This is a genomic window from Mycoplasma sp. 6934 (assembly GCF_055523595.1).
Genome location: NZ_JBVFVE010000001.1, coordinates 288,357 through 519,042, shown reverse-complemented (window position 1 = coordinate 519,042; position 230,686 = coordinate 288,357). Strand labels below are relative to the sequence as shown.

196 protein-coding genes, 4 tRNA genes and 2 other RNA genes (2 of these 202 only partly in view) are annotated in these 230,686 nt (G+C 27.6%); 63 read left to right on the top strand and 139 right to left on the bottom strand.

Features of this window, described 5'->3' with window-relative positions:
- Positions 1–2,046: the 5' portion of a leucine--tRNA ligase gene (gene leuS, locus AC0B4S_RS02300; protein WP_465101505.1), read on the bottom strand. It extends 342 nt beyond the left edge of the window; only the first 2,046 of its 2,388 coding nucleotides appear in the window; it begins with the start codon at positions 2,044–2,046; its stop codon lies off the left edge, out of view.
- A 126-nt stretch (positions 2,047–2,172) separates the two neighbouring features.
- Between leuS and obgE the strand changes: the two genes are divergently transcribed.
- Both obgE and AC0B4S_RS02290 read left to right on the top strand, forming a co-directional pair.
- Positions 2,173–3,438, top strand: coding sequence for a GTPase ObgE (gene obgE, locus AC0B4S_RS02295; protein ID WP_465101504.1), 1,266 nt, complete (start codon positions 2,173–2,175; stop codon positions 3,436–3,438).
- Positions 3,439–3,476: 38 nt separating this feature from the next.
- Positions 3,477–5,207, top strand: coding sequence for a GIY-YIG nuclease family protein (locus AC0B4S_RS02290; RefSeq protein WP_465101503.1), 1,731 nt, complete (start codon positions 3,477–3,479; stop codon positions 5,205–5,207).
- A gap of 422 nt (positions 5,208–5,629) precedes the next feature.
- Here the strand turns inward: AC0B4S_RS02290 and AC0B4S_RS02285 are convergent, their stop codons facing one another.
- The 8 genes from AC0B4S_RS02285 to AC0B4S_RS02250 form a co-directional block, all read right to left on the bottom strand.
- A complete protein-coding gene (locus tag AC0B4S_RS02285; RefSeq protein WP_465101502.1) occupies positions 5,630–6,229 on the bottom strand; it encodes an IS30 family transposase in 600 nt (199 codons plus the stop codon).
- A 46-nt stretch (positions 6,230–6,275) separates the two neighbouring features.
- Positions 6,276–7,424, bottom strand: coding sequence for an IS3 family transposase (locus AC0B4S_RS02280; RefSeq protein WP_465101350.1), 1,149 nt, complete (start codon positions 7,422–7,424; stop codon positions 6,276–6,278).
- A gap of 61 nt (positions 7,425–7,485) precedes the next feature.
- The gene (locus AC0B4S_RS02275) at positions 7,486–8,118 is read right to left on the bottom strand and encodes a hypothetical protein (protein WP_465101501.1); all 633 of its coding nucleotides are present in this window, start codon (positions 8,116–8,118) and stop codon (positions 7,486–7,488) included.
- Positions 8,119–8,230: 112 nt separating this feature from the next.
- Positions 8,231–8,905: a hypothetical protein gene (locus AC0B4S_RS02270; protein ID WP_465101500.1), complete on the bottom strand. Its 675-nt coding sequence runs from the start codon at positions 8,903–8,905 to the stop codon at positions 8,231–8,233.
- 312 nt (positions 8,906–9,217) lie between these two features.
- Positions 9,218–11,683 (bottom strand): putative immunoglobulin-blocking virulence protein, encoded by a 2,466-nt coding sequence (locus AC0B4S_RS02265; protein WP_465101499.1) that lies wholly within the window; start codon positions 11,681–11,683, stop codon positions 9,218–9,220.
- Between the two features lie 99 nt (positions 11,684–11,782).
- Positions 11,783–12,496 carry a peptide chain release factor N(5)-glutamine methyltransferase gene (prmC, locus tag AC0B4S_RS02260; protein WP_465101498.1) on the bottom strand — a complete coding sequence of 238 codons (714 nt, stop codon included), beginning with the start codon at positions 12,494–12,496 and terminating at the stop codon, positions 11,783–11,785.
- Positions 12,496–13,575 (bottom strand): peptide chain release factor 1, encoded by a 1,080-nt coding sequence (gene prfA, locus AC0B4S_RS02255; protein WP_465101497.1) that lies wholly within the window; start codon positions 13,573–13,575, stop codon positions 12,496–12,498. Before prfA ends, prmC begins: the two co-directional genes overlap by 1 nt.
- Positions 13,576–13,813: 238 nt before the next feature.
- Positions 13,814–14,998: an IS30 family transposase gene (locus AC0B4S_RS02250; protein ID WP_465101464.1), complete on the bottom strand. Its 1,185-nt coding sequence runs from the start codon at positions 14,996–14,998 to the stop codon at positions 13,814–13,816.
- Positions 14,999–15,149: 151 nt separating this feature from the next.
- Between AC0B4S_RS02250 and AC0B4S_RS02245 the strand changes: the two genes are divergently transcribed.
- Complete coding sequence (locus tag AC0B4S_RS02245) at positions 15,150–16,973, top strand: restriction endonuclease subunit S (RefSeq protein WP_465101496.1); 1,824 nt, start codon at positions 15,150–15,152, stop codon at positions 16,971–16,973.
- Between the two features lie 80 nt (positions 16,974–17,053).
- Here AC0B4S_RS02245 and AC0B4S_RS02240 read toward each other — a convergent pair whose 3' ends face one another.
- From AC0B4S_RS02240 to AC0B4S_RS02220, 5 genes are all read right to left on the bottom strand, one after another.
- On the bottom strand, positions 17,054–17,827 hold the full coding sequence (locus AC0B4S_RS02240; protein ID WP_465101495.1) for a hypothetical protein: 774 nt from the start codon (positions 17,825–17,827) through the stop codon (positions 17,054–17,056).
- A gap of 15 nt (positions 17,828–17,842) precedes the next feature.
- Positions 17,843–19,642 (bottom strand): S8 family serine peptidase, encoded by a 1,800-nt coding sequence (locus AC0B4S_RS02235; RefSeq protein ID WP_465101494.1) that lies wholly within the window; start codon positions 19,640–19,642, stop codon positions 17,843–17,845.
- Positions 19,643–19,882: 240 nt separating this feature from the next.
- Positions 19,883–20,014, bottom strand: coding sequence for a hypothetical protein (locus AC0B4S_RS02230; protein WP_465101493.1), 132 nt, complete (start codon positions 20,012–20,014; stop codon positions 19,883–19,885).
- A 5-nt stretch (positions 20,015–20,019) separates the two neighbouring features.
- Positions 20,020–20,595, bottom strand: a complete 576-nt coding sequence (locus AC0B4S_RS02225; RefSeq protein WP_465101492.1) for an IS30 family transposase — start codon at positions 20,593–20,595, stop codon at positions 20,020–20,022.
- A 180-nt stretch (positions 20,596–20,775) separates the two neighbouring features.
- Entirely contained in the window at positions 20,776–22,125 is a 1,350-nt protein-coding gene (locus AC0B4S_RS02220; protein ID WP_465101491.1) for an MATE family Na+-driven efflux transporter, read from the bottom strand.
- 411 nt (positions 22,126–22,536) lie between these two features.
- Between AC0B4S_RS02220 and asnS the strand changes: the two genes are divergently transcribed.
- Positions 22,537–23,895, top strand: coding sequence for an asparagine--tRNA ligase (asnS, locus tag AC0B4S_RS02215; protein WP_465101490.1), 1,359 nt, complete (start codon positions 22,537–22,539; stop codon positions 23,893–23,895).
- A gap of 99 nt (positions 23,896–23,994) precedes the next feature.
- Here the strand turns inward: asnS and AC0B4S_RS02210 are convergent, their stop codons facing one another.
- From AC0B4S_RS02210 to AC0B4S_RS02200, 3 genes are read right to left on the bottom strand one after another with little or no spacing between them, the layout of a single operon-like run.
- On the bottom strand, positions 23,995–24,813 hold the full coding sequence (locus AC0B4S_RS02210; protein ID WP_465101489.1) for a hypothetical protein: 819 nt from the start codon (positions 24,811–24,813) through the stop codon (positions 23,995–23,997).
- Entirely contained in the window at positions 24,797–25,099 is a 303-nt protein-coding gene (locus AC0B4S_RS02205) for a hypothetical protein (RefSeq protein WP_465101488.1), read from the bottom strand. The genes AC0B4S_RS02210 and AC0B4S_RS02205 overlap by 17 nt, the downstream gene beginning before the upstream one ends.
- A gap of 1 nt (position 25,100) precedes the next feature.
- A complete protein-coding gene (locus AC0B4S_RS02200; RefSeq protein ID WP_465101487.1) occupies positions 25,101–26,870 on the bottom strand; it encodes a S8 family serine peptidase in 1,770 nt (589 codons plus the stop codon).
- 647 nt (positions 26,871–27,517) lie between these two features.
- On the opposite strand from AC0B4S_RS02200, the gene AC0B4S_RS02195 reads away from it, so the two are divergent.
- Positions 27,518–28,018: a hypothetical protein gene (locus tag AC0B4S_RS02195; RefSeq protein ID WP_465101486.1), complete on the top strand. Its 501-nt coding sequence runs from the start codon at positions 27,518–27,520 to the stop codon at positions 28,016–28,018.
- Here AC0B4S_RS02195 and AC0B4S_RS02190 read toward each other — a convergent pair.
- The 5 genes from AC0B4S_RS02190 to AC0B4S_RS02170 all read right to left on the bottom strand — a co-directional run bounded on the left by AC0B4S_RS02190 (position 27,984) and on the right by AC0B4S_RS02170 (position 34,779).
- Positions 27,984–29,132 carry an IS3 family transposase gene (locus tag AC0B4S_RS02190; protein WP_465101485.1) on the bottom strand — a complete coding sequence of 383 codons (1,149 nt, stop codon included), beginning with the start codon at positions 29,130–29,132 and terminating at the stop codon, positions 27,984–27,986. The two genes, AC0B4S_RS02195 and AC0B4S_RS02190, sit on opposite strands and share 35 nt — an antisense overlap.
- A 21-nt stretch (positions 29,133–29,153) precedes the next feature.
- The gene (locus tag AC0B4S_RS02185; protein ID WP_465101484.1) at positions 29,154–29,879 is read right to left on the bottom strand and encodes a hypothetical protein; all 726 of its coding nucleotides are present in this window, start codon (positions 29,877–29,879) and stop codon (positions 29,154–29,156) included.
- 660 nt (positions 29,880–30,539) lie between these two features.
- On the bottom strand, positions 30,540–30,734 hold the full coding sequence (locus AC0B4S_RS02180) for a hypothetical protein (RefSeq protein WP_465101483.1): 195 nt from the start codon (positions 30,732–30,734) through the stop codon (positions 30,540–30,542).
- Positions 30,735–33,260, bottom strand: coding sequence for a PfkB family carbohydrate kinase (locus tag AC0B4S_RS02175; protein ID WP_465101482.1), 2,526 nt, complete (start codon positions 33,258–33,260; stop codon positions 30,735–30,737). It lies immediately after the preceding gene.
- Positions 33,211–34,779 carry a PTS transporter subunit EIIC gene (locus tag AC0B4S_RS02170; protein WP_465101481.1) on the bottom strand — a complete coding sequence of 523 codons (1,569 nt, stop codon included), beginning with the start codon at positions 34,777–34,779 and terminating at the stop codon, positions 33,211–33,213. Before AC0B4S_RS02170 ends, AC0B4S_RS02175 begins: the two co-directional genes overlap by 50 nt.
- A gap of 187 nt (positions 34,780–34,966) precedes the next feature.
- Here AC0B4S_RS02170 and AC0B4S_RS02165 point away from each other — a divergent pair, with 187 nt between their 5' ends.
- Both AC0B4S_RS02165 and AC0B4S_RS02160 read left to right on the top strand, forming a co-directional pair.
- Positions 34,967–36,151, top strand: coding sequence for an IS30 family transposase (locus AC0B4S_RS02165; RefSeq protein ID WP_465101464.1), 1,185 nt, complete (start codon positions 34,967–34,969; stop codon positions 36,149–36,151).
- A 525-nt stretch (positions 36,152–36,676) separates the two neighbouring features.
- Positions 36,677–36,767, top strand: a tRNA-Ser gene (locus AC0B4S_RS02160).
- A gap of 308 nt (positions 36,768–37,075) precedes the next feature.
- On the opposite strand, the gene pfkA is transcribed toward AC0B4S_RS02160, so the two are convergent.
- From pfkA to AC0B4S_RS02145, 3 genes are read right to left on the bottom strand one after another with little or no spacing between them, the layout of a single operon-like run.
- Positions 37,076–38,053 (bottom strand): 6-phosphofructokinase, encoded by a 978-nt coding sequence (gene pfkA, locus AC0B4S_RS02155; RefSeq protein WP_465101480.1) that lies wholly within the window; start codon positions 38,051–38,053, stop codon positions 37,076–37,078.
- Between the two features lie 14 nt (positions 38,054–38,067).
- A complete protein-coding gene (locus AC0B4S_RS02150; protein WP_465101479.1) occupies positions 38,068–38,901 on the bottom strand; it encodes a bifunctional 5,10-methylenetetrahydrofolate dehydrogenase/5,10-methenyltetrahydrofolate cyclohydrolase in 834 nt (277 codons plus the stop codon).
- On the bottom strand, positions 38,889–41,375 hold the full coding sequence (locus tag AC0B4S_RS02145) for a valine--tRNA ligase (RefSeq protein WP_465101478.1): 2,487 nt from the start codon (positions 41,373–41,375) through the stop codon (positions 38,889–38,891). The genes AC0B4S_RS02150 and AC0B4S_RS02145 overlap by 13 nt, the downstream gene beginning before the upstream one ends.
- 122 nt (positions 41,376–41,497) lie before the next feature.
- Between AC0B4S_RS02145 and AC0B4S_RS02140 the strand changes: the two genes are divergently transcribed.
- The 7 genes from AC0B4S_RS02140 to AC0B4S_RS02110 all read left to right on the top strand — a co-directional run bounded on the left by AC0B4S_RS02140 (position 41,498) and on the right by AC0B4S_RS02110 (position 46,552).
- Positions 41,498–41,866, top strand: a complete 369-nt coding sequence (locus AC0B4S_RS02140; RefSeq protein ID WP_465101477.1) for a hypothetical protein — start codon at positions 41,498–41,500, stop codon at positions 41,864–41,866.
- Between the two features lie 3 nt (positions 41,867–41,869).
- Positions 41,870–43,132: a hypothetical protein gene (locus AC0B4S_RS02135; RefSeq protein WP_465101476.1), complete on the top strand. Its 1,263-nt coding sequence runs from the start codon at positions 41,870–41,872 to the stop codon at positions 43,130–43,132.
- 43 nt (positions 43,133–43,175) lie between these two features.
- A complete protein-coding gene (locus tag AC0B4S_RS02130; RefSeq protein WP_465101475.1) occupies positions 43,176–43,493 on the top strand; it encodes a holo-ACP synthase in 318 nt (105 codons plus the stop codon).
- 10 nt (positions 43,494–43,503) lie between these two features.
- Positions 43,504–44,268: a lysophospholipid acyltransferase family protein gene (locus AC0B4S_RS02125; RefSeq protein WP_465101474.1), complete on the top strand. Its 765-nt coding sequence runs from the start codon at positions 43,504–43,506 to the stop codon at positions 44,266–44,268.
- Positions 44,255–45,019, top strand: a complete 765-nt coding sequence (locus AC0B4S_RS02120; RefSeq protein WP_465101473.1) for a segregation/condensation protein A — start codon at positions 44,255–44,257, stop codon at positions 45,017–45,019. The genes AC0B4S_RS02125 and AC0B4S_RS02120 overlap by 14 nt, the downstream gene beginning before the upstream one ends.
- Positions 45,009–45,587 (top strand): SMC-Scp complex subunit ScpB, encoded by a 579-nt coding sequence (gene scpB, locus AC0B4S_RS02115; RefSeq protein WP_465101472.1) that lies wholly within the window; start codon positions 45,009–45,011, stop codon positions 45,585–45,587. Before AC0B4S_RS02120 ends, scpB begins: the two co-directional genes overlap by 11 nt.
- A 227-nt stretch (positions 45,588–45,814) precedes the next feature.
- A complete protein-coding gene (locus tag AC0B4S_RS02110) occupies positions 45,815–46,552 on the top strand; it encodes a DNA-processing protein DprA (protein ID WP_465101471.1) in 738 nt (245 codons plus the stop codon).
- Between the two features lie 40 nt (positions 46,553–46,592).
- On the opposite strand, the gene rpmA is transcribed toward AC0B4S_RS02110, so the two are convergent.
- Together rpmA and rplU are read right to left on the bottom strand one after the other, a co-directional pair.
- Positions 46,593–46,856 (bottom strand): 50S ribosomal protein L27, encoded by a 264-nt coding sequence (gene rpmA, locus AC0B4S_RS02105; protein WP_465101470.1) that lies wholly within the window; start codon positions 46,854–46,856, stop codon positions 46,593–46,595.
- A gap of 7 nt (positions 46,857–46,863) precedes the next feature.
- Positions 46,864–47,175, bottom strand: coding sequence for a 50S ribosomal protein L21 (gene rplU, locus AC0B4S_RS02100; RefSeq protein WP_465101469.1), 312 nt, complete (start codon positions 47,173–47,175; stop codon positions 46,864–46,866).
- A gap of 150 nt (positions 47,176–47,325) precedes the next feature.
- Between rplU and rsmG the strand changes: the two genes are divergently transcribed.
- On the top strand, positions 47,326–48,024 hold the full coding sequence (gene rsmG / locus AC0B4S_RS02095; RefSeq protein WP_465101468.1) for a 16S rRNA (guanine(527)-N(7))-methyltransferase RsmG: 699 nt from the start codon (positions 47,326–47,328) through the stop codon (positions 48,022–48,024).
- Between the two features lie 39 nt (positions 48,025–48,063).
- Here rsmG and AC0B4S_RS02090 read toward each other — a convergent pair whose 3' ends face one another.
- The 3 genes from AC0B4S_RS02090 to AC0B4S_RS02080 form a co-directional block, all read right to left on the bottom strand.
- A complete protein-coding gene (locus AC0B4S_RS02090; protein WP_465101467.1) occupies positions 48,064–48,810 on the bottom strand; it encodes a phosphotransferase family protein in 747 nt (248 codons plus the stop codon).
- A 140-nt stretch (positions 48,811–48,950) separates the two neighbouring features.
- Positions 48,951–49,027: transfer RNA gene (locus tag AC0B4S_RS02085), tRNA-Arg, on the bottom strand.
- Positions 49,028–49,039: 12 nt separating this feature from the next.
- A tRNA-Cys gene (locus AC0B4S_RS02080) sits at positions 49,040–49,114 on the bottom strand.
- A 533-nt stretch (positions 49,115–49,647) separates the two neighbouring features.
- Here AC0B4S_RS02080 and AC0B4S_RS02075 point away from each other — a divergent pair.
- On the top strand, positions 49,648–50,796 hold the full coding sequence (locus AC0B4S_RS02075) for an IS3 family transposase (protein ID WP_465101219.1): 1,149 nt from the start codon (positions 49,648–49,650) through the stop codon (positions 50,794–50,796).
- Here AC0B4S_RS02075 and AC0B4S_RS02070 read toward each other — a convergent pair.
- Positions 50,778–51,827, bottom strand: a complete 1,050-nt coding sequence (locus AC0B4S_RS02070; RefSeq protein WP_465101466.1) for a hypothetical protein — start codon at positions 51,825–51,827, stop codon at positions 50,778–50,780. The two genes, AC0B4S_RS02075 and AC0B4S_RS02070, sit on opposite strands and share 19 nt — an antisense overlap.
- Positions 51,828–51,968: 141 nt before the next feature.
- Between AC0B4S_RS02070 and AC0B4S_RS02065 the strand changes: the two genes are divergently transcribed.
- Entirely contained in the window at positions 51,969–53,117 is a 1,149-nt protein-coding gene (locus AC0B4S_RS02065; RefSeq protein WP_465101219.1) for an IS3 family transposase, read from the top strand.
- An 85-nt stretch (positions 53,118–53,202) separates the two neighbouring features.
- On the opposite strand, the gene AC0B4S_RS02060 is transcribed toward AC0B4S_RS02065, so the two are convergent.
- From AC0B4S_RS02060 to AC0B4S_RS02040, 5 genes are all read right to left on the bottom strand, one after another.
- On the bottom strand, positions 53,203–53,490 hold the full coding sequence (locus AC0B4S_RS02060; RefSeq protein WP_465101465.1) for a hypothetical protein: 288 nt from the start codon (positions 53,488–53,490) through the stop codon (positions 53,203–53,205).
- A gap of 339 nt (positions 53,491–53,829) precedes the next feature.
- Positions 53,830–55,014: an IS30 family transposase gene (locus AC0B4S_RS02055; RefSeq protein ID WP_465101464.1), complete on the bottom strand. Its 1,185-nt coding sequence runs from the start codon at positions 55,012–55,014 to the stop codon at positions 53,830–53,832.
- Positions 55,015–55,220: 206 nt separating this feature from the next.
- Positions 55,221–56,312: a hypothetical protein gene (locus AC0B4S_RS02050; protein WP_465101463.1), complete on the bottom strand. Its 1,092-nt coding sequence runs from the start codon at positions 56,310–56,312 to the stop codon at positions 55,221–55,223.
- Between the two features lie 95 nt (positions 56,313–56,407).
- The gene (locus AC0B4S_RS02045; protein ID WP_465101462.1) at positions 56,408–57,313 is read right to left on the bottom strand and encodes a hypothetical protein; all 906 of its coding nucleotides are present in this window, start codon (positions 57,311–57,313) and stop codon (positions 56,408–56,410) included.
- 3 nt (positions 57,314–57,316) lie between these two features.
- Positions 57,317–58,174 carry a hypothetical protein gene (locus tag AC0B4S_RS02040; RefSeq protein WP_465101461.1) on the bottom strand — a complete coding sequence of 286 codons (858 nt, stop codon included), beginning with the start codon at positions 58,172–58,174 and terminating at the stop codon, positions 57,317–57,319.
- A 348-nt stretch (positions 58,175–58,522) separates the two neighbouring features.
- On the opposite strand from AC0B4S_RS02040, the gene AC0B4S_RS02035 reads away from it, so the two are divergent.
- Positions 58,523–59,290, top strand: a complete 768-nt coding sequence (locus AC0B4S_RS02035; RefSeq protein ID WP_465101460.1) for a hypothetical protein — start codon at positions 58,523–58,525, stop codon at positions 59,288–59,290.
- 233 nt (positions 59,291–59,523) lie between these two features.
- Here AC0B4S_RS02035 and AC0B4S_RS02030 read toward each other — a convergent pair whose 3' ends face one another.
- The 3 genes from AC0B4S_RS02030 to AC0B4S_RS02020 are packed head-to-tail and all read right to left on the bottom strand — an operon-like array spanning position 59,524 to position 62,490.
- Positions 59,524–60,717: a hypothetical protein gene (locus tag AC0B4S_RS02030; protein ID WP_465101459.1), complete on the bottom strand. Its 1,194-nt coding sequence runs from the start codon at positions 60,715–60,717 to the stop codon at positions 59,524–59,526.
- Positions 60,707–61,621 (bottom strand): hypothetical protein, encoded by a 915-nt coding sequence (locus tag AC0B4S_RS02025; RefSeq protein WP_465101458.1) that lies wholly within the window; start codon positions 61,619–61,621, stop codon positions 60,707–60,709. The genes AC0B4S_RS02030 and AC0B4S_RS02025 overlap by 11 nt, the downstream gene beginning before the upstream one ends.
- On the bottom strand, positions 61,621–62,490 hold the full coding sequence (locus tag AC0B4S_RS02020) for a hypothetical protein (protein ID WP_465101457.1): 870 nt from the start codon (positions 62,488–62,490) through the stop codon (positions 61,621–61,623). The genes AC0B4S_RS02025 and AC0B4S_RS02020 overlap by 1 nt, the downstream gene beginning before the upstream one ends.
- Positions 62,491–62,809: 319 nt before the next feature.
- Here AC0B4S_RS02020 and AC0B4S_RS02015 point away from each other — a divergent pair, with 319 nt between their 5' ends.
- The gene (locus tag AC0B4S_RS02015; protein WP_465101456.1) at positions 62,810–64,732 is read left to right on the top strand and encodes a restriction endonuclease subunit S; all 1,923 of its coding nucleotides are present in this window, start codon (positions 62,810–62,812) and stop codon (positions 64,730–64,732) included.
- Positions 64,733–64,763: 31 nt separating this feature from the next.
- Here AC0B4S_RS02015 and pnuC read toward each other — a convergent pair whose 3' ends face one another.
- Complete coding sequence (gene pnuC / locus AC0B4S_RS02010; protein WP_465101455.1) at positions 64,764–66,029, bottom strand: nicotinamide riboside transporter PnuC; 1,266 nt, start codon at positions 66,027–66,029, stop codon at positions 64,764–64,766.
- A 76-nt stretch (positions 66,030–66,105) separates the two neighbouring features.
- Here pnuC and rnpB point away from each other — a divergent pair.
- Both rnpB and AC0B4S_RS02000 read left to right on the top strand, forming a co-directional pair.
- Positions 66,106–66,389: RNase P RNA component class B (gene rnpB, locus AC0B4S_RS02005), an RNA gene on the top strand.
- A gap of 116 nt (positions 66,390–66,505) precedes the next feature.
- A complete protein-coding gene (locus tag AC0B4S_RS02000; RefSeq protein WP_465101454.1) occupies positions 66,506–68,323 on the top strand; it encodes a hypothetical protein in 1,818 nt (605 codons plus the stop codon).
- A 4-nt stretch (positions 68,324–68,327) separates the two neighbouring features.
- Here AC0B4S_RS02000 and AC0B4S_RS01995 read toward each other — a convergent pair whose 3' ends face one another.
- Positions 68,328–69,011 carry a deoxynucleoside kinase gene (locus tag AC0B4S_RS01995; protein WP_465101453.1) on the bottom strand — a complete coding sequence of 228 codons (684 nt, stop codon included), beginning with the start codon at positions 69,009–69,011 and terminating at the stop codon, positions 68,328–68,330.
- 2 nt (positions 69,012–69,013) lie between these two features.
- On the bottom strand, positions 69,014–69,676 hold the full coding sequence (locus AC0B4S_RS01990) for a deoxynucleoside kinase (protein ID WP_465101452.1): 663 nt from the start codon (positions 69,674–69,676) through the stop codon (positions 69,014–69,016).
- Between the two features lie 185 nt (positions 69,677–69,861).
- Here AC0B4S_RS01990 and AC0B4S_RS01985 point away from each other — a divergent pair, with 185 nt between their 5' ends.
- Together AC0B4S_RS01985 and AC0B4S_RS01980 are read left to right on the top strand one after the other, a co-directional pair.
- Entirely contained in the window at positions 69,862–70,431 is a 570-nt protein-coding gene (locus AC0B4S_RS01985) for a thymidine kinase (RefSeq protein ID WP_465101451.1), read from the top strand.
- 55 nt (positions 70,432–70,486) lie between these two features.
- On the top strand, positions 70,487–71,785 hold the full coding sequence (locus AC0B4S_RS01980; RefSeq protein ID WP_465101450.1) for a glucose-6-phosphate isomerase: 1,299 nt from the start codon (positions 70,487–70,489) through the stop codon (positions 71,783–71,785).
- 37 nt (positions 71,786–71,822) lie between these two features.
- Here AC0B4S_RS01980 and AC0B4S_RS01975 read toward each other — a convergent pair whose 3' ends face one another.
- The 4 genes from AC0B4S_RS01975 to AC0B4S_RS01960 form a co-directional block, all read right to left on the bottom strand.
- Complete coding sequence (locus AC0B4S_RS01975; RefSeq protein WP_465101449.1) at positions 71,823–73,457, bottom strand: endonuclease; 1,635 nt, start codon at positions 73,455–73,457, stop codon at positions 71,823–71,825.
- A gap of 285 nt (positions 73,458–73,742) precedes the next feature.
- Positions 73,743–74,660: a hypothetical protein gene (locus tag AC0B4S_RS01970; RefSeq protein ID WP_465101448.1), complete on the bottom strand. Its 918-nt coding sequence runs from the start codon at positions 74,658–74,660 to the stop codon at positions 73,743–73,745.
- A gap of 74 nt (positions 74,661–74,734) precedes the next feature.
- A complete protein-coding gene (locus AC0B4S_RS01965) occupies positions 74,735–74,890 on the bottom strand; it encodes a hypothetical protein (protein ID WP_465101447.1) in 156 nt (51 codons plus the stop codon).
- Between the two features lie 98 nt (positions 74,891–74,988).
- Positions 74,989–75,375 carry a hypothetical protein gene (locus AC0B4S_RS01960; RefSeq protein ID WP_465101446.1) on the bottom strand — a complete coding sequence of 129 codons (387 nt, stop codon included), beginning with the start codon at positions 75,373–75,375 and terminating at the stop codon, positions 74,989–74,991.
- A 229-nt stretch (positions 75,376–75,604) separates the two neighbouring features.
- Between AC0B4S_RS01960 and AC0B4S_RS01955 the strand changes: the two genes are divergently transcribed.
- Positions 75,605–76,786 (top strand): IS3 family transposase, encoded by a 1,182-nt coding sequence (locus AC0B4S_RS01955; protein ID WP_465101445.1) that lies wholly within the window; start codon positions 75,605–75,607, stop codon positions 76,784–76,786.
- Between the two features lie 78 nt (positions 76,787–76,864).
- Here AC0B4S_RS01955 and AC0B4S_RS01950 read toward each other — a convergent pair whose 3' ends face one another.
- From AC0B4S_RS01950 to secG, 16 genes are all read right to left on the bottom strand, one after another.
- A complete protein-coding gene (locus tag AC0B4S_RS01950) occupies positions 76,865–77,839 on the bottom strand; it encodes a DHH family phosphoesterase (protein ID WP_465101444.1) in 975 nt (324 codons plus the stop codon).
- A gap of 1 nt (position 77,840) precedes the next feature.
- On the bottom strand, positions 77,841–78,806 hold the full coding sequence (locus AC0B4S_RS01945) for a DHH family phosphoesterase (protein WP_465101443.1): 966 nt from the start codon (positions 78,804–78,806) through the stop codon (positions 77,841–77,843).
- A complete protein-coding gene (locus AC0B4S_RS01940) occupies positions 78,806–79,777 on the bottom strand; it encodes a DHH family phosphoesterase (RefSeq protein ID WP_465101442.1) in 972 nt (323 codons plus the stop codon). Before AC0B4S_RS01940 ends, AC0B4S_RS01945 begins: the two co-directional genes overlap by 1 nt.
- The gene (locus AC0B4S_RS01935) at positions 79,777–80,958 is read right to left on the bottom strand and encodes a hypothetical protein (protein WP_465101441.1); all 1,182 of its coding nucleotides are present in this window, start codon (positions 80,956–80,958) and stop codon (positions 79,777–79,779) included. The genes AC0B4S_RS01940 and AC0B4S_RS01935 overlap by 1 nt, the downstream gene beginning before the upstream one ends.
- 73 nt (positions 80,959–81,031) lie before the next feature.
- Entirely contained in the window at positions 81,032–82,912 is a 1,881-nt protein-coding gene (locus AC0B4S_RS01930; RefSeq protein ID WP_465101440.1) for a hypothetical protein, read from the bottom strand.
- Between the two features lie 5 nt (positions 82,913–82,917).
- Complete coding sequence (locus tag AC0B4S_RS01925; protein WP_465101439.1) at positions 82,918–83,193, bottom strand: hypothetical protein; 276 nt, start codon at positions 83,191–83,193, stop codon at positions 82,918–82,920.
- 2 nt (positions 83,194–83,195) lie between these two features.
- A complete protein-coding gene (locus AC0B4S_RS01920) occupies positions 83,196–84,236 on the bottom strand; it encodes a carbohydrate ABC transporter permease (protein ID WP_465101438.1) in 1,041 nt (346 codons plus the stop codon).
- Complete coding sequence (locus AC0B4S_RS01915; protein WP_465101437.1) at positions 84,184–85,230, bottom strand: carbohydrate ABC transporter permease; 1,047 nt, start codon at positions 85,228–85,230, stop codon at positions 84,184–84,186. The genes AC0B4S_RS01920 and AC0B4S_RS01915 overlap by 53 nt, the downstream gene beginning before the upstream one ends.
- On the bottom strand, positions 85,211–87,301 hold the full coding sequence (locus tag AC0B4S_RS01910) for an ATP-binding cassette domain-containing protein (RefSeq protein WP_465101436.1): 2,091 nt from the start codon (positions 87,299–87,301) through the stop codon (positions 85,211–85,213). Before AC0B4S_RS01910 ends, AC0B4S_RS01915 begins: the two co-directional genes overlap by 20 nt.
- Before the next feature lie 15 nt (positions 87,302–87,316).
- A complete protein-coding gene (locus tag AC0B4S_RS01905; protein ID WP_465101435.1) occupies positions 87,317–88,771 on the bottom strand; it encodes a thermonuclease family protein in 1,455 nt (484 codons plus the stop codon).
- A 58-nt stretch (positions 88,772–88,829) separates the two neighbouring features.
- Positions 88,830–91,520 (bottom strand): P68 family surface lipoprotein, encoded by a 2,691-nt coding sequence (locus tag AC0B4S_RS01900; protein ID WP_465101434.1) that lies wholly within the window; start codon positions 91,518–91,520, stop codon positions 88,830–88,832.
- Between the two features lie 189 nt (positions 91,521–91,709).
- Complete coding sequence (locus AC0B4S_RS01895; protein WP_465101433.1) at positions 91,710–91,994, bottom strand: antibiotic biosynthesis monooxygenase; 285 nt, start codon at positions 91,992–91,994, stop codon at positions 91,710–91,712.
- Positions 91,995–91,996: 2 nt separating this feature from the next.
- Positions 91,997–93,541, bottom strand: coding sequence for a methionine--tRNA ligase (gene metG, locus AC0B4S_RS01890; protein ID WP_465101432.1), 1,545 nt, complete (start codon positions 93,539–93,541; stop codon positions 91,997–91,999).
- On the bottom strand, positions 93,541–94,320 hold the full coding sequence (locus tag AC0B4S_RS01885; RefSeq protein WP_465101431.1) for a tRNA1(Val) (adenine(37)-N6)-methyltransferase: 780 nt from the start codon (positions 94,318–94,320) through the stop codon (positions 93,541–93,543). Before AC0B4S_RS01885 ends, metG begins: the two co-directional genes overlap by 1 nt.
- Positions 94,320–96,530, bottom strand: a complete 2,211-nt coding sequence (gene rnr, locus AC0B4S_RS01880; protein ID WP_465101430.1) for a ribonuclease R — start codon at positions 96,528–96,530, stop codon at positions 94,320–94,322. Before rnr ends, AC0B4S_RS01885 begins: the two co-directional genes overlap by 1 nt.
- Before the next feature lie 3 nt (positions 96,531–96,533).
- On the bottom strand, positions 96,534–96,764 hold the full coding sequence (gene secG, locus AC0B4S_RS01875; protein ID WP_465101429.1) for a preprotein translocase subunit SecG: 231 nt from the start codon (positions 96,762–96,764) through the stop codon (positions 96,534–96,536).
- A 101-nt stretch (positions 96,765–96,865) separates the two neighbouring features.
- On the opposite strand from secG, the gene AC0B4S_RS01870 reads away from it, so the two are divergent.
- The gene (locus tag AC0B4S_RS01870) at positions 96,866–98,665 is read left to right on the top strand and encodes a hypothetical protein (protein WP_465101428.1); all 1,800 of its coding nucleotides are present in this window, start codon (positions 96,866–96,868) and stop codon (positions 98,663–98,665) included.
- A 74-nt stretch (positions 98,666–98,739) separates the two neighbouring features.
- Here AC0B4S_RS01870 and deoC read toward each other — a convergent pair whose 3' ends face one another.
- From deoC to deoD, 3 genes are read right to left on the bottom strand one after another with little or no spacing between them, the layout of a single operon-like run.
- A complete protein-coding gene (deoC, locus tag AC0B4S_RS01865; protein WP_465101427.1) occupies positions 98,740–99,402 on the bottom strand; it encodes a deoxyribose-phosphate aldolase in 663 nt (220 codons plus the stop codon).
- Between the two features lie 10 nt (positions 99,403–99,412).
- Positions 99,413–100,708 carry a thymidine phosphorylase gene (locus tag AC0B4S_RS01860; RefSeq protein ID WP_465101426.1) on the bottom strand — a complete coding sequence of 432 codons (1,296 nt, stop codon included), beginning with the start codon at positions 100,706–100,708 and terminating at the stop codon, positions 99,413–99,415.
- Positions 100,709–100,712: 4 nt separating this feature from the next.
- On the bottom strand, positions 100,713–101,417 hold the full coding sequence (gene deoD / locus AC0B4S_RS01855; protein WP_465101425.1) for a purine-nucleoside phosphorylase: 705 nt from the start codon (positions 101,415–101,417) through the stop codon (positions 100,713–100,715).
- Between the two features lie 154 nt (positions 101,418–101,571).
- On the opposite strand from deoD, the gene mutM reads away from it, so the two are divergent.
- The 3 genes from mutM to AC0B4S_RS01840 are packed head-to-tail and all read left to right on the top strand — an operon-like array spanning position 101,572 to position 103,317.
- Positions 101,572–102,414, top strand: coding sequence for a bifunctional DNA-formamidopyrimidine glycosylase/DNA-(apurinic or apyrimidinic site) lyase (mutM, locus tag AC0B4S_RS01850; RefSeq protein WP_465101424.1), 843 nt, complete (start codon positions 101,572–101,574; stop codon positions 102,412–102,414).
- The gene (locus AC0B4S_RS01845) at positions 102,395–102,964 is read left to right on the top strand and encodes a cysteine hydrolase family protein (RefSeq protein WP_465101423.1); all 570 of its coding nucleotides are present in this window, start codon (positions 102,395–102,397) and stop codon (positions 102,962–102,964) included. Before mutM ends, AC0B4S_RS01845 begins: the two co-directional genes overlap by 20 nt.
- Entirely contained in the window at positions 102,949–103,317 is a 369-nt protein-coding gene (locus AC0B4S_RS01840; protein ID WP_465101422.1) for a Smr/MutS family protein, read from the top strand. The genes AC0B4S_RS01845 and AC0B4S_RS01840 overlap by 16 nt, the downstream gene beginning before the upstream one ends.
- 15 nt (positions 103,318–103,332) lie before the next feature.
- On the opposite strand, the gene AC0B4S_RS01835 is transcribed toward AC0B4S_RS01840, so the two are convergent.
- The 8 genes from AC0B4S_RS01835 to rpmF form a co-directional block, all read right to left on the bottom strand.
- Entirely contained in the window at positions 103,333–104,583 is a 1,251-nt protein-coding gene (locus AC0B4S_RS01835) for an MFS transporter (protein ID WP_465101421.1), read from the bottom strand.
- Positions 104,564–106,198, bottom strand: a complete 1,635-nt coding sequence (locus tag AC0B4S_RS01830; RefSeq protein WP_465101420.1) for a zinc-binding metallopeptidase family protein — start codon at positions 106,196–106,198, stop codon at positions 104,564–104,566. Before AC0B4S_RS01830 ends, AC0B4S_RS01835 begins: the two co-directional genes overlap by 20 nt.
- Positions 106,198–106,695, bottom strand: a complete 498-nt coding sequence (locus tag AC0B4S_RS01825; RefSeq protein WP_465101419.1) for an amino acid--tRNA ligase-related protein — start codon at positions 106,693–106,695, stop codon at positions 106,198–106,200. The genes AC0B4S_RS01830 and AC0B4S_RS01825 overlap by 1 nt, the downstream gene beginning before the upstream one ends.
- A gap of 108 nt (positions 106,696–106,803) precedes the next feature.
- The gene (locus tag AC0B4S_RS01820) at positions 106,804–107,214 is read right to left on the bottom strand and encodes an amino acid--tRNA ligase-related protein (protein WP_465101418.1); all 411 of its coding nucleotides are present in this window, start codon (positions 107,212–107,214) and stop codon (positions 106,804–106,806) included.
- 87 nt (positions 107,215–107,301) lie between these two features.
- Positions 107,302–109,857, bottom strand: a complete 2,556-nt coding sequence (secDF, locus tag AC0B4S_RS01815; RefSeq protein ID WP_465101417.1) for a protein translocase subunit SecDF — start codon at positions 109,855–109,857, stop codon at positions 107,302–107,304.
- Positions 109,858–110,007: 150 nt separating this feature from the next.
- Positions 110,008–110,964: a Holliday junction branch migration DNA helicase RuvB gene (ruvB, locus tag AC0B4S_RS01810; protein ID WP_465101416.1), complete on the bottom strand. Its 957-nt coding sequence runs from the start codon at positions 110,962–110,964 to the stop codon at positions 110,008–110,010.
- Positions 110,942–111,532, bottom strand: a complete 591-nt coding sequence (gene ruvA / locus AC0B4S_RS01805) for a Holliday junction branch migration protein RuvA (RefSeq protein ID WP_465101415.1) — start codon at positions 111,530–111,532, stop codon at positions 110,942–110,944. The genes ruvB and ruvA overlap by 23 nt, the downstream gene beginning before the upstream one ends.
- A gap of 95 nt (positions 111,533–111,627) precedes the next feature.
- Positions 111,628–111,834, bottom strand: a complete 207-nt coding sequence (gene rpmF, locus AC0B4S_RS01800) for a 50S ribosomal protein L32 (RefSeq protein ID WP_465101414.1) — start codon at positions 111,832–111,834, stop codon at positions 111,628–111,630.
- 137 nt (positions 111,835–111,971) lie between these two features.
- Here rpmF and AC0B4S_RS01795 point away from each other — a divergent pair, with 137 nt between their 5' ends.
- A complete protein-coding gene (locus AC0B4S_RS01795) occupies positions 111,972–112,901 on the top strand; it encodes a nucleotidyltransferase (protein WP_465101413.1) in 930 nt (309 codons plus the stop codon).
- On the opposite strand, the gene AC0B4S_RS01790 is transcribed toward AC0B4S_RS01795, so the two are convergent.
- The 20 genes from AC0B4S_RS01790 to AC0B4S_RS01695 form a co-directional block, all read right to left on the bottom strand.
- On the bottom strand, positions 112,898–114,145 hold the full coding sequence (locus AC0B4S_RS01790) for a hypothetical protein (protein ID WP_465101412.1): 1,248 nt from the start codon (positions 114,143–114,145) through the stop codon (positions 112,898–112,900). The genes AC0B4S_RS01795 and AC0B4S_RS01790 overlap by 4 nt on opposite strands.
- Complete coding sequence (holA, locus tag AC0B4S_RS01785; RefSeq protein WP_465101411.1) at positions 114,108–115,043, bottom strand: DNA polymerase III subunit delta; 936 nt, start codon at positions 115,041–115,043, stop codon at positions 114,108–114,110. Before holA ends, AC0B4S_RS01790 begins: the two co-directional genes overlap by 38 nt.
- Positions 115,044–116,252: 1,209 nt before the next feature.
- Positions 116,253–116,753, bottom strand: coding sequence for an MAG0490 family ComEA-like DNA-binding protein (locus tag AC0B4S_RS01780; protein WP_465101410.1), 501 nt, complete (start codon positions 116,751–116,753; stop codon positions 116,253–116,255).
- 65 nt (positions 116,754–116,818) lie between these two features.
- The gene (locus tag AC0B4S_RS01775; protein WP_465101409.1) at positions 116,819–117,943 is read right to left on the bottom strand and encodes a YhjD/YihY/BrkB family envelope integrity protein; all 1,125 of its coding nucleotides are present in this window, start codon (positions 117,941–117,943) and stop codon (positions 116,819–116,821) included.
- Entirely contained in the window at positions 117,921–119,351 is a 1,431-nt protein-coding gene (gene gatB, locus AC0B4S_RS01770; protein WP_465101408.1) for an Asp-tRNA(Asn)/Glu-tRNA(Gln) amidotransferase subunit GatB, read from the bottom strand. Before gatB ends, AC0B4S_RS01775 begins: the two co-directional genes overlap by 23 nt.
- Positions 119,351–120,670, bottom strand: a complete 1,320-nt coding sequence (locus AC0B4S_RS01765) for an amidase family protein (RefSeq protein ID WP_465101407.1) — start codon at positions 120,668–120,670, stop codon at positions 119,351–119,353. The genes gatB and AC0B4S_RS01765 overlap by 1 nt, the downstream gene beginning before the upstream one ends.
- Positions 120,670–120,972: an Asp-tRNA(Asn)/Glu-tRNA(Gln) amidotransferase subunit GatC gene (locus AC0B4S_RS01760; protein ID WP_465101406.1), complete on the bottom strand. Its 303-nt coding sequence runs from the start codon at positions 120,970–120,972 to the stop codon at positions 120,670–120,672. The genes AC0B4S_RS01765 and AC0B4S_RS01760 overlap by 1 nt, the downstream gene beginning before the upstream one ends.
- Positions 120,973–120,979: 7 nt before the next feature.
- Positions 120,980–121,834, bottom strand: coding sequence for a pseudouridine synthase (locus AC0B4S_RS01755; protein WP_465101405.1), 855 nt, complete (start codon positions 121,832–121,834; stop codon positions 120,980–120,982).
- Positions 121,835–121,878: 44 nt separating this feature from the next.
- The gene (locus AC0B4S_RS01750; RefSeq protein ID WP_465101404.1) at positions 121,879–122,280 is read right to left on the bottom strand and encodes an MAG1140 family protein; all 402 of its coding nucleotides are present in this window, start codon (positions 122,278–122,280) and stop codon (positions 121,879–121,881) included.
- Complete coding sequence (locus AC0B4S_RS01745) at positions 122,267–124,333, bottom strand: Mbov_0121 family peptidase domain-containing ABC transporter (protein ID WP_465101403.1); 2,067 nt, start codon at positions 124,331–124,333, stop codon at positions 122,267–122,269. The genes AC0B4S_RS01750 and AC0B4S_RS01745 overlap by 14 nt, the downstream gene beginning before the upstream one ends.
- Positions 124,334–124,405: 72 nt before the next feature.
- The gene (locus AC0B4S_RS01740) at positions 124,406–125,059 is read right to left on the bottom strand and encodes a LemA family protein (protein WP_465101402.1); all 654 of its coding nucleotides are present in this window, start codon (positions 125,057–125,059) and stop codon (positions 124,406–124,408) included.
- A 23-nt stretch (positions 125,060–125,082) separates the two neighbouring features.
- Complete coding sequence (locus AC0B4S_RS01735; protein WP_465101401.1) at positions 125,083–125,493, bottom strand: F0F1 ATP synthase subunit delta/epsilon; 411 nt, start codon at positions 125,491–125,493, stop codon at positions 125,083–125,085.
- The gene (atpD, locus tag AC0B4S_RS01730; protein WP_465101400.1) at positions 125,494–126,897 is read right to left on the bottom strand and encodes a F0F1 ATP synthase subunit beta; all 1,404 of its coding nucleotides are present in this window, start codon (positions 126,895–126,897) and stop codon (positions 125,494–125,496) included.
- A 14-nt stretch (positions 126,898–126,911) separates the two neighbouring features.
- A complete protein-coding gene (atpG, locus tag AC0B4S_RS01725; protein WP_465101399.1) occupies positions 126,912–127,766 on the bottom strand; it encodes an ATP synthase F1 subunit gamma in 855 nt (284 codons plus the stop codon).
- Positions 127,759–129,342 carry a F0F1 ATP synthase subunit alpha gene (atpA, locus tag AC0B4S_RS01720; protein ID WP_465101398.1) on the bottom strand — a complete coding sequence of 528 codons (1,584 nt, stop codon included), beginning with the start codon at positions 129,340–129,342 and terminating at the stop codon, positions 127,759–127,761. Before atpA ends, atpG begins: the two co-directional genes overlap by 8 nt.
- Positions 129,342–129,890 (bottom strand): ATP synthase F1 subunit delta, encoded by a 549-nt coding sequence (gene atpH, locus AC0B4S_RS01715; protein ID WP_465101397.1) that lies wholly within the window; start codon positions 129,888–129,890, stop codon positions 129,342–129,344. The genes atpA and atpH overlap by 1 nt, the downstream gene beginning before the upstream one ends.
- The gene (gene atpF, locus AC0B4S_RS01710; RefSeq protein ID WP_465101396.1) at positions 129,890–130,462 is read right to left on the bottom strand and encodes a F0F1 ATP synthase subunit B; all 573 of its coding nucleotides are present in this window, start codon (positions 130,460–130,462) and stop codon (positions 129,890–129,892) included. The genes atpH and atpF overlap by 1 nt, the downstream gene beginning before the upstream one ends.
- 11 nt (positions 130,463–130,473) lie before the next feature.
- A complete protein-coding gene (gene atpE, locus AC0B4S_RS01705; protein ID WP_465101395.1) occupies positions 130,474–130,779 on the bottom strand; it encodes an ATP synthase F0 subunit C in 306 nt (101 codons plus the stop codon).
- 9 nt (positions 130,780–130,788) lie between these two features.
- Positions 130,789–131,562, bottom strand: a complete 774-nt coding sequence (locus AC0B4S_RS01700) for a F0F1 ATP synthase subunit A (protein ID WP_465101394.1) — start codon at positions 131,560–131,562, stop codon at positions 130,789–130,791.
- A 993-nt stretch (positions 131,563–132,555) separates the two neighbouring features.
- A complete protein-coding gene (locus AC0B4S_RS01695; RefSeq protein WP_465101393.1) occupies positions 132,556–134,088 on the bottom strand; it encodes a transposase family protein in 1,533 nt (510 codons plus the stop codon).
- A gap of 144 nt (positions 134,089–134,232) precedes the next feature.
- Here AC0B4S_RS01695 and rbfA point away from each other — a divergent pair, with 144 nt between their 5' ends.
- Complete coding sequence (rbfA, locus tag AC0B4S_RS01690; RefSeq protein ID WP_465101392.1) at positions 134,233–134,577, top strand: 30S ribosome-binding factor RbfA; 345 nt, start codon at positions 134,233–134,235, stop codon at positions 134,575–134,577.
- A gap of 242 nt (positions 134,578–134,819) precedes the next feature.
- Here the strand turns inward: rbfA and AC0B4S_RS01685 are convergent, their stop codons facing one another.
- The 5 genes from AC0B4S_RS01685 to AC0B4S_RS01665 form a co-directional block, all read right to left on the bottom strand.
- On the bottom strand, positions 134,820–136,004 hold the full coding sequence (locus AC0B4S_RS01685; protein ID WP_465101340.1) for an IS30 family transposase: 1,185 nt from the start codon (positions 136,002–136,004) through the stop codon (positions 134,820–134,822).
- Between the two features lie 127 nt (positions 136,005–136,131).
- Positions 136,132–138,669, bottom strand: a complete 2,538-nt coding sequence (locus tag AC0B4S_RS01680; RefSeq protein ID WP_465101391.1) for a hypothetical protein — start codon at positions 138,667–138,669, stop codon at positions 136,132–136,134.
- A 208-nt stretch (positions 138,670–138,877) separates the two neighbouring features.
- Positions 138,878–139,969: a M42 family metallopeptidase gene (locus AC0B4S_RS01675; RefSeq protein ID WP_465101390.1), complete on the bottom strand. Its 1,092-nt coding sequence runs from the start codon at positions 139,967–139,969 to the stop codon at positions 138,878–138,880.
- Positions 139,970–140,033: 64 nt separating this feature from the next.
- Positions 140,034–140,117: transfer RNA gene (locus AC0B4S_RS01670), tRNA-Leu, on the bottom strand.
- Between the two features lie 14 nt (positions 140,118–140,131).
- Positions 140,132–140,632: a dUTP diphosphatase gene (locus AC0B4S_RS01665; protein ID WP_465101389.1), complete on the bottom strand. Its 501-nt coding sequence runs from the start codon at positions 140,630–140,632 to the stop codon at positions 140,132–140,134.
- 147 nt (positions 140,633–140,779) lie between these two features.
- On the opposite strand from AC0B4S_RS01665, the gene AC0B4S_RS01660 reads away from it, so the two are divergent.
- The 3 genes from AC0B4S_RS01660 to AC0B4S_RS01650 all read left to right on the top strand — a co-directional run bounded on the left by AC0B4S_RS01660 (position 140,780) and on the right by AC0B4S_RS01650 (position 146,380).
- Positions 140,780–142,159 (top strand): transposase family protein, encoded by a 1,380-nt coding sequence (locus AC0B4S_RS01660; protein WP_465101388.1) that lies wholly within the window; start codon positions 140,780–140,782, stop codon positions 142,157–142,159.
- A gap of 839 nt (positions 142,160–142,998) precedes the next feature.
- Positions 142,999–144,183: an IS30 family transposase gene (locus AC0B4S_RS01655; RefSeq protein ID WP_465101387.1), complete on the top strand. Its 1,185-nt coding sequence runs from the start codon at positions 142,999–143,001 to the stop codon at positions 144,181–144,183.
- Positions 144,184–145,195: 1,012 nt separating this feature from the next.
- Entirely contained in the window at positions 145,196–146,380 is a 1,185-nt protein-coding gene (locus tag AC0B4S_RS01650; protein WP_465101386.1) for an IS30 family transposase, read from the top strand.
- Positions 146,381–146,804: 424 nt separating this feature from the next.
- On the opposite strand, the gene AC0B4S_RS01645 is transcribed toward AC0B4S_RS01650, so the two are convergent.
- From AC0B4S_RS01645 to AC0B4S_RS01580, 14 genes are all read right to left on the bottom strand, one after another.
- Positions 146,805–147,119, bottom strand: coding sequence for an HNH endonuclease (locus AC0B4S_RS01645; RefSeq protein WP_465101385.1), 315 nt, complete (start codon positions 147,117–147,119; stop codon positions 146,805–146,807).
- Positions 147,120–147,133: 14 nt separating this feature from the next.
- Positions 147,134–148,150, bottom strand: a complete 1,017-nt coding sequence (locus tag AC0B4S_RS01640; protein WP_465101384.1) for a hypothetical protein — start codon at positions 148,148–148,150, stop codon at positions 147,134–147,136.
- Between the two features lie 17 nt (positions 148,151–148,167).
- Positions 148,168–148,395 carry a hypothetical protein gene (locus tag AC0B4S_RS01635; RefSeq protein ID WP_465101383.1) on the bottom strand — a complete coding sequence of 76 codons (228 nt, stop codon included), beginning with the start codon at positions 148,393–148,395 and terminating at the stop codon, positions 148,168–148,170.
- A gap of 538 nt (positions 148,396–148,933) precedes the next feature.
- Entirely contained in the window at positions 148,934–149,770 is an 837-nt protein-coding gene (locus AC0B4S_RS01630; RefSeq protein ID WP_465101382.1) for a hypothetical protein, read from the bottom strand.
- Between the two features lie 173 nt (positions 149,771–149,943).
- The gene (locus AC0B4S_RS01625) at positions 149,944–150,813 is read right to left on the bottom strand and encodes a hypothetical protein (RefSeq protein WP_465101381.1); all 870 of its coding nucleotides are present in this window, start codon (positions 150,811–150,813) and stop codon (positions 149,944–149,946) included.
- A gap of 124 nt (positions 150,814–150,937) precedes the next feature.
- The gene (gene dnaK, locus AC0B4S_RS01620) at positions 150,938–152,734 is read right to left on the bottom strand and encodes a molecular chaperone DnaK (RefSeq protein WP_465101380.1); all 1,797 of its coding nucleotides are present in this window, start codon (positions 152,732–152,734) and stop codon (positions 150,938–150,940) included.
- A gap of 96 nt (positions 152,735–152,830) precedes the next feature.
- The gene (grpE, locus tag AC0B4S_RS01615) at positions 152,831–153,646 is read right to left on the bottom strand and encodes a nucleotide exchange factor GrpE (protein ID WP_465101379.1); all 816 of its coding nucleotides are present in this window, start codon (positions 153,644–153,646) and stop codon (positions 152,831–152,833) included.
- Positions 153,630–154,667 (bottom strand): heat-inducible transcriptional repressor HrcA, encoded by a 1,038-nt coding sequence (locus AC0B4S_RS01610; RefSeq protein ID WP_465101378.1) that lies wholly within the window; start codon positions 154,665–154,667, stop codon positions 153,630–153,632. Before AC0B4S_RS01610 ends, grpE begins: the two co-directional genes overlap by 17 nt.
- Before the next feature lie 66 nt (positions 154,668–154,733).
- A complete protein-coding gene (locus tag AC0B4S_RS01605; RefSeq protein WP_465101377.1) occupies positions 154,734–156,065 on the bottom strand; it encodes an ABC transporter ATP-binding protein in 1,332 nt (443 codons plus the stop codon).
- Positions 156,046–158,271, bottom strand: a complete 2,226-nt coding sequence (locus AC0B4S_RS01600) for an ABC transporter ATP-binding protein (protein ID WP_465101376.1) — start codon at positions 158,269–158,271, stop codon at positions 156,046–156,048. The genes AC0B4S_RS01605 and AC0B4S_RS01600 overlap by 20 nt, the downstream gene beginning before the upstream one ends.
- Before the next feature lie 10 nt (positions 158,272–158,281).
- Positions 158,282–159,322, bottom strand: a complete 1,041-nt coding sequence (locus AC0B4S_RS01595) for an ABC transporter permease (RefSeq protein WP_465101375.1) — start codon at positions 159,320–159,322, stop codon at positions 158,282–158,284.
- Positions 159,315–160,352 (bottom strand): ABC transporter permease, encoded by a 1,038-nt coding sequence (locus AC0B4S_RS01590; RefSeq protein WP_465101374.1) that lies wholly within the window; start codon positions 160,350–160,352, stop codon positions 159,315–159,317. The genes AC0B4S_RS01595 and AC0B4S_RS01590 overlap by 8 nt, the downstream gene beginning before the upstream one ends.
- A 2-nt stretch (positions 160,353–160,354) precedes the next feature.
- Positions 160,355–163,372 carry an ABC transporter substrate-binding protein gene (locus AC0B4S_RS01585; RefSeq protein WP_465101373.1) on the bottom strand — a complete coding sequence of 1,006 codons (3,018 nt, stop codon included), beginning with the start codon at positions 163,370–163,372 and terminating at the stop codon, positions 160,355–160,357.
- Positions 163,373–163,380: 8 nt separating this feature from the next.
- Positions 163,381–168,735, bottom strand: a complete 5,355-nt coding sequence (locus tag AC0B4S_RS01580) for a PDxFFG protein (protein ID WP_465101372.1) — start codon at positions 168,733–168,735, stop codon at positions 163,381–163,383.
- A 142-nt stretch (positions 168,736–168,877) separates the two neighbouring features.
- Here AC0B4S_RS01580 and AC0B4S_RS01575 point away from each other — a divergent pair, with 142 nt between their 5' ends.
- On the top strand, positions 168,878–171,751 hold the full coding sequence (locus tag AC0B4S_RS01575) for a hypothetical protein (protein WP_465101371.1): 2,874 nt from the start codon (positions 168,878–168,880) through the stop codon (positions 171,749–171,751).
- 32 nt (positions 171,752–171,783) lie between these two features.
- On the opposite strand, the gene AC0B4S_RS01570 is transcribed toward AC0B4S_RS01575, so the two are convergent.
- From AC0B4S_RS01570 to AC0B4S_RS01530, 9 genes are all read right to left on the bottom strand, one after another.
- Positions 171,784–173,865 (bottom strand): type 2 periplasmic-binding domain-containing protein, encoded by a 2,082-nt coding sequence (locus AC0B4S_RS01570; protein WP_465101370.1) that lies wholly within the window; start codon positions 173,863–173,865, stop codon positions 171,784–171,786.
- Positions 173,866–173,870: 5 nt separating this feature from the next.
- Positions 173,871–174,656, bottom strand: coding sequence for an ABC transporter permease (locus AC0B4S_RS01565; protein WP_465101369.1), 786 nt, complete (start codon positions 174,654–174,656; stop codon positions 173,871–173,873).
- On the bottom strand, positions 174,649–175,482 hold the full coding sequence (locus AC0B4S_RS01560; RefSeq protein WP_465101368.1) for an ABC transporter permease: 834 nt from the start codon (positions 175,480–175,482) through the stop codon (positions 174,649–174,651). Before AC0B4S_RS01560 ends, AC0B4S_RS01565 begins: the two co-directional genes overlap by 8 nt.
- Positions 175,466–176,848: an ABC transporter ATP-binding protein gene (locus AC0B4S_RS01555; protein ID WP_465101367.1), complete on the bottom strand. Its 1,383-nt coding sequence runs from the start codon at positions 176,846–176,848 to the stop codon at positions 175,466–175,468. Before AC0B4S_RS01555 ends, AC0B4S_RS01560 begins: the two co-directional genes overlap by 17 nt.
- 255 nt (positions 176,849–177,103) lie before the next feature.
- Positions 177,104–177,364, bottom strand: a complete 261-nt coding sequence (gene rpsR, locus AC0B4S_RS01550; protein WP_465101366.1) for a 30S ribosomal protein S18 — start codon at positions 177,362–177,364, stop codon at positions 177,104–177,106.
- 9 nt (positions 177,365–177,373) lie between these two features.
- The gene (locus AC0B4S_RS01545; protein ID WP_465101365.1) at positions 177,374–177,934 is read right to left on the bottom strand and encodes a single-stranded DNA-binding protein; all 561 of its coding nucleotides are present in this window, start codon (positions 177,932–177,934) and stop codon (positions 177,374–177,376) included.
- A gap of 55 nt (positions 177,935–177,989) precedes the next feature.
- Positions 177,990–178,370 (bottom strand): 30S ribosomal protein S6, encoded by a 381-nt coding sequence (rpsF, locus tag AC0B4S_RS01540; RefSeq protein ID WP_465101364.1) that lies wholly within the window; start codon positions 178,368–178,370, stop codon positions 177,990–177,992.
- A gap of 209 nt (positions 178,371–178,579) precedes the next feature.
- Complete coding sequence (locus tag AC0B4S_RS01535) at positions 178,580–179,545, bottom strand: hypothetical protein (RefSeq protein ID WP_465101363.1); 966 nt, start codon at positions 179,543–179,545, stop codon at positions 178,580–178,582.
- Positions 179,532–181,628 (bottom strand): S8 family serine peptidase, encoded by a 2,097-nt coding sequence (locus AC0B4S_RS01530; RefSeq protein WP_465101362.1) that lies wholly within the window; start codon positions 181,626–181,628, stop codon positions 179,532–179,534. Before AC0B4S_RS01530 ends, AC0B4S_RS01535 begins: the two co-directional genes overlap by 14 nt.
- A 123-nt stretch (positions 181,629–181,751) precedes the next feature.
- Here AC0B4S_RS01530 and topA point away from each other — a divergent pair, with 123 nt between their 5' ends.
- A complete protein-coding gene (gene topA / locus AC0B4S_RS01525) occupies positions 181,752–183,566 on the top strand; it encodes a type I DNA topoisomerase (RefSeq protein ID WP_465101361.1) in 1,815 nt (604 codons plus the stop codon).
- Between the two features lie 41 nt (positions 183,567–183,607).
- Here topA and AC0B4S_RS01520 read toward each other — a convergent pair whose 3' ends face one another.
- Positions 183,608–185,104, bottom strand: coding sequence for a DUF2130 domain-containing protein (locus AC0B4S_RS01520; protein ID WP_465101360.1), 1,497 nt, complete (start codon positions 185,102–185,104; stop codon positions 183,608–183,610).
- A gap of 385 nt (positions 185,105–185,489) precedes the next feature.
- Here AC0B4S_RS01520 and AC0B4S_RS01515 point away from each other — a divergent pair, with 385 nt between their 5' ends.
- From AC0B4S_RS01515 to AC0B4S_RS01495, 5 genes are all read left to right on the top strand, one after another.
- Entirely contained in the window at positions 185,490–185,822 is a 333-nt protein-coding gene (locus tag AC0B4S_RS01515) for a GIY-YIG nuclease family protein (RefSeq protein ID WP_465101359.1), read from the top strand.
- Between the two features lie 89 nt (positions 185,823–185,911).
- Positions 185,912–186,955, top strand: a complete 1,044-nt coding sequence (locus tag AC0B4S_RS01510; RefSeq protein WP_465101358.1) for an IS3 family transposase — start codon at positions 185,912–185,914, stop codon at positions 186,953–186,955.
- Complete coding sequence (locus AC0B4S_RS01505; protein ID WP_465101357.1) at positions 186,889–187,092, top strand: IS3 family transposase; 204 nt, start codon at positions 186,889–186,891, stop codon at positions 187,090–187,092. Before AC0B4S_RS01510 ends, AC0B4S_RS01505 begins: the two co-directional genes overlap by 67 nt.
- 146 nt (positions 187,093–187,238) lie before the next feature.
- The gene (locus AC0B4S_RS01500) at positions 187,239–187,667 is read left to right on the top strand and encodes a DUF4357 domain-containing protein (RefSeq protein ID WP_465101356.1); all 429 of its coding nucleotides are present in this window, start codon (positions 187,239–187,241) and stop codon (positions 187,665–187,667) included.
- 455 nt (positions 187,668–188,122) lie between these two features.
- A complete protein-coding gene (locus AC0B4S_RS01495; RefSeq protein ID WP_465101355.1) occupies positions 188,123–189,007 on the top strand; it encodes a hypothetical protein in 885 nt (294 codons plus the stop codon).
- Here AC0B4S_RS01495 and AC0B4S_RS01490 read toward each other — a convergent pair.
- On the bottom strand, positions 188,989–190,137 hold the full coding sequence (locus AC0B4S_RS01490; protein ID WP_465101354.1) for an IS3 family transposase: 1,149 nt from the start codon (positions 190,135–190,137) through the stop codon (positions 188,989–188,991). The two genes, AC0B4S_RS01495 and AC0B4S_RS01490, sit on opposite strands and share 19 nt — an antisense overlap.
- 73 nt (positions 190,138–190,210) lie before the next feature.
- Between AC0B4S_RS01490 and AC0B4S_RS01485 the strand changes: the two genes are divergently transcribed.
- The 4 genes from AC0B4S_RS01485 to AC0B4S_RS01470 all read left to right on the top strand — a co-directional run bounded on the left by AC0B4S_RS01485 (position 190,211) and on the right by AC0B4S_RS01470 (position 195,117).
- Positions 190,211–191,494 carry a S8 family serine peptidase gene (locus tag AC0B4S_RS01485; RefSeq protein WP_465101353.1) on the top strand — a complete coding sequence of 428 codons (1,284 nt, stop codon included), beginning with the start codon at positions 190,211–190,213 and terminating at the stop codon, positions 191,492–191,494.
- Positions 191,481–192,473 (top strand): hypothetical protein, encoded by a 993-nt coding sequence (locus tag AC0B4S_RS01480; protein WP_465101352.1) that lies wholly within the window; start codon positions 191,481–191,483, stop codon positions 192,471–192,473. Before AC0B4S_RS01485 ends, AC0B4S_RS01480 begins: the two co-directional genes overlap by 14 nt.
- Before the next feature lie 265 nt (positions 192,474–192,738).
- Positions 192,739–193,887 carry an IS3 family transposase gene (locus tag AC0B4S_RS01475; RefSeq protein WP_465101351.1) on the top strand — a complete coding sequence of 383 codons (1,149 nt, stop codon included), beginning with the start codon at positions 192,739–192,741 and terminating at the stop codon, positions 193,885–193,887.
- A gap of 81 nt (positions 193,888–193,968) precedes the next feature.
- On the top strand, positions 193,969–195,117 hold the full coding sequence (locus tag AC0B4S_RS01470) for an IS3 family transposase (RefSeq protein ID WP_465101350.1): 1,149 nt from the start codon (positions 193,969–193,971) through the stop codon (positions 195,115–195,117).
- Positions 195,118–195,231: 114 nt separating this feature from the next.
- Here AC0B4S_RS01470 and AC0B4S_RS01465 read toward each other — a convergent pair whose 3' ends face one another.
- On the bottom strand, positions 195,232–196,419 hold the full coding sequence (locus AC0B4S_RS01465) for a phosphopentomutase (RefSeq protein ID WP_465101349.1): 1,188 nt from the start codon (positions 196,417–196,419) through the stop codon (positions 195,232–195,234).
- 187 nt (positions 196,420–196,606) lie between these two features.
- Here AC0B4S_RS01465 and AC0B4S_RS01460 point away from each other — a divergent pair, with 187 nt between their 5' ends.
- Positions 196,607–198,139: a transposase family protein gene (locus tag AC0B4S_RS01460; RefSeq protein ID WP_465101348.1), complete on the top strand. Its 1,533-nt coding sequence runs from the start codon at positions 196,607–196,609 to the stop codon at positions 198,137–198,139.
- Positions 198,140–198,623: 484 nt separating this feature from the next.
- Here AC0B4S_RS01460 and AC0B4S_RS01455 read toward each other — a convergent pair whose 3' ends face one another.
- From AC0B4S_RS01455 to AC0B4S_RS01445, 3 genes are read right to left on the bottom strand one after another with little or no spacing between them, the layout of a single operon-like run.
- Positions 198,624–199,202, bottom strand: a complete 579-nt coding sequence (locus AC0B4S_RS01455; RefSeq protein ID WP_465101347.1) for a hypothetical protein — start codon at positions 199,200–199,202, stop codon at positions 198,624–198,626.
- On the bottom strand, positions 199,195–199,893 hold the full coding sequence (rlmB, locus tag AC0B4S_RS01450; RefSeq protein WP_465101346.1) for a 23S rRNA (guanosine(2251)-2'-O)-methyltransferase RlmB: 699 nt from the start codon (positions 199,891–199,893) through the stop codon (positions 199,195–199,197). Before rlmB ends, AC0B4S_RS01455 begins: the two co-directional genes overlap by 8 nt.
- A gap of 37 nt (positions 199,894–199,930) precedes the next feature.
- Positions 199,931–201,151 (bottom strand): class I tRNA ligase family protein, encoded by a 1,221-nt coding sequence (locus AC0B4S_RS01445; RefSeq protein ID WP_465101345.1) that lies wholly within the window; start codon positions 201,149–201,151, stop codon positions 199,931–199,933.
- A gap of 69 nt (positions 201,152–201,220) precedes the next feature.
- Here AC0B4S_RS01445 and argS point away from each other — a divergent pair, with 69 nt between their 5' ends.
- Complete coding sequence (argS, locus tag AC0B4S_RS01440; protein ID WP_465101344.1) at positions 201,221–202,882, top strand: arginine--tRNA ligase; 1,662 nt, start codon at positions 201,221–201,223, stop codon at positions 202,880–202,882.
- A gap of 115 nt (positions 202,883–202,997) precedes the next feature.
- Here argS and AC0B4S_RS01435 read toward each other — a convergent pair whose 3' ends face one another.
- Positions 202,998–204,464: a hypothetical protein gene (locus tag AC0B4S_RS01435; protein WP_465101343.1), complete on the bottom strand. Its 1,467-nt coding sequence runs from the start codon at positions 204,462–204,464 to the stop codon at positions 202,998–203,000.
- A 730-nt stretch (positions 204,465–205,194) separates the two neighbouring features.
- Between AC0B4S_RS01435 and rpoE the strand changes: the two genes are divergently transcribed.
- The 3 genes from rpoE (at position 205,195) to AC0B4S_RS01420 (ending at position 207,817) form a co-directional block, all read left to right on the top strand.
- Entirely contained in the window at positions 205,195–205,461 is a 267-nt protein-coding gene (gene rpoE / locus AC0B4S_RS01430; RefSeq protein WP_465101342.1) for a DNA-directed RNA polymerase subunit delta, read from the top strand.
- An 8-nt stretch (positions 205,462–205,469) separates the two neighbouring features.
- Positions 205,470–206,336: a class II fructose-1,6-bisphosphate aldolase gene (gene fba / locus AC0B4S_RS01425; protein WP_465101341.1), complete on the top strand. Its 867-nt coding sequence runs from the start codon at positions 205,470–205,472 to the stop codon at positions 206,334–206,336.
- A gap of 296 nt (positions 206,337–206,632) precedes the next feature.
- Positions 206,633–207,817, top strand: a complete 1,185-nt coding sequence (locus AC0B4S_RS01420; RefSeq protein WP_465101340.1) for an IS30 family transposase — start codon at positions 206,633–206,635, stop codon at positions 207,815–207,817.
- A 420-nt stretch (positions 207,818–208,237) separates the two neighbouring features.
- On the opposite strand, the gene AC0B4S_RS01415 is transcribed toward AC0B4S_RS01420, so the two are convergent.
- Complete coding sequence (locus AC0B4S_RS01415) at positions 208,238–209,386, bottom strand: IS3 family transposase (RefSeq protein WP_465101219.1); 1,149 nt, start codon at positions 209,384–209,386, stop codon at positions 208,238–208,240.
- A 79-nt stretch (positions 209,387–209,465) separates the two neighbouring features.
- Between AC0B4S_RS01415 and AC0B4S_RS01410 the strand changes: the two genes are divergently transcribed.
- The 4 genes from AC0B4S_RS01410 (at position 209,466) to AC0B4S_RS01395 (ending at position 211,067) form a co-directional block, all read left to right on the top strand.
- The gene (locus AC0B4S_RS01410) at positions 209,466–209,627 is read left to right on the top strand and encodes a hypothetical protein (protein ID WP_465101339.1); all 162 of its coding nucleotides are present in this window, start codon (positions 209,466–209,468) and stop codon (positions 209,625–209,627) included.
- Positions 209,614–209,781 carry a hypothetical protein gene (locus AC0B4S_RS01405; RefSeq protein WP_465101338.1) on the top strand — a complete coding sequence of 56 codons (168 nt, stop codon included), beginning with the start codon at positions 209,614–209,616 and terminating at the stop codon, positions 209,779–209,781. The genes AC0B4S_RS01410 and AC0B4S_RS01405 overlap by 14 nt, the downstream gene beginning before the upstream one ends.
- Before the next feature lie 5 nt (positions 209,782–209,786).
- Complete coding sequence (locus AC0B4S_RS01400; RefSeq protein WP_465101337.1) at positions 209,787–210,380, top strand: hypothetical protein; 594 nt, start codon at positions 209,787–209,789, stop codon at positions 210,378–210,380.
- A 93-nt stretch (positions 210,381–210,473) separates the two neighbouring features.
- Positions 210,474–211,067, top strand: coding sequence for a thermonuclease family protein (locus AC0B4S_RS01395; RefSeq protein WP_465101336.1), 594 nt, complete (start codon positions 210,474–210,476; stop codon positions 211,065–211,067).
- 400 nt (positions 211,068–211,467) lie between these two features.
- Here AC0B4S_RS01395 and AC0B4S_RS01390 read toward each other — a convergent pair whose 3' ends face one another.
- Positions 211,468–213,000 (bottom strand): transposase family protein, encoded by a 1,533-nt coding sequence (locus tag AC0B4S_RS01390; RefSeq protein WP_465101335.1) that lies wholly within the window; start codon positions 212,998–213,000, stop codon positions 211,468–211,470.
- A gap of 185 nt (positions 213,001–213,185) precedes the next feature.
- On the opposite strand from AC0B4S_RS01390, the gene AC0B4S_RS01385 reads away from it, so the two are divergent.
- Positions 213,186–215,132, top strand: coding sequence for a DNA topoisomerase subunit B (locus AC0B4S_RS01385; protein WP_465101334.1), 1,947 nt, complete (start codon positions 213,186–213,188; stop codon positions 215,130–215,132).
- Positions 215,133–215,223: 91 nt separating this feature from the next.
- On the opposite strand, the gene AC0B4S_RS01380 is transcribed toward AC0B4S_RS01385, so the two are convergent.
- From AC0B4S_RS01380 to AC0B4S_RS01365, 4 genes are all read right to left on the bottom strand, one after another.
- Positions 215,224–217,068 (bottom strand): MAG3090 family protein, encoded by a 1,845-nt coding sequence (locus AC0B4S_RS01380; RefSeq protein WP_465101333.1) that lies wholly within the window; start codon positions 217,066–217,068, stop codon positions 215,224–215,226.
- A 315-nt stretch (positions 217,069–217,383) separates the two neighbouring features.
- Complete coding sequence (locus AC0B4S_RS01375) at positions 217,384–217,992, bottom strand: IS30 family transposase (protein WP_465101332.1); 609 nt, start codon at positions 217,990–217,992, stop codon at positions 217,384–217,386.
- Between the two features lie 37 nt (positions 217,993–218,029).
- Positions 218,030–219,178 (bottom strand): IS3 family transposase, encoded by a 1,149-nt coding sequence (locus tag AC0B4S_RS01370; RefSeq protein WP_465101331.1) that lies wholly within the window; start codon positions 219,176–219,178, stop codon positions 218,030–218,032.
- 21 nt (positions 219,179–219,199) lie between these two features.
- Entirely contained in the window at positions 219,200–219,661 is a 462-nt protein-coding gene (locus tag AC0B4S_RS01365) for a hypothetical protein (protein ID WP_465101330.1), read from the bottom strand.
- A gap of 65 nt (positions 219,662–219,726) precedes the next feature.
- Between AC0B4S_RS01365 and AC0B4S_RS01360 the strand changes: the two genes are divergently transcribed.
- Both AC0B4S_RS01360 and AC0B4S_RS01355 read left to right on the top strand, forming a co-directional pair.
- Entirely contained in the window at positions 219,727–220,275 is a 549-nt protein-coding gene (locus AC0B4S_RS01360; protein ID WP_465101329.1) for a hypothetical protein, read from the top strand.
- A gap of 29 nt (positions 220,276–220,304) precedes the next feature.
- Entirely contained in the window at positions 220,305–220,907 is a 603-nt protein-coding gene (locus AC0B4S_RS01355) for a transposase (protein ID WP_465101328.1), read from the top strand.
- A 66-nt stretch (positions 220,908–220,973) separates the two neighbouring features.
- Here AC0B4S_RS01355 and AC0B4S_RS01350 read toward each other — a convergent pair whose 3' ends face one another.
- Positions 220,974–221,180, bottom strand: a complete 207-nt coding sequence (locus AC0B4S_RS01350) for a hypothetical protein (protein ID WP_465101327.1) — start codon at positions 221,178–221,180, stop codon at positions 220,974–220,976.
- Positions 221,181–221,362: 182 nt separating this feature from the next.
- Here AC0B4S_RS01350 and smpB point away from each other — a divergent pair, with 182 nt between their 5' ends.
- The 4 genes from smpB (at position 221,363) to AC0B4S_RS01330 (ending at position 225,753) form a co-directional block, all read left to right on the top strand.
- A complete protein-coding gene (gene smpB / locus AC0B4S_RS01345) occupies positions 221,363–221,800 on the top strand; it encodes an SsrA-binding protein (RefSeq protein ID WP_465101326.1) in 438 nt (145 codons plus the stop codon).
- A gap of 4 nt (positions 221,801–221,804) precedes the next feature.
- Positions 221,805–222,174, top strand: a transfer-messenger RNA (tmRNA) gene (gene ssrA / locus AC0B4S_RS01340).
- 178 nt (positions 222,175–222,352) lie between these two features.
- The gene (locus AC0B4S_RS01335; RefSeq protein WP_465101325.1) at positions 222,353–223,978 is read left to right on the top strand and encodes a GmrSD restriction endonuclease domain-containing protein; all 1,626 of its coding nucleotides are present in this window, start codon (positions 222,353–222,355) and stop codon (positions 223,976–223,978) included.
- 296 nt (positions 223,979–224,274) lie between these two features.
- Positions 224,275–225,753, top strand: a complete 1,479-nt coding sequence (locus AC0B4S_RS01330) for a type I restriction-modification system subunit M (protein ID WP_465101324.1) — start codon at positions 224,275–224,277, stop codon at positions 225,751–225,753.
- Here AC0B4S_RS01330 and AC0B4S_RS01325 read toward each other — a convergent pair.
- Together AC0B4S_RS01325 and AC0B4S_RS01320 are read right to left on the bottom strand one after the other, a co-directional pair.
- Entirely contained in the window at positions 225,733–226,191 is a 459-nt protein-coding gene (locus AC0B4S_RS01325) for a restriction endonuclease subunit S (RefSeq protein ID WP_465101323.1), read from the bottom strand. The two genes, AC0B4S_RS01330 and AC0B4S_RS01325, sit on opposite strands and share 21 nt — an antisense overlap.
- Position 226,192: 1 nt before the next feature.
- Positions 226,193–226,678 (bottom strand): restriction endonuclease subunit S, encoded by a 486-nt coding sequence (locus AC0B4S_RS01320; RefSeq protein ID WP_465101322.1) that lies wholly within the window; start codon positions 226,676–226,678, stop codon positions 226,193–226,195.
- Positions 226,679–226,681: 3 nt separating this feature from the next.
- Here AC0B4S_RS01320 and AC0B4S_RS01315 point away from each other — a divergent pair, with 3 nt between their 5' ends.
- Both AC0B4S_RS01315 and AC0B4S_RS01310 read left to right on the top strand, forming a co-directional pair.
- Positions 226,682–227,725, top strand: a complete 1,044-nt coding sequence (locus AC0B4S_RS01315; RefSeq protein ID WP_465101321.1) for a restriction endonuclease subunit S — start codon at positions 226,682–226,684, stop codon at positions 227,723–227,725.
- A 12-nt stretch (positions 227,726–227,737) separates the two neighbouring features.
- Positions 227,738–228,286, top strand: a complete 549-nt coding sequence (locus AC0B4S_RS01310; protein WP_465101320.1) for a restriction endonuclease subunit S domain-containing protein — start codon at positions 227,738–227,740, stop codon at positions 228,284–228,286.
- A 2-nt stretch (positions 228,287–228,288) separates the two neighbouring features.
- Here the strand turns inward: AC0B4S_RS01310 and AC0B4S_RS01305 are convergent, their stop codons facing one another.
- Positions 228,289–229,089, bottom strand: coding sequence for a tyrosine-type recombinase/integrase (locus AC0B4S_RS01305; RefSeq protein ID WP_465101319.1), 801 nt, complete (start codon positions 229,087–229,089; stop codon positions 228,289–228,291).
- A gap of 31 nt (positions 229,090–229,120) precedes the next feature.
- The gene (locus tag AC0B4S_RS01300) at positions 229,121–229,810 is read right to left on the bottom strand and encodes a restriction endonuclease subunit S (RefSeq protein ID WP_465101318.1); all 690 of its coding nucleotides are present in this window, start codon (positions 229,808–229,810) and stop codon (positions 229,121–229,123) included.
- Positions 229,811–229,928: 118 nt separating this feature from the next.
- On the opposite strand from AC0B4S_RS01300, the gene AC0B4S_RS01295 reads away from it, so the two are divergent.
- Positions 229,929–230,686 carry the 5' end (the start) of a type I restriction endonuclease subunit R gene (locus AC0B4S_RS01295; protein ID WP_465101317.1) on the top strand. 2,353 nt of this gene lie beyond the right edge of the window, so 758 of the gene's 3,111 nt are visible here — the first part of the coding sequence; it begins with the start codon at positions 229,929–229,931; its stop codon lies beyond the right edge, outside the window.

Here is a 230,686-nt window from a genome sequence, read left to right as displayed (position 1 = left end):
TACTTTATATAAAGCATTAATAAAGACCATAAGTTTACTAATTGCAATATTAAATTTTAATTGATCGATTGCTTCGGCTACTTCTTTAATTGTTGCTTGTCATACTGAATTAAATTCTTCATCTTCATATGAATCATCAATTAAAGTAGGATTTAAAGCAAATTTTTCAATAATCACAAAAACACGGTCTAACCACTTACGAATACCTTTAATTGAACTCACACTTCATTCTTTCGTATCAGTTAATGGGCCCATAAACATTTCATAAACCCGTAAAGTATCAGCGCCATATTCATTAACAATATCATCCGGGTTAATGACATTACCCCTACTTTTAGACATTTTTTGCCCATCAGGTCCCAAAATCATTCCTTGATTAACTACCTTCATAAAAGGCTCAGATACTGGCAAAATATTTATATCATATAAAAATTTATGTCAAAATCTAGAATAGATTAAATGCCCAACAGCATGTTCTTGTCCACCGATATATAAATCAACGGGAAGCCATTTTTGAAATCTTTGATATGCTTCTTTACTTTGGATATCTAAATATGTTCCATCTGAATTTTTTAAAATATAGGCTAAGAAATATCATGAACTACCTGCCCATTGCGGCATGGTATTTGTTTCTCTGCGGTATTTTTTACCATTACGTTCAAAATATAACCATTCTCTATTATTAGCAAGTGGTGATTCACCAGTTAGTGATGGTTTAATATTTTCCATATATGGCAATTCAACAATATTTTCTTCTAAGTAAATATTGTTATCTTCATCAAAGTAAACTGGAAAAGGTTCTCCTCAATATCTTTGGCGCGAGAAAATTCAATCCCTTAGTTTATATGATATTTGACTTTGTGCTAAGTTTTGTTCTTTTAATAAATTAAAAACTAAAATTGTCCGTTCTTGTTTAGATTGCTTTTCAAAATTAACTAAATCAATTATGCCAAAGTTTTTAGTTGGAAGAATCGAAGGTACAGCTAAGTTATATTTAGTAGCAAATTCTTGATCGCGTTCATCTTCGGCTGGAACACCCATAATTGCCCCAGTTCCATAAGTATTTAAAACATAATTAGATGTTCAAATTGGTAAAACTTCTTGAGTAATTGGATGAATGACATTTAAACCAGTGTATACACCTATTTTCTCTTTATTATTTGAAATCCTGTCTCGATCACTAATTGTTTTAGCATATTCTAAGAATTCATTTACTTCTTTTTGGTTTTTAACTCTTTTAATAATATCATGTTCGGGAGCAACAATTAAAAAACTTACTCCAAAAATTGTATCAATTCTTGTGGTAAAAACTTCAATAAAATCATCTGAATTTTCTAATTTGAATTTAACAATATGTCCGACAGATTTTCCAATTCAGTTTTCTTGCAATGTTTTTAGTGATTCTGAAAAATCAACATCTTTTAATCCTTCTAAAAGTTTTTCAGCATATGCAGTGATTTTTAAGACTCATTGTCTCATTGGTTTACGAATAACTGGGAAATTGCCTCTCTCACTAACTCGTTGACCATTTTCATCAGTTATAACCTCTTCATTAGCTAAGACAGTTCCAAGTTCTTCACACCAGTTAACATCAATTTCTTTAATTTCGGCAAGGCCTTGTTCGTATAACTTTTTAAAAATTCATTGTGTTCATTGGTAATATTTTGGATCAGTTGTATCAATTTCTTTATCTCAGTCAAATGATATTCCAAGACTTTTAAGTTGCTTTTTAAAAGTTTTAATATTATCTTGTGTAAAAGTTGCTGGATGGTTACCAGTTTTTAAGGCATATTGCTCAGCGGGTAAACCAAAGGCATCTCACCCAATTGGATGAAGGACATCAAAACCATTTAAACGTTTATAACGAGCTACAATATCAGTAGCTGTATAACCTTCAGGATGACCAACATGCAGCCCTGCTGCTGAGGGATATGGAAACATATCTAAAGCATAAAATTTCTTATCATGATTATTTGTTGTTTTGAAAGCTTGAGTTTTTTCTCAAATTGCTTGCCATTTTTGTTCAACTTCTTTGTGTTTATACATAGTTAACTAATTATAACCTAAAATAACTATATATATAATATATAACTTAAATAATATATAATATGATATTATAAGTATAATTAAGTAAATTAAAAAGTTGATATCATATTATAGAAGGAGAAACAAATGGCAAGATTTATTGATGAAATAACAATTTCATTACAAGGCGGTAAAGGCGGAAATGGAATGATTTCTTTCCGCCGCGAAGCCCACGTAGATAAAGGTGGGCCTGATGGGGGTGACGGAGGCCGTGGTGGTCATATTTATTTTGTAGGAGACCATGGAAAAAATACTTTACTAAGTTTTTATAAAAATAAACATATTAAAGCAGAAGATGGTGTTAATGGAGGCCCTAAAAACTTATATGGAGCTAATGCTAAAGATACCTACATTAAAGTTCCAATTGGAACTTTAGTATATAATGGTGAAAAATTAATTGCCGACGTAATTGAGGCAAATACACCATATTTAGTAGCAAATGGTGGAAAAGGGGGGCGGGGTAATAATAAATTCAAAACAGCCAAAAACACCGCACCTAAAATAGCTGAAAATGGGATGCCTGGGGAAAAATATGAGGCTAAAATAGTTTTGAAAATTTTATCTGATGTTGGGTTAGTTGGTAAACCTTCTGCTGGTAAATCAACTTTTTTAAATGCAATTTCTAATGCAAATGCAAAAGTAGCTGAATATGAATTTACTACCTTAGTTCCCCAACTTGGAATGGTTAAATATCATGATGATTCATTTACAATTGCTGATTTACCAGGGCTTATTAAAGGAGCTTCACTAGGAAAAGGTTTAGGAATACAATTTTTAAAACATATCGAAAGATGTCGAATTATTGCTCATATTATTGATTTTGGATCAGTTGATAAAGATCCTGTCATTGATTATCAAACAATTAATAATGAACTTAGCTCTTATAATTTAAAACTGGAAGAAAAACCTCAAATTGTAATTGCAAATAAATCTGATATGGATGTTTTTCAAGATAATATTGCCAAATTTAAACAAACATACCCAGATATAGAAATCATTGAAATTTCAGCTATTTTTAGGCAAAACCTTGAAATAGTTAAAGCTAAATTAGCAAATTTAGTTAAGCAATATGCACATGCAACTATCGAAAAAACAGAAGAAAAAATTAAAGTTATTGAATATGAACCAGATTTTAAAATTGCAAGCCCTTATAAGGGACATTTTATAATAAGTGGTAAAAAAGTCGAAGAGTTATATAATAAAATTCCAATTAATACTTATGATAATTTAGTTCGTTTTAATAATATTCTTAAAAAAATGGGTGTTTGAGATGAATTAATTAAAAGAGATATAACCCCTGGTGATACTGTATCAATTTACGGGTTTGAATTTGAATGAGAAAATGAATCATAAAAAACAAAGCAACGCTTTGTTTTTTGTATAATTTTATTATGAATGATTTTTCTTTAGAATTACATGAAAAAGTGAATGCAGTAGCAAATAAACCAGGGATTTATTTATGAAAAGATGAAACTGGTAATATTATTTATATTGGAAAAGCAAAAAACATTAAAAAAAGATTAAAACAATATTTACAAGGATTGGAAAATTCATATAAAACTACCAAAATGTTTCAAGAATTAGCAGACTTTGAAATCGTTTATACTCTTAATGAACGTGATGCATTACATCTTGAAGAGAAAATGATTAAAGAGTATAAACCAAAATATAACATTAAGCTTGTAAATTCGCAAAAAAATCCTTATATTAAAATAAGTATTAATAAAAAGAACTTGATTAATTTCAGTTTTAATTCAAAAGTATTTAAAAATAATGATCCTGATACAAATTATTATTTTGGACCTTTATTTTATAATGATGATCATAAAAACTTTATTAACGTATTTAAGAGCATTTATACATATAAAAACGGATTTTTGATTACTAGCCAAAGTTTAGAAGAAGCCAAAAATATATTCAACGAAATAAAAAGTATTTTTGAATTTAAAAATAATAATTTTAATCAAAAATTACAAGAATTAGAAAATGAGTTTGCATCTAAATTAGATTTTCAAAATGCATTAATGTATAAAAAAGCACAAGATTTTTTAATTAAAACAAAAATGCCTCAGATTACAGAAATTCATAAAATTAGTTTAATTGATTATATTTATGTTAAACAAATTAATCAATTAATATTTATAGCCCTCAAAACATATAATTATGGGATAGTCACAAATATAAGTATTAAATATTATGAATTTAATGGATTATTACAAGAATTTTTAGAATACTTTTTAAATAATTATTATAAAGATAAAATTATCCCTAAAAAACTTTATTTAAATAATGAATTAGAATCTTTAGACTTAATTATAAATAATGAAATGCAGAAAATAATTAGTTATCCAAAAGTTGGCATAAATCAAAAAATTTTAAATAACTTAAGAGATAATATTGAAGAAAAATATCAATCCTTAGGTTTAAATATAAATGAAAATATTTTACAAGAATTAAGCCTTAAGTTAGGCTATCAAGATTTAATCCAAAATATTTATATCTTTGATAATTCATTTGAAAAATCAAAAGATGGAGTGGGTGTTGTATTAAGTTTTAACTTAAAATCTAGCTCAAAACCCAAAGTATTTAAATGGTCTTTGGAAAAAGATATTCAAAAATTTAGTACTGAAGATGATTTAAAATATATGTATTTAAATACACTTCAATTTTTAAAAGTAAATCATGATAAAATTAATCAAAATGATCTTTTTGTTGCTGATGGAGCAATTAGTCAAATTAACGAAATTAAAGAAGCTTTAAAGAATTATAATTTTAACAATAAGGTAATTGGTTTAGTTAAAAACCAAAAGCATCAAACAAGTAAAGTTATTAATGATCAAAATATAACTTTAGAATTATCAATTAGTACTTTCAATTTTTTAAGCAATATTCAGTTCTTAGTAGATAAAAAAGCAAAAGAATATTTAAATAAAACACGTAACAACAAAATTAACAATTCACTACTCTTGCAAATACCTGGAATTGGTAAAAATATAGAAAATAAATTACTGCAAGCATTTTCTAATATCAAAAAAATAAAAAATGCACCAATATCAGAAATAGCCAATGTTGTTGGAAATAAGTTAGCATTAAAAATTAAAGAATATTTTGAAAATAAATAATATCTATTATAAGAAAGTAAAAGAATAACAATATTCAGATACTTCTGAATATTGTTATGTCTATTTGCTCCAATCGTTCAATTTTCTTATTACTAAGATATTATTCATATTCAAAATTAATATTTAAATCATCAACATTTTGAATGTTTGTTTTATCAATAATTAAAAAATAAGTTTTATGTTTTTTGGAAAAGTCACTTGCGAGATATTAACAAAATAATTGCGTTTTAATTTTATGTTTTTTGGAAAAGTCACTTGCGAGATGTTAACAAAATAATTGTCTTTTAATTTTAACATAATTTTTACATAAAAAATGTATGCTAAAACAGAAAACACGGCAGTGTTTTCTCGTCGGTTTTGCTTACTTTTGCCAAAAGTAAGGCCCCTTTGATTGCAATCAAAGGCGGGGGATTAAAAATTTCTTAGGTTATCTTATATTGGCTTACAACTTGCCGATAGTTATTTATTTTATCCATCATATAATCAATTTCTTGCTGAGAGTATTTATCTAAGCTTTTTCCTTTGGGAATGTAATACCTAATTAAGCGGTGCATATTTTCTATTGAACCTTTTTGTCATGAACTATATGGTTGGCATTTAAATAATCTTTCAGTTGGAATTACCTCGTGCAATAAGAAATTTTCACTACCATTATCAACAGTTAAAGTTTTAATGTCTAAGTTATGTTTCTTGATTAGTTTGATAAGAGTTTGTTTGATAGCTTTGGAGTTGCGTTTTGAGAGCATAGCATAAGACATTCTGGTTTGCCGTTCAATTATGGTTACAATACAATATGCGTCATTGATTTTACCAATAACGGTGTCTAATTCAAAATGGCCGTGTTCAGAGCGATCATTAATATAAGCTGGACGTTTCGAAATTTCTGTTGCATATTTTAATGTTTTAGGTTTGGTTTGCTTCTTCTTCCTTATGCCATATTTTCCTTCAGATTTTTTAACAATGTGGTCAAATTCAAGGAAATAAACTGGGAAATTTTTTTCGGACGGTTTTACCTTCCCCAACCATACCATTTGGCTAAGCCAAACGGAATGCTTTGGGAAGGTTTTTTTATCTTATTCTTTTATAATTATATCAGTTTATAAATTCTTTGATTTTTTGTGATAATTCAATAAAAGTAAGCTTTTTACAGGTTTGATCAAAATTTGGAAAAATCTCGCTTTTAAGAATTGAAAAGAAATATTCAATTTCACGGTTGTCTAAACTATTGCCAATTCTTGACATTGATATTTTACCTTTTAGCAATTCTATTTTTTTAGTATATTCAACCGACGAATAAGCAGATCCGTGGTCAGAATGTAAAATAAAATTTTTTTTGAATTTTGTATTACTGATATTATTCAAAATTAGTTCGGTATCATTTCTAAGTGATAATTCATAGGTCACAAACTTAGTTTTATGGTCGATAATTGCGGATAAATAAATATGATTTTGCTCAATGTCTTTTGGTGCTGGTATGTAGGTCACGTCTGTTGCATATATATTATTGTTGATTGAATTATAATCTCGTTTTACTAAATCAGGCACTTTAACACAAGTATTTTTAGATTCTTTGTTTTTACGTTTTTGTCTAACAAATGTTTTTAAATTAAGTTTTTTCATATAATTCCCAAGGGTTCTAGGATTTATTTGAATATTATATTCTTGGAAAATATATTTAGCAAGCCTCCTTCGTCCATACCTTTCTTTATTTTCGACAAAACTTTTAAAAATTATTTCTTTGTGTTTGACATTTATCTCTTTAGCTTTGTTGTTATCTTTCAATTTCTCATAATATGTGGATCTTGCTATTAAAAAAATTTTTGCCTTGTATTTTGATGAAAGATTTTCAATTTCTTTAATATTTTTAATATCTGCATCAATATTATTTTCATTAAAAATTCGATAGTAGTATTTTATAACTGCATCTTTTTCATCATCTTTAAGAGTATTAATTCATGTATAATCGAGAACTTTCTTTTTCTTTCTCCCAACACCTTTATCTTTCTTGGGTGATTTACCGCTTTGTGATTCTATGTTCATATTTAAATTATACAGTTTTCTTTTCTTTAACATATTTTTCATTGATTCTTTGTTTCAGTATGCTTTTCTGATGTCAAAACAGAAATTTTCAAATTCTGCTTTGGTTATTCCCAGGTTCAAGTATTTATCGTATAAGTCAAAAATTTTAATTCATTCTTTAGTCTTTAAATGTCTCATAACTACCTCTTTTTCTTTATATTAAAAATATTCGGATTTTGTCCGAATATTTCTTCCCTGTCTAAAAATAAGGGTATTTTTTAATTATTTTATAAATTGTACTAGGTGAGGGAGCAAATTCATCAGGGGATAATTTTTTAAAAGAATTCACAAGATAGGTAACTGATTTCTTAACTTCTTTTTGCTGCAAATTCTTTTTATTTCTATTTTTATTGTATGTATTAAGCTCACTATACCAATATTTTCTGTAGGCCTTTCATTTCTCTTTAATTGTATCACTTACAAAAAAGAGTCGCGAAAATGAATATCCTGATAAATGTTCGTATAGCTTGCTAAAATTAAGGGTTTTAACCCGCATTACTCTTTTTGAACACTTAGGACAAACATAGCGATTTTGTTTATCTAAACTAAGTGGTCTGCGATTTGTAATAATTTTAATTTTGCTTTTTATACTTCGAATGTCTCTGTTAAAAATCTTGGCTACTTCTTGGATTGAGAAGCCTTCAGAAAGTTCTTGTAAAATATTATAAAGTTGTTCTAGATCGATTTGATCTGATCGTAATTTTCGTTGTGTTCCAAGAGCTCCTTGCATTTTCAAGATAGTATTATGATTCTCTTCGATTTTAAAATGTTGATATTTATTTTCTTTTCGATATTTGTCAAAAACACAAATATATTTTTCTAAATTTTTCATATAATTTTAAAGTCTCCTTTCATTTTTTTAAAATTTATTAATACAACTATTTTATTACAAGGCAGACAAAAACAATGTCACATGCAAAAAAACTTGCATGTGACATTTCCATTTAATAAAAATAAGTTTTAAACCAATCGTCAGCACCAACAGATGCATTTCCACCTAATTTTTTGTCTGAATGAAATATGAAGAATCGATAACTATTATTAAAATTGAATTTAATATTTAGTTGCTGTGCTGCCTTATCAAAAGCAAAGCTTTTGATATTTAAACCTTTTTCTCTGTTATCTGATTCTGAAATTTTTTTATATAAATAATTATTTAAAATTACAATATCTTGTGTATCAAAATTAACTTTATCTAATAAGTCAATATGTTCTTGAATTATTTTTTCTTTATTTTGGTATTTTCTTGGATTATGTTTTTGTAATAACTGAATAAATTGTTTTTGATTTTTTATTAAATAGCTTGTTAGTTTTAAATTGTCTGTTTGTCATTTTAGTTTATTTACACTATCATAATTAATATTATTAAAATACTTATATACAATGTCACTAGAAAGATAATTAAATTCGTTTTCTTGACTATTTTCTTTTCATCTAGAATAACTATCCTTATCCTTATCTAGGATTTTATCTTCATCTATAAAAAATAGTCTTGGACTTACACCTTCTTTGGTCCAAGCATTTTTATCATTGTTTCAATAGGTGTGCTCAGAAATTAAACGAGATTTTTCAATTGTTTTAACTTCATAAAAGTAAACTCCAAGCAAAGATGCAGTCAAAATAGCTAGGACAAAAGTTGCCAGAAAATACTTTATAAACTTTTTTTCTTAGTTTTGTTTCACATATGTAATTTCAACTTCTACGTTTTGTTGTTCCCTTTTATAAATTTAATAAAATTTTTATAAAATTTATTTATGTTCATGAACATACTCCTTTTAAATATTGTTTACGTAATAAATAAATTAACTAATTTGCCTTAAATAATATATATAAGGCATTTTTATTATATCATTTTTTTGATATTTAAATTAATGTTATATATAATAAAAAAATATCTGGAAATATTTCCAGATATTTTAAATCGTTGTTTACTAAATTACTTCATATTGATCATCTTCAGTTTCAAAGCGGGCATTAAATCCTGCACCTTTGAGTGCTTGAAGAATTTTATTTTGTCCTGTTTCAACAATAATTTCTGTGTTTGAATTAAATGTTCCATCGCTTCAATTGATTAATGTACGTAAGTTAGCGATACCAGCTCCAGTTAATGTATCGCCATTAGTTTTATCAAGTGAGAAGAATTTAATTTTCTTAGTACTTTTGCCATTACTAAAGAAGATTTTTGAGCGATCGTCAGGAGTTTGTGGACCTTCAGTGATTAAAATCTCACTAAATTGAGCCACATTCATTTCGGCAGCTGATACTTCTCAAGTATCAGAATTATTGTAAAGTTTAATGCGTTTTAATCTACGTTTTGAGGAATTATTCCCTAAAATATCGTGGAACTGCATTCCTGCTAAAGTTTTAACACTTGGGGCATAGCTAAAATCTACACCAAGAGGCCATGAGTTTCCGTCTCTTCCAGAATCAGGCTTTGTTCCACTGCCTCAACCACCTTGGAAAATTCGTTCATTGTTTCTGGTTCAATATGCCATTCTTAAGCCTAAGTTAACTTTCTTAAGATCATAATCACCTTTTTCATTTTTAACATCTTCTTCATCAAATGATAAATTATCAAAGGTAATACGAGTATAAATTCTTTCTTGACTATTTAAGTATGCTCAGTTAACATTGTAATCATTCATATTTACTCAAGCAACTTTATTTAAAGCTCAAGGGTTAATTGCCCAATCGTTAGCATTACCATTTAATTTTTGGTCCGTATACATTGCAAGCTCATCAATTTCTTTATCTTTAATAAACCTAATTGCAGAAGTATTCTTAGATGCAAAGAATAATTCTAATAAAGGTAATTTTGTAGGTAAAGCAGCAAAAATTTTATCCATATTTTGATCTGCACCAACTAAACCAATATTTTTGAAACGATATCCAGTAATTTCATAACCATCTTTTTTCAGTCTTTCAATTAAAGCAAGCGCATTTTGGTAAGCTTTTGGTTGTTCAACATCAATTTCAACAACGGTCGCTTCTGTACGGTTAACACCTTGAATTTCCTCGCGTCTTGTATATTTAGTAATTGTAATACCATAAAAACCACCTATTAAGTCACCATATCCTTTATTAATAAATTCTTGATTTAAAATACGATCATCTCAATTGTAATATTTACCACGTTTAATATCATCTGAATTTCTGGTTGGCCATTGCGAATTATTACCTAATACTTTCTTAAATTTATTATCTTCAGTGTAACGACGTTGCACATTATTAATTGGTGGGCTAAAAGTATATGATTCTCATTCACCTTTTTCATTTACTCAAGTTTGGGTGTATTCCTCTGGAATAACAAAACCATTTTGTAATTGGCGTTGCACTTCTGCACTAACTTTAGTAATTTTGCTTTGGTCAATGTGCATTAATAAAAGTAATCTACCATATGGAACACGAATTTTATCATTTGATCTATATGGTTTTCATTCAACTATTTTTGGATCATCTCACCACCTGTCAAAGTTGGCTAAACCAGTTGGATCAACAAAAGTTCTTAATAATTCTTTATTTTGCAATAATCTTTCATAACGTGCTCATAAATTACCTAATTGCTCAGGTGCCCCTCCATCTCCAGCTAAGTATGCATTTAAATTTTCAATGTCTTGATTTTCATCGTGGAATAAATCATAATAACCAACACCCTTATTCTGAAAAATATAATCATTTTTCTTAGCTCCTCTTGCAGCAATAACACCACTAAGACGAATGTTTTCTTCAGTTAAAGCACCAGTAATTGATACAATCTCTTCAAATTCATTTTGGTATGGAATACGGTTGGCAATTCCATTATTTATATCATATTTTTCATCCTTAGGCGGATTTAAAACATCGATTTCGGCAAGATATTTAATTCCACCTTGGTTAATTTCTCTTTTTTCTCTACGTTGTACTCTTTGATATTCGGGCTCAGGTTGCTTAGGTTTAGGTTCTGGTTCAACTTTAATTGGTTGAGTTGGCACAGGAGCCACAGGAGGAGCCGGAACTGGTTCTTCAACTGGAGGAACTGGGGCAGGTACTGGCACAACATCATCCTCAATTTTTGGAGGATCTTCAGGTTTTGTCTCTTCTTTAATTTCTTCTTTAGGATCTTCAATAATCTTCGGAGGATCTTGAACAATTATAACTGGTTTGTCAATTTCTAAGGGTGGAGTTGGTTTAATTTCTTCTGGTTTGCGATCTAAATTATCATCAAAAGCATTTGGGAGTGAATTCTTTGGATCAGCTTTATCGTTATCTAAAAAAGTATTAACTCCTTGTTGGATGTTATACTTGTATCTATTTTGAGCATCAATTTGTAATGATTGAATAGTTGTAAAAATAGTAGTTGCTCCAAGAGCACTGGATACAACTAATAAACCTATTTTATGTTTTCTTCTAAACTTCATATACTTCCTTTACTTATATAAATATTTATACATTATTTTCTTTTATTTACTTCTCATTATATTATACCAGAATAATATATATAAATATATATATTAATTTTAAAATCTCAATTTAACTATTCTAGGTAAATTTGCAATATCATTGATTATTTCAATATGGTATTTATTAGTTAAACTTACCCACCAATCATAATGTAACGGATTAATTTCAAAATAAATTAATCCGTTTTTAGTTAAATAATTAGGAGCGTGGTTAATAATCTTTTTATAAAATTCAAGGCCATCATCATTAGCAAATAATGCATTATGAGGCTCAAAATTTAAAACAGATTTATCAAGTTTTTCATCATGTGATAAATATGGTGGATTACAAACAATTAAATCAAAAAGGTTATTACTTAAATTTTTAAATAAATCACTTTGATAAATATTAACATGTAAATCATTTATTTGAGCATTAATTTTAGTTTGTTTAATTGCTTCAACTGAAATATCACTTAATGTAATATCCCATATTGGCCTAGCTTTTTTTAAAGCAAGGCCAATAAAACCTGATCCTGCACATAAATCAAGTACTTTTATATTAGAAGAACTAGTATGATCATTCAAAACTTGTAAAATAAGTTCTTCGGTTTCATAACGAGGGATTAAGACATTATGTGAAAGATCAATTTTAACATTTGCCATTTCAATATAACCAATAATTTTTTGAACTGGCATTCCTTTATTTAGTAATTCTTCTTCAAAAGAAGATATAGTTTGCCTTAGACCGTATCTTCTTTTTTCTAATAACAAATCTGCTTTAGTTGCCATTAAAAATTAGAATCCTGTAATTTTAAATTTTGTTCTTCGGTTAATAATGCTTCAATTATAGCATTTAGTTTACCATTCATAATTGAAGTTAATGAGCTTGAGTAGGTGATACGGTGATCAGTGACACGATCTTGTGGGTAATTATATGTTCTAATTTTTTCACTACGGGCTCCAGAGCCAGCTAACTTGCGGTAACCAGATTCTTCTGCTTGTTTTTTTTGTAATTCTAAATCATACAATTTAGATTTTAAAATCCGCAATGCAATTTCTTTATTTTGAATTTGGCTTTTACCTTCTTGACATGAAACAACTATTCCGCTTGGATAGTGAGTAATTCTTACAGCTGAATCAGTTGTGTTAACAGATTGCCCGCCATTTCCACTTGAGCGAAACACATCAATCCTAATATCTTCAGTTTTAATTTGAATATCAATATCTTCATCAATTTCAGGCATAACAGTCACTGTTGCAGTAGAAGTATGAATTCTACCTTTCGTTTCGGTAACTGGAACCCTTTGCACCCTATGCACCCCAGATTCAAACTTTAATTTAGAATAAGGTTTTTCTCCTTTAATTGAAAAAGTAATTAATGTAAAACCTCCTGATTCAGCACTTGATGATTCTAAGATACCTATTTTCATATTATTTTGTGCAGCTCATTTTGAATACATTTTATAAAGATCACCTGCAAAAATATTTGCTTCATCGCCTCCAGCTGCACCTCTTATTTCAACAATCACATCTTTTTCATCATTCTCATCTTTAGGCAAGATGAGAATTTTTAGTTCACTTGATAATTGTTTTAAGCTAGCCTCATTTTCTTGAATTTCTAATTTTGCTAACTCAATTAAATCTGGATCTTTTTCTAAAGTTAATAATTCTTTAGCAGTTTTTAAATTTGATTCAGCATTTAAATAATTATTAAAAGTTTCTACAATATCACTAATTGAGTTAAGTTCTTTATTTATTTTATTATATTTTTTAATATCATTAATTACATCTGGGTTAACTAACTCAGATTTAAGTTGATCATATTTTGCTTTAATTTGTTGCAATGAACTATACATCTTTAATTCCATAGTGTTTTAATTTTACCATAATAAAGATTTATAAATTATGTTAAAATTAAATGTTTTTTGGAAAAGTCACTTGCGAGATATTAACAAAATAATTGTCTTTTAATTTTAACATAATTTTTAGATAAAAAAATGTATGAGAAAACAGAAAACACGGCAGTGTTTTCTCGTCGGTTTTGCTTACTTTTGCCAAAAGTAAGGCCCCTTTGATTGCAATCAAAGGCGGGGGATTAAAAAAATTTTAAGTTATCTTATATTTCCGGACAACTTGCCGATAGTTATTTATTTTTTTCATCATATAATCAATTTCTTGCTGAGAGTATTTATCTAAGCTTTTTCCTTTGGGAATGTAATACCTAATTAAGCGGTGCATATTTTCTATTGAACCTTTTTGTCATGAACTATATGGTTGGCATTTAAATAATCTTTCAGTTGGAATTACCTGGTGCAATAAGACATTTTCACTACCATTATCAACTGTTAAAGTTTTAATGTCTAAGTTATGTTTCTTGATTAGTTTTAGAAGAGTCTGTTTTATAGCTTTGGAGTTGCGTTTTGAGAGCATAGCATAAGACATTCTGGTTTGCCGTTCAATTATCGTCACAATACAATATGTATCATTGATTTTACCAATAACGGTGTCTAATTCAAAATGGCCGTGTTCAGAGCGATCATTAATATAAGCTGGACGTTTCGAAATTTCCGTAGCATATTTTAATGTTTTAGGTTTGGTTTGTTTTTTCTTCCTTATGCCATATTTGCCTTCAGATTTTTTAACAATGTGGTCAAAATCAAGAAAATAAGGGTATTTTTTAATTATTTTATAAATTGTACTAGGTGAGGGAGCAAATTCATCAGGGGATAATTTTTTAAAAGAATTTACAAGATAGGTAACTGATTTCTTAACTTCTTTTTGCTGCAAATTCTTTTTATTTCTATTTTTAGTATATGTATTAAGCTCACTATACCAATATTTTCTGTAGGCCTTTCATTTATCTTTAATTGTATCACTTACAAAAAAGAGCCTCGCAAATGAATAGCCTAATAAATGTTCGTATAGTTTAGTAAAATTAAGAGTTTTAACACGCATTACTCTTTTTGAACACTTAGGACAAACATAGCGATTTTGTTTATCTAAACTAAGTGGTCTGCGATTTGTAATAATTTTAATTTTGCTTTTTATACTTCGAATGTCTCTGTTAAAAATCTTAGCTACTTCTTGGATTGAGAAGCCTTCAGAAAGTTCTTGTAAAATATTATAAAGTTGTTCTAGATCGATTTGATCTGATCGTAATTTTCGTTGCGACTCAAGTGCTCCTTGCATTTTCAAGATAGTGTTGTAATTCTCTTCAATTTTAAAATGTTGATATTTATTTTCTTTTCGATATTTGTCAAAAACACAAATATATTTTTCTAAATTTTTCATATAATTTTAAAGTCTCCTTTCATTTTTTAAAAATTATTAATACAACTATTTTATTACAAGGCAGACAAAAACAATGTCACATGCAAAAAAACTTGCATGTGACATTTCCAATTAATATGTTAAAATTAAATTATTATATATAGGAAAGATTATGAATAGAATAGAAAACTTAATTAAAGAATTATGTCCAGGTGGTGTTGAGTATAAACCACTAAAAGAGTTGTGTTCAATAACAACAGGTAAATTAGACACAAAAGAAAAAGTTGAAGATGGATTATATCCATTTTATACATGTAATATTACTCCATATAAAATAGACAAATTTGCCTTTGATGCTGAAGCAATAATAATTGCTGGTAGTGGCAGCCAGCTTGCACATGTACATTACTATAAAGGTAAATTTAATGCTAATCAACGAACATATGTTTTACAAGGATTTAAAGAAGTTAATCCTTTATTCTTAATGCATTATTTAAAAACATATTTAAGAGATTATGTTTATAAATTTACAATTAATTCAGTAATACCTAATATAACTTTGCCAATTTTGCAAGGTTTTTCAATTCCTCTCCCGCCCCGCGTGATCCAAGATGAAATAGCTAAAATTCTAGATAATTTTACAGAACTTACCACAGAACTTACCACAGAACTTACCACAGAACTTACCACAGAACTTAAATACCGTAAGCAACAATATGAATATTACAGAGATAAATTATTAACTTTTGATAATTCAAAAGTTAATGTTGAGTATAAACCACTAAAAGAATTATGTTCAATAACAACAGGTAAATTAGATACAAAAGAAAAAGTTGAAGATGGATTATATCCATTTTATACATGTAATATTACTCCATATAAAATAGACAAATTTGCCTTTGATGCCGAAGCAATAATAATTGCTGGTAGTGGCAGCCAGCTTGCACATGTACATTACTATAAGGGTAAATTTAATGCTAATCAACGAACATATGTTTTACAAGGATTTAAAGACGTTAATTCATTATTCTTAATGCATTATTTAAAAACATATTTAAGAGATTATGTTTATAAATTTACAATTAATTCAGTAATACCTAATATAACTTTGCCAATTTTGCAAGGTTTTTCAATCCCCCTTCCTCCTCTTCCAGTCCAAAACCGTATTGCAGAAGTCTTAGACAATTTTGAGAAAATTTGTCATGATCTCAAAATTGGCTTGCCTTCTGAAATATCCTTAAGACAAAAACAATATGAATATTATAGAGATCTCTTATTATCATTTAATATTAATGATATTGAGAGAGAGAGAGAGAGAGAGAATAATCCAGGATTAGTCAAATTACTTGAATATGTCTTTGGTTTTGAACTAGTTAATTTTGGGTATGAGGTTAAATATAAACCTTTATGAGAAATAACTACTTGAAACAAAAAGTTTCAAGATGTTGCTTCTCATAAACAACAAGATATTTATAAATACAAAAAATATTTTAGTGCTAAAGAACTAAAAGATTTAGCAGATGATAAAGGTACAATTAAAATCTTAACTACTAATAAAACCAACATATTTGCTAACGAATCAAAAGTTAGCAAATATGTTGATGAGCAAGAAGTAATTTACCTTCCAACGGGTGGCAATGCCATAGTGCAATATTATAAAGGTAAATTCATTACTGGGGGTAATGTAATTGCATTACCTAGAGACAGTAATGAACTAAACATAAAATATTTATATTATGTATTAAATAATAAATTAGATTTAATTGAATCTTATTACAGGGGTGCAGGAATCCAGCATCCACATATGCCTGATATTTTGGAAATTCTTATACCTCTCCCTCCCCTTCAAATTCAAAATAAAATAGCAAGTATCCTAGATAATTTCTCTGACTTAACAAATGATTTAACTAAGGGCTTACCAGCTGAAATAAATCTTAGACAAAAACAATATGAATATTATAGAGATAGATTATTAAACTTTGATAAAGTGAATTAAAACAAACATTTAAAAAAGGAGACAAGGATTAAATATTTGGACAAATTCCAAATATTTAATCCCTGTCTATCAATTTATGTTTATTTTATTCAATCATATTTCATTTCAATGTTTAATGAATTAGAATCAGTTATATCTGTTTTATTAATAATAAAAAAGAAACTTCTATATCAATCGTTTGTCCCAATAGCCGTATCTAAAAGATAATTATTTTCTTCTGGTATTCAGAAATATTTTTTCATATTATAATTTTCTATTCAATCTATTTCAAGTGTTTTTGTTGTTTCGTTGTATGAGTACTCTTTAATATCTCAACCTATTTTTCGGCGATCTCCACGAGCAGGCATGAATGGACTATTATAATTATTTAATAAAATTAGATCTTGAGTTTCAAAATTAACCTTATCTAATAATTCCTTAAATTTTTTAATTATAACTTCTTGGTTTGGGTAAGGGCGAATTTCGCTGCTAACACTTAAAAAAAAGTTTATAAAAACTTGCTTTGTTTTAAAAATATATGTGCTATTTTTTAAATTATCTGATGAGTATATTAAAGGGCTAGATTCATTATTTATATCTAGTTTAATATGCTTATTGCTGTATTTATGTGGCTCATAATAATCATATTTACTTTGCGTATTTAATAGCCGCGCTGGATCTTTTACGAATAAGGGAGGGTATGATCCTTCATTAGTTCAAAGTGTTTTTGTTTTATTTCAATAAGAACTACCACTAATTTCATTGTCTTTTGACCATTGATTATGTTCAACTCTATACCATGTATATAATGATACAGGGACTATTAAAACTGCAGACCCTAGAAAGAGAAGTGGATATTTTATAATTTTTCTCATTTTTAAAGCCATAGTTTAATTTTGAGCCTTTGTGTATGTAATTGCCACCTCAACTGGGTTTGTGTTACTTGAAGATCTGTATGCTTCAAATCAATAAAATCCTGTGCTTGGAACAGTAAATTCTACAACTTCAATATTTTTATTTCAAGAATTTGAAGATGCAATAATATTACCATTTATATCTTTGATTCTAAAATCAATATTAGTTTTATCGTTTGAACCATTGTATAAGAATGCTAAAGAGGCACGAATTTTATCACCTTTAGATAAATATACTTGTCTTGAATTATTTCATGAATTATTGCTTTTATCAGTTTTAGGAAGAATTATTAATGATTGTATGGCCTGTTCAATTTTTTGATAGTTTGGAATACCATATCCTGTCTCATTAGTATAAATTGAATTTATTCCCTGGGGCTTGCGTGAACCAGTTATTAGTGCTGATTTAAAGATAATTGAATCCGATCCTTGGTCAAAATATGATTTATATTTTTGTTTTAACATTCCTGCAATAGCACTTATAACTGGGGCTGAAAAACTAGTCCCCTCATTATCATATCCAAGGTCAATTTTTTTACCATCAATTACAATTTGTGTTCGATCAGTAAATCAATATTTTCCGCCTGGAGCAACAACAGAAACATAATTAAGATTATTACCAATTTGGCTATAATATGTTTTTCTTTCTAAATTATCAATATCAGTTGCACCTACTACAATACTATTACGTGATAGGCCATTGCTAAATAATGTATTGACTCCTTCGCCATTTAAATTACCAGCTGCAACAACATTTATTAATTCTTTATTATTAAAGATTAAATCATCTAAATAATTAGACAACCAGTTGTACTTCACCATTTGTGGGTCAGCTTGCTTAGTTTTCTTTATGTAACCATGCGCTCAACTATTATTAACAATATTTGTATGTCTTAATAAGAAATTCATTTCTCCAGAAATACCATTTCAATTAACAGCAACTTGAACAGAAACAATACCTAGCGTAGGCATAATACCATTTTTTCCTGCTATTAGTTCGGAAACTTGTGTTGAATGGCGTGTATGTTTTTCCTCAAAGAACCATTCATTACGTCATCAAATTCCATTTCCATACTTACGGTTTCATTCAAAAGTTGGGAAGTGACTTTCAACAACACCTGTTTCTAGGACACCAACACTTAACTTATTATTTATAAAACTATTAAAATGTCTTGTTCTTGTTTCTTTGTCCAGTCCAACTGAAGCAAATAGATTTTCATTTATATTTTCTTTTGCTCAATTTGAATGATAATATCTGTTATCATAAATACTTGTATCTTCGAGTGCTAAATTGTTGTTTTTTGAAAATCCAGTTTTTAAATAATCTTCATAATAAATATTTGTATTAAAGTTGTATATTTTTCTGAACTCAATACTGTTCTTATCTAAAAATTCAACTGTGAACTTTAACAATTGCTTATCATCAATTTGTTTGTGATGAGCTATAGATAACACACCTGTATATTCGTCATATTTAAACGGAAATTCATGATTAAAACTGTTTTTAAGTTTTTGTTTTAGTAAATCTAGATCTTTAAAATTAAAATTGGCAAAAATGTCCAAACGATTAACACCAAAATTTACGTTATTAGAATCAGAGGATAAACTAGCAGATTCAAATAAATTATTTTTAATATTGACATTTTCTATTTTTTGTGATATAACTTTATTCAATTCATTTTCATAATCTGCAATAACTGGACTATTAAATATTGCAATAATAGGTCCAATAATTAAAGATATTAATAATGGTTTTTTAAATTTATTTCATTTCATAATTATTTCCTTTGGTTTTTTATGATTTAAATAATTTATCTATTAATTTGTATGTAGTTGCGAGATATACTTATCTCGCTTATTATTATATCATTGTTTTTTCCGTTTGCTGAAATTTTTTCAATAAACAAATGTATGAGAAAACAGAAAACACGGCAGTGTTTTCTCGTCGGTTTTGCTTACTTTTGTCAAAAGTAAGGCCCCTTTGATTGCAATCAAAGGCGGGGGATTAAAAATTTCTTAGGTTATCTTATATTTCCGGACAACTTGCCGATAGTTATTTATTTTTTCCATCATATAATCAATTTCTTGCTGAGAGTATTTATCTAGACTTTTTCCTTTGGAAATGTAATACCTAATTAAGCGGTGCATATTTTCTATTGAACCTTTTTGTCATGAACTATATGGTTGGCATTTAAATAATCTTTCAGTTGGAATGACCTGTACAATAAGACATTTTCACTACCATTATCAACTGTTAAAGTTTTAATCTCTAAGTTATGTTTCTTGATTAGTTTGACAAGAGTTTGTTTGATAGCTTTGGAGTTACGTTTTGAAAGCATAGCATAAGACATTCTGGTTTGCCGTTCAATTATGGTCACAATACAATATGTATCATTGATTTTACCAATAACGGTGTCTAATTCAAAATGACCATGTTCAGAGCGATCATTAATATAAGCTGGACGTTTTGAAATTTCTGTAGCATATTTTAATGTTTTAGGTTTGGTTTGCTTCTTGTTCCTTATGCCATATTTGCCTTCAGATTTTTTAACAATGTGGTCAAATTCAAGGAAATAAGGGTATTTTTTAATTATTTTATAAATTGTACTAGGTGAGGGAGCAAATTCATCAGGGGATAATTTTTTAAAAGAATTCACAAGATAGGTAACTGATTTCTTAACTTCTTTTTGCTTATTAAATGGAAATGTCACATGCAAGTTTTTTTGCATGTGACATTTCCATTTAATATAAACAAATGTAAAATATTAATGATATGAACAAAAAAACAATAAATAGCATTAACTAAGCTTTAGTTATTACTATTTTCTTTGTCAAAGTTTAAAAAGTTAACTCTGTAATATTCATATTGTTTTGTCTTAATTATTTCTATGTTCTTATTTTATAAGTATTTAATTTAAATTATTATTATTATTATTTTGTACATCTAAAACATTAGTTTTAGATTTTTTTAATAAAAATCAATAAGCCCCTAATGAAACAACTGTATCAAAGGCATTCCCAACTCCAAATAAAATAGCAATACCGATTAATGAAGGTTCTCACACACCTGTTACCCACAAGATAAAGGCAATACCATAATAAATAGAGTTAGTTACTACTGATTCAAATAACATATAATGAGTTTTTCCTAAACCATAAAACGTGGCATCAACAACATTTTGGATGGCAAACAATATATAGAAAACAAATAAAACCATTACTAGTTCAAAGAGTTTATCTACTTCTCCAAAGTTTAAAACATATTTCATAAATGGTTTATAAGCAGGTATTAAAATAATTCAAATAAGTATTGTAATACCAGTAATTGCAAAATATCCTAAGGTATTATTTTTAACAGCATTTTTGTTTGTTGAAGTTTCTTGTTTAATTAATTCACCTAATTGCAAGATTGGTAGTAGCATTCAACCTCAAATAAAGTTATTAGCAACCCAATAAGTTCCTTGTTCATTGACAACATTTACCATTCTAGCAATCATAATCATATATGCTAAATTTCTAACAAATGATTCAAATCCTGAAATCCCACCAATTTTTGCAAATTCTTTTGCTCATTTAAAGTCCATTTTATCTTTGTTGAAAATATTAACACCATTTTTGGCAAGTAAGAATAATCCTGTTACTAATAATATTGCATTGACAATAATATTTGTAACCCCTATTCCGTTAACTCCCATATTGGCCGAAAGAGATAAACTAGAAACTAAGAATAAATCTAGTATTACAGATAAAACTAATTTTACTGCAGTTAAAAGATAAACTAATTTGCTTTTACCTAAAATGACTAAACCAACCAAAACAAATTGGAATAACACACCAAAAATATTCGCTACTGCTTCAATTCTTATATATTGTGCACTAGCATCAATAATTGATTCATTTGTCGCCATAACTTTAAGTAAGGGATTAGCACCACCTATTACAATTAATGACAAAATACTATAGATTCCAAAAGTTAGTAGCAGTCCAGTTTTCATGCGGTTTGTAAAATCTCTTTTATTGGATAAAACCTTACCTACAAAATAAAATAACGGCAAAATAATCGCTTCATTTATAACTTCATAAATTAAATTAACTCAAGATAATTGCCCTGCAATACTATATGATCATTCGCCAGGCAAGTTACCTAGTCAAAATACTCTTAAAGTAGTATAAATTATCGGTGCTAAACCAGTAACCAATAAAGCAAGAAATAATTTGTGATTAATATTTTTTAATGATATTTTTAATTTAGTAAGCATCTTTATATCCTCCTTTTAAATATTTATATTTTTATTTTTAAGAGTCTGCCCCCCCCTATTAATAAAAAGATTTTTATTAATAGGGGGGGGCAGATATTTATAAAATTTGAGTTTTCTTGTCTTATTATTATAACATATTCCAACTAAAAATCTATTTTTTGGTTAAAAAGAACATAGTGCATCATTAATCAACTCTAACAATTTATAAATTATTTAAAATTTATTTTCTATTTACTTTCATTGCTATATTTGTCAAGAGTTAATATGCCAAAACCAAAATCATTAACCATAATTAAATTTTACCATCCAAAAACACAATTTTAATTATCATTTATTAACATTAAAAATTAATATAAAAGTGTTATAATATAAAAACATTTAGAAATATAAATAAATTATTAAGGAGTATTCATGATTGATTCAATTAAATCATTTTTATTAAAACCAGTTTTTTATGATGGTTGAACTAATGTTGAAGTCAAAGGATGAATTTCATCAAACCGAGGAAACAAAAAAATACGTTTCCTAGAAGTTAACGATGGTTCAACTATTGAAAATTTACAAGTAGTTTTTAAAGGTCAAAATTTTGATTTCAACATACTTGATTCATTACGTCCTGGAGCCGCTGTTATAATTAAAGGAACTTTAAATGCAACGCCAAATTCTCCACAACCAATTGAATTAGTTGCCAGTGAATTGGTGGCATATAAAAATGTTGATGAGGATTATCCAATTCAAAACCAAGAAATTAAACTAGAGACTTTAAGGGATCTGCCACACTTAAGACACCGTACATCACTTTTAAGAGCTGTTATGTTAATTCGCTCTACTTTAGCTCATGAAGTGCATAAATATTTCATAAACAAAGAATTTCATTATTTAACAAGTCCTATTATTACAAGCAATGATGGCGAAGGAGTTGGCGAAACATTTAATGTTTCTGACAGTTCAAACCTTGAGCCGTTTTTTGGAAAAAATAAAAAAGCAACTTTGGGAGTGACAGGTCAATTACACGGGGAAAGTTATGCTTTAGGAATGCAAAAAATTTATACTTTTGGACCTACCTTTAGAGCCGAAAGATCTAACACTAAAAAACATTTAGCTGAATTTTGAATGATAGAACCTGAAATGGCTTTTTATGATTTAAATGATAACATTGCTTTAGCTGATGATATGCTTAAAGTAATTATTAGAAATACTTTAAGCAAACATAAAAAAGAATTTAGTTTCCTAGATTCATTACACGAAGGATTATTGGATCGTTTAAATCAATTTATTGAAACACCAATTCAAATCGTAGATTATCAAGATGCTATAAGTAAGCTTGCTGAAGTTAAGGATATTTTTGAAAATAAAGATATTAAATATGGACTGGATTTAGCTACTGAACACGAAAGATATTTAACTGAGCAAATTTATAAAAGACCGATTGCTGTTATAAATTTCCCAAAAGATTTTAAGGCATTTTATATGAAACAAAATGATGATAATAAATCAGTAGCAGCTTTTGACTTATTAGTGCCAGGTATTGGAGAATTAATAGGCGGAAGTCAAAGAGAATGTGATTATGATAAAATAGTGCAACGAGTAAATGAATTAAATATTGATCAAGAAGATTTACAATGATATTTAGATCTTCGTAGATATGGTCATATCATGTCATCAGGTTTTGGGGTAGGTTTTGAAAGATTAGTAATGTATGTCACAGGAATTGAAAATATTAGAGATGTAATACCATACCCAAGAACAACTGGGAATATTAGAATGTAAAAAGATACCAATGTAATATTAAATACAGTTGTATTTATTTATTATTAATAGTTAAATTTTATCTCAATAAGAAATTAATCAGCATGTATTTTAGAGAATTTATAAATAGTATTTTGCAAAGACATTATTATATCACTTAACAAATCGATCTCTATAATTTTGAGCTGATTCATCTATATCTCTATTTATACCATTATATTTTGGTGTAAACCCTTTTTTAACTAAAAAGACTTCTCAAACATAATCTGGTGATGGAATATATGCAGCAGGCGGTTGTAAAAGACGAGGATCAATGCTTTCATAAGAACCAATTCAATTTATGGTTACTTCATTATTTTCATAAATCGGAATTATAAAGCCACCATTTGGTGATTGTTTTGAACTTCTATATTTTATAAAAATATCATGATCTTCTAAAAGAGTATAAACATCTTGGTTATTTAAATATAATTCTTCAAATAGTTTTTTGATTTTTGAATTTTCATTATATTCACTATTATTATTTAATTCTTTAAACTTATTTATAATATGAGTGTCAAATTCATCTTTTGTTTTAACTTTTATTATACTACCCTCAATATATTCATGATAATTATGATTAGGATAATTACGGAAAAAACCTGTATTAAATGTATCTGATCCTTTTTGTCTATACTCGTCTTTTACTCTTTTTTCTTCTTCTGACACTCATTCTTTTGGAGCAAAAATAGCTGTTTTTGTAATATTTTGATAGATTGGATAAATCACATCATACATTTTTTTAACTTCCTTTTCATAATATTCGTCAGGTTTGTCAAGTATAATTCTCGGTGCAATAGGCTCTTTTCCAACAGGCGGTTTTTCATTACATGAAAATATAGTTATAGGCAATACTAAAGAAATAAGACCAATTAACGATTTTTTAATTATTTTCATCATTTTTAACCACGTGTGTTACAGCTATTAAATCATATACAGAATTGCTAAAGGAATATTTCTCATACTTTTTAATGCGATATCTATAAGTCCCTGAAGAAGTTGCTTTATATTCAAGTAATTCATCATTACTCACTGCAGACTGAATCATCTTCACAACAACCCATTTTCCATTTGATTCCTTTTTTTCTAAATATAAGTCATAATCAGAAAATCAATTGTTGTTTTGACGTTTTATTGCCTCAGATTGAGTCAAACGAATCTCAGATTTATGAGTTAAGTCTCACATTTTACCCTCGGCAATAGTTTTTTTGTTTTTCTAGTTCTTGGCTTCTTTTACGTGATGGAGAAAAGAAATTTAAAAATGAATTTCACCAACTTGTATTTTCTTTATACTCTGGCCTAACTTCAGATTGATTTAAAAGACCAGCATTAAACATTCAGGAACTAGATATTTTTATCGTTTGATTCTTTTTTAAATTTATTTCTTTACTTGAAAATACAAAACCACTATCATTAGTTGGATGAATTTTTAGTGTTGAATAGTTGTTAGCTGCTTCTAACATTGTTTTAAAATCTACTGTTCCGGCACCATATTTTTGTTCATAACCACTTGACTTATAGGTTAAATTATCGTGATTTGGACTAACAGCAGATGCAGATAAAATTGCTTTTACAATAGGAACTCTAAATTCACTATCCCTAATATCCGATCTATATTTAAATAAGTTTGAGATTAAACCAGTTACGACAGGCACAGCATAACTTGTTCCACGAGAATAATTGTTTCTGTTATAAACAGGATTATAAAAATGTGCTGGAGCAACAACTAAAGGCTTCGATATATTTTCAAATTCTGGTAATAATTTGTAATTAGAATAATCTGCAATTATATTTTGTTTTTGATATTCTTTAGATGATCAATCTGATAAAGCACCAACAACTATTGAATTGAATGATAGTCGTTTATGTGTTATTAAATGATAATCTTTATTTCCCTCATTACCAGCTGCAAATACATTTATTACACCATACTTACGAGATATATGATCAAGGAAATATGAATTTTCATGGTAACCCTTTTTATAGTTGTTACTTTCATAAGTTTCACCATTTTTTTCGTAATACCTTATAAGACCATAACTATGATTAATTAATTTTATTCCATCTTTTTTTACCATTTTTTCAATTGTAGACATTCAATGACTATCTGTTTGGTTTGTTGTATATAAATATATTTTAGATGATCGGTCTATTCCATATTGTCCACCTGCAACAAGTGATACCATTGTTGAATGAGTTTCATAACCTGGTCATATTCTTTCGTTTATATCGTTTATCTCAATACCATTTCTAAAATATTTTTGATAGTTTTTATCAAAGGGATGAGCCCATGTTTCTAATATTCCTATTTTATTTACATATGGATTATCTAAATAGTTTGTAGCATTTACAAGATCTATATTTTTGTTCATATGTTGCACATAATTTTGCAAATTAAAATTTATTCCATAACGACCATAATTACTTGCTTGTCCTCTTTGTGTATACAGATTTTTAATCTTATTTGTGGAACTTGGGGTTATGTATCCTTGTGGAATTGTATTTGTATTTTCAAATATAATGAACTTATAAATTTCGTTTCAGTTTTTTACTTTATTAACAAATTTTTTTCTATCTTCTTCTTTTTCAAAATAAAATCAGACAATTGGCATCATTGTTAGTTTTTCAAATGATTTATAAACTAAATTGCTTTCAGTAACTTTATTTATAAAATCATCATTGAATTTACTTAAAAATTCTTCATTCTCAGTTTCAAAGCCTGGATTTAATAATAATTTAAGTTCAAAATTATTATCAACAGGCAAAGAAAACGTTTCATTATTTTGATTAAATGCGATAGTCGCTCCCTGTCCCCTTACCTCAAACTTATCATTATTAAGATTTTCGTATCATATTGTGTCTGGAGTGAACTGCTTTGCGACTGGGGTAGCAAAAAATGTTACTAAAGCACTTGTGCTAATTAATGTTAAAACAGAAATTTTTAGTTTCTTTTTCATAATTGTCTCCTTAAGTTTTGTAAGCTAAATTTGTGTTTAATATTTTTCTGAGTAGAAATTGTGTAGAAATGTATAATGCTCGTTGCTTATTTCTAAACTTATAAATATTGGGTATTTTATCTATACCTAACAAAATTTTAGCATTAAAAAAGTTAAAAACAAATATTTTCAGTTTTTATCATAATTTCCACACTTTTCCAGGTTCCTTATATAAAATACTTATAGATATTAAGATAGTCTAATATAATAAAATTTAGAATACTTAGAACTATTTCTAAATTTTTTAAACTATGGGGAATTAATGTTCACATAATTTTTTTATAAAATATAAAAATTCTTTTCATCTAGCTATATTGAAAAGAAAATAATCATATCAAGAATTAGAAATAAACTTGCCAAAACATTAGCTTTGGCTTAACCAAATGGTATGGTTTGGGATGGTAAAATAGTCCGAAAAAATTCCCAAGTTTATTATTTTTACTATATTCCTTTCTTTTTAAACGTACAAGTTTTTTAACTTTCTTCATATATATATATATATATATATATATATATATTAAAATTAAAGTAGATTAACAAATCTATTAATTTGATTTTAGACAAATTAATTATTATATAAATGTATTTATATGAAAGGAAGATACGTTATGAAATTACGTAAATTTTTATTAGTAACAACTAACTTAGTTACTATTTCAACAATTACTGCTGTTTCGTGTACAGCACCTCAGCCCCAAAAAAGACAATTTACTATTCAGAATGTTAGTGAAATTACAGTGATTCAAACTAGTGCTGAATTCACCGCTAAAATTACTGGTCTACAAGGAACAGACCAACTTAATGTAAAAGTTAATAACACTGTTCATAATTTTACAGTTTCAAGTTTAAACAAACCCGCTGATAATGAATATAAAATTACTATTACTGGCTTAACAAAAGGAACTACATATTTATTAGATACCATTAAGGTAAACAATGACACATTATTTAATGTCAAACGTCCATTTACAACATTAAACGATGTAGTAAACTGGGAAATTTTTTTCGGACGGTTTTACCTTCCCCAACCATACCATTTGGCTAAGCCAAACGGAATGCTTTGTGAAGGTTTTTTTATCTTATTCTTTTATAATTATATCAGTTTATAAATTCTTTGATTTTTTGTGATAATTCAATAAAAGTAAGTCTTTTACAGGTTTGATCAAAATTTGGGAAAATTTCACTTTTAAGAATTGAAAAGAAATACTCAATTTCACGATTGTCAAGACTATTACCAATTCTTGACATTGATATTTTACCTTTTAGTGATTTTATTTTTTTAGTATATTCAAGCGAAGAATAAGCAGATCCATGGTCAGAATGTAAAATAAAATTATTTTTGAATTTTGTATTGGTGATATTATTCAAAATTAGTTCAGTATCATTTCTAAGTGATAATTCATAGGTCACAAACTTAGTTTTATGATCAATAATTGCAGATAAATAAATATGATTCTGTTCAATATCTTTTGGTGCTGGTATATAGGTCACGTCTGTTGCATATATATTATTGTTGATTGAATTATAATCTCGTTTTACTAAATCAGGCACTTTAACACAAGTATTTTTAGATTCTTTGTTTTTACGTTTTTGTCTAACAAATGTTTTTAAATTAAGTTTTTTCATATAATTCCCAAGGGTTCTAGGATTTATTTGAATATTATATTCTTGGAAAATATATTTAGCAAGTCTTCTTCGTCCATACCTTTCTTTATTTTCGACAAAACTTTTAAAAATTATTTCTTTGTGTTTGACATTTATCTCTTTAGGTTTGTTGTTATCTTTCAATTTCTCATAATATGTAGATCTTGAAACACATATCATTTTAGATTTTTTAGTATGTGAAAGATTCTTGATTTTCTTTATCTTTGAGATATCTGCATCAATATTATTTTCATTAAAAATTCGATAGTAGTATTTTATAACTGCATCTTTTTCATCATCTTTAAGAGTATCAATTCATGTATAATCGAGAACTTTCTTTTTCTTTCTCCCAACACCTTTATCTTTCTTAGGTGATTTACCACTTTGTGATTCTATGTCCATATTTAAATTATACAGTTTTCTTTTCTTTAACATATTTCTCATTGATTCTTTATTTCAGTATACTTTTCTGATATCAAAACAGAAATTATCAAATTCTGCCTTGGTTATTCCCAGGTTCAAATATTTATCGTATAAGTCAAAAATTTTGACCCATTCCTTAGTCTTTAAATGTCTCATAACTACCTCTTTTTCTTTATATTAAAAATATTCGGATTTTGTCCGAATATTTTTTCCCTGTCTAGTAGTAGCTACAAATCCACCTATTGAAAATAGAGAACAAGAAGAGCCAGTAAATCCTAATCCACCAAGAGTAGAAAATGAACCATCGAATCCAGGAACTAGGAACTCCGAGCCAAAAGATCCAACTAATAGCACCCAACAACCTCCTAAGACAGAACCAAACCCTACTCCAGTTCCTAAAGATCCAACTACAGAGCCAGGTAATAGTGATAACACTCAAGAAACTCCAAGAGAAGAAAATACACCATCTAACCCAGGGGCGAATGACCCATCTCCAAAAGAACCAGCAACAGAAGAACCTGAAACTGGTGTAAAACAACCAGATGAAGAAAAACCAAACAATGGTACTGATAATGGTTCGAGCGGTGCAGATGATTCGAGAGACAATACCCAACCAGGGCACGATTCTGCTCCTAATCAACCAGTAGAGAAACCAATTCAAGGCAATGATAATCAAAAAACAGATACAGGAACAATAACTAAGGAAGAAGATACTAAATCTCAGCCTACTGATAATCCAGAAAGCACTAACCGTAATCAACCTTCTGATCAAAAAACTACCGAAACACCAGGGCAAGATCCAAGTAGTTCAACAGATGGAGATACATCAAAAGATAATTCTAACCCTGCAAAAGAAGAAGAACCTAAGGACGAATTAAAAAATTCAAAAGCAAGCGCTAGCATATTACAAATAATAGTAGAACCAGGTGGCCCTGGATGAGATCCGAGTCGAAAATATATTAGAATAGCAGTAAGAACTACTAAAGAAGTATATGAAAAAATAAAATCAAAAACTATTACTCATGAAGTATATTCAAAAAGTGCAAATACTTATACAAATGACTCAACGGCACCAGCAAATATCCAATATTGGCGTAATATAGGCGAAAACGAAGTCGATTTTATTATTAATGCACCAAATCCATGACATAAAGGAGCTTATACCATAACTAATCTTTTTGTTGCTGGAGAGGAAAATTACAACTTACTCCAAGGACAAACAAAAGATTTTACTATTAATTAAATTTTATAAATAAAATAACTAATTAAATATAACTATAAAATAAACCCAAAATATAATATTTTGGGTTTATTTTGATATAGTTTGTAGTAGGATATTGAAATTTTATATTTTTTTAAATAAACAAAACAGTAAACCAGGATAAATATATTTATAATATATAGCAAGTTGTTAGGTACTTTTATCAATAAATAATCTTTAATATTATTTGTAATAATAGTTGTAAATAAAAATTTACTTTCACTGGTTTTGATTTTCTGCAATATAGGTAGTGGTATAAAAACATAAATCTTTATTATTTTATAATATTTAAATTATGAATCTTATTTTTGATTTCGAAATATAAATCAAAAGCCAAGTACTAAAAAAGATAAGATTGAACCAGTTCCAAGAGGAATTACCACAAAATTTAATCAATTATTATTTAAACCTTCAACTTTTACACAAAGGATTATTCCAATTATTACACCTAGTAAAAAGATAATTGGAATAGTAATTTTAATTATCTTTTTAAACATTTAAAATTCTTCTTTAAATCTTTTTAGTAAATTCTTACGTAATCTTTTGGCCTTAAAATCATGATTTTCAAAAAGCGAAAAACGTGCCCCAACTTTGGTTACGACATAACCAGCAACTAAATTTGCATCAAAGACAATATTAATTAAATCTTCATCAATAACAACCTTTTTTGAATTTGCTTCTTTAGTATCAAATCATTTACCAATAAACGTACCAAAGAAAGCATCGCCAGCACCGGTAGAATCAATTTGCTTTACTTTTTTAGACTCAACTAAAAAATGTTTTGAATCTTTGTAAACTAAGGTACCTTGCTCACCTAAAGTGATTAAAAATAATTTATTTTTAAAAATTTCAAGAGCTTTTATACCATCATTTAATGTATTGGTATTTGTTATTAAAAATAATTCATCTTCAGAAAATTTAATAAAATCAGCTAAATTAATAAATTCTTTTGCCTTTGCAATAAAATCATCCACATTGTCTTTATAAAGAGCTTTTCGATAATTAGGATCAAAGAATATTTTCTTGTTTTCCATTTTAGCTTTTAGAGCTAAGTTCTTGTAAGTTTCAAATAATTCACCACCTAAAAAAGCCGTTGCGGAAGTTAAAACTAAGGCATCAAAGTTAATATTTTCAACATATTCATATTTTAAATCAGCATCAGCGCCTCTAACAAATTCAAAACTTCTTTCACCATTTTCATCTAAGGAAACTATTGCTTTTGTAGTATTTTTATCTTTTATTTTTATTAAATAATCTGTATTCAACTTATCCGCAGATACAGAAAGAAGTAAATTAGTACTATCAGCAAAACCAACAGCACCAACAAAAATAGTAGTACGTTTGGTCTTTTGAATTGCGGCTGCTACATTTAAAGAAGCTCCTCCAACATTAACTTTAATTTTTCCATTACCTAAATGATATTCATCATAAAGAGCTTCGCCTGGCACTAAAAGTTGTGGACGATCACCCCAATCAATATCAACTTCATCAAGTGCACCAATAGTTGCAGTAATATCACCATCATATTGAAATAATAATTCACCATCTAAAAAGTATTTTGTAGTAATTACGTACTCTCCTTGATTTATATAAAGTTCTAATAATGATGAATCTTGAATAATTTCGATATCTTTAATATTCTTAATATTTCTAGTTATTTTGTTAGGGTAATTTGGTGCAAAACTATGTGACATATTAGTTCGATCAATGGTTAAAACACCATTAAGGTAGGAAAACATAATGTAATGACCTTCCTCATTTTTAAACTCAAAAAATCATTTCTTACCGCTAGGTTTTAAGTGGAGAAAATTCTGGCGATTTCATAAGTCTACAATACTATCTGTAATTCGATAATACGGTTGGTAAATAAAATTAAAATTATCTGAATATTTTTGATATAGTTTTCCTTTTTCGATTCACATAGTTCTTGGTAAGGTTAATGAATGAGCGTATCCTTGTTCAAAAGTTGCAACAGCATCTGTATCTGGTGTTCCTGCTCATGCAATTGAAAGATTATAATAATAATCGGAACCATTCATAATTTGAGGCGCATAGTAGTCAAAACCGAAATCAAGTAAATCCCAATGGGTAACTTTAAATGTTAATGTTTTTCAATTCATTTTACCTAGAAGGTAAATTGAAACATCCCTATTTTGGTTATCTTGATCATAAAAATAAGCCCCTTGAGTTGAAATAAATAATACATCTTTTTCAGCTATCTTAGTAAAACTAGGGCACTCAAACATAAATGCATCATTAAGTTGCTTTGGCCCATTAATAAATTCGATTTCACCCTTTCAAGTAAAATCAGCATTAGGTTTATCAGAACTATAAACAACAATTTTACCTTTTTTATCTAAAGTCTGTGCTCCATGTAATAAATAATAAGTGTCTTCAACTTGGACAATATACGGATCTCTAAAATGCCTTGTATATTTAGTTTTATCAACACTAAATAATAGTTTTTTGCTTGCTTCAGTTTCTTTTCAATCATTGCTAAATTTAGCAACTAATGTATGCGATGTATCTTCAGGAGCATTATAAATATTTCCTTTTTTTACATTACCAGTGTAATATAAATAAAGGTTGTTATCTACTGATAATGCTGAACCTGAGTAAATCCCATTTGCATCATATTCATTTGATGGCCTAATTCCTAAACCATGACTTTTGTATTCTAAAAAATCTTTTGTCGTAAAATATCCTTGGTGCTTATTAGCGTGGATTGGACTAAACGGATTTCATTGGTAAAAAATATAATATTCATCATTATGATAAACAAAATTATTTGGGTCATTAATCAAACCTGAAAATGAAGAAAGGTGAAGCTTATTAAAATAAACATCACCTTTGGCTTGTTTTAATTTATTAGTTAATTCAGGCAACAATGCATCGGTATATACATAGGTTTTACCTGTATTTTGTTGCTTGATTTGATCTAATTTTCTTTGCTTATCTTTGTAATTAACAGGTTTAAGCTTTTTCATGTTCTTTAATAAAGTTTTTGAGTGTTTCTTTACCAAATGTTTTTGCAAATACAAATGTTAATGAACTAGATACAATTGAAGAAATTACAGAAGCAATTGCAATATTACCTAACGGTGATAATGCTCTATGGAAGAACATTTTATTTCCTCATGGAACCAGTTTTTCATATTCTGTATAGTAAGCTAATAATTTATCACTTTTTACAGGTGAGAATTGGATAAATCCTAATCATGAAGCTGAACCAAGTGAACTAGCTACAGATTGTGACATACCTACTCAATATCCACCAATACCTGCTCCAATAGAAGCTGCAAGCATTGGGAAGAATAATGGAATGTTTGTTCCAAACATAGCAGGTTCAGTAATACCTAAATTAGCTGCAATACCAGATGAAAGTGATGAAGAAGCTAATTTTTGTGATTTTTTGTATAAAAGACCAAACATTGTAAGAGCTGCAACTCCTTGTGCAATATTAGATACTGTTGCAATTGAAGTAATTCAAGTAAATCCTTGTGAAGTAATTAATTGAGCTTCGATAGCAGTAAATCCTTGATGCAATCCAGTTACAACAATGAATGGGTAAGCCATTCCAATTAATAACCCACCTAAACCAAAGCCTGGGAAATTAGTATATGTAAAGATTGCATTTGCTGCATATCCAATACCAATTCCAATATATCTTCCAATTGGTCCAACAAATCAGAATCCAAAGAAGACGCTAATGCCTACGGTAAATAACGGAACTACTACGATTGCTAAAGCTTCTGGTGTATATTGTTTGAGTAATTTTTCAATATAGAATGCTAAAGCAATGATTAATAACACTGGGAAAATTTGGGCTTGGTAACCTATGAATTTTCATTGGAAAAATTCAGGTAACTTAGGGAACAAGGCAAAAGCCCCCTCAACAGCTTCTTTATTTGATGAACTTCATCCATTAACAAGGGCTGGTGAAATCATTGTTAGACCGATTGCTAACCCTAAGAATGGATTTCCTCCAAATTTTTTCATTGCAGTATATCCTACAAAAGCAGGTAAACCACCAAGAATAGCACCCCCAATTAAATCAAAAAAGTTTTTAGCTGCTGTTGCAGAAGTACCAGAAGCAACTGTTGAAATAAATGAAGATAATGCTAATGAAATACCGCCTGCAATAAAGACAGGAATTAAAGGTACGAAGATTTCAGAAAACGATCTAACAAGTCATCTGATTAATAAAAAGGCATTGCTTTTAAATGATAATTCTTTGTTTCAAAGAACTTGTTTTCTAGCTTGTGTTGTTGTTTGGGTTTTTGTATCTGATAAATAGTTTCTTAAGTTATCAATTACTTTATTTACAGTTCCAGGACCATAAATAACTTGCAATTGATCACCGTCACGAGAAGCTCCTTTTGCAAGTGCGACTTTTGAAAGTGTTTTCATGTCTATTTTAGAATCGTCATGCACATACACTCTAAGTCTTGTGGCACAGTTGAAATATTCTTTAATATTTTCTTTACCACCTAATGCTTCGGTAACTTCTTTTGAGACATTGTCTCAATCAAATTTTTGCATATTATTCCTTTCGTTTTAGTAATAAATTGATTTAAAAACAAATATTATTAAAACAAAAATAATAATTAAGTATTAATTGGAAATGTCACATGCAAGTTTTTTTGCATGTGACATTGTTTTTGTCTGCCTTGTAATAAAATAGTTGTATTAATAATTTTTAAAAAATGAAAGGAGACTTTAAAATTATATGAAAAATTTAGAAAAATATATTTGTGTTTTTGACAAATATCGAAAAGAAAATAAATATCAACATTTTAAAATTGAAGAGAATTACAACACTATCTTGAAAATGCAAGGAGCACTTGAGTCGCAACGAAAATTACGATCAGATCAAATCGATCTAGAACAACTTTATAATATTTTACAAGAACTTTCTGAAGGCTTCTCAATCCAAGAAGTAGCTAAGATTTTTAACAGAGACATTCGAAGTATAAAAAGCAAAATTAAAATTATTACAAATCGCAGACCACTTAGTTTAGATAAACAAAATCGCTATGTTTGTCCTAAGTGTTCAAAAAGAGTAATGCGTGTTAAAACTCTTAATTTTACTAAACTATACGAACATTTATTAGGCTATTCATTTGCGAGGCTCTTTTTTGTAAGTGATACAATTAAAGATAAATGAAAGGCCTACAGAAAATATTGGTATAGTGAGCTTAATACATATACTAAAAATAGAAATAAAAAGAATTTGCAGCAAAAAGAAGTTAAGAAATCAGTTACCTATCTTGTAAATTCTTTTAAAAAATTATCCCCTGATGAATTTGCTCCCTCACCTAGTACAATTTATAAAATAATTAAAAAATACCCTTATTTTCTTGATTTTGACCACATTGTTAAAAAATCTGAAGGCAAATATGGCATAAGGAAGAAAAAACAAACCAAACCTAAAACATTAAAATATGCTACGGAAATTTCGAAACGTCCAGCTTATATTAATGATCGCTCTGAACACGGCCATTTTGAATTAGACACCGTTATTGGTAAAATCAATGATACATATTGTATTGTGACGATAATTGAACGGCAAACCAGAATGTCTTATGCTATGCTCTCAAAACGCAACTCCAAAGCTATAAAACAGACTCTTCTAAAACTAATCAAGAAACATAACTTAGACATTAAAACTTTAACAGTTGATAATGGTAGTGAAAATGTCTTATTGCACCAGGTAATTCCAACTGAAAGATTATTTAAATGCCAACCATATAGTTCATGACAAAAAGGTTCAATAGAAAATATGCACCGCTTAATTAGGTATTACATTCCCAAAGGAAAAAGCTTAGATAAATACTCTCAGCAAGAAATTGATTATATGATGAAAAAAATAAATAACTATCGGCAAGTTGTCCGGAAATATAAGATAACTTAAAATTTTTTTAATCCCCCGCCTTTGATTGCAATCAAAGGGGCCTTACTTTTGGCAAAAGTAAGCAAAACCGACGAGAAAACACTGCCGTGTTTTCTGTTTTCTCATACATTTTTTTATCTAAAAATTATGTTAAAATTAAAAGACAATTATTTTGTTAATATCTCGCAAGTGACTTTTCCAAAAAACAAATAATAATTAAGTTTTAAATCTGTACATATTATATATTATTATTATTATTATTATTATTATTTCTGTTTTTTTTGTATTTTTTCCACAACCCTTGAAGATTTGTATAATTTTAATTAATTTAGAGAGTGAATGTTAAAGTACTAAAAAATTTGACTATGCAACTTGATACTAACTTTTTAAATAACATACTTATATTGTAAATTACTAATTTAAAGCCTATTAATTCCAAATATAAAATGCCTAAAAATTTTCTTATACTTCTAAAAACCATAATATCAATATTTTTTAAAGAAATGTTTACATATTTAAAAAATAGTGTATAATATATGCATATTTGGAACAGTACTCAAGAGGCTGAAGAGGCGGTCCTGCTAAGACTGTAGGGGAGGCAACTCCCGCGGAGGTTCAAATCCTCTCTGTTCCGCCATTTATTTTAAAAATATAATTAAATTTTAGATATTTAGAAAGACAAATAATAATATTTCCTTTTTTATTGATATATATATATATATATATATATATATATATCAATAAAAATAATTACTTCTTATAACTTTATATTACTTTACTCAAATTCATTTTTATTTTTCCTTTATTTATTAATCAATAACCTTTTATAAATTTTCTCATTATAATAATACCTTTCTAATTTCTAAATTTAATCCTAAATCATTTGTATAGTTTATTTTTATGTTTACTAAAAAACACTTATGCAGTGCATAAGTGTTTTATTCACTATTTAGATTGGTTTAATTTGTTAAATTTTATTGCTTTTTGGACAAATTTATTTTTAGAAGCATTTTCCATAGATAAAGCTTCTAGAATTGGAATACCAACAATATCATTATTAATAATACCAACCGAAATACCTGAACGACCTTCTAAAAGAAAATCAACTGCTTTTTGACCAAGCAATGAAGCTAAGATTCTTTCTTGGGCACTAGGAGTTCCGCCTCTTTGAATATGGTTTAGAGGATTGCTGCGAGTATCTCATCCAGTTGTTTCTTGTACTAATTTTTCTAATGCTTTGATATCATAACATTTTTCTGAAACAACAATTATGATACTGCGTCTGTTAGGTTGCTTTGTTAATTCAAGAGCACTTGCTGCAATTTGCCCTGGAGTTAATTTATATTGGTTTGAGGCAATAATTTCAGCACCAGTAGCTAAACCCGAGTAAAGAGCTAAATCACCGCAACCATTACCCATTACTTCAACAATCATAATTCTTTGGTGACTTTTAGCAGTATCCCTAATTTTATCAATTGCATCAACAATTGTATTTAAAGCTGTATCATAACCAATTGTATAATCAGTAGCAGCAATATCATTATCAATAGTTCCAGGTAAGCCAATTGTTTTTACTCCCGCTTCGTGAAGTAATTGAGCACCTCGGTAACTTCCATCACCACCAATAACAACTAAGGCCTCAATTCCTAAGCTTTTTAGATTGTTAATAGCAACTTCTCTTACTTGTGGATCTTTAAATTCAGGAAAACGAGCTGAGTAAATGCAAGTTCCCCCTTGGTTAATATAAGCATCAAGATCTACTGTATCTGCAGGCACTATATTATTGCTATATAAACCTTTATACCCTTCATACACTAAGTATGCATCTAAATTATTTGCTTTAGCATGCTTCGCAATTGCTCTAACGGCATTATTCATTCCTGGGGCATCACCACCAGAAGTTAAAATAGCAATTTTTTTCATATTTCTCCTTTTAATTATTTAATTGCATCAATTAAGTTTTTAAGTAAACAAACTACTGTCATAGGACCAACCCCACCAGGTACTGGTGTTATGGCTGATACTTTATCTTTAACCGATTCAAAATCTACATCACCATGTAACTCTTTTGTTAATTTATTATCTAAATTAATGCCAATATCAATAACCACGGCACCTTCTTTAATATTTTCGGCTTTGATATACTTAGCAACACCAATAGCCACTATGACAACATCGCCAGATTCAACACCTTTAATGCCAGTTTTTTCATTAAATGTAGCCACATCTACACCATATTTCTTAATTAAATGGGCAATTGGTTTGCCTACTAGGTGCGAGCGCCCCACAACACAAACCTTAACATCTTTTTTGTAATTAATGTTGTAATGATCCATTATTTCCATAACGGCACGGGCCGTTGCTGGAACAAAGCATTTCTCTTCTTTACGGTTGTATAGTTTAAATTCATTACGAGTTGATAAACCATCAACATCTTTTTCAAATGGAATTGAATCCAAAATAACTTGGGTTGGGATATGTTTAGGCAATGGCAATTGTACAATTACACCATCTGATTCTAAATTAATTAAATCGAGTTTTTTCAGAAGAGAATTTTGTGTAATTTTTTCATCAAACTTATGCAATCTTCCTTCAACTCCGACTTCTTCACATTTTTTTAATTTAGCATTAATATATTTATTAGAGGCTTCATTATCACCAACTTGAACTATCGATAAAATTGGGCGGCGGGGGAAATTTAAAGATTCTAGTTCTTGTTTAATTTTTTCAGTTTCTAGCTTTGCTAATTCTTTGCCACTTAATATTTGCATTTTAATTCCTCCATATATTTATTTAGTTCACTAGTGTATTTATCTAATTTTAAACGTTCTGCTTCGACTTTCTCTGGCGGAGCTGTTTGCACAAATCTTTGATTTGCTAAAATGTTTTGCGATCTTTTTACCTCAGATTCAAGATATTTAATTTTTTCAATTAATTCTAGTTTATTTTTGTTTTTTAATTCACTTGATTGCTTAATAAATAAACTTTCTTTATTAATAGAAATTAAATAATCCTCGTTCTGGGTTAATTTTGCATTAGCCATACGGTTAATAATCTCAATTCACTTAGGCTCAATTTTTCTAGAATATCAATATTCTAAAAGATCTTTTTTCGAAATTTGCATATCATCGCGGTATTTTCTTAATGCAGTAACTAGTTCAATAACTTCATCTATGCTACTAACAAAATCATAAGAGCGAAGCATTGGCATTTTTTGTTCCAATAATTCAGCATGATATATTTCTGAATATAAACGGTCAGTTATAAATGGTAAAAACGGATGTAAAACAATTAAGGTTTTACTCAAGATGTTAAGAGCTACATATTTATTTTGAGTTGACTTTAAAAACTCAATATATCAGCTGCTTAAGTAGTTAAAAATAAATTTGTAAATTTCAGAACCAATGATTGCAAATTCATATTGTTTAATTAATTTTGTAATTTTCTTAGATAAATTCGCTAATTTATCTAAGATTCAATAATCATATGGTGTTTTTTCTTTAGATGGATTATCTGGTAAACTTTGAATATAATTAGCAATATTTCAAAGTTTATTATTAAGTCTTCAAGCACTTTCAACTTTTTGAGTTGAAAATCTAATATCCATTCCTGGAGAGGTATTTGTTAATAAAAACCAACGCAAGGAATCTGATCCATATTGATCAATTAAATCCATAGGATCCACACCATTATTTAATGATTTAGACATTTTTTGCCCTTTTTCATCCCGAATTAAACCATGGAATAATAATTCCTTAAATGGTTTTTGTTTCATAAACTCAAGACCCATAAAGTACATTCGAGCAACTCAAAAGAAAATAATGTCGTAACCTGTTACTAATAAACTAGTCGGATAATATCTTTCAAGCATTTTGGTATTATTTGGCCAACCCATAAATGTAAATGGTGCAATGCCTGAAGAAAACCAAGTATCTAAAACATCTTCATCTTGTTTTCAACCTTCACCTGGACTATCAACTTGAACTTTAATTTGATTTTCTTTATACCAAGCAGGAACCCGATGACCTCATCAAATTTGGCGTGAAATGTTTCAATCATGGATTTTATCCATTCATTGTTGCATTGTGTGTTTTAAGCGTTTTGGATAAAACTTGACTTGGTCCTTTGATTTCATATTTTTAATAATTAAATCTTTTAAATCATCCATTTTAACAAATCATTGAGGTAAAACTAAAATTTCAGTAACACTTTTACTACGATCAGAAATTGAGACATTTGAAGTTACTTCTTCTTTTTTAAAAATAAAGTTATGCTCTTCTAAATATTTAGCAATTTCTGTGCGGGCTTGAAATCTCTCTAACCCATAAAATTTAGTATTTGGATAATTAATAAAGCCATTTTTATCAATTGATTCAATAATTTCCAATCCTAATTTTTGAATAATTTCGATATCCGCATCAGCATGTGCAGAAAGTTTCATTAACCCTGTTCCAAAATCTGGATCAACATATTCATCTTCTATGATTGGTAAAACTTTCTGCGTTAAGGGATGAACAACATGAAGGTTTTTATATTTTTTGTATTTTTGATCCATTGGGTTATAAACAATTGCAATATCACTAAGTAAAGTTTCAGGACGCACTGTTGCAACTATTAAATCCTCGTTAGTTTCAAAAACCTTATACTTAATATAGTACATAATCTGAGTGGTTGGCTCATTAATTACTTCAATGTTTGATATTGCAGTTTGTAACTGAATATCCCAGTGCACAGCTTTAACTCCCCGGTAAATATAACCTTTTTCATATAGTTTAATAAATACACTTTGCACAGCATTACTAGCATCTTTATCTAAAGTAAAACGTTCATTTTCATAATCTAATGCAAGGCCAACCCTGGCTCATTGTTTTCTAAATAAATTGGCATATTCGTCTTTCCATGCTCAAACTTGTTCTAAAAACTTTTCTCGACCTAAATCGTGGCGAGTTTGCCCCGTTTGTTTATAAATCACATCTTCCACTTTAGTTTGTGTTGCAATCCCAGCATGATCCATACCGGGAATCCACATTACATCGTAACCTTTTAATTTTTTATACCTTATAATTGTATCTGGAATATATACATCTAGTGCATGACCTAAATGTAATTTACCGGTCACATTAGGTGGTGGTAACAAAATTGTAAATGCTTTTAATTTTTTATTATGAGTAATAAAATATTTTTTATCTCTTCATTTTTTTTCAATATCTTTTTCAACTTCTAAATGATTATAATTTTTGTTCATAACTTCTAGATAACCTCCAAATATGTAAATATATAAAATAATATTAAAATTATACCAAATAAGCCATTTTTTACAAATGTAAAACTTACTATATTCTAATAATTTTCAGGTATAATGTAATTATGATTACAAAATACGAAAATGGAGATATTGTTATAGCGAAAATAAAAAAAATAACTTATAAAAATATAACCTTGCAAACCAAACAAGGTACCACTTACAAAATAAACTATAATGAAGTTTCTGATTATCCAAACAAAAATTTATTTACATTTTTTTCAGTAGGAGATACTATTAATTTCGTACACTTAAACTGTACAATAGACAAAAAAAAGAACAAAATTTGTTATGGTAGTTTTAAACGTAACCACCCCAATGAATCAAAAGCTAAAATAAATTCCAAATTGCAAAAAACTCCCGGTGGGTTTAAAGCATTGTCAAACTACAATCAATTAATCATTAATAAATATAAAAAGCAAAAGAGAACATAAATAATGGGTAAAATAAATATTAAAGGATATGATATAGATACTCAAGCATATTTTGAACAAAACAAAGAAATAATACAAAAAATTAAGTCTCTAAATTTTAAAGGTTCAGAATATTTAAATTTTGATGATATAGCTGTTAATTATTCAATTAATGGAATCAACTCCATTATTAAATTTTGTAACAATATTTATAATAATGGTGTTAAGCACTTAATTGTTTTTGCTTCACATATGACGAGAAACTTAATTAAAAGCACAATAAGTTTTATCTTAGGTAAAAATAACTACACAAACCAAAAACGAATTATGCTGCATTTTATCAATGGTCAAGATCAACTGTATGTAATTAAACAAAAATTAGATAAATATTTTGATCAAGACGAAAATAACAATATAGCAATTTGCTTTGCAGATGGTTTTTATGATTTATCAGAGCATAAAAATAAAGATATCGTAAATATCCTTATGTCTAAATTTAGCGAAAGGTCAAGTCATTTTCTAATTGATAAATTAATTTACTTCTTAGGCAAAAAAGAATGACTAAGTTATTTAAAAAATCATAAAATCCCTAATAAAAATATTCGTGCAATATCATCTGATTTAAATCATTCTTTTTACTTTTTTAATGACCTTACCTTAACTTTACTAGCAACCCAAGGCATTAACATTAAAAAATTAGTTGCAGGGTATTCTAAGGATCAACATATTATTTATGAATATGATTTAACCATTAATTTAGCTTTAAAATTGGCATGGTTTTTAACTAATTTTAATTTAGGTCATAAAGAATTTATTAAACTAAATTTATTTATCTCATATGATAAAAATCTTGATCAAAGTACTAAATCAATAATGAACTTTTTTAAACCAATTTTAGAACCTTGTAAAGTATTCTGTGATTACTTAACTTTCCCATCAGATATTTCAAAAATTGGCCAAGCTATGTTAACTAGTAAATTGTCAAAGGCAATTATCTATTTAAAACTAAATCAAAATAATTTAGATTTTCAAGGCACTACTGATGTTCAGTATGATGATTTATTAAATTATGAACAAGATCATACATTAAATCATTTAAAAAATATAAGTCATCAAGTGTTTAATAATTATTTACTTTCATATAATAACACCACCACTAGTATTGACATTGAGTTTGCAAAACAAAATGAGGAAGCATATGGAGAATTTATCCAAATCATGTATTGAACCAGAATTTTTTTCGGAATTATTAATGATTTAAATCCTTTTGAGATTAAAATTAAGTAATTTTGATTTATACATCTTTAAATATGTTAAAATTTAATATACTATGTTGCTATTAAATGGCGTAGACTTAACACGCATCTCACGGTTCAATAATAAATCAATTCGATTTGCAAAACGTATTTTATCAGAGATAGAATTTGAAAAATTTCAAAACTTAAAAGAACCATCCGAGCAAGCTTTATTTTTAGCAAGATCCTGGGCTATTAAAGAAGCTATCTTTAAAGCTGATAATCAATATTTTGAATTTTCTAAAATAGAACCGTTAAAAAATAATAATCGTTGAACATTTCAAGATTTTGCCATTTCAATTAGCCATGAGGGTGATTGATTAATAGCATTTGTTGTTAAAATTAAAAATTAAAAGGAGTTTTATGACTATAATTCCAAAGTTAAAAATGGTTTTATTTGCTATACCATGATTTTTTAGATTTCTTTCAATTAGAAAGTTAGCTAAAAAGTATATTAAAACACCAGATTTTGTGCCTGGTTATGATAGATATAATAAATTAGCCAGATTGGCAAAGAAAGCCTTGAAACTTTATAATATTGATGTAAATGTTAAAGGTATTGATAATTTACCTAAGACAGGACCTGTATTGATTGTGCCAAATCATAAATCATATACTGATGTTTTAGCATTGCTGGTGGCTTTAGAAAAAGAGGCCCACCTTGAAAATATTGACCAGCGTATACCCACATTTGTTGCTAAAAATGAATTAGATAAATCTCTTACTACTAAACATGCTTTAAAACTATTAGATACATTCTTGTTAGATCCTAATGATTTTCGTAACAGCCTTAAGACCTTAAATGCTTTTGGTGATTATATTCGTGAAAAGAAAACTTTTGGAATTATTTTCCCTGAAGCACATCGTATCAAGACTCCTGAGCTTGGCGACTTTAAGGCAGGAGCATTTAAAATTGCAGTTCAAAAATTCTTGCCGATTGTCCCTGTTGCAATTAACGGAGCATTAGATTCTTTTAATAGTTCAAAGACTTCAAGAAGTAAAGTTACACTAACATTTTTACCATTAATTAAAGCAAGAGATATTATTGGTCAAGAACCACAAGCTATTGCACAACGTGTTAAAAACCTTATTACAGCTGAAATAAACAAACAAAATGAAAAAAATTAAAACTATAGATTATTCTTCAGACTACCACTTTAAAATTAAGGAAGTGTTCGATGGTCCTTTAGATTTACTTTTAGATCTAATTAAAGATAAAAAAATCGATATTATGAATATCGATTTAATTGAATTAGCAACTCAATATATCGCTATTATTAATCAAATCAAAGAGCAAGAAATTGATATAGCTGCCGATTATTTATTAATGGCTTCAACAATGATTAACCTAAAAGCAAAAATGTTGCTTCAAGATCCTGAAGTTATTTTAGAAGTTGAAGAAGAAAAGAAAGTCTTTTTACAAGAATTAATTGAATATCAACAATTTAAAGATATTCAATTAGCCTTAAAAACTTTTCAAGAAAATCGGAATAATATTTATATTAAACCACCAAGTGATATTGTTAACTTTATTTTAGATAATGACCAAAGTAAACTTGACGGACATTCTAGTCCAATGACACTAATTACAACATTGCGGCGTATGTTTGAAAGAGTTTATGCAAAAGAATTAAGAAAAACAAAATTAGAAAAAGTTAATGTTACACCAGCTGAAATGTTTCCTTTTATTAGGGGATTGTTAGATCAAAAAGAACGTGTTGAATTCGAAGAAATATTTAAACAACCCTCAATCCAATACTTTGTAATTACCTTAATCGCTCTATTAGATTTAGCCAGAAGACAATACTTAGTAATTCACCAAGACAAACAATTTGATATTATATACATAACACGGGGAGAATATTACAATGAAAAATAAAATTTTAGAGTCACTTTTGTATATTCAAGGAGATGCTGGCTTAACTTTAGAACAAGTGAAATTAGTTTTTAATCTTAATAACGTAATAGAAGCTAAAAAAGTTATGCAAGATTTTCATAAAGCTTATAATTCAGAAGATCGTGGACTAAAGGTTGTTGTTTATGATGAAATTTACAAATTAGCAACACGTGAATCAGTCAAAGATTATGTTTCAAAATTAGTTACTATCGTACGCCCTAATAAATTATCAAATGCAGCAATTGAAGTTGCTGGAATTATTGCTTATAAGCAGCCAATTACTAAATCTCAAATTACAAAAATACGTGGCGGTGCTTCATCAGACCAAATTATTAATAATTTAGTCCAAAAAGGAGTAGTAGAAGAAGTTGGAGTTTCACCAACTCCAGGAAAACCAATTTTATATGGTGTAACTAGTAAATTTTACGATCACTTTCGTTTAACTTCTTTAAGAGATTTACCTAAAATGGATGATTTTAATTATATTGATGCTAGTGAAAGTGAAAATAATAATTTCGATTTATTCTCAAGCCAAAGAGAAGATAATTAAAATAATAGATATACAAATTATAATTTCACAAATAAAATCATATACAAGATAATATAGTGAACCCCCTAAGTTACCCCAAATTAATTGGTAAAACTTAGGTGGTTCACTATTTTTCTCTATTCATCTTTATTTTTATGATTTATAATAATTTCTTGATTAATTTATAAATATATTTTGTTTATTTTTAGTTCTTTTAGTTAAACTTAATAACAATAATATGGAGAATCATGAGTGATATATTATTTTATTTTACGGACGTATATGCAGGTGATATTGGCAGAATTTATCAAGCAATTAAAAACACAGAAAAAATAGACGAAACTAAATTACAAGAATTAAAAAATAAATATAAAGAGCATGACATTAAATATTTAACACTTATGGATAATATATATCCAAATAATGTATTATTAGGGAATCAACCACCATTCATTATCTTTTATAAAGGCAATAAAGAAATTTTAACAAATCGTCAAAAAGTTTATCTAGTTAATGAAACACATAATACTTTTACACAAAAATATATTCAGGATAATATTGAACAACTAGTGAAAACAACAACCTTAGTAACAAATGGTTATAAATATACTGAACTTGAATTCATTAAACAATACAAAAAATATGGTGGAACAATCATCCATATTGCAAAATGCGGACTTGATAAGTTCAACTTTGAGAATATTGATCTAAATAAAGAATTAGTTATTAGTAAATATCCGATAAACTATACTGTACAGTATGAAAATTTTAAAAGTGATAATTATTTTGCAGCTTTACTTTCAGATCAACTAATTTATTTTTCATCAAAAGAAAAATCTAAAACCCATAATTTAGTTAATTATTTTCTAGACATTGGAAAAGAGGTCTTTTGTTTCCCAGGTTATGGGATTAGTGATGGAAATAATGAATTAATTAAATCTGGAGTTAAATTAATTACTTATATAGCTGAAACTATTCAAATATAAATAAAAAACAAGTTAGAAATAACTTGCATTTTATTTATATTTATTTTGTATGTTTTTCGGTGTATACTGAAACATACTTTCTATTTCTTTTGCTTTCGTATTTAATGTAACCTGTAATTAAAGTGTAAAGGGTATCATCTGAACCACGACCAACATTCTCACCAGCATGAATTTTAGTACCTCTTTGACGGTAAATAATTGATCCAGCTGTAGCGAATTGTCCATCACCTAATTTTGCACCTAAACGTTTAGAATGCGAATCACGACCGTTCTTAGTAGAACCACCGGCTTTTGTCTTTGCCATTTTCTAATTATCCTTTGATTGAAGTTATTTTAATACGTGTGTAGGGTTGGCGGTGACCAAGTTTTCTTTTGTGAGTTGATTTTGCATTGTGACGATATACAACAATTTTCTTTGCTTTACCTTGTTTTTCAATAACACCTGTTACAAAAGCGTTTTTAACTAAAGGAGATCCAACTTTTGAACTTTTTTCAGTAACAACAAGAAGAACTTTATCAAATTTTACTTCTGATCCTTCTTGACCTTCAAGTTTTTCAACAAAAATTGTTTGACCTTCTTTAACTAGAAGTTGTTTCCCACCGGTTTCGATAATTGCTAACATGCAATACCTCCAATAAGTGGCTCGTCCTTAAGGTGAGTTATATACTGCTTAAACCTTTTTGGAACGGTTACTATTAAAAGTAACTTATGTATTATACAAAAAAAATAAAATTACGTAAATAAAAAATAAAATGCATTTATAATATTTATTATGCAAGTAAAAACATACAAAGAAAAAATAAAAGATTTATGTTTAGTAAATACTTGAGACTTTGGTTTATTTGAAAGATATGTAAAGTTAATTGAAGAAAAAAATAAAGTTATGAATTTAACTGGTTTTAGCGGTGAAAAACTGTGAGAAGAAGGTATTTGAGAATCCTTGATTTTTATGCTGCAAATTACAAAGGATAAACAAAATACCACAATTTTAGATATTGGGGCAGGAGCAGGTTTTCCTTCAATTCCTTATGTTTTAACTAAACCTCAAAACAAAGTTTATATTTATGAACCATTGCAAAAAAGAGTTAACTTCTTAAATTTCGTAATCGATGAATTAAATTTAAGAAGTTATGTAGAAATAAAACAAACAAGAGTTGAAGATGTTAAAGAGAAGAATTTATTCGATATAGTTACTGCAAGGGCTGTTTCAAGTATAAGGGGTTTATTAATGTCTTCATTTCACTTAGTAAAAGTTAAAGGACAAATGATTTTGCTAAAAAGTAAAAAATACCAAGATGAGATAAATGATGCTCAAGATATTTTACAAAAACTTAATTATAGTTTAAAAATAGAAGATTTGATATTAACAAATGATACGCGGGAAAATAAAATTGTTATAATAACTAAAAATAGATCAACCCCTAGCGAATTTCCATATCCATGGAAAGAAATTAAAAAATCATTAAAATAAAAGCAAGGGTAAATATCCTTGCTTTTATCCAATAATTATTTAATTTCTAAATAAATTATTCTTTTTTAAATAATCATATTCTTGAACCGTTTCTTCTAGTTTTGCAATACAGTATTCATCACTGAAAGGCATAATATCTTGAGCATGAATCCATAAAATTGTTAAATAATATACTAAAATCTTTTGTTGAACCAAATATTCTTCTCAATACATATCATATTCATCTAAAAAGATTTTTTCTTGTTCTTTAGTTAAAAATGATCCACAAATAAAATAAGCTAGATCAAAATGCTTATCACCCATTGAAGCATATTCTCAATCAATAAATAATATTTTATTGGTTTTTTTATCTAACAATAAGTTACCTTTATATAAATCGTTATGTAGCGGTCTATTATTCTCACTATGAGCTAAAATATTATTTATCCGTCTGTAATATTTATTTAATATTTCAATATTTATATTTTTTTGTTTTAAGATATTTCTGTATTCTTTAACTCTTTGGGCATGGTTTGATTTTGGAAATTTTAACTGCGAATTATGCAACTTTAAAAAATTTTGTGCAATTTCTTTTAACTGCAACTCGTCAAATTCAATTTCTTGTGATTCTATTCATTGTCATCTTATAAATTTTTCACTGTTTTCTAGTAATTTTGGTACAAATTCAAAATCTTTTAATAAGTTATAATCTAATTTATGGTTGAATTTATTAAGTTTTTTTATTTGGTAAAAACTGCCATTATCTTTAAAACTATCATTTGTAAAACCAAGTTTAATTTTTTCCATATTAACTCCTCATGTTATATAAGATTAACATATTTTTTTAAACATTTAGTAAATAAATTAACAAATATTATAATATATTTACTAAATGTTTATTTTATAAAAAAGACAGGTGATAACCCGTCATATCTTATATTATAAATTGGCGCGCCCGGCAGGAGTCGAACCCGCAACCTTTAGGGCCGTAACCTAACACTCTGTCCAATTGAGCTACGGACGCATATAAACTTAATGGAGGCACTAACGGGATTCGAACCCGTACTCAAGGTTTTGCAGACCCATGCCTTGGCCATTTGGCTATAGTGCCATTTGCAAAAATGCTTTATTATTATACTATATTTTTTTAAATATTAAAAGATTTTTTAATTTTTATTTATTTTTGATTTTTGGAAAAGTAACACGCGAAATATTAACAAAATAATTATGTTTTAATTTTAACATATTTTATCTAAAAAACAACATTTGCTATTAATGCAAATGTTGTTATCTTATTTTAAAATAATTGAAAACTTTTTAAACTTCCTTTACTCCAAAAATTACTTTATTCTTACGATAATTTAAAATATTACGAATTGAAACTATAGGGATAACCAAATCAATGAAATAAAGAAGTTTTATTTTAGGTTCTTTAAAATCTAGCAAGGAAAAAACAGAAATATAATTAGGAATAAATCTAATTAAATAAATACTAAAGAAAACTATAAAAATAATAAAGAAAAGATGGTTTAAATCAAAATATTGAAATAAAACTATTTGGTTATAAAACACACCAAAAGTAGACAGGGAAGAAATATTCGGACAAAATCCGAATATTTTTAATATAAAGAAAAAGAGGTAGTTATGAGACATTTAAAGACTAAAGAATGAGTTAAAATTTTTGACTTATACGATAAATACTTGAACCTGGTAATAACCAAAGCAGAATTTGAAAATTTCTGTTTTGACATCAGAAAAGCATACTGAAATAAAGAATCAATGAAAAATATGTTAAAGAAAAGAAAACTGTATAATTTAAATATGAACATAGAATCACAAAGCGGTAAATCACCCAAGAAAGATAAAGGTGTTGGGAGAAAGAAAAAGAAAGTTCTCGATTATACATGAATTAATACTCTTAAAGATGATGAAAAAGATGCAGTTATAAAATACTACTATCGAATTTTTAATGAAAATAATATTGATGCAGATATTAAAAATATTAAAGAAATTGAAAATCTTTCATCAAAATACAAGGCAAAAATTTTTTTAATAGCAAGATCCACATATTATGAGAAATTGAAAGATAACAACAAAGCTAAAGAGATAAATGTCAAACACAAAGAAATAATTTTTAAAAGTTTTGTCGAAAATAAAGAAAGGTATGGACGAAGGAGGCTTGCTAAATATATTTTCCAAGAATATAATATTCAAATAAATCCTAGAACCCTTGGGAATTATATGAAAAAACTTAATTTAAAAACATTTGTTAGACAAAAACGTAAAAACAAAGAATCTAAAAATACTTGTGTTAAAGTGCCTGATTTAGTAAAACGAGATTATAATTCAATCAACAATAATATATATGCAACAGACGTGACCTACATACCAGCACCAAAAGACATTGAGCAAAATCATATTTATTTATCCGCAATTATCGACCATAAAACTAAGTTTGTGACCTATGAATTATCACTTAGAAATGATACCGAACTAATTTTGAATAATATCAGTAATACAAAATTCAAAAAAAATTTTATTTTACATTCTGACCATGGATCTGCTTATTCGTCGGTTGAATATACTAAAAAAATAGAATTGCTAAAAGGTAAAATATCAATGTCAAGAATTGGCAATAGTCTAGACAACCGTGAAATTGAATATTTCTTTTCAATTCTTAAAAGCGAGATTTTTCCAAATTTTGATCAAACCTGTAAAAGGCTTACTTTTATTGAATTATCACAAAAAATCAAAGAATTTATAAACTGATATAATTATAAAAGAATAAGATAAAAAAAACCTTCCCAAAGCATTCCGTTTGGCTTAGCCAAATGGTATGGTTGGGGAAGGTAAAACCGTCCGAAAAAAATTTCCCAGTTTAAAGCTAATATAAAAGATAAAAATCCAAATACATGCCAAATTAATTTATAAATAGTTTCTAAATAAAGCATATGTTTTGTAATATTGATATCATTTGATTCTTGTTCTCTATCTTTTATTTCTTTTGCTAAATTGTTTACATTTGATCAAGCTACAATGTAGGGGAAGCTTGCAAAAAATAAGTAGGGAGATTTTTTCCACTGCTTGTTTTCTTTAATGATTATTTCGTTATATAGTTCTGCAGAACAAGCTGAAATATACATAAAAGGATAAGAGATAATTACTATAATTGACCCACCAACTAATATAGTAGGAACTAATATAGATAACATTATATTATATATTATGTTTGTGGAGTAATGATCTGATATTACATATATAGAATTTGTACCCACTATTACAAATATCCCAACCAGCATTAATGCAAATAAAATTCCAAAGGTGTCACGGAAAGAATTAATAATTCTTCATTTTTTAATTAATTCTTTAGTTGTAAAAGTACGATTAATATTATAAGATTTTGAGATTAATTTAACAATTGCTAAAATTGGATGAAATAGAAATAAAATACGATATATTTTTAAATTTAAGTTTGAAGCATGAAAATAAACATCCTTGTTTAAACCCTTTGATAATTGGCTTCTAAATATTAGTGATAGAAACATTGATAAAAGTAATATCCCACCATAAATTAAGGTTTTTAAATCTAATCCAGTTTCCTTAACTGGTAATTCACTTTCACTAAAGGTTAAATAACCTTCAGGATTAACTAAAACTTTTGTTTCAGCCCCTGATGAAGAAAAGAAAGCATTGAGAAATCCTAAGTGGATAAATAATACTAAATATGCTATTATCTTTATTATAATAAAGAAACTAATAATATAAAGTAATTTATAATTATTACTTGTTAAAAGTAAATTTTTGAATTTAAGTTTTTCTTTCATAATTCTCCTAGTTATTTGTTGCATTTTTTATATTTTTAATATCTTGATCATTAAAAATATAAAAATTTACAGTGTATTAGACAGGGAAGAAATATTCGGACAAAATCCGAATATTTTTAATATAAAGAAAAAGAGGTAGTTATGAGACATTTAAAGACTAAAGAATGAGTTAAAATTTTTGACTTATACGATAAATACTTGAACCTGGTAATAACCAAAGCAGAATTTGAAAATTTCTGTTTTGACATCAGAAAAGCATACTGAAATAAAGAATCAATGAAAAATATGTTAAAGAAAAGAAAACTGTATAATTTAAATATGAACATAGAATCACAAAGCGGTAAATCACCCAAGAAAGATAAAGGTGTTGGGAGAAAGAAAAAGAAAGTTCTCGATTATACATGAATTAATACTCTTAAAGATGATGAAAAAGATGCAGTTATAAAATACTACTATCGAATTTTTAATGAAAATAATATTGATGCAGATATTAAAAATATTAAAGAAATTGAAAATCTTTCATCAAAATACAAGGCAAAAATTTTTTTAATAGCAAGATCCACATATTATGAGAAATTGAAAGATAACAACAAAGCTAAAGAGATAAATGTCAAACACAAAGAAATAATTTTTAAAAGTTTTGTCGAAAATAAAGAAAGGTATGGACGAAGGAGGCTTGCTAAATATATTTTCCAAGAATATAATATTCAAATAAATCCTAGAACCCTTGGGAATTATATGAAAAAACTTAATTTAAAAACATTTGTTAGACAAAAACGTAAAAACAAAGAATCTAAAAATACTTGTGTTAAAGTGCCTGATTTAGTAAAACGAGATTATAATTCAATCAACAATAATATATATGCAACAGACGTGACCTACATACCAGCACCAAAAGACATTGAGCAAAATCATATTTATTTATCCGCAATTATCGACCATAAAACTAAGTTTGTGACCTATGAATTATCACTTAGAAATGATACCGAACTAATTTTGAATAATATCAGTAATACAAAATTCAAAAAAAATTTTATTTTACATTCTGACCATGGATCTGCTTATTCGTCGGTTGAATATACTAAAAAAATAGAATTGCTAAAAGGTAAAATATCAATGTCAAGAATTGGCAATAGTCTAGACAACCGTGAAATTGAATATTTCTTTTCAATTCTTAAAAGCGAGATTTTTCCAAATTTTGATCAAACCTGTAAAAGGCTTACTTTTATTGAATTATCACAAAAAATCAAAGAATTTATAAACTGATATAATTATAAAAGAATAAGATAAAAAAAACCTTCCCAAAGCATTCCGTTTGGCTTAGCCAAATGGTATGGTTGGGGAAGGTAAAACCGTCCGAAAAAAATTTCCCAGTTTATTTTAAGTCACTTCTACTTGTTATAAAATAAAGTTTTCCGTTATTATTATTTAAATATGTAGATGTGAATGTTTTATATGATTCCTCATTACCATTTTTTGCTCTTATAATAGTTTCAAAAACCGAATTATTTTTGTTTCTGTTTTCTTCATAATGGAGCTCATTAAGTTTTCTTTCATTAATAGTAATATAAGAACAAGAGACAGAAAAGGTTATTGCTGGAGTTATTGCTCCAATAAGTGCAAAAGATTTATATATTAACATTTTTATTTTTGTTTTAGTCATTAATATGCTCCTTTAAATAATTGTTATTATAATTATTACATTGAATCAAATTTACTTATGGTTATGTAAAGTTAATTAAAATTCAATAATTTTGCTTAATTATTAATAATTATACTTTAATTTTGATATATATATTTATTGTTTTATAATAATGTTTTTTGGAAAAGTCACTTGCGAGATATTAACAAAATAATTGTCTTTTAATTTTAACATAATTTTTAGATAAAAAAATGTATGAGAAAACAGAAAACACGGCAGTGTTTTCTCGTCGGTTTTGCTTACTTTTGCCAAAAGTAAGGCCCCTTTGATTGCAATCAAAGGCGGGGGATTAAAAAAATTTTAAGTTATCTTATATTTCCGGACAACTTGCCGATAGTTATTTATTTTTTTCATCATATAATCAATTTCTTGCTGAGAGTATTTATCTAAGCTTTTTCCTTTGGGAATGTAATACCTAATTAAGCGGTGCATATTTTCTATTGAACCTTTTTGTCATGAACTATATGGTTGGCATTTAAATAATCTTTCAGTTGGAATTACCTGGTGCAATAAGACATTTTCACTACCATTATCAACTGTTAAAGTTTTAATGTCTAAGTTATGTTTCTTGATTAGTTTTAGAAGAGTCTGTTTTATAGCTTTGGAGTTGCGTTTTGAGAGCATAGCATAAGACATTCTGGTTTGCCGTTCAATTATCGTCACAATACAATATGTATCATTGATTTTACCAATAACGGTGTCTAATTCAAAATGGCCGTGTTCAGAGCGATCATTAATATAAGCTGGACGTTTCGAAATTTCCGTAGCATATTTTAATGTTTTAGGTTTGGTTTGTTTTTTCTTCCTTATGCCATATTTGCCTTCAGATTTTTTAACAATGTGGTCAAAATCAAGAAAATAAGGGTATTTTTTAATTATTTTATAAATTGTACTAGGTGAGGGAGCAAATTCATCAGGGGATAATTTTTTAAAAGAATTTACAAGATAGGTAACTGATTTCTTAACTTCTTTTTGCTGCAAATTCTTTTTATTTCTATTTTTAGTATATGTATTAAGCTCACTATACCAATATTTTCTGTAGGCCTTTCATTTATCTTTAATTGTATCACTTACAAAAAAGAGCCTCGCAAATGAATAGCCTAATAAATGTTCGTATAGTTTAGTAAAATTAAGAGTTTTAACACGCATTACTCTTTTTGAACACTTAGGACAAACATAGCGATTTTGTTTATCTAAACTAAGTGGTCTGCGATTTGTAATAATTTTAATTTTGCTTTTTATACTTCGAATGTCTCTGTTAAAAATCTTAGCTACTTCTTGGATTGAGAAGCCTTCAGAAAGTTCTTGTAAAATATTATAAAGTTGTTCTAGATCGATTTGATCTGATCGTAATTTTCGTTGCGACTCAAGTGCTCCTTGCATTTTCAAGATAGTGTTGTAATTCTCTTCAATTTTAAAATGTTGATATTTATTTTCTTTTCGATATTTGTCAAAAACACAAATATATTTTTCTAAATTTTTCATATAATTTTAAAGTCTCCTTTCATTTTTTAAAAATTATTAATACAACTATTTTATTACAAGGCAGACAAAAACAATGTCACATGCAAAAAAACTTGCATGTGACATTTCCAATTAATATGTTTTATAATAAAGAACTTTAATCCGTTGAAATATAATAAAATTCTTTCTAAAATTTTAAGTTTTAGAAAGAATTTTAAATAAATAAGTTAACCTAAAAATAATTGTTTTGCTTTTCTATATTTTAATATATTGTATACAGACATAATAGGAATTAATAAATCAATGAAATAAAGTAATTTGTATATTGGTTTTAAATCTTCGCTAGTTAATACAATAACGTTCACTATATAACGCGCCGAAAAATATACTAAATATGTTAGAAATAAACAAAACAAAATATAGAACATAACGGATTTCATTGAAAAATTTGCAAAAATCCAAGCAGAGTCTTTATAAAATATAAAAGCTAAAGCAATTGATAAAATCCCGATAACTTGTCATATTAATTTATATATTGTTTCTATATAAAATGCTTTAAATGTAATTTCTTTGTTAATTAATTCATCTTCAATTTTCTTTAATTCTTTTGATAATTGAAATATATTTTTTCAACCTTTAATATATATAAAAAAGGTAAAAAAGACACCAGCGACCTGAGTCCATTGCTTATTTTCTTTATGTAATATTTCATTATACAAATCCGCTGAATAAGATGAAATAAAAATAAAAGGAAGATGAATTGATGCAAAAATACATAATGATATAAATAAATTATGGTTGCGAATACTTAAAAGAAAACTTTTCCAATCAGAAGAAAACTCAAGAAAAGTACCCCAAACAGAACTAAATGAGAGAATAATTAATGTTATTAAAATTATTAAATTAAGAATTAAAACGACATCTCTTATTCCATTTATAATTTTTCATTTCTTTATCAATTGCTTGGTAGTCAATGTTTTAGGTGGAAAATATGATTTTATTAACAATTTAGCAACTGCTATAGAGGGCCAGAAAAAAATCAAAAACTTATATAATTTAAATGATAATTTTGAGGCGATAAAATATTCATCTTTTTGCAACTTAGGCGCTAAACTCTTTCTTAATATTACAGAAAAAGAATACGGTGCAGAAATTAACAAAAGATAAAATCATATGCTTGTGAAAATTGAACCGGTAGAATGGCTTTCTCCTTCTCAAAACGATGCATAACCCTCAGGGTGTTCAAGCACTACAGAATCAGTATCTAAAGATGATAAAATATCACTAAAACCAAAAACTATAAGCATAATAATAAACACTAAAATTTGAAATAATATAATATAAGCAATTTTATAAAGGAGTTTATAGTTTTGCTCAGACAATACATTATTCTTAAATTTAAATTTCGTGAACATTATACTCCATCCATATTTATTGCATTTTTTATATTTTTAATATCCTGATCTGTAAATATATAAAAATCAACTATATTCATTGTTACATGGTTATTTTTAGTATTTTTATATGAACTCAAAACACCAATAATATTTTTATTATAGAATAATGGACTACCTAAGAATTGATTGCTAATATAAGAAAGGTTTTTATATGATAGTTTATCTGCAGTTCTAGCAACCTCTTCTGATAAAGACGAAATAATTGACTTAAGCGAATTAAAAGTTTTAGAATTTACAAAAGAAGCCTGGGAAGTTACAAGCATATGATTATCTATTGGTGTATATGATAAAATATCATTTTTAGATATCTTGGAAGTATTAGCAAAATTTAAGGTTTCTAATTGAGCATTATTTTGACTTATTTCGTATAAAAAAGGTGAACTACCATGGTTTGGAGCCTTAATAACTCTATTATTTCAATTGCTTGATAAGTTTGTTTTTTGGATTGAATAAACCAAATAATGATCGTCTTTTAAAACTATATTAAATTGAGTTTTACCACTTAAGAAGTAAAAAGGTTTTGGATTATTTGTCTTCAAAGTTGCAAGACTTATATTTAGTTCATTTTGATTAACATCATTTAAATCATTTCTACTAGTTAAAAAGTAATAATTATCATCATTTCTCGTTAAAAAAGTTGACGTAAATGTTTTATATGAATTAATATCTTTTGGATTTGAATTTGGCAATTGTAAAATAGTTTCAAAAATTGAATCATGCTTTTCCTTATTTTCTTTGTAAACTCTCTCATTTTCTCCTAGCCCAACAATATCACTCTTAGTGCATGCTGTACTAACAGAAAGGAAAGAAATGGCAGGCATTGCAACTAGTGATAATTTTTTTATAAATCTTTTTATATACATATTTTATTTTCCTTCATATAAAGCTTTGTAATACATATATTTCATAAAAGATTTAAATTTCAAGGTGTCATATGCAGTAGTAAGTTGTTGTGTAATAGTATTTACAACTATATCAACATTTTTATTTAATTTTACTTGATCAAGGAACAATGTTAAATTAAGAGATTTTAAAATTGAGAAAACAAGACTGCTTGCATCACCTTTATTTATAGTGTTTTGAATTGTGTCAAAAATAACACTTGATGCAATATCGTCAACAAGTCTTGATTCAACTTTATTTAGTGCCACCAATAATTTAACTATTACAAGTGCAACCTTTAATGACAGACTCTTCATATCCCCAGTTTTATATTTCATATACATTTCAGAAAAGTCTATAGATAATGGCGCAGCATGTTTGATAATTTCGCCACCTACGTAAACATTTCAATTAATTAAATGAATTAAAGGAGCAGCAGTATAAACCCCCTTTCAAAAAGCCATTGGGAATCAGTGGTATCAAGCTTCTTCAAGAACAATCTTATCTTTAAAGGTTATTTTGGTTTCCTGTATAAGGGTTAATGTAGCTAAGTGTGCTACTTCATTTGATATCATACTCTTAGTTTTTGCTTCTATCAACGATTTGACAATATCTTCAATTATATTAAACACCTCTTTATTATTATCGTTATTTTCAAAAACAATAGTAATTAAATAATCCTTTAGTTTTTGTGCTTCATCAACAGAACCCGAATCTAGCTTAATTTCAGATTGAACCTGATTTTGAGTTATTGGTTTTGTGGCAGTAAAAATTAATGGAAAAGAAATTCCAAGACCACATAAAATACTTAAATAATAAAATTTTCTTTTTGTAAATTCCATAAATATGATTAATAACTTTCTTCTAGATAATTGTATAATTATTATAACAGAGTTTTAAAGATCCTTAAAGACAACACAAGGAAATCCGCTTCTAAAATATTAGAAGATTGGTACATTTTAAACCAAAAATGCTTATTATTATCAATACTGAAGAATATTATAAATAGATATTCCAGTTGGAAACTATATTTAAATATAAAATTATAATTCTTATATTTTATGTCCAAAATCATTATTATCGGCTTCTTTTCATTTTGATATAGATTAGAAATTAGAACAGAAATAAGTTTATTAACTCAGCGAGAAATTCTTACTATAATTTCTCAATTACATATATAATATATAAGTATGAAAAAAGCAAAAATTAGAAATATTTTTATGTTTTTTACCACTAGTGTTTTTTGCTTCACTACCGCAATATCTTGTTCCACAAATATAATTACTGCAAATCAAATTAATGATGTCAAGAAAAACGTATTTAACGTAAATATTTACAATAATAATCAAATCAAAACAACATTTACAAGTACATTAATTAAAGAAGATGCAGATGAATTGATTTTCTTAACCACATCACATTCATTTAAAGCTTTAAATATAAATGAATCTAAAGTGTACAACTTATCAGTTAAATTGATACAGTTTTATGACATAAAAAAAGAAATAAATTTAAATTCTAAAATAGCTATTATTTATGATAATAAAGATGAAGATATCGCTATATTCACAATAAATAAAACATATGAATTTGATAATATAACGATAACTAAAAATTTAAATTTTAATTCTTTTGAAAATAAAATAACTCAAATAAACTTTTTGTATAGCCTTGGTTTTGTAACATTGTTAGATGATAATTTTAATCAAAGTTCACATAATTTATTTTTTTACCTTAAAGAAAAAGAAAGTGAATTTTTAGAACCAAATTTGTTATTTGTCAAAGACATTGAATACAATAGTGGAGCTTCTGGCTCACCACTAATATATAAAGACAATATTATAGGAATTTACTTAGGTAAAAAAATTAATAATGGTAAACTAACCCCATTCTTTAAACTATTTAGTAATACAATTGTTTCAGCACTTACTAATTCATTAAAAAAAATAACTAACTAAACAATATCATGACAAATATAATTTATCATTGTTGTTTAAAATTATATGCTTGTGGTTATTTATTGGAATAAATTTTTAAGTTGTCTGATAACCAAAAATTAGTAATTACAAAAAAATATATTATTATATTTTTTATTTAATGAAATATATCTGATATAGAAATCTTTAGATGATTTTCAAAATGACTATTAATTAAAAACAACTTCCCCATTAAAATAAGGAAGTTGTTTATTTTATACTAAGAATTTATGCTCTTTCCGGTATTTAATTATATTATATATAGATACAATAGGTATAAAAATATCTAAAATATATAAAGCTTTTATGCTATTTTTTTGTTTTTTAATTAATACAAAACTTGAGATATATCTTGGAACTGTATATACAAGATAAAAACCAAATGATGCAAAGATTCATCAAATTATTAGCATGTCTAAAACTGAATGCTTTAAACCTGAAATTTTTGAAATTGCTATAATAATGGCAAATATTAATGAAACAAAAGAAAAAATATGTCATGAAGTTTTGAAAATTGAATCACTGTAAAATAACTTGTTTGTAATTTCAGTATTTTCAATTTCTTGTTCTTCATCTTTTAATTGTTTTTTAAGTTTTTCAATATTATAATATGCTTTTATGAAAGGAAATGGCATGAAAAATACAAAACCAGCCACAGTTCAATTACTTTGTGTTTTAATTCTAATTTCGTTATAAACTTCAGCAGAATAAGCACTAATTAAAACTACAGGAAGTAGTGCAACAAATACTATAAATAAAACTAATGCAATAATTAAGATAATTACAAACAACGCAAACGAAGCACCACTAATACCAGGATTTCCTCCGGTAAGTGCATAAGTTGTTTTTATTATTCAAATTCCCAATATAACTACACCCATACCAAGTAAAACAGCCATTGTATCACGAGTAATATTGAGTATTTTCCATTTTTTAATTAGTTGTTCAGTAGTTCATCCTGTACCTAATGAGTAAGATTTAGATATTAATTTAATAATACCTAACGTTGGCCAACAAATAAGTAGAGTTCTATAAAGACTTAAACTAAACCCAGAAACAGTAAACCTTGCATCGTTTCTTAATTTAACAGCTAATGTAATTCTTATAATTAAAGATGATATACCTATAATTATAGCAAATAAGAATAATAAAGTTGAGTTGTCAGTAGGCAAATTACCTGCTTGCAGCCAATTTTCATTTGTGTTTACTAGCTCAATATATCCTTCTGGGTACCTTAGAACTCTATCACCAGCAAAATAATCTGGTTGTAGGCTTGTAGGTTTTAGGCTTGTGAATATAAGAATTCCAAGAATAATCTTTATAATTGTTAAAGCAGCTAGTAAGAAAACAAATTTGTACTTTGTGTCTGTTAAAATATAATTCTTAAATTTTATCTTATTAAGCACCATTGCCTCCTTTTAGTTTTGCATCGTTTATTGCTTTTTTGATATTTGAAATTTCATTTTGTGTAAAGAGATGGAATGTTACTGAATGGGTTTGATTTTGATTAGTTTCATTATTTTTATATTTAGTTAATATACCAACTATTTTCTTGTCATAAAATAGTGGACTACCAAAAAATTGATTGTTAATAAAAGCAGGATTTGTATACACTAACTCATTAGCTTTCTTTGATTTTACCTCAGAAGTAGGACTAACAATTGATTTTAAGATATTAAATACACTAAATAAGGGCTGTCTATATAAAAGTGAATTGCTATGAATTGGTGTATATGAAATAATCTTGTCATTTTGAAGTGTTGTTCCGTCAATAGCATCAAAACCACCAATTAGGTTATGTTGTGGTTGCAGTTCTTTTAACAAAGGTTGCGATAAGGTTCAACGTACATCAATTGGTTTTTTCTGAATATCTGTTGATAATTGTTTTTCATCCAATGAATAAATAAAATAATTATCTGTAGAGTGTATAACATTAAATTTCACTTTACCACCAAAATAATACGTTGGAGAATGAGTGGGTAACAGATTTGTATTCACTAGAGTTATTTCTACCTCTTTTTGATTAATAGTATCAATATTTGGCCTACTTGCTATAAAGTATGCTATATTATTTTCTTTTGTAAGAAAAGTAGATGTAAAACTCAAATATGAACTTAAAACATCTCCCCGACCTGGAACTTTAATAATTGTTTCAAAAACTGACGAATGTTTTGCTTCATTATCATTGTATGATTTTATAAAAGCATTAATATCAGAACTGTTATTTGAGCAAGATACAACAACTGGAAGAATACTAGTTGCCGATAAACTAACAATAATTTTTCCAATTCTTTTAGATTTAAGTAATTTCATTAATTACCTCAATATAATCTACTGTAGTACAGATAATTAGCCCAAGCTTTTAACTTTGAAATGTTTAAACTACTTCTTAGACTATTTATAACACTTTGGAATTGATTATTTAAATAATAAAATGCAGTATTAGAAGCCAATGATTTTAAATAAGTTGTTATTATTTCTAAAAATGATGTTGCATCTGACATCTTTTCAATTGTATCAAGTAGTGCGCTGTTAGATATTGTTGAATCGACTTTTGTATTGTTTGCATTCATCGAAACAATTAATTTAGCTGATATTCAAGCTGTTTTCTTGGTCGCAGCAGGAAGATTTCCCATAGCATAATAACCATAAGCTTCTAAGGCATCTAGCGATAATGGTAGATGCGAAAATAGCGATCCTATTAAACTTAAAAACGCATCAATACTATTTAAAGCATAGTATGCACTTTTTCAGAAGGCCATTGGAAATCAGTGGTATCATGCTTCTTCTAAGACTTCCTTATCCTTAAATTTTTCTTTTGTTTCATGAATTAGAGAAAGAGAAGCCTTTCTTGACTCTTCTTTCGAAACATTCACATCCATTGATTGTTCCATTAAATCTTTTACTAAATTTTCTATTTCTGGAGATAATTCAGAATTAGAATTATTGGTAAACACAAATTCAGTTAATATATCTTTTAACTTTTGAGATATATTAATGCTTGATTTTGGTATGTTAATTTCGTCTTGTATTTGCTTTTGGTTAATGCTAAAAGCAGAAGCAAAAACTAAGGGAGCACCCACTAACGTGGCAGAAAAACACCCCACTATAGTTGCTTTTTTTAAAAAAAATTTTGAAATAGTTGTTTTTGTTATAAATTCCTTTCAATGTAAATTATGCATTTAATATTTAATACAAAATTTACTATCATAAATGTATAAAAATAAAATTTTCTGTTGCTATTCATTTAATAGCATAAAAATTATATCAAAAAAAAAAAAAAACTTGGTCCTTGTTTTTGCAAATATTTTATTTTTTTATTAAATGGAAATGTCACATGCAAAAAACTTGCAAGCGACTTTTCCAAAAAGCATATTTTGTTTTTTGTGATATTGGTTTTACAAATTAAAAAAACTATGTGGCAGTTATAAACAATAATATGCAGTATAAATATGACTATTTTCTGCTACAATTAAATTACTATATATTAAAGGAATCATTATGAATAAAATTGAAAAATTAATTAAAGAATTATGTCCAGGTGGTGTTGAGTATAAACCATTATGAGAAATAACATCTTGAAACAAAAAGTTTCAAGATGTTGAATCACATAAACAAAAAAATATTTATAAATACAAAAAATATTTTAGTGCTAATGAACTAAAAGATTTAGCAAGTAATAATGGAACAATTAAAATATTAACTACTAACCAAAGTGATTTATATGCTAATGAAGATGATATAAAACAGTATATAAGCGAAGCAGAGATCATTTGCATACCTACAGGAGGAAATGCAATTGTACAGTATTACAATGGCAAATTCATAACTGGTGGTAATTTAATTGGAAAATCAAATGATCCAGATAAAATAAATATTAAGTATGTATACTATGTTCTTCTTAATAAACTTGACTTAATAAGTTCTTATTATCGGGGTGCTGGCATTAAACACCCTGACATGACAAAGATCTTGGAAATCTTAATTCCCCTCCCGCCCCGCGCGGTCCAAGATGAAATTGTTAAAATTCTTGATAATTTCACAGAACTTACAACAGAACTTACAACAGAACTTACAACAGAACTTACAACAGAACTTACAACAGAACTTACAACAGAACTTAGATACCGTAAGCAGCAATATGAGTATTACAGAGATAAATTATTAACTTTTGATGATTCAAAAGTTAACGTTGAGTATAAAAGAATCGATGAATTATTCAAGTTAAGCAGGGGAATTGTTATCTCTAAGGATTATATTAGAGATAACCCAGGAGAATATCCAGTATATTCATCGCAAACTGAAAATAATGGTGAACTTGGCAAAATTAATACGTACCAATACGATGGAGAATATATTACCTGGACCACAGACGGAGCACATGCTGGAACAGTATTTTATCGTAATGGTAAATTTAATATTACTAATATTTGTGGATTATTAGACCTTAAAACTAATGATAATATAAAATACCTATATTATGCATTATCCATCCGTACAAAAGAACATGTAAATATCGGAATGGGTAATGCCAAACTAATGAGCAATGTTATGGCTGGAATTAAAATTCCCCTTCCACCTCTTCCAGTCCAAAACCGCATTGCAGAAGTATTGGATAACTTTGAGAAAATTTGTCATGATCTCAAAATTGGCTTACCTTCTGAAATATCTTTAAGACAAAAACAATATGAATATTATAGAGATCTCTTATTATCATTTAATATTAATGATATCGAGAGAGAGAGAGAAGATAATCCGGGATTAGCCAAATTATTTGAATATGTCTTTGGTTTTGAACTAGTTAACTTTGGGTATGAGGTTAAATATAAACCTTTATGAGAAATAACTACTTGAAACAAAAAGTTTCAAGATGTTGCTTCTCATAAACAACAAGATATTTATAAATACAAAAAATATTTTAGTGCTAAAGAACTAAAAGATTTAGCAGATGATAAAGGTACAATTAAAATCTTAACTACTAATAAAACCAACATATTTGCTAACGAATCAAAAGTTAGCAAATATGTTGATGAGCAAGAAGTAATTTACCTTCCAACGGGTGGCAATGCCATAGTGCAATATTATAAAGGTAAATTCATTACTGGGGGTAATGTAATTGCATTACCTAGAGACAGTAATGAACTAAACATAAAATATTTATATTATGTATTAAATAATAAATTAGATTTAATTGAATCTTATTACAGGGGTGCAGGAATCCAGCATCCACATATGCCTGATATTTTGGAAATTCTTATACCTCTCCCTCCCCTTCAAATTCAAAACAAAATAGTTGAAATCCTAGATAAATTCTCTGACTTAACAAATGATTTAACTAAAGGTTTACCAGCAGAAATAAACCTTAGACAAAAACAATATGAATATTATAGAGATAAATTATTAAGCTTTAAAGATGATAAATAGCCACAATCTGTATTATAGATTGCCGCTATTTTTATTGTTTATTTCTTGAAAATATTTTTTTAAAATTTGTTAATTGTTCCTCTTGCAATAATTCACTGAGTTTATTTATAATAATATTGTTATTATCTGCTTCATCAAGATATAAAACTTCTTTGAAAAAAGAATTTCAAAATCTTTTATTTTTGTAAGATAAATAATTTTTTGAAGAAGACGAAACAAACATAATATCTAACTTTTGCTGCATAGCAAGCGAAATTTTGTATTTGTTTTTTAAAAATATTACTTTTATTTTATCACTGAAATTATTAATTTCAATTTTGTCAAGCAATAAAATTGCATCAAGCAAGTAATAATTAAAAATAATTCTATCATTAAATTGCGATTTTTTTACAATTTTAAGTAGTTCGTTAAGGAGGTTGCGATATATTCTAAGATTGTTTATGTTTGTATTAACAAGTTCAGGTTTAAATACTGTAAAACCATTCTTATCAAAAAAAACTTTAAGATCATTTATACCATACCAACCACTAAAAGCTACAGAAATTGTTTTTTTATTAGTTGTAATGAAAAATAAATGTATTGAAAGAATCATGTAAATAATATTTATTAATAAAGTTGTAATGTTAATAAATCCAATTCCACCAAAAAAGATGAATGAGAAAATATTTTTAATAATTCAAATTATTCATGAATCTCTAAAGCCCATAACCATCATTGTTAAGGCAACTACTGATAAAGCATTAATTAATGATATTAAAATATTGCCTGCAATAAAATAATTAAAATTGCTACCGTATCTTTCGACCTTTTCTTCACCCAACAACTTAACTACTAGTTTGTTTACTTCGGGATTTGAATAATAAAAAATTATTGTTAAACAAATTGTTAAAATAATAAAAAATGATGTTGAATATATATTGGAGCGAAATGATTCAAATAATTTATTTTGATTTTTAATACGGGTTGTTTTATATCATGTTGCCAACATAATTGGAATATAAATTATAAAATTAATAAAACCATCTATTGCTAAACCTCATGAAAAAGCAAACAATGCATATAAAATTGCATTTGAAATTCCTAATAAATAGGCAATATTTTTATGTAAAGCAAAAAAGATAACTGATAAAACTCCTAAAATAGCCGATAACGAAACACTGATACCAATTATTTTTTTTCAAGTTGAAATTTCCCCTGTTCATATTCATGTTTTATAATCAAAAGAATATAAAGTATTAATTATCAAAATTAATATAAATATAATTGAAAAAATCTTTTGATAATGTTTTTTAATCAAAAATACAATATTTTTATTCATAAATTAATTATATAACATTGTTTACAAAACAAATTATTTATGGTATTATTATTAAAGTATCAGCTGATAGCTGCTATTTAACCAAAAATAGTAGAGGAAAGTCCGTGCTAGCACCAGCTGCGATGTTGGTAGTGTTCATGTTAAGCCTAAGAAGCTTAAGTTCAAACGACTAGTGCCACAGAGACGAGAATTGTGAAACGGGTAAACTCCATGAGCTAGAAACCCAAATTTGGTAGGGGAACTTCGAATAGAAACTGAACAATTTCGGAGAATATGCATTAAATGCATATTAGATAAATTATCAGCGCATTTATAATGTACAGAACACGGCTTATCGATACCAAGGAAAATATTTTCAAAAATATTTTCTTTTTTATTTTTAGAAATATAAAAATATATTAAAATATTGTAAAAATTTTAGAGTAGCTTAAGATAAATATTAAATATGGAGAATGATGGAACACACACAAAATTTTTTTCAATATAAAAATATAAAAAAAATTTTTATTATAACCTTAAGTATTATTTTCGGGATAATTATTGCTTTATTTGTTGGACTTAAAATTAATTATCCATTTAGGCCTGCATTTTTTAATTATAAATCATACATTAGTAAGCCAAACGAAGATCGCATTAATAAAGATTTTGATTATAAAGAATTTAACGAAGTAGATGAATTTACGATTGCATTAAATAATAACAAAGCAATTGCGGGTATAGGAAGTGATTTTCAAGTTATTGATTTAATTAAACGTGGATTTATTCAAAAAATTAATTTTGAAAAACTGTTAGATCTTAAAGAACCAATTAAATCAAAACAAGAATTAAAAAATATCTTACAAAAAATATATACACCTACTGTTTTTAAGCATTTGGAAAGCTATGATGTTGAATTAACTCATGATGCAAATAATAACCCATATGCTGAATCAAAACACCTTTGAGAATATTTTGTACCTTATTATCAACAAGATGGTGTAATTGCAATTAATCCTTTAAAAAACACTAAAAAACCAATTGAAGATTTTGAACAAAAATTAAAAGATAATTATTCTGAGTTAATTAAAAATAGTGATTTAAATAATTTAGAAATGCAAACTGCATATAATTCCCTTTTTAATATCTTAAATACAACAACTAAAAATGGTTATGAAAATCTTTTAATTACTGATGCGGTACGTGTCAACATGCTTTATGGATCACCATATCATATTGAAAATAATGAACTTAAGTCAAAATATGGACAAATAACTACTAGTGAAAATTATCAAGATTTAGTAAATAGTTTTTTAAATTTAATTAAGCATTCAACTGGTAAACCTATCGAAAGTGATATCTTTTCATTTAATGGAGATGGTCTCGAAGTTTTGAGAACCTTATTAGATGTTACACGAAAAGATGTAAATGCCGCTTTAATGTATAATGGCGATGCATTAGACGCTTACTATTCAGAAGATAATGAATTATTAACTACTGATGAACGAGGTAATCAAATACCAATTCCAGATGGAACTGTTCAAGTGCATAAGTTTCGTGAAAACATACTTTTAGTAGATGGATTAGTTGTTGCAAATAATTTATCAGTAAGCACAGAAAATACTTTATATAAAACACTACGTGAAACAATCTATGCTAATATCGAAGCTCCTTATACTGCAAACAATTCAACAACAGTCATGCGTAACTTATATGATGAATATTTAAATGTTGCTTTTAGAGATAAATTTATTCAAAGTTTTAACTCATTAGATTTACCTAACAATCATAGCGAAACTGCATTTAACAATTTTAAAACCGAATTAGTAGAACTTTATGCCCAAACTTTAGATAAGGAACTTGAAGATAGTGATTTGGCAAAATTCAATGATTTTGTATCTAATAAGCTAAGGGAAAACCAAATTTATAAGGTGATCTTTGAATCATTTCTAGATGATTCTGCTACTCTTAAAGCTGAAGAATTTATCAATAAAATAGCCTATTTATTCTCACATATTGATTTTGATAATGAAGCTTTTAACAAACTATTATTAGAAAAATACCAAAATTTAGAAAACTTTGGGTTTGTCAACTATACACCAAGTAACATCGCTGATTATGAACTAGTCAAAAGGAACTATTTCATTGATGATGATAATACCTATGACCAAAAAGCTATTAATATCTACGAAGTAAAAGACCAAGAAGGAATTATAACCCATAAACGTGTTTCTGGGGTTAGCGAAAAACTTAACTCACTACTTAATACATATTATTACTTAAAAATCAAACATTAAAAACCTAATTGCCTAAGCAACTAGGTTTTTGTTTTAGTTCTGTAGTTCCCCATTCATCAATTATTTTAGTAACCTCATCTAAAACAGTTCAATCACTTTTATTATTCGTATTTACAATTTTATATGGTATTTTATAAAATTCACATAACTTAATAAATAATGGTTTATATAACTCGCGAAGTCTTTGAAAATATGTTTCATTTGCATCATAATTATCTATTTCAACGCTGCGTCCTCTTCTTAAAATTCGATCCTTGATAGTATCGTAATCTGCATCTAAATAAATTGCTAGATCTGGGTTTAAATTACTATCTACAATATATTTAAACATTGCATCAAAAGCCTTAAGATATTTCGGATCTTTTTTCTCTAAAGTGATAACAGCAAAAATATAATGTTCAATGTTAAAGCGGTCTAAAATCATAAAACCATTTTTATGATCTTTGAATTTATCTAAAAATGTCGCTTCCTCTTTTAAAAACGTATCCGTTAATGACTCAATAATATACGATTGAAAAGCAATATCAATATTGGGCTCTTTTTCATATAATCATTTTAAAAAACAATTAAAAACAGGATCATCATTAGCAAATTCTTCAACTAAGTGAGAGTTTTGATAATGTTTACTTAATTTAGTTGCTAGGGTGCTTTTGCCTGAACCAATCATGCCACTAATTGCAATAACCATAATTAAATAACCACCTTGCTTTGATCAAAACTATCAATTATTTGAATTGCTCTTTCAAAAACTTCTTGTTCAGTTAAGTTATTTGTATCAATTATTACATAATTTAAATTATATTTTTTAGCTTGGTTTTCAAATGATTCTTTATAAAAGTTATATAAAGTTTCAAAGTAACTTTTATTAGAGTGATAATTATCTATTTCAACTGCTCGCCCACGTTCAAAAAGCCTCTTTTCAAAAGTTTCATAACTAACATCTAAATAAATAGCTAAATGAGGAGTTTCTTGATCTGTAATTAAGTTTTCAAATAAGGCGTCGTATCCTTTTAAATATAATTGTCCTTTTGGCCTTAAATTTACATTTGCAAAAATGTAATGTTCAATGCTAAAACGATCTAAAAATATATGATCGTTTTTGTAATTTTTACCAAGTTCTTTAAATTTAGCAATTAACTCATTTAATTTAGTTGTATGATTTTCAACAACATATGTTTGAAATGACATTGTTAAATTTGGTTGTTTTTGGTATAACCATTCTAAAAACTGATTAAATACCACATTATCTTGGTCATATTCTTCAAGCATTAATGAAGATTTATAATGCTTGTGCAATTTAGTAGTTAAAGTGCTTTTGCCACTACTAATCATTCCGCTGATTCCAATTAACATAATTATTACCTGCCTATTCTGTATTTATTAGGTGTTTATTTTAGCAAAAAAAATAAGAAAACAAATAAATTAAGTTATTTCCTACTTAGTCATATTGACGTTATAAGTTTTTTCATTATTTTGTGCTCTATTTTTAATTTGGTGGTAAGATATATGCCTAACTTAAAAATATGGAGGAAAACATAATGAGATTAAAAAAACCAGAAGGAACTTTAGAATTAATTACTGGACCAATGTTTTCAGGAAAAACAGAAGAATTATTAAAACGGATTAAAATCCTTGAAATAGCCGAAATTAAAACCTTAGTTTTTAAACCGTCTTTTGACACACGTTTTGATGCCCAAAAAGTAGTAAGCCGAACTGGAGCACAAACCCCAGCTATAGTAATTAAAAAATCTAAAGAAATCTTGGATCATTGAAATGCGAAATATAAAAGTGTTGCAATTGATGAAATTAACTTCTTAGATGAAGGCATTTTTGAAGTTATTGACCATTTAGTTTTAAATGGAGTTAGAGTAACAGCAAGTGGTTTGGATATGGATTTTTTGCGTCGCCCATTTGGTGTAACTCCTGGCCTTTTAGCAATTGCAGACGAAGTTAAAAAACTTAAAGCTGTTTGCATAGTATGTAAATCAGATGCAGCCTTTAGTTTCCGCAAGGAAAATAACCAAGAATTAAATATGCTTGGAGATAGCGAATATGAAGCTCGTTGCCGTAAATGCCACATTTTAGGTGAAAAAGCTAAAAATTTATAAATATCTATTTGAATTTCATTATAATATATTAAATTAAACATTATAGTGAGGAAATATGGAAAAACTTGAATTAGATGTTACAAATTCTCATTTAAGACCCTTAAAAGATTTAGAATATCTTGAATATAAGATTTCACAAATCCATTATGAAATAAAAAAACAAAATAACGCAAAAATAGAGTCTTTAAAATGATTAAATTACCCAAGCAATTATGATAAAGACACTTTTTTAAAAATGCACGGTAAAGCTCAGGAATGAAAAAGAAATGGTGTTAAAACTGTTATAGTTATTGGTGCAAGTGAATCAACTCTTGGAATTAAAGCAGCCTATGATTTTATGTTTCAAGATTATACATATAATGAACCAGATATAAAATTATTATTCCTATCAAGTGATTTATCAACAGATGAATTAATTCATAAGTTGTCTTTGGTAAATGAAACAAAATTTGCCATTATTGTAATCTCTCATTCAGGAAATACTATTGAAACATTATTTAACTTTAAAGAAGTCCATAATATCTTAACAAAAAAAGAAGAAACTAATGCTTCTTCTTATGTAGTAACAATTTCTGAAAATGAACAAGGGCAGTTATTTAAATATTCCGTAAAAAATAATTATACAAGCTTTAAAATACCAGATAAAACACCAACATTTTATTCTATCTTTACTACTGTTGGTATATTCCCATTAATGTGTGCAGGAGTTGATGTGGCTTTAATGCTTAAATCTGCAGCACATATGCAAGAAGAATTAGATAATCCTAAACTTACCCAAAACCAGGCATATTTATATGCTGCTTCGCGTCATTTTTTAAATACAGAACAAAATTATTTAATTGAAAAAATTATATATTCAGAACCAAGACTTAAATCATTTACCTCTTGAATTCAGCAACTAATAGCCAATTCATTAGGTAAAGAAGGCAAAGGCACTTGGCCCAATGTTAATTACTATAATAACGAAAATTCGCAAAAAGACAAAAACCAAAAAAATAAAATATTTTTTCAAACTATGTTAATATGTAATAATCCACTTAATTCGTTAATAATCAACACGAGCCATAAAAAATATGATTTATTAAATTATTTAAATAATCTTGAACAAAAAATCGTGTTAGAACCAACATATGATATCTTAAAATATGATATTTACGATACAAAAAATAATACTCCCACATTTTTATTAAAATTTGATTCATACAATGAACAAACCTTAGGGGCTTTATTCACTTTTTTTCATAATGCTTTAGTTATGCATGCTTATTTATTAGGACTTAATCCTTTTGAACAGCCCGCTATTGAAGTATTTCGCAACAATTTTATAAGTACTTTAAATAAAACAAATAATTAACGACAACTTTTAGAAGTTGTCGTTAATTTTATGTAAATTATTTATCTTGAATATCTGTTAATATTCCTCTATTAGTAAATGGTGTTTTATCATCTCCTATTATCTTAAGAATTAAATCAGGATAATCAATAAATGGATTACGGTTTTGTTGATATTTATATGTTTCGTTATTACGGATAATATCTCACTTCGTCACATAATCGGTAATATCTCATTCTAAATAATAATTAAAATAATCTTTTTGTATGTATGGAGCATCAGATGAATATGAGTTTGTAAAGATATGCGATTGGTTTGCTACTAATTTATCTTTGTGTGTTATCATAAAGTAAAAGTAAGCTCTTGCAATATCTCCTTTAAATGCATCTACAGGTTCAAAAACCGTCTTAGAATTAGCATCAGTTCCTAATTTTGAACCATTTTGTGTGGTGGTTCTAGTAGTACTTACATTTCCATGTGGATAATTATCTCTTAATGCATTAACCTTAATATCAGAAGGTCATACAAAATGTGCATCATGAACTGTTGGAGTAACTTTATTAAACCATGATTGCGGAATTAAGTGTTCACGGTTTAAGCCTCCTCCCTCATTGCTTGCGCTTGAATTAGCGTTATCTCTATATGTCAAGTACTCATAAGGATCATTACCATTTGGATTTTCTGAATAAACATCTAGAATTGAATTATTATTTTCAAAATAAGTATCTTTAAAGGCATTATATTGATCGTAAAATGATTTTAAACCATCATAACTTTTAGTATTTAAATTTGTTAAATTAGAATTTTGCAAACTAATAAGAGCATTGAGTAAATCTTGCCCCGTTTTTCCTTCTAATGAAGCATAGTAATTGTTAGAATTATCATAAATTAAATTATATTTATTTACGTTTTCATTATGCTTAGATAATAATTGTTCCTTGTTTAAATTCTTAGATCCTGTTGTGTTGGCATCGAGATTGTTAACTTTGTTAGATCCTTCCCGTGTATCTTCTTGTTTATCTGTAGTTGATGGATTTTTAGCAACAGGAATAACTATTGTATCAGTATACTCTTTTTGATCATATTTATAAGTTATTTTTAGTTCTCTTGTAGTTTCATTAAATTCTACTGCAAATCATCTTTCCTTTTTATCAGGAACAGTCCCTTTATGTTTTGTGTGATCAAATCCCTCTTTTAATTTTAAAATAGCAGTTTCAGGTTTTCCGCCAGACCCTCGAACTGAAAGATAATAATTATTTTCAGTATTTGAATTTGGACCATAGTTTTGCATTTCCTTTAAGAATTTATCAACATTTTTCTTTGCTTTATATTCATCTAATAATTTATCAAATGTTGCCCCGATGTCAGCATGATCCCAAAGTTCATATATGTTTAAAGATTCCTCATTTGTTGTTGTATTAGGAGTTTTGGGTTCTTGAGATTGAGTTGAACCTTTGACGGGTTTTTCTTGGTCAGGAGTTTTTCCAGTACCTGGATCATTTTTTTGCGGGTTTAATGGCTCAGGGTTTGATACAGAAGGAGGATTAGGGTCTGGTTGAGGCTTAGGTAATGGTGCTGGTTTTGGTTTTAGTTCAGGTTCTTTAGAGCAACTAAGTGCAATAAAAGGTATCACACCAATACTTAAAGAAGCTAAAGTGAGTGCTTTGGTTATTTTTTTTGTAATTTTCGTCATATTTATATTTTAACATAATATAAATCAGATAATCATAAAGCATATATAAGTTTTTAAAATTTACTTTATGTCTACCAATATTATTAAATTAATTAAATTAGAATCCTTTTATATAATAAAATTTTTCCTTTTGTAATATTTAAAATAATCTAAAAGCAAAATTTTATGGTAATACTAAATATAAACCAATAACTTGTCAAATATTGAGTTAATAAAATGGATAGATATTTATACTTTAATTATTTAAAAACATTTGGATAATTGATCCAAATGTTTTTATTATACTTATGGAAATTTTTTTTTCAAATTCTTCTTTGAACCATTTCTCAAATCTTTGTTTGTAAGATTCGTATTTTCACCATATTCTCTAAAAATTTGGTGATACTTTATATTATTACTCTTTTTTATTAAGTAAACTATTCAATATGTTGGCGGGTTTGTATTAACTTCTGCAGAGGTAGGGACCACCATATAGCTAGAACCACTTATTAAAAAATCATAGACAATATTAATAGTAACTTGATTTTCATCATAAGTAGGAATTATCATTTCGTCATAACGATAGTGTGTTGGCCGTCCGGTCTTGTGTATATAAATATTATTTTCTTCCAATACTTGATAAACATCTTGATTGTCTAAATAAAGTTCCTCAAATAATTTTTTAATTTGTGAATCTTGATTAAAATCTTCGTGTGGGTTTAGTTCTTTAAATCTGTTAATTATATATTTATCAAATTGATCTTTATTTGTTATTTTAACTGCACTTGCAATTGGTAGATATTCTAAGACATTTTTATCTCGTAAATAATCAAAACTATTATGGAAAAATGTTAAGTTAAATGGATAAATAGATTGTTTTTGTTTTCGTTCTTCTTTTATTTCGCTGCCGTTTGATTTGACCCAATCTTTAGGCGCAAAAATGTCTATTTTTGTGAATTGTTTATATTTAGAATAGACGGCATTATACATATCATAAGCTTGCTCAAAAGCATTTGCCTCTTTAGTTGGGTCTACCTCTAATAATATCTTATTGTCACTTGCTCTTTCTCATATTCCTTTATCTAAATCAGATATGTTAGGTTTTTTTAGTGGTGTAACAGGACCGGGATCTGGTTTTGAGGGCTCATGACTGCTAACATGTGCACATGAAAAAGTAATTAAAGGAGTTAACAAAGATCCAATCAATAATATTTTTTTATTCATTTTTATTCCTTACTACATGAGTTACATTTTGAAGTATTATACCTGAATTTATTAATAATTTAAGTTCAAAATTATTATTGTGTAATATCTTTTCCATTAATTTGCATTATCACATTTTTGTTTTTTGGTAAACTAAAAACACTTCAAATTCTATATCCAGGTACTACATCTCGTTCTGGTTTGATCATTTCGTTAATTAATATATTTAGTTTTATTGAATCACTATCCACAAATTCAATATTATAAAATGTATCAAATGCACTATACGAATTATCATCACTAATATAAATATCATTGTTTTCTAAAAACTCATAAACATCTTGATCATTTATGTAATTTTTTCAAATTGAGATTTTATTTCGGTATCGCTTATGTTGACACCTTCACGACTATTTAGCTGTTGGAACCTCTTAATAATAATTTGGTTAAAATCTTCTTTATTTTGAATTTTAACTCAATTATACATTTTTTTACTTGTGTCAACACTTTCAAAAAATCCAGCATTAAGTGTATAATAGTTATCATTTTTAATCTTGGTTAAATTTTTACTTACTGTAGGGGATATAAAAGCTTTTATTTTCACAATATCTTTTTGTTTAAAATTATTCCCATTTGCTGGGTTAGAAGATTGAGGAGGTGTACATGAAAATGTTATAAATGGTAAAGATAAAGGTAATGAACATACAAATAATTTTTTAATTTTATTTGGCATCATATATTTCTCCTTTAATCATGTTATAAATTTTATTATTATGTTAATGTATTTGATCTATATATAAATTATATATGATTATTTATTATTTATAATGGTTCATTAATTTGGTTTTTTTAAAGGAAAAAGTTAACATTAAAATAAAGCCGGACAGAAAAGTTAACATGTAAATGTTAGCTTTTCTGTTACCATTCGTTGGTACCAACGAAGAATTTTTTTGAAAGGATAAATTATGTCAAGACATTTAAAGAAAGAAGAATTTGCAAAAATATATGAAGAATATCAAAAATCAGGTTTCCCAGGTGCTTTCCAAGCTATTTACCAAATATCACCAGAAACAAAAAACTTACAAAGAAATAGTGTAAAAGTTAGAATTAATAAAATAATTAAGTATTATAATTTAGGTATGGAAGACTTATTACAGACAAAGAAAGGGGAAAGCCGCAAAAAAGGAAGCGGCAAACCTAAGAAGCAAAGAGAACCAAATTGAGATATTTTTGATCGTGATGATTTGTTACAAATAGCTAAAAGATATTATGAAATTACCAATGAATTACCCAAAAGTAAGAAAGTTATTGAATTAAAAAGTTTTAGAATAAGTTATGTGAAACTTTCAGAAGTTTTTGGCATTTCTAGGCAAACGATTTCTAAAACTCATAAGATTAAAATTTCACAAAAACTCCCTAAACATAGTGATGTAATTGAAAAATCGTTCATAGAAACAAAGTCAAGATATGGAAGGCTAAAGCTAAGTGTTTACATATCTAAAAAATACAAAATAGATATAAACGAACGTTCATTAGGGAGATATATGAACCTTTTAGGCCTAAAATGTAAGCTTAGACAAAAATCAAAACGAAAAGAAATTAAAAATGTATCTTCACAAATTGATAACTTCGTAAATCGTGATTATAACGATCAAAACAATCGAAATATTTATGCAACTGATGTTTCATATATAAAAGCACCAAAAGACGTGTTAGAATCACACGTTTATTTGTCTGCAATTTTGTCTCATAAAACTAAACAAATTGTTGGTTTTAAATTATCAAGAAGTAATAATCTAGAACTAGTTTTAGACACTTTAAATTCATTAAAACAATACAAACCCAAAAATTTTATCATTCACTCAGATCATGGCTTTCAATATACACATCATCAATATATTAAAGAAGTTCAAAATATTGGTGGCGTTATTTCGTTATCAAGAGTGGGAAACTCACTTGATAATCGAGAAATTGAATATTGGTTTGGGATCATTAAAACCGAATTATTAAATGATTTAGATTATTCCAAAATAACATTCAATGAACTTAATGATATGATACAAGAATATGTAGTTTGGTATAATAACGATCGAATTCAATCAAACTTAAACTGAAAAACGCCAAAGCAATTTGCAATGGCATTATAAGTTACTAAAATGTTAAATTTTGCTGTCCATGTTTAAAATGTTAACTTTTTGTTTATTGCAACTTCTTATAATTTTTATTTAAGAATTTTTTGCTAAATAGTTTTTAACTTCTAAAACACAGTCATCAATAACTTGTTCAACTAAGTCAAATGATTTGATAATTGCCCCTGAGGCTCTTTCGTGTCCTCCCCCACCTCATTTAACAGCAACATTGCGAACAATTGGACCATTGGACCTAAATTCAACTCTAATTTTACCATCTTCTTCTTCTAAAAATTGCACCCAAATTGGGAAACCTTTAATATTGGCTATTGCATTAACTCGCATTGACTCATTTGATGTTTTTCCATATTTCTTTGTTTCTGCAAGTGAGTTTTGGATATAGGCCACGCCATCACGTGTTTTTAAAGTTGATAAAAGCCACGAGTTGAATTTTAAATCTTCTAATGAACTTAGCGATAGGTTTTTATGGACAAAGTCTGCTTCTAAACCAGATTCATATAATTTAGAGGCAAGCCTTAAAGTACGAGCTGACACACTGCTAAATAAAAAGCGCCCTGAATCAGTATTAATTCCTAAATATAAATAGTTTGCAGCTTTAGGAGTAATTTTCCATCCATTAACTACTGCAATTTCAGTAATCATTTCATCAGCTGCACAATATGAACTATCTACTCATCTAGTAGTAGTATCACCTAAATCATCATCATTTGGATGATGGTCAATTCTAATCACCTTAGCAAATAAATTTTTATCTAAAACTTCTCTTTTTTCAATCCTTTCCTTGAAATTAGCATCAACAATGACTCCTAATGATTGTTTTAAAACTTCATCACTAGGAATTTCATCCATTTTAAAATCTAAAAAACTAAACGAGTTTTTACTATCACCAATTGCATAAACTTTTTTATCAGGAAAATTGGTTTTAATTAATTCTTTAAGTCCAAATTGAGAGCCTAAACAATCGCCATCAGGTCGAATATGATGAAAGATCACAATACTATTATATTTATATAATTCTTTAGTAACTAATTCTAAATTACCTATTTTCATATTATTTACCTTCCCATTTTATAATAGCTTCATTAAGTAATTTTAATACTTCAGGAACTTGATCAAAACTACTTAATGTAATACCAGCTGCATTATCATGACCACCACCATTAAAGTGAGAAGCCACCTCATTAACTAGTGGTCCATTAGATCTTAAACGACCTCTAATTTGTCCATTTTCCATTTGGATAAATAAAGCTCAACATGAATTATCTTCAATGTTTGCTAATTCATTGACATATAATGCTGCTTTTAATGAATCAATTTGATATTTATCTAAAAAATCTTGTCTCATTTCGTAATACAATACACGTCCCTCTTGCTTAAAGTTAGAAAGCATTTCACCGGAAATTTTAATATCTAATAAATTACGTTTGTATAAGTTATGTAAAATTTCATTTGGATGAAAACCATTTTCCATTAAAAAAGCAACTAGTTGATAAGTTCGAGCACTTGTATCTGGGTATAAAAAGCGTCCTGAATCAGTGTTAATTCCTAGATAAATATGCCCTGAAGCTTTTTGGGTTACTTTTCATTTTGCATCATATGCAATTTGTGCAATCATTTCAGCAGCAGCAACAAAATGTTCATCAACATAGTTATATTCATAATCAATATCAGCTTCATTTGGGTGGTGGTCAATTCTTAAACGTGCTGTGGTTCTTTTTTGATATAAAAGTTCAGCATGTTCGATACGATCCCCACTTGAAGCATCAACAACAATTGCTAAAGAATTGTTAAAATCAAGAGAATCAAGTGGGTCATAGTGATAATTCATAAAATCAAAATTATGTTTATTATCACCTATTGTGTAAACTTTTTTATTTGGGTAATTTGTTTTAATTAATTCAGCAAGTCCGGCTTGTGAACCTAAACAATCACCATCAGGGCGAATATGGTGAAAAATAATTATATTATCATATTTTTCAATTGCATCAATGGCAACTTTTGTATTTCCTATTTTCATTATTTGGTTTCTCCTTCTCAATCTTGTATTACTTGGTTTAATGTGTTAATAACATTAGTGATTTGACTGGTATTTTGTAATATGAAGCCTCCCCGGTCAACATGACCTCCGCCTCCATAAGATTTAGCTACCGGAATCATTGATGGTCCGTTTGATCGAATTCTTGCTCTTATAGTTCCATCTTCCTGTAAAATAAATAAAGCTCAACAATTATTATCTTCAATATTTGATAAAACATTTACAAATTGTGAGGCTTGATATGGAGTTAGTGAGTATTGTTCTAGAAATTGATTATCAGCATAAAAATATAGAACTCGCCCAATTTTTCTAAAATTAGATAAAATATGCCCTGCAATTTGTATTTCTGCCAAACTACGTTTATATAAATTACTTAAAATTTTATTGGGATGAAATCCATTTTCCATTAAAAATGCTACTAATTGATATGTCCTTTTGCTCGTATCTGGATTTAAAAATCTGATTGAATCTGTGTTAATTCCTAGATAAATATATTCAGAAGCTTTTTGGGTAACTTTTCATTTTGCATCATATGCAATTTGTGCAATCATTTCAGCTGCTGCCACAAAATGTTCATCAACATAGTTATATTCATAATCAATATCAGCTTCATTCGGATGATGGTCAATTCTTAAACGTGCAGTGGTTCTTTTTTGATATAAAAGTTCAGCATGTTCGATACGATCTCCGCTTGAAGCATCAACAACAATGGATAAAGAATTACTAAAATCAATATTATCAATATTATCAAATTCAAAATTCATAAATGAAAGGTTATTTTTATTATCACCTACCTTATAAACTTTTTTGTCTAGATAATTTGTTTTAATTAATTCCGCAAGCCCTGCTTGCGAACCTAAACAATCACCGTCGGGATTAATATGGTGAAAAATAATTATATTATCATATTTTTCAATTGCATCTATTACAAGTTGTGTGTTTCCTAATTTCACTATTGTTCCTTACTACTTTTTATATATTCATTAATTTGTGTTTTATATATCTCAAAATTATCTTTAACATTCACTATACCATTAAGTGCTTGATACATTTTTTGATAATTTGCTTCTTTTGTGTTTTGTTCAGAAGTTAAATTATTAAACTCTACTTCTTTTAAAAGATTTTTAAATGATCCTTTAAAAGTTGTTTGATTATATGAATTATGGTTAAGATTATACTTAGTTAATTGATCCATTCAAGTAATTATTACTGGAATTTGGTTTTCTAATCTTTTGATTAAGGTTTCATAAATTTCACTTTTTAAAATTGGATTAATCGTTAATGTTTCAAAATAACTTCTTTTAACTAGGTTGATTAAATTTAAATATTTATTATATTCATTATTAAAATAAACATCTCATTCATTAAGTGTATTAATTAAATTGTCAAAATCTTTTAAAACAGTGTTATATTCATTAGAATTAACATTTGTTAAAGATTTCAAACGTTCTTTTGCTAATTTTTCATAATCGCTAACAAACTTTTCGATTTGCCTAAGTTCTTTAGTTGGCTCTTCTAATCCAAAACTATGATACGAAGAATAAATATTTTGTGTAGTTTCAAAATATTTATAAACCTCTGAATTACCTAATTTATCAACTGCTAAAGGCACAGTTTCTAAATAATCACTAATTATTTTAGACTTTGCATATTTTAATCATCAGTTTAAAATACCATGTTGTTTCACTAATTCTTTAAAGGATGAAAATTCCGCCTCACTTAAGCCATGCATAATATAGTATAAATCTAATAATTGTTCAGATTTTATGCCTTTATTTAGATCATTAATCTCATTTTCAGGAATTTTATCCAAAGTTTCTTGAATTTGATTATAAAATGTGCGGTTTGCTTTTATTTGAGCATTTAAGTTATTTCATTGTGCTTCACTAAAATAATATGCTTGTGATCTTTGAGTTTCTAAAAATCCATTTAAAGAACTTACTTTATATTTTAAAATGGGTAAATAATATTGATATCTCGGATTATTTTGGCTTTCAACTTTTTTAAGATAGTCATTCAATTCATTGATGGTTGATTCAGCTCGAGACTGGGAGGTGCAGGCAATTGTTAAAGAAAAAGGGCTAAATAATAATAAGCAACTAAATAATAATGTAAACCTACCTTTTATTTTCATACCTTTTAATTTTACTATATTTTTACTAACTTGTCTAAAAACATAACTATTTTTAATAGTTATGTTTTATTTTTTAAGGTTTAATATGTGCATTATTAACAAAGTGTTCGTCAATAATGTATCCGGTAGCATTGTCACGTATGTATGAATTTACATCTAATAGTGTGTTACGATCTTTTTGTTGATCCATTAATAGTGAAAAAATATCTAAGATATATCATTTGCCATGATCTTCAAATTCAATTCAGTAACTAGCATTATTTTTTGAAATATTTGCAAGCTCGGTGGTTTTGTATCCTTTTATTGCTTGAACTTTATAAACACCATTTAAGAATAATAAATTACTAAATAATTCGGCTAATCCAAAATGTGAGGTTGCTGAATTTTTTATACCTGTATTTAATCTTGACATTACTAATTCAATATCGTTAGCAAAAGGTTTTTTAAGTTCTTCAATTTGTGTTTTTAAGGTTTCATCGTTTGGATTTGCTTTAAGATCACTTAATAAACTTGCTAAATTGACTCTAAAGTTTTCAGCTTCTGTTAGTTGTGGCTTTAAACGATTTATATCTCTTTGTTCCCTACGAATATCGTTGCGCCATTGGTTATTTTGTGCTGTATCACTAGATTTTTCAATTTGAGCTTCTAATGATTTAATATTTTCTTCTTTAAGATCTATTTCAATTTTAAGATTATGTTCTTTTTCTGCTAAAAAGATTTTATCAAGGTTATCATTAACAAATTCTGTTGGATTAAGCAAGAATTGTGAAGCATCAGTATCGTCTAAAGGTTCTGCAAAGATTTTATATGCATCATCTTCTTTTCCCGTTGATGGATTAAGCCCTTTTGCTAAATGAATTGGACCAAACCCAGAACCCATTCCTTGGCTTGAACTTTCAATTAAATCGTCTTTAACAGCATAAGAACTTGAAACATTTCAAAATTCATCTCAAATAGTTTTAACGACTTTTGTTGTTTCTGTTTTCTTAGCTTGTTTACCATGAACATTGTTAACTTTTTCCCATACTTTTTGGAATATAGGAGTAGAAAGTCCGTTGTTAATAATTGCTGGAGAAAATTCAACAATATAGTTTAATGAAACATTATCATAACGTAACATATTCGGCGCTGGATTAAAACTAGATTTGGAGCTAGCATTTTGTTCATGTTTAAACCAGTAGTAATATACTGCTCATGGTGTATCACTCACATAATTTTCTAAAACTTTTTCAACGTCTTGATATATAATGACTTGATCAAAATCACCAAGTGGAATATTATAAACTGTGGCTGATAAAATTGATGATAAACTACTTTTAATAGCTTGCTCATTTTTTGTTGCTGGTGTTTCAACTCCGCCAGCATGATCAACTTTAAGTATCTCACTTAAAGAACGAGTTCCATTATTAACATTATAATATTCATTAATTAAATTAGTTAATGCTTCAAATCTTTCGTCAAAGCTGTTTAAAACTAATTTATTTTGATTAAGTAAAATTTGAATATCTTTAGTATTTTCTTCTGTTTTATCAGAATTATTTGCTAAGTAAGTTTTGTAATTTTGTTCTGTTTGGGTAATTATGGCTTTTAATTGATCATATTTAGTTACGTTTTTAGCAGCGGTTTTGCCATTTAGAATAATTAAATTATTAACTTTAGTTTGTAAATGATTATTATTAACTTCTCACCTTGTTTGTTTAAATCTTAAATTAATACTTGAAAAATTATAGGTTAAGTAATTAGCTTTATAAAGGCTTTCTTCAAATTTGGCTAAGGTTTTATTGTTTGAATCTGCAACGCGAGTTTTATCTAAGAATCCATTATCCCTAGCAAAAGTTTTGGCAAAAATAACGGTATTATCATCGTCATATAAACAAGATACTGCAGTCAACGGAATTAATGAACTTAATAAGGTGCTAGAAAAAATAAATTTAAATTTCTTATTGAATCTCATGATAATTAACTAAACATTTCAACATATTTTCAAGACTTAATCCCAGCATATGAAATTACAAGTCCCATTAGGAAAATAATGCATGCAAATGCCAAACCTCCTATAGTGTATGAACGAGCAAAATTATATGTATCGATAATTTTTTGATCAAGTGTTACTGTTTCATGTAATTCAAGCACATTGCTTAAACTTGCTAAAAAGATTGCTAATGCAATGATTGCAATAAATGCTAAAACTGTAACTATTGACCATGTAATAACTTTTCTTTTGTATCCTTGCATATTTATCCTTTAATTGTAGAACCTTGTCTACTAATTGCATTCATAATTCTTTTTCTAAATAGTAAGTAAACTACAAACATTGGTAAGATAACAATAATAGCTGCTGCCATTCTAATATTAAGCTGTACGTTAGCTCCGGAAGAAGAATCTCTTTCATCTAAACCAGCTTTAAATAATCAAATTGAGATCAATTGTCAATCCTTATTATCACTATTAACAATAGAAGGTCATAAATATGAGTTTCATGAAGCTAAAGAAGTTAAAATAACAATGGTTAAAGTTGTTGGCACAACCATTGGAAAAGCAACTTTAAATAAGTATTTCAATCCTCCAGCTCCATCAACTAATGAAACTTCTTTAATACGTGCAGGTATTGCTTCAAAAGCATTTTTGTACATAACAGTATTAAAAATACTTGCAGAAAATGGTAATACCATTGCTAATAAAATTGTAAATAATGATGAACGAAGGTTTGTTTGAACTACAACTGTATATTGTCCTGATAATAAGGCTACTTCAGGTAAAACTAAAAGAGCTAAAGCAAAGAACCAAATCATACCTTTAAAACGTCAATTTCTTAATGAAAAGGCATATCCCATTAAGAATGTTGTAAAGATTTTAAAGAATACTGATAGTAAAACATTAACAGAAGTAACCATTAATGATTGCCAATATCCCGAACTAATTGCACGATCATAAGTATTTTGCACAACTTCTGATCAAGGCCTGATTTCAAACCCTCCGCTTGCATTTGGATCAGATTGAATGAAGTAAGTTCTTCCTAAAGTAAAGTCTGATGCAAATTTAAAAGTACTTTTTAACCCTTCAGCTTCGTCATCTGCCATTAAGGAAATATTAATCATAAAGATAAATGGGAAGATAATTACTAACCCAAAGAAAGATAGTAACAACAGTTTTAGTAAAACACTGATTGCAACATTAACTAGATTTTTTTCAAGTACTTGAGAAGAAACAATTTCTTGGTTTTTTCTAAGCTTTTTGGCTATTAATAGTTTTTGTAGCTTTAACTTTAACTCAAACATTTCTTTCTCCTAAATTATTTAAGGTTAATTGCACCATAAAGAAACCACCACGAATTACAGATGAATAACTGACTCCAATTATGAATAGTGAAATAGCTGAAGCACCTGCAAGAGCAAAATTACCATTTTTTGTTACTAAGTATACATATAGCATTAAGGTACCACCACCATATGCAAAGGCATTTTCTGGTTTATTACTAAATAATGCTAATGGGAATACTTTTAACCCACCAATAATTCCTAAGGTAATTAGGAAATTGATTGTTCCCTTAATAGACGGCAAGGTGATTTTGAAAAATTGTTTTACTTCACCACAGCCATCTATTGATGCTGATTTATAAAGGTTTTTATCAACACCTAGCATCGCGGTTGTGAAAATTAAGATATTAAATGCTAGTCCACTTCAAATACCATTAATAAACATCGCTAACAAAGCATTAAAGGTAAATTGATCAGCTGTTTCTAGCCATGGGGTTTTTGAACCTAAAACGAGGTTTAAAAGACCATTAGAACTAAAAAGTTGGATAAATGCAGTTGAAACAGCTACGGCATTAGTTATATACGGCAAGAAAAATACGGTTTGCCAAAATCCTTTAGCTCATTTACGATGTAATTTAGCAATAACACTAGAAATTGTTAGTGATATTGCCATTACAAAAGGTAAAACAGCTAGTCCATAAATAAATGAGTTTCTAACCCCTACTGCAAAACGTGGATCTGTGAAGGTGTTAACATAGTTTCTTAAAGTAAGTTCACCATCAGAATTAAATAATGATACTTTAAGGTTTAAAATAAGCGGAACAACGGTGAACATCATAATTAATGCAAAACCAGGTAATAAGAATAATAATGGCAGTCACAACGGTGTTCTACGGTCTAAAATAGAATGTGATAATGCGGCTTTTTTTCTCGCTTGAGTCTTTAAGGACCAATTAAGTAAAAAAGGTAAATTTCTTGAAATAAATAAATGTAGTTTATTGTTGAGAGTATTCATATGCAACTCTTTCTTCAGAAGCAGCATCAAAGATATGTAATTTATTCATTGGTAAATCAAAGTAAATTACATCACCAATTGCATAATTTTCTGAGTTATCTAATAAGAAGTTAATGCGCCCAACATCTTTAATATTAACGACAAGTTTACTTTCTTTTCCAAAGTTTTCTTGCACAACAACTTCACCTTTAAACATATAATCCTCGTGAGCTTTTTTAATAATATAGTCTTCGCTACGTACACCAACATTTAAAGATAAGTTGCTTTTATCTGGTAAACTAATTCCTGCAAATTCTTTGCCAGCAACAAATAACTTGCCGTCCTTAAGTTCAGAAGGTAAAAGCCCCATTTCAGGCATTCCTAAGAAACGTGCCACAAACTGGTTTTTAGGTTTATTGTAAAGTTCAAGTGGTGAACCTAATTGTTGTACTTTTGCAGTTGACATACATACAATAATATCTGAAATTGACATTGCTTCTTCTTGGTCATGGGTAACAAATACAGTAGTAATACCTAAAGATTGTTGAATTTCTCTAATTCATTGGCGAGTCGAAATACGAAGTTTTGCATCTAAGTTTGATAAAGGCTCATCCATTAGTAAAATTTCTGGTTTTTTAACAATTGCCCGTGCAATTGATACACGTTGTTGTTGCCCTCCAGATAACCTGGTTGGTTTCTTTTGTAAGATTTTAACAATTTCAACGCGGTTAGCAACTTCCATAACTTCATTGTGAATTGCTTTTTTAAGTGGAATATCATTTTTAGCAAGTTGTTTTAAAGTTTGTTTTTCTTCATCATTTAAAATTGATGGCCCTTCTCCTTTACGATCTTTTGCTAATTTATTTTTTAGATCATATTTAGTTTCAAATGCTGCAACTAATTCATAAAAATGTTTTTTAGCAACTACTGGTAAGTTTAAGGCATCTTTTTTAAGTTCTAAATATTGTGCATTAGTTTTTAAAGTTTGTTTAAATTCATTTTTAGCTTTTAAATATGCTTCTTGTTTTTGTTTTTTAACAATTGCATATTCGTCAACAATTTCTTTTTGTTTTTGAATAAATTTATAGCGAGTTAAAAGTTTTAAAACTTTTTCTTCTAATTTAACAACTTCTTTACGATCTTTTAAGGTTAATTCGTCTAAATTCACACTCATTAATTCAGCTGAAAAATTATTTAATTTATTCGTATGATCTAAAATTTGCTCATAAGGTAAAGTTTGATATTTAACGTACTCAGGAGCAACATTTTTTAAAATTTCGGCTTCTTTTAGATTTGGTTGCAATAAATTATTACTAAAATCTGAATTATATTTTTCAGTGATACGTTCTAATTTTTCTTTTGAATCTCTACGTAATTTATCGTTAGTTTTTAAAACGTTTTTAGTTAAAAGTGAAATTTTTGAAGTTTCGTGTACACTAGCTAATTTATATTCAGTGTGTGCTTTTTCATAATCTTCAACTAAATAAGCATATTCTTTATTTAATTTATATGGTAAATCTTCAGAAATTAATTCTCATTTATTAAAAGCATCGCGTAATTGTTGTATTTCTGTTTCAGAAGCGCCAAGCTTTTCTAAATATAAGATTCTAATTTCGTTGCGTGCTTTTTCCCGTTTTAAAAAGGTTTTGAACTGCCAGTTAAAGTCGTTTTTAAGTGGAAAGGCAATATTGGCATAAACACTTAAATGTGGATATAGGGCATAGTTTTGGAACACAAACCCTATTTTTCTTTTTTGTGGTGTAAAGTCAGTAACATCTTTCCCTTTAAAAAGGATTTTTCCAGATGTAACTGTTAGTAAACCAGCAATTGCATTTAAAGTTGTTGTTTTTCCTGATCCAGAAGGCCCTAGCAGTGTAACTAATTTACCTTCTGGAATTTGAAAACTAACATTATCAACTGCTAAAGTTTCACCAAAGTCAATATTTAAATTTTTTAATTCAATAGCAGGAACTTCTTCAGTGCTTTTAGAATTAAATTCATTAAAATATTTATCAATTTTAGTTAATGATTCTTCATCTACTTTAACAGCAGTTTCTTTAAATTTATTTAATAATTTTTTAAAGATTATCATTTCTAATCCTTTCGTTTATTTTGTGACATAATCTTTTACAATTGCATTATTACCATTTTTTTCTCAGTAAAATGGATGTCATCTATTATTATTTTTAATTAAATAAATGAACAATGAAGCATCGGCGGGATTATCAAAATAGTTAAAGATTCCTTTGTTATTTTTGATAGCTTCCTCAAAAGCCTGTGCAATTTGTGGGTAAAGATTATATTCATAACTACTTGTATCTTTATTACGCAAGTAGTTTTCTCATACATCATTACTATAAGGCAAGGTATGACCAGAGCGTACTATTTCAGTAATGTAAGAATATTGGTAATTTTGACCAAAGAAGATATCTGCGGTAATCCGATCATATGAATCTTTTCCAGAAACAAATCCTACCATGATGTCATTTTTGAATTTAGGATTGTTTAAAACTTGTTCAGCAAAATTAGTTGCATGCATTGCAAATGAATATTCAAAAGGAGCCGCTGAAACATAGTTTGAACCACTACCGACACCTTTTTCAGGTGTATCGATTCCAGAAAGGCGAATTTTATATGATTCACCTTCTTTAATAATAACACCGCCGCGAATATTCTTAGACTCAAGTGCTATAACTGAAAGTGTATCTCCATCTGACACTGATTCCACTTTAGCTCTAAATGATAAGCCTTTTGGAGTTTCAGATTCAAATGAAATACCAGTTGGTTTAAAATTACTTTCATCAGAGTTAATGCTAAGTTGGTTTAAAAGCGGATTTAATTGAGCTTGCTCAGTTATTTTAACTTCTAAAACACCAAGTCCTAATAAAGCGCTAGATTCAATTTTAGGTTCATAATTAATTGCATAAGCAACACTAACATTACCAATACTTTCAGCTGCATTTTGCTCATCACGAGTTTTGCCTTTAACACCTAATTCTCCTAGTTCAATATTTTTAGAAGTTTGAGTTTTCGTTAAGGTAATTTCACGATTATTAATACTTAGTTTAACTTCTTGAGGAAAACCTGTAATATTTTGAATATTTGTAAAAATCTTATTACCCTGTTTTTGAGGCACTACAATTTTTGCTTTATATGTATCTGTTAAATAACTATTAATTGTTTTATTAATAGCATTTAAAACTTGATTAAATTCATTTTGAATTGTAGAATCAGATAAAGTACCAGATGTTCAAAGTTCGTAAGTATTTTCATCGCGGTTACGTTTAAAACTTATTTTTTCAACGTTTAAAGATAGCTTTGAAGTATCGTTTGTTGATTCAATGACCGATTTAAGGGTAAAAGAACCTATTTGCTGCTCATTTTCTGTTTTTTGGACACTTGGGTTTTCTGCGTTGCCATTACCTGGATTTGGTTCATTATTTGGTGGCAAAGGCGCAGGGACTGGCTGAGGATCCTTAGCAGTACATGATAAAGGTATCATAGTTAATACTCCTAAAGTACCAAGTGTACTCAAAAATGTTTTATATCTCTTTTTTTTCATAGTCTATAAAGGTAATAATAAATATAATTTGTTACCAAATTATATTTATAAGTTTTAATTAACCCTCAATTCCTATTGTAACATCAGTAACGAAATCTTGGAATGTTTTCTTAGTTTGTGCTTTGTTTGAAATTGTTGATTGAGTTGTTTCTCAAGCTGTTGCAATATTCTTTCTAAAGGCATCAGATTTTGAACCAGCAGGTTCTTCAAAAATTACATAATCTACTTCTTTAGAAGATTTAACAAATTCATCGTAAGCGATTTTTAGATATTGATTAGTACCATAAATTTTTGAAGCATTTGTTGCATTACTTTCTAAGTCTTTAACAGCAGAAATGTATCCAGCTGATTTTTGTAATTCAACTAAAGCAGTATTATTAGTTGTTCCGATTGTTTGAGCTGAAGTCATTAACCATTTAACAAATGCTCTGGTAGCTGCTTCATCTTCATCATTTGATTTAATACCAATTAAGCTTGGACCTTGTACATATAATACTTTCTTTGCATTATCTTCATTTCATTTTGAAGGAGTTGGTAATGAAACTAGTTCAGTTTCATTTAATAAATTAGTATCAGATAATGATTCAACAGTGTGTCCTTCAATAGATGGGCTTGCTTTAAGTGTTAATTTTTTATCATTTAAAACATCTAAAAATGCATATACTACATATTCAGTGTTATTACCGTCTAGTTTGGTCATCATGTATTTTTTCACTTTATCAGTTTGTGAAGTTGCAAGTTCATTTAATTTATCAGTGTAATCTTTTATTTTACCACTTTGGGTATCAGAAACTTTGAAGAATAAGTTTAAAGTTGTTTTAGCTTTTGAGTATAGATCCCTAATTATAGTATCATCATTAGCTGTTTTAGCTTTATAATCATAACGCTGAGCTTTTGAAGTATCTTTTAAAGTTGAAGGGTAAATTACGTTTTTGTAACTTGAAAAGTATGCAATACCATCAGGGTATTTAGTATTTTGATCATTAAATTCAAAAGCAGTATTTGATGATAATTCAGTTGTATAACCAGTAGAAGTATGTTTTAAATTAGTAATTGCAGTTCCTGCTTTTTTAAAATTATATGAATAACCAGCAGTTGAACCAATTGAGAAGGCAACTTGGTGCTTAGTTTGATCATTTGATGCATATTGTCCAGATGGATAAGCATAAATTGCACCTTTTTCCATTGCTTCACTAAATTTAGTAAAGATTTCTTGTGATTTAATGTATGAAGCACTATTGTTGTTTTTAATTGCATTAAACTCAACTTTAGTTCTTCCTCCACTCACTGAAACAGTTTGTAGCATATTAGCTTTTTCACCATCTAAAGCTGAGAATAATGCTTGTTCATAAACTCCAGTCATATCATCAACACCAAATACTTTGACACTAGCATCCACTCCTTTTGCTGAATTAACAAATAAACTTTGCGCAATAGTTGCAAATTCTAATAATTTAGTATATGATTCAAAGATGTTTTTTGATAATTTAAATCCTTCTTTTTTATAAGGTTGTAATACTGTATCTGCAGTTGGAACTTTTTCTCCTCATAAGGTTTTAACAGCTTCTTTATCACCTTCACCTTTTTTAATAATATCCTCAAAGAATTTATCTGATTCATCACTTGTTTCAAATGTAACACCAGCTTCTTTCATAGTGCTTAAGAAATATCCTAAGACTGAAGCATTAATTGATAATACTTGAGTCGATTTTAATAAAGGTAATACATATGTTGATTTTGCAGTAACGTTTTCGATTTCAGAGTTAACGTTTGAAAATCCTGAATCAAATTGAGATAAGTCAGTGTTTAAACCTTCATCTAATGAGTTAAAACTCAATAGCATATCTCCGCTATTTCCTTCTTTTGCTGCTAATTTAGCTGCAACAGTAGAATAGTTTAAAATTAAGTTAAAGAAGTTGTCTCTATCACCTGATGTAAGTGATAAGTTAACATTTTTAGCTCCCGCAGGGTATCCTGAACCAATGTTCTTTTGAACAACTTTTTTAGCTTTTGGTGAAATACCAAGTTTTTTGTACTCAGCATCTTTTTGATCTTGAGTTAAAGAGGCATTATTTTTAACTTTGATCATTTCATCAACTAATTTATTGTATTCACTAATAATTGTATTAATAGATTTAAATTGTGCTCCAGTTTCAGAGAAAGTTGTTGCTAAGACAATTTCACTCTTTGTATTTTGTTGGAATAATCTATTTTTAGACGTAGATGCTTTTAATCTTTCAAAGTAACCAGGGTTGGCTTTGTTGATTTCTGCTTTAATATTGTCTTCAACAGTATCTAAAGCTTCATCATTTGTACCTGATGTAATACTTTGTTTTAATGCTTCACGTTTATCTTCTGGTGCGAAGTTAACATAAACATTTAGTTCCTCTTTACGAGCTCTTATTTCTTCAGAATCAACAGCTGTTGTGCTTGAGCCTGGGTCAGCTTTTAAAGTATCAATTTTAGCTTTTAATTTATCTAAAAGTGTTTTTTGAGTTGTTAAAGATGTTTTAACATCTGCGGCTAAAGCGTTATATGCAGTTAAAGCTGCTGTTACTTTAGTTTCATCTGCTACTGTAACGCTTGTTTCAGTTTTACCTAAAACATCTGCATGATCTTGTTTAAATTTATCTGCAGGTGATGTTTCTGGTTTTGAGTTTGATCCACATGACACTAAGACTGCCATTGGGGTTAAAGAAATTAATCCTGTTCCTAAGGTAAGAACATATTTTCTAAATTTGCTTGACATAATAAAATCTCCAGTTTTATTGAAATTTAATTTATAAATAAGTTAAGTAAGTGTTTAATATTTTAAAAAAAGGAATTAAATTTTAGTGATACTTAGTAACACAATCCTGAAATTCCTACATAAATTATACACTTTTTTATTAATTCCAAAAATTTTTATATAGAAAAGGACAAGATTTTCTTGTCCTTTTTAGCGAGCAATATTTAAATCAAAAATTTCAAAAACTTTCAGTGACATCTTATTTAAAGTTGCTAATTCTTTTTTGAATTCTTCTTGTGATTCAAAATTTTCATAATCTGTTTCTGTTGATCACCTTTGAATAATTAAAATCTTATCACGAGATTCTAACCCATATTCAAAGGATAAATTCTTTTCAAGTTTACGAACTTTTTGTGTTAAGATGTATAAATAATCAACAAACATTTTGGTTTTTTCAGGATTAATTATATATCTAGTTGCTTTTGCGTAAATCATAATTACCTCTTAATTCTTTCAAATAATATATAATGGGGGGCTTGTTTAAACCTTATAAATTTATTAAAATCTTCAATTTTATTTAAACTTAATTCATCAGCCCCTAAAGCTTGTTGCACTTGCATCATTTTCAACGGCATAACAACTTGCAATAATGTAGCAATTGTATAAATTCCATTTAACAAACGAACTAAAATTTGTTCTAACTTTTCTAAATCATCTTTTAAGGTTCAGGGCTTTGTTAAATCGATATATTTATTTAATGCATTACTTAAGTTGATTGCCACTTTTAATGCCTTATCAACTTTGTAATCATTAAATAAATTAATATATTCATTTTTGGATTTTAAAATTTGAGTTTCAATTTCTAAATCATATTCGTTAGTTGTTTTTTGGTATTTTAAGGATTGATTGACAAATGATAAATCCTTCATTTTTAAGGTACGTGAAATTAAGTTACCAAAATTATTAATTAAATCCGCATTAATAATATCAACAAACCTATCTTCATCAAAATGCCCATCTTCCCCAAAATTAATCTGCGAAGCTAAAAAATATTTAATTGCTTCGGGGTGATATTTTGATAATAAATCATAAGGATCAATAATGTTGTTAAGTGATTTAGACATTTTATAACCATTTTTATCTAGTATTCAACCATGAGATTGAATTCTAGTTGGTTGCTTAATATTTAATGCTTTTAAGAAAATAGGTCAATAAATCATATGAAATCTTGTAATTTCCTTGCCAACTACATGAACAACTTCAGCATCTTTTGAAGCTCAAAATTCTTGAAATTCTAATTTACTATTTTCAAAATCAAATCCAAGAGCACTAATATAATTACAAAGGGCATCTAATCAAACATATAAAGTATGCTCAGGATGCTCTAAGACAGAAATACCTCATTTTAAATTTGTTCGCGTTACTGACAAATCTTGCAACCCTACATCTATGAAATTAGATATTAATTCTTTTTTTGTTTTTAAAGGCATTAATCATTCTGAGTTTTGATTAATATATTCTTGGAGCCAAGGCAAGAACCTTTGCATATCGAAAAAATATGTTTCTTCTTCAACTCACTCTAATTCTTTTTGGCTAACAGGGTGGTAAAGTTTACCATCTTTTTTAATTGCTTGATCCTCAGTTAAAAATTCTTCATCACTAACAGAATATAAGCCTTTATATTTACCTTTATATACATATTTTTTCTTCAAAAAATAACTAAATATTTTTTGAACAATTCGTTTATGTTCAAAATTGCTAGTTCTCCAAAAATATTGATAATCAATTTTAAAATCTTTTCACATTTGAATATATTTACCAGATAATTCATCGACTAAAGTTTGTGGATCAAGATTTAATTCTTTAGCTTTTTGTTGAATTTTTAAACCATGTTCATCGCTTCCGGTTAACATCTTTACATCATAGCCTTGCATTTTTTTATAATTTGCAATTGTTCAAGCTAAGGTAGTTGTATATAAATGTCCAATATGTAAATTGCCACTAGCATAATAAATCGGGGTGGTGATATAAAATTTCTTCATTATTTAAGCTCCTTTATTACTTTAATAGGTTTATATAATTCTTTTATTTGCGGCAAATAATCATGATTCAATTTATCACTTGAATCATGTAAGTATAAATTAGGTAAAAAATGTGGTCCACTACCCGTTTGATATCTTGCTTCAACTAAAACAAATTTTGGTTTATCTTGCACCCTTGTATAAACATATTGGATTCGTTTGGGTTCGAAATTATATTTGCGCAAAATCACAAATAAATCAATTGACCGTTCAACTGGTAAAACAATGTTTAAAAATCCTTTTTGTTCAATTATTTTGGAACATCCTAAAACTAATTCTTCTAATGTCAAGGCAATATCATGGGTAGCAATTAAAATTTCATTAGGTACATCGTTTTTTATTTTTGTTTTAGAAATTTGATAAAATGGCGGATTACAAAAAATACTTTGATATTTTTTTAACGATTGTTTAGCATGCATTTTTCAAAAATCATTAAAATCTGTATTAATTATATTTATTTGATTTTCCATTTTATTAAATTTAATATTTTCATTAGCTAGGTCAGCAGCCCTAGTTTGTATTTCAAGAGCATCAATTTTAAGTTTTGGATTGCGAGCAGCTATAAATATTGATAAAGCCCCATTATTTGCCCCAATTTCTAAAGTATGAGTTATTTTTTCATTTAAAAAAACAAAATTACCTAATAAAATTGTATCAACTGAATAGTTAAACATTTCTTTGTCTTGGTAAATATATAAATTCGAATCAAAACCTAAGCAGTTTTTAACAATTTTAGGCATTATGATTTTCTCTTTGCTTTTTGATCATGTTTTTTAGTTTTTGAATCTTGTAATTTCTTTTCTTTAAGTTTTAAATATTGTGGATATAAATCTTCTAAAACACAATCAACTTTCCCTTGGACTAGATCAGTATTTGTAATTACCACATTAACATAATCTCCAAGAGTAAAGCTACGTTTTTTACCTACTAACTTTGTTAAGTTTTCATTAGCTTCATACTCATCATCAATTAAAGTTGATCTATGAACTAAACCACTAGCTTTAAAATCAAACTCGATGAAAAATCCAAATGGTAAAATACTTAAAATTTGTCCCTTATACACTTTACCGGTTTGATTTTTCAAATACTCAGCAAATTTAAGGTCATTAACGTATCTTTCAGTTTGCACAGCCTTTTGCTCAGCTTTGGTGTTTAAATCACCATATACTAATAATTTTTCTTTAAAATGATCGATTAAATATGTTTGTTTATTAAAGACTAAATCACGAATGACACGGTGAATAACTAAATCTGGGTATCTTCGTATAGGACTAGTAAAATGACAATAGTTTTGTGATGCAAGTCCAAAATGTCCGACATTTTCATTTGAATAAATAGCCTTTTGCATTGTCCTTAAAAACATTAATTTAACAAAATCATCATCTCGCACAGTTTTAATTGAATTCACAAAATTTGCAAAATTGAGTGGAGATATTGTATTTGAATCTAATTTAATATCTTTAATGCCTATTGCGCTCAGTGAATTTTTTAATGAAGTAATCTTTAATTCATCTGGTGCATCATGAATTCTGTATAAAGCTGGAAGTTTGTTATCAAATAAAAATGTTGCAATTATTTCATTAGCTCTTACCATGAAATCTTCAATTAACACCTCTGATTCACCACGTTCACAAATTATAATTTCTTTAACCGAACCATTTTCATCAAGTTTAATCTTGGGCTCATTAATTTCAAAATCAACATATCCTTCATTGATTTTAAACTTATGAATAATTTGCGATAATGCTCTTGCTTTATCTAGCATTTTTGTTAAGGTTTTAACATCATCCAACGATTGATCAAGACCGATATCACCTTCCTTAAAATATTTATCAACTTGTTTATAGGTTAATCTAAATTTACTTTCGATAATTCCTTCAAAAATTTCAAAATTGATATTTTTACCATTTTGATCAATTTCCATTTCGCACGCCATAACAAATCTTTTTTGGTTTGGATTAAGCGAACAAATACCATTAGATAATTCGACTGGAAGCATTGGCACAACTTGATCAACTAAATAAATACTAGTGCCGCGCTTTAATGCTTCATTGTCAATTTCAGTATTTTCTTTAACATAATATGAAACATCAGCAATATAAACACCTAAAAGATAATTGCCATTTGGTAATTTATCAACATAAATTGCATCATCAAAATCTTTGGTATCATCACCATCAATTGTAACAATCATTTTATTAGTTAAATCTCTGCGGTTTGTTCGATCTTCCTGGTCAATATTTTTTGGTATTAAAGAAATTTCTTGTTCAAGCGAAGAAGGAAAACTGCTTGGAATTTTTACTTCTTCTAAGTAATATTTAACATAAACCATTGGATCAGCTTCATTAGTAATAACCTTGATAATTTCAATAGAAATGCAACTGCCTTCTATTTTAGTTATCTTTGCTTTTACTAAATCATTTAATTTAATTTGAACAATGCATGTTTCAATTTTTCAAGTAAAAATACGGTATTTTGTATCTACTGGTACAAAATAAGTTATGTCATTTTTAAGTTTAATAAATCCTTGAATTTCTTGAGTATTTCGACAAATAACTTCGGTAATCACTCCATCACAAGGCATTTGATCATCAAACACGTTTTGATATATATTAACTCTTACAGTATCATTATGCATTGCTGTATTAAAGTTAAACTTTTTAACAAAGACACTTTTTTTTGTGTTATTTTCTAAATCAATATCATAGTCAACAAATCCAAACATTCCTTTTGCATTAACAGACAAAACACCTTCAACACTTTCAAGAAACTTAACAGCATAATATTCATCATTATTGTTTTTAAAAATCTTGTTATCTTTTTGTAAAACCGATAAGAGTGAAGTTATTTCCTTGTTATTTGATGGTAGTATTCTAAAATACTTTGCAATTTCTAAAAATGTTCGTGATTTTGCAGATGAAATATATTTAACTATTTTTGCTTCGTTCATATACTATATAAAAATCCTCAAAAGTAATGACAAAATTAGTAATAAAAACCCAAAAGTCATCATTGAATATTTAAGAATTTTCTTAATCCCTCTTTCTTTTGATACTTTAAATAAATCTAAATCACCACTTCCAACTAAAGCTCCAGAAAATCCATTTGAATCTGGTGACATAATAAAAGAAATGATAATAATTAAAAAACTTATGATTATTAAGATAATTGTTAATGCTGCCATAAAACTCCATTTTTTAAGCTACTTTTTTAAAATATTCATGCTAATTTATAAATATATATAAATATTAATTATATATTACCATAATATTATATAATTAAGGCATGAAAAAAATTAAAAAATTATTAATTTCAACAGCATTGCTACCAACCTTATTTCCTTTAGTAAGTTGTATGAGCAATCCAGAACCTACAAAACCAAATAAGCCTATACAAAGTGGAGATGATGATAAAAAGGACCAAAAGCAACAATTGCAATTAAACTCTGATAAATTTGAGTATATCTCAGAAACAACTCAAAAAGAGGGTTTTATTAATTTATTAGAAATTATGTTGAATCAAACCAGGGATTATGCAAAAGAATTATTTGTTGAATTTACAGCCATTGAAGAAAATAAAAACTTCTTAGAAAATATTAAGACTCAAAACTCTCAATTATATGAACTTTGGTTAACTTTTATTCAAGATAAAAAGTTTACAGAATTTCTCAGTGGTTTACTTAAAAATGCAAGGCAAGTTTTAGATCAACTAAATATTGGCGAGATGATCGCAAACTTAAATGGCTATGCAGCTCGTTGTACCAGTAATATATTAACAGGATTGATTTCGTCATTGAAAACTGAAGAAACTAAATTGCAAAGTATGAGGGAATTCTTTGATTTTTTCCGCGAAACAATCTTTACACAATTAAACATTAATACATTGCTAGAAATCTATAATTCTTTAGAAAATAAAACTACTAGTTCAAAAATTACGCAATTTAAAGAAGATATCAAATTGTTAATTAATAATTACAAAAAAGATACACAAGAATTATTTAAAAATTGAGATTTTACCACTTATAAAGTTTTAAAACAAAGTATCTTTGAAAAAAGTAGTAAATACTTTAAAAAATCTGATGAATTACTAACCTTATTAAATAATGACTTACAAACCGAATATTTAGCAATAATTCAAAAAACTTCACCACATTTTAGCTTGCTAGTTAATAATATCTTTAATCGTCCTCATGGTTATGATTCACCAAATAAATTTTTTGAAACAATTGATAATGAAAATATACGTGGTAGAGCAATTTCCAAAATTGAAAGCGAAAAAGGAAATCCACAAACCTGAGACGATATTGTTTATAATGATGCAGATAAACAAAAAATTAATGAATCCTTTGAAAAATCTAAAAATTCTATTGCAACTCAATATGATAATGATTTAGTCGCTAAAGACTTTTTACAAATTACGTATTCTGATAATAGTGCAAACCATATTTTGCCATTAACCTTATACTCTCGTGATCAAACTTCAAATTCATTTCCATTGATTGATAATGAATTTGAAGAAGATAAAAAACAAACCAAAATATCAAGCTTAATACCATCAAATATCAACCACATTGTTAAAATTGTGCTGCCAGTTGCCTTGAATATCAGTGAAAATAGTTTAAATAGTTTAAATATTCTTAACAAACTTCAATTAAACTATATCCCAGATTGAATACCTAATTTAGATAACAAGAGAATTCCATTATTTTTATATAGATATAATAATTTAACTGTTTCAAATCTTACTCGTGAAGCAAATAAAATAAATATTGAATTAGGTATTAACAGTAACAAAACTAATATTAATCAATATATTGATTATAATGCACGTATTGCAAATTTTGTACCTAAACACAGTTTTGTATCTCCATATATATCTAATCCAAATGGACATTTGGGCAATGCCGAGCCCCTTGAAGCTAACTTAAATTATGATTTATATATTGGTCTTAGTGATGAGATTTATAATGAATTATTTGCACCAAGATATAAACAACTTGAAGAATTAGCTAAAACTAAACCAGAACTTGACTTAGTTGCAGAAAAACATAAATTATTCCAAGAAATCATCTTTGAAATTAAATAAGGCATTTGTAAATGTCTTATTTTTATTAAAAAATACCCATAAGGAAAACCTTATGGGTTATAGAATGTATAAAATTAATATCCTTCTTTTGAGCTTAAACCTTCCATTATTGCAACAGCTCGTGATGTTCCAAAGCGTGTTGCACCAGCTTCATACATTTTGATTAAATCTTCTAGGTTACTTACTCCACCTGCCGCTTTAATTAATAGTTTATTTCCACAAGTTTCTTTCATAATTTTAATATCATCTAAAGATGCACCTCTAAAACTAAATCCAGTAGATGTTTTTATAAATTCAGCACCTGATTTCATAACAATTTCGGTTGCTTTTTTAATCTCATTAGCAGAAAGTAAGGCTGTTTCAATAATAACTTTTAAAATGCGGTTACCGCACGCTTCTTTTACTTTCTTAATATCATTTAAAACATATTCATAATCACCTGATTTAAAGCGTCCAATATTCATTACCATGTCAATTTCACAGGCCCCATGATCAATAGCAAGTTTTGCTTCTTGAGCCTTAACTTGGGTAATCATTGACCCGAGCGGAAATCCAACTACGCTAGTAATACCAATGCTTGTTTTAGCTAGTTTATCATGTACATATCTCACTCAAGAAGAATTTACACATACAGTTTTAAAATTATATTTAAGAGCTTCTGAAATAAGCTTATTAATATCTTTTTCAGTTGCCTCTGGTTTTAAAAGTGTATGATCGATTAATTTATTATAATCCATAATACCTCTTTTATTGTAATTTATCAAGAATTACTTTGTTATCTATTTTAGTCATATTGAATTTATAAGCATTTTCTAATTCAACTGCTAATTTTTCATCAATTGGGTTTGATGAAAATAAACTAAATAATGTTTCCCCAACCTTAACATACTCGTTGGTCTTCTTATTTAACGTAATCCCAGCTTCAAAATCTAAAGAATCTTCTTTAGTTTGACGCCCTGCTCCTAATTTCATAGAAACAAGCCCAAAAGCTAAGCTATCAAAAATTTCGAGATAACCTTCTTGTTTTGCTTTAATCTCTAATTTATATTTAGGATTTCAAAAATCTGGGGCGAGTAATTTATCCAAATTTCCGCCTTGTAATTTAACAAATTCATAGAATTTTTTAAGTGCCATTCCATTTTGAATAACTTCTTGCACCATTTGCTTTGCATGCTCAGAACTTGTTGCAAGTTTAGCTTGCAATAAAATAGTTGAACAAGAAGAATAAATAAGTTCATTAAAGTCTTCTGGTCCACTTCCTTGCAACGTTCAAATTGCTTCTAATACTTCGTTTTTATTACCAATTTCGCGACCTAATGGGCGATTCATATTAGTAATTTCGGCTCGCACATCAACGTCTAATTCTTTTCCGATGTTAATCATAGTTTGTGCTAGTTCTTTTGCACTTGCTTCATCTTTCATAAAAGCTCCATTACCACATTTAACGTCTAATAAAATAGCATTAGATCCTGTGGCAAGCTTTTTAGACATAATAGATGACGCAATTAATGGAATTGAATCAACTGTAGCAGTCACATCACGAAGTGCATATAATTTTTTATCAGCAGGTACTAATTTAGCACTTTGCCCAATTACCGCAATTTTATGATCTTTCACTTGTTTGATAAAATCATTTTGGTTTACTTCTGTGTTAAAACCTGGAATTGATTCTAATTTGTCGATTGTTCCACCAGTTTGAGCTAGTCCTCTACCACTCATTTTGGCTACATATCCTCCGCATGCAGCGATAATTGGAGCAATGGCCAAGGTGGTTTTGTCTCCAATTCCGCCCGTTGAGTGTTTATCAACTTTAATGCCAGGTATCTCAGATAAATCAATAATTTCACCTGAATTCATCATATATTTAGTCATTCAGGCAATTTCACGTGATGTCATCGAATTGAAGACAACAGCCATTAAAAATGCACTCATTTGGTAATCTGGTGTATTTCCTGCTACATATGAATTAATTAAAAATTCAATTTCAGTTTCGGATAATTCTTGGTTGCGTTTCTTTTTGTCAATAATATCAACTATACGCATAAGTTTATTTTGCTAAGTTTAAAGCAATCTCCACCATTTTAACAAAAGCAGTTTGACGCTCTTGTGAACTAGTTTCTTCTTTAGTAATTAAATTATCACTAATTGTTAATAAACATGCTGCTTCTTTACCAGCTTTTTCAGCATTTGTAAATAATGCATATGATTCCATTTCAACACAAACAGCTTGTGTTTCTTTAATTCTTTCTTCTAACGGTACTACAGAGTAAAATACATCAGAAGAGTGTACACGACCCTTAGTTAGTTTGTGACCTAAATCACTAGCTATTGATTCAATTTCTTTATTTAAAGCTTCCGCAGGGTATGCAATATTTCCATCCTTACCTAAAGCAAGTTTTCTAAATGAATCTGAATCAGCATAAGCTTCAGTTGCCAGTACAACTTCATACAGTCCTAATTCTTCAATATATGAACCAGCAGATCCAATTCTAATAATACGATCTACATCATAAAAATTAAATAATTCATATGAATAAATTCCAATTGATGGACATCCCATTCCGCTACCTGCAATGGTAATTTGCTTTCCTTTGTATGTTCCAGTATACATAAACATGTTACGTACTGAGTTAACAAGTTTATATCCAGGGTCCAAAAATGTTTCAGCAATATTTTTAGCTCTGAGTGGGTCCCCAGGCATAATTACTGTTTTAGCAATTTCTCCCTTTTTTGCACTTATATGTGGTGTCATAATTCCTCCAAAAATATTATTATTTATTAAATTTTAAAAATTGATTATTATGTGATAAAACATATAATCGTAATACTATTTTACCACAATTTCGTTATTCCAAAAACATGGCAAAAGCTTAGTGTAATTTATAAAAATATATTATAATAAGTTAATGCCAGAATATCCAGAAGTAACAATTGTACAAAGATCATTAAATGACCACGTCAAAGGAAAAACAATTCTTAAAACAGAAGTTAAAATTGAAAAAATAATTAAAAATACTGATCCAAATTCATTTATTAATTTTTGCAAAAATAAATTAATAAATGATATTGAAAACTTTGGCAAATACTTAGTTTTTAATTTTAGTGATAATTCAAGATTAATTTCACACTTAAGAATGGCCGGAAAATATTATATACGCGATATTAATGATCCGTACTTATATAATTATAAACATGATTGTATTTATTTCTTTTTAGATAATCAGAAAGTAATGGTTTATAATGACACACGTATGTTTGGTTCTTTTGAAATAATTGAATCAAACAACATAGATTCAATTTACCAAATTAAAAAATTAGCAAAATTACCTGGAGATGTAGATGCTAATGATTTATATCAAAAGATTAAGAACCGTAATATTAGTATTAAAAAAATTCTCTTAGATCAATCTTTAGTGCTCGGAATTGGTAATATTTATGCTGATGAAGCCTTGTTTGAATCACAAATTTATCCAATGACAAAAGCAAAAGATATTTCTTATCCAAAATTATGTGAAATATTAAAAAATGCGCAAGATATTATGGATAAAAGTATATTATATGGGGGAAGCAGTGTAAAAGATTATAGCTCAGTAAATGGTATTAATGGTAAATTTCAAAATGAATTGAAGGTTTATGGTAGAGCAGGTTTAGAATGCTCAAGATGTAAAACACACTTAATTAAAAAAGTAAAACTTGATTTTAAGGAAAATGGAAGGGGGACAAGTTATTGTGAAAACTGTCAAAAATAAAAAATTATTCTTTGTTATCGATATGCTAAATGGTTTTGTACGTTTTGGTGATTTAAGTGATAAACGTATTGCTGGAATTGTGCCTGATATGGTTGATCTTTTATCTAGTAATAAAGAAAATGATGTCATGTTTGTTTGCGATGCACATAGTGAACATGATTTAGAAATGAAAACCTATCCTGAGCATTGTATTGCTGGTAGTAGCGAGGCTCAAATCATTGATGAATTACAAGAATTTGTTTTAGATGATGAATCTAACGTACTTTACAAAAACACAACAAATGGTTTTTGAGAATTAGATAAAAATATTCTAAATAATTATGATGAATTTATCATAACAGGTGCATGCACTGATATTTGTGTGATGCAATTTGCATTAAATTTAAAAACATGACTAAATAAATCAAAACAAGATAAACCAGTTGTTATTTATCGAAATTGTGTTCAAACTTATGAATCGCTTGAACATGATGCTGATTTATTTCACAGTATGGCACTTAGCATCATGCAAAAAGCTGGTATTATTATCAAAGTATGACGCAAACAATAGATTTGCATGGACTAGAGCCTCAAGATGCTTTAATTGTTTTACAAAACCATATCTTTGACCTTGAAGAAGGAATAATTTCTGACTTAACTATAATAACAGGCAAGGGTAGTGGTATATTAAAAACAACCTTTGAAAACTTTGTGAAAAAACATAATTATAATAGCAATTTAAAACTTAAGTATCAGGCACTTAATGATGGATCATATTCATTATGAGTTGAATATACAAATGATATTTATAGTAATAATTCTTATGAATCGAATTGAAATATTTCACAAAATGAAGTAAATCAGTTATTTGATGATTTAAAAGCAAAGAAACTAACAAAAAAACATTTAGCGCGAAAACGCTAAATGTTTTATATAAATTTAATCTTTTTGTAGTCTAGTATCCACTTTTTTTAATTTTGGTTGATAAATTCAAATTAATATTGTTGAAACTAAGATTACAACAAAATATGCAATAAATGTATATGTAACTCAAATTGTAGCTAGGTAGGTTAATAAAATAATAAGCAACGAACTTAATATAATTCTAAAACTTAATGAAATACCATTTTGTTTATGGAAGGTTTTGGCATCAAATAATTCATAAGTTAAACTATAGTATTGACTTAAAAATAGCGAGAATAAGAATTGTTGTATTGAACTAAAGATTATAAATAAAATTAGATTTGTAAATTGATCTTTGATAAATATTAAACCTAGTAATCATACAAATCCAGCTAAAGATATGATTGATAAAACTCAAGATACTTTAATTGCCTTAATTTTCTTAAGCCAAAACTGAATAATAGATGATAGCAATGAACTAGCTGAAAAAATAATATTTATATAAAAACTTCAAGTATCTATTAAAAAATCTGACATTAATTTAAAATATTGCGGCAACCCACTACCCCGTGGATATGTAAAAATACCAATTATGGTTGAGGCAGAAAGTACATAAATCCACTTTTTGTATTGCTTTGCTTCTATTATAGTCGTATGGTTAGTTTTATTTTGCTTTGTTGTTGTAAATACTGATTTCTCTCGGTTTGTCTGAAGTCATAAGTATAAGAATCCAGATAATAAATACGTAATACAGTTAAAAATAATCAAATAATAAAAACTAAGATTTTGATAAATAAAAAAAGATAAAATTGGTGAAGCCATAAAACCAACTGAAGTTGCAAATGATGATCCAATATTCATCTTTCACATTTGTTTTTCATTCGTTGCTATATAGTAAACTATATTTTTTATATAAATAAATCTAAAAGAATGTACAAATCCTAATATAGCAGATACTATAATTAATAAAATTGAAAATGTATAACTATCTTTGATTGCAAAAAACATGGCAATTAAAGATACTAAAAATAAAACGCTTATGACGTCGCAAATAAATAAAATAGATTTGCCAGATAATCTTTTAAAAAAATCAACTATTTTAGAACTAAAAATATAAACAATAATTGTTGGCAGTTGAATAAGTAAATATAAAATTGATACTAGCCAAAAATCTCCAGTAATACGGTATATATATAATGACGAAGCAAATTTAAACGCTTCGGATCCAATTAAGGAAATTGCTAAAGAACCAGTATATTTATAAAGGTTATTTAGAAAACTCTTCATTTAAAATACCTATCGCAAATAGCATATAAAATATATTTTTATGGAAAATTTTAGATGAATATGAATGAATTTCATTAGCTGGTATAGCAATTGTTATTGAATTTTCAAATTGAAACTCTGTTTGGTCTGTAGATCCCGCACCAAAATAATATTGAAAAGGTAGAGCATAATCATTAAAAATTTTGGAAATATGTTCTAACATTTTTGAATTAATACCCGTATAAAAATCAGCAACACGGATTAATAAATTTTCATTATCCCAATTTTGATATTTGGATACTTCTAAATTATAAATATAATCCTTTGAACCTATAATATCTTTAACTTCTTTTAGTTTTGAACTTTGTAACTGAACTTCCTCACGTGTTGTTATTAGATAATTAAGATTTGCAATCTTTGTTTTTTCTATCATTCTTAATGCAAGGGTATTAATGCGATTGTCATGGTTTCTAGTGATAAAATAAGAATCATTAAACTCAGGTTTTTGACTTGAAATCACTTGTAAAATTTGATTATCATAATTCTCATAATCAATTTCTAATTGTTTTCTTGCGATCTTTGATTGATATTCTTTTGAATATACTTCGCTAGTTATTGCAGTTCCGTTTACTCATTTAATATATTCGCCATCAAGATTATATAAATCATAATCTCCTGAAATTCAATTGTATGTACCTAAGTTGTAAACATTATTCCCAACTAACAAACCTCCAGCTTCATCACTATGACTTATAAATAATTTTTTTTCTTTTTTGTTATTTTCCTTTAAATAAAACCCTTTGAAGTTGTTCTTTTGTATTTCAAAAACTTTACTTAAGAAATTTATTTCAGTGCCAGGCAATGAGGGAATATTATAATTATTTAATAAAAAGTTAGTAATAAACTCTTTATTTTGTAAGATTCTTTCACCAATTTTTACAATTAGTTGAATCTTTTGATCTTTAGCGAAAAATTCGTAAAATTTTACAATAATGTCAACTATCTCATCGTCTTTAGTTAACTTTTTATAAAAGTCTTTATTACCATAATCAAAAATTAACATTTCTGTATAGTTATATTTGTAAAAAATAAAAAAACTGTTTCAAAGACAATGCTTCAAAAAGTCTATTGTTTCACTATTAAATAATTCACTAGTATTTACCAAAATTTTTCAATTTGTTAATTGTTCAATTGTGCGGCGGATTTTTTTATCCCTATCATGTGGAAAATAATCACTCATTATATATGGAAGAGCAAGTAACTTCTGCGTAAATAACCATTTACCTTTTAAAAGTAAAATACCATCCCATTGTGAACTAGTTGTAAATTTTAGATTAAGTTGTTCTAGCAAAATTATTTCTATTGTTAAAGAATCTAAATTAAAAATAAATAAATTACCATCATTTTTTGCAACTTCTATTTTTTCGTAAGTTTGTATAAATTTTAAGAATGTACGTTTTGTTTCATAACTAGTTGATCATAAAACAACATCCAAATCAGCGGGCATATTATCTTTTGCTTGCTGTTCTAATCAAAAAACAGCGCTACCTTTTAATATTATTTTAAGGTTAGAATTAGTTTCTTTGTTAAATTGGTTTATATGACTGTTTAGTTTATTTAATATTCTAATTATCATTATGGTAAGACCTCCAGATCCGTAAGCCTCGGAATTACTTGTACATCACGGATATCCTCTAATCCAGTTATAAATAAAATTAATCTTTCAATACCAATTCCAAAACCTGAAGTTTGTAAAGGTTGTTCTTTTTTCATTTGGAGATACCAGTTATATTCATTAGGTTTATTTTGGTGATCATTAATAGAGGCAATAGTTTCATCATAGTCAAAACATCTTTCACCTAGTCCCACAGTTTCACCAATACCAATTAAAAGATCTGAATTTAAAGAATATTCACCAAATCTTTTTTGGTAAAAAGGGGTGTTTATTCAAGGAAAATTATTTAATCACAAAATTTTGTCCGAAAATTTCAGCATTAAATATTTTTCACCATGACTATTTATATTAATAAATCCATTTTTATTGTCTATCCCTATGTTATGCTCATTTTCTAAAATGCTTACAGCATCTGAAAAGTCAAGGTCATAAACTTCTTGTTTTATCCATTTTTTCAATCTGGAAACATTGCTTGCATTATAAGAATTAAGTAACCCGGGTTTTTTATTAACTAATCTTGTTATAAGCTTCTTTAAATAGTTAATAACTAATTCTTTTGCTTGATTTTAGTTTCCTATAATTTCAATTTCAAAATGATAAAACTGATGTAGGTGTCTTTGATCAACATCTTCACCTCTAAAAGACGGAGAGATATAACCAACTCTTTCAATCCCCTTAGTTCTTAATAACAATTCTAAATAAAATTGCATACTATCTGCAAGATAAAATGAGTAATTTGCTTTTGAAGATGAAAAAACTTTATATGGTAACGAATCACTGCCTAACCCCATAGGACTTGATATGCTTTGAGTACTCACTGGAAGGCTAACAATCTCAATATGATTGCGTTTCATTCATTCAAATGTAAATACAATTATTTCAGACGTAAGCTTAATTAGATTATATGTAGAATTAGATTTTATTAAGTCTAAAAAATTATCTTGATATTCTATAAATCTATTTCTTGTTTTATCCATAACAAGATTATTATACCAAATTTTTTATTTTCTATTTGTACAAAAATAACACCCTTATAAATAAGAGTGTTATAAACTAAGTTTAAATTATAAATAATCATTAATTCCATTAAAAGTTTGTTCTTCAAGTTTATTAACTTTTCAATAACCTGTATCAATTCGTTTTTGTTTGATTCCTTCACTATAACTGAATATTTTCACTCAAACATAAACAGATAAATAAGAAGAGAAAACAAGAATTAACGGTAATGAAATAAAGATTAAAATAGTAGGTAAATTATTGGTACTTGTACCGATAAATATTAAACCAATACCTAATGCTAAAATCCCAAGTAACGAAACTATAAAACGTTTAAGGTTTTGTGTAATTGTATAATTAGCGACATTTAAAATTTCTGGTGTTATTAGCACTTGTTTATGATATTTTAATTTTACATTTTCCTTTAAGTCTGTAAAAATATGCATCTTTTCATTATTAGACCAAATAAAGATGATTAAAAAGATAATTAAACTATAGTTATTGATCTGAATTCTAGTCAATATTAGTAATCCAAAAATAATTAAGAAATCAAGAACACTTGACAGAACTCAAACAATGCTAAAGACTAAACCAAGTCTAAATGCAACATAAAGTAAGATAACTGCAGATGAAATAATAATACTAATAACAACTCATTGTAAGTCATTAAGTGATGAAATATTTGTTATATTAACACTATCGACACTTAATAAATTATTACTATATGAATTTGCTAGTTCTTGTATTTGTTTTAAAATATTTTGATCATGATGAGATAGTTGTATTGATACACCACTTAGTCCATCAAGACCTGTAATTGAATATATTGATGATTGGGTAATTAATGATTTATTTAAAACTGCCGAATCATTAATATAATTGATAAAATTATTAGCTAATTCTGAATCAAAGAAATACTTAGATTTATCAAGTGAAGTGATGTTAATTGTGTAATATCCACTAAAACTATTTGAAACATTAAACCCATTTAAAGCACCACCACGAGTTCCAGATAGTGCACCAAAAATAATGGTTGAAATTAAAATTAAGGCAGTAAATAAAATTAAGATGAATTTGAAGTGTTTAAAATAATTTACACTTATTCTATTTTTAAAAATATATGCTTTGTGGCTTAATTTTGTAATACCAAATAATTTAATTTTTTCAATAAAGTAATCAGAAGTACTGATGGAAATAATAATAAACTTTAAAAAAATCAATGAGATTATAAGTGATATTATTGTACCAAAAACTGTAAACGAACTAAACTGCTTAATTTCGTTGGTTCCTAAAAAGAAGATAATTAAACTGGACACAAACATTATTACATTGCTGTCAATAATTCTTAATGAATTAAATCGTGCAGTATTAATAATAGCTTTCTTGATAGAATCTCCTCCTAGATGCCTATCTTTGAATTTTTCAAACCAGCCAGATGAAGATTCAAATAAAATTAGCATACCTAGTAAAAAGGCACTTAAACTTGCAGGAGAATACTCTCCTCTAACCACTGTAAACATTGCTAAAGTAAGGGCTGCATATAAAGCACTTGAAATAGCAGCAATTACACCTAATAGTCCATAATTAATAATTTGAATAAAAGCTAAAATTGCGAAAGCAACTAATGATCCAATTATGGCATATAAATAAGTATTTTGTGAACCTGAATGATCTTGAGAATTATGTGTTGAAAAAAGTTCTAAGCTATAATCGCCTAAAGCAAAATTAATTTTTTCAACTAACGATTTAGACTCAGAATTAGATAAAGTTGCTTTATTTGATAAATAAAGATGTTCACCATTATGAACATAATATACTTGTGCATTATGAATTAAATATTCTTTTGAAACATTTAATTCACTTTCTTTAAGTGTATTGTTAGTCTCTTCATTTGAATCAGTTTTTTTTGATTTAACTGAGTTGTTAACATGAATAAAATTATATAAATTTTGATTTGCACTTTGTCAATCACTTTGATATTCATTAACTGCTTTTTCATATAGGTTTTGAATGTTAAGTCAAATCAAAATTTCTTTGCCAACTAGTGATTCAGTGGCTTTAGAATATTCTGTTTCACCAGTATTTCCATTTAAGGCTATTTTAACACTGTTGTTTCCATTTTGTTCAACATATTCAGCACTTTCAGGTTTAAACGGAATATTATAATCATAAACGTTTTTATAATCAAGTGCTTGTGAATTATTAAACTTACCTAAATAAAATAATGGCTTCATATCAGTTGACGTTGCGATAATTGAAGGTTTTTGTATAACTTTGTTAATAAAATTACTTAACTCCAGTTGTGAAAGTTTACCACTTTTAGAAATTGATATTTTATCACTAGAATAAGGCTCTACCTTAATTCCGCTATAACCAAAACTATCAACTAAACGGTCATTAATAGACTTTGAAATCTTTAAATTATCAATAGAATCGGGTTTGTCACTTTTTATCTTAACAACTATTTGAGTTCCTGGATTATACTCATAGGTTTTATTAACGTTGGAGTTAAAATAAAAAAGACTACCAAAGATAATTGAAAGTAGACCTGCTATTAAAAGCAAAGTACTAATTAAAAGCCTTTTTCATGATGTTAATTTAAATATTTTATTTAAAAATTTCATATATTATACTATACCATAAAACCTGGTTTTTATATGCTATTATTAGTGATATTTTTTGGTACTAAATTTAAGAAAAAAAAATCCCAGATAAACATTGCATTCTAATGTTTGTCTGGGATAAAATTCTATAATTTTTGAGTTTGAAAATCTTTAATTGCGTTTACTATGGTATAAATAATCAATGCCTTCGCTTGTAATTCGTCTACCACGAGAGTTTTTTTCAATTAAATTATAGAATAATAAAATTGGTTCAATATCACTTACAATATTTTCTTTATTAAATTTTATTAAACTTGATAAAGTCAGAAGTGAAACATATTTTTCATAAAAATTTTCTTTTAATAGTTCTAAATATTCAACATGATCTTTTGTTAAACCATAACGATATAAATCAAGGGATTTAAATGTTTTTTTAATAACTGACAAATCTATTAAACCATTATTTAAGGATATTGCAAAGTCATTAACTCTTTGTAATAAGTGGTTAGCAATACGTGGGGTTTTTCGCGAATATTCTGCTATTTTTTCAATACAATCACTTGAAATATTAACATTAATTTTTATAGCAGAATTATTTAAAATTTTGCAAATTTCATCTTGTTCGTAATTCACTAACCGCCCTATATATCCAAAGCGGTCTTTAAGTGGTTGTTGCAAATCATTAATACGGGTAGTTGCTCCTATTAGTGTAAATTTTTTAATCTTCATTCGCATCGAGCGCGAATTCCCATCCACTCCAATTATTAAATCGAAGACAAAATCCTCCATTGCATTATATAAAAACTCAACTACTGTTTTATTAATACTGTGGATTTCATCAATAAAAACAATATCACCTTCATTTATAACTGATAGAACATTTATTAAATCACTCTTTTTTTCAATGTTTGCTCCTTGAATATAATGGATTTTAGCACCAATTTCATTTGCTATTATTGATACTAATGTTGTTTTTCCCATACCTGGGCTGCCATAAAACAAAATATGTGGGAGAGTTTTTTGTTGAATTTTAGAACTATTTATGACTGTTTTTAATGTTTTAACTAAATTTTTTTGGCCAATAAAACCATCAAATGTAGAAGGCCTAAGTTCTAAGTTGTGAATCACTGTTTGTGGTTATTATGCTTATGCTTTCTTCCACCATTTTATCAAGATCAATTTTTTCAGTAATATTAGCTATAGCATATTCAATTTGATTACGCTTAAATCCTAATGAGCTAAGTGTATTTGTTAAGTCAGTTAAATTATTAACTTCAGCATGTTTGTCCTCGCTTAAATCAACTAATTTAGATCATTTGGCTTTTAATTCAACACAAATATACTTAGCTGTTTTTTCTGAAACAAAGTTAATTTTAGATAATTCAGCTCAATTATCCGTTGCTATATATTGAGCAACTACTTCTCAACCCTTATCTAAAATCATCATGGCAATTTTTGGGCCGACCTTTTCAACTGAAATTAAATCAGTGAATAATAATCTTTCTTTAAAATCTTTAAATCCATAAATATTTTTGTAAAACTCGGTATTGTGCTCATATAAATAAATTTTGCACTTTGTACCAACCTCAAAACGTTGGATATTTGCAACATTCACCATATATCCATCACCTTTATTTTCGAATATAATACTTGATTTGTTTTTGAAAACAATTTCTCCAATTTTGTATAAAATCATTTTTTCCTCCGTAAAGATGATATAAAAAAATGATTAAGTGAACAAAAAATAAAAAAAGACAGGCAAATTTTGTGCTGTCTATTTATTTATTAAATTTAACTATTTTTAATACGATCATTTAATGCAAGATAAGCAGGATGCTTTTTACCTTTGTAAAAACCACAATGTTGACATAAAGTATGTTGTTCAATTAATTTTGTGCAATTTGAACATTTAATTAAATTAGGTGTTTCTAAAGCACTATGTGTTTGTCTTTTGTGTTTACGTTGTTTTGATGTCTTGCGTTTTGGTACTATAGCCATATTTTCCTCCTTGCAATTAATATAAATTTATTTTCTAACTATGTTATCAAATAGCATTACTATTATAATATAAAAATCAAAATTTAAAAATGGAAAAATTAACAAAAAAATTAGTTATTAATTTATAATAAAACAATATGAATAACAAAACAAGACCAGTAAAAGTTGGAATTGTAGCTGAGTATAACCCTTTTCATAATGGACATATTTTTCAATTAAAATGAATTAAACAAAAATTTCCTAATTCAAAAATTTATGTCGCTATGAGTTATAAATTTTCACAGCGGGCTGAATATATATGCGTATCTTGAAAAGCACGCAAAAAAATTGCCAAAAAATACGGTGTTAACAAATTTATAAAACTTAAAAATAATATTTCAAACCAAGCTGCACATATATTTGCTAGTGAGGCTGTCAAGAAACTAAATAAACATAAAATTAATTATTTAGTTTTTGGCTCGGAAACAGCTGATATAACACAATTTTTAAAAGTCGCTTATATTTTAAAATATAAAAAAACAGAATATAATGCACTTTTAAAAAAATATTTAAAAACTGGTGGTAATAGCTTCCCAAGATCTTCATCTTTAGCAATGCAAGATTTAGCAAATTACTCATTAAATACTCCAAATGACATTTTGGGAATTGAGTATGTTAAAACGATTGTAGAAAATAATTTTAATATAAGGCCACTTTGTATTAAACGAACAATAGGATTTCATTCTGACCAAACCCAAGATAATTTTGCCTCTGCAACTCATATACGTAAAATGGTTTTACATAACCAGGATATTAGTAAATATACACCAATGGATATTAAAAAATTTAAACAAATCAACGAAACTTACCCGAAGTTTCAAAAAATAATTAACAAAAGTAGTTTAAAAACTTTACGATCATATAAAATGGTTGGTGAAGGAATCGAAAATTTATTTAAAAAAAATATATACCATCAAACGTATGAGGAATTTATTCAAGCATGTATTAGCAAAAGATACACAAGAAGCAGAATCAAAAGAACCTATCTCTCAATTTATTTAAAAACTAAAAAAAATTCAAAGAGTTAAAAATTCTTTCTTTGAATTTTTTCTTTTGATTCATAAGGCATTAATATGAAGTTCCGTTCACGATATATCTTATTTGTTATGTTAATTTTACGAATATAAACTTCATTATCATAAATTAATTGTTTTTCAATTATTCCCTTATGGATATTATGATATAAGTACTTTATATTTATTTCGCCTTCATGCTTTATTACAAATTGCATATTTAAGTTGTTAACTTTTTCAATTAAATAATCATATAAGTAATCCAAGAAATTAAAATTATATAAAAAACCTTTATTTATTCAGTTTCTTAAAGATAAATTACTTAAATATGTAAAAGATATTTGCGGGTTATTAAATACAAGTTCATGAATAATAGTTTTTAGTCTTTGAACTAAGAAAAGATATTCATGATTTTTTGAGTTTAAATAATTATCAAAATTAATATTATAAATTCCTTTATTTAACAACATTGTCCATAAAATATTTACTGAAAAATTACTTCCAAAATTAAACTCATAAATTTTATTATCTAAAAAACTTAATAAATCTAGGTGTTTATTATTCTTTATGATGCTTGTATAACTGTAAATTCTTGAACTATTTTCCTTTTTAAAAACAGTAAAAACTCGATTTAAATAATCTACTTCTTTCATTACTATATTTTTTGAGAATTTCCTCATGTGCGATTCAAAGCCTTCAAATACAAAACCAGTTACATTATATTCTTTTTCAAAATATGATTTGATTAAAAATAAATTTCAATAAAGTTTTGTTTGATGTTCATCAATACCATAATAAAATTCATTATTATGGTCTAATTTTGCTCCCGTCGATTCAAAATTAACAACTCATTCAATTGAATCTTCTGTATTCACCGAATCATTGATAGAACTTGACTTTTTTAATATAGAGTATGATAAAAAGCCAAGTTCTTTAAAATTAATCAATTGCAGGATTGTTATATTTTGTAATAAAACTAATTCTTTTAACCAAGAACTCAAAAATTTATAATTTTCATCAATATTATTAGCTAATTCTTCATTTTCAAACTCTGATAAATAATATCAATGAGGCAAAATTAAAACAATCTTGAGATTATTATTTCTTATGATTTCAATTTTTTTATAAATATTCTTTAAATATTCTTTAAAACTTTCTGGTGCTAGTTTTTCCTGGCATTTGTTAAATAAAAAAATAAAGTATTCATTGTGAGAATTTATTTTAAAAGTTTTTAACGAGAAAGATTTCAAATAATTCATTTATATTCACCCCGCTTGTTTTTGATAAAATATCTAGTTTTCCTAATTCATAAATCACATTTTTAAGTTTTTTAAAACCAAAATTATTCAAAATAGTTGATAATTTCCTAATTTTTCATAAGGGTTGCTTTAGTTTTTCAGTAATTTGCATATTGTTAAGACCAGATGCAATTAAATAATAATAATTAATACAATCGCTTAGTATATTGCTAAGTTGGGCAATTAATGATGTGATTTCTTCACCCTCAGAAATACGCTCTAAATACTTTTGGTAAATAGTAGTAAGGTTAAATGTATCTATTGAATTAAGGAACGAAAAAACTTCATTTTTGGCATATTTTGCAATTACTAAATTAATAACTTCAAAATTTATAGTTTGGTAAGTTTGTGTTAAATTATTAAATTCATTCATAATTATTTCAAGATTATCTGGCATTTTATCTAAAAATAAATTTATATCAGTATATGAGAATTTTATATTTTTTTCTTTACAAAGTAATAATAATTGTGCTGCTATTTCTTTTTTAGGTATTTTTTTACATTCATATAATGTTGCATTTTGATTTAAAAAACTGGTAAGCATATTATTTGCCATTTTTGCAGAAATGTAAACAAATACTACTTCATTACTGTCAGAAAATCTAACCAAAGTTTTAATTAATAAATCTGCATTTTGTTGTTGTTTTTTATTATATTTAGTAGTATCGATAAGATCTAAATTTTTTACTATAATTAACTTTTTATCTACAAACAATGTTTCCGTTGCGATTAACTCAATTAATTCTGAAAATTCATAATTCTCGTCTAAGACAATTATTTGATCGAGGCTATACCTAGACTTAATTTCATTAAGATTTTTATTTATAAAATAAGATTCATCACCAAAAATAAATTTCATACTCTTATTATATTTTATTTTCTTTTTTATTTATAAAAACAGTTAAAAAGGATATAAAGCATCCTGTAAATAAAATAGACATAATTATTCAATTAACATTAAGGCTAACTTTTCAAAATAATAATAATGATAAAGAATTATCAAGTATAAACCTAATAAATACAAGTGCTGGAGCAAGTCATATTAGTAAAAGGAGGCAAATATACAATATTTCGAATATCGGAGATATAACCAAACTCAAAAATCAAGATGTGATATTTATATCTTGTTTTCATACCACAATTAAACTCGCCGAAATTATCCATATTTGAAAATAATTTGCAACATAAGATAATAATGATTTATTTTTATTATGTTTTTGCATATTACTTATAAATATTGACAAAATAAAGCTTAGTCAATACCCTTGTGAATTTACCCTTAGGTTTGAAGTAAAAAAAATAGTTAAAACCACTATTAAACTAAATTTAGATTCTTTATATGTTTTTTTGTTTAAGGCACTATTTAAAAGAATCGAAAAAAAGGCGCGATTTACTGAAATGGACTTAAGACAAATAATTCAGTATACAAAGCAGATAATATAAGTTATATTTTTTGCTTTTCTTTTGAAAACCTTATTCAAAAACATTGCAAGCAACTGAAAATGCATACCACTAATGATTAGAATATGTACTAAACCTAATTCACTTGCATAAGAAAACGGACTATTTTTGTAATTAACACTATGGCCAAATAATAACGGTATTACAAATTCAGAATATACTGAATTATGAGAATTAAAAAATTTAAAGATATGTATGCGAAAATCATATGATTTTAAAAACTTAACATTTTGAATATTTTCAAAATAATTACCTTTAGTATTACCTTCAATATATATTTTATCCCATAAATTTAATTTAGTATTGATGCTATTAATATTAAGATAAAAAGCTTGATTATTAATATTAATTAGTTTATAACTATTTGTATCTACTAACTCGACTCAGTAAATATTATTAAAATAATTCAGCATAATATTATTTAATATTTGCTTAATAAAATATGAGATAAAAATTATTACTAAACTAATAATCAAGAATTTGAATTCTCATGGCATTAAAATAAAAAAAAGCAAAATGCAAGTTAGAAATAACATAATTCATAAAATGTTGTTTTCTTGTAGAAATAAGATACCAAACGATATTAAAAAAAATATGATTAAATTCTTTAGTTTAGGACTAAATAATTCATTAACTTTTCAAGCGTCTTTTGTCCAATTCCACTTATCTCACCAATAGCTTTTCATGTTGTTTGTTTATTCTCCTTTCTATGGTCTAACAAAGCCTGTGCTATCTTATTTGATAATTTTAAAGTACTTAATTGTTTAATATTATCAAAATCATCCCAATTTAGCTTCAGATCTAAATAAGGAACATGGATCTTGCCATTATCAGGGACAAAATTATTCATTTTAAAACTTGAAAGATCCGCAAAACCTTGTGCGGATGCTTGAAATAATAGCTCTCGGTACGTGAGTTTTTTCGTTGATTTATGGATGCCATCGTGCAATACTGCTCCAGTTACATAATAAATATAAACTTTCTCCTCATTTTTATATTCTTCTTTGCTTGGTTTATTAACATAAACTTGCAAGATAACAATTGTTCCAGCAACTGAAAATAAAAATAATAATATTAATAAAATTTGTCCAAATGTTTTGCGCTTCATATATTTAAAAATAAAGGAGTATAGCAAAAAACACAAAAAACAAAAAAACAGGCTTACAAGCCTGCCTAAAGGAATGCATAAATTCTTTTAGGAATAGTCCGAACACTAACAAAACTTTTATAATAAGCATTGTTAAAAATAATTCCTAAAAACATAAAATAAATGAATCAGTTAATAAAAAAACTTATCGAAAAGAAAAACCCTGCTGCAGACCCAAATTTACTATAAGATACAAATTCATTTAAATAAATATATATTACAATTAAAATATATGAGGGGAGGCTAGCAACAATAGTGCCCTTAAATATGTCTTTAAATCTAATTTTAAATGATGGTATCAATTTAAATAAAACTAAAAATAATACATTTAAAAAAACAAGTGCATAAAGTAAATAAATAAAATCTGATAATCAAAAACTGATATCGCCATAAGTTTTTCAAATTTTTACTTCAGTTAATATGAAAAGATTACTAAAAAATCAAAGTAAAACTGAAATAACTAAAACCAAGAAAAAACCTTTGACACGATTTCCTAAAAAAGTTCCAGTTCTACTATGTGAAAAAATAAAATTATAAGCAGAAATTACCTTACCGTATCCGCCGCTCGCAATATATAAAGAAGGCAAGGCAATAAAAGAACCTGGAATTAAAGCTAAAAATGAATTAAATCCGGCATCTGGATTTTGATTATCTAATATAAAATAATGTTCTCCGCCTGGAATAAATTTTTGGAATACAATTGAATTAAATAAGTATTGAAAAATGTTGTTTGGCACTGAATCACTTCGAGATTTTGCTAATGGTTCAACATATTCTTTTAATGGTGTTATTGCATTATTAATCATAAGATTTAAAAAACCAACAATATAAATGACTGGAATAAATGAAATTAATACATAAAAAATTGTTGAAATTCATACGAAGCTTGTCTCTTTAGAGTTATAGTGAGAGTAAACTAAATTAACCAATTTATTGCGTTTAATTTTATTATTATCATCATTTTTTTTCCAAATTAAAGTTGATGTAAAAAATAAAATAATATATTTTAAAATTGTACTATAAATAACATTTAAAAATTCAAACCTATCTGGATAAATCAAATTAGTATAAAATTTTCTTAAATGTGTTTTTTTATTCTTTAATCGTAAATATTTTTTATAATGATTTTTAGTCGTTCTTAAAAAGATCATTTAAAACCTTTGTAGTTATTTCACTAGCTAGAACAGGGTTTACTTGACCACCAGTTTCTTTCATTATGGCACCAAGAATAAACTTAGTAACTTTTTCTGGTCTTTGCTCATATTCGGCAACAATTTCATGATTTGCATCAATAATTTTGGATATTAAGGAATTTATTAAAATAGGGTCTGAAATTTGTTGCAAATTGTGCTCTTTTATTAAGGAAGTTAAATCACCATTAAAATTAACTAGCAACGGCACAAGTTTTTTAAAAGATTTTCCTGAGATAATCCCTTGGTCAAGCAATATAATTGCATCTTTAAAAAATGATGCAGAAATATTTAAATCATAAGCTTTAAGACCCTTAGCATTAGCAAGCGAAACTATTTCAGCAAAGAATAGCTTAGATAATTTTTCTTTGTCATCATATTCAATACTATCAAAATACTTTGCTAATTTAATATCATCTAACAAACTTTGAATATAAAGATTTTGTATCTTTGCATCTGTATATCGTTGTTCTTTTTCGTTTGGTAGTTCTGGAACTACTGCTGAATCAATAAATTTTTTGGAAAGTTTAATTAGTGGAATATTTGATTCTGGAAAGTATTTATAATCTACAGCACCAGTTTTAACCCGCATTATTATATTTTCATTTTTATCAGCATCAAAACGTTTAGTTGCTTGTAAAATTGGATCATTAGTTAATATTTGTTTTGTTTGCAAGTTAATTTCATATTCGATAGCTTTTTCAATATTTGAAAGTGAATTAAGGTTTTTGATTTCCACTTTTGGACCAAATACAGTAGACCCAAACGGGCGAAGCGAAATATTGATATCAGCACGCAAGCTTCCTTGTTCAAGTTTACCTTCAGATATTTCAAGAGCAAGCACAATTCTCTTAATCATATCAACATAAGCAGAAGCTTCTTTAGCACTTCTAATGACCGGATATGTAACTATTTCAATTAAAGGTATACCTGCTCTATTATAATCGAGTTTAGTGCCTTGCTCGCTATGATGTTGCCTTGCTGTATCTTCTTCAAGGTGAATACGTTCAATTTTCACTTTTTTATTAGAATTGTTAACCTTAATTTCTAGCTCACCATTTTTCCCAATTGGGCGGTAAAATTGGGTAATTTGATAACCTTTTGGTAAATCTGGATAAAAGTAATGTTTGCGATCAAAATGCATTTCATCATCAATTTCCATATTTAATGCTTTAGCTAAAGTTAAAGCGTATTTTACAGCTTCTTTGTTAACTAATGGCAAAGTACCGGGGTAACCTAGATCTACTTGATTTGCTTTTGTATTTGGTCTAGCAAAATAATCAATTGGAGTTGACGAAAACATTTTAGTTTTAGTTTTTAATTCAACGTGAATCTCAATTCCAATAATTACTTCAAAATTATCATGCATTATAATCCTCCTTTGATTAATTCTTCAATATATTCAGCAATTCCAAGTAGTTTTTTATCTTGATATAATGAACAATCTAAGGCAATGCTATAACCAAGATTGTCTTTTACGCCTAATGGCAAGGTAATCGATGGGTTTCCTAGTAAATTAGATCCAGTTAAAATAAAGTTGATAACATTATTGCTTGAAGTATCTGTGAATTTAGGTGCAATGCCAGCAGTTGCAGGATAAATCAATACATCACCTTGCTGGAATAAACTTGCATAATAATTAGATATTAAGCGACGAACTTTTTGAGCTTTAACAAAAATTTCTTGTTGGTTTTCATTATATAAAAAGTAACTACCTAATGCTAATCTTTCTTGGACCATATGACCAAATTTTGATGAACGGGTATTTTTAAATGTGTCTTCTCAAGTCCTCCCTTCAACTCTATTGCCAAAACTAACACCAGTTAAATTAGCTAAATTCGAACTAGCTTCAGAAAACGAAATAATTCGATAAACTGGTTGGATCAATTCTAAAATTTTGTAATTTGGTTTAACTACCTGAACAGCAACACCATCTTCCTCTAATTTTCTAATTAATGAATTTCATGAGTTTATATAATAATCTTTTACTTGATCCGTAAGATCAAGTAAAACAACTCTAGCTGGTTTAGTTTTTACAACATTACTAATTTCAACATCAACTGATGTCATATCATTTGCATCCTTACCAAACAAAGTTTGAGAAACTAATATTGAATCATTTACATTATGGGTGAAATATGCAACAGTGTCTAAAGATGAAGCATATGCAAATAACCCATAGCGGCTAATAGAACCATATGAAGGTTTAAAACCAACTTTTTTAACGAAAGATGCCGGTAGGCGAACACTATCACCAGTATCACTTCCAATTGAAAAAGAGATATTAGTTGTTAAAGTAGCGGCAGATCCAGAAGATGATCCACCAGCATATCTATTAGAATCATATGGATTGTTTATAAGTCCATAAGCACTGTATGTTCCAGTTCCTCCAAGAGATAATTCATCTTGGTGTGTTTTGGCAACAAATAAAACTCCAGCATCTTTTAATTTAGTAACAACTGTTGCATTATAATTGGGATCAAAACCTTCCAAAATCATGCTAGAAGCTTTTGTTTCATATCCTTTAATTGCATAATTATCTTTAATAGTTGCAACAGCACCATTTAAAGGAGAATCTAAATTTTTCTTTTGCTCAATTTTTAAGAGTGACACAACTGCATTATTTGTGTCATTCTTTAGAGATTCGATTGCATTATTATAGTCTCCTTTAACAAGTAACTTTCGCATTAGTCTACCACCTTTGTTAATAAAATATAATCTTCATCCTTGTTTTTGGCATTTTTTAAAATATCTTCCTTAGTAATAGAATTTGTGGTATTGGGAATATCATCACGTAAAAAATCAATTAAATAAGTTTCATTAATATGGGTCATTGGTTTGATATTAGACAAATCAAATTGGTCAAATAATTTGATGCTTCTGGTTAATTCATTTCAATTATCTAAAATATTATTGATAACTTCATTATTTGGCTCAAAAAGCAATGATTCAACAATTTGTTTAATCTTTTCGTTATCTATTGTTTTCATATTACTCCTATCATTTTGGTTTATTTGTAAAAAATTCTTTTTTATTTAAATATTTTAAATTACCCGTTAAATTCTGAAATTGTAAGCAAAATGAATGCAACATTAATCGATCATCTGGTTTGCCGCCATATTTTCGATCACCAAAAATGGGTTTTTGTAAATATTTTAAACTAGCTCTTATTTGATGTTTGCGGCCTGTAATTAATTGGGCAATTTTGTCATTATTTTCAAGGTAAAATAGTGTTTGTGCTATTTGAGAATTTGGCAATTTATTTTTGTGTGCTTTCATACGGTGGTGTAATTCATCTTTGGTTACATATAATGATAATTCAAGTTTTTGACCTGGAATTAATTCTAAGTTTGATTTAAATAAGTATTTCTTTACAAAAAACTGATGCTTATCATTTAATTCAACTAATGTAGGATAATTTTTTGCATAAAGCATCAAACCGCTTGTGCTTTTATCTAAACGACCAACATGTGATGGTTTAAAACTATCTAAATGTTGAAAATTTAAATAAGTTAAAACTTGATTGTCTAAAGAATCTTCTTCACCATGAACCACAACTCCTGGATCTTTATTAATTATTAAAATGTTTTCATCTTCATAAATAATATTTAAATTAACTTTAGTTTTAATTGCAGTTTCATTCTTAATAACATCAAAAACACCATAAATGATAATATGATCACCTTCTTTTATCTTTATGGTTTTATCATTTGTTCTTAAATTATTAATCTTGATATCCTTTTTACGAAATAATTTCTCAAGGCGAGATTTATTTAAATTATTTAAATATTTCACCAAGAGTTTGTATAAGGTTCTTCCTTCATCATTTTTTGTTGCAAATATTTCAAACATAATTGCCTCCAATTCTTATAATAATGTATTATACATTATTATCATTAGATTGGCAAAATGTTTCTCAAATAAACAATAATAACTTGGCTTATCGTTTCTTTCTCAATTGATATATAACCTTGAATTGTATAAATATTATTTGATTCTAAAAATTTCTTTAATTCTTCACTATCTATTAAAATACCTTCATCAGTTAATTTATCTTGTACAATTAGATCAAATTTTTGAATTAAATTATTTATATTAGCATTAAATAAAAAATTATTTTCACTTAGTTTTTCATACGAAATATTTTGAATATATAATTCGTTTTTTAACTTATGAATATGCACGTTATAATATTCATAAGTTTTTAAAAAACTAATTTTATAAAGTAAAAATACAAAAACCGCAAAAATCAAGCAAAGCAGGAAAATACTTAAAGAATATTTCTTAAACAAGTTCATCTAAATTTACCTCATTACTATTTCCATCAAAAATATACCGACTACTATGACTAATTTCAACAACTAATTTGTTTGATAGTAAACTATTTAAACGATTTTTTAATTCATTATAAGTATTAATACTTAAATTCTCAAAAGCTTCATCAAAAATAATTACATCATAATCGCGTAAAAATAATTTAAGCAACTTAATAAATGCCAATTGTCCTTTTGATAAACTGTTAACCTGCTTGTCTAAAAAACAACTTAAATCTAAATTAACACTTTTTAGAATAACATCTAAATTACTATTTTTAAGCAAATCAATAAAAGAGTTTTTATCATTAATTATTAAATAATCTTTTACAAGTAAATGAAGATCACTACGCTCAGAATTTAAATATAAAATTTGCTCTTTTAAACGTTCATTAAAAAACAAGTATGAAATTTTTTCATTCACAAAGATTTCCCCTTTATTAAGAGGTAATAGCCCTGCTAGAAGTTTTGCAATGGTGCTTTTACCCATACCATTTTTTCCAATAATTTTAACTTTATCTTCCAAGATTAAACGATCAATATTCACAATTGTAGGTAATGAATCTTGATACTTAAATTCAGCATATGAAAGTTGTAATGACTTAATTCTTTCATTGAATTTAGGAATAGTTAATTCGTTTTTAATATTTTTATCAAATACGTCAATTGTTTTAATTTTTTGAGAATATTCAATATAAGAATCAAAATTTTGAAAAAATCCTTTAAGCGGTCGGATAAATAAATTAATTGAAGTTAAAAAATAAATAAAGTTAGAGAATTCCATTCTTTGGTTCCAAATTTCATAAACCCCTATTATACTTATAAAAAGATGCAGGGACATTTCAATGATATTTTGAAAACTATTAAGATTGTTGTTGTGAATTTCAAAACTAAGCGATTTATCTTTGAAAGTTTTTGAATTTGTTTGTCAATCGAATAAAATTCTCTTAGTTAAATAATCTTCTTGTGCTTCTTTTAATGATTTTAAATAATTATCTAATTTAGTTTCTAAATGATATGAATCACCTTGAATTTTCAAATAATTTTTTTCGTAAATTAATTTTTTTAAATAACTAATAACTAAAATTAAAATACCAAAACAACATAAAATCAATAATAAAACTAAGTTGATATTTCGTAATATTAACAATGACACACAAAAGCCCACACAATTTACAATAAAATTAGGCAAGAAAACTTCTTGAATATTTAGAATATAAAAAAGGTTGCCAAGTCTTGTTTTAATCTCAACATTAGACATAATATTGAGCATGCCATAATTTTCTTTAGAAAATTTTTCTAAAGTAGCAAAAAGTTGCTGATATGAATAGTTATAAAAATAGTTACGCCTAATTTGGTAACTTAAAGTTTGAATTAAATAAATAAATAAAAAACTTATAAAAATTAATAATGCAATAATTATAATTTCATCTTTTAACTTATATGGAATAATAATATTTAAAATCCGTTTATTAATTCAAGGAATGATGATGTAAATGCCCAATTCAAATAATAATACAAATAGTAATATAATTTTTGTCTTGGAAAGTAAAAACAAACTATAATTGGTATCTTTATTATTACCTTGTTCTTTTATAGTTACACTTGTATGATTAACCAAAGTAGTATCTTTAAGAAATTCAATATATATACCTTTTGTTAGAACAGCAAATTCGGCAGTGGAAATTTTAGTTTTAGTTCCAAGTCCTGGATCATAATAAGTTATATATTTTGGATCTATTTTAATAATCAAAATCATATGGTTATAATTTCCAGAACTTATAATTGCACCAAATGGTAATTCATTGCTGGAAAGTTTACTTATTTCTTCTATACTTGCTTTATAAGCATTAATGCTATAACCAAATTCTTTAAGCAACATATTATAATTGTTTAAACTAATTCCTTCTTGATTATATTTTGCTTTAAATTTTAATTCGTCAATGGGAATATCTTCATATTTTTTATAACTTAAATACTCACGAAATACATATAAAGAGCAATCCCATGGCGAAATTTGTTTTTTATCTTTAAACATATATTTACTAATAAAAATATTAGTAAAAAAGACAAATAAAAAACCAAACCTTTAAAATGGTTTGGTTTTACATTATAATCCTTTCATTGAAACATCTTGTCTTTGCTGAGTAGATGCAGCAAATAGTCCAAATGTAGAAAGTCCTAGTGTAGCAGCAACAACACTACCAGGTCATGCAAAAATTGATGCATTAAATTGTGTAACATTAGTATTGTATAATCTACGAGCAGCAGCAACTTCTCTTTCAAGGTAAACAATTTGTTCAGTTAATGTTTTGTAAGATTCAGAAGCCTTAAGTTCTGGGTAGTTTTCAGAAACAGCCATTAATCTACCAAATACTGAGTTATTTAGACCTTCTAATTCAGTTCTTTGTGCACTTGTTAGATTACTTGATGATCGGAAAGTTCTTAAACGAGCAATTTCAGAAAAAGTATCTTTTTCAAATTGTTTGTGTGATTGTACTACATCATATAACTTAACTAATGTATCAGATCTTTTAGCAAGTTGAACATCAATTGTTGATGCTGATTCATTAATGTAATTTTGTTGTTTTAAATATGCATTTCTTTTAACTAAAAAATATATTGCTGAAAAAATTAATAAACCTAAAAATCAAAATGCAATTTTAGCAGCTGTGCTAGATTGAGCAACTTTCTCACTATTATCTACATATGGGTTAAAACCTTCTTGGTTTTTGTTTTCTCTATTATTATATAAATTTGCCATAATTAATATAAATTATACATAAATTAATTATTTGTCAAACTTTTTATTTTAAATAATGTACGTTTTAATTTTGTTTCTAATTTACTAATATCAGAAGTATCTTGGTTGCCTTGGGCAATACGCTTTTCTAAAGCTTCTTTTTCGGCTAATTGTTTTTCAAGGTCAATTTCTGATAATTTTAAAATATCGTCAGTTATAATATCAATTTTCGAACCATTAGCGTAAACTAGCCCACCACCAATATAATATTTTTCTGAATTTTCATTAGATTCCCATCCAATTGTTAAAGTGCCTATTTCTATATTTGAAAATAAAGGTGATTTATTTGCTTGCAGTCCGATATAACCTGATGAAGTTTTTAATGTCACTATATCTGTCCAACCCTCATAATATATACCACTTGGAACAGTAATTTTTAAATATGTTTGAGCCATTTATTTTGTTTCTAGTGTTTTTTGATATCTAGAAATTACATCGTCAATGCTACCAGCATATCTAAATAATTCTTCAGGATAATCATCAAAATCACCCGATAAGATCATTTTAAAACTTCTAATGGTATCTGATAAAGGAACGTAAACCCCTTTAATACCAGAGAATTTTTCAGCAACTGTAAAAGGTTGAGATAAGAAATTACGAATTCTACGTGCTCTAGCAACTATTGCTTTATCTTCTTCGCTAAGTTCACCCATTCCTAAAATAGCAATAATATCTTGTAACTCTTTAAATCTTTGTAAGATTGAAACAACACCTTGTGATACTTCATAGTGTTCTAATCCAACAATTAAAGGATCCAGTAAACGAGATGAAGAATTTAGTGGGTCAATGGCAGGATAAATCCCTAATGATGCAATCGTACGATCTAAAACTGTTTTGGCATCTAAGTGAGTAAAGGTCGTAGCAGGTGCTGGATCAGTTAAATCATCTGCTGGAACATAAACGGCTTGTACAGATGTAATTGAACCACGATGTGTTGAAGTAATTCTTTCTTGCAAAGCACCCATTTCAGTTGCTAAAGTAGGTTGGTAACCAACAGCAGAAGGCATTCTTCCAAGTAAAGCTGATACTTCCGAACCGGCTTGGGTAAATCTAAAAATATTATCAATAAATAATAAAACATCTTGATTTCGTTTATCTCTAAAATATTCTGCCATAGTTAAACCACTAAGTGCAACACGCATTCTAGCGCCAGGCGATTCATTCATTTGTCCAAAAACTAAAGCTGTTTTATCTAAAACTTCAGCATGTTTCATTTCGTGGTATAAATCATTGCCTTCACGGGTTCTTTCGCCAACACCCGCGAAAACAGAAAGTCCATTATGTTGGGTAGATATATTATTAATAAGTTCTTGTACTAAAACAGTTTTTCCAACTCCTGCTCCCCCAAAAAGACCAATTTTTCCACCTTTTACATACGGAATTAATAAGTCAATAACTTTAATACCAGTTTCCAAAATTTCAGAAGATGTTTTTTGTTCTTCGTAACTTGGTGGAGTTGCATGGATTGATGATTTTGGAACATCATTATCAAGTGGTAAATCATCAATTGGATTTCCAAGTACATCAAAAATTCTTCCTAAAACTTTTTCACCAACTGGTACTTGAATTGGCATTCCAGTATCTAAAACAGTTAAACCTCTTTGTAATCCATTAATATCACACATTGCAATAGTACGAGCAGTTTCATCACCAATATGCTGAGCTACTTCAAAGGTATATACTTTACCTTCAAATTCTGTTTTAAGTGCATTTAGTAGTTTTGGCAACTTTCCTTCTTGGAATCTCACATCAACAACAGGACCTAATATTTGAACTATTGTACCTTCGTTTCTAACCATAAAAACTCCTTTTTTTAAGTAGCATCTGCTCCTGAAACAATTTCAGTGATTTCTTGTGTAATTAAACTTTGACGTTGTCTATTAAATTCTAGTTGCAGATTTTGAATTAATTCTCCAGCATTATTAGTGGCATTTTCCATTGCATTACGCCTCGATGCAATTTCGGAAATTTTTGAACTAAACCCATGATTATATAATGTACTAGTTAAAAACAGTGGAACTGATTTAACAAGTACAGTTTCGGCATTTGGTTCAAACTCAATTAATTGTGATATTTTTGAACCAATTTTCTTTTTATCAATAACAAATGGAAATAATTGTAAATTTCGTGCTTCTTGTACTAAATTATTGATAAATTCTGTATATAAAAGATTTATAGCCGAAACTTTATTTTCTAAATACAAATCAAGTGAAACTTTAATAATTGTAGAACTTATATCATAACTTAATGAATCCCCAACATTACCAATAAACTTAATCACTTGATCCTTTAATTTAGAATTTTTTAATAAAACTACCCCCTTATCTCCGAGCACAATAATTTTATCTTCGGGTTTAATTTGTTCTTTAAGCAAATTAATAATATTGTAATTATATGATCCACAAAGCCCTAAATCGCTTGTAATAACAATATATAATTTGCCTTGTGCACTATTTTTAGGAAAAATTGAATATAGCTTACGAGGATCAACATTGTTAATCAAATCATTAAAGATATTTTTTAAAGTAGTTTGGTATAAATTTATACTAAAAAATTCATTTCTAAGGCGACGTAATTTTGAAGTTGACACTAGCTCCATAGCATTAGTGATTTTTTCTGTACTTTTTATAACATTAATACGGTTTTTTAATCCATTTAAATTAGGCATTATTTGTACCTATATATTTTTTGGGCAATGATTCAAATTGTTTTTCATCATAGTTTGGAATAATTGAAATAATTGCTTTCACAATACGAACTAAATTTTGTTCAATAGCTGCATATGTTTCCTGTGATAATATGCCAGTTGTTAAAATATCATTAGCAATATCAATTCCGCTTTGATCATGGCTTACTCAATCAATTACATTATCACGATATGATGTTATTTTATCAAAAGGTAGAGGGTTAATGATACGTTCTTTAACACCAATTAATAATATTACTTGAATATAAGAAGGCAACAAAAAGTATTGATCTTGTTTTAAAAGGCGGTATACTTTTGCACCATGATCTAAAATTGATTTAGTTGAATTATCTAAACCAGAACCAAATTGAGCAAATGCTTGCATTTCATTATATTGAGCTAGTTCTAGTTTTAAAGAACCAACAACTTGTTTCATAGCCTTAGTTTGAGCAGCAGATCCAACCCTAGAGACTGAAAATCCAATATCAACAGCAGGGCGCTGACCTGCATTGAATAACGATTCTTTAGTAAAAATTTGTCCATCAGTAATCGAAATAACATTTGTAGGTATATATGCACTTATATCCCCTTGCTGAGTTTCTATAATTGGCAATGCAGTTATTGAACCTCCGCCATATTGTGAGTTTAAGCGAGCAGCTCTTTCTAAAAGTTGTGAATGCAAGTAAAAAACATCCCCAGGGTAGGCCTCGCGTCCAGGTGGGCGGCGTAATAATAATGATAAAGTACGATAAGCAATCGCATGTTTAGATAAATCATCATACACGATTAAAACGTCTTGGCCTTGCTTCATTCATTCTTCAGCAATGGTCACTCCTGTATATGGTGCAATATATTGTTTTGGAGCTAATTCACTAGCACCCGCAACAACTATTGTTGTATATTCTAAAGCGCCAGCATCAGAAAGTTTCTGTACAATTTGTGCAACAGTAGAATTCTTTTGTCCAATTGCAACGTATACACATTTTACACTTTTGCCTTTTTGATTAATAATCGTGTCAATTGCAATTGAGGTTTTACCTGTTTGGCGATCACCAATAATTAATTCGCGTTGCCCTTTACCAATTGGAATCATAGCATCAATTGCTAAAATACCAGTTTCTAAAGGTTGATTTACTTCTTTACGGGTCATAACTCCTGAAGCAGTTTTAAATATTTCAGAAGTGTGGTTATTGTTAATTGGTGCTTTACCATCTAAAGGCATACCTAATGCATCAATAACACGGCCTAGCATTTGGTCCCCAACTGGAACAGAAATGACTTGACCTGTACGGGATACAACATCACCTTCAGATACAGAATAAGCATCACCTAATAAAGCAATCCCCACAGTTTCATCCTCTAAATTTAAAGCTAGACCATAAATACCATTACCAAAACGCACTAATTCAGAATACCTGACTTTTTCTAGTCCAGAAACTATTGCAATCCCATCGCCAACCGAAACAACACGTCCAACTTCAGAACGATCAACTTTTGAGCCTAAGTTTTTAATACGCTCTTTAATAATTTGTGAAATATCATCTAATTTAAGTGGCATTATACCTCCTCTCTATTTCAAATAATTTGATTTTTTAGTTTTTGTAATTCTCTTTTATAGTTAAGTTCTAAAACCTCAGTGCGTGATACAATTTTAAAACCACTGATTAAACTTTTATCAATATGGTTTGTAATTTTTATAGTACGCCTCGTGGTTTTTTGTAATTTTTCCTTAATTTCTTGTAATTGTTCATTATTTAAAGGAAAGGCCGAAATAATATCAATATACCTTATTTTTAAATGATGGTTTGATAGTTTTAAATATTCTATAATAATATTTTTTAAAATATTGACAGCTTTCCGTTGCGCGATTACTTTTAGAGAATTAATAATTATTCAATCAAAACCAACAAAAGCTAAATCAATTGTTTCTAAACGTTCAGTTTCTGGAATACCATCATTTTTTAAATAATCAATAAATTCAGGATTTTGATTTAAGAATTCTTTAAGTAATTCAAAATATGGTTCGAGTTCTACAAATCTATCATCTTCTAAAACTAAATCAAAAATTGCAATAGCATATGCAGATGTATGAGTTTTACGAAACATTATAATTCCTCAACATCTTTATCAGTATTTAAATATTGATTAATAATTTGATCTTGTGTAGTTTGTGTGATTTCTCTTTTGAGAATTTTTTCGGCTAACTCAGTTGCAATTTCTACAACATATCTACGTGAATTAAAGTCAAATTGTTTCTTTTGGTTTTCAATATCAATATTTGTTTCTTCTAATAATCGTTTTGACTCAGTCTTAGCACTATTTAAATATACTTCAGCTGTTTTTTCAGCTTTAATTTTTGCTTTAGAAATGATTTGTTCTGCTTGAATATGTGCATTTTTTAAACTTTGATTGGCTTCATTAAGTTTTAAAATGCTTTCTTGTTTTTGTTGTATTGAATCATCAATATTACTTTGAATAAATCGTTCACGTTCTTTCATTAATTTCTTAATTGGTTTATAAACTAAATAAAAAAGTAAACTACATACAATTATAAAAGCAAGAATTGTCGCAATGATCAAGGGTATACTTGGAAAAAGACCAGCAAAAAGGTCTTTAAATCTAGTTCCAAATTGTTCGTTTACACTTGCTGATTCTTGTGCTTCACTATAATAAACCATTATTTAACCAACTATTTTGTAAATAAAATAATTAAGGCAATTAATAAAGCATAAATTGCAGTTGTCTCGGCAATACCTGCACCAATAATAAGCATCAATCTAATTTTAGATTCAGCCTCAGGGTTACGACCAACAGCTTCACAAGCTTTTCCTGCTGCATATCCTTGGCCAATTCCTGCACCTAAGCAACCAATTGCAGCAATGCCTGCACCAACACCTAATAATCCAGCACTAACACTTGAAGTTGATGCATTATTATTTGCAACTTGTGTTGCACTTTGAGTTGCCTCTTGTAATAAAGTTGTTACTTCTAACATAATAATCTCCTAATAAATTGCTTCTGTTTTTCTTCTAGTTCAATCCCTAAAAGATATTTTTCTACTTGTAGTTTGTTTTTTTGGTTTAATATCACTTGCTTCAGACACTCAATAAACTGAGGTTAATAAAGCAAAAATAAATGCCTGTAGCGTAGAACCAAAAATATCAAAATAAAAATGAAAGAATGGTGTAATAATAAGCGAAAAGAAATATAATTCTTGTCCATATCCAACTGAAAAAACTTTTTGTCATAAAATTCCACCAGAAACATAGGCCATGGCTAAAATAGCAGCACCACCAATAATATTTCCATAGATCCGAAAACTTAATGAAACTAATATAGATAACTTACCAATTAATTCAGTTGGAATTAATAATTTTGCATAAAATTTTCATTTACTATAAATAGTTCCAATAACAAGAACCCCAAACCATGTTAAAATAGCTAAAGAAAATGGAACAGAGAATGAGGTAACAATGGGTTCTAGGCCAAAGATAACAACACCATTTCCTATTAATAAAAAAGTTCCTAAACTTAAGATGTAAAATCTTGCAATTTTTAAATTATCTCCAGGACCAGCAACAGCCTCATAAGTTTTTTCAATTGAGCCTACATAAGCTTCAGCAATTAAAACTATGCCTTTGGAAGCTTTTTCTGGATTTGTCTTTTTAACTTTTAGATAGATTAAAACTGACAAAATTAGAACAATTATCACAGTTACAAACAATGAAACTAACTGCGGTTGACGTCAATTAAATAATGAATTTTTTATGTTTTCCATTCGACACCTTTCTTTTAATTAAAATTACATGCACTATAATAGCAATTGCACTTAATGATAAACATGATATAAAACTAAATAAATTAATACGTCCATGAGCTCAATGCATGTTTGTATCTCCTAAATGAATTTGGTTTATCAATTTCATCAAATATATTATTAAAAATAATAAACTAAAAAAAAACAACATTTTTAAGGGTAAAAGAAAATAGTAAATCTTTCTTCTCTGTAAAAATAATGATGTATAAATTAAAGCTGTTATCTTAAATAATAAATAAGATACTAATGATCCGAGGATAAACCCTAATGTAAGGTTAATTTTAAAAAATTCTAAGATACTAAATACAAAACCAAGAAATATAAATAGAATTCAAAAGGTGAATTCAAATTTATTTCAAAATTGAATCATGCTTTTACTCATAATGCGCTTTGCTCCTATAATTTTAATACTTTTTAATAATTACATAATAACAAATTTATATTTTTTTAATAATAAAATTGATTGATAATTTAACACTAAAAATCGACTTTAAAATAGGTAATTTTTATAAGTAAGTTAATTCCCTGTTACTATTTTAATACTATAATCTGTAGAATAACTACCTTTTTGCACTACTTTTTTAATTTTTTGCCCAGGCTGTTGGGGGTTAATCTTTTTTTATTTTTTAATTTATATTATGATGCTTTTGTTACAAAAAAAAGATAATGAAAAAACAAACCAAAAAAATTTTTTCTTCTTTGGCAATTAAATTGGAAAATTTATATATTTTTTGATGTTTTTACTGTTTAAAAAACCAGAACATAATTATTTATATCATTACATTAACTACAAAATTTCAAAATGCAGCAAAAAGATTTTTAAACCCCCGCCCCCCCCGCCCTTGATTGCAATCAAGGGCGCCTTACTTTTGAAAAAGTAAGCAAAACTTCCAGAAAACACGTGCCCGTGTTTTCTATTTTTATTATTTTCTTTTTTAATAAAAAATATTAAAATTAATATGCATCAATTTTTATTTCATCATTGATGCTTCTGTGTAATGCTCTAAGTATCTCTAAATACTCAGCCATAATCTTATTGGCTTCAAGGTTATTTCCTTGTGCATTCACAGAGACACTATTAAACTTTGAGATGTATAATTCAAGAGTTTTAAAAAATGAGCTTGTTTTCTTATGGATAAATGCTAGTTTTCCAACGGCAGGGATAGAATAATCTAAACCTTTCTCAAGAGCTCACATTTCTGTAAAGCTTAGATATTTTCCATTAGGTTCTTTGGCAAAGTATTTTTTTCCATTATATTTAAAATACAAATTATCATCAGAAGAATGTACTAACACAACATCAGAATTATAAGGAAATATAATCCTTTTGTCATGAATATCGAAAGCTGCAAGGTTTTGACCTTGGTACCTAACAACGCCATTTAAAACTTTTCTATTAATCTCTAAATCAACGGCTCAATTGCCGTTTTTCTTTCCTTCTTTTTGAAAGACATTATGTTTAGAAATTATTTTTTTATTCCTTGTGTTGTAATAATTTTGAAATACTTCGTTATTTTTTTTTAAATCATTAATATCTTTATATCCGTTTTCATGAATTAATAATGGGTATTGATCTAATGATGTTCTAAAAGATCTCTCAACGTGAGGTTTATGTTTGGGATTAGATGAACTGAGTACTTCTATTCCTTTTTTATTTAAATCTTTTTCAAAAATTGTTTGTGTGTTTTCATTTCCCCAAAAAGTTCTTCTTTTATCAGTATAAATTTTCTTTGGAAATCCATATTTCTTAAATACTATTTCTAACAGTCTTTGATATCCTAATGTTGTTTCTTGTTCTTCAAATCATGCTGCTAATAATGTTCCAGTGGCAACATCAATTGCATGATAAAGATAGAATGGTTTATTATTTTTTAAATATGGTTCAAGCTGAGCATCGATTTCAACAATTTCACCAAATTCTAAATTTTTCTTTAGACCCAAAACTTGTCTTTGTTTTTCATTTTGTTTAATTTGTTTATAATATTTTTTTAATAGCAATGTTGTCTCTTGTGAAGTTTTCTTCTTTGATAATTTTGCTATTTTTCTTCCTCTTTTGGTTGTATGTATATTAAATAATCCTAATTGGTTGAATCTTCTTACCAGAGTTTTGTAAGAAATTTTTTGCCTTATAAAAGAACCATATTCTGAATAATAATAACTTTTAAACGAAAGTTGGTTATTTGTTAGAACGCTATTTAAAATGACTTCACATATTTTTAAATAATCTTTAAACACTAATTCAATTTCTGAATCTGTAACTTTGCAACTTCTTTGTTGATTTTTATTTTTATGGCTGATGTCAATTTCTTGATTACTTTTTATTATTTTTTTATATCTTTTTACAGTTGATACACTAAGGTTTGTAATTAAACTAAGTTGAGATAAAGATTTTTCAATATTAGCAGCAATTAATATGAGAGATTGCTGCTTTTTTAGTTCGTAGTTTGTTAAGTTTTTGTACTTATCTATGTTATGTTTAAATATCATAAATAATTTATACCATATTTTAATTAAATTAGTTCACTTTGGGTGGGATTTATATATGGGCCTAAATAGTTGTCATTGGACAAGTAAGTTAATTCCCTGTTACTATTTTAATACTATAATCTTAAATACATGTATAATATTTTTATGAATCTAGTTAATTTAAGAAAAAAAGAAAATCAAATACAACAACTAATTGCAAGTATTCTTGCATATGATTTAGATAATGTAAATATTTATGATCCAGTAGTTATGGAAGCAAAATTATCCTCAGATCTAGGTCTTGTTAAAGTATTTGTAACTTTAGCAAAAAGCGAGCAAAAAGGAATTATTGCCCTAAATAATGCTTCTGGTTACGTTCGCAAATTGTTATCTCAAACATTAGACTGAAGAAAAGTGCCAGAGGTAAGGTTTTATTTAGATACGGTTTCTAAAACTGGTAGTGAAATTGATAAAATATTACAAGAACTAAAAAAAGAAAATAAAAATTAAGAAAAGTTAACATTTCATGTTAACTTTTCTCTTATTGAATTGAAATAAATATTTTGTTTTTTGGAAAAGTCACTTGCGAGATGTTAACAAAATAATTGTCTTTTAATTTTAACATAATTTTTAGATAAAAAAATGTATGAGAAAACAGAAAACACGGCAGTGTTTTCTCGTCGGTTTTGCTTACTTTTGCCAAAAGTAAGGCCCCTTTGATTGCAATCAAAGGCGGGGGATTAAAAAAAATTTTAGGTTATCTTATATTTCCGGACAACTTGCCGATAGTTATTTATTTTATCCATCATATAATCAATTTCTTGCTGAGAGTATTTATCTAGACTTTTTCCTTTGGGAATGTAATACCTAATTAAGCGGTGCATATTTTCTATTGAACCTTTTTGTCATGAACTATATGGTTGGCATTTAAATAGTCTTTCAGTTGGAATAACCTGGTGCAATAAGACATTTTCACTACCATTATCAACTGTTAAAGTTTTAATCTCTAAGTTGTGTTTCTTGATTAGTTTGATAAGAGTTTGTTTGATAGCTTTGGAGTTGCGTTTTGAAAGCATAGCATAAGACATTCTGGTTTGCCGTTCAATTATGGTCACAATACAATATGTATCATTGATTTTACCAATAACGGTGTCTAATTCAAAATGGCCGTGTTCAGAGCGATCATTAATATAAGCTGGACGTTTCGAAATTTCCGTAGCATATTTTAATGTTTTAGGTTTGGTTTGTTTTTTCTTCCTTATGCCATATTTGCCTTCAGATTTTCTAACAATGTGGTCAAAATCAAGGAAATAAGGGTATTTTTTGATTATTTTATAAATTGTACTAGGCGAAGGAGCAAATTCATCAGGGGATAATTTTTTAAAAGAATTCACAAGATAGGTAACTGATTTCTTAACTTCTTTTTGCTGCAAATTCTTTTTATTTCTATTTTTATTGTATGTATTAAGCTCACTATACCAATATTTTCTGTAGGCCTTTCATTTCTCTTTAATTGTATCACTTACAAAAAAGAGTCGCGAAAACGAATAGCCTGATAAATGTTCATATAGTTTGCTAAAATTAAGGGTTTTAACACGCATTACTCTTCTTGAACACTTAGGACAAACATAGCGATTTTGTTTATCTAAACTAAGTGGTCTGCGATTTGTAATAATTTTAATTTTGCTTTTTATACTTCGAATGTCTCTGTTAAAAATCTTAGCTACTTCTTGGATTGAGAAGCCTTCAGAAAGTTCTTGTAAAATATTATAAAGTTGCTCTAGATCGATTTGGTCTAATCGTAATTTTCGATGCGACTCAAGAGCTCCTTGCATTTTCAAAATAGTATTATGATTCTCTTCGATTTTAAAATGTTGATATTTATTTTCTTTTCGATATTTGTCAAAAACACAAATATATTTTTCTAAATTTTTCATATAATTTTAAAGTCTCCTTTCATTTTTTAAAATTTATTAATACAACTATTTTATTACAAGGCAGACAAAAACAATGTCACATGCAAAAAACTTGCATGTGACATTTCCAATTAATAAAATAAATATTTTAATTTTTCTTGGCATGAGGAATAGTAACTGTTTGAGTGTGACTTTGACCATTATGTTCATAAGTCACTGTTAATGTTCTGTTTCTTTCATCATAAATAGCGATTAGTTTTTTACTATTTTTAGAATATTTCTTTTCAAATTCTCCTTCGCACCATCTTTTACATAAAAAAACAGCATTAGTTCCCCCAGAGCTGGCAATTGAAAAGAATTTTTTAGTGCTTTTCTTGCCTTTATATCATTGTAATTGTACTTCTTTGTTTTTGTTATATTTATTTTTATAATTGTTTTTTACTTTATATTTGTTTAACATATCGTCAAATATTTGGCCAAAATTCTCTTCAGTATTTAAAATTAATAAATACAAATTATTTGTTTGGTTAGTATTTGAGTCAGAAGAGTTGTTTTCTGGGATTGATTCTTTATTCGTTTCCTCGTTTTTTATATTTTGTGTATCACCTGATGATTGCGGGTCTTGTTTTTCCGTAGATTCACTAGTTGTTGCACTATCTGAACGGGTTGAACTAGTTTGAGTGTTTGTGCTTGTGCTGTCAGATTGTGAAGCTGAGCCACCTGTGCTAGATCCTACAGAATCTTGTTCTGTTTGTGTTGATGTATCCGGTGCAGCTTCACTTGTAGATCCAGAACCAAAATTGCCTTGAGTAGTTTGGCTAGTTTCAGAGTTTGCTTGTTCACTACCATTTGATGCATCAGAATTGCTGGTGCTTCCAGTTGAGTCTTGAGTACCAGGAGTTTGGACTTCTTGTTGTGCATTACTTTTCTCTTTATTATCGGTTGTTTCAGAATTCTCACTTAATTTATTCTTTTCAGTTTCTCCTTCATTTGTTTTTGTCGAACCATCTTCTTGTATATCAGATTCTCCACTAATGGGTGGTGTAAGTTGTGTTTCATCGGCTTTTTTAGATTTATCTTCACTAGTTAATGCATTATCAGAAAATTCTGTATTATTTGGAATTTCAAAATTTTGCGTGATTTCTTGATCACCAATGCGATATGTTATTGTTAAAATTCTAGTTGTTTCATCATATATTGATGGAATTTTTTGATCCTTTTTCCAAGGTGCTACAACTCCTTCTTTTACATATAAGATAGCATTCTTACCTCTTGATGCAATAATAGAAAGGAATGGTATTGGCCTTTTTGTTGTAACAATGTACCATTGCAAGGTAATAATTTTATCTTGCTCAAATTTTGTTTTGTTTGAACTTTTTGACTTATATTCAGCTAACATATCATCAAAAATTTTACCAAAGTTTTGATCCTTGTTGTTTAAAAGCAATATTCCTTGGTTATTTTGCTCATTATTCTTTGAATCAATGGTATCTTTATTTTTGCTGTCTAAACCTTGACCAGTATTTTCACGGTTTTCGTTAGTTTCTCTAGAATCAGTAGCTTCATCTTCTTTTTGAATTGGCGGTTCTGTTTTTTCATCACTATTATTTTTGTTATCATCTTTTAGTGCTGGTGTTTTATTATTCAATTGATTATCTTTATTTTGATCCTTAGGTTGCTTAGGTTTTTTACGTTTTGGAATAATAAATTCTCTTGTATAGTTTTTATCACCCATTTGGTATCTTAATATTAATGATCTTGTTTCTTCATTAAAAGTTGCATTTACAATATAACCGTTTTCTCAGCCTGTTGTCTTACCTTCTTTAACATAAAATAAGGCATATTTCTCATTTGAATTATCAAATGATAAATAAGGTTTAGAACTGCTTTGGTTTTTTCCATATCATTTTAATTGAATTTCTTTTTTATTTTGGTTTTTTTCTTTGTTTTTAGTGTTTTTTATATACCCTTCGATCATATTATCAAATACATCACCAACATTTCCATTCATATCATTTAGAACTAGTAATTCATGTGCAGTTGAATCTTCTGATTCAACTGCGTTTTTGTTTTCTGTTTGATTGTCTTGATTATTTTTTGGTTCTGGTGATTTATCACTAGAATTTTCGCTACTACTATTTTTAGGTGTTGTATTTTCTTGTTTAGTTTGGATTGTTTTAAATTTGAAAATTTGACTAAAAACTTCTTTTGAATAAATAAATTTGTCACCATCTTTTGTTGCATATTTATAGTAAATTATTAATTTATCATCCTTAATTTCATAACTAATTAAATAATTGGGTTCAGTTTGATTTCTATGATTTACAATAAAATAGTTGTTATTTAGATTATTAACTCTAAAAACGGTTGTGGTTTCGTAATCTACATCAGCCCAATCAAATTCTTGATCTTTATCTCATGCAATGATAGATTTTTGGTATGTACTATAAAATAATTTTTGTTGGTTTGATACCACTTGTGATAAAAGATTATTATCACTTAAGGTAAATAAATTACGATTGTCTTTCCCATATTTGTCTAACTCGTTTTGGATGTTTTGAGTAGTATTTTCAGAATCATTTTGATCATCTTTAAGTTTTCTATCTATATTTGTTACGCTATTACAACTTACAACAAAAGCAATTGGCGCAAGTGCTAAGGTTAACTTTAAAAAGTGCTTTTTCATTGTTTCATTCCTCCCGTTTAAATAAGTATAGTTTCAAACTTAAAACAAAAGAAATAAAAACTTAGAAAAAATGGAATAAAAAATATTTGTTCAGCATTGTGGCAATTTTCCAGAATATACCATATTAATTTTATTATTTATTTGGAAAACAAACCTATCTAGATTATAATGAATGTTTTTAAAAATACCTTGACAAGTGCCAAGGTACTTAATTGTATTGCAATTTTTGTTTATATGTGTCTTTTGTAAGATCTTTGATAAATTCAGTTAATAAATCAATTGTTGCTTGAATATCAACTAAAGATGAAACACCAATAGGGCTATGAAGATATCTTTGAGGAATTGAAATAGTCATTACAGCCGCTCCACCTGGTGCAAATTGTAATTCAGCAGCATCAGTTCCACCACCACCAGCAACATATTTGTAAGCTGGAATGTTTTTCTCTTTAGAAATTTCAAATAAATATTTAATTAATTTTGGATCTGGTAATGTTCCTCCATCTTTAACTAAAATACTTACACCTTTTCCTAATACTGGTGTACCTTCTTTGGCGCCAGTTGTATCATGTGCGGCCCCAGTGTCTAAGGCAAAGGCAATATCAGGGTTAATAAGTTGTACAGCAGTCCTTGCTCCTCTAGTTCCAACTTCTTCTTGAACTGTACCTACTAAATATACATCACATTCTAATTCTAAATCTACAATATTATTAGCAATAAATTCTAGTGCTGTAACACCAGCGCGGTTATCCATTGCTTTACCACCTACTAAATTATTAGCTAAGTTAATTGTCTCACCAGTCATTAAAATTTGATCACCAATATTAATGTTATTGTCTTGAACTTCTTGTTTAGTTTTAAATCCTAAATCAACATATAATTCATCATTAGTCATGGCTGATTTATACTTTTCATTCGTAATAATGTGAATGCTTGTATGCCCAAAGACTCCAGTAAATCTTTGGTTAGTTTCTGATGATATAACAATAGCTTTTGTTCCAATCACTGTGGAAGGTCAAATTCCTCCAATTGGTGTTACCATTAAATTTCCATTATCTTTAATACTACGTATCATATAGCCAACCTCATCCATATGGGCTGCAATCATTACTTTAGGTGCATTTGGTTTATTTGATTTTTTATAAAAAATCACTGAACCAAGTTTGTCTCGTGAAATTTTAAACGTTCCAGGTTTAATTCCTGATTTTAAGCTATCAACAATAGTTTCTTCAAAACGGGAAATTGCTGAAAGTTCCATATAATGTTTTAAACGATCGAATAATGTTTGATATTTATTATCCATTTTACCTCCTATTATGTAAAAATAATTAAAAAGCTGATTTATAATCAGCTATATTTAGTTTATTTGGTGCCTTAGACAGGACTTGAACCTGCACGGATTCCTCCAGCGGATTTTGAGTCCGCAGCGTCTACCATTCCACCACTAAGGCAAAATTAAAGCAAATTAGTAATTGCTATATAATCTTTTATAGTTTTTTTGATTCTTAAAAAAGTAAGCTTCAAATAACTCATTATAATTATACCCTAACATTTCAAAACACCCTAATGCTATTTCAAAGGAAATTTGGATATTTTCTTGGTTAGGACTTTTTAAGATATCACTAATATTTATAAATAAATTTTTGAACTGTAAGTTTAGATCATTATACTCATTAACCTTTGGAGTCAAAGTATATGGAACGTTATGTTGGTATGATAAACTAATAAAAAAATGAAGTAAATCCACAAATTCTTCTAAAATTTTGTGTTTTGAAATATTTTTATTTTGTTTTCAATATTTAAAGGATTGAACTTCATTAACAAATTCACCAGCCTCAACTATTAGAGCAAGAGTACGCTGCAAGATAATTTCTTTTTTATTTAAATTAGGTGATAAAGATTCTTGTTTTTTTTCGATCTTTTCATCTAATTTTTTTTGCATTTCAAATAATTGAATCAAATTCATAAGTTAACTTTATTATACTATTTTTGTGAATTTTCATAATATATTTTTATATGAGTGTTGGAACGTGTCCAATGACAACTATTTAGGCCCATATATAAATCCCACCCAAAGTGAACTAATTTAATTAAAATATGGTATAAATTATTTATGATATTTAAACATAACATAGATAAGTACAAAAACTTAACAAACTACGAACTAAAAAAGCAGCAATCTCTCATATTAATTGCTGCTAATATTGAAAAATCTTTATCTCAACTTAGTTTAATTACAAACCTTAGTGTATCAACTGTAAAAAGATATAAAAAAATAATAAAAAGTAATCAAGAAATTGACATCAGCCATAAAAATAAAAATCAACAAAGAAGTTGCAAAGTTACAGATTCAGAAATTGAATTAGTGTTTAAAGATTATTTAAAAATATGTGAAGTCATTTTAAATAGCGTTCTAACAAATAACCAACTTTCGTTTAAAAGTTATTATTATTCAGAATATGGTTCTTTTATAAGGCAAAAAATTTCTTACAAAACTCTGGTAAGAAGATTCAACCAATTAGGATTATTTAATATACATACAACCAAAAGAGGAAGAAAAATAGCAAAATTATCAAAGAAGAAAACTTCACAAGAGACAACATTGCTATTAAAAAAATATTATAAACAAATTAAACAAAATGAAAAACAAAGACAAGTTTTGGGTCTAAAGAAAAATTTAGAATTTGGTGAAATTGTTGAAATCGATGCTCAGCTTGAACCATATTTAAAAAATAATAAACCATTCTATCTTTATCATGCAATTGATGTTGCCACTGGAACATTATTAGCAGCATGATTTGAAGAACAAGAAACAACATTAGGATATCAAAGACTGTTAGAAATAGTATTTAAGAAATATGGATTTCCAAAGAAAATTTATACTGATAAAAGAAGAACTTTTTGGGGAAATGAAAACACACAAACAATTTTTGAAAAAGATTTAAATAAAAAAGGAATAGAAGTACTCAGTTCATCTAATCCCAAACATAAACCTCACGTTGAGAGATCTTTTAGAACATCATTAGATCAATACCCATTATTAATTCATGAAAACGGATATAAAGATATTAATGATTTAAAACAAAATAACGAAGTATTTCAAAATTATTACAACACAAGGAATAAAAAAATAATTTCTAAACATAATGTCTTTCAAAAAGAAGGAAAGAAAAACGGCAATTGAGCCGTTGATTTAGAGATTAATAGAAAAGTTTTAAATGGCGTTGTTAGATATCAAGGTCAAAACCTTGCAGCCTTCGATATGCATGACAAAAGGATTATATTTCCTTATAATTCTGATGTTGTGTTAGTACATTCTTCTGATGATAATTTGTATTTTAAATATAATGGAAAAAAATACTTTGCCAAAGAACCTACTGGAAAATATCTAAGCTTTTACAGAAATGTGAGCTCTTGAAAAAGGTTTAGATTATTCTATACCTGCCGTTGGAAAACTAGCATTTATCCACAAGAAAACAAACTCATTTTTTAAAACTCTTGAATTATATATCTCAAAGTTTAATAGTGTCTCTGTGAATGCACAAGGAAATAACCTTGAAGCCAATAAGATTATGGCTGAGTATTTAGAGATACTTAGAGCATTACACAGAAGCATCAATGATGAAATAAAAATTGATGCATATTAATTTTAATATTTTTTATTAAAAAAGAAAATAATAAAAATAGAAAACACGGGCACGTGTTTTCTGGAAGTTTTGCTTACTTTTTCAAAAGTAAGGCGCCCTTGATTGCAATCAAGGGCGGGGGGGCGGGGGTTTAAAAATCTTTTTGCTGCATTTTGAAATTTTGTAGTTAATGTAATGATATAAATAATTATGTTCTGGTTTTTTAAACAGTAAAAACATCAAAAAATATATAAATTTTCCAATTTAATTGCCAAAGAAGAAAAAATTTTTTTGGTTTGTTTTTTCATTATCTTTTTTTTGTAACAAAAGCATCATAATATAAATTAAAAAATAAAAAAAGATTAACCCCCAACAGCCTGGGCAAAAAATTAAAAAAGTAGTGCAAAAAGGTAGTTATTCTACAAATTTTCATAATATATTTTTATATGAGTGTTGGAACGATAATATATATCAATTTAATGTAGTATTTAACTAAATAACTAATATTTAAAGCTTAATAAATCAATATAATAAATAAACTATAGTGTATAACAAATCAATTGGTAAACTTGTGGTTACACTATTAATGTATTAATTGGAAATGTCACATGCAAAAAACTTGCATGTGACATTGTTTTTGTCTGCCTTGTAATAAAATAGTTGTATTAATAAATTTTAAAAAAATGAAAGGAGACTTTAAAATTATATGAAAAATTTAGAAAAATATATTTGTGTTTTTGACAAATATCGAAAAGAAAATAAATATCAACATTTTAAAATCGAAGAGAATTACAACACTATCTTGAAGATGCAAGGAGCTCTTGAGTCGCATCGAAAATTACGAGCAAACCAAATCGATCTAGAACAACTTTATAATATTTTACAAGAACTTTATGAAGGCTTCTCAATCCAAGAAGTAGCCAAGATTTTTGATAGAGACATTCGAAGTATAAAAAGTAAAATCCAAATTATTACAAATCGCAGACCACTTAGTTTAGATAAACAAAATCGCTATGTTTGTCCTAAGTGTTCAAAAAGAGTAATGCGGGTTAAAACCCTTAATTTTGCAAAGCTATACGAACATTTATTAGGTTATTCATTTTCGCGACTCTTTTTTGTAAGTGATACAATTAAAGAGAAATGAAAGGCCTACAGAAAATATTGGTATAGTGAGCTTAATACATACAATAAAAATAGAAATAAAAAGAATTTGCAGCAAAAAGAAGTTAAGAAATCAGTTACCTATCTTGTGAATTCTTTTAAAAAATTATCCCCTGATGAATTTGCTCCCTCACCTAGTACAATTTATAAAATAATTAAAAAATACCCTTATTTCCTTGATTTTGACCATATTGTTAAAAAATCTGAAGGCAAATATGGCATTAGGAAGAAAAAACAAACCAAACCTAAAACATTAAAATATGCAACAGAAATTTCCAAACGTCCAGCTTATATTAATGATCGCTCTGAACACGGCCATTTTGAATTAGACACCGTTATTGGCAAAATCAATGACGCATATTGTATTGTAACCATAATTGAACGGCAAAGCAGAAAGTCTTATGCTATGCTTTCAAAACGCAACTCCAAAGCTATCAAACAAACTCTTGTCAAACTAATCAAGAAACATAGCTTAGAGATTAAAACTTTAACAGTTGATAATGGTAGTGAAAATGTCTTATTGCACCAGGTCATTCCAACTGAAAGATTATTTAAATGCCAACCATATAGTTCATGACAAAAAGGTTCAATAGAAAATATGCACCTCTTAATTAGGTATTACATTCCCAAAGGAAAAAGCTTAGATAAATACTCTCAGCAAGAAATTGATTATATGATGGAAAAAATAAATAACTACCGACAAGTTGTACGGCAATACAAGATAACCTAAAAATTTTTTTAATCCCCCGCCTTTGATTGCAATCAAAGGGGCCTTACTTTTGGCAAAAGTAAGCAAAACCGACGAGAAAACACTGCCGTGTTTTCTGTTTTCGCATACATTTTTTATGTAAAATTTATGTTAAAATTAAAACGCAATTATTTTGTTAATATCTCGCAAGTGACTTTTCCAAAAAACATACACTATTAATGTAAGAAATTAACTTAAGTTATTTAACAAAAGATTTTAACCAAAAAAACCAATCCATACTAAAAACCATTTTATGCTTAACCAAAAATTAAAAAACTACCATATTTTAGTATGGTAGGAACTATTCATATAGTTTTTTATAAAAAAATTTAACAATGATTTTATTAATAAAGTTAATAAAAATAACTTAAAATTTACATGGTCAATTAAAATAAAATGATGCCAATTGTTTGATTTTACTTTGAAAAGAAATTGACCAATATAATTATAGCACAAAAGTTTAGGCTTGTAAACAATTTTTAAAAATTTTTGTGTTTGTGTAGAATAACTACCTTTTTGCACTACTTTTTTAATTTTTTGCCCAGGCTGTTGGGGGTTAATCTTTTTTTATTTTTTAATTTATATTATGATGCTTTTGTTACAAAAAAAAGATAATGAAAAAACAAACCAAAAAAATTTTTTCTTCTTTGGCAATTAAATTGGAAAATTTATATATTTTTTGATGTTTTTACTGTTTAAAAAACCAGAACATAATTATTTATATCATTACATTAACTACAAAATTTCAAAATGCAGCAAAAAGATTTTTAAACCCCCCGCCCCCCCCGCCCTTGATTGCAATCAAGGGCGCCTTACTTTTGAAAAAGTAAGCAAAACTTCCAGAAAACACGTGCCCGTGTTTTCTATTTTTATTATTTTATTAATTGGAAATGTCACATGCAAGTTTTTTGCATGTGACATTGTTTTTGTCTGCCTTGTAATAAAATAGTTGTATTAATAATTTTTAAAAAATGAAAGGAGACTTTAAAATTATATGAAAAATTTAGAAAAATATATTTGTGTTTTTGACAAATATCGAAAAGAAAATAAATATCAACATTTTAAAATCGAAGAGAATTACAACACTATCTTGAAAATGCAAGGAGCACTTGGGACACAACGAAAATTAAGATTAGACCAAATCGATCTAGAGCAACTTTATAATATTTTACAAGAACTTTCTGAAGGCTTCTCAATCCAAGAAGTAGCCAAAATTTTTAACAGAGACATTCGAAGTATAAAAAGTAAAATTGAAATTATTACAAATCGCAGACCACTTAGTTTAGATAAACAAAATCGCTATGTGTGTCCTAAGTGCTCAAAAAGAGTAATGCGTGTTAAAACCCTTAATTTTGCAAAGCTATATGAACATTTATTAGGTTATTCATTTTCGAGACTCTTTTTTGTAAGTGATGCAATTAAAGAGAAATGAAAGACCTACAGAAAATATTGGTATAGTGAGCTTAATACATACAATAAAAATAGAAATAAAAAGAATTTGCAGCAAAAAGAAGTTAAGAAATCAGTTACCTATCTTGTGAATTCTTTTAAAAAATTATCCCCTGATGAATTTGCTCCCTCACCTAGTACAATTTATAAAATAATTAAAAAATACCCTTATTTCCTTGAATTTGACCACATTGTTAAAAAATCTGAAGGCAAATATGGCATAAGGAACAAGAAGCAAACCAAACCTAAAACATTAAAATATGCAACAGAAATTTCAAAACGTCCAGCTTATATTAATGATCGCTCTGAACATGGTCATTTTGAATTAGACACCGTTATTGGTAAAATCAATGATACCTATTGTATTGTGACGATAATTGAACGGCAAACCAGAATGTCTTATGCTATGCTCTCAAAACGCAACTCCAAAGCTATCAAACAAACTCTTGTCAAACTAATCAAGAAACACAACTTAGACATTAAAACTTTAACAGTTGATAATGGTAGTGAGAATGTCTTATTGCACCAGGTTATTCCAACTGAAAGATTATTTAAATGCCAACCATATAGTTCATGACAAAAAGGTTCAATAGAAAATATGCACCGCTTAATTAGGTATTACATTCCCAAAGGAAAAAGCTTAGACAAATACTCTCAGCAAGAAATTGATTATATGATGGAAAAAATAAATAACTATCGACAACTTGTAAGACAAAATAAGATAACTTAAAAATTTTTTTAATCCCCCGCCTTTGATTGCAATCAAAGGGGCTTACTTTTGGCAAAAGTAAGCAAAACCGACGAGAAAACACTGCCGTGTTTTCTGTTTTCTCATACATTTTTTATGTAAAATTTATGTTAAAATTAAAAGACAATTATTTTGTTAATACCTCGCATGTGACTTTTCCAAAAAACACTGTTTTCTCATACATTTTTTTATCTAAAAATTATGTTAAAATTAAAAGACAATTATTTTGTTAACATCTCGCAAGTGACTTTTCCAAAAAACATTTTGAAATCAACTTAATTTTTGTTACCATTTCCTTGATAACTGCTGTTATTCGGATTATGCTGATTTGCATAATGATTTATTTGCTGCTTAGTGTGTGTATTACTAGAAACTTTGTGTCCTTTTGACATTTTATAACCTCCTATTATTCTTGTTCATATATTTCATATTTATTTCTTGTGCCTCTGACACGCTTGGCTAGATATCTAGTTCCATTTGCCGCCCAATGAGGAAATAAATCATCTTTTTCTTCATTGGTATCACGATGGCAAATTATAATGTTTTCTAGAATATCGCTTCCGCCTTTGGCAAGTGGTCTAATATGGTCTATAGTTGGAAAAAACTTGCTATCTGGATTACCACAAGCCGACTTTTTTATAAGCCTCCCTGCGTAATCTTCAAGCTCAGTTCTATTTCCAAATACCTTATTTCACACTTCGATAGTATTGTACTTTGACATTTTGATTACCTCCATTAATTTTCAAGGAGTTCATTATTCATTACTAAATGGTTTTTAATATCAATGATTTTATTATGAATCTCATTTAACTTTTCAATTTTCGCTTGGATTTCAACATCCTTTGATTTAACGTCAACTCGGATAATATTTGTTGCTACTACATCACAATGATCTCTATAGTAAAAAAAATCGAAAGTTATGATATCCTTTTCTTCACTTATATGATAATATCTCAAAACATCGGCCATTACGTCTTGAAAACTCCTATTTACATGTGGATTTTTTTCAATTAGTTGAGCCACTTTAAGAATCTCATTTTTTAGAGCGGTATAAGTGTTTTCGTTATGTGAAATTGCCACATCAAGTAGCATTGATGCTTTACTATTACACATTTTTACAGCATGAATAATGAGTTTATCAAAGAAAGGATATAACCATAAAAATTTTCTCTCTTCTTTCCGATACGACACCACCTCATACTCTTCACAAAAATAACTGATAACTTTTTTAGACTTCGATTGTAAAATCACATCAATGAATGTTTCGTCATAATAATCGCCAAAATTAAGTTCTCTTGGACAATATCTAAACATATAGGTAGACATGGTATGTTGAGGAGGTATTTCTCTTGCCCTCATTTTCTCCAACACATCACAATCACCATTTTCTAAAGCCATTGAAATAATTTGAGTTCTCAGAATCTTGTTTTCGTAAAATGCATCCTCAAGGGTTTTTGCTTCGTATGGTCTTGTTTTTATGGATGTTCCAGCACCAAAATTAAAGTCACCATTCCAGCTTTTGTCTGAAATTAAAGCTATATAACCATTTTCTATTAAAAACTTAATAAAACCATAATTTTTGAATTCAATAGCGTAGTCAACAACCGTTTTACCAAATTCATCTGCATATGCTGCAATACAGTCCTCTCGATTAATATATTCAATCCAATCTTGTTTATTTTTTGAAAAGGCTATATTGTAGTTGGTTCGTCTATTAATTATTGGTGTAAAATATGATCCTGCACTAAGCATTTGTTCACAAGATACATCTAACAGCCTAGAGAATATTGGCAAGTCGTAAGTTTGAATACCTTTTTTCCTTTGAGTATTTGTGAAAGCCTATTTGTCATTTTTCTTATTTCACCACTACGCAAGTCTTCTGGATCTACCGCCAAATCAACATAAGCTTTACAAAACAGCCTATCTGAAGGATATTTTGATGAAATTAACTTTTTTAAATAAGCACCAATTTCTTTATTTGATCTAAGTTTAAACATGCTATTCAACTCCTTGTATGAATATTATATCATTATCAACTTTTTCTGTGTATCCAGTTATCGTGTACATTAAAAGCATACACTTTTTTGTTACTAATAATTATATACACTTTTGGTGTATATGTCAATCATTTTGGACCAAAAAGAAAAAGCCTACCCAGGATGTTACTCCCAAGTAGGGTAGTTCTTATTTACTATTCTTTAAGATATTAATTGTTGCCTCCAGCTGCGTATTAAGTCAATTCTCAAGGTCACGATAGTTCTTGGTTATGTTTTCTTGATACCGTCAATCATTTGAGCAAGTGCCTCTACTTTACCTTTGTAAAGGCGATTTTTTGGCTTTCTAGGTCAAATGTGCCGCTCTTCTTATGAATGTCCACATAAGTTTGAAAGATGCTTCTATCAGCATTCATGACAATTTTGCTGGATACGGTAAGCTGAATTTTACCATTCCATCTTTACAGAGTTAAATTTATTAATCAGTTCTTTATTTTATTTATAGATAAAAGCCAACAAATATTGTTGGCATTTCCCTATATTATTCGTTAAAATGTTTCTTAAATTTGCCATTATACCATTCTAATAATACTCTTTGAAAATTTAATAAATATTCTAATTCAGATTCTGATTCTCTATATTCAACACTAACTCTTTTAACTGAAACTGTTTTATCTTTTGGTAAACTAAAAACGGCTCAAGTTGTATATGGAATTACATCAGTTGTTACCCATCTACGTAATACGTCATCAATTATATTTAATTCTATAGAATTATCTGATTCAAATGGTACCATATGATAATATTCAAAAGCTGTATGCGGATCATCATCATCAATATAAATATCATTGGTTTTTAAAAATTCATATACATCTTGATTTTTAAGAAATATTTTTTGAAATTCTTCTTTGATTTCTGTTTCACTTATTATTAAATCATCACGATTATTTAATTCTTGGAACCTTTTAATAATTATTTGGTCAAATTCTTCTTTAGTTTGAATTTTAGTTCAATTGGCAACTTTCTTGCTTGCATCAACTGGTTGGAAAAAATTCATATTTAACATATAGTAAGGGCCACCAAGAATTTTATCTCCATTAAATGAAGTTGTCGGGGTATTAAAAACGTTTATTGTGACAAGATCTTTAAATTTAGGTTCAAGTTTATCATAAATCTTTTGAATTTCTTCTTGTGCTTTTCATTTAGGTTCCTGACTCTTTCTAAATGCAGCGAAAAAAGGATCATTTATTGGTTCAGGATCCCAAGGGTTAGTTGGTTTTTGCGGAGTTTCTCCGCTATTACAAGATACAGTGGCAAATGTTGCAATAGGCAAAATTGATAATGAAATACTTAAAAATAGTTTCTTTCTTGTGGTCATGGTACATCCTTTATAATAGTTATTATATCGAATTAAAAATGCTTATATTTTAATTATATAATAATTTTAGGATAAATATTACTTACAATTCAATAATAAATTTGCAATACTTAAAGGAAATAAAGTAAAAAATAAAACTACTTATTAAAGTGAAAATAAGTAGTTTTATATAATTACTCGATAGCTTGCTCTTTATAAAAATTTACATACTCAGTGTTATATCATTTAAACAATTTAGGGAAAAACTCTAAAATGCCGGTCAATGCATCTTCTGATTTCATAAAATCAAGAATTTTGAAGGTAACATTTTTGCTTTTAGGTAATGTGAAAACATTTCAAGTTGAAGTTTGTAGTTGAAGTAAATTTTCAAATTGAGCTTGCTGCTCATTAGCACCTGTGCCGGGGAAGACATTTATCACAATTGAATCACCAGAATCAAATGGTACTACAATATTAGATAAAAATCCATTTGTCAAATTAAGTCCTGCGCCCATATCAGCAACATAAATATCATTATTTTGTAAAAATGCATAAACATCTTGATTATTTAAATAATTTTTCTCAAATTCTTGCTTTATTTCTGCATCACTTGTTACAACACCGTCTTTATTGTTTAATTCTTTAAATCTATTGATAACTAATTGGTCAAATTCATCTTTAGTTGTAATTCTGATTCAAGCAATTGAATTATGTAATTTATTCTTTTGTGGTACATTATCAAAAAATCCTTTGTTAAGCCTAGTTCCTGCTGGTGCTAATTTATTTAAATTTTGCTTAGCTGTAGGAGGAACAAAGTCTCTAGACTTAACTAAATCTTGCATGTTATCAGCAATATTCTTAGAAACTTTTACGGATCTTGGTATATTATTCTCGTTAGTTGCTGCAAAATTTTGTTTTTCTTGCTCTGTTAATTCTATATTTGAAATTACTTCTATTACTGGTGTTTTAGAAGTTCCCGGTTCTGAGGAATTGGTGCATGAAAATGTAATAATTGGGGTTAATATTGAAAATGTTAGAGAGGTAAATAATAATTTTTTCTTCATATTGAATCTCCTTTATAATTTAATAGTGTTATTATATCATAAATATATTTTTATTTAAATATACTATTTATATAAAGTATAAATTAGAAAAATATTCGTTTAGAAAACGAATATTTTAATTTAATTATTCTTCAACAACTGTTGCAGTATCCTCATCACTCTCAGGTTGGTTGCCTTGATTTGTTGCGTTTTGTTGTGCAGCATAGTTTGCAAAGTTACGCATCATATTTTCAACTTCATCAAGTTTAGTTTTAAGAGCCTGGATGTCTTTTTTATCTAATAAATCTTGTAACTCTTTAATAAGTTTTTCTGATTCTTCTTTTGATTTAGGGTCAAGTTTATCACCTTGCTCTTCGTTTGCTTTTTTAATTTGAGAAATTAAAGATTCAGCACGTACAACTGTTTCAGCTTCTTCTTTACGTTTTTCATCAGCTTCTTTATTAGCTTCAGCTTCTTTAATCATTCTTTGAATTTCTTCCTCAGAAAGTTTTGATGAATTTGATATGGTTATTGTTGCATCTTTATTAGTTTTTAAATCTTTTGCAGTTACGGTTGTAATACCGTTAACGTCAATTGAAAAGCTAACTTCAATTTGAGGAACTCCTCTAGGAGCTGGTTCAATTCCTCCAAGGTTAAATTGTCCAAGTAATTTATTATCTGAAGCCATTGGACGTTCTCCTTGTACAACTCTAATAGTAACTTCTGATTGATTATCAGCAGCTGTTGAAAACACTTGAGACTTAGTTGCTGGGATTGTGGTATTTCTTGCAATTAAAGGTGTTGAAACACCACCCATTGTTTCAATTCCTAAAGTTAAAGGTGTAACATCTAATAATAAAATATCATCAATATCTCCAGCTAAAACAGCTCCTTGAATAGCAGCACCAATTGAAACAACTTCATCAGGATTAATTGAACGGTTTGGTTCTTTACCTAAAGTTCTTTTAACCATATCTTGTACAGCTGGCATTCTAGTTGATCCACCAACTAATAATACTTCATGTAAATCTCTTGCAGTAACTCCTGCTTCTTTTAAAGCATCTTCAATTGGTTTACGAGTTCTATCTAATAAGTGTGCAGTCATTGTTTCAAATTCACTACGTTTTAATTCTAATTCAACATTAACTGGTCCATTTTCAGTTACAGCTAAAAATGGTAAATTAATGGTAGCGACAGCTTGACTTGAAAGATCAATTTTTGCTTTTTCAGCAGCTTCCTTCAATCTAGCTTTAGCCATTTTGTCATTAGCTGCATCAAAGTTATATTCTGATTTAATTTTTTCAACTAATCATTTAACAATTTCGTTATCTCAATCATCTCCACCAAGGTGGTTATCTCCGCTAGTTGAAAGAACTTCAAAAGTTCCATCTTCTAATTCTAAAACCGAAACGTCAAATGTTCCTCCACCAAGGTCATAAACTAATACTTTCATTGATTTATCAGTTTTTTCTAAACCAAATGCAAGTGCCGCAGCAGTTGGTTCGTTAATAATTCTTAAAACATCTAAACCAGCAATTTTACCGGCAATTTTTGTTGCTTCACGTTCAGCATTATCAAAATATGCTGGAACTGTAATAACTGCTTTTGTTACTTTTTGCCCTAATTTTGATTCTGCGTATTCTTTCATATATGAAAGGATCATTGCTGAAATTTCTTCTGGTTTATAATTTTTGTTATTTGCACGTACTGTTTTATCAGTACCCATTAATCTTTTAATTGATGTAATTGTGTTTGGGTTTGTTTCTACTTGACGTTTTGCAACATCTCCAACAATTACTTCTGAATTTTTAAAACTTACTACTGAAGGGGTTGTGCGTTTTCCATTTGGATTTTCTAATACAATTGGGTTTTTCCCTTCTGTAATTGATACAACTGAGTTAGTTGTACCTAAATCTATTCCTAATACAATTTCTTTTGCCATTAACTCTCCTAATAATATTTATATTTATTTGTTTTTTAAAATAGTTGTCTAATCCAACTAAGAATATTATAGCACATAAATTAGCAAACCAAGCAATTAATTGCTAATTTTTTTAGAAAGTACTACAGAGGCAGGAACAATAACTCTGCCATTTAAATATAGTCCATAACGAACTACTCTTAAAATTTTATTTTCTGAACCATTTGATTCCTTAAAATCAACTGCTTCTTGGCTTTGAGGATCAAATTCCTCATTTAAAGTTGGAATAATTAATTCTATTCCATGATTATTTAATAATTCTTCAAATTGCTTTGATACAATATTGAAACCATAAATATAGTTTTTTACTTCTGTTGATTGTGAAGTTTCTCCAGCTCTTATTGCTGCCATAAAATTACTAAATGGAATTGCAAAGTCTTGTGCAAAACTTTGAATTGCATATTTTTTTACTTCAAGCTTTTCTTGATCTAATTTATTTTTGTATTCTAAAGTAGCTTGATCAATTTTTTCTTGTGCTTTTTGACTAAATTCTTGTGCTTTATTTTTATATGTTTGATTTAAATTAAATAATTCAACATCTTTAAGCATTAATTTTTTTTCTAGTTCTTCAATTTTTGCTTTTAATTCAAGAATTTGAGCATTTTGCCCATCGCTAATTTTTATTTGTTCAAGTAATATTAATGCTTTTTTTCCAGCAAAATCACTAATTTCATAATTTCTTGGAAAAGTTAGTTTAATTTCTAAAGTATCTTTAACTTTGCGACCTTTTAAATAATCATCAAAGTTTGGCAAAAATTCATTTTTGCCAATAGTAATTTGCTTTTCAATTGAATACTCTTTAATTTCATTTCCATCAATTAATAATTTAAATCTTGCTGTTAATAAATCATTATGTTTAATTTTTAAATTCATTATTATTTACCTCTTTATTTTTATTTGATTCTTTGAAAAATGAATCAAGTACATTTATTGCAGTTTTCATGACATCAAAATCAGTGTTAGTAGCGCCAACGGCTGATATTTCAGTTATTTTAGAATTATTTTCAATACGTTTCGACATAAATGTACCAGATGGCCCAACTGAAATTTTAATATTTTGATCAACGTCACTAGCATCTTGAATTTTTTCCCATACTGAACTATGCTCGATTAAATCGATCATTTTAGTTAAATCCTGACGCTGAATTTGTTTACTTAAAATAATATTATTTTTTCCGTAAATGCGTTTTTGTGTTTCTTGTTGTTTTAAATATGTATTAAAAACTTGGTTTACAATTGAATCAATAATTGATTGATAATTATTTACTGATTCAGATAACAAATCTTTAAGCAAAGAAACTTTTCCTGGTAATTCTTGCAACTTAGAATCAATTAAGCGTTCTTTAAAAATCCGAACCGCAATTTTTAGATCACTAACTAAAACTTGTCTGTCAAATGTAATTATTTTAGAAAATACTTCACCTGTTGAAATAACTAATACAACTGTTGCTTTGTTTAAAGCAATTGGGACTATATCAATGCTTTTAAGCAATGAATCTTTAATAATTTCGTTAGTTACTAAAGTAATTCCAGCCATATCAGTTATGATACTTGCGGCTTCCTCTACAGTTTGATCAATACTAATATGTTTTTGCATTAAAATCTTATCAACTTTATCTTTCATCTTTTGATCTCAAGATCGTGATAAATATTTAGCATAATAATCCAATCCTTCAACAGTTGGGGTACGCCCGCTAGAATTATGTGATTTTTTAAGATATCCATCTTTTTCTAATTCATTCATAATATAGCGTACTTTAGCACTAGAACAATTTAATTTCTCACCGTATTTTTCAATTAAATATCCACTACTAATTGGATTCCCTTCTTCAATATATAGTAAAACAGTATACTGTAAGATCGGTTCTTTTTTCTTACTAATTTTTTGATGCATAGACGTATTATACCATAAGAAATAAAAAATTAGCAACATAATTATTTTATTGCTAATTTTTAATTATTAATAGTGTCCATTCTTTCACTCATTGATTTCACGGGGTGTGCCTAAAACATAATGATCATCGTTTATCTTAATTCATTCAGGCTGGTTATCTTCATTATAATCATGCATATTTATATCATATACATAACCAATTAAACTACCTTTTTTAGCTTTAATTGATGGAACTGCATCTAATAAACTTTTGGTATAAGGATGAAGTGAATTATTCATAATTTCTTCAGTTTTACCAACTTCTAATAAGCGACCTTTATTCATAACTGCAATTCGATCAGAAATATATTCAACCATACGTAAATCATGGGCTATAAATAGGATTGTTAAATTGTATTTTTCTTTCAGTTCGTTAAAAATATTAACAACTTGCGCTTGGATTGAAACGTCTAACGCGGAAATTGGCTCATCTGCGACAAGAAGTTGCGGCCTTAAGACAACGGCACGCGAAATACCAATCCGTTGCTGTTGACCTCCTGAAAATTCAAGTGGATATCTACGTAAAACTGATTCATCAAGCCCAACAGAAATTAGGATATCACGAACTAAAAGTCTCCGAGCTTCTTTTTCAGTAAGGTTACTCATTTGATCTCGTTCAAGTTTATATTTTTCTAAAACTGATAAAGCTGCTGGAAGTCTTTTAACTTGTAATTTATGTAAAAATTTATTATATAAAGCTTCATAGGCAGCAAATTCATCTTGGTAAATATTTTGATTTAATTCATCTAAATATTTACCAAAGAAATCTTTATTTTGGTCATTATTCTCAATTTTCTCATAAACTTCTTTCAAAGTATTTTGATCAAAATTATAGAATAAAATTTCACGTGAGTTTTTAGTATTTAATAAACCTTCTGAAACAATAGTTTCAACATTTGCATGCGGATTTAAAGAGTTTGCAGGATCTTGGAAGATCATTTGAACTTTATTAGTTAAAAAGTTTTCAATTGCTTTATATTCTTTTAGTGCTTTTCCAATTTTTAAGCCTCTGGTAAGTTTTTTAGGTAAAACCTTATCAAAAAGTTTAATTTCACCAAAACTGTATGGAACTAACCCAACTAAAGTTTTTCCAATTGTACTTTTCCCAGATCCTGATTCTCCAACTAAACCTAGCACTTCACCATGGTAAATATTTAAATTTAAATCTGAAACTGCTTTAAATGATTTATGCCCTTCCCCATAAGTAATGTCAACATTGCGCAATGTTGCAAGAATCTTCTCGTTATGTTTAGGAGTAAGCATATCTTCAACACCAGGTGTTTGGTAACGAACTGTAGTTACTTTTTGGAATAAAAATTTATTGTGAGTATATTCAACTTTAGTTCTTTCTGGTTTCATTTTTATTGAGATACTCCTTCCATATATCTTGAATTAAATAAGGTGCATAATATTTTTGTGTTTTATCATCTAATAAAGCAGATTTAACACGGTGTGTGTCTGAAATTCAGTAAAAATCTGGTTCGTTACTTAAATCCTTACCTATTGCATAGTCATTTCTAACGGCAAAGGCATCTCCAACAATTTTATTTAAGTTAGACGGAACACTTCCTCGGATTGTTGCTAGGCGGTTGCCTTTATTAACATCAGGCATACTTGAAATTAATCCTCATGTATAAGGATGTTGAGGGTAATTTAAAATTTCAGTTGCAGTTCCTTCTTCAATGATTTGCCCTGCATACATAATAGAAATATAATCAGCTATAGAAGCAACAACTCCTAAATCGTGAGTAATGAATACAATAGCTAATTTTAGCTTTTCTTGTAATTCTCTAATAACTTCTAACACTAGGGCTTGTACTGTTGGATCAAGGGCTGTAGTTGGTTCATCCATAACTAAAATTTTTGGCTCAAGTGCAACAATAGCAGCAATTACAACCCTTTGGATCATTCCACCACTCATTTCATGAGGGTAAAGTTTCATAACTGCTTCAGGGTCATTAATTTTAGTTAATCTTAAAAATTCTAGAGCTCTTTCATAAGCTTCTTTTTTAGTTTTAACAACCTTATTAAGTAACATCCCCTCCATAATTTGTGCTCCAACTTTCATTGTTGGATTTAATGTTGACATTGGGTTTTGGAAAACCGCAGAAACAACTCTACCACGGTAGTTTGATTTCTCCCAATCATTAAAACTAAAGTTTTCAACATGGTTATTATAAAGTTTAATTTCACCTGAATCAATCACAGCATTGTCTCCAGTTAATCCATATAATAATGATGTAATAACTGATTTACCTGATCCTGACTCTCCAATAATTGCATGAACTTTCCCTTCATATACTTTAAGAGAAGTACCTCTTAAAACTTTATTTTTTTGTCCAGGGACAGCAGGGTTAGTAAATGATAAATGCAAGTCATTAATCTCAGCAGCAATTTTTAATATAGTTCCATTTGAAAAAATTTTATATTCAACATTTTTTGAAAATTGTTCAAAATCAAATTGACTAGTTTTATTTTTATCAAATAATTTAGAAAAAACTTTAAAGTATGTTTCTTTATGAGTATGTTGTCTATCACATTTGCAAGCATAAAATCTTCCAAAATATTTTTCAATCATACAGATTTTGTTGTTTTTAGTATTATGTACAAAAGTTTGTTGCTTTTCTACCTGCAAAACTTCTGGTTTGTGATAAAAACCTTTGGGACCAAAATATTCATCAATTTCAGCTTCACTATCATTTTTATGAGCTAAAACAGTATCTTGTGGGTTTTTATCCGCCGGCGATTCTTCATTGATAACTTTAATATCTTCTATGATTTCTTTTTGAAGTGTTGTATCAATAATTTGAACAGGTGGAGAAGTTATATATTTTTGAACAACGGGTTCAAGTCTAATTATTTCTGGTTCTTTTGCTTCGTATTTATATTCTTCGTGTTTTACAACTACAATTCGTCTAGTTACGGGAGCTTTGGCTGTAGCGACCTCTACTCCCTGGTTAAAAACCTCGGCCTCAATTTCTCTGAAGCTTAGTGATGGAACAAATTCTACAGCTGGTCCACATTCTTTCAGGCAATCATGAGCCTTAGGTTCTTCAACTACCGGAACTAGTTCTGGTTCTAGTTCAGGTTCAACAATTGGTTGTTCATCTTCGATAGTTTCTTCGTTAATTGGACCAGTATACAAGTAGTCTTTTTCTTCTTCTGGTTGCTTAACAACTAAAGGAAGATGAACTGGTTCTTCAGTTTCTTCGTTAATTGGACCTGTATAATCTTCTTCTTCAGCAACCACAGGTTCTTCAATAATTTCTGGTTTCTGGTCCTCAACTGCTTGGATTACTTCTGGTTCTGGTTCTGGTTCTGGTTCTGGTTCTGGTTCTGGTTCTGGTTCTGGTTCTGGTTCTGGTTCTGGTTCTGGTTCTGGTTCTGGTTCTAATACAGGCGCCATTACAGGTTCAAGTTCAACAATTAGTTGTTCTTCTACTTCTTGTTCCACTTCCAGAATTGGTTCTTCAACAATAATTTCTAAAATATCATTATTAAATTCAGTGCTTTTTTTGGCTTTTTTAGGTTTTTGGAAACGATATTTTTTTGAGTATTTTTTCATGATTCTCCTTTTATCTTTGTCTTCTAAGTGCATCTTGCACACTAGATCCAATAAGTTGGACACTAGTTGTGATTAAAATTAATATAGTCGAAGGCACAAATACATATCTTAAATATGCAGGGAATTGTTTTTGGCCTTCAGAAATTAAATTCCCTAATGTTGAAGCATCATCAATTGCAAGACCAATAAAGGCTAATGATGTTTCTGATAGTACTACTCCAGGAATTGTAAATACCAATTGGGTTATTAAAATTGGTAAAATTACCGGAATATAATTAAGTAAAATTTTTGTCATTGGAGTCCCCAACACACGTGAGGCAGATACTCATTCAAAGTGTTTTGCACGTTTAACTTGGGCTCTAATTTGGTTGGCCATACCCGTTCATGAAGTTAATGATAAAGCTAAGGCAATGACCCAAAACGTAGGACTAACAACAATAGTAATTAAAATTAAGATTAAAATCGTGGGAACAACTGAAATAATTTTAATAATAAAGGTAAAAAACTTATCAACTTTTTCAAATTGGCCCATCATTATACCTATTGTTAAGCCAATAATAACTTCAATTGTCGTTACGACAATGGCTAAAAGCAGCGAATACCTTAGCCCATGTCAAAGTCTTGCTCATAAGTCTCTTCCTAAATGATCAGTTCCAAAAATATGATAAATACCATTTGAATCTGTGGTATTAAAAGTTAAATAACGATTGTTAACATCAGTTGCTAATGGTGCTTGGGTAGTAAATGGGATTATAAATGATAATAAAATTAGACTTACTAATAAAATAAAGCCAAAAACACCAGTGAAGCTTTTTGAATATCTGTAAACAAATTCCTTGAATGGTTTTGCCTCAGCATTCATGTGTTGGTTAGTTGAATAATCAATTGTTTTGCCAATGATTTTCCAAGCTTGGTATTGAAATGGAGAAATTAATGGGTTTGGAGCAGTCGCTAAATTATTTAAATTTGTTTCTCCTAAATCATTACGATTTTTCAGTTTGGTTAAATAATTATTAAATTTTTCGCTAATGCTTTTTTTGCTATTAGGCACCTGACCCCCTTCTTCTGACCCTTGGGTCGATTACTTCATATAAAATATCCCTTGTAGCATAAGATAAAATTGTTAATAATGTAAACATCATAATTAAGAATAAAATGATGTTGTAATCTTTAGTTTGAATAGCTTGCAGCAATGTTGCCCCTGATCCAGGAATAAAGAAGATTTGTTCAATAAAAATACTTCCAATAAATGAACCAAAAATTACCGCTGGGAAAAATGTCGCAATTGGGAATAATGCTGGTTTTAAGGCGTGTTTTCATACAAAACGATTTTTTGAAAGGCCTTTTAAATATGCAAATTTTGCATGCACAGAGTTTAGTTCGCGATTTAATTCAGTTCTTATATATTTAATATAAACAATAATGCTTCCAAGCGATAAGGCAAAAGCTGGTAAGATATAAGTAACTAAGTTATTTTCATTAAAAATATATGGTAGACCTACTAAACGGCCAATAAAGACCAAGACTAAAGCAAAGATAATTGACGGAACACTTGAAAAAATACTTACAAGTACAGTTGAAATATTATCAACTCATCCACCCGGATTTTTACCAACTCAAACTCCTACTGAAATACCTATTGTCACAGTTAAAATAACTGAACAAATTCCAACTAAAAATGATTTGTAAAATCTAATTCAAATAAAATCTTGAATTTCCCGACCTGGAAATAATGAAATAGAAATACCAAATTCGCCTTTGAATAGTCCACCAAGATAATTTAAATACCTTTGGAATATTGGCAAATTAAGTCCGTATTTAGTTTCGATTGCTCTTCTAGCACCTTCGTCAAGTCCGGCTGTTAAAGAGTTAGATCCAGGAACTGCATTAATTAAGAAAAATGTAATAGTAATAACAATTATTCCAATAATAAAGAATTCTAAAATTATTTTAGTTAATCTAATTAATGATTTTGCAAAAGTAGAATTAAATGAAAATAATTTTTCAAATAATGAATAATCATTAGTTCGTTTTCCTGCAAAATAAATTGGATTAAGATCGTGTACAACTTTATTAAACATTATTAATTATTTCTCCCTCTTGGTAATCCTGATCTTGGTGGTCTTGTATAGTCATATGCATATTGTAATGAAAATTTATATAATGATGAAACTCCCGCAACTCTTGTAATTTCCCAGTTTGTATCAACTTCCATTAATGGCACGATAAAGGAAGCATCGCGCACAATTTTTTCAAGTTCTCCAATAAAGACAAATACATATTCTTGGGTTCAACCCTGAGTTATTTCTTCATTTGTAAAGTTAGCTGAGAAAAAGGCGCTTAAACGATCGCTATAATCTACCAATGATTCACCATCTTTGCTAAATGAAAGTTCAATAAATTTCTTTCAAAAATCAAATGTTACTTCTTGGTTATTAATAGACTGTTGAATATTCAATCTTTCTTTAGTTGTTTTTGTTAATTTAACAATATCATCGACTGACATTGTATTAATCAAAAAGTTTTTATATGCTTTTTTAAGGCGAGCATATTTCATATTATCATTATTTAATAATAGGTATTCTAAAATATAAGTAACAAATTCAGTTTTAAAGTTTGTCCCTAAATCACTAGCTAATTTTGCAGCATTCTGGTTAACAAAATTATTAATTTGACCATTTTTTGAAGTACCTTCTGGTTGATTTTTTAAATTATTAAAGTCTTGCCCAAAAGCAGCATTAGCAGCATTTTCAACTTTTGTTACTTCAGCTTGCAATAAACTTTGGAAAGTTGTTAAATTACTCTTTAGGTTATTTGCTTCTAATATTAAATCAATAATATAGTCAGTATAACCAAATGAACCTACAGGATTAGTTTTAAAACCAATTGATTTTTGTGATAAGGTATTAATTCCGTCATCTTTAAAGAAGGCAGAAACATAATCTTCAGCTCCATTACCACCTAGTTTATCGTAATTTTGATAGATAATATCATATTTACCCTCTTCGATATATGAAGCAAATGTGTTTTCTGGTAAACTTTTAATATCTAACTCAATAAATCCATTAAAAGCAATTTGCAAGGCTTCTTTTAAGAAAAGTCCTGCATTTTTTTGTTCATCAGATGAATTGTTTAAATATCTTAAAGACAATTTAGATAAATTAGGATATTTAGCTTTAAATCTGTTCATGTAAAATCGTGCGGTATCTAAGTTATACGCAAAATCTTTACGATCTGTTTTTTCAAATAAGAAACTTTTAGCTAAGTGCACAACAAAATCGTAGTTTTGCAATGGATATTCAACATTATCTTTAGTTTTAGAACTTAAATCACTAAAGTAAGTTTCAATATTTTTGCCATTCTCAGTACGGTATTGACCATATGATGTAAAGGTATTTACTGGGAATGAAAAATCCCAACCAACAAACTTAATGATATTTTCGCGGTTAATTGAATAATAAATTGCATTTCTTAAATCAGTATCTTGTAAATAACTTGCACCATTTGTTTCAGAGTCTAAGTTAAATCCATAAGCAATTGTTCCATAACCTGTATTTTTATTTAAAAAGTTTTTATATTGAGCATCAGATCAATAACTACTAATTTTTGTAGCGGGAATATAGGTTTGTGAAATATATCCATCTTCAAAAAATGTTGTATTTATGTTACGATCAGATGAAAAATAAATTTTAATTTTGTTTGATATTGTATTTTTAGCATCAAAGTATTCATTATTTTTCGTCAAGATAATTTGCCCTTGTGGACCTAAAACAACATCTTTACTATCCATTAAAAATGGTCCACTTGTTAAAAATGCCTTAGGATCAGATCCATATTTATCAATTCCACCAGCGACGGTTTCCACATAGCGGCGGTTAATTGGGTATAACTCTTTCATGATTTGGAAGGCCAAAAAGGTTAAAGTTGGTGTTTTATTTTGATCAAAAATCATAGTAAATGAATTTTCTGAGTTTGCTAATTGGTTATATACGTTAGCTAATTTTCCTTCTAGTAATTTAAATTCCTGATATGGGTTCATGTATGGATTTTTAACAAGTTTGATTGTTTTTACTACACCATTTTTAGCAATATTGAAATTCTGAACTTGAGCATCTAGTTTAAACTCTGGATTAAGAACCATGTTTTCGCTAATTGTTTGATTGCTATAATCTAAGAACAATTGTCCCGTATAAAATCCAAATTCTAAAGCTGCTTTTTTTATTTTTTCAACTTCTTCAGTATCAACAAAGTTACCTGAAGCATCTTGAATTTGTGGTTCCCATACTTTTTGATCTGGGTCCTGAATATATTCGTTAAATTCATTTAAAACATACCTACGACGTCCAAATGGATTTAGATAGTTTTTATTATGTTTAGCTAAATATTCTTTTTGAGCATTAACAAATTTTTCTGCTCCTCGAATTCCAAATTTAAGAATTTCATCTAATTTTTGAGATCCAGTATTCAAATCAAGGATGTATTCAAAATAATCACGAATGTGCTGTGCATCAATATAATCTCCATTACTCCAACGATTAAGTTTATCATTTACAAAGCCAGTAACTGCCATAAAGTTACCTGAATTTTTTGGATTTCTAAAACCATAATATGTTCCTGTTTTGGTAATATCTGATGTTGATGAAGCTTTTCCTAAACCACCAATAACATTAAAATTATTTAATTGGTAATAAGATGAAGAAACTAACCCATAGCCATTTTCATTAGGACCTTTTAATGAATCTTTTAGTTTTCAAAAATCATCAAAGGATGATGAAAGTTCACCATTATCATTTACTGATCCGGAAGTATCGGTTAAGACCAGTGCATAATCATTTGTTTTAATCAATCTTTTTAAGTTTTCATCTGGCCCGTCTTTAATGAATGAGTCTACTAAAGAAGGCAAAATTTTGTCAACAGATTTATATTTAACATAATTTAAGTTATTGATTGGTTCTGTTGCTAAACCCAAATCATAATTAATTGCTGAGTTTTGTCGTTGTTCATATCTTGGATCTTGATTAGTAGTACAAGATGCAAGAGCTACAAAAGGAGCAATTGATGTATTTAAAAGTAAAAAAGTTTTTAATTTCAATTTTTTCACACTACCTCCTATCCTGTAATATTAAATTGGTAATCAATTGATATGATTGCTTTTCCTGTTTTTTGATTATTATTAATTTCATTTGTAATTTTAATAGGTGCTTGAGAAGAAGTTTTACCATTTTCAGCAATAGTTTCTAAATCACCTAAATTAAAGTTGGCAACAAAGTGTTGATTTTCATCAACAAATTCTAATAAATATGAATGTTTAGGCAATAATAATGCATCACGATATTTACCCATGATTCCGTAGTCAGAAACTCACGAAGTATATCCTAAATCTTCAATATGTACTTTTGAATTTGCATCACCTTGTTTTTGTAAGTAAAAAATATTGTTTGTCTTATTGATATTTACTGATAAATATTTAACTTCTTTAGTTTCTAAATCGGTAAATTTAATAAATTTAATTTTTTGAGCAAGGTCATTTTTAATATAACCATACATTGCAACGGCGTCTAAACCTTTGTGGCGGAAAATTCCAGCAACATTGCGAGACCCTACACCATAGTTAAGTAATTGCGAAACAAAGAATGCTTTTGGTCGTGATGTAATTTTATTTCCATCAAAATCTTTAAGCCGAATTGATTCATCAAATATTTCGGTGCCATTATCATCATATAATTCCATGCCAATTTGCACTTTTTGGAAACGGTCCTTAAAGTAACCGTTATTTTTAGATAATAATTTCCCAAAGTATGAAGAGGATCTACTTTCGCTGCGAGACATAGCACTAGATTCATTGTTTGCAAATTCATCATATATTTTAGTTTTTTCTGCTAATATTTTTGCAGTAAACACAGCAGTAATACCACCAAATGTGCCTTGTACAGCTGCATATTCTAATTCATAATTTCTTTTATCGTCTTCACTAGCAAAAGGAACTCTTTGACCATTTACAATTCTACCGTTGTTTTCTAGTGCATCCTTATACTCAGCTATTTTTTCTAAATAAGGTTTACTTTGTTTTTGATATTCATAATATACATTTTTTACATTCTTTAAGTATAAATCATATTTAGCTGCATTAACTGCTTTGTATACTGAAGCATTAAGATCACTTTGAACATTTCTTCTATCTAACCAAAAGTCAAGGCCAGTAGCATCAACTACGTAATCAAGGCCTGTTTTAGCCTCATTAACCCCTGTAACATATTTAGGTAAGCCACCAAAATCATCTCAATTTGGAATATAAGTAGTTTGCACATAATCTCTGGTTAAAGTTTCTGAAATATTGTAAACATAATCGGTAAATTTATCACTAAGCAGTGGTTCAACTCTAGTTAAATTGTAATTTAATACATCACTAGATGGAGTTCCATCGCTAAAAGCAGAATAAAGTAAATCAAGATCAACTGGGGATTCGCTACCATGAGCATCAAATCACATTGTGTTCCCAACTAATCTTCACAAATCTTGTGTATTTAATTTATCAATAATCTGGTTAATTTTGCTCTCGCTTTCATCAGAAAATATCCTGTGGATATATTCAGAAAAAGCATTTTGAATATCATTAACGTCAAATACATTTGTCGTTCCTTCTTTATTTGGAGTGACATTTTTATCTAACACAAAACCTTTTACAAAATTAGGTTCGTCAAAGATAACACCATATTTTTTGCTAAATAAAGCAGTATTATTAACTAATTCTTTTGCAGGGTTGAAATCCTTAACAAAGATAAAGTGCCCTGATTTAATAAATCGCTCCATAATTTCATTAGCAAGTAATTGGTCATCGTTTAAGATTCCTTGGATTTCAGCTTCATTTGTTGCTGCTTCTTTAAATTTATCAAAATCTATTTTAGTTTTAACGTAATTTATATCTCAATTATATGATTCAGTAACAACATCAACTAATCTAGCTTTTGAATAATCAACTGAAACATATTCAAATAAATCGCGTAACGAACTAAAGCTTGGTGATTTGTTAGTTTGTCCATCATCAGTTATTTCTGAATATTTGCCTTCAGGGTATGCTTCATAAAGTGTTTTTTGATCTTTGCCAGTTAATCTTGAGCGAATGTTATTTAAAACAATTCTTTTAAAACTACTATTAATTTTTTCGGCATTTTGGTTAAAGTTATCCAATAATTCAGGATCTTGTAACTGATTTTGATCATTTATGAATAAAAAGATATATCTTGCCCTTGCATCCCTAATTCCAGTAAAGGTTCTTGCAAATAATGAATGAAAGGCTCTTTGAATTCGCGAAGTTACATTAATACCTTGATTTCGTAAAGCTGCAAGCGCATTAGTATGTTGGAAGTATGAAACAACATGAGCATCATTGTATTGTGTCCGCGGCATTGTATAGGCTGTATTAATCTTAAATTCATTGTTATCTTTATTTACAAAGGCATAAACATTATTTGTTTGTGAGATAAAGTAATAGTAGTATCCACTATTGTCGCTAATTTTATCAGGTTCAGAAGCAAGTAAAAACTCTTTAAGTTGCTCTATTAAAGAAAGATTATTTTCAACTGCCGTATATTCAAAAGCCCTTCTTGGATTCGATTCAGAAAACATATTGTTGTTTAGAGGATTGAGCTCGGCATTATCATTACGATATAATAAATTATTTGATAAAAATGGGCTTAAGGGTTGGCCGTACAATGAGCCAATACTTAACTGCGGCTTCCCACCAATAATAGTATTAGTTGTATTTCAGCCACTGTCTGAAACTAAACGAGTAATTAAAGCATTAAATGTATCACGAATAATTTTTACTTTATCATCGACATATTTTAATTCTTGAGAACTCAAAATAGTATTTAATGGTACGTTAATTACAGGGTTACCTTGATTATCATACATGTTAACTGAACTAACCATTCTTCCATTTTCTGTTACTTCAAAAGTAACAGGATCTAAAGTATATTCGTTTGGATTTTCAGGATTAATTCTTAGTGCTTTTTCAGTTAAACTTGTAGTCATTCCGTCTTTTAAACCTGAGAGTAAAGTGCCAATGACAACTTCTTCAAATTTATAATTATCTTTAGTTCCTGAGAATGATTTTAAAATTCCACTTATATATGGATTTAAAGTCCCAGATTCTTCATCAAATGAGTTTGCAATAAATAAATCACCTAATTTAACATCACGCAATTTTGCAGCTTCTTGTAATCCGGCAAATGATTGTAAAAATCTACGCTTAGGATTTGCGATAATTTTTGAAATATCTTGACGATCGTTATCATCTGATCCTCAAATATCTGACTTTGTTTCAATGTATTTTGTTCCGTCATTTTTAATGAAGTTAAACTTTAAAAATGTTCCCTTGTCTGATTCTTTACCTAGTGAATTAACTCTAGTGACTTCTAAATTAGTGCGAGCATCTAAATAATTCTTTAAAGCATCAATTGAATAATATGAAGATTCACTAATACCTCCACGAGTTGATAATCCGCCAACTACTACAGCCTTACCATTATCATTTAATGACTGGCTTTGATCTAAAGTAAAGTGATGTCCATATTCATGAGCTCCAACATATTTTAGGAAATCAGTAGATAAACCATCAAAGTCATCTAAACTAGCTGCTAAAAGTAATGGAACTCCAATACGGTCTGAATCAATAATTCCATAAAAATCACCTTCAGCTACTGAATATTCATAAACATAATTTGAATTTAAAGTTTTAACAATATGTGGACCAGTTCTTTTAACTCTGAGGTGTGGGTATTTTCTTAAAACACGCTCAATTAAACCATCATAAGTTTCCACGTATACTTGGTATTTACGAGTTTCTAAACCTGGCAATGGTTTTCCATCATTATCTAACATTGAAATATCTTCAGGTCCATATTGCAAGGCAACCGGATTAATAGCTCCGCCATACCCTAGGCTACGCTTAAATTCATCAAATGCATTAAGCATATCGCTTGTCAAGTTTTTAGCATCAAATTCGATACTAATATTTTTGTCAAATTGCGCTTTAAATACACCATCACTAACAGATAAAGATTGAAGTTCAATCTCAAAAATATAATTAGCTAATGATTCACTGAGGTTTTTAATTTTTATAGCAGATTTATTTTTATCTAAAGCCTCAGTTCTAGTTTGATAAATTTTTTGCACATTACCATCTTTGAAAATTCAAAACTTACGTTTAGATTTATCTTTATTAAATTCATATGCCTTATATCCATAAAAATCTAAGAAACTTTCGATATTAGTATCTAAAGTTTCTTTAAATGAAGTGTATGTTGAATATCAATAAGGAGTTAAAGTTGTTGGTTTTTCTTGTTCTAATGTTTGTGCATATTCATAGCCATTTATTAAAAGAGTAAAACCTAAAGAATTTTCAGTTAAATTAACATTAACAATCTTTGATTTTTCAAATTTACGACTGGCATTAGCATTTGAAGAATTTTTAAAAATTTCTAAAAATTCATTAATTACATTTTGATCAGAAAAATTGTCTTGGAGAAATTCTTTTAAACTTGCTTCAGTACTATTAACTGGGATAATTAATGTTTCTTCATTTAATAACGTAGTTGGTTTTTTCCCATCTTCACCTGCTGGTCCAGGTTTTTCTTGGTTTGGAGCTAGCAACACTAAAAACTCTTTATTTAATAAGTTATCTGGATTAAGAAGCGAAAGGAATTGCTGTGAAGCATTATTTTTTAATGCAGTAGCATATGGAATAGTCTTTAAGAAATTATCAAGAGTAGCTTTTGAACTTTTATCTCTAAATAATGAATAACTTAAAGCATCACGAGCATTACCATTTCCTGTTATTGAAGAATAAATTGGCATTGATCCAAAAAATGCATCAGGGAAAAATTTAATTTCGCTACTTTCTTTATGTAATGAAGAGTGTGAGCCAAGTGTAATAGCATTACCATTTTGTTCCACTCCAGGGACAATTCTAAAACTATTTAGCGTTAATAAATCTGGACCTCATGAAATATTATTAAAGAATCATAGAGTAAAGTCAATGAATTGTTTTGGCTTTACTGCAGTAACATATTCATTGTAAAAACTAAATGATCCATACTTAACTTGCAACACAAAACTTTCAGAAAAAATTGCGAAATATTTTTGGAAAAATTCATCAAAATCATATGAATTTTCCTTATCAAAAACAAATGTAAATTTATCATATGTTTCATTAACAGTCGCAACAGTTCTAGATTTAGAAGGATCTAAAATAGCAATTTCTGGCTTAAGTTTATTATCTGCATCACGAATTTGAGAGAAATCATTTCTTAGTTGTTCTCTAGTAAATCCTGAATATGTTCCATTTAGCTCATCTGAATTTTTTGCATATAAAAACATTCCACCAACTGTTGAAGCGGAAACAAGAGTGATTAATGCAACAGATAAAAGAGCTTTTGTTTTTAAACTTAATTTCTTTTTCATTTTTACCTCGTTTTCTATATTTTTTTAATGAATATTAAAATTTTTAAATTTGTTTATATTTTACCATAAAACTGAAAATATCGCATTAATTTTTGTTTTAGTTCGTGCCTTAAAATTAGTTATTAAACTATTAGGAGGAAAAATGACACTAAAATTAAAAAATAAATTAAAATATTTAATAGTTATAGGTGCTTTAGGAACAATTGCTGGTTCAATACCCTTGACATTAATGCTGGTTAATAAGCAAAGCCAAGGCCCAAAAGATGCAAAAACTGTTAATATTACAATTGATACAAAATTATTACAAAGTGAATTAATTGCATTAGAAAGTCAATTAAAATTTGAAACTAATAATTACAGTACTGAAATAGAATCATATAAGCAAAATATTAGTGAAAATGACACTAAGATTAACCAAAACAAAGAAATTTTAGCTACGATTAACACTAAGCGCGATTTATTAATAAAACATGATCAATTAATTGAATCAATCAATAACAATATGAATTCTCTAATTGAAATAATTAATAATGATTTATACAGGCAAAATTTAATTAAATATCTTTATGACACTCAAAACACAAATGAATCAAATGAAAAACTATATGAACTTGTTAAAAATGCAGCAAATAATTGAAATGCATTTTTAACAAGCATTAAAGAAAAAAACAACTCATTAAAAGAGTTAATTGCCAATAATAAAGATAAATTTATAAATTCAGATCATAACCTTGCAATTCAACAAGAAAATATGAATTTATTAACTGGTATGAATGAAACTATCGAAGCAATTAAAAATGATAAATACACTATTGTAGCTACAAAAGATTTTTTAGATTTTTATGATAAATTTTTGATATCTATCAAAAATTATCAATTTATTGAAGAATTTAATCCTGAATTATTGACACTAGAATCGAATATAGCTGAAAAATCAGTTGATAATGCAACTATAGAAAACAAACTTATAAATCAAACAATATCTCTATATCAAATTCTTATTAATTACAACAATGTAATGAATAGTTTTTTAAGTGAAAATATTGAGAAAGTTAATAACGCAATTGTTAATAATCTTGAAAAAACACAAATTAACAAGATATATACTGAAGCATTGCAAAACCTTAAAACTTATCAAAATCAAATTGTTTCAGATTACAAAAAGATAATTAATGCATTAAAATTAACCCTTTCAAATGATCAGGATTTAATTTCAAATGTAGATAAATATGAAATAGAGCATGAACAATTAATTAATAAATTAGATAAAATCTTAAAAGATGCACAAATTGAAAAACAACTCAGAATTTCGTCTCAAAATATTCAAGAAATTACTAAGTTCATCAGCACTTCTTTTTCTAATTTATTAAAAGAATTACCACAAAAAATATCTGGAGAATTTCAAAACTTGGAAAATATTCATTCTAATCTTAAGGAAGATTATCTTAATTTACAAAAAAAATTGGTACATATACAAAATTTAGAAAATGAGCATAAAATTTTAAAAAATAAATTGACGAATTTAGAATTAGAATTTAAAAACTTTAATGATGAAAGTGATGTCAATAAAGTTATTTCTGATGCAAATTTGAAAAACTTAAATGAAAAAATTCAAAACCGTAAAACCCAATTACAAGACTTAGAAAACCAAATATTACAAAATAAAGAAGATGTGAATTCTCTTAAAACAAATATACAAGCATCTACTAGTGAAATTAACACCACAATAAATGAAAATAATAAATTAGTTGTGAGTCACACTTATTTTCAAAATATTTTAAATAGCAAATTATCACAAATAGATAATTTAACAAATGAAATAAAAATACTAGCTTTAAAAAATGAGTTTAACCAAAATAAAAATATAGAACTTCAAAACCTGCTTCAAAAACGCAATGAGGATATAAAAGATTTGAAAAAACAGACCCAAGATTTAAAGGACAATATTTTACTTAAACTAAATGATATTGATGTATTAAACAAAGAAATCGCAAGGCTAAATATTGAATTAAATAATGCACAAGATGATAATCTTGCATTACAAAGATCAATAAACGAAAAAAATAACCAAGTTTTAAATCTGGAAAACGAAGTTTTATTATTACAAAATCAAATTAACGAAATAAACATAGTCTTAGCTCAAAGAGATGAGTTAATCAAGCAATTAGAAAAAGAAAATAGTAATTTACAAAATGAATTAAATGCTCAAAGGAATGATAATTCTGAATTATCAAATCAGAAAAATACATTAGTAAATGAAAATAATTCTTTAACTGCTCAAATAGCAAATAAAAATAACATAATCACACAATTAAATACCCAAAAAGCGGAATTAGACAGCAATTTAGCATCTCAAAGAGAAAAAAATGCACAATTACAAACTCAAAATAATCATTTAAATAAGGAATTAAATACTCAAATGGCTACTAATGCACAATTATCAACTCATAATGATGACTTAACAAGCGAAAATAATGCATTAAAAGCCCAAATAGCCGATAAGAATACCTTAATTAGCCAATTAAGAAACGAAAACCAAGATTTAACTAAGCGTATTCTTCACCAAAACCAAGTTATAAATAATTTAAACCAACAAAACCAAAATAATAACAACCGTATTGATGAATTAACACAAGAATTAGACAGGGAAATATCTAAAAATAATGAATTAATAGCTGAAAATCTAAATAAAATTAGTACACTTAATCAAGCAAATAACATGATTAAAAACCTTCAAAGTCAAATTGAAATTTTAAAAAATAACATTAGGAATTTAGATTATGAAAATTCCACATTAAAGGGCAAAATTAGTAACACTCTTACTAAATTAAATAAAATATTAGAACAACTTAATTCTTATACACCAACAAAAACACACCAGGCAAATACCACTAGTACTTACACATATACTAGGTATGAATATCGTATTAATTATGAATATTCTTATAATAACTTAGAAACATTACGAACCACAATTATTGCGGCAATTAACGAAATTATTAATCTTTTAAAATAAGAGAGAAAAAAACCCTAATGAGGGTTTTTTGTTTATGATTTTGTTTTATTAAAATAATAAGTTGTAATTTTAGACTGTAATTCATCTGAAACAGGGTGGATATTTTCGTGAATTAAACCACCACTATTATTAATTTCATAAAGATTTATCGCAATTGCATCTTGACCACTAACCGGATCTAAAAAGTAATTTTGTAAAACTTGTTCATAATCAGCAATATTAGTTGGCACATAATTTACATAATCAAAATTAGTAAAATTATATTTATCTTTAGCATTACTAAAATCTAGTATTACTATTTTTCTTGCTAAAAATAATCCAATAAAAGTTTTTTTCTCATTGATATCATTTATGTCTTTTAAAGTTTCCTTTAGATCTTTAAAACTATCTCTAATAAAACCAGTAAATAAATCAATTTCAAATTCATTGTTTAATGTATCTTGTGAAGTGGTAAATTCTTGCGGAATTTGTTCATTACTATTAACAATTTCGATAATCTTTGCATAAAAATCATTTGCATAAGTATCAAGATGTTTTTTAATAATCTTGATAAAGAGATTTATACGGTCCTCAAATTCTACATCTTGGCCATTTTGGTATTTTTTTTGTATTGATAAGTATTCTTGATAATTTTCTCTATTTTCATCTAAACTTAAATCAATTAAATTGCTAAATTTATCGATAAAGTTTTCAATATCAGAACTTTTATAAGAATCATTTAGCTCAGTTAATTCAGTAAATTTAAGTTGTTTCCAATTAGTTACTAAACGTTTAAACATTGTTTTATGTTGAATATCAATAAATTGGTCTTGATTAATATCATTTGTTAATGCTTTAACATTATTATTTTCTAGTAATTCTTTATATGAATTAATGATTTCTATGGTTCCTTGGAAAAAACTTTCAGATGCCTTTTGTGCATATAATTTTGAATTTTCTTTAGATACACCAGATGAAACAACTAAGCCATCAAGTAATAAAATATTGTTTTTAGGTTTGATGGCTCTGATGTGCCCATCTTCCACTAAATTGGGAAAATTATCTGATCCATAATAAGCATCAATTGCATCACCATTATACATAACAGCAACATTAACATCATTACGATTCGGATTAATTAAATTATTAACAATCTCCAAACCATCACCATTGAAGGAAATGTGTTTTGCGTCTTTTACATGGTATCCAGTACCATCCTTAATTAAATCAGCAAATGCATCAATTAAAATTTTATAGGTTTCGTTACCGTCAGTTTCATTGTCTAAAACTTGACCAGTAAAATTATTTTCGGTTCTACCTTGAGGTAATGGCCAATATGCAGAACCATACATCATATTATCCCTAATTGCATCAGTAATATATCATTTATTAAAATTATTCATACCAAGAATCTTTAGAACATTTATAAATGATAAAGGATCTTTAATATCAGTATTTTTAAAACTATCTTCATACTTTGTAATATCAATTGATCCTTCTTGATCAGAAACTTCTTGAGCAACTGGGTTTTTCTTAATATTATAAGCAACAACCATATCTTGAGAAAAATATGGATAGAAATATTCCCACATTTCAGCACCATTTTCAAGTTGATATTTTTGAAGATGGTTCCATATTTCTGGTCGAAGTGTTAATTTGACATATGCTTTAATTAATTGTTTTTGTTTTAAAGCGGTATTAAGTTTATCCTTATACAAATTTTGCTCACTTACTGATAGATTAGAAAAAGCATTAGAATTAACAAAAGTTTTTAAATTATCAGATTCTAAAAACCCATCTAATTCAGGCAAATTTAGTAATGCAGCATAGTCAATTTTGCCAATTAGTTTCTTTTTCACTAATTCAGCAGCTAAAAAATCAGATCCTATACCAGCAACTGCTTTATTATTAATTAAAGCAGTGCTGAATTGGTTAATTTCATCAAATTCTTTGTAATCAAATGTTTCATTTAATTTGTCAATATTGTCACTTGACATATATGATTTATAGTTATAAAAACTTGGTTTGAAGTTTGTGGTTAATTTTGTACCTAAAACTGCTCCAAAAACAGAGCCAATTGCAACAATTCCTCCAGATAGCAATATTTTTGTTTTATATTTTTTTCATAATTTCATTTTAATTACTTTTTAGATTTATAAACTGCATAAGCAATGTTTGAAATTAAAACGATAAATAGCACAATCGAACCAAGAACTAAACCTCATGGTTCAAAAGCACCTTCATAAAGTTTTGTACCCAGTGTTGAGGTATTAGATACAGTTCTTGTGATAATAAAATCATCAAAACTAAAAACTAAACTAACAACTAAAACACTAATAATTGAAGGAACCATATAAACTAAATATGTTTTAACTCATGATCTAAATTTAGAGTAACCTAAGTCTTGCGAGGCTTCGTATAAGTTATTATTAAATTTTTCACTTCTGGGTAACATTAATAGAATTCCATATGGTAAAGTCATAACTGTATGACCAATAATAACCCTTCCAAATCCTTCGCTATCTACTGCAACAATTCCAAAAAAAGAGCTAAAAACTAAAACTAGTCCAATTGCAGTGATATTATCAGGGTTGATTAATGGAATATTTGAGGTAACTGAAAGTGTAGTACCTATTAAACGATTTTTTCTGCGGTATATTGCATAAACAGTTATTAGACTAAGGCTAATAACTAAAGCACTAACAATAAAACCTAATAGCATTGTATTAATTAAACTTAAATCACGTCCAGCATCAAATAAACCTTTTCAATTATCAAGGGTGCTGCCAACTCAAGTTGGGTTAAATTCACCTTTTGGAGTTGGTTTATTAAAACTAAAGATAACCCCAAAAACTAATGGCACATAAATAAAAGCTAAAATTAAATAAATATAACTGTTTCTTAAAAAACTAGTAATTTTATTCATAGTGAGCCCCTTTTTTAAGTTTAAAAATTAGTTTTGGTGCTAGTTGTAATAATGAATATAATCCAATAAAAATGGCTGATACAACAATAACTAACATTGATCCACTGCTTAAATCATATTTATTACCTGGATTTATTTTTGAGTTAATTACTATTCCAATTAATTGTTTTTGTGAACCATCTGGTAATAATTTAGCACTAACGATAAATGTTGTAGCACTAGATAAAAAGATGATTCCTAGCCCACTTAAGATGGCTTTAGTCCCATAAGGAATTACCACTTTAAAAATTGTCCCAGTTAAACCATATCCTAAATCATGACTTGCTTCAATAATATTCTTTGGCATATCTTTAAAAACTGTATATAAAGGCATAACCATTAAAGGAATATTAAGATATGTTAAACCAAAAATAATAAAGAATTCATTATTTAATGATTTTGGATTTGAAGCAAAAACCGCAAGGGCTAGTCCTTTAATTGAATAAATCCTTGCAACAGTGAAAATAGCTAAAGGACTGATAATTAAACTAAGTGCAAAAATTTTGAATAATTTTGACTTTGCAGTTGATACAAAATATGCATATGGGAAGCCAATTAATAAGCATAAAATTGAGGATACAACTCCAATTCATAAAGATCTAAAAATAATATTTCAAGTATTTGAATCTTTAATTAAAACATATGTATCAAAATCTTCAGTTGAAAAGGCACTAATAACAATCATCAAAATAGGTAATAAAATTAAAAAGATTGCAATAAATAAATATGGTAGAAATAAATAAGCTTTTTTATCAAAGGCGAAGAGGGATTTAATTTTTGAATTCATTATGATTATAATCTCACTTTGGATCTTTTTTCATTAAATGAATCGAGTCAATTGTTCAACTTAAGTATACTTTTTCATTTAGGTCAAATTTCTTTGCAGTTTCAACATTAAAAATATTACCATCATTTGCTTCAATTTTAAGGTAGTAGTAAGAGCCACGGTATGACACATCCACAACTTCACCAATAATCTTACCTTCTTTTTTAACTTGTTGGCCACTAGTTATATCCATATCCTCAGGACGAATCAAGACATCAACTTCAGTATTTTTTGGAAACTCATCTTCCTCATGAATAGTTTTATATTCACGACCAAATAATTTAACATTCCCACCACCAGCCATTTTAGCTTGGAACACATTTGAATCACCAATAAATTTAGCAACCCAAATATTAACAGGATAATCATAAATATTCTTAGGAGTATCATATTGTTCAATAACTCCATCACGCATAATAGCAATACGATCTGATAATTCTAAAGCTTCATCTTGATCGTGGGTAACAAAAATAAACGTTAAACCAAGTTCTTGTTGTACACTTCTAAGTAAAACTTGCATTCTTTGACGAATTTTAGCATCTAAGGCACTTAAGGGCTCATCTAGTAATAAAATTTCGGGTTCAATAACAAGGCTACGGGCCAAAGCAACTCTTTGCTTCATCCCTCCAGATAATTCAGAAATAGCTTTTGTTTCATTACCGGATAAACCAACTATTTCAATAATACGTTTAGTTTTTTCATTAAGCTCTTCTTTAGTCATACGGCGCTTAAAGTGTTTATTTTCATAATCTTGAACTTTTAAATCCACAAAATTTTCTCAATATGAATATTTAAAATCAGAGTCATCAAGCCAAGTTTGACGTTTGTTGAATTTATATGTTCCTTGTTTTAGGGTTTGTAATTCTTCTAAATATTTATCTTGGATTTTATCTAATTCAGCCATTTTAGCTTTTGCTTTGGCTTCTCATAATACTTTTTTCTTTTCTAATTCATTTAATCGAAAACTACTTACAGTATCACGTGGTACACGTTTTAGTTTTAATCCATATAATATATTTCCATAGACATTTAAATGGGTAAATAAAGCATAGTCTTGGAAAATAGTTGAAACATTTCTTTTATGAGGCGAAAGGTCCTTGATATCACGACCATTAAATTTAATTTCACCACGGGTGGCTCATTCAAAACCACCAATTAATCTTAAGATAGTTGTTTTTCCAGACCCAGAAGGCCCAAGTAAGGTGACAAATTCACCGCGATTTATTTTTAAGTCAATATTGTTTAAAACTGTTTTATTATCAAATGTTTTAACAATATTTTTTAATTCGATAATATGTTTAATATTCTTTTTATTATTTGTTTTCAATTTGCTCCTTTCTAACTATTAAAATATGCAATTAGTCAGTGGGGAGACGGTATCAAAAAGATTCTCGCAATATTCTTCTCTATTGCAAGGTACACAGGGGTATGAAATATCTGTAAAAAGATTTAAAATTTTTTTATTTTCTAAAATTCTAAATAAAATCAATCTCCTTTTCATATTGGTAGATATTATAATAAAAAAAAGAAAAACTGTTAATGAAATTTTCAGTTCTTCTTTTCAGTTTTTAAGGTTGTAAATTTATCTTGAATTTGAACGTGTACGTACAATTGTAAATGGTAATAAAGCAATGAATCTTGCTCTTTTAATAGCAGTTGCTAATTTTCTTTGGTGCTTAGCACATGTACCTGTTAGTGATTTAGATTTGATTTGTCCAGTTGCTGAAATATATTTAGTTAAAACCTCTGTATCTTTGTAATCAATATAGGTTTGTTTGCTTTCGCAAAATAGACAAACTTTTCTTCTATTTAAAAAAGTTTTTTTGTTTTTGTTAAATACCATGTAAAACTCCTAATTTTCTTCATCAAATTGAAATGTTAATCCGGAAGTATCATCATTAAAAATAATTTCATCTAATTCATGTAATTGTTCGTTAGTTTTAGGATCAATTGTTTGGGTTGAATCATCAACAATATTACTAAAGTCTGACCCTGGGAAGTTGTTATGATTTTCAAAATTATTTGATTGTGATTTATTTATATTCGCTTGGTTTGTGTTAGAACTTATAGTTTTTTGGTCATTACCAAAACCTTGCGTTCTAGATTGTAAGATCTTAATATCTGATACAACTACATCAAAAGATCTTTGCAATTGATTAGTAGTTAGATTAGTATATTGGCTAATATGAATCTCACCTTCAATACATAGCATTGTCCCTTTGCGAATATAATTCTTAGCAAACTCAGCTTGATTTCTCCATAATACAAATGGAATAAAATCAGTTTGACGCTCATTATTAAATCTTTTACGATCTACGGCTAAAGTAAGCCTTGAATATGCAACACCTTGCTTTGTGTAAGATAATTCAGGTTCTTGTGTTGTGCGCCCAATTAATATAACTCTGTTTAACACTTTAACCCCCCTCCTAATTTTCTAATAAATGATATTTTGAAATTAATAATTCTTATTATTGCTCTTGTTGTTTTTCTTTTAACTCTTTTGTATAAACTCTTTTTCTTGGTTGTCTATTTTGTTTTTGTCCAGCAACACCTAGTTTAGTGTTAGGTTGGAATCCTTTTTCGGTATCCAAGTTAATAACAAGTACTCTCCAAATTTCTTTAATAATATTTGTACGACGTGTAAATTCTGCAATTTTAGAACCTTCTGTTTCAACATTTGCTAAAACATATTGTCCAAATGCAGATTTATTAATTTTGTAAGCTAAACGATTGTTTTCCAATTTTTCAGATTTTGTAACACCTGCTCCAAAAACATTTGTTAATAATTTAAATGCAACAGTTGCATCAGCTTTTGGATCAACAATCATCATAATTTCGTATTTGTTCATTGTTCTCCTTATGGTCTTACTGGACTATTTATTTATATAATAGTCAAGGAGTATTTAGCTTAATTCTAAATTATTTATATAGTTTGCTCTTATACTCGTATCTATTATATTATTAAACGTAAAAAATCAAAATGCTAAATAAATAAATTTATATGTTGTTTTTTGGAAAAGTAGGGGCAGCATAGCAACTAATAACTTTTATGATTAAACTATGTTTGGGGATATTGTTTTAAAAATAAATTTTTGTATCAATTAATAAGTTCGCTTCCAAAAGCGATCACTGAAGTGTCTTTATCCCTCTTTATATCACGATATTGCACTGCAAATTTTTTTTTGATTAAGAAAACCCTTCAAATACGGGATGGATCAGGATTATAAACATCAGGGATTGGAGCGGGCCCTGGATCGCTATCATGTGGTTCAATGGAAGTTATCGTTACACTTTGATTATCATAAATCGGTATTATAGATGAGCCTCGTGGTTCTGTAGAATTACCTGATACCGTTTTTATGAAAATATCATTACTTTTCAAAAGATCATATGCATCTTTGTTATTTAAATATAATTCTTCAAATAGTTTTTTTATCTTTGTGCTCTCATTATATTCATTTGATTTATTGAGTTCTTTAAATCTTTCTATAATATAAGTGTCAAAATCATCTTTATTAGTTATTCGTGCATAGCGTGCTGCGAATCATTTTTCTTGCTTAATATCTTCTAGATAAGGAGGGTAACTACTGAAAAAGGTTATATTAAATGTGTCGATACCTTTTTGTTTGTATTGCTCTTTAATTGTTTCTTGATCTTCTTCTAATCATTCCTTAGGTGCGAAAACTCCTGTTTTTGTAAATGGTTCATATACACGGTAAATATCTTGGTATATTTCTTCCAGCTCTCCAATGATTTGTTCTTCGTGTAAAATAGTAGGTTCTTTTGTATTGTTCTGTAGGTCTCTTTCTTTTTTGCCATTAACATCACTAATCTTATCGACAAAAACTGGAGGTTGTTCTATTGTTATTACTATAGGTAGTTTATTTTCAGTTTTTTTATCTTTGGTATCGTCATCAACCAAAGGTTCTTTAGTAATTAGTTGAGGTTCTTTTGTGCTACATGAAAAACTTATCAAAGGAAGAAAAAATGACCCTGACAATAATAATTTTTTAATAATTTTCATCTCTTACCACATGGGTTACAGCAACAATATCATCAACTGAGTTTTCAAATGAACTTTCTGATAGTTTTCTAACTGTATATCTATAAAGGCCACTTTCGGGAACTTTATATTCTATTAATTCATCGTTAGTTACAATTGTAACAATACTTTCAACTGTTTTTCAGATTCCATTATTTTCTAATTTTTCAAGAATTAAATCATAGTCTGAAAATCATCTATTCTTTTGTCTCTTTTTAGCTTCTTCTTTTTTAAGTCAGTAGGCATCTTTATGTGTACTTACATCATAGGAATTAGAAATTAATAAAGCTTGATTGGCGTTGTATTCCTTTGCTATAGCAAACCTGTTTAACCTGTTTCCTCAATAGTTATTGTTATTTAAAGAATAATATGAAAATATTGGTGAACTTTTTAATATACCCGCATTAAAAGTTCAGGAACTAGATATTTTAATTGTTTGGCCTTTTTTGAGTTCTAATGCATCACTTGCAAGCACATAAGTACCTGAACCTACAGTTGGGTTAATTTCCTTAACTTTATAGTTTTGTGCTGCTAAAAGCATTGCTTGGAAATCTACAGTTCCTGCTCCATACTTTTCTGCATAACCACTAAATTTATATTTTAAACCTTCTATTTTTGGGCTTACCGCTGAAGCTGATAAAATCGCTTTTACAATTGGAACGCGATTATCACTATTTCTTATTTTTTCATTATATTTCATTAGGTTTGAAATTAAACCTGTTACAATAGGGGCAGCGTAACTAGTCCCATTATAATAATTATTTACATTATAAACAGGATTATAAAACTGAGCTGGTGCAACCACTAATGGTTTAGAAATATCCTTGAATTCATTTGTTAATCTATAGTTAGAGTAATCGGCTATAATATTATATTTTAAATTTTCTCTTGTTGCTTTATCATCAAGTGCTCCGACAATAACAGAATTAAACGATAATTGAGGACCTGTAATAAGGTGCATATTATCTTTACCATCGTTACTTGCTGAAAAAACGTTTATTACTCCATACTTACGAGATATATAATCAAGAAAATATGCATTTTCGTTATAACCATGTAAATAACTCGGGTAAATTTCTTTGTGCACACCTATTTCCTTGTACATGCGATATCCATAACTATGATTAATTAATTTAATTCCATCTACTTTAACCATTTTCTCAATTAATGTTGTTCAGTGACTATCAAAATTATTAAATCTATGTAAATATATTTTAGAAGATTGATCAATTCCATATTGACCTCCTGCTATCAAAGACACCATAGTTGCATGAGTTTTAGAATTTGGATTTTTTTCAGTTTTAAGGTCGTTTATTTCAATACCATTTTTAAAATATTTTTGATATTTTGTATCAAAACGATGGTTCCAAACTTCTACAACACCAAATTTATTAACATATGAATTATTTAAATGATTTGAAGCATTGACAATATTTGCATTTTTATTTACTGAATCAATAAATTTTTTTAGGTTAGGATCAATATTCCTATCATCATCTAAAAGTCTAACAACTGATTTTGGCAACTCTACTTCTTTAGGTTCTTTATCAAAGGGCTTAAGTGGATCAAGATTGTTGGAATTAATATTATTGAACTTGTTTTCAAAGATTATAAACTTATGAATTTCTTTTCAATCTTTAATAACTTTAACAAAACTTTGTCTATCACTTTCATCATCGAAATAAAATCATACAATAGGCATCATTATTGACTTTTCAAATCATTTATAAATTAAATTATTTTTATTTACTTTGTTTACAAAGTCATTATTAAATTTACTTATAAATTCCTCGTTTTCAGTTTCAAAACCTGGATTTAATAATAATTTCAGTTCAAAATTATTGTTCACAAAAACCGAAACTTGTTCATTATCATTATTTAACTCCATTTTAATTCCTTGGTTTCTAATTTCAAATTTCTTATTAACTAATGAATCATACCAATCTAGTGATTGATTTTTATTTTTGTTAAATGATGAAACACTAAAAGCCAGACCAACTATACTAATTTCAATAATTGGAAAAGTAATTATTTTTTTTATTTTTTGGTAATAATTTCTCTTCATAATTAATATTATACCTGTTTCCTAATATTTATTTTAACAATATAGAAATAGACAAAATGCAAAAATAAAACCTTTTTTTGTTTTTTTATTGTAAATAATTAAAAAAACTGTATATTTTATAATATGAAAAATCTAGTTATAGTAGAGTCACCCAACAAAGTTTCCACAATTCAAAAATATCTTGGAAACGATTATAAAGTTATAGCATCTGTTGGTCATTTTTTAAAAATGAAAACAGACGGTCAATATAGTTTAGGAATTGATTTAGAGGCATGAGAACCAAAATATTCATTAGACCGCACTAAGACCAAAATAGTTAATGCAATCAAAAAGGAATTAAAAGATACTGATTTTGTATATATTGCGACCGATCCTGACCGCGAGGGGGAAGGTATTGGAAACCATTTAGTAAGTTATTTTAAAATTGAAAACTTCAAAAGAATAAAATATAATGAAATTACTAAAGATGCAATTTTAAAAGCAATACTAAATCCAGTTGATCTTAACCAAGGTTTAATTGATGCACAAAAATCGCGCCGCATGCTTGATCGCATTATTGGTTTCAGGCTGTCTAATTTAATGAAAGCTAAATTTAAAAATTCCCCTGGTATCCCAACAGCAGGGCGCGTACAATCTATTGCCCTTAAATTAGTTGTTGACCGTGAGCGTGAAATACAAAATTTTATACCTGAAGAATACTTTATGTTAAATGCTAAATTAGAAAATAATCCGCTTTTAACATATTATTATAATCCTAATAATCCATCTGATCGTAAGGGTTGAATTTTATCAAATGAAATAGATAAAATTAAGAAGCATTTTGAAACTGCACCTAAAACATTGCTCGTTGAAAACCTTGCCGTATCCCAACGTAAAGTTAGTGCAATAAGTCCACTGAAACAAGCTGCATTATACAAGAAAAGTCCGTATTCTGCAGCATCAACCCAAGGGATTTTACAAAAACTATATGAAGGTTTTGGAAATGGTGGATTAATTACCTATCCGAGAACCGATAGTACACGTTTATCAAATGATTTTATAAATGCAGCCCAAAAGTATATTAAGCAAAAATGAGGCGATAAATATGTTGCTAAAGAAATTAAAGGTTTCAGTGGTGATCAAGACGCTCATGAAGCAATTAGACCTACTGATGTTTTCTTAACACCTGAAAAAGCAGCAAAAATGCACCCTGAATTAACTGAGTATGATTTAAAAATTTATAAACTAATTTATGATACAACACTCATGGCTTTAATAACTCAACCTATTAGGGAATCTAAGTTATATGAATTCTCTAATGATAAATATAATTTTAGACAATCATATTCTAAAATTATATTTGATGGGTATTATGTAGTTACACAAAAAGAACAAGAACATATTGATCCAAATTATACAAAAGGTCAAATTGTAAATGTAGAAAAATTTAATTTTGAAGAACACTCTACAAAACCTGCTCCAAGATATAATGAAGGTTCCCTTATCGAAATGCTTGATTATATTAAAGTAGGCAGGCCATCAACTTTTGCTACTACTGTTAATTTAATTAAAGAACGTAAGTTTGTTAATAACGAATCATCACAACTAGTTCCAACCGAATTTGGTTTTGCAATTTGTGATTCATTAACTGATGTATTTTCAAATATTATTAACGAAAGTTATACAGCAAAAGTTGAAGAAGAATTAGATAAAATTGCTGATAAGCAATTATCTAAAAACGACGTATTACAAGATTTTTGAGATAAATTCCAAGAAGAATTTGCATATGCTTCACAAAAAATGAATGTTTATACATTTGAAACACCATCTATTAATCAAACATGTCCACAGTGCCAACAAGAACTATTAGTGCGTAATAACAAAAAAGGACAACAATTTATTGGCTGCACTGGATTTCCTAAATGTAAATATACAGCAAGTTACGAAGAGAATAAATAATATTAAAAAATGTTTAGGGTTATAAACCTTAAACATTTTTGTTAGTCTTCGATAGGGTCAATTTCTTTGATATTTTCTAATTTACGGCGGTTAAGTGAATCTAATTTTTCTAAGAAATCTTGTTTTTGGAATTTCTTTTCAAAAGCAGCTTCCATTTTCTTAATTGAAGTACGTTCGATTTCGTCCATTTTTTCTTCAATTTTTCGTGCTGATTTAATAATATCTTCAGCAGCTACACCAATAACCTTTAAACGATCTTTTAATCTTTCAAAGTTCTTCTCAACTTCTTCTTCAAAGAATTTTTTAAATTCAAGTTTAATTGTTTCTTTATCCTTAAAATCTTTCAAATCAACATTTACTTTAGCCTTTGTTTCAAATAACAATCTAAGCATTCTAACTAGAGTGATAAAAGAACGATCCCTTACTACATAAATATTGTTATGACCTTGAACCATTTCAATAAAAATATCTTCATCTGGATTTAGTTCAGTAATTAAAATACCATAATCTGCATCATTATTGTAAGTATCTTTTGATAATTTTGAGTAAAATTCCTCATTTCTCTTTGAACCTTTTTCACTAACTTTGGCTTTTATTTCTACAACTATTTTTCCAATTAAAATACGATCATAAGATTTTTTATCATAAAACTCAATAATAATATCTGGTTTTATTCCGTTTTTAGTTTGTGTTGCTTTATAAAAATTGATATGTTCATCAAAATTAAAGTTATTTTGCAATAAAGAATGAATATAAGTTTCATAATCTTCGCCAGCTGCTTGAATGTGACCTAAAGAGCTACGTTTAATAGTTAACCCATTAATTTGATTTTTTAACGCTTCTATTTCTTTGTTTTTTTCTTGTAGATTTTTATCTAAGTTTTGGTTAGTATTTTTTAAAACTACTATTTCTTTTTCTTGGTCATTTAGTTGTTGCGATAATTCATGCCTTACTTGCATTTCTTTATTTTTAAGTTTATCAACAGTTTGTAGTTCGAGATGTTTCTTTGCATCATTTATTTCATCTTTTTTAGATTGTTTTAATTCTTCTAATATCTTATTTAATGTTTTAATTTGCTGATCTTTTTCCATTAGTTTAGTTTGTAAATTAATAGAGTTATTTTTTGCATTATTCAATTCTTCTTGTAATTTAAGTTTTATTTCTTGCTCTTTTAATTTAAGGTTATTTTCTTGTTTATCTGCTCATTCTTTTTTTGCTAATTCAATTTTGTTTGGTATTATTTTGTTATAAAAATCATCTTTTTGGGCTGATAATTTTTTTTCATTACTTAATTTAAGATCATTATATTCTTGAGATTCTAATATGGATTTGGTGTTTTCTGAAATAGCTTGCTGGTAAATTTTTTCTTTAGCCACTTTATCAATATTGTTAATTGCACTTGCTATATGTGATGAAATTATTTGGCTTTGCTCGTCTGTTAAACCTTTTAAACTAATATAATCGCCTGGATTTGCATATTCTAATATTTCAAATTCCATTTTTGCAATATCTTTAATTTTAATATTTACTTTTTTCATTTAAACTCCTAACTTTGTTATACGTTAATTACTATTTTGTAATTAAAATTATATACTTGAATAAGTAGAATGTAATAATAATTTATATTCTACTTATTTAAAAGTTATTATTATACTTGCATTATCAAGTTTTTTATTTTTTTGTCTATATATATATATATATATATATATATGTTAAAATATATTTAAATTAATTAAATAATTAAATACTATAAATATTAAATAAGGTATATTTTGTCCCCAAGATTATATTTAGTAAAATGGATATAATCCTTATAATAAACATTCATTTTAACTTTTTTGTCTTTTTATATAATAGTAATTACAGAAATAACCTTAAATATTTAGTGTATAAATTATGTTTTATATTTTTGGAAGGATAAATATGAACTATGGTAAAAAAATCGAATTATTTTTAGTTGATGGTGACCCTAATGGTATTATTCCAGCTGAAATATCAAATTGGACAGGAAAGGGAATTAAAATTCCAAGGGATAAATTACAAGGATTAAAACGATCGGATTTAACTCACCCGGGTGTATATTTCTTGTTTTATGATAATAATAGTATTTACATCGGGGAAGCTGAAAATATTGAGAAATCTTTAAAAGAACATACATATGATAATAACGAAGATAAACCAATTAATACTTGAACAACTGCTTTAAGTTTTGTCAGTAAATATAAAAGTGATTTAAATAAATCTTTGGTAAAATAAAGCCGGACAGAAAAGTTAACATGTAAATGTTAGCTTTTCTGTTACCATTCGTTGGTACCAACGAAGAATTTTTTTTGAAAGGATAAATTATGTCAAGACATTTAAAGAAAGAAGAATTTGCAAAAATATATGAAGAATATCAAAAATCAGGTTTCCAAGGTGCTTACCAAGCTATTTACCAAATATCACCAGAAACAAAAAACTTACAAAGAAATAGTGTAAAAGTTAGAATTAATAAAATAATTAAGTATTATAATTTAGGTATGGAAGACTTATTGCAGACAAAGAAAGGTGAAAGCCGCAAAAAAGGAAGCGGCAAACCTAAGACGAAAAGAGAACCAAATTGAGATATTTTTGATCGTGATGATTTGTTACAAATAGCTAAAAGATATTATGAAATTACCAACGAATTACCTAAAAGTAAGAAAGTTATTGAATCTAAAAGTTTTAGTATAAGTTATGTTAAGCTTGCAGAAGTTTTTGGCATTTCTAGACAAACAATTTCTAAAACTCAAAATATTAAAATTGCACAAAAACTCCCTAAATATAGTGATGTAATCGAAAAATCGTTCGCAGAAACAAAGTCAAGATATGGAAGGTTAAAACTAAGTGTTTACATATCTAAAAAATACAAAATAGATATAAACGAACGTTCATTAGGGAGATATATGAACCTTTTAGGCCTAAAATGTAAGCTTAGACAAAAATCAAAACGAAAAGAAATTAAAAATCTATCTACTCAGATTGATAACTTCGTAAATCGTGATTATAATGATCAAAACAATCGAAATATTTATGCAACTGATGTTTCATATATAAAAGCGCCAAAAGATGTGTTAGAATCACACGTTTATTTGTCTGCAATTTTGTCTCATAAAACTAAACAAATTATTGGTTTTAAATTATCAAAAAGTAATAATCTAGAACTAGTTTTAGACAATTTAAATTCATTAAAGCAATACAAATCCAAAAATTTTATCATTCACTCAGATCATGGCTTTCAATATACACATCTCAATATATTAAAGAAGTTAAAAATATTGGTGGGATTATTTCGTTATCAAGAGTGGGAAATTCTCTTGATAATCGAGAAATTGAATATTGGTTTGGAATCATTAAAACTGAATTATTAAATGATTTAGATTATTCAAAAATAACATTTAATGAACTTAATGATATGATACAAGAATATGTAATTTGGTACAACAATGACCGAATTCAATCAAACTTAAACTGAAAAACTCCACAGCAATTTGCTATGGAATTATAAATAACTAAAATGTTAAATTTTGCTGTCCATGTTTAAAATACCTAGAAAATGAATTAGTTTCAATTGCAAAAAGTAATAAACAATTTAATGTTTTAAACAAAAACACATATAAGAATACAAACCTTAGCGAAAGCGAAATATCATCAATGAATGAATTTCTTTATAACATTAAAATGTTAGTTAAAATATTGGGTTATTCTGTTTTAGATATTAATAAGAAAAATTTACATAATAATAACCATGACATTAAAGAAACAAAACAAAGGTTATTTTATATAACAAATAGAAATTCAAATGGAATTGGGTATTGATCAAGTAATGTGTTTACCGTCCTTAAAGGTTCAAGAATATCAGACACAACAACAAAATCATTTCCTGAACATTGTCAAAATGCATTAAAACTTAGAAATCAATTAATAAATGATGGAGTTATTCTAAATAATATTCTACTAAATGACTATGAATTCGCTTCACCTTCAGGTGCAGCCGATTTTGTGACAGGTAGTTCATGCAATGGGTGAGAGGATTGGAAAACTAAGCGCGGGATTAGTTTAAGTAAAATTGTAAAGAGATAATGAATTATATACATAATTAAAATAAGAATTTTTAAAGTATCAAGTTTTTAACTTATAAGTTATGCACATTATGGCAAATAATTTTATGTATAATTATGTTTTATTATTTAATAACTACAATTTAATCTTTTTTAGTAAATTTATTAAATAACATTCTAACTTTGTAGACATGTAAAAGATATTTGGACAAAATCCGAATATTTTTTATTCGTAATTGTTTAAATTTTATACTTAACTAAGTTGTGTATTATTCTCATAAATAATTTATACTATTTTTTTAAATAAATTTGTTTTCTTCAATATTATTTATATATATCTAAATATTTGTCATTAACATCCGAAAAATACCCAGTCTAGCATAATAGTTATTCTACAAACTTTTGGTATAATTTAATATATACAAAATAAACAAATAATAAAACTTATGTTTAATATAAATATTTAGGGAGCAAATTATGAAAAAGAAGTCAAAATTATTATTTTCATGTTTAATCAGTTTTTCAGGATTATCAGCGATTTTTACACCTTCAGTTGCTAAGAAGTCTGTGATTGTTAATGAATGATATGATAATTTAAAAAGTGAAATATTTGAAATTAGAAAACAACCTATCACGGTTGCACAAAATTCAAATAATCATATTGTTGATATACAAGTCAATAACTACTTTGAACTGAAATTATTATTAAATCCAGGTTTTGAAACTGAAAATGAGGAATTTATAACTAAATTCAATAATGACTTTATAAACAAAGTAAATAAAAATAATTTAATATATAAAAATTTTAATACTATTAGTATTTTACCAATAGTATGGTTTTACTTTGATACCGAACAGGATAGGAAACATTTTGTTACTGAGGTATATAAATGAAATATAATTTATAAATTTATAATTTTTGAAAACAAATTCAATAATATTAATTCCACCAATATTGATCCAGTCAAACCCTTTGATAAAGAACCTGAAGAAGTAGAGTCGCCAAAATCCGTTGTTAGACTTTTAGATGATGATAGAAATATTGATCTTAACTTAAAAAGATTCATTGATTCAATAAATAAAAACGCAAATATTGTCAATGCTTCAAATCATTTAAATAATTCATATGTTAACAAAATAGGTGTTTTAGAATGGTGATCATATCCATTTGATACAAACTACCAAAAATATTTTAAAAATGGTATTGAAATAAACGACCTTAATGCTGAAAAAAATCCCAACTCCAAAACTCATTTAAACTGGGAAATTTTTTTCGGACGGTTTTACCTTCCCCAACCATACCATTTGGCTAAGCCAAACGGAATGCTTTGGGAAGGTTTTTTTTATCTTATTCTTTTATAATTATATCAGTTTATAAATTCTTTGATTTTTTGTGATAATTCAATAAAAGTAAGCCTTTTACAGGTTTGATCAAAATTTGGAAAAATCTCGCTTTTAAGAATTGAAAAGAAATATTCAATTTCACGGTTGTCTAGACTATTGCCAATTCTTGACATTGATATTTTACCTTTTAGCAATTCTATTTTTTTAGTATATTCAACCGACGAATAAGCAGATCCATGGTCAGAATGTAAAATAAAATTTTTTTTGAATTTTGTATTACTGATATTATTCAAAATTAGTTCGGTATCATTTCTAAGTGATAATTCATAGGTCACAAACTTAGTTTTATGGTCGATAATTGCGGATAAATAAATATGATTTTGCTCAATGTCTTTTGGTGCTGGTATGTAGGTCACGTCTGTTGCATATATATTATTGTTGATTGAATTATAATCTCGTTTTACTAAATCAGGCACTTTAACACAAGTATTTTTAGATTCTTTGTTTTTACGTTTTTGTCTAACAAATGTTTTTAAATTAAGTTTTTTCATATAATTCCCAAGGGTTCTAGGATTTATTTGAATATTATATTCTTGGAAAATATATTTAGCAAGCCTCCTTCGTCCATACCTTTCTTTATTTTCGACAAAACTTTTAAAAATTATTTCTTTGTGTTTGACATTTATCTCTTTAGCTTTGTTGTTATCTTTCAATTTCTCATAATATGTGGATCTTGCTATTAAAAAAATTTTTGCCTTGTATTTTGATGAAAGATTTTCAATTTCTTTAATATTTTTAATATCTGCATCAATATTATTTTCATTAAAAATTCGATAGTAGTATTTTATAACTGCATCTTTTTCATCATCTTTAAGAGTATTAATTCATGTATAATCGAGAACTTTCTTTTTCTTTCTCCCAACACCTTTATCTTTCTTGGGTGATTTACCGCTTTGTGATTCTATGTTCATATTTAAATTATACAGTTTTCTTTTCTTTAACATATTTTTCATTGATTCTTTATTTCAGTATGCTTTTCTGATGTCAAAACAGAAATTTTCAAATTCTGCTTTGGTTATTGCCAGGTTCAAGTATTTATCGTATAAGTCAAAAATTTTAACTCATTCTTTAGTCTTTAAATGTCTCATAACTACCTCTTTTTCTTTATATTAAAAATATTCGGATTTTGTCCGAATATTTCTTCCCTGTCTACATTCAACTATGGTGTCTCTGATTGCTGGAGGTCAATATGGAATTGATCGATCTTCTAAAATATACTTGCATACAATCAATAACTTCGATAGCATATGGATGTCATCAATTGAAAAAATGGTTAAAAAAGATGGCATAAAATTAATTAACCATAGTTATGGTCGTAAAATGAGACATAATAGAGAAATACAACTGTCATATATAAAAGATTATGCAGAAAATGCATATTTTCTAGATTTTATCTCTAGAAAATATGGAGTTATAAATGTTTATTCTGCAGGTAATGATGGAACAGACAACGAACATTCATTTGCAGGGGAGAAATTATCATTTAATTCAATAGTTGTTGGCGCTCTTGATGATAATGCAACAAAACAAAACCTAAAATATAATAAAGTTGCAAAATACTCAAATTATAAGATAATTGAAGAATTCAAAGATATTTCAAAACCTTTAGTTGTTGCTCCTGCACAATTTTATAATCCTGTATATAACGTAAATAATTACTATAACGGAACTAGTTATGCTGCTCCTATTGTAACAGGTTTAATTTCAAACCTAATGAAATATAACGAAAAAATAAGAAATAGTGATAATCGCGTTCCAATTGTAAAAGCGATTTTATCAGCTTCAGCGGTAAGCCCAAAAATAGAAGGTTTAAAATATAAATTTAGTGGTTATGCAGAAAAGTATGGAGCAGGAACTGTAGATTTCCAAGCAATGCTTTTAGCAGCACAAAACTATAAAGTTAAGGAAATTAACCCAACTGTAGGTTCAGGTACTTATGTGCTTGCAAGTGATGCATTAGAACTCAAAAAAGGCCAAACAATTAAAATATCTAGTTCCTGAACTTTTAATGCGGGTATATTAAAAAGTTCACCAATATTTTCATATTATTCTTTAAATAACAATAACTATTGAGGAAACAGGTTAAACAGGTTTGCTATAGCAAAGGAATACAACGCCAATCAAGCTTTATTAATTTCTAATTCCTATGATGTAAGTACACATAAAGATGCCTACTGACTTAAAAAAGAAGAAGCTAAAAAGAGACAAAAGAATAGATGATTTTCAGACTATGATTTAATTCTTGAAAAATTAGAAAATAATGGAATCTGAAAAACAGTTGAAAGTATTTTTACAATTGTAACTAACGATGAATTAATAGAATATAAAGTTCCCGAAAGTGGCCTTTATAGATATACAGTTAGAAAACTATCAGAAAGTTCATTTGAAAACTCAGTTGATGATATTGTTGCTGTAACCCATGTGGTAAGAGATGAAAATTATTAAAAAATTATTATTGTCAGGGTCATTTTTTCTTCCTTTGATAAGTTTTTCATGTAGCACAAAAGAACCTCAACTAATTACTAAAGAACCTTTGATTGATGACGATACCAAAGATAAAAAAACTGAAAATAAACTACCTATAGTAATAACAATAGAACAACCTCCAGTTTTTGTCGATAAGATTAGTGATGCTAATGATAAAAAAAATGAACAAAAAAAACCAGATAAATCAATAAATAATACACAAGACACTAAAAAAAAACCTAGTCATGAGCACTGACCATTTTATGATACAATAGATGAAAAAGTAGCCCATGCTGAAGTTAACCAAATATATAGTATCATCAATAAAAAACATAAAAAATTTACCAAAAAAGCCATATTTGCACCAGGGGAATGGGTAAATCAATCTAATTTTACTATTAAAAAAGAATACATGCAAAAAGACCAGGATGTATTTAACAAAACATTTTTTAATAAAAATCCACATTTTGAAAGTAACCTCCAATGAATAAAAAAAGATTTTATTAAAATAACTACCAATGAAGAATTTGATGAGTACATAATAAATCGCTTCAAAGAATTAAATAAATTTCATAATTTTAATCAAGATGTTCAAATTAAAAAATTATTTGAAGAATTATATTTAGATAATCAAGATGCATATGTTATTTTAAAAGAAAGTGATATTTTTATAGACAGTTCTAATTATCATGAAGATAGCCCCGATGATAGATCAATTATAGTTACTTATGAAAATACCATTGCAACCTTAAATATAATATTCCCATTCGACTCTTTAGCTCCAGGTGTAACAGATCAATACTATGAACCTGATCCTTCCTTTAGAGTTTTTTTAGTTAAAAAAAATTATAACCTTAATTGAAACATTATTACTCCAAAGGAAAGTGAAAGACCTACTAGTTTCAGAGATAGATTAAAAAAATGATATGATATTGAATTTAAAAAACATTTACCTTAGGTATAAGCAAAACATAAAAGAAATTTGTTATATTTCTGTTTATCATTGATTTCTTTTCTAAACCTCATTTTTATTAAATGGTTGCCAAAATGACTCATATATTGTTTTTATTAATTAATTGCTAGCGTTTAGCATACTGTTTATTACAAACAAAGTTTTTAGAATTAAATAAATATTAAAAACATGCAGTTATGATCACTGTAGACAGGGAAAAAATATTCGGACAAAATCCGAATATTTTTAATATAAAGAAAAAGAGGTAGTTATGAGACATTTAAAGGCTAAAGAATGAATCAAAATTTTTGACTTATACGATAAATATTTGAACCTGGGAATAACCAAGGCAGAATTTGATAATTTCTGTTTTGATATCAGAAAAGTATACTGAAATAAAGAATCAATGAGAAATATGTTAAAGAAAAGAAAACTGTATAATTTAAATATGAACATAGAATCACAAAGCGGTAAATCACCTAAGAAAGATAAAGGTGTTGGGAGAAAGAAAAAGAAAGTTCTCGATTATACATGAATTGATACTCTTAAAGATGATGAAAAAGATGCAGTTATAAAATACTACTATCGAATTTTTAATGAAAATAATATTGATGCAGATATCTCAAAGATAAAGAAAATCAAGAATCTTTCACATACTAAAAAATCTAAAATGATATGTGTTTCAAGATCTACATATTACGAGAAATTGAAAGATAACAACAAGACTAAAGAACTAAAGGTTAAACACAAAGAAATAATTTTTCAAAGTTTTGTCGAAAATAAAGAAAGGTATGGACGAAGGAGACTTGCTAAATATATTTTCCAAGAATATAATATTCAAATAAATCCTAGAACCCTAGGAAATTATATGAAAAAACTGAATTTGAAAACATTTGTTAGACAAAAACATAAAACTAAAGAATCTAAAAATACTAGTGTTAAAGTACCTGATTTAGTAAAAAGAGATTATAATTCAAGCAACAATAATATATATGCAACAGACGTGACCTATATACCAGCACCAAAAGATATTGAACAGAATCATATTTATTTATCTGCAATTATTGATCATAAAACTAAGTTTGTGACCTATGAATTATCACTTAGAAATGATACTGAACTAATTTTGAATAATATCACCAATACAAAATTCAAAAATAATTTTATTTTACATTCTGACCATGGATCTGCTTATTCTTCGCTTGAATATACTAAAAAAATAAAATCACTAAAAGGTAAAATATCAATGTCAAGAATTGGTAATAGTCTTGACAATCGTGAAATTGAGTATTTCTTTTCAATTCTTAAGAGTGAAATTTTCCCAAATTTTGATCAAACCTGTAAAAGACTTACTTTTATTGAATTATCACAAAAAATCAAAGAATTTATAAACTGATATAATTATAAAAGAATAAGATAAAAAAAACCTTCCCAAAGTAGACAGGGAAGAAATATTCGGACAAAATCCGAATATTTTTAATATAAAGAAAAAGAGGTAGTTATGAGACATTTAAAGACTAAAGAATGAATTAAAATTTTTGACTTATACGATAAATACTTGAACCTGGGAATAACCAAAGCAGAATTTGAAAATTTCTGTTTTGACATCAGAAAAGCATACTGAAACAAAGAATCAATGAAAAATATGTTAAAGAAAAGAAAACTGTATAATTTAAATATGAACATAGAATCACAAAGCGGTAAATCACCTAAGAAAGATAAAGGTGTTGGGAGAAAGAAAAAGAAAGTTCTCGATTATACATGAATTAATACTCTTAAAGATGATGAAAAAGATGCAGTTATAAAATACTACTATCGAATTTTTAATGAAAATAATATTGATGCAGATATTAAAAATATTAAAGAAATTGAAAATCTTTCATCAAAATACAAGGCAAAAATTTTTTTAATAGCAAGATCCACATATTATGAGAAATTGAAAGATAACAACAAAGCTAAAGAGATAAATGTCAAACACAAAGAAATAATTTTTAAAAGTTTTGTCGAAAATAAAGAAAGGTATGGACGAAGGAGGCTTGCTAAATATATTTTCCAAGAATATAATATTCAAATAAATCCTAGAACCCTTGGGAATTATATGAAAAAACTTAATTTAAAAACATTTGTTAGACAAAAACGTAAAAACAAAGAATCTAAAAATACTTGTGTTAAAGTGCCTGATTTAGTAAAACGAGATTATAATTCAATCAACAATAATATATATGCAACAGACGTGACCTACATACCAGCACCAAAAGACATTGAGCAAAATCATATTTATTTATCCGCAATTATCGACCATAAAACTAAGTTTGTGACCTATGAATTATCACTTAGAAATGATACCGAACTAATTTTGAATAATATCAGTAATACAAAATTCAAAAAAAATTTTATTTTACATTCTGACCACGGATCTGCTTATTCGTCGGTTGAATATACTAAAAAAATAGAATTGCTAAAAGGTAAAATATCAATGTCAAGAATTGGCAATAGTCTAGACAACCGTGAAATTGAATATTTCTTTTCAATTCTTAAAAGCGAGATTTTTCCAAATTTTGATCAAACCTGTAAAAAGCTTACTTTTATTGAATTATCACAAAAAATCAAAGAATTTATAAACTGATATAATTATAAAAGAATAAGATAAAAAAACCTTCCCAAAGCATTCAGTTTGGCTTAGCCAAATGGTATGGTTGGGGAAGGTAAAACCGTCCGAAAAAAATTTCCCAGTTTAATGTTTTATCAATATTCTGAATTTATTTTATATTAATTGATCAAAAATATCATCACCTGTTTCACTTACAATATCAACACCAAAGTTTCTGGCAACAATATTACCTAAGGTTCCCAACCCTTCAAAATTAGGTAATACTTTTGGTTTAGTAAATAATTTTGAAAAAATAGTTGCTGGTAAAAATTCCCTAGTGTGGTTGAAACCTGGATAAAGCGGATCATTACCATGATCTGAAGTCATAATTAATAAATCATCTTCATTCATAGCATTAATTAATTTACCTAGTTTATCATCTAATGATGCAATATTTGATGCAAAGCCACGAACATTTCTTCGATGACCATAATGTGAATCAAATTGTACTAAGTTTGTGAAAATAAATTTATTTTCACCGCCTTTTGTTGCCAAGTCAATCGTAATGTCCATTCCATTAGCATCACCTTCACTTGGATAGTGTGTGCTGATTCCTTGCCCCACAAAAATGTCATTAATTTTACCAATTGAAATAACCTCAACACCTTTTTCTTGTAAACGGTTTAAAATCATTTCTTGTGGTTTATTTGCATAATCATGACGATTAAAAGTGCGGGTGAAATTACCAAAATCACCAACATATGGGCGAGCAATAATCCGCCCAACATTCCACTCAGGACGAGAAGAACAAATTTCACGCGCTGCTTTAGCATATTTATATAAATTATCTAAACCAGTTCACTCTTCATGTGCACAAATTTGTAATACTGAATCATTTGAAGTATACACAATTATAGCACCACGTTCCTTTTCTTCATGAGCTAACTCGTTAATAATATCAGTTCCTGATGCAGATTTATTTCCCACAATTGGACGGTTATCTCAAGCTTTTGATAAAGCTTCAATTAAATCTTCTGGGAAGCCTGTTTCAGTAAAAGTAGGAAATGGTACTAAAGTTTTAATTCCCATCATTTCCCAGTGTCCAGCTAAGGTATCTTTTGCATTAGATACTTCTTGTACTTTAGCCATATATGCTAAAGGTTTTGATACATGGTAATTCCCATTTAAATCAGTAATATTACCAATTCCTAATTTTCTCCATGTATCGATTTTAAATTCTTCAACCATAGAAGCAGATCTAATTGTGTTTGCCCCATGATCACCAAAACTCTTTTGGTCACGGTCTGGTCCAATACCTAGTCCATCTGTGACTATCATAAAAATTCTTTTAAATTTTGCCATAAAATCTCCTATATTAGATTAATAAAAAATATCACATTTGATATTTGTTAATATTATACTATTTTATTCAAATTTTATTGATAAATAATAAAGAAAGATAATGAATGTCCAATGACAACTATTTAGGCCCATATATAAATCCCACCCAAAGTGAACTAATTTAATTAAAATATGGTATAAATTATTTATGATATTTAAACATAACATAGATAAGTACAAAAACTTAACAAACTACGAACTAAAAAAGCAGCAATCTCTCATATTAATTGCTGCTAATATTGAAAAATCTTTATCTCAACTTAGTTTAATTACAAACCTTAGTGTATCAACTGTAAAAAGATATAAAAAAATAATAAAAAGTAATCAAGAAATTGACATCAGCCATAAAAATAAAAATCAACAAAGAAGTTGCAAAGTTACAGATTCAGAAATTGAATTAGTGTTTAAAGATTATTTAAAAATATGTGAAGTCATTTTAAATAGCGTTCTAACAAATAACCAACTTTCGTTTAAAAGTTATTATTATTCAGAATATGGTTCTTTTATAAGGCAAAAAATTTCTTACAAAACTCTGGTAAGAAGATTCAACCAATTAGGATTATTTAATATACATACAACCAAAAGAGGAAGAAAAATAGCAAAATTATCAAAGAAGAAAACTTCACAAGAGACAACATTGCTATTAAAAAAATATTATAAACAAATTAAACAAAATGAAAAACAAAGACAAGTTTTGGGTCTAAAGAAAAATTTAGAATTTGGTGAAATTGTTGAAATCGATGCTCAGCTTGAACCATATTTAAAAAATAATAAACCATTCTATCTTTATCATGCAATTGATGTTGCCACTGGAACATTATTAGCAGCATGATTTGAAGAACAAGAAACAACATTAGGATATCAAAGACTGTTAGAAATAGTATTTAAGAAATATGGATTTCCAAAGAAAATTTATACTGATAAAAGAAGAACTTTTTGGGGAAATGAAAACACACAAACAATTTTTGAAAAAGATTTAAATAAAAAAGGAATAGAAGTACTCAGTTCATCTAATCCCAAACATAAACCTCACGTTGAGAGATCTTTTAGAACATCATTAGATCAATACCCATTATTAATTCATGAAAACGGATATAAAGATATTAATGATTTAAAACAAAATAACGAAGTATTTCAAAATTATTACAACACAAGGAATAAAAAAATAATTTCTAAACATAATGTCTTTCAAAAAGAAGGAAAGAAAAACGGCAATTGAGCCGTTGATTTAGAGATTAATAGAAAAGTTTTAAATGGCGTTGTTAGATATCAAGGTCAAAACCTTGCAGCCTTCGATATGCATGACAAAAGGATTATATTTCCTTATAATTCTGATGTTGTGTTAGTACATTCTTCTGATGATAATTTGTATTTTAAATATAATGGAAAAAAATACTTTGCCAAAGAACCTACTGGAAAATATCTAAGCTTTACAGAAATGTGAGCTCTTGAAAAAGGTTTAGATTATTCTATACCTGCCGTTGGAAAACTAGCATTTATCCACAAGAAAACAAACTCATTTTTTAAAACTCTTGAATTATATATCTCAAAGTTTAATAGTGTCTCTGTGAATGCACAAGGAAATAACCTTGAAGCCAATAAGATTATGGCTGAGTATTTAGAGATACTTAGAGCATTACACAGAAGCATCAATGATGAAATAAAAATTGATGCATATTAATTTTAATATTTTTTATTAAAAAAGAAAATAATAAAAATAGAAAACACGGGCACGTGTTTTCTGGAAGTTTTGCTTACTTTTTCAAAAGTAAGGCGCCCTTGATTGCAATCAAGGGCGGGGGGGCGGGGGTTTAAAAATCTTTTTGCTGCATTTTGAAATTTTGTAGTTAATGTAATGATATAAATAATTATGTTCTGGTTTTTTAAACAGTAAAAACATCAAAAAATATATAAATTTTCCAATTTAATTGCCAAAGAAGAAAAAATTTTTTTGGTTTGTTTTTTCATTATCTTTTTTTTGTAACAAAAGCATCATAATATAAATTAAAAAATAAAAAAAGATTAACCCCCAACAGCCTGGGCAAAAAATTAAAAAAGTAGTGCAAAAAGGTAGTTATTCTACACAAATTTTATTGATAAATAATAAAGAAAGATAATGAAAAAGGCTTAATCATTATTAAGCCTTTATTATATTTTTCCCATGATTAGAAAAATGAATTATTGTTTAATTTGTTTTTTATTGCTTGTATCATTTCCTTTTGCTTTCAAGTTGAAAGTCTTGTGTTTTTAAAATTTATCTTATTCTTTAAAAACTCGTATTCATCTGCTGAAATATATTTTTTCATGTCATCAATCGTTTGACACGACCCATTTCAAATATCGTATTCACGTTTTAATTTAGAATTTAATTCATTTAAATTCAATTGGTTATAACTAACGTTTGATTCAAATTTATATTGTGAATTATAAAATTTATTAAAATAATTTTGGGTTTTTAATTTTAAAGTATTTCAAAACCAAGCTTCGTAATTATCAATATTTTGAAGCATATCTTGTGATAACATGTCTAAAAATACCATGAATAATTGATTTCTAATTTCATCTAGTTCAATATTATATTTACGGTATAATCAGTAAATTCTTCAAACTAAATTACGAATTCTTTCATAATATAAATTATCAAAACGATTAATCAAATTATTCGTTGTAATAAGTTTTTTGTCGTGTAACTTTAAAAGCATTATAAATTTTGGACTTAACTTATTAATAAATATCTTATTCATTTTTAGCTAAATAATCAAAAAGCAAAATAGCAGTTGCTACTGATACATTTAATGATTGAACAGTTCCCTTTTGATCAATATAAACTTTAGAGTCACAAACTGATAAAACACTTTTTGAAACTCCTTCACCTTCATTCCCAACTACAATAATAGTTGGGCTATTATACTTAATTTTTGTGTGCGAGGTTGCGCTTTTGTCTAATGCACTTGCATAACTTCAATAGCCAGTTTTCTTCAGTTTTGTAATTGTTGCCGATAAACTATTAACGCGGTAAAAATTTAAACCTACAAAACCACCAGAAGCTACCTTTAGTGCTGTAGAATTAATTGAAGCAGCATTTTCCTTTGGTAAAATAACATCTTTTACCCCAGCTGCATTTGCACTACGAATAATTGCTCCTAAATTATGTGGATCTTGTATTTTATCTAAGACTAAAACAATTTTAGGTTTATGTTTGATTAAAAACTCAAGATCACGATAGTTTAAGGATTCTAAGTAAGCAATAAATCCTTGGTGATTATCTTTGGTCAATTTATTAAGATAACTAAGTTCTTTTACTTCAACATGAAAATTTTTATTGTTAAATAATTTTAAATTATCTTTATTACTAATTATAATTTTTGAAATTTTCATATTGCTCTTTATCGCATCAATAACTGAATTTTTCCCACACACTAATAATTCTCTCATATATCAACCCCCTTTTTTTCCTATTTTTAGTACTTTTTTATAATAATTTTTCTTTTATTAACACTGATCTTAATTTATCAGCTTCAAAATAGTTTTTATCTTTTAAAAATTCCTGCCATTTTTTGTAAATATTTTTATATTTTTCAAAATTTATTTTCTGAAAATCAAAGTCTAAATCATCAAAAACTTTAATAATTGTGCTAATTAATAATGGATCTTTATTTAAATTTATTGATTTTATTATGTCATTTAAGGTTTTCATAAAAGCAGCAAAATTTAACTCAAAAATATTTTGCATTAATTTTTGATATATTTCTTGATTATAAATATTAAAATTAAGATTATGCAATATACCCATAAAATATATTTTAGTTATTTTAGTTAATATTGTTTCAACATTATTAACCATATTATCATCAATATTTATTATGGATGTATATGAATTTAACAATAAAATAAATTTAAAATGATCAGGAGAATATTTGCTAATAAACTCATTAGCCAATATAATATTATTTAAAGATTTAGACATTTTTTCATTATTTAAATTAATTTGTCCAGTTCTAAGTCATTTTCTAGCTAAGTCTTTTTGATATAATGCATAAAATTGAATATTTTCATTTTCGTGGTGTGGAAATGTTAAATCCACGCCACCCCCATGTAAATCAACTCCACTTGATCCAAAATGCTTATTAATTAATGCAACACATTCAGTATGTCATCCGGGACGACCTAATCCAAAACTAGAATCATATTTAATGCCTAAATTTGTTTTTTTTCAAAGTGCAAAATCAGCTTGATTATGTTTTTGAAAACTAGTTTTTTCAAAAACCATATGTTTTAAATTTTGTCCCGATACTTCCCCATAATAATCTTGATATTTATGCATATCAAACCAAACATTATTATCTAAAACATATGCACTATCCTTTTTAACTAAGTGGCTAACAAAATTATTAATTTCAGTTAAATTAGTTGTTACATATTCTAAGTTTGTAATAGTATTAACATTAAATAATTTTAAAATATTTAAATAATCATCAGAGTATTTTTTAGCAATTTCAGTTTCACTCACACCTTCTTGAATTGCTTTATTAATAATCTTATCATCAATATCAGTAATATTATGCACAAACTTAAAATTAACTTTTAATGCTCTTGCTGCTTTAAGCATTAAATCATAAGTGATAATCGGGCGCATATTACCAATATGTACGTAGTTATACACTGTTGGCCCACATAAATAAACTTTTAACATATTTATATTATAAATATTTTTAAATTTAATACAATTTATATAATTAAAAAAAAGAAATTAAGGAGCATAATGAACTTAACAAACCAAATTAAAGATTCTTTAAAGAAAGTTGTCTTAAAATTACAAAACGAAAAATATTTTGATTCAAATTTTGATGTAGATCATTTAGTTTTCACCTTATCTGAGCCCAATATTCCTGAAAATAAAAAAACATCTGAAATTGAATTTGATTTTTCTTCAAACCTTGCTTTTATTTTAAAAAAATACACAAAAAATAACCCTTTAACAGTTGCAAATGTTTTAAAAGAAAAATTAGATAATCTAGATATGTTTGAACTTGTCGAAGTAACAACACCTGGATTTTTAAACTTTGTTTTAAAAAATTCCATTTTAAACAAAGTTTTAAGCAACATTATTTTACAAAACAAAAATTACGGATCCAACTTTGTTAAACCTGAAAAAATTAATGTCGAATTTGTATCTGCAAACCCAACAGGTTTCTTACATGTTGGTCATGTGCGGGGGGCTGTTTTTGGAGATTCACTAATAAGAATTTTAAGACATGCCGGGCACCATGTTGAAGCTGAATATTATGTTAATGATGCTGGAAATCAAATTGATAATTTAGCTAAATCGGTATATATTCGTTACCAAGAACTCTTTGGAATTTACGAGCAAATGCCAGAAGAGTCTTATAAAGGTGATGATATTATTTGAGCTGCAAAACAAATAAAAGACAAAGTTAATGATTATTTTTTAAATAATTTTGCTACTAAAGAAAGTGAGCTAAAATCATTAGCAACCCAAATTTTACTTGATAAAATCAAAGTGGATTTAGCAAAAATTAACATTTATTTTGATACTTTTTCAAGCGAAAAAGCATTAACAACTAAGAATTTAATTAAACCTGTTTTAATTAAATTAAATCCAAATACATACCAAAAAGATGGAGCTTTATTCTTAAATACCACTAAATTCGGTGATGATAAAGATCGTGTATTAATTAAAAGCGATGGATCATATACTTATTTAACACCTGATATTGCTTATCATGAAACTAAATTACAAAAAGCAGATAAATTAATTAATATCTGGGGTGCTGATCATTCTGGATATGTTGCAAGAATGAAAATTTCACTCCAGGGATTAGGTTATGACCCTGATAATATTAATATTTTAATAATCCAATTAGTCAGATTATTAAAAAATGGACAAGAGTTTAAAATGTCTAAGCGTGCTGGAACAAGTGTAACATTAAATGATTTATTAGATGTTGCCTCTTCTGATGCAATTAGGTTTGGTATGCTGACTAGAGAAATTGGCACAAAATATGATTTTAATATTGATCAAGCTAACTTAATGGATACCTCTAACCCAGTTTATAATTTACAATATGCTCATGCTAGAACCGTATCATTACGTAATAATTTAAAACCTTTTTTACTTGATCCAAACAATCAAATTACTAATAAAGCCAGAAAATTAATTATTGAATTAGATCAATTCCCAAATTTATTGCAAACTATTGTTAAAACAACAAAAGTAAATTTATTAACTCAATACTTAATAAATTTAACTAATTTATTTAATAGTTTTTATTCACAAACACGTTTAATAAATCACCCACAAGAAGCTTATTATAGTGCTTTAGTATATGCTGTTCAAGTGGTGTTTAAAATTGGTTTAAACTTACTTGGAATTAGTTCCCCTAATTTAATGAAAATAACATAATCATATGCATAAGAAATTGCTTATGATCTTACTTTCCTAATAAATTGTTTTTATAAAAAAAATCGAAAACTGCCTAACTTCATTATTAAAGTCAGGCAGTTTTAGTATAGTTAAATTAAGAGTTTATCATTTCTACTTTTTCACCCTTAGTAAATTTAAACTTATATGTTCCTGTTAGAAGGTTTTGTTTCTTAGAATCTGAATTATCTCATAGACTAGTTAGAGTGTAAGTACCTGTATTTCATGGATAAAATGGTGCAACTTTGAAAGTAATTTTATCTGCAGTTTGACTATCAACCCAAGTCTTTCTATTAGATCCATTTGTAGTATCATCTGCATAAGTATTATTTTCTGCACGTAATTCATATTTAAATAATTTATCTTTTACTTTTTGGTAAATATCTTTATCTGCAACAATTTTGAACAAAATATAATTTTTGTTTGAAGAGTCAATTTCAACAGTTACACTATCAAATTTTAAAGGTTTTTCTTCAGTAGGTTGTGTATCTATTGTTTGTTGATCAGTATTGCCAGTGTTTGTACCGTTTGTTCCGTTGTTCTCATTATTTGTTTCATCTTGTTTAGAATCATTTTCAGTATTAGTTGAATCAGCATTGTCACTAACGTCAGCTGGAGCTTTTTCACTCGAATCAACATCAGTTTGAGTTCTGCCGTTATCTGGTGATGTTAATTCTTCATTGTTTTTTTGTTTACCTGTCTCAGCATCAGTAGTAGGTGTTGTTTGTTGTTCATCAACTTTTTCCGGATTATTAGTACCATTGTTTAGTTTTTCTTCATCTGGTTGTTTTGGAGTAGGCGTAGGATTTGGTTCAGTCTTAGGAGATTCTTGGTTACCATTACCATTGCCTTGCTCTGTAGTTGAATCATTTAGTGTAGGGTCTTGTCCTGGTTGAGCACTATCATTTGGTGGATTAGGTGTAGTGTTACCTGGGTTTTGATTGTTATCTCCACCAGGAGTGCTTGGATTTTCATTTACTTGATCTTTTGGATTGGGGTCGCTAGCTCCTGTATTAGAAGGTGTATTTTCTTCTCTTGAAGATTCTTGGGTTCCATTGCCGTTAGTTGGGTCTTTTGGAGCAGGGTCACTAGTTCCTGGATTCAATGGTTCATTTTCTTCTCTTGGTGGATTAGGATTTACTGGCTCATCTTGTTCTCTATTTTCAATAGGTGGATTTGTAGCTACTACATCGTTTAATGTTGTGAATGGACGTTTAACATTGAATAATGTATCATTGTTTACCTTAATGGTATCTAATAAATATGTAGTTCCTTTAGTTAATCCACTAATAGTAATTTTATATTGATTATCAGCTGGTTTGTTTAAACTTGAAACTGTAAAATTATGAACTGTGTCATTAATTTTTACATTAAGTTGGTCATTCCCTTGTAGACCAGTAATTTTAGCGGTGAATTCAGCACTTGTTTGAGTTACTGTAATTTCACTAACATTTTGAATAGTAAATTGTCTTTTTTGGGGCTGAGGAGCTGTACAAGATACAGCAGTAATTGTGGAAATAGTAACTAAGTTAGTTGTTACTAATAAAAATTTTCGTAATTTCATAACGTATTTTCCTTTCATATAAATATATTTATATAATAATTAATTTGTTTAAAATCAAATTAATAGATTTGTTAATCTACTTTAATTTTAATATATATATATATATATATATATATGAAGAAAGTTAAAAAACTTGACAGTGTTAGAAATATTCACGTGAATAACTTTTTACTTGTATTTTTAAAAATTCGTGATATAATTTAGTTCTTAAATTGTTTAATCATAAATATGTATCAAAATTAAAGTGGGATTTTTAAAATCCCACTTTTCAAATAAAATAATTTTATGTGTTTTTTAAAATAACTGTGTCAAATCACAATGCTCTGCTATTATTAAAATATTGAAAATAAATAAGAAAAGTTATACGCAATTTTATCGATTAAAACTTTATTGTTTGTTTCTTTTGAAAAAATTTAATAAAAACGATATGAGGCTTCAATTCCTTATTAAAATTTAGAAAAAATGGTTATCCTTGCGATAAGTATCAGTATTTTTGTATCATACTTAGATTTTATATAAACAATACAGGATATATAGTTAAATGCACAACTAAAAACAATCAAAAATTGAAATATCTAAATAAATTTATATAACCAAAATGCATTATACAAATTTTTATTATTAATTAATATAAATTATATTTATAATTATACTTTTTAATATATAATAATAATCAACTTAATAAGCAAGTTAAAACAAAATTAAAAAATTCAAAATGGAAAGGCTCAAAATGAAAAACACAACTATGCTCGAGGTAGCGAGCCAATTTGTTTTAAATAATTCAGAACAAAACTTTACCTTCAATGAAATTTTTGAAATAGTTGAACAAGAACTTAAGGAAAATTGGATCAATAAATTCTTAATCAATAATTCAGAAATTTCATATGAAGAAATTAGAGAACGCAAAATGGGAGAATTATACCGTCTATTAACTGTAGACAAAAACTTTTTAAGAAATGATGATGGAACTTGATGTTCTAAACATAAAATTTATTAGGAGATAAGATGGCATTAGTAAACGCAAAAGAAATGTTAAAAAAGGCTAAAGCAGGAAAGTATGCAATTCCTCATATTAACATCAACAACTTAGAATGAGCAAAAGCAGCTTTAATTACAGCACAACAAGAAAACTCACCAATTATTATAGCAACTAGTGAAGGTGCAATTAAATACATGGGAGGGTTTAATGTAGTAAGTGGGATGGTGCTTGGTTTAATCAATGATTTAAACATTACAGTACCAGTTGCGCTTCATTTAGACCATGGATCATATGAGGGAGCAAAACAAGCTATTAAAACTGATGGATATACATCATTAATGTTTGATGGTTCACACTACCCATTTGAACATAACTATGCAAAAACTAAAGAATTAGTTGAATTAGCAAATGAAAGAAATATGTCTTTTGAAGCTGAAGTTGGAACAATAGGTGGGGAAGAAGATGGAATCGTTGGTAATGGCGAATTTGCAGATCCAACTGAAGCAAACAAAATCGCTCAATTAGGAATTGATGTTTTAGCGGCGGGAATAGGTAATATTCATGGTCCATATCCCACTTCATGAAAAACACTTAATTTTGAAAAATTACAAGAAATTTCAGCAGCTGCTGGAATTGGAATTGTACTTCACGGCGGAAGCGGTATTCCTTTAGATCAAATTCAAAAAGCAATTAGTTTAGGTGTAACCAAAATTAATGTTAATACTGAATTACAACAAGCAAACCATAAAGCCCTTAGAGCTTATATTGAAAGTGGCGAAGACCTTGAAGGTAAAAACTTTGATCCACGTAAATTATACAAACCTGGTTTTGAAGCAATGTGCGAAACTGTAAAACAAAAAATTCATGAATTTGGTTCAAACAATAAAGCTTAATAAATTGTTTATATAAAAAGAAAATATTTAATTCGAAAGAAATTTATTTAAATTTCAAAACAAATATCATGCTTATTTTATAGCAAACCCCACAAGCTAAACCTAAAAAATTGGTAAGCTTGTGGGGGTTTTTTATTATGAAATTAAAAAGTAAATTTTTAATTCAAACAAAATGCTTTGTATTAATTGGAAATGTCACATGCAAGTTTTTTGCATGTGACATTGTTTTTGTCTGCCTTGTAATAAAATAGTTGTATTAATAAATTTTAAAAAATGAAAGGAGACTTTAAAATTATATGAAAAATTTAGAAAAATATATTTGTGTTTTTGACAAATATCGAAAAGAAAATAAATATCAACATTTTAAAATCGAAGAGAATCATAATACTATTTTGAAAATGCAAGGAGCTCTTGAGTCGCATCGAAAATTACGATTAGACCAAATCGATCTAGAGCAACTTTATAATATTTTACAAGAACTTTCTGAAGGCTTCTCAATCCAAGAAGTAGCTAAGATTTTTAACAGAGACATTCGAAGTATAAAAAGCAAAATTAAAATTATTACAAATCGCAGACCACTTAGTTTAGATAAACAAAATCGCTATGTTTGTCCTAAGTGTTCAAGAAGAGTAATGCGTGTTAAAACCCTTAATTTTAGCAAACTATATGAACATTTATCAGGCTATTCGTTTTCGCGACTCTTTTTTGTAAGTGATACAATTAAAGAGAAATGAAAGGCCTACAGAAAATATTGGTATAGTGAGCTTAATACATACAATAAAAATAGAAATAAAAAGAATTTGCAGCAAAAAGAAGTTAAGAAATCAGTTACCTATCTTGTGAATTCTTTTAAAAAATTATCCCCTGATGAATTTGCTCCTTCGCCTAGTACAATTTATAAAATAATCAAAAAATACCCTTATTTCCTTGATTTTGACCACATTGTTAGAAAATCTGAAGGCAAATATGGCATAAGGAAGAAAAAACAAACCAAACCTAAAACATTAAAATATGCTACGGAAATTTCGAAACGTCCAGCTTATATTAATGATCGCTCTGAACACGGCCATTTTGAATTAGACACCGTTATTGGTAAAATCAATGATACATATTGTATTGTGACCATAATTGAACGGCAAACCAGAATGTCTTATGCTATGCTTTCAAAACGCAACTCCAAAGCTATCAAACAAACTCTTATCAAACTAATCAAGAAACACAACTTAGAGATTAAAACTTTAACAGTTGATAATGGTAGTGAAAATGTCTTATTGCACCAGGTTATTCCAACTGAAAGACTATTTAAATGCCAACCATATAGTTCATGACAAAAAGGTTCAATAGAAAATATGCACCGCTTAATTAGGTATTACATTCCCAAAGGAAAAAGTCTAGATAAATACTCTCAGCAAGAAATTGATTATATGATGGATAAAATAAATAACTATCGGCAAGTTGTCCGGAAATATAAGATAACCTAAAATTTTTTTTAATCCCCCGCCTTTGATTGCAATCAAAGGGGCCTTACTTTTGGCAAAAGTAAGCAAAACCGACGAGAAAACACTGCCGTGTTTTCTGTTTTCTCATACATTTTTTTATCTAAAAATTATGTTAAAATTAAAAGACAATTATTTTGTTAACATCTCGCAAGTGACTTTTCCAAAAAACAACAAAATGCTTTGTTAATAACTTAAGAAAAACTTTTATAAAAAATATTATAATTATTATGTATTAAATTTACTAGTACAAAGTTAAAGCAATAAAGCAATTATAATAGCAAAATATATTTAAAAAGGAAAATTTTATGAAAAAGTAAACTGGGAAATTTTTTTCGGACGGTTTTACCTTCCCCAACCATACCATTTGGCTAAGCCAAACGGAATGCTTTGGGAAGGTTTTTTTTATCTTATTCTTTTATAATTATATCAGTTTATAAATTCTTTGATTTTTTGTGATAATTCAATAAAAGTAAGCCTTTTACAGGTTTGATCAAAATTTGGAAAAATCTCGCTTTTAAGAATTGAAAAGAAATATTCAATTTCACGGTTGTCTAGACTATTGCCAATTCTTGACATTGATATTTTACCTTTTAGCAATTCTATTTTTTTAGTATATTCAACCGACGAATAAGCAGATCCATGGTCAGAATGTAAAATAAAATTTTTTTTGAATTTTGTATTACTGATATTATTCAAAATTAGTTCGGTATCATTTCTAAGTGATAATTCATAGGTCACAAACTTAGTTTTATGGTCGATAATTGCGGATAAATAAATATGATTTTGCTCAATGTCTTTTGGTGCTGGTATGTAGGTCACGTCTGTTGCATATATATTATTGTTGATTGAATTATAATCTCGTTTTACTAAATCAGGCACTTTAACACAAGTATTTTTAGATTCTTTGTTTTTACGTTTTTGTCTAACAAATGTTTTTAAATTAAGTTTTTTCATATAATTCCCAAGGGTTCTAGGATTTATTTGAATATTATATTCTTGGAAAATATATTTAGCAAGCCTCCTTCGTCCATACCTTTCTTTATTTTCGACAAAACTTTTAAAAATTATTTCTTTGTGTTTGACATTTATCTCTTTAGCTTTGTTGTTATCTTTCAATTTCTCATAATATGTGGATCTTGCTATTAAAAAAATTTTTGCCTTGTATTTTGATGAAAGATTTTCAATTTCTTTAATATTTTTAATATCTGCATCAATATTATTTTCATTAAAAATTCGATAGTAGTATTTTATAACTGCATCTTTTTCATCATCTTTAAGAGTATTAATTCATGTATAATCGAGAACTTTCTTTTTCTTTCTCCCAACACCTTTATCTTTCTTGGGTGATTTACCGCTTTGTGATTCTATGTTCATATTTAAATTATACAGTTTTCTTTTCTTTAACATATTTTTCATTGATTCTTTATTTCAGTATGCTTTTCTGATGTCAAAACAGAAATTTTCAAATTCTGCTTTGGTTATTACCAGGTTCAAGTATTTATCGTATAAGTCAAAAATTTTAACTCATTCTTTAGTCTTTAAATGTCTCATAACTACCTCTTTTTCTTTATATTAAAAATATTCGGATTTTGTCCGAATATTTCTTCCCTGTCTAAAGGAGTTAAAAAACATGTTTTTAATATGTGAAAGTTTAGCGGGTTTTGGATACTTTCTAACTTTAGCGACCATTAATAATACAATGCAAAAAACTAAAAATCATTATTATCCAGATGCTAACTCTATAGATGACTTAATTGCAGTTACTCACGTGGTTAGAAATGAAAACAATTAAAAAAATCCTTCTTGGAATTATTTCAACAATTACACCTCTAATTACATTAGCTTGCACAAGAATTTCAAACCCTGAAACAGAAATTAACAAAATAAAAAAGGAACTTCTTCCAATTCATAAATCTTTTATAAAAAAAGCCCATTTATTCCCTTAGATTGATTGGAGAATCAGTATCTTGATGTTAAAGAACATAGACAACAAAAATACACAAAAGATGATGGGACTCAAGATTCAACTAATTTCAACTCAGAATTCTTTGATAATTTTCCCAAAGATTCATCTAATAAATTCAATAATGCCATAAAAATATCTAGTAAAAATCAATTCGATAAATATATTATTGAAAGATTTAAGGAATTGCATAACTTTGAAGATTTTAACAATAATTTTCAAATTAAAAAATTATTTGAAGAATTATACTTAGATAATAAAGATGTATACAAACTCCTTGAGAACAATGATATTTATATTTGACAATATTTTTCATTAAGCAATGCAAAATGAAACGAACAAACATTTGTTATTCCATTATATGATAAAAATAAAGTTACTCTATTTTTTTTAGGATATCATGTACCGCTAACAAGTAATTCAATTATACCTGGAGTTTATCCATGGGAGGTCTTCGTGCTCCCTAAAAATTATGAAATTAAAATAAAATTCCTTGAATTCGAGAAACATGAATCAGGTTTAAATTACCTGTATAGTTTAGAAAAATGATACTATAGAGTCTATAAATCATATTATAAGTAATACCTTTAAACCCCAAAATAAATTTGTAAGGGGTTTAAAGGTATTTTTTAGTCAATTTTTAGTTATGTAGGGTTTTAATATTATTATATAAATATGAAAAGTTTTTTTAGTTTTGTTCTTATATTACTTAACTTGAGTTTAGTATCTTGCGCGCTTAATCCTATAAATAAAAACTATGAACAAATTAAAGTGTTAGAAATAACCGATGGAGATACTATTGAAGTTTTAAACCAAAGTAGGCAAAAAGAAATTATACGCCTCTACGGTGTTGATACTCCTGAAACACTAAAACCTCGTTATAATGATGATCAATTAGCTAAATATGAAGATCAATATGCTAAACTTGCTAAGCGAATGCTTATTAGTAAAATTAATAGCAATGCAAATATTTTTATTCAAAGAGTTACTACTGATTCTTATAAGCGCACCGTTGCCCTAGTTTATTATAATAATAATAATTTTAATTATTCCATTAATTCATTAATAAATTCATGGTTAATTTCCGAAGGTTTAGCCAGAGTTGCTTTTATTCAGGCAGAAAATCCTAAAAAACCTTACTATACACAAACAAAAGAGCAATTTGAATATTATAAAACAATTATAGAATTGGAAAATATCTCTAAAACTACTAAAAAAGGTTTTTGAAAAGAGTCTATTAACGATGTATTTTATAAAAAATTACAGTAATCCATGTAGAATAACTACTTTTTTGAACTACATTTTTAATTTTCTGGCCAGACTGTTGGGGTTAATCTTTTTTTTAGTTTTTGATTTATATTATGATGCTTTTGTTGCAAAAAAAGATAATGAAAAAACAAACCAAAAAAAATTTTTTTCTTCTTTGGCAACTAAATTGGAAAATTTATATATTTTTTGATCTTTTTACTGTCTAAAAAATCAGAACATAATTATTTATATCATTACATTAACTAGAAAATTTCAAAATGAAGCAAAAAGATTTTTAACCCCCCGCCCTTGATTGCAATCAAGGGGGCCTTACTTTTGAAAAAGTAAGCAAAACTCCCAGAAAACACGTGCCCGTGTTTTCTATTTTTATTATTCTCTTTTTTATTAAAAAATATTAAAATTAATATGCATCAATTTTTATTTCATCATTGATGCTTCTGTGTAATGTTCTAAGTATCTCTAAATACTCAGCCATAATCTTATTGGCTTCAAGGTTATTTCCTTGTGCATTCACAGAGACACTATTAAACTTTGAGATGTATAATTCAAGAGTTTTAAAAAATGAGTTTGTTTTCTTATGGATAAATGCTAGTTTTCCAACTGCAGGGATAGAATAATCTAAACCTTTCTCAAGAGCTCACATTTCTGTAAAGCTTAGATATTTTCCAGTAGGTTCTTTGGCAAAGTATTTTTTTCCATTATATTTAAAATACAAATTATCATCAGAAGAATGTACTAACACAACATCAGAATTATAAGGAAATACAATCCTTTTGTCATGAATATCGAAAGCTGCAAGGTTTTTACCTTGGTATCTAACAACACCATTTAAAACTTTTCTATTAATCTCTAAATCAACGGCTCAATTGCCGTTTTTCTTTCCTTCTTTTTGAAAGACATTATGTTTAGAAATTATTTTTTTATTCCTCATATTGTAATAATTTTGAAATACTTCGTTGTTTTGCTTTAAATCATTAATATCTTTATATCCGTTTTCATGAATTAATAATGGGTATTGGTCTAATGATGTTCTAAAAGATCTCTCAACGTGTGGTTTATGTTTAGGATTAGAAGAACTGAGTACTTCTATTCCTTTTTTATTTAAATCTTTTTCAAAAATTGTTTGTGTGTTTTCGTTTCCCCAAAAAGTTCTTCTTTTATCAGTATAAATTTTCTTTGGAAATCCATATTTCTTAAATACTATTTCTAACAGTCTTTGATATCCTAATGTTGTTTCTTGTTCTTCAAATCATGCTGCTAATAATGTTCCAGTGGCAACATCAATTGCATGATAAAGATAGAATGGTTTATTATTTTTTAAATATGGTTCAAGCTGAGCATCGATTTCAACAATTTCACCAAATTCTAAATTTTTCTTTAGACCCAAAACTTGTCTTTGTTTTTCGTTTTGTTTAATTTGTTTATAATATTTTTTTAATAGCAATGTTGTCTCTTGTGAAGTTTTCTTCTTTGATAATTTTGCTATTTTTCTTCCTCTTTTGGTTGTATGTATATTAAATAATCCTAATTGGTTGAATCTTCTTACCAAAGTTTTGTAAGAAATTTTTTGCCTTATAAAAGAACCATATTCTGAATAATAATAACTTTTAAACGAAAGTTGGTTATTTGTTAGAACGCTATTTAAAATAATTTCACATGTTTTTAAATAATCTTTAAACACTAATTCAATTTCTGAATCTGTAACTTTGCAACTTCTTTGTTGATTTTTATTTTTATGACTGATGTCAATTTCTTGATTACTTTTTATTATTTTTTTATATCTTTTTACAGTTGACACACTAAGGTTTGTAATTAAACTAAGTTGAGATAAAGATTTTTCAATATTAGCAGCAATTAATATGAGAGATTGCTGTTTTTTTAGTTCGTAGTTTGTTAAGTTTTTGTACTTATCTATGTTATGTTTAAATACCATAAATAATTTATACCATATTTTAATTAAATTAGTTCACTTTCCAAGGGATTTATATATGGACCTAAATAGTTGTCATTGGACATATTAACGATGTATTTTATAAAAAATTACAGTAATCCATGGTTTATGTTATAATATATTTATATATTATAACATTCATAAAATTAATCAAAATGGAGGTTTAAATGGAAGATAAGAAGCAAAAATACGATGCAAGTGCTATTGCGCATTTAGAAGGTTTAGAACATGTTCGTAAACGTCCTGGGATGTACATTGGTTCAACATCAAAAGCAGGATTACACCATTTAGTATGAGAAATAGTAGATAACTCAGTTGATGAAGCAATGGCTGGTTTTGCCAACAAAATTAATATTACAATTACAAAAGATAACGAAATAAAAGTTCAAGATAATGGGCGGGGAATTCCTGTTGGAATCCACCCACAATTTAATATTAGTGCCTTAGAAGTTGTTTTAACTAAATTAAATGCTGGTGGAAAATTTGAATCAGGCGCTTACAAAGTTAGTGGTGGATTGCATGGAGTAGGAGCTAGTGTTGTTAATGCCTTAAGTTCAAAATTAGAAGCATGGGTTAAGCGTGATGGTAAGATTTACTATGCTAAATTTGAAAATGGTGGAAATACTGTGCACCCAACAAATGTTATTGGTGAATATGAAGACGATGAATCAGGTACTACTATTCAATTTGCTCCTGATTATACAATAATGGAACAAATGCCATTTGATAAAAGTTTAATTATTGATCATGCACGTCAAATTGCATACCTAAATAAAGGTTTATTTGTATCAGTTGCTGATGAAAGAGATGAAAACTATGTTGAATACCAATATAATAATGGTATTATTGACTATGTTAGCGAATTAACGAAACGTTCATTACCATTAACAAATATTATTTATGCAAGTAATTCATATAAATATCGCCACGAAATAAATTCAAGGGAAATTAATATTGAAGTTGAAGTTGCTATGCAATATTTAAATGATCTGTATCGATCTAATTTAATTTCCTATACTAATAATATTTCTACCCATGAAGGCGGATCACATTTAACTGGATTTTATGATGCAATTATGAGGCTAGTTAATAACTATGCTTTAGAAAAAAACTTTATTAAAAACGAAAATGATCGCTTTACCCGTGAAGATTTAGTTGAAGGTATTGTTGCTGTTATTTCAATAAAACACCCTGAACCACAATTTGAAGGGCAAACAAAAGGAAAACTTGGTTCAAAAGATGCCCGTAAAGCTGTGAATGAAGTTTTTTCACAAGTCTTTGAACGTTTTTTAAATGAAAATCCTGATTTAGCTAAAAAAATTCTTGAAAAAGCAAGTTCAGCACGTAGGGCAAGAATCGCATCAACTGCAGCTAGAGATAAAGAACGTAAAAAACTTCCATTTGAAACTGGTTCAATGCCTGGTAAATTAGCCCCGTGTTCATCAAAAAATGCTGAAATTTGCGAACTTTTCATTGTCGAGGGGCAATCTGCTGGTGGTTCAGCTAAAATGGGACGCGACAAAGTTTTTCAAGCTATTTTACCCCTTAAAGGTAAAATCCTTAATACCGAAAGAGCAAGACTCGAAAGTATCCTTAAAAACGAAGAAATTATGTCTTTAATTACTGCTATGGGTGCTGGACTCGACAGCAATTTTAATATCAATAAATTAAGATATCATAAAATTATTATTATGACTGATGCTGATGTAGATGGAGCCCACATCCGCACCTTGCTACTAACCTTCTTTTATAGATATTTTAAACCCCTTATTGAATATGGATTTATATATATAGCACAACCTCCTTTATTTAAAATTCAACAAAATAAAAATATTTACTATGCATTTAATGAAAAAGAACGTAGTGAAATTATCGCGACTTTAAACCCTAACATCAAAATTACAATTCAACGTTATAAAGGACTAGGTGAAATGGATGCTCAACAGCTACGTGAAACAACCATGCTTCCAGAAAAGCGTAAAATGCTTCAAGTGCAAATTGAAGATGCATATCGTGCTGATCGCATCTTTGAGACCTTAATGAGTGAGAATGTGGAACCTCGTCGTGAGTTTATCTCACAAAATGCAAAATACGTTCAAAATATTGACTTATAATTGAAAAATACATTCAGAGATAATTGAATGTATTTTTTCTTATTTTAAAGTATATAAAAAAACGCAAACAAATGTTTGCATTTTAAGTTAATTATAGCCCATTGTAATATCAGACTGCTAAAATAACAACAACAGCTAATAAGATTACATATCCTAAGGCATATAGGATAAGTGCTCAGAATCCAACTGGTCATCCTTCTTTTGTAGCTGGAGCGTCAACTGGTTTTTCAACAATTACTTCCTTTACTACTTCTTTTACAACTTCAACAGGTTTTTCTACTACCACTTCTTTAATAACTTGAACTGGTACTTCTTTTACAATTTCAATTGGTTTTTCAACAATTACTTCTTTAATAACTTCAACTGGGCGGTCGATAACTTTTTCAACGACCACTTCTTGCACTACTTCTTGGACACTTGGAACTAATTTTTCAACAGTTTCAAATGATTCGAATACCACAAAGTGTGATTTTTTACATGAATTAGGTGAAAGAGTGTATTTATAGTCTTGTTCCGGTACAAATGCAACATGCTTATTACCATATAATACAAATGATAACACACGCGCTAAACGTGACTCTGGTGCTTGTTCTTTGTAATAAATAAAGGTTTCAGGAACGTAAGTAAGATCTTCAGATCCTTTAATCTTACTTGAAAGTAATTTTGTTGAGGCCGCTAATGATTTAGCAACTAATTTTAGTAATCTTTTATCTTCTGGTAATTCTAATTCTGATGCTAATGATTTTTCAGCATTTAAAACATTTCTCAGTTGTTCTTCAATTTCTCTGAAGTCTCTAACAGATGTAACTAACTCTTGTGGGTATGAAAGTGCGATAGCTTCAAGGTTTTTAGCATATAAAGCTAATGAACGAAGTTTAGTTGCTTTGCATCCTTCATAGAAATATACATATCTAACTTTATCACAATCTTTAATTGGACATGCACCTTGTGAAGGTACTTCTTTGTTGACAATTACTTCCTTAATAACTTCAACTTGTTTTTCTACTACTTTTTCAACGATAACTTCTTTAACTACCTCAACAGGTATTTCTTTTAAAACTTCTTTTTCGATGTAAACTGGTACTTCTTTAACTACTTGTCCAGATGAAACTGGTTTTTCAATCACCACTTCCTTAATAACTTCAACTGGTTTTTCTACTACTTTTTCAACGATAACTTCTTTAACTACCTCAACCGGGCGATCAACTAAAACTTCGCGAATAATTTCAACAGGTATTTCTTTTAAAACTTCTTTTTCGATGTAAACTGGTACTTCTTTCACTACTTCATGAACTTTTTGTTCAACAACTGTTTTAGTTACCATTGATCTATTTCTTAGTTCGTGAATTTCTTTAAGTAAAGCTTCTTTATCTTGGTTAGTATCTTGTAGTTTATTTTTAAGTTCTTCAATTTCTTTGTTAGATTTACCATCAAGGTTTTTTAATAATTCATCTAATGAATTTAATTCTTTAGTTAATTCTTCAATTTTAATATCTTTAGAATTCTTTCTTACAGGCGGAATAAAGTCGTCAACTGCAGGGAAATAAGTAGTATGATCATCTAAAATTTTATAATCAACATTTGGTTCTAAAGTTGCTAAATGGTTTTCAACTTCAAAGAAATTAATTGTGTTAAATTCTGTTAAATTAATTTCTTTAGAAGTTTCGTCATAAGATAATTTACCATCGTATTTGTCAACTTCTAGTTCGTATTCTAATACACCGTCTTTGTTAAAGACACCATATACGTGCCCTCCTCAGATTTTTTTAGGTGTATGGAATTGTGCTCATGATTCATATCTTAATGATAAGAATCAGTTTAAAGCATCCTTACGAGTTTTAAAAACTCCTAATGCAGTTTTAACCTTTGGGTGTCTTAAAACTCAAGGAAATTGCTTATTTTGAGTTGGTTTGTATTCGCATAATATACGTTTCATATATTGCTCCTTTGTTCTATTATAATAATTAAGTATTAATAGTTTCTTAAAGTGAATTAAATTTTAATTAATAATATTATAAAGTTTTTTTTATGATTGTAAAACGTTTTTTTAAATATTACAGCCATTGTTTTTTGGAAAAGTCACTTGCGAGATATTAACAAAATAATTGTCATTTAATTTTAACATAATTTTTAGATAAAAAAATGTATGCGAAAACAGAAAACACGGCAGTGTTTTCTCGTCGGTTTTGCTTACTTTTGCCAAAAGTAAGGCCCCTTTGATTGCAATCAAAGGCGGGGGATTAAAAAAATTTTAGGTTATCTTATATTGCCGGACAACTTGTCGATAGTTATTTATTTTTTCCATCATATAATCAATTTCTTGTTGAGAGTATTTATCTAAGCTTTTTCCTTTGGGAATGTAATACCTAATTAAGCGGTGCATATTTTCTATTGAACCTTTTTGTCATGAACTATATGGTTGGCATTTAAATAATCTTTCAGTTGGAATTACCTGGTGCAATAAGACATTTTCACTACCATTATCAACTGTTAAAGTTTTAATGTATAAGTTATGTTTCTTGATTAGTTTTAGAAGAGTTTGTTTGATAGCTTTGGAGTTGCGTTTTGAGAGCATAGCATAAGACATTCTGGTTTGCCGTTCAATTATCGTCACAATACAATATGTATCATTGATTTTACCAATAACGGTGTCTAATTCAAAATGTCCGTGTTCAGAGCGATCATTAATATAAGCTGGACGTTTTGAAATTTCTGTAGCATATTTTAATGTTTTAGGTTTGGTTTGCTTCTTCTTCCTTATGCCATATTTGCCTTCAGATTTTTTAACAATATGGTCAAAATCAAGGAAATAAACTGGGAATTTTTTTTCGGACGGTTTTACCTTCCCTAACCATACCATTTGGCTAAGCCAAACGGAATGCTTTGGGAAGGTTTTTTTATCTTATTCTTTTATAATTATATCAGTTTATAAATTCTTTGATTTTTTGTGATAATTCAATAAAAGTAAGCCTTTTACAGGTTTGATCAAAATTTGGAAAAATCTCGCTTTTAAGAATTGAAAAGAAATATTCAATTTCACGGTTGTCTAGACTATTGCCAATTCTTGACATTGATATTTTACCTTTTAGCAATTCTATTTTTTTAGTATATTCAACCGACGAATAAGCAGATCCATGGTCAGAATGTAAAATAAAATTTTTTTTGAATTTTGTATTACTGATATTATTCAAAATTAGTTCGGTATCATTTCTAAGTGATAATTCATAGGTCACAAACTTAGTTTTATGGTCGATAATTGCGGATAAATAAATATGATTTTGCTCAATGTCTTTTGGTGCTGGTATGTAGGTCACGTCTGTTGCATATATATTATTGTTGATTGAATTATAATCTCGTTTTACTAAATCAGGCACTTTAACACAAGTATTTTTAGATTCTTTGTTTTTACGTTTTTGTCTAACAAATGTTTTTAAATTAAGTTTTTTCATATAATTCCCAAGGGTTCTAGGATTTATTTGAATATTATATTCTTGGAAAATATATTTAGCAAGCCTCCTTCGTCCATACCTTTCTTTATTTTCGACAAAACTTTTAAAAATTATTTCTTTGTGTTTGACATTTATCTCTTTAGCTTTGTTGTTATCTTTCAATTTCTCATAATATGTGGATCTTGCTATTAAAAAAATTTTTGCCTTGTATTTTGATGAAAGATTTTCAATTTCTTTAATATTTTTAATATCTGCATCAATATTATTTTCATTAAAAATTCGATAGTAGTATTTTATAACTGCATCTTTTTCATCATCTTTAAGAGTATTAATTCATGTATAATCGAGAACTTTCTTTTTCTTTCTCCCAACACCTTTATCTTTCTTGGGTGATTTACCGCTTTGTGATTCTATGTTCATATTTAAATTATACAGTTTTCTTTTCTTTAACATATTTTTCATTGATTCTTTATTTCAGTATGCTTTTCTGATGTCAAAACAGAAATTTTCAAATTCTGCTTTGGTTATTCCCAGGTTCAAGTATTTATCATATATGTCAAAAATTTTGATTCATTCTTTAGTCTTTAAATGTCTCATAACTACCTCTTTTTCTTTATATTAAAAATATTCGGATTTTGTCCGAATATTTCTTCCCTGTCTAAAATAAGGGTATTTTTTAATTATTTTATAAATTGTACTAGGCGAAGGAGCAAATTCATCAGGCGATAATTTTTTAAAAGAATTAACAAGATAGGTAACTGATTTCTTAACTTCTTTTTGCTGCAAATTCTTTTTATTTCTATTTTTATTGTATGTATTAAGTTCACTATACCAATATTTTCTGTAGGCCTTTCATTTCTCTTTAATTACATCACTTACAAAAAAGAGTCGCGAAAATGAATAGCCTAATAAATGTTCGTATAGCTTGGTGAAATTAAGGGTTTTAACCCGCATTACTCTTTTTGAACACTTAGGACAAACATAACGATTTTGTTTATCTAAACTAAGTGGTCTGCGATTTGTAATAATTTTAATTTTGCTTTTTATACTTCGAATAAAGCCGGACAGAAAAGTTAACATGTAAATGTTAACTTTTCTGTTACCATTCGTTGGTACCAACGAAAAAATTTTTTGAAAGGAAAATTATGTCAAGACATTTAAAGAAAGAAGAATTTGCAAAAATATATGAAGAATATCAAAAGTCAGGTTTCCCAGGTGCTTTTCGGGCTATTTACCAAATATCACCAGGAACAAAAAACTTACAAAGAAATAGTGTAAAAGTTAGAATTAATAAAATAATTAAGTATTATAATTTAGGTATGGAAGACTTATTGCAGACAAAGAAAGGCGAAAACCGCAAAAAAGGAAGTGGCAGTCCTAAGACGAAAAGAGAACCAAATTGAGATATTTTTGATCGTGATGATTTGTTACAAATAGCTAAAAGATATTATGAAATTACCAACGAATTACCCAAAAGTAAGAAAGTTATTGAATCTAAAAGTTTTAGTATAAGTTATGTTAAGCTTGCAGAAGTTTTTGGCATTTCTAGACAAACAATTTCTAAAACTCATAAGATTAAAATTTCACAAAAACTCCCTAAATATAGTGATGTAATCGAAAAATCGTTCGCAGAAACAAAGTCAAGATATGGAAGGCTAAAGCTAAGTGTTTACATATCTCAAAATACAAAATAGATATAAGCGAACGTTCTTTAGGGAGATATATGAACCTTTTAGGCCTAAAATGTAAGCTTAGACAAAAATCAAAACGAAAAGAAATTAAAAATGTATCTTCACAAATTGATAACTTCGTAAATCGTGATTATAACGATCAAAACAATCGAAATATTTATGCAACTGATGTTTCATATATAAAAGCACAAAAAGACGTGTTGGAATCACACGTTTATTTGTCTGCAATTTTGTCTCATAAAACTAAACAAATTGTTGGTTTTAAATTATCAAGAAGTAATAATCTAGAACTAGTTTTAGACAATTTAAATTCATTAAAACAATACAAACCCAAAAATTTTATCATTCACTCAGATCATGGCTTTCAATATACACATCATCAATATATTAAAGAAGTTCAAAATATTGGTGGCGTTATTTCGTTATCAAGAGTGGGAAACTCACTTGATAATCGAGAAATTGAATATTGGTTTGGGATCATTAAAACCGAATTATTAAATGATTTAGATTATTCCAAAATAACATTCAATGAACTTAATGATATGATACAAGAATATGTAGTTTGGTATAATAACGATCGAATTCAATCAAACTTAAACTGAAAAACGCCAAAGCAATTTGCAATGTCATTATAAGTTACTAAAATGTTAAATTTTGCTGTCCATGTTTAGAATGTCTCTATCAAATATCTTGGCTACTTCTTAGATTGAGAAGCCTTCAGAAAGTTCTTGTAAAATATTATAAAGTTGTTCTAGATCGATTTGATCTGATCGTAATTTTCGTTGCGACTCAAGTGCTCCTTGCATTTTCAAAATAGTGTTATAATTCTCTTCAATTTTAAAATGTTGATATTTATTTTCTTTTCGATATTTGTCAAAAACACAAATATATTTTTCTAAATTTTTCATATAATTTTAAAGTCTCCTTTCATTTTTTAAAATTTATTAATACAACTATTTTATTACAAGGCAGACAAAAACAATGTCACATGCAAAAAACTTGCATGTGACATTTCCAATTAATAAAAACAAAAACAATTTAATTAAGATAAACATAAACTTTAAAAAATATAGTAAAATATTAATAACTTATGAAAATCATTACAACAAATAAAAATGCAAAACGTGATTATGAGATTTTAGAAACATTTGAGGCTGGAATGTCCTTAGATGGTTGAGAAGTTAAGAGTGCCAGGGCATCTGAAGTTGCGCTAACTAATTCATTTTGTTCAATATATAAAAATGAATTATGACTTAAAGAATCATTTTTTAAACAATATATGCAAGTAAAATGTAATGAAACTCAAGATCGAAAATTACTAATGCATAAAAATGAGATTCGTAAGTTAAAATTTAAATTAGAAACTCAACCCTTAACATTAATTCCTTTAAAAATGTATTTTAACAAGAATTCAATTGTTAAAATAGAGTTAGCCTTAGCAAGAGGTTTAAAAAAATACGACAAACGGGCAAAACTCGCTAAAGAAGAAGTTAATAAAAAAATTCTCAAAACCTTAAAAAACTATTAGATCTGGGGATATAATGGTTTCGACATGTATGGGTTCTTAGTTATTGCAGTAGTGTGGGAGACTATAATTCCTACTAGGCTTTCTTAAACGGAAAATCTGAAGACAAAGTTGCTACATTAAGTATGTACCAACAACAAGCAAATCTTGCATTCGCTTAATAAATAGCATGCAAGTTGTTTAATTAATGCTCCTTAAGTTAGTTAAACAGGTCTTTTAAGGATAGTTATTAAAGTTGCGACTTAATAATGAGATTAGCAAAATAATATAAGTTGTTTTGGTTGTTTTTGCTTATATTATTATTAAAATGACCTAAACTGTAGAAGTAACTAAGTGTTCATATGTGGACAGGGGTTCAACTCCCCTTATCTCCACCAAAATTACAAAAGTAAAAAAGTTTTAATTTTAGACCAAAAGGTATTTATCCCCCCCAATTAAATAAGGAATCTTCCTTATTTAATTGGGGGGGATAAAATTGTTTTTTACAATAAAACTGGCGGATTAAAATATAACAAAAAGTTAACATGAACTTTTCAAAAAATAAGGAAGTAAAATATGAAAAAAGAACTACACTTTCAATCAAAAGATTCAACTATTCGCGAGTTTAATATAATGGAACAAAAAGGCAGAATTCAAACAAACCCAGAATTTCAAAGGGAATTTGTCTATTCGATAGAAAAATCATCAAGATTGATTGAGTCTGCGTTAATGAAAATTCCACTTCCAACAATTTATTGTAGCGAAGAAAAAAATGGAAAATTATTAGTTGTAGATGGACAGCAAAGAATTATGTCATTCTTAAATTTTATTAGAAATAAATATAAATTAAAAGGAATGGCAGTTTTTAGCGAATTAGAAGGGAAATATTTTAAAGATTTAGATGACAAGCTTCAAAATGTTGTAGAAGAGACTTATATTAGAACCATAGTTATTGATGAAGATTCAAATGATGTTAAATATGAGATCTTTGAAAGACTAAATCAAGGTGCTGTTACATTAAAAGAACAAGAAATAAGAAACTGTGTATATCGTGGATATTATAATTCAATGATTAACCAACTTGCTAAAAATCAAAATGTAGCAGTTATGTTTAAGTCAGAAAATAATAGAATGGCTTATCAAGAGAAAATTTTAAGATTCTTTGCTTTAATTGATTTTTTCTCATATAAACAAAGTATGAAAGTTCACCTAAATAATTACATGAAGGCACACCAATATGATGATGAAAAGCAAGTCCAACAAGACAAAGAAATATTTAGCAAAACTTTAAGTATTGTAAAAGAAGTGCTTGGCACTGATGCATTTGCTGCAGTTGATTATGATAATAAAAAAATATTAAATACATTTAGTGCAACTTTTTATGACTCAATAATGATAGCATTTTCTTTATTTGATAGAAATAAGCTTATTGCAAAATCTGATATCATCCGTAAAGAGATTAATTATAAAAAACTTTATGATGATGAGTATCATAATGCTTGTTACGCTTCTAGTGGTTCAAGGGATAGGGTACTAAAAAGAATTTTAACTATAATACATTTAATATCATCAATAGTTGGAGATAACCCCTTCAAGAAAGATTCAAGAACTTTTGATACGCATTTAAAACCACAACTTACCGAAAACCAAAAATCTTTATGTGCTATTTGTCAAAATGAAATCCTTTATGTGAATGAAGGCGAAATAGACCATATCGTTCCTTATTCAAGTGGCGGGCAAACAAAATTTGAAAATGCACAGCTTGTTCACAAAATTTGCAATAGGCATAAAGGCAAGAACATAGATATTCAAAAACAGGAAATAGGGGAAAATAACAGTCTCACATATAACCTTAGTGAAAAGCCAAACCTAGCATTTACAAAAATTAAAATGTATACATTCAATGGTAAAACAATATCAATTAAAAGTTTCAGACAATTTTTCATAAGTCTAATGGATGAAATTAAGGATATAGTTCCAGGAAAATTTAATGAATTAGCTGATAGGGATTATACACTTACAAAGACATCCAAACCATATATTCGCCATTCTAGTTTTGGAATGCATGTTCCATACGAAATTCAAAATAAGGTATTTATTGAAACATGTTTTAGTGCCGATAGAATAGTAAAATTAGCTAAAAATATATTAGAAGAATTCAACATTGATCCTTCAAGTGTAGTTATTTATTTAAAAAATTAAAACAAGTGTTTAAAACCTTTCAGAAAGTTAACATGAAATTAGACATGGAAAAATCATTCAGGTACTTTAGGTTGATTTTTCCATGTCTAATTTACTATAGTTTATAATTCACTAAAATGTTAAAATTTTTATCTATTTTAGGGGCTAAACTGCCCTTATCTCCACCAAATAAAATTTAATTCAAGCAAGCAAAAAGCTTGCTTTTTTTAACATTAACAATTAAGTTATTTAATATTTATATAGTTTAATTCTTAATGTATAATATATAAATTATTATAAAAAGGAGGTAATTTGATATGTCACAAATAATAAATGAGGATATCTTATGGAAAGCAGCTGAAAAACTAAGAGATAAAGTTGATCCTGCTGATTATAAGAATATCGTTTTAGGGCTAGTATTTTTAAAATACGTTAGCGATAAATATATCGCTAAATATAATGAATTAATTAAGTATAATGATGCCCGCGAAGAAGATGAAGATTATTATACAGCTGAACACGTTTTTATTGTTCCTAAAGAATCATTGTGAAGTTATGTAGCATCACATTCCAAACAAGATAATTTAGGTCAAGTAATTGATAATGCATTCATTTTACTTGAGAAAAATAATAACCAATTAAAAGGGATTTTGCCAAAAACATATTCTAAAAGCGATTTAGATAAAACTGCTTTAGGTGAATTAGTTGATTTTTTTACTAATAATTTAAATATGGAAGATGCTGATGGGGACTTTTTTGGGCAAGTATATGAATATTATGTTGGAGCTTTTGCTAAATATATTCCAACTAAAGGTGGTGAATTCTTTACCCCTAAATCAGTAGTTCAATTAATGGTTGATATTTTAGAACCTTATAAAGGTAGAGTTTATGATCCTTGTTGTGGCTCAGGCGGAATGTTTGTACAATGTTCTAAGTTTGTTAAAGAACATCAAGGTAAGATTGATAACATTTCAATCTTTGGTCAAGAATCAAATCCTGGAACCTGAAAAATGGCTAAAATGAATTTAGCCATTAGAGGACTTGAAGGAAACCTTGGTGATCGTAATGGTGATACATTTACCGACGATTTACATAAATCATTGCGAGCAGATTATATAATTGCTAATCCACCATACAACTTAAAAGAGTTTTGAAAACCTTCACTGCAAGGAGATCCGCGTTGAGTCTTTGGTAAACCATCTGAAAAAAATGGTAATTATGCTTGATTGTCATTAATGTATGCAAAACTCTCACCCAAAGGAAAAGCTGCAATCTTAATGCCTAATGGAGCAACAACATCAAATACCCAAGATGATTATAAAATTCGTAAAGCTATGATTGAATCTGGTAAAATTGATGCAATCTTAGCTTTACCTAATAAACTGTTTGCTAATGTCAGCATTTCAGTGCAATGTTGAATCTTAAATAAAGATAAAACAAATAAAGATATTTTATTTGTTAATGCTGATTCAATGGGTAAACTAATTTCTCGTAAAATTAGAGTATTAGAAGATGATGATATAAACAAAATCCTTAAAGCCTATAAAGACTTTAAGTCTAATACACTAACAGATCTTCCAGGTTTTTGTAAAAAAGCAACACTGGAAGAAATAATCGCCCAGGATTATAGTTTAAATCCTGGGCGATATGTTGGAGCAGATGAATCAAATAAATTATCTCCAGAAGAGATTAAGCAGCAACTAAAGGTTGCATCTGCTGAATTATTAAAACTAATGAAGGAGGGCATGGAACTAGAAGAAAAAGTTAAAGAGATTTTAGAAGAAGAGATTAAATAATATAGTGTTAACTATGTGGTTACGTTCATTATCAGAATGTATATTCAATTGAATGGAAAATAGTGCATCTTTGTTTATAGATTCAAAGATTGTGCCAGTTGAAGAAGTAAAGAATTTTTTTCTATTAGCCTTAAGAAGGTAGAAAAGATATTTTGATGATACCTTTGTTGGTTTAATCGAAGCAATACCTCTACCAATAGCAATTTTAGTATTAGCTATATTTAATTGGCCAACAGGTGCCCTTACAGAAAATAAGATGTCACCAATATCCGCATCTTTATTCCAATCACTGGTTCAAATATCAAAATATGGATATGTATCACCAAATGTAGTGCTTCCTTGCAAAAATGGCAGCCCATTTTGGATTCTATTATATGAAGACGATTTAGGTGATTGTCCCATTGTTATTATCGATATATCAGATAATTTACATTTCATATTAATAACTCCAATTAGTGTTAACTATGTGTTGTTGGGTTTCTAAATTTGGTAATTCTATGTTGATGTTTTCTAATATATTAGTAGTTAACTCCTTCATAACAGCACCACTAGATATTGAATTGAAAAATTTGATTTTTGTTGAAAGTCTGTAATACATATATTCGTTATTAAGTAGACCTGGATTACATACCAACGATTTAAATCCTTGGCTTGTGCAAAGTTCAACCCCTGCAATAGCTAAATAGCCAATTGATGCTTTTGATGTAAGCAAAACAGTACCTTTAGGCACTAATGTAGTTGAACAACTATCATAACCTTCTTTAGTAATTAATTTATTGGATGTATAAATATATTTGCCATTAAATGATGATAAATCTGACGGAGTTATTCAAACAATATTACCATTTCAATATGCTTTATTTTTAGTAGATGGTGTTGAACCATTGATAATTTGTGCAATCTCCTTAATTTTATAAGTTCTCATATTATGAAACTAAAAGAAATATTAAAAATTTGTTATGGAAAAGATCAAAAAAATGTTGAAGTTGATTCAAGTGAAATACCAATTTTAGGGACTGGAGGAATAATTGGATATTCTTCAAAATACCTATATGATAAAGAATCAGTATTAATTGGAAGAGTAGGTACAATTGCAACACCTTTTTATATTAATAAACCTTTTTGAACTGTTAATACGTTATTTTATACTAAAATAGATGTTACAAAAGTTATTCCTAGATATTTATATTATTGATTATTAACAAAAAACTTAAATGTTCACAGAGAGGGTTCTGCAGTTCCTAGATTAACAAGAAAAAATCTAAATGAACTGGAATTAACACTACCAACTCTCCATACCCAACAACACATAGTTAACACTATCGGCAGTGTTGATGATTTGATTGAGAATTATCAAGAAAGAATCAAGATAATATGTAAGATCTTATCAGTATCATTGAAGCAGTTTAGAGAAAAAACGTTTATCAAACACTATGATCCACAAATAATAAAATCTGGCATTGATAAATTTAATAATACAAAAATTTATATTGATACTTCGAAAGTAGATGGTATAAATACTATATCAAGTGGTGATTTAATTACATATGAAAATAAACCATCAAGAGCAAACATGACCCCTATTAAAAATAGTGTTTGCTTTGCCAAAATGAAAGATTCAAATAAAAAAATAATTGTGACAAGTTACGATTTAAATCTTGTTAAAAATACAATTTTTTCAACTGGTTTTTTATGTATTAGTGAATCTACTAAATTACCAATTTCACTATTATCTGCAATAATTATTTCAGACGATTTTAATATTCAAAGAGATTTAAACTCAGTAGGGACAACTATGGCTGGAATCAATAACGATACATTCCTAAAGATACTCGTACCAAAATTATCGGAAAATCAGATTGAAGAATATGGTAAAAAATATAAATCATTTATTTATGAACTATCCTTACTAAGTCAAAAGATAGAAAAATTAAAACAAATAAAACAACATTTATTAAATAAGTACTTCTAGTTAATTAAGAATATGGGTATTGTTGATAACTTAAATGATAGCAAGAAATTATATCCCCTAACTAATATTGTTCAATTCCAAAAAGGTTTTGAGGTTGGTTCATCTAAATATAGTGAAGCTAAAAACCCTGGACAAAGCAATTACATTAGAGTTGGTGATTTAAAAACTTTGGGAAATACATTTGTTGATACTTTGGATAATTACACATATGCAGATTTTGAAGATATACTTGTAGCTTTTGATGGAGCACCAGGGAGAAATAATATAGGTCTAGTTGGAGCCTATTCTTCTGGTATAGATAAACTTATTTGTCTTAATGAAGATAAAGGATTAGTCTTTTTTGAAATAAATAGCAAAATTAATAAACAAATAATTGATATTCATACATATGGAACAACAATAAAGCATGCTTCCAAATCAATAAATTTCTTAGTTTATGCTAATGTAGACCATAAAGAAAAACAAATATTAAACTGATATTTCAAGCAAATAATTCAAAACAAAAAGAAGATTAACATTTTAAAGCAAATAAAAGCTAATCTTCTAAATAAATACTTTTAGATTTACCAGTCAACAATTTTATCAACAATTGCTTGTTGTTCTTCGCTAGTTTTTCTAAGGTATATCCTTGTTGTTTCGATTGATTCATGTCCCATGAGATCTGCAAGCAAGGATATATCTTTTCTTTTTTCTAAAAAGTTTTTAGCAAATCTATGACGAAAGGAATGAGGATAAACAACATTTAAATTCATTTTATATTTTTTAGCTAAAACTTTTAGTTGATGTGATAATCCTCTGGTGGTTATTTGTTTCTTTATTTTATTAAGAAACAAATAACCAGTATCCCTATCAACTGAATCATAATACTCTAATGCTTTTATCCGCAATTTCTTAGGTATAAAAATTCTCCTTATTTTACCAGATTTAGTATATAAATCTATATAGCCTCTTTTTAAATGTTCGTATTTAAATTGTATAAGTTCTGAAACTCTAGCCCCTGTTGCTCCTAAAAATCTTACAATAAAATATCATTCATAATTTTGATCTTTAAGTAAGTTATTTTTTAAGAATTCATAATCTGCATCACTAATAACATTCTCAAGATAACTTTTTTGTTGCAATTTAATAAATTTTAGTTTTAGTTTTTCTTTGTTAATATATTCAAGGTATTTGTTAATACCTTGAATTCTTAAATTTACTGTTTTTCCTTTATAGTTATCAACTAAAAGAGCTTTAAAAGCTAACAGGTTTTGTTTAGTGATTTCATCAAAATGTTTAAAGTATAAATCTAATGCAAATTGATATGAATCAATTGTATTTTTTGATAAATTTTGATGAAGTAAAAACGTTTTAAAATCTTTCATTTGGTACCTCCACTATTGAAGGTACCAAATTTTAAAAATATTTATTTAATAATTGTTGTTTTATTTGTTTGAGAATTCGAATTTTCTCTTCTAGCTTAAGTAACTTATTTAGAAGTAGATTTAATTGCTGGATTTTTCTAGTTTTCGGAATGTAAATTTTCCCACCTTCAAGCATTTGTTTGTTTAATAGTTGTTGTGCAGAACCAGAAGCATAACCTTTTATTTCGTCGATTAACTTGCGAGAAGCAAAGAAAATTAATCCATAATGGGAAGTATTTTTTGCCCTTACACAGAACACTGCTTCATTAAAATATGTACTGTCATCTAATATAACAGAAACTTTATTAATCTTTGGTTCAATCCTTGACAACACAGTATATCCCTTGTTTGCTTCTTTTGTTGAACTCTTTAAAACCCCTAATTCCGTTATGCATTCTGTTGTATTTGTTACAACAGGTTGATCAGTAAGTGCACCAGAATTAATTCATTTAATATTTCCATTTCAAAACTCGGGTTTAGATCTAGAAGGTGTACCTCCTGGAAAAATATCAGCGTACTTAGTTAAGTTATCCTTGTTAAAAGATTGAGAGATATATAAATCCCCAACTTTTAAAATCTCTTTAACCTGGTTTTGATAATTCTCAATCAAATCATCAACACTGCCGATAGTGTTAATTATTAAGGTATTGTTACATATATGATATGTACACTTACATTGCATAACATTACACTTCTTTTTGATATAATACATAAGAACTATTTAATACAAAAATAACCTAATCCTATAACATTAAAAAATATAATTTTACTTACACTAAATAATATAGAAAGTTACATTTATGCTAAAAGAAAAAGACATTGAAATAAGCATTATATCTTTACTTGAACAAAAAGGTTATCAATGAATAACTATTGATAATGATCATTGAATCCAAACTCGCAATTTGGATGATTTTATTAATGAATCTTTATTAAGAGATTCATTAATAAAGATTAATAAAATTAATGATGATAATGTAATTCAGGAAGCTATAAATACTGTCAAAAACCTTGATAATCCTTCATTATTCGAAAGGAACTATGCATTTCATAAAATATTAGTTGATGGTATTACAATTGAATCAAAGGATTTTTTAGTAAATCCTTTGATTAGATTTATTGATTTTCTTAACCCAGAGAATAATACTTTTCAAGTTGCAAACCAAGTTAAATTCCAAGAGGGAAAAAGTATAAGAATACCCGATGTTATCATTTATATTAATGGAATTCCTTTAATTGTGATGGAATTAAAATCATTTAATGAAGATGCTCAAGATGCAACTTTAGAACATGCTTACGCTCAGCTTGGTTCTAATTCTGAACATGATGGTTATAGGTATGATATTCCAACTTTATTCAATTACAATTCTTTTTTAGTTATTTCTGACGGTATTGATACTAAAGTGGGTACTTTAACATCAAAAATAGATCGCTACAATGAATGAAAGAGTGTCTCAGGTGAAAAAGGTTATAATGATGATTATATTAATAAACTAGATGTTTTTATCAACGGTTTATTTGATAAAAACAGACTTATTGATATTATCAAAAATAACAT